Genomic DNA, 229,043 nt, shown 5'->3' with positions numbered 1-229,043 from the left:
CTGGCGATAAGCGAACAGGCTGAACGGCGAAAAAGAGAAGAAGGCGTCAGGCAGCAGATCGGGCGACGGCGCGCAGCCGAACAGCGCGCTGGCCTGCGGGAAACAGCGCTGCCTCACCTCCTCGGGCGCGGTCTCTATGCTGGCGCTGCCGACCACGCTCTCGCTGGCGCGGCTGTACCAGAGCCACTGCGCGTCGTAACCGATCAGCAGCGCGGCGGCGTCGTCCAGCCCTGCGGCGCGCGCCGTGAGCGCCAGCGCATGGGTCGTGAGCTCAAAAACCGCCGGCCGCAGCGCGCTCTGCCGCAGCGGCGTCAGCCACTGGGCGATGACCTCTTGCCGGGCGGCGGTAACGTAAAGCTGGCGGCCCGCTTCGCTGGCGCGATAGTCCAGCGTCAGCGCTTCCGGCTCGACCGGAAAGAGCCGCTGCGCCGCCGCCGTCACGTAACGTCCCAGCGCAGGCTCCTGCAGACGCTGGCTCGGCAGCGCCAGCGGACGCTGCAGCACCAGCTGCGCAGGGAGTCCGACGCGCAGGGAATAGCGCTGCGGCAGCTGCTGTCGCAGCATGCGCAGCGCCGCCTGCAATTCAGGCGAAGATTGCAGCACGCCGTTTCTTAACGTATCTTGCGGCAGCCCTTGCTGCCACCAGCGGCACAGCTGCCAGCCGCCGCGCCGGCGCTGTATAGCGAGAGCGCAGAGCTGCGTATTCTGAATATCCAGTCCGACTTGCCATGTCTGAAAAGCCATGCGCGCGATCTCCTTATCTACAGGGGTAAAAGGACATATCAAAGCGTCTGGCTTGCCTTTATACTACCGCGCGGTTGTTTATAAACTGCTCAAACGACAACAGATGGGAAACTCCAGGTGAAGTTCGTAAAGTATTTATTAATCCTTGCAGTGTGTTGCATCTTGCTGGGAGCTGGCTCGATTTATGGTTTGTACAAATATATAGAGCCGCAGCTGCCCGACGTTAACACGCTGAAAGATGTGCGCCTGCAGACGCCCATGCAGGTGTACAGCGCGGATGGCGAACTGATCGCCCAGTACGGCGAGAAGCGCCGTATTCCGCTGACGCTGCAGCAGATGCCGCCAGAGCTGATCAAAGCTTTTATCGCCACGGAAGACAGCCGTTTCTACGAGCATCACGGCGTCGATCCGGTGGGCATTTTCCGCGCCGCCAGCATCGCGCTGATGTCCGGCCATGCTTCGCAGGGCGCGAGCACCATCACGCAGCAGCTGGCGCGTAACTTCTTCCTGAGCCCTGAGCGCACGCTGATGCGCAAAATCAAGGAGGCGTTCCTCGCCATTCGCATTGAGCAGCTGCTGAATAAAGATGAGATCCTTGAGCTCTATCTGAACAAGATCTATCTCGGCTATCGCGCCTACGGCGTCGGCGCCGCCGCGCAGGTTTACTTCGGCAAGCCGGTAGACCAGCTTTCGCTGAGCGAAATGGCGATGATCGCCGGTCTGCCCAAAGCGCCCTCTACCTTTAACCCGCTCTACTCCCACAGCCGCGCGCTGGCGCGTCGCAATGTGGTGCTGTCGCGCATGCTGGATCAGGGCTACATCACCCAGCAGCAGTACGATGAAGCGCGCAGCGCGCCGCTGGAAGCGAGCTACCACGGCCCGGAAATCGCCTTCTCGTCGCCCTATCTGAGCGAAATGGCGCGTCAGGAGATGGTGAAGCGCTACGGCGACGGCGCCTATAACGACGGCTACAAGGTCTATACCACCGTGACGCGTCGTCTCCAGCAGGCGGCGCAGGAGGCGGTGCGCAATAACGTGCTGGCCTACGACATGCGTCACGGCTACCGCGGACCGACCAGCGTGCTGTGGAAAGTGGGCGAGCCCGCCTGGAGCCAGGAGCAGATCCTGAAAGCGCTGAAGCCGCTGCCGGTTTACGGACCCCTGTTGCCTGCCGTTGTAACCCTGGCCAGCAGCGACGAGGCGACCGCGATGCTGAAAGATGGCACCAGCGTCTCTCTGGGCCTCGCCGGCGTACGCTGGGCGCGCGCGTTCAAGTCGGATACCGTGCAGGGACCCACGCCGAGAAGCGTGACGCAGGTAGTGCAGACGGGCCAGCAGATTTGGGTGCGTAAGGTCGATAACAGCTGGTGGCTGGCGCAGGTGCCGGACGTCAACTCCGCGCTGGTGTCGCTCGATCCGCAAACCGGCGCGGTGCGCGCGCTGGTCGGCGGCTTCGACTTTAATCAGAGCATGTTCAACCGCGCCACCCAGGCGCTGCGTCAGGTCGGCTCCAACATTAAGCCGTTCCTCTATACCGCGGCGATGGATCGCGGCCTGACGCTCGCCTCGATTCTTAACGACGTGCCGATTTCGCGCTGGGATGCGGGCGCGGGCGCCGACTGGCGGCCGAAAAACTCGCCGCCTACCTATGACGGTCCGATTCGTCTGCGTCAGGGATTAGGTCAGTCGAAAAACGTGGTGATGGTGCGCGCCATGCGTGCCATGGGCGTCGATTACGCGGCGGAATATCTGCAGCGCTTCGGCTTCCCGGCGCAGAATATCGTGCATACCGAATCGCTGGCGCTCGGCGCAGCGTCGTTTACGCCGATGCAGGTAGCGCGCGGCTACTCGGTGATGGCGAACGGCGGCTTCCTGGTCGACCCGTACTTCATCAGCAAGATCGAGAACGAGCAAGGCGGCGTTATTTTCGAAGCGAAACCGCGCATCGCCTGCCCGCAGTGCAATCTGCCGGTGATCTATGGCGAAACCCGCAAGGCGCTGGCGCTGAACGAGGAGAGCGTAGAAAACGTCGCGACCTCCGATCAGAACCAGAACCAGCCGGCGCCGCAGCCGGCGCTGGAGCAGGTTCCCGCTCAGCCGCAGCCGGATGGTCAGCAGTATGCGCCGCATGTGATCAACACGCCGCTGTCGTTCCTGATCAAAAGCGCGCTCAACTCCAATATCTTTGGCGAACCGGGCTGGATGGGCACCGGCTGGCGCGCATCACGCGATCTGAAGCGCAACGATATCGGCGGTAAAACCGGCACCACCAACAGTTCGAAGGACGCCTGGTTCTCCGGTTACGGTCCTGGCGTAGTGACCTCGGTGTGGATCGGCTTTGACGACGCGCGCCGCGCGTTAGGCCGCAGCACGCTGTCGGGCGCGATTCCAGACCAGATTTCCGGTTATGAAGGCGGCGCGAAAAGCGCGCAGCCGGCGTGGGATGACTATATGAAGAGCGCGCTGGACGGCGTGCCGGAGCAGCCGCTGACGCCGCCGGACGGCATCGTCACGGTGACTATCGACCGCAGCACCGGCAAGCTGGCCAACGGCGGCGGCAATACGCGCCAGGAGTACTTCATCAACGGCACGCAGCCGACGGAATACTCGGTGCACGACGTTGGCACCACCATTATGGATAATGGCGAGAGCCACGAGCTGTTTTAAGCCCTGCCGTAAGTAGCAAAAAAGGCCGACATCGCTGTCGGCCTTTTTATTTTGGAAAGTGCTAACGCGGGTGAGATGGCCCGATCGCAAAGACGCAAGAAGCGGCATCCCTGCCAGCTCGTCCCGTGCATATACGCCCCTCATCCCTGAGGGGCGCCCTTAAACGGGCCAACGCGTTGCGTTGTTCAAAAACGCTCCCGGCGTTTTTGTCCCTGTCGCGGGACGCTTTGCTCTTCGGTCTATCTCACCCGCTTGCGAGCTTTAGAGCTGTCTGTAAAAGTCAAAGCCCTGCCAGTTTCAGGCAATGTCGTACCCGTTAGTAACTCAGTCGCCCCTGCTGCACCAGCCACTCGCGAACCAGAAAGAGCGCGCTGACGTTGCGCGCCTCGCGGAAATCGGGCTCCTGCAGCAGCGCCAGCAGATCCTCCAGCGGCCAGCGATGCTCGATGAGCGGCTCAGGCTCGTCGCCCTCCAGCCGTTCAGGATAAAGCCCTTCCGCCACCACGATATTCATCTTGCTGGAGAAGTAGGAAGGCGCCATAGTCAGCTTGCTGAGAAACTCCAGCTTCTCTGCGCCGAAGCCGACCTCTTCTTTCAGTTCGCGGTTCGCCGCCTCGAAGACGGTCTCGCCGGGATCGATCAATCCCTTCGGGAAGCCCAGCTCATAGCTCTCCAGCCCAACCGCGTACTCCTGAATCAGCACGACCTGATTGTCGATAATCGGGACAATCATCACCGCTTCGCGCTCAGAAGGCTTCATACGCTCGTAAACGCGGCACGCGCCGTTGCTAAAAGCGAGATCGACTGATTCAACGGTGAACAGCCGCGAGCGCGCCACGGTTTCCACTTTGAGGATGTCAGGTTTCTTTAATGGGTTCTTCATATCAGCCTCAGACGTTCAACGCCGCGCGGCGCGGTAAAAAAATTAGCTTACCTGACCACAGGCGTTTGTGCGACAGCGAGTTTAGCGTCGGCTCCAGACGCCGCGCCCGGTCAGGCGTTCCCGGATGCGGCCGCGTTAGTTAACGCTTTTGCAATAAGTCAACGTCGCGCGGTAAAATTCAGAAAAGACCGATGTTTAATTCAGATTCTGCCGGTTAACATTCGGACAAGGCATGCTGCATTAACTTCTAATTTAATGATTTTGCGCGTTATTTCATCTGGCATTTAGCTTGTCAGGGTCGTTTATTCCCGCCAAAATTGTCTTAAATAACAGTTCTATCTGGGAGCATTGGTCCAAAGTGAAGGCAGGATTTTGGCTGCAGTGAACAACGCATGAGCACAATCCTTATTGTATTGGTCATAGTGCTGGTCTGCTCAGGTCTGGCAGGTATCGGCTTTTGGTACGCTATGCGGCATCGTCCGCCATTGGCGAAACCGCTGCCCTTTATCAGCCCGCCCTGTCGCAAACTCACCGACGACGAACGTCGCGCGGTGGAAAAATACGTCGCCTCGCTTGCGAAGCAGTCGCGTCCCGCCGTACCCGGTGAAAAACATCCTGTTTTCGATAATCTGACGCTCACCGCGCAGAGTAACAACGTCTACCCCGTCACGCGCGCCATTACCCGCTATGGCCTGTCGACCGACGATGCCCACAAGTGGCGCTACTACCTTGACGAAGTGGAAGTGCATCTGCCGCCGCACTGGGAACAGTATATAACCGATGAAAACTACGTTGAGCTGATCCGCACCCAGACGATTCCGCTGGTGATCTCGCTTAACGGCCACTCGCTGGTCAACTACGGCACCGATCAGCCATCGCTGCCGGCGCTGGTGCGTCCCGGCTCGACCAACGCCTCGATACGCAAAGAAGAGAGCGAAAACGTCGAGCTGCTGCAGGTGCGCAAAGAGACGCTGGAAGAGTATCAGCTGACGCGGCCGGACGGCACGCGCGAGGCGGTGACCATCACCTTCGCCTTTCTGCTCTTTTTTATCAGCCTGCTGGTGCCCGCCGCGCTGATGGGCTGGCTGGCGCTGCTGGGCTGCGCCATGATCGGCGCCAGCGTCTGGTCGCTGTTTCACATTCCCGCGCAGAAGCGCATGCGCGACATACACTGCCTGCGCGGCGCGCCCAAGCGCTGGGGCCTGTTCGGCGAGTCGAATCAGGAGCAGAGCAATATTACGCTGGGCATTATCGATCTCGCCTACCCGCCGCACTGGCTGCCCTATGTGGCGCACGATCTCGGCCAAACCACCGATATCGAGATCTACCTGAACCGTCAGGTGGTGCGTCAGGGCCGCTTTTTATCGCTGCAGGACGAAGTGCGCAACTTTCCTATCCAGCGCTGGCGCAAAAACGTCGTCCTGGCCTGCGGCTCGCTGCTGGTGACGGCGCTGCTGATTAGCTGGATCCCGCTCAGTATGCCGATCAAGCTCAGCCTGGCCTGGATCAAGGGCACCGAGAGCCTTGAAGTGAACGAGGTAGACAAGCTGTCGGCGCAGTCGCTGCACGTCGGCGACATTTTAAAAGTTAACGGCACCGGCATGTGCTCCGTTCCCGATAACTATCAGAGCAACCGCAGCTACGCCTATATGCCGTTCGACTGTTCGGCCGTCTACTGGAACAACGCCTCGCCGCTGCCCCAGCCGCAGTCCGATATCATCGATAAAGCCTCGGCGCTGTTGGAGGCGACCACGCGCCAGCTGCATCCGGAAACCAACACCGATCCCAAACTCAACCCGCAGCTCGCCTCGGCGATTCAGAAATCGGGCATGATCCTGCTGGACGATTTCGCCGACCTGGTGCTGAAAACGCAGGATCTCTGTAGCCAGCAGCAGGACTGCGTGCGGCTGAAGAACGCGCTGGTGAATCTCGGCAACGCCAAAGACTGGGATACGCTGGTGCGCCGCGCCGACTCCGGGCAGCTGAACGGTATGAACGTGCTGCTGCGGCCGGTAAGCGCCGAAGCGCTGGAAAACCTGGTCAATACCGCCACCTCCAGCTTCTTCTTCCGCGAGACGCGCCGCGCCGCCGAAAACCTTAACAGCCCGCCGCCGGGCGGATTCCTTATCGTCAGCGACGAAGGCCGCCAGCTGGTGAATCAGCCGCAGCCGACGGTCTCGCTGTTCGATCTCGATGCGCCGTCGCAGTGGCGCGAGCTGCAACGCCTCTCCGGCATGCTGCTGCATACGCCGTTCAGCGCCAGCGGCATTATCACCAGCCTGTCGGTAGACGCCAACGGCACGCGCCATATCGCGCTGCACAACGAGCCGGACGCGATGGCAATGTGGCGCTACCTCGGCACCACGCTGCTGCTGGCGGTTTTGCTGGCCTGCGCGCTGGTTAACGCCCTGCTGGCGCTGCGCCGTATCCATCGCAACCGTCAGCGCATGGCGAATATCCAGCAGTACTACGACAAGTGCTTCAACCATAATCTCAGCACCATGCAGAGCGTGCGCTCGATGTTCTGACGCCGCGGCGCCGCCTGGCCAGTGCCGCCGGCGCCCTGCCCTCTCCCGCCTCTTTCTGTGCTACCCTGTCGCCCGCTTTTTATCGGAGAACCTGCCTGATGACGCTGAACTGGGCGCAAATCGATACCGTGCTGCTCGATATGGACGGCACGCTGCTGGACCTGGCGTTCGACCGCCATTTTTGGCTGGAGCATGTGCAGCTAACGCTGAGCGAAACGCGCGGCATTACACTGGCGGAAGCCGAGGCGCTGATCGCCGGAAAGTACCAGGCAGTGGCGCATACGCTAAACTGGTATTGTCTGGACTACTGGGCGGCGGAGCTGGCGCTGGATATTCGCGCCATGACCTATGCGAAGCGTAGCCTGGCAGCGATGCGCGAAGATACGGTGCCCTTTTTGCAGGCGCTGCGTCGGGCGGGAAAACGCACCATTCTGCTGACCAACGCCCATCCTTATAACCTGGATATCAAACTGGCGCAGACCGGCCTTGCGCCGCACCTTGATTTATTACTTTCCACCCATACCTTTGGGTATCCGAAAGAGGACCCGCGCTTGTGGCAGGCGGTGGAGCAGCATACCGGATTTGATCGTCCGAGAACGCTGTTTATTGATGACAACGAGACCATTCTCGACGCGGCGAAAAGCTGGGGCATCGGCTGGTGTTTAGGCGTCAGCAACCCCGACTCCGGGCGTCCCGATCAGGTCTTCCAGCGTCACGCGGCGGCCCGCGACTATCGCACCCTGTGCAGCGCGCTGGCGTAAACGGGAGCAGCAATGAAAGAGAAAAGCAGCGAAGGCGTGCGCCTCGACAAATGGCTCTGGGCGGCACGCTTCTACAAAACGCGCTCGCTGGCGCGCGACATGATCGAAGGCGGCAAAGTGCACTACAACGGCCAGCGCAGCAAGCCGAGCAAGCTGGTCGAGCTGGAGGCGGAGCTGACGCTGCGCCAGGGCAACGACGAGCGTACCGTGATCGTCACCGCGCTGAGCGACAAGCGCGGTCCGGCCGAGGTGGCGCAGCAGCTCTACAGCGAAACCACCGCCAGTATTGAAAAACGGGAAAAGGTGGCGCTGGCGCGTAAAATGAATGCGCTCACCATGCCGCATCCCGATCGCCGCCCCGATAAAAAAGAGCGCCGCGATTTGATGAAATTTAAATTAACGGGCGACGACCAGGCCTAGCCCCAACGAGAGAAAATTTATGTCTGTACAAGATCAACTGCATCGTTACCTGTTTGAGAATGTGGCCGTGCGCGGCGAGCTGGTGAATGTCAGCCACACCTGGCAGGAAATCATCAAAAACCATGACTATCCGGCCCCGGTGCAGACGCTGCTCGGCGAGCTGCTGGTCGCGACCAGCCTGCTGACCGCCACGCTGAAATTCGATGGCGACATCACGGTGCAGCTGCAGGGCGACGGCCCGCTCTCGCTGGCGGTCATCAACGGCAATAACCGCCAGGAGCTGCGCGGCGTAGCGCGCGTGAAGGGCGAGATCCCGGCAGACGCCACCCTGAAAAGCATGGTCGGCACCGGCTATCTGGCGATCACCATTTCACCGGAGAAAGGCGAGCGCTATCAGGGCGTGGTAGGCCTGGAAGGCGAGACGCTGGCCGCCTGCCTGGAAGACTATTTTATGCGCTCCGAGCAGCTGCCGACCCGCCTGTTTATTCGCACCAATGAAAAAGGCGCCGCAGGCATTCTGCTGCAGGTGCTGCCGGCGCAGGATACCCAGACCGAGGACTTCAACCACCTGGCGACGCTGACGGAAACCGTGAAGAGCGAAGAGCTGATCGATCTGCCGGCGACCGACGTCCTGTGGCGCCTCTATCATCAGGAAGAGGCGACGGTATTCGATCCGCAGCCGGTGAGCTTTAAGTGCACCTGCTCGCGCGAACGCTGCGGCGAAGTGCTGAAAACGCTGCCTCAGCACGAGGTCGACGAGATTATCGAAGAGGATGGCCAGGTCGATATGCACTGCGACTACTGCGGCACGCACTACGTCTACGACGCGGTCGACATTGCGGCGATCCGCAAAGGCGGCGCGGAAGGCGAAAACAGCGACAGCATCCACTGATTTATCCCCGGGCGGCCTCGCCGCCCTTTTCCCTCGCCGCGATATCCCCTTAATTTACAAAGTAAAATAACCCGATCTCGCTAACTTTAGTTTCAAAAGCGGCTCTTTTTGCTGCTTAACGCGCCCTGGTTCGCATTTCTGACGGACAACGCTTTTCCCACAGGCTCAGAAGAGTACACTGCGCGCGATCGTGCATCCGCCCAGCAGCACGCGGACGGCTTGCGCGGCACCTATAACTATTCGCCTGTGCAGTACCAAAACGATTTAAGGAGCAGTCACATGCGCGTTACCGGCCTGACCTCGCAAGATCTTGCCGCTTTGGGCATCGAGGGCACCACCGAAGTGGTCCACAACCCCGATTTCGATACGCTGTTTACCGAAGAACTCCGTCCCGAGCTGGAAGGTTATGCGCGCGGCACCCTGACGCAAAGCGGCGCAGTGGCGGTCGATACCGGCATTTTTACCGGTCGCTCGCCGAAGGATAAATATATCGTCCGCGACGACACCACCCGCGACACGCTGTGGTGGAACGATCAAGGAACAGGCAAAAACGACAACCAGCCGCTGTCGCAGGAGACCTGGCAGCAGCTGAAAGCCTGCGTGACCGAGCAGCTTTCCGGCAAGCGTCTGTTTGTGGTCGACGCGTTCTGCGGCGCCAATGCCGATTCGCGCCTTAGCGTGCGCTTCGTCACCGAAGTGGCCTGGCAGGCGCATTTCGTCAAAAACATGTTTATTCAGCCGAGCGAAAGCGAGCTGGCCGCCTTTAAACCTGACTTTGTGGTGCTGAACGGGGCGAAATGCACCAACCCCAACTGGCAGGCGCAGGGGCTGCACTCGGAAAACTTCGTGGCGTTCAACCTGACCGAAGGGATGCAGCTGATCGGCGGCACCTGGTACGGCGGCGAAATGAAGAAAGGGCTGTTCGCGGTGATGAACTACCTGCTGCCGCTGCGCGGCATCGCCTCGATGCACTGCTCGGCCAACGTCGGCAAAGCGGGCGACGTCGCGGTTTTCTTCGGTCTGTCCGGCACCGGCAAAACCACCCTCTCCACCGATCCGGAACGCCAGCTGATTGGCGACGACGAGCACGGCTGGGACGACGACGGCGTCTTCAACTTCGAAGGCGGCTGCTACGCCAAGACCATCAAGCTCTCTGAGCAGGCCGAGCCAGAAATCTATCGCGCTATCCGCCGCAACGCGCTGCTGGAAAACGTCGTGGTGCGCGAAGACGGCAGCGTCGATTATGACGACGACAGCAAGACCGAGAACACCCGCGTCTCCTACCCGATCGATCATATCGACAATATCGTGCGTCCGGTATCGAAAGCGGGCCACGCGAAGAAAGTGATTTTCCTCACCGCCGACGCCTTCGGCGTGCTGCCGCCGGTGTCGCGCCTGACGCCTGAGCAGACGCAGTATCACTTCCTTTCCGGCTTTACCGCCAAGCTGGCGGGCACCGAGCGCGGCGTGACCGCGCCGACGCCCACCTTCTCCGCCTGTTTCGGCGCCGCGTTCCTGACGCTGCACCCGACGCAGTACGCCGAGGTGCTGGTGAAGCGCATGCAGGCCGCGGGCGCGCAGGCGTACCTGGTTAATACCGGCTGGAACGGCAGCGGCAAACGCATTTCGCTGAAGGATACGCGCGCCATTATCAACGCGATTCTGGCTGGCGAACTGGACGACGCCGAAACCGAGACGCTGCCGGTGTTCAACCTGCAGGTGCCGAAAGCGCTGGGCCAGCTCGACGCCGCCACGCTCGATCCGCGCAGCAGCTGGGAAAGCGAGGAGAAGTGGCTGGAAGCGGCGCGCGATCTGGCGCAGCGCTTTATCACCAACTTTGAGAAGTATACCGACAACGCGGCGGGCGCCGCGCTGGTTAAAGCAGGTCCGGTACTGTAAGCCTTCGGGCGCGGCGATCGCCGCGCCCGCTTGCTACTCAGCTCTGCGCCGCGCCGTTGCTGCTCGGCGCACTCTGTTCCGTTAGCGGCAGCCAGGCGCGAATGCGCAACCCGCCGCGCTCGCTCTCGCCAATCTCCAGCGATCCCTGATGCGCATCGATAATGCGCTGCACAATCGCCAGCCCAAGGCCGGTGCCGCTGGTGCTGCGCGCGCTGTCACCGCGTACAAAGGGCTGTAGCAGGTGCGTCAGCTGTTCCGGCTTGATGCCAGGGCCGTCATCCTCGACCTGAAACCAGGCGCGATGCAGTTCGCGACCGCTGCTCACCTTGATCCAGCCGTTGCCGTAGCGTGCTGCGTTCACCACCAGGTTCGCCACCGCGCGCTTGATCGACAGCGGGTTGATATCCAGCATCAGCTCTTCCGGCATCACGGCGTTTTCAATCTCGCGCTCGTAGCCGCTTTCCGCCGCCACCACTTCGCCCAGCACGCTGTTGAGATCGGCGCGCTCGGTCTGAATCTCCTGGCCGGTGCGCAGATAGTCGATGAACTGCTCGATAATGGCGTTGCACTCTTCGATATCTTTATTGATCGACTCGGCGAGATAGCCATCTTCCTCGCCCATCATCTCGGTAGCGAGGCGAATGCGCGTCAGCGGCGTGCGCAGATCGTGGCTAACGCCCGCCATCAGCAGCGTGCGGTCGTCCGCCAGCTGCTTAACGCCGGAGGCCATCTGGTTAAAGGCGCGCGTCACCGAACGCACCTCCGAGGCGCCGTACTCGCGCAGCGGCGGCGGAATAATGCCCTTGCCGACCTGCAGCGCCGCGTGCTCCAGATCCACTAGCGGCCGGTTCTGAATGCGGATAAACAGCCAGGCGCCGCCAATCGCCAGCAGCATGATCGCCAGCGTGTAGCGGAACAGCGGCGAGAAGTCGCCCTGATGAATTTCGGTCAGCGGCACGCGCACCCAGATGTCAGGCGACAGCCAGGTTTTCAGCCACACCACCGGCGAGTTTTTATTGACCTCGACACGCACGTCGGTCGGCCCGCCAAGCTGCTGGCCCATCTGTTCGCTCAGGAATTCATAGTGCTGCGCCCAGCGCAACCCGCTCTCTTCGGCTGCCGCGTTGGTATACAGCGAAATCCCCAGCTCGCGGTAGATCTCGCGGCGAAACGCGGGCGGCACTTCCAGCTGCGTGCCGTCTTCCAGCTGCAGCCGGTCGGTCATCAACATGCGCACTTCATACGCCAGCACCTTGTTGAACTGCTGCAGGCTGGGAAGAATGGCGAAGTTGAGCACCACCAGATAGGTCGTCACCAGGCTGACGAACAGCAGGGTCACGATCAACAGCAGGGTGCGGGCAAACGAGCTGCGAGGCGAGAAGCGCAGTCGCCTCATGCTTTAGAACCGTCCGGCACGAATACGTAGCCCAGGCCCCAGACCGTCTGGATATAGCGCGGATGCGCCGGATCTTCTTCCACCATGCGGCGCAGGCGCGAGATCTGCACGTCGATGGAGCGCTCCATCGCGCTGTATTCGCGTCCGCGCGCCAGGTTCATCAGCTTGTCGCGCGACAGCGGTTCACGCGGATGGCTGACCAGCGCCTTCAGCACCGCGAACTCGCCGCTGGTGAGCGGCATCGGCTCATCTTCGCGGAACATTTCGCGCGTGCCGAGGTTCAGCTTGAACTTGCCGAACGCGATCACCGCCTCTTCCTGCGAAGGGGCGCCCGGCAGCTCGTTGGCCTGACGACGCAGCACGGCGCGAATGCGCGCCAGCAGCTCGCGCGGGTTGAACGGCTTAGGAATATAGTCATCGGCGCCGATCTCCAGCCCAACGATACGATCGACCTCTTCGCCTTTCGCCGTCACCATAATGATCGGCATCGGATTGCTCTGGCTGCGCAGACGACGGCAAATCGACAGGCCGTCTTCGCCCGGCAGCATCAGATCCAGCACCATCAGGTGAAAGGATTCACGGGTCAGCAGACGATCCATCTGCTCGGCGTTGGCGACGCTGCGCACCTGAAAGCCCTGCTCGGTGAGATAGCGTTCCAGCAGCGCACGCAAACGCATATCGTCATCAACGACCAGAATTTTGTAGTTCTCTTGCATTTTCTACTCCCAAAGGCGCCATTGCCTGAGCCGATATTGTTAAAAAAAGTTGTCTGTCTGTGACAGTCATTAATGGTTTATATTCTAGCCGAAATTGTTACAAAGCATATTAAACAGGAGCTTATCTTTAATTTTATCGCTCTCTTCAGGGCAAAATCACATTCTTAAGCGGCGTTTGTCACCATTACGGCAAATCTGAAAGTCGGGCGTTTTTTCTCGCCATCGGCGGCCGCAAAATCGCGCCCTGGATTAATCAAACTTGCAGATCAACCAGTTAACGCGCAATTTGACTTTAGCGCCATTCGTCGCCTGACCTAGCGGTCGCGATTTCAGCCAACTCAGCTGGCCGGCAGCATAAAATATCAGCCTTTACGCGCCGCGCCGCAGGCTTCTCTCGGATTTGCGCCATTTTTGCCGCGATTCAGACCATTCAAAAATAAAGCCCGCTAAATCAATCAGTAAAGCTATCTTTCCGCCTTATGTGAATTGCACCACACTGCTTCCACTCGCTTCACTACAGGGAAAGCAATAATGAAAAAAACGTTGTTAGTGCTGGGTGCGCTGGCCACCCTCGTTCTGAATCCGGCTTTAGCGGCGACCGCAACCGGCGAGGCCGCCGGCGCGCAGGCTTCGACCACCGCGCAGGGCAATTCTAACGCTATCGGCGTCGGCGCCGTAGCTGCGCTGCTCGGCGTGGCGCTGGCGACCGCTGGCGGCGGCGACAAAGGCACCTCATCTTCAACCACCACCTCAACCGTGGCGGGAAAATAACGATTTAAGCCGTTTTCTCTTTTTGTACCTGCCCCTTTCGCCACCGGGGAACGACACAAAGGGTTTTCACCGTTGAAAACCTGTTCCCCGACTCTTTTTTGCCGCGCCTGCTTTGCTTTACACTGCCTGCTTTTCCGCTTCCGAGTCGCTACGCATGAAAACCCGACTGATCACCCGTGAAGGCTTTGACAAGCTGAAGGCCGAGCTCGACTATCTCTGGCGCGAAGAGCGTCCCGAAGTGACGAAGAAAGTGACCTGGGCCGCCAGCCTCGGCGATCGCAGCGAAAACGCCGACTACCAGTACAACAAAAAACGCCTGCGCGAAATCGATCGTCGCGTACGTTATCTGACAAAAAGCCTCGAGTCGCTGCGCATCGTCGACTATTCGCCGCAGCAGGACGGCAAAGTCTTCTTCGGCGCCTGGGTAGAGGTTGAGAATGACGAGGGCGAGGTCAAACGCTTTCGCATCGTCGGCTACGACGAGATTTTCGGCCGCAAAGACTACATCTCCATCGACTCGCCGATGGCGCGCGCGCTGCTGAAAAAAGAGCCGGGCGACGCCGTGACGGTAGAGACGCCGCTGGGTCCCGCGCTCTGGTACGTCAACGCCATTTCCTATCCGGACGCCTGATTCAGAATATCGCTGAAAGCCGGCCCCATCGCTGGCAATTTCACTTTTCAGTCCGTATAACTGTCCCCTGTTTTTTAACCCTGTAAGCAAGACAGAATCGATGATGAAAGATCTCAGCCACATTATTGCCAGTGAGCTGCAGGCGCGTGCGGAGCAAGTTGAAGCCGCCGTGCGTCTGCTGGACGAAGGGAACACCGTGCCGTTTATCGCACGCTATCGTAAAGAGGTGACCGGCGGTCTGGACGACACCCAACTGCGCCAGCTGGAGACGCGTCTCGGCTACCTGCGCGAACTGGAAGATCGCCGCCAGTCGATTCTGAAGTCCATTAACGATCAGGGCAAACTCACCGACGAACTCGCCAGCGCCATTAACGCCACGCTGAATAAAACCGAACTCGAAGACCTCTACCTGCCCTATAAAGTCAAGCGCCGCACCCGCGGCCAGATCGCCATTGAAGCCGGTCTGGAGCCGCTGGCCGAGAGCCTGTGGCAGGACGCCTCGCAGGATCCCGAACAGCTGGCCGCGCAGTATGTCGATGCCGATAAAGGCGTCGCCGACGTGCGCGCCGCGCTGGACGGCGCGCGCTATATCCTGATGGAGCGCTTCGCCGAAGACGCCGCGCTGCTGGCGAAAGTGCGCGACTACCTGTGGAAAAACGCGCATCTGGTGTCGCGCGTGGTGGAAGGCAAAGAGCAGGAAGGGGCTAAATTCCGCGACTACTTCGATCATCACGAAGCGCTGCACAGCGTGCCGTCGCACCGCGCGCTGGCGATGCTGCGCGGCCGTAACGAAGGCGTGCTGCAGCTCTCCCTGAACGCCGATCCGCAGTTCGACGAGCCGCCGCGCGAAAGCTACGGCGAAACGCTGATCGCCGAGCATCTTAACCTGCGCCTCAACGGCGCGCCCGCTGACGCCTGGCGCAAGGCGGTAGTGAGCTGGACCTGGCGCATCAAGGTGATGCTGCATCTGGAGACGGAACTGATGGGCACGGTGCGCGAGCGCGCCGAAGACGAAGCGATCAACGTGTTCGCCCGCAACCTGCACGATCTGCTGATGGCGGCGCCGGCGGGCATGCGCGCCACGATGGGCCTCGATCCCGGCCTGCGCACCGGCGTGAAGGTCGCGGTGGTGGACGCCACCGGCAAGCTGGTCGCGACCGATACCATTTATCCGCATACCGGCCAGGCGGCCAAAGCCGCTACCGTGGTCGCCGCGCTCTGCGCGAAACATCAGGTCGAGCTGGTGGCGATCGGCAACGGCACCGCCTCGCGCGAGACAGAGCGCTTCTTCCTCGACGTGCAGAAACAGTATCCGCACGTTACCGCGCAGAAAGTGATCGTCAGCGAAGCGGGTGCCTCGGTCTATTCCGCCTCGGAGCTGGCGGCGCTGGAGTTCCCGAACCTCGACGTCTCGCTGCGCGGCGCGGTCTCTATCGCGCGTCGCCTGCAGGATCCGCTGGCGGAGCTGGTGAAAATCGATCCGAAATCGATCGGCGTCGGCCAGTATCAGCATGACGTCAGTCAGAGCCAGCTGGCGAAGAAGCTGGACGCGGTGGTGGAAGACTGCGTCAACGCCGTCGGCGTCGATCTCAACACCGCCTCCGTGCCGCTGCTGACGCGCGTCGCCGGTCTGACGCGCATGATGGCGCAGAATATCGTGAGCTGGCGTGACGAAAACGGCCGCTTCCAGAATCGCCAGCAGCTGCTCAAGGTGAGCCGTCTCGGCCCCAAAGCCTTTGAACAGTGCGCGGGCTTCCTGCGCATCAACCACGGCGACAACCCGCTCGACGCCTCGACGGTGCACCCGGAAGCCTACCCGGTGGTGGAGCGCATCCTGGCGGCGACCGAGCAGGCGTTACAGGATCTGATGGGCAACCCCACCAGCCTGCGCAACGTTAAGGCGGTCGACTTTACCGACGAGCGCTTCGGTCTGCCGACCGTCACCGACATTATCAAAGAGCTGGAAAAACCGGGCCGCGACCCGCGTCCTGAGTTTAAAACCGCGCAGTTCGCCGAAGGCGTTGAAACCATTAACGATCTGCTGCCGGGCATGGTGCTGGAAGGCGCGGTGACCAACGTCACCAACTTCGGCGCCTTTGTCGATATCGGCGTGCATCAGGATGGCCTGGTGCATATCTCCTCGCTGTCGGACAAGTTTGTCGAGGATCCGCATCAGGTGGTGAAAGCGGGCGATATCGTGAAGGTGAAAGTGCTGGAGGTCGATCTGCCGCGCAAACGTATTGCGCTCACCATGCGTCTGGATGAGCAGCCAGGCGACAGCAACGCGCGCAGCAGCGCCCGCAGCGCGCCGCGCGACGGTGCGCGTCCGGCCGGCGGCGCGAAGCCGCGCGCGCGTCAGAACAGCCAGCCCGCAGGCAACAGCGCAATGGGCGATGCGCTGGCGGCGGCGTTCGGCAAAAAACGCTAAACCCTGCACGCGCCCGACTTATTCTGGGTCGGGCGCGCGTAACCTCCTCTGTAAAGTTGAAAATCCCTCTCTTAACGCTACGCTGAAAACACGCCTGCATAAAAAACAACCCGGGACGTGGCACCCAATTCGCGATGGAAACGATCACAGCGCTGCTCGATAAAATCTATGCCGATACCTTTCCTCAGACGGCGCGTGAGCGTCTACTGAGCCATATCGCCGCCGCGCGCGACGCGACTAAGCTGCCGCGCAAGGCGCACTGGGACGAACAGGACGTGGTGCTGATCACCTACGCCGATCAGTTCCGCGAAGCGGAGGTGCCGACGCTGCAAAGCTTCTCCCGCTTTTACCAGCAGCATCTGCAGTCCACCTTTCCGCTGGTGCACCTGCTGCCCTTTTTCCCCTACTCCTCTGACGACGGCTTTTCCGTCATCGATTACCATCAGGTCAACCCGCTGTGCGGCGACTGGCCGGATGTCGCCAGGCTGCATCAGGAAACGCGTCTGATGTTCGACTTCGTCTGCAACCACATGTCGGCGCACAGCGCCTGGTTTAAACACTATCTGGCGCTCGATCCCGGCTGGGACGACTTCTTTATCAGCATGCCGCCCGCCACCGATCTCAGCGGCGTGACGCGGCCGCGCACCTCGCCGCTGCTGACGCCGTTCGAGATGGCGAACGGCGAGATGCGCTTTATCTGGACCACCTTCAGCGCCGATCAGATCGATCTTAACTTCGGCAACCCCGAGGTGCTGATCCGCATGGTGGACGTGCTGCTCGACTACCTGCAAAAAGGGGCGGACTATGTGCGCCTCGACGCCGTCGGCTATATGTGGAAAACGCCCGGCACGCGCTGCATCCATCTGGAAAAAACCCATTTGCTGGTGAAGCTGTTCCGCGCCATTGCCGACCTGGTCGCGCCCGGCACGGTGATCATCACGGAAACCAACGTGCCGCATAAAGACAACGTCAGCTACTTCGGCGACGGACATGACGAAGCGCAGATGGTCTATCAGTTTTCCCTGCCGCCGCTGGTGCTGCACGCCATCCATTCTGGCTCTGGACGCGCGCTGCGCCAGTGGGCGGGCGCGCTGGAGCCCGGCAAAGGCGGCACCACCTTCTTTAACTTTCTCGCGTCGCACGACGGCATCGGGCTTAATCCGGCGCGCGGCATTCTCTCCGAGGTGGAGATTGTGGCGCTGGTGCGCGACCTGGCGCTGGAGGGCGCGCTGGTCTCCTATAAAAACAATCCCGACGGCACCACCAGCCCCTATGAGATCAACGTCACCTATCTCGACGCCCTCAATCATCAGAACGACGACGACGATACGCGCCTGCGCCGTTTCCTGCTGGCGCACGCGATTTTGCTGGCCTTCCCTGGCGTGCCCGCTATCTATATTCAGAGCATCCTCGGCTCACGCAACGACTACGAGGGGGTAAAAGCCGCAGGGCACAATCGCGCCATCAACCGCCAGAAGTTCGACCTGAAAGTGATTGAGGCAGCGCTGGCGGACGGCGACAGCCTGCGCCACGCCATCTATACCCGCCTCAGTCGGCTCATCCAGCTGCGCACGCGCCAGCCCGCTTTTCATCCCGATAACCCGATGAGACTCTACGACAGCGATAACGCGCTACTGGTGCTGAGGCGTCACGATCCGCAGCATGAGGATGGCGGCCTGCTGTGCGTGTTTAATCTGAGCGCAAAAAAGGTGGAGGCGAAGCTACCGGAGGCGCGGCTTTTTCAGGATGTGATCACAGAGAGGAAAATTGATGGCACCCAGCCGCTTACGCTGGATGCCTGGCAGTTTGTCTGGCTGCGTAGCTGATTACTTATAGACTTCCGCGGTGGCGCTGAATTTGCCGTGTTCACGGCCCGCGATCACCAGGAAGTATTTGCCTCCTTTTTCATCAGCCTGTTTAGAAAGTTCGCGTTTGGCGTCCATCGGCGAGGTGGTTTCCGCCGTGGTGTTCACCGTACCGATCTTCTCAAGATTCATTTTTTTCACTTCTTCCCTGGTTACTTCCTTGGCCGCAACCGCCGAAAACGACACTGCGCCCATCACCATTGAAGCTACAACCCATTTCATCACCTTCATTACAGTACCCCTCATTCATTTCCGTTATGTGAGATGTAAGCAGACGCCGGATGCGTCAGGCGAGATGGAACGGCATCATCCTCTCCCTGGATAATTCACATCATTAAGCGGCCATGCCTACCCGAAAAGTATTGTCGCTGATGAGAAAATTGCCAGCTTAGCGTCCGGTTTAACGGCAAAACTCCTGTCTGAAATCAAGAATATGCTGGCAGAAGGCGTCCGGGTGCGAAATAAAGGGCGCGTGCGCGGCTTTTTCCATCACGATGGAAGGCGAAGCGGGCAGCGCGGCGTCGAGCAATGAGGCGACACGACGCGGCACCAGACCGTCCAGCGCGCCATAGAGACGTAAAAACGGCATTTCAATGCGCGGCAGCCGATCGCGCAGATCGACCTCGCGCAGGATCGCCAGGCCGCCGTCCAGCACCGCCACCGGCGGCATCGGCTGCGCCAGCACCACCTCTTTTAAGCGGCGCGCGTCCTGCCGGGCGCTGTCGGTGCCCAGCGTCTGCAGCGCCAGGAAGCGCTCGACGGTGCGCTGGAAATCGCTGTTAAGCTGCGCGCGAAAGGTCGCCAGGGTCTCCGGCTTGATGCCTGGCCACTCCTCGCCAGCGGTAAAACAGGGCGAAGAGGCGACGCTGATCACTCCCGCTATCTGCTGCGGCGCGCGCAGCGCCAGTTCGGTCGCCACCAGCCCGCCCAGCGACCAGCCCAGCAGCAGCGCGCGCGGCGGTAAATGCGGCAGCAGCCGCTGCGCCATCTCCGCCAGCGAAAGCGCGCCGAACGCCTGACTGCGGCCATAGCCCGGCAGATCGACCAGGTGCAGGCGAAAATGAGGGCTGAGTCGCGGCACGATGCTTTGCCACACCTCGGCGTTCAGGCCCCATCCGTGCAGCAGCACAAGATCCACATTCCCTTCTCCGCAGGTGCGCCAGTAAAGCGAGGTCATCAGTTACTATCCCGTAAAAAGGTTAAGGAGGCCGCTATGCTACCAATGCCCGCCCTCTGTTGGCTATGCCAGCTACCGCTGCGCGTCGCGGCGCATGGATTATGCAGCGTCTGCCTGCGCGCCCTGCCGCCGCTGCCGATCCTCTGTCCACGCTGCGGCCTGCCGGCCGGATCTTCCCGCGTCGCCTGCGGCCGCTGTCTGCGCTCTCCGCCCGCCTGGCAGGCGCTGGTCTGCGTCAGCGGCTATCAGCCGCCGCTGCGCCGCTGGGTGCATCAGCTGAAGTTTTCCCGCATAACCGCACTCAGGGTGATGCTGGCGCGTCTGCTTTTGCTAAGCTGGCTAAACGCTCACCGCACGCGCGGGCTGGTGCGCCCGGATTTGCTGATGTGTGTGCCGCTGCACAGAAGCCGCGCCTGTCAACGCGGCTACAACCAGGCGGCGCTGCTGGCGCAGTCGCTGGCGCGCTGGCTGGGCTGCGAATTCCGCGACGGCGTCCGCCGCAGGCGACGCGGCGCGCTGCAGCATCGGCTGCGCGCCTCGCAGCGTCGCGGCAACGTGCGCGGCGCTTTCCGCCTTGAAATCGCCGTGCGCGGGCGCCATATCGCGCTAATAGACGATGTGGTGACAACGGGTCATACCGTGGGAGAGATCAGCCGCATTTTGCTGGCGCACGGCGCGGCCAGCGTACAAATCTGGTGCCTGTGCCGTACCTTGTAGAGCGTCGGTGATGGGCGTATTATAACCAACTAAATTAGTCAACTATTGAGCAATTGCCATGATCCGAATTACAGACTCTGCCCAGGAGCACTTCTCTAAACTGCTGTCAAAACAGGAAGATGGCACCCAGATTCGCGTATTCGTCATTAACCCGGGTACGCCAACCGCCGAGTGCGGCGTCTCTTACTGCCCGCCGGACGCGGTAGAAGCGACCGACACGGAGCTGAAGTTCGAGAAGCTTTCAGCCTACGTTGACGAACTGAGCGCGCCTTACCTCGAAGACGCCGAAATCGACTTCGTCACCGACAATCTCGGTTCGCAGCTGACGCTGAAAGCGCCGAACGCCAAAATGCGCAAAGTCTCCGACGACGCGCCGTTGGCGGAACGCGTCGAGTATCTGCTGCAGGCGCAGATCAACCCGCAGCTCGCCGGTCACGGCGGTCGCGTGTCGCTGATGGAGATTACCGACGACGGTTTCGCCATTCTGCAGTTCGGCGGCGGCTGTAACGGCTGCTCCATGATCGACGTCACCCTGAAAGACGGCATCGAGAAAGAGCTGCTGGCTGCTTTCCCCGATCTGAAAGGCGTGCGCGATCTCACCGAGCACCAGCGCGGCGAGCACTCCTACTACTAATCGCCTCCACGCGCGACAGTCAGGCGACTGTCGCGCGCCGTCCGCTACTCCCCTTTGCGCGTCTGACTCACCGCCTTCAATAGCTTCGTCACCGCTTTATCCGTAAAGATCGCCTCCAGCGGCTGCGCCAGCTTGCGTCGCCAGTTGGGATATTGATCGACGGTGCCGGGCACGTTTACCGGCGTGGTCATCCCTATCCAGTCTTCTGGCTGCAGGCCCAATAGCGCGCTGCCGGTCGCCGCGAGAAACTTATGCATCGCCAGATTAAGCGCGGGCGTCATCGCCAGCTTGTCTGCCTGACGCGCGCTGCGCGCCGGCATCGCGCCTGACTGATGCAGCGCATCCAGCAGCGCCTGTTTCTGCTTCGCTCGCTGTTCATGCAGCGACTGCAGCACCTCTTTGCCGGGATAGAGCTTGAGCTTTTCTCCCAGCGCGAAGTCGCCCGCGTTCCAGAAGCCGGTCAGCGTCGGCAGATCGTGCGTGCTGGCGCTGGCGATCGACTGACGCGGATAGTCGCCGGGCAGGCGATAGCTGCCGTCGCGCTGCTGCTCGAACCACATCACCTTCCATGAGAAAACGCCGCTGGCGCGCAGCAGGCCGACGATTTCCGGCGGCACCGTGCCGAGATCTTCGCCGATAACCATGCAGCGATGGCGCTGGCTCTCCAGCGCCAGAATGCCCAGCAGGTCATGCACCGGATAGCTGACATAGGCGCCTTTATCGGCGGTTTCTCCTTTCGGCACCCACCACAGCCGCAGCAGCGCCATCACGTGATCGATGCGCAGCGCGCCGCAGTCGCGCATATTGGCGCGCAGCATGTCGATAAAAGGCTGGTAGCCGCGCGCGCGCATCACGTGCGGATCCATCGGCGGCAGGCCCCAGTTCTGTCCCAGCGGTCCGAGGCGATCCGGCGGCGCGCCGACCGACGCCTCCAGCCGATAGAGCTCAGGATCGTGCCAGGTCTCCGCGCTGCCTTCCGCCACGCCTACCGCCAGATCGCGATAGAGCCCCACCGTCATCTTCAGCGCCTGGCTGCGCGCCCAGCACTCGGCGAACTGGTTTTGCGCCAGCCACTGCAGCCACTGCCAGAAGGCGATCTCCTCTTCGTGGCTTTCGCACCAGCGCTGCACCTCAGGCGACTGGCTGTTGCGCCAGCTTTCCGGCCAGGCTGGCCATCCCCAGGCGTCCGCATCTTCGGCGCGGCGTTCCGCCTGCAGGCCATCGTAGGCCGCCTGATAGCGCAGGCTGTCGCCGCCGTCGCGCACAAACGCGGCGAACGCCTGCCGCTGCGCGTCATCTTCCGCACGCAGGCTGAACTGCGCCCACGCGTGACGTAGCGCGGCGAGCTTCAGCGCCATTACCGATGCATAATCGACAAACTCGCTCTCACGCGCTTTCGCCAGCGCACGCTGGGTTTTCGCCGCTTTCCACCATTTCTGCGCCGCCGCGCTCTGCTGGAAATCCTCCAGCTGCGCCACGCTGATATAGATAATGTTCAGCCAGCGGCGCGACGAGGGGCTGTAAGGGCTGGCGAAATCGGGCGTCGCGGGATAGAGCGCGTGCAGCGGATTGAGCCCGACGAAGTCGCCGCCCTGCTGCGCCACCTGCTCCAGAAGCTGCTGCAGATCGCCGAAATCGCCGATGCCCCAGTTATCGGCGGAGCGCACGGTATAGAGCTGCACCAGCGCCCCCCAGCGTTTCTCGCCGTTGCGCAGCGGCGCCGGCAGCCAGCAGCGGCGCGGCGTCAGGATAATGCGCGTCTGCCACTCTTTTTTGCCCTTGCTCAGCGTCAGCTGGTGATAGCCGTGCCCGAGCGGCGACGGCAGCATAAAGGGCTGGCCTGCCTCAAGTTCGCCGCTAAACTCGCGGCCCTTTTCGCTGTGCAGCCGCCACTGATAGCGGCCGCGCCCTTCCGGGTTGAGCTGGCGCGCCGCGCCGCCGCTAAAAACCTGCACCGGCGGCAGCGGCGCGCCCTTCTCTTTTTGAGCATCGCCCATTACCGCGAGCAGCGCCGTTTTGGTTTCGTCGCCGATCGCTTCCGGTTCGCCTTTGGCGTTGGTATAGGTCAGGGATATTCCGGCGGCGACTGCCGCGCGATCCAGTGCGCTCTCTTTCATGCTCTCCCCTTAGCGTCTTGATCCAAAGCCGTTGAGTTGCGGTGTGATGAACGTCTGCGCACAGGCAAACTGAGCATTAAGTAAAGACGGCAGTGGGGAAAAAATCGACAGGAAACAAAGAAAAAGGCGGGATTTGAAATCAGCGAGCGATATAGCCCGGGTTAAGGCGATACCGCTCGCGACAGCTCAGAGACTAAAGATGCTTAATCAGCAGAGTTCGAGTTGAACCTCATGCTGCTCGATCACCTTCATAATGCTGGCGGGCGGCTGCTTGTCAGTATAAAGCTGGTCGATCAACCCCATATTGCCGAGATTCACCATCGCGTTGCGGCCGAACTTCGAATGGTCGACCACCAGCATCACGCAGCGTGAGTTTTCGATAATGGCGCGCTTGGTGCGCACCTCGTGGTAGTCGAACTCCAGCAGCGACCCGTCCATATCGATGCCGCTGATGCCGAGAATGCCGTAATCGAGGCGGAACTGGGAGATAAAGTCGAGCGTCGCTTCGCCCATAATGCCGCCGTCGCGCGTGCGCACCTCGCCGCCTGCAATAATCAGCCGGAAATCGGGCTTGCACATCAGCAGTGTCGCCACGTTGATATTGTTGGTCACCACGCGCAGATTTTTATGATTCAGCAGCGCATAGGCCACCGCTTCTGGCGTGGTGCCGATATCGATAAATAAGGTCGCGCCGTCTGGAATTTCGCTGGCGACGCGTTCGGCGATGCGCGCTTTCTCCGCCGACCACATCATCTTACGTTCCTGCCAGGCGGTATTTTCAGAGCTGGAAGGCAGCGCCGCGCCGCCGTGATGACGCTGAATTTTATTCTGATCGGCGAGGTCGTTGAGATCGCGGCGGATGGTTTGCGGGCTTACCTCAAAATGTTCTACCAGCTCTTCGGTACTGACATATCCCTGACGCCGGACCAGATCGATAATGGCGTCATGACGTTGCGTCTGCTTCACATTACTCTCCTGTTTTCTTTTCTTATCCGGCGCTAACGGCGCCGCACTGCACGGGTATCGACAAACGCCATCGCCAGCCCGACCAGTAGACCGGCGACGTGAGCGCCGTTGGCGATAGCGAGCCCGAACGCGCCATACCAGCCGATTACCAGCCACACGATAGCAAAACCAATCAGTCCGCGTTCCAGATAGACGCCGCTTTCAGGGTCGCGCTCGCCGCGCAGCCAGCAGTAGCCCATCAGCGCATAAACCACGCCCGACAAACCGCCGAACCAGATGCCGCTAAATTTCGCCTGTACGAAGCCGCTGAGCAGCGCCGAGATCAGCATAATCACAAACAGCTTGCCGCTGCCGAGCCGCTTCTCTACCGCGCCGCCGAGATACCACCACCACATCAGGTTAAACAGGATATGCAGCAGCGAAAAGTGCAGCAGCGCATGGCTGAACCAGCGCCATACCTGGAGATACTGGCCTGGGCCGTCTGGCCAGCTCAGCCACAGCAGCACCCTTTGATCGCCAAAAATCTGCATCAGGATAAACACCGCGATACAGGCAAAAAGCACGGTCATGGTGAGCGGACCGGCGCGATCGCGAATATTGCCCCACAGGTTGCTACGCTCGTAGCGCAGGCCGCTTTTGGTGCCGCCGGTATGCCAGCTGGCGGCCTGATAGCGAGGATGGTCCGGCTGGCGCACGAACTGCTGAAGTTCGTTTTCGACCATTTCAAGCCGGCTTTCGTCATCGAGCAGGATAACGTAATGGCCATCCTGTTCGATGCGCAGCGCGACGCCGCGCGTCGCCATATAGTCGACGAACGCCTGCGCCATGCGCGGGTTATTAAACTGGGTAATGCGCACCATTAATCACTCTCCTTGTTCATCGCGCGCGGCTCACTCGCCGCCGGCGACAACCTGAGTCGGAAACGCGGCGCGCCAGGCGTCGAAGCCGCCGTCGATGCTGTAGGCGGCGCTAAAGCCCTGGCTCAGCAGATATTGCGCGGCGCCTTTGCTGCTGTTGCCGTGGTAGCACATCACCAGCACCGGCAGCTCGCGGCTGGCGCTGGCCAGAAAGGCGTTAAGGTTGCCGTTGCTCAGGTGCAGGGCGTTTTCCGCATGACCAAGCGCGAAGCTCTGCGGATCGCGAATATCGACCAGCTGCGCGCCTTGCGCCAGATGCTCGCTGGCCTGCTGAACGTTAATGCATTCGAAGGTTTCCATGATTCTCTCGTTAAGACGACACAATTACCGCCTAGTGTAACCCGATAAGCAGCCCCAATAACCTGACAAAGCGTCCGGGTTTGTATTTATTTCTCAACAAGAATGTTAGCTATATCACGCAAAAATGTTTTTACCGCGTTAAACACTGGCATCAATGTTGGTTTGCGATTATGATTATGCTCGAAAACGAACATTAATGAACTATTCCGAACATCGGAGGAGATGACGTGGAAACCAAAGACCTGATCGTGATCGGCGGCGGCATCAACGGTGCCGGCATTGCAGCAGACGCTGCAGGACGCGGCCTGTCAGTGCTAATGCTGGAGGCGCGGGACCTGGCTTGCGCGACCTCTTCCGCCAGTTCAAAGCTGATTCACGGCGGCCTGCGCTACCTCGAACACTATGAATTCCGTCTGGTCAGCGAAGCGCTGGCCGAGCGCGAAGTGCTGCTGAAGATGGCGCCGCATATCGCTTTCCCGATGCGCTTCCGTCTGCCGCATCGCCCGCATCTGCGTCCGGCATGGATGATTCGCGCCGGCCTGTTTTTATACGATCACCTGGGCAAGCGCACCAGCCTGCCGGGCAGTAAAAGCCTGCGTTTTGGCGCGGATTCGGCCCTCAAGCCGGAAATCACGCGCGGATTCGAATATTCCGACTGCTGGGTGGACGACGCCCGTCTGGTGGTGCTGAACGCGCAGGAAGTGGTGAAGCGCGGCGGCGAAGTGCGCACCCGTACCCGCGTGACGCGCGCCTGGCGTGAGAACAACCTGTGGATGGTGGAAGCGGAAGATGTCGACAGCGGCAAAACCTATACCTGGCGCGCCAAAGCGCTGGTGAACGCGGCGGGCCCGTGGGTGAAACAGCTGTTTGACGACGGCTTGAAGCTGAAGTCACCGTACGGCATCCGCCTGATTAAAGGCAGCCATATCGTGGTGCCGCGCGTGCACAACGAGAAGCAGTCCTACATCCTGCAGAACGAAGACAACCGTATCGTGTTCGTTATTCCCTGGATGGATGACTTCTCGATTATCGGCACCACCGACGTCGAGTACAAAGGCGATCCGAAGAACGTCAAAATCGACGACAGCGAGATCGACTATCTGCTTAAAATTTACAACAGCCACTTTAAAAAGCAGCTGGTGCATGACGATGTAGTCTGGAGCTACTCCGGCGTGCGTCCGCTGTGCGATGACGAGTCTGATTCGCCGCAGGCGATTACCCGCGACTATACGCTGGACGTGCGCGACGACAACGGCCAGGCGCCGCTGCTGTCGGTGTTCGGCGGCAAGCTGACCACCTACCGCAAGCTGGCAGAGCATGCGCTGGAGAAGCTGGTGAAATATTTCCCCAATGCCGGACCGGCATGGACGAAAAACTGCGTGCTGCCGGGCGGCGATTTCGCCGGCACGCGTGAAGATTACGCCGCCAGCCTGCGTCGTCGTTATCCGTTTATTACCGAAGGTATGGCGCGTCACTTCGCCCGCACCTACGGCAGCAGCACCGAGACGCTGCTCGACGGCGCGAAGCGCCTTGAGGATCTGGGCGAGAACTTTGGTCACGACTTTTATGAAGCCGAGCTGCGCTATCTGGTGCAGAACGAGTGGGTGCGCGAGCTGGATGACGCTATCTGGCGCCGCACCAAGCAAGGGATGTGGCTGAACGAGGCGCAGCAGGCGCGCGTGGCGGAGTGGCTGGCGACGCACAGCCAGAAGCCCAGCCTGTCGCTGGCGAGTTAAATAAGATCAACGGGGCCTCGGCCCCATTTTTTTGCCTGCTGCGCAGACGGGCGCTGAGCGGGTTCCGCCTGCCAGCGAGTTGGCCTGCTGCGCAGGCGGGCGCTGAGCGGGTTCCGTCCGCTGGCGGGTTGGCCTGCTGCGCAGGCGGCTCTGAGCGGGTCCCCCCGCCAGGCGGCTTAAGTCTGCTACGCGAACAGGCTCTGAGCGGGTTCCGCCCGCCAGGCGGCAGGGAGTTTCAGCAGCGCCGCTGCTGGCGTGCGTGTTAAGGGGCTCGCCAGCCCCTTAACAATCCCGGCTTCCGGCAGCCTCCACGCCGCGCTCCGCGCGCTCCCTTCGTTGCTTACGTCGGCCGCACGGACCGCGCGGATTCGACATCCTGTCTCATGCCACGCTCTCGCCGACGTCCTGTCGGCTCGTCCTGGCCGCCGTGCGCGCCTCAGCGTGTCGGATGCCTCTGACACTGCCCCGCCTGTGAGTTCCCTTGTTTTTTTATTAACGACGACATCGTCTGAGCGCATGATTCATGCTTTCAGCGATGAGGCTGCGCCTTCAATAATCAGGATTTGCAGCGGGGGTTTTGGGGCCATCGCAGCCGCTGAGCGGAGGAAGGATTTCAGGATGAGGCGACAGGACGTCGCCGAAAGCGCGGGCCAGGCCAGGACGGCCTGTCCTGCGCGGTCCGTCAGAAATTCTGACGAAGCGAAGGGACCCGCGCAGCGGGCGGCTGAGCTGGCCCGAGGCGCGGGTGCAGGGCCGGCGCCCACCGGCCCTGCTCGGTCGCCCGCAGCGGGCGAAATGAAACTGCCTCGCTGTCAGGCGAACGAAACCTGCACCGCTGTCAGGCGAACAAACCTGCGCCGCTGTCAGGCGAAATGAAACTCCCTGCCGCCTGGCGGGCGGAATCCGCTCAGGCCCGCCTGCGCAGCAGGCAACCCCGCCAGCGGGCGGGAACCCGCTAAAGCCTCACTGGCTTAATATGCCAAATCTCATCCGCATACTCCTGGATGGTCCGGTCCGAAGAGAAATACCCCATATTGGCAATATTCAACGCCGCGCGGCGCTGCCACTCTTCCGGCTTGCGATAAAGCTCATCCACCTTATCCTGGGTATCCACATAGCTGCGGTAATCCGCCAGCAGCTGATAGTGGTCGCCGAAGTTCACCAGCGAATCGAACAGATTGCGGTAGCGGCCTGGCTCCTGCGGACTGAACACGCCGGAGGCGATCTGCGTCAGTACCTGATGCAGCTCGGCATCCTCTTCGTAATATTTACGCGGGTTGTAGCCGCTGCTGCGCAGGGCTTCCACCTGCGGCGTGGTGTTACCGAAAATAAAGATATTCTCCTCGCCGACGTGCTCCAGCATCTCGACGTTGGCGCCGTCCAGCGTGCCGATGGTCAGCGCGCCGTTGAGCGCGAACTTCATATTGCTGGTGCCCGATGCCTCGGTGCCCGCTGTGGAAATCTGTTCGGAAAGATCCGCCGCCGGAATAATGATCTGCGCCAGACTGACGCTGTAGTTCGGGATAAACACCACCTTCAGCTTGTTCTTCACCTGCGGATCGTTGTTGATCACGCTCGCCACGTCGTTGATCAGGTGAATAATGTGCTTGGCGGTATAGTAGGCCGAAGCCGCCTTGCCGGCGAAGATATTGACGCGCGGCACCCAGTCGGCGCCCGGATCAGCTTTGATGCGGTTATAACGGGTAATCACGTGCAGCACGTTCAGCAGCTGACGTTTATATTCATGGATACGCTTGATCTGCACGTCGAACAGGGCATTGGGATCCAGCACCACATCCATATTCTTCGCCACCCAGTCCGCCAGGCGACGCTTGTTATCGAACTTGGCGTCAGCCACCTTCTCAATAAACGCCGGATAGTCGATCTGCTGGTTAAGTTCGGCAAGCTGGCTAAGATCGGTGCGCCAGGTACGGCCAATCTCTTCATCCAGCAGCTCCGACAGCGCCGGGTTGGCCAGCGCCAGCCAGCGACGCGGCGTTACGCCGTTGGTCTTGTTGCAGAAACGGCCCGGGAAGAGACGCGCGAAATCCGCGAACAGCGACTGCACCATCAGGTTGGAGTGCAGTTCGGAGACGCCGTTGACTTTGTGGCTCACCACCACCGCCAGCCACGCCATGCGAATGCGACGGCCGTTGTTCTCATCGATAATCGAGATGCGCGACAGCAGATCCCAGTCGTCCGGGTAGTACTCCTGAATGGTCTTCAGGAAGTAGTCGTTGATTTCGAAAATAATGCCAAGATGGCGCGGCAGGATCTTGCCGATCATCTCCACCGGCCAGGTTTCCAGCGCCTCGCTCATCAGCGTATGGTTGGTGTAAGAGAAAACCTGGCAGGTCACTTCGAACGCATCGTCCCAGGTGAATTTGTGCTCGTCGATTAACAGACGCATCAGCTCCGGGATCGCCAGCACCGGATGGGTATCGTTCAGGTGGATGGCGATCTTGTCCGCGAGGTTGGACCAGGTTTTGTGCATCTGCCAGTGGCGGTTGAGGATATCCTGCACCGTAGCGGAAACCAGAAAATACTCCTGGCGCAGACGCAGCTCGCGTCCCGAATAGGTGGAATCGTCGGGATAGAGCACGCGGGAGACGTTTTCCGAGTGGTTTTTATCTTCTACCGCCGCAAAGTAATCGCCCTGGTTGAATTTGCCAAGGTTGATTTCGTTGCTCGCCTGCGCGCCCCACAGGCGCAGCGTATTGGTGGCGTCGGTGTCGAAGCCGGGGATGATTTGATCGTACGCCATTGCGACGATCTCTTCAGTTTCCAGCCAGCGCACCTTCGCCCCTTCATGCTGAATGCGGCCGCCGAAACGTATTTTGTAGCGCGTGTTGTAACGCTGGAACTCCCAGGGATTGCCGTACTCCAGCCAGTAGTCGGGCGACTCTTTCTGCTCGCCGTCGATAATATTCTGCCGAAACATGCCGTAATCGTAACGGATGCCATAGCCGCGTCCCGGCAGACCCAGCGTGGCGAGCGAATCGAGAAAACAGGCGGCCAGGCGCCCGAGGCCGCCGTTGCCGAGGCCGGGATCGTTCTCTTCTTCCATCAGATCGGCCAGGTTTAATCCCATCTCGTCCAGCGCCTGATTGAGATCGTCATAAATGCCCATCGCCATCAACGCGTTGCCTAACGTCCGGCCCAGCAGAAACTCCATCGACAGGTAGTAGACCTGACGGACATCCTGCGACAGCTGCGCGCGGCTGGAGCGCAGCCAGCGCTCCACCATGCGGTCGCGCACCGCCAGCAGCGAGGCGTTGAGCCAGTCATGCTGGTTCGCCACGGAGGGATCCTTGCCGATGGTAAACATCAGCTTATAGGCAATCGAGTGTTTCAGCGCTTCGACCGTGAGTGTCGGCGACGTATAGGTGAAAGGAGCATTCATATCAGTTATCCCAGTCTCTGATTACAGCAAACGTTGGTAAAGATCGCGGTAGGCCTGCGCGGCCACTTGCCAACTGAAATCCATCCCCATCGCCTGTCGCTGAACGTAACGCCAGAGAGAAGGCCGCGACCACAATACAAAAGCTCGTCTAATCGCCCGCAGCAGCGACCAGGCGTTGCTGTCTTCAAAGCTGAATCCGCTGGCGATGCCGTCAGCCAGGTTCTCCAGCGAGCTGTCGTTAACCGTATCGGCCAGGCCGCCCGTGCGCCGCACCAGCGGCAGCGTGCCATACTTCAGGCCGTAGAGCTGCGTCAGGCCGCAGGGTTCAAAGCGGCTCGGCACCATGATGACGTCCGCGCCGCCGACGATGCGGTGCGAGAAGGCTTCGTGATAGCCGATCTGCACGCCGACGCTGCCGGGATGCTCCGCCGCCGCCGCGAGAAAGCCCTGCTGCAGCTCCGCGTCGCCCTGTCCGAGCAGCACCAGCTGTCCGCCCTGCGCCAGCAGGCCAGGCAAGGCCTCCAGCACCAGGTCCAGCCCTTTTTGCCGCGTCAGGCGACTGATCACCGCGAACACCGGCACGCTGTCGTCGACCTTCAGGCCCATGGCGATTTGCAGCTGCCGTTTGTTCTCGGCTTTTGCCTCCAGCGTGTCGCGGTTATAGCGCGCGCTCAGCAGCAGATCGTGCGCCGGATCCCAGATGCCGGGATCGACGCCGTTAAGGATGCCGCTCAGACGCCCTTCGCGCAGCCGCTGCTCCAGCAGCGACTCCATGCCGTAGCCAAACTCCGGGCGCGTGATTTCATGCGCATAGGTCGGGCTGACGGCGGTGATGTGATCGGCGAAGAAGAGGCCCGCCTTCAGATAGGAGATCTGTCCGTAGAACTCCAGCCCGTGCATGTCGAAGAAGGATCTCGGCAGCTGGATCTCTTCCAGATGGCGCGCGTCGAACAGCCCCTGATAGGCCAGGTTGTGGACGGTAAACACCGACTTTGCCGGACGCCCGCGCGCCTCCAGATAGGCGCAGGTCAGCCCCGCATGCCAGTCGTGCGCATGAACGATATCGGGCCGCCAGTAGGTGTCCAGCCCGCTGGCGATTTCGCACCCCATCCAGCCAAGCAGCGCGAAGCGCAAATAGTTATCCACATAGGCGAACTGCGACGTATCGTGATACGGGCTGCCGGGTCGATCGTAGAGCGCCGGCACGTCGATCAGATAGATGCCGACGCCGTTGAAATGGCCAAACAGCAGCCGCGTTGGACCGGCGAAAGTCTGCAACTCGGCCACCACCTCCGTTTCGGGGATCCCTTTAAGCAGATCGGGAAAAGCGGGCAGCAGCACCCGCGTATCCGTACCATCCGCAATCTGCGCCTGCGGCAATGCCCCAACAACATCAGCCAACCCGCCGGTTTTTAGCAGCGGAAAAAGTTCTGAACAGACATGTAAAACCTGCATCCTCGGCCTCTTAATAAGTGATCGGGCGCGATCCTCGCGTCGATTATATGGTGCTTTTTATCGTTGCCGTCTACGCGCTGGCCAGCCTGGCAAGCATGGCGCGTGTGACCAGAACGATACCCTCTTCTGAACGGTAAAACCGACGACTATCCTCGTCAGGATTCTCTCCTATCACCATGCCTTCCGGCAGCACGCAGGCGCGATCGATCACGCAGCGACGCAGGCGGCAGGAGCGTCCCACCACCACGTCCGGCAGCAGTACGGCGGAATCGATATTGCAAAACGAGTTAATGCGCACGCGTGGAAACAGTACCGAGTTCACCACGACCGAGCCGGAGATGATGGTGCCGCCGGAGATCAGCGAATTCATCGTCATGCCATGGCTACCCGAGCGGTCCTGCACGAACTTGGCGGGCGGCAACGGCTCCATATGGGTTCGGATCGGCCAGGTATGGTCATACATATCCAGCTCTGGCGTCACCGACGCCAGATCGAGGTTGGCGCGCCAGTAGGCTTCCAGCGTCCCTACATCACGCCAGTAGGGCGGCGAACTTTCATCCTGCTGCACGCAGGAGAGCGTAAACGAATGGGCGTACCCTTCGCCGCTCGCTACCACTTTCGGCAGAATATCTTTGCCGAAATCGTGGTTAGAATTAGGCTCCTGTAAATCTTCCTCCAGCAGCTGATAGAGATAATCGGCGTTAAACACGTAGATCCCCATACTGGCCAGCGCCTGCGTATCGTCGCCGGGCATGGCGGGCGGCTGCGGCGGTTTCTCTACAAAGTCGATCACTTTATTATTTTCATCCACCGCCATCACGCCAAAGGCGGTCGCTTCGTGCAGCGGCACGGGCAGGCAGGCGATGGTGCACTTCGCGTTGGCGTCGACGTGGTCGAGCAGCATGCGCGAATAGTCCATTTTATAAATATGATCCCCGGCCAGAATCACGATGTACTGCGCCTGATAGCGCCGAATAATGTCGAGGTTCTGGGTCACGGCGTCTGCGGTGCCGCGATACCAGTGTTCGGTTAAGGTGCGCTGCTGCGCCGGCAGCAAATCCACAAACTCGTTCATCTCTTCGTTGAAGATAGACCAGCCACGCTGAACGTGCTGCGTTAGCGTGTGCGACTGGTACTGCGTTATCACGCCGATCCGGCGGATACCGGAGTTAATGCAGTTGGAAAGCGCAAAGTCGATGATGCGAAACTTGCCGCCGAAATGCACCGCTGGCTTGGCGCGTTTGGCGGTCAGGTCTTTCAGGCGCGTACCTCTTCCCCCGGCGAGGATCAGCGCAACCGTCTGTGTAGGGAGCTGGCGGGCCAGCATCAGGTGATCGGTTCTGTCTAACTTAACCATGTCTGACTCCTTATGATTGCTTTTGGAACACGCACACGCCGTGTGCGGGACCATGCCAGACAGTCGACAAAATGGGGTTGTCATCCCCGGCGAAAGGAGGAACGGCACGCCATTCTCCGTCTGGTAAGGCGATGTCACTCACCGAATCCGTGGCGTTTATTGTTATTAACCAGCGGCCGGAGAGCAGGATCTGCATTCTGTGCGCCTTCTGCTCCCACTCCTCTCGCTGCAGTGGTCTGCCGCTGGCATTGAACCACTGCACATTGCCGTCGCCCTCTTGCCACCAGCGATCGGCGGTTAACGCCGGGATCTGCTGACGCAAACGAATCAGGGCGGCGGTAAAATCCACCAGACTGCTCTCTTCTTCCTGCCAGTCGAGCCAGGTCAGGATATTATCCTGACAGTAGGCGTTGTTGTTGCCGTGCTGACTGTGGCCGTGCTCGTCGCCGGCGAGCAGCATCGGCGTGCCCTGCGCCAGCAGCAGCGACGTCAGCAGCGCATGCGTGCTCAGGCGACGGCGCTCGATCACGTCGAAGCTGGCGCGCAGCCCTTCTACGCCGTGGTTGTAGCTGAAATTGCCGTTGCTGCCGTCGCGGTTATCCTCGCCGTTAGCCTGGTTATGCTTATGGTTAAAGCTCACCACGTCGCGCAGCGTAAAGCCGTCGTGCGCAGTAATCAGATTAACCGCGGCGTGCGGCAGTCGGCCATCGCGCTGGAACAGATCGCTGGAGGCGGCGAAGCGGCGCGCGAACGCGCCGTTACTGACGTCGCGATGCAGCCAGAAGCGCCGCATATCGTCGCGGAAATGGTCGTTCCACTCGGCGAACAGCGGCGGAAAGTTGCCGACCTGATAGCCGCCTGGCCCGATATCCCAGGGTTCGGCGATCAGCTTGACCTGCGAGAGCAGCGGGCAGGCTTTGATCGCCTCGAACAGCGGCGCGTGCGCTGAGAAATCGGGCGTGCGCCCCAGCACCGGCGCCAGATCGAAACGAAAGCCGTCGACGTGGCAGACGCGCACCCAGTAGCGCAGCGCCTCCAGCGCCCAGTTCATCACCTCGGGATCGCTGAGATTCAGAGTATTGCCGCAGCCGGTCCAGTTTTCATATTCGCCCTGCGGGCTCAGCCAGTAGTAGCTGGCGTTATCGACGCCGCGCTGCGACAGCGTCGGGCCGATCTCCTCCAGCTCGGCGGTGTGGTTGAACACCACGTCCAGCAGCACTTCGATGCCCGCCGCGTGCAGATCCTTCACCGCCTGCTGAAACTCCTGCAGAGGCGACGCGCTCTCCTGCGAGGCGTAGCGCGGATCGACGGCCCAGAGCGCAAAAGGGTTGTAGCCCCAGTAGTTGCTTAATCCGAGGCGTTGCAGGCGCGGCTCGCTGGCGAAATGGGCCACCGGCAGCAGCTCCAGCGCGGTGACGCCGAGATGGCGCAGGTAATTCACCATAACAGGATGGCCGAGGGCGGCGTAAGTCCCGCGCAGCGATTCCGGAATTTCCGGATGTCGCTGCGTTAACCCGCGGACGTGCGCCTCATAAATAACCGTGTTGCCCCAGGGCGTGCGCGGGGCGACGTCGCCTTCCCAGTCGAAGTCCTCCGCCACCACCAGCGATTTAGGCGCCACGGCGGCGCTGTCCTGCTCGTCAGGCTGCTCAATGCCGCCGTAGAGACGCGGGTCGTCTGTGACCTCGCCCTCAACCGCGCGGGCGCAGGGATCGACCAGCAGCTTGGCGGGATTAAAGCGGTGTCCGCGTTCCGGCGCCCAGGGGCCGTGAACGCGGAAGCCGTAGCGCTGGCCCGGTTTTAGCGCGGCCGCGTAGCCGTGCCAGATATCGCCGGTACGCGCCGGAAGATCGAAGCGTCGCTCTTTGCCCTGGTCGAACAGGCAAAGCTCGACGCGCGCGGCATGCCGGGAGAAGAGCGTAAAGTTAACGCCCTTGCCGTCGTAACTGGCGCCTGGCGGCTCAGCACGTCCCGGAAGCAGCGTCATTCCGCCTCCTTCACCAGCCAGATTGTCGCCAGCGGCGGCAGCGTCAGCGACAGCGACTGCGGTCGGTTGTGGCTGGCGATCTCATCGGTATGCACCACCGGGTTACGCGTATCGCTGCCGTGATAGCTGTGCTGATCGGTGTTGATCACCTCACGCCAGTTCCCCGCCTGATTAACGCCGAAGCGGTAGTTGTGGCGCGGCACCGGCGTAAAGTTGCTGGCGACGATAATCTCGTTGCCGTCGCGGTCGCGGCGCACAAAGACGAAGACCGAGTTTTCGCGATCGTCGACCACCAGCCACTCAAAGCCGGCCGGGTCAAAATCGAGCTGATGCATCGGCGCGTAATGCTGATAGGTGTGGTTAAGGTCGCGCACCAGCCGCTGCACGCCGTGGTGCCAGTTATCGGCGCCCTCCAGCAGATGCCAGTCAAGGCTGACGTCGTGGTTCCACTCTTTGCCCTGCGCGAACTCGCCGCCCATAAACATCAGTTTTTTGCCGGGGAAGGCCCACATCCAGCCGTAATAGGCGCGCAGGTTAGCGAACTTCTGCCAGGGATCGCCCGGCATGCGGTCCAGCAGCGACTTTTTGCCGTGCACTACCTCGTCATGAGAGAGCGGCAGCACGAAGTTTTCGGTGTAGTTGTACATCATGCCGAAGCTCATCAGGTCGTGATGATGGCAGCGATAGATCGGGTCGAGCTTCATGTAGTCGAGGGTGTCGTGCATCCAGCCCAGGTTCCACTTGTACCAGAAGCCGAGGCCGCCCGATTCCGGCGGACGCGACACGCCGTCGAAGTCGGTGGACTCTTCGGCGATGGTGACGGTGCCTGGCGCGGCGCGTCCCAGCGTGCGATTGGTGTAACGCAGGAAGGCGATAGCTTCGAGATTTTCCCGACCGCCGTAGTGGTTCGGCACCCATTCGCCTTCGGCGCGGCTGTAGTCGCGATAGATCATCGAGGCCACGGCGTCGACGCGCAAACCGTCGATGCCGTAGCGTTCCAGCCAGTAGAGCGCGTTGCCCGCCAGATAGTTGCTCACTTCGCGGCGGCCAAAGTTATAAATCAGGGTGTTCCAGTCCTGATGATAGCCTTCGCGCGGGTCGCTGTGCTCGTAGAGCTCGGTGCCGTCGAACTTCGCCAGGCCGAAATCGTCGCTGGGGAAGTGGCCCGGCACCCAGTCGAGCAGCACGTTCAGGCCCGCTTCGTGCGCGGCGTTGATGAAATAGAGGAATTCGTCGCGCGTGCCGAAGCGGCGCGTCGGCGCATACATGCCGAGCGGCTGATAGCCCCAGCTGCCGTCGAAGGGATGTTCGTTGATCGGCAGCAGCTCGATATGGGTAAAGCCCATCTCTTTGACGTAGGGCACCAGCTGCTCCGCCAGCTCTTTGTAGCTGAGCCAGAAGTTATTGTCGGTGTGGCGACGCCACGAGCCGAGGTGCACCTCGTAGATAGAGATCGGCGCGTCGAACTCGTTGCGCGCTTTACGCTCTTCGGCCATCTCGACCTTCGGCGGCAGGCCGCAGATCATTGAGGCGGTTTGCGGGCGCATCTGCGCCTCGAAGGCGTAAGGGTCCGCTTTAATACGCAGCTGGCCGCTGTTATCGACGATTTCGAATTTATAGAGCTGGCCGTTGTACGCGCCGGGCACGAACAGCTCCCAGATGCCCATTTCGCGGCGGAAGCGCATCGGATGGCGGCGGCCGTCCCAGAAGTTGAAATCGCCTACCACCGAGACGCGCTGCGCGTTAGGCGCCCAGACGCTAAAGCGCGTGCCGTGCACGTCGTCAATTACCGCGCCGTGCGCGCCCAGGGTTTCGTAGGGGCGCAAATGGGTGCCTTCCGCCAGCAGCCAGGCGTCCATCTCCTGCAGCAGCGGCCCGAAGCGATAGGCGTCGTCGATCAGATTCTGCTGTCCGTGCCAGTTCACCGCCAGCTGGTAGCGAAACATGTTCTTACGGCGCGGTACCACCGCGCTGAAAAAGCCGCGCGAATCGAGACATTTCAGCTGGGCGACTTTGCGCCCGGTGTTGGTTTCTATTACCCATACTTCCGAAGCGTCGGGCAGCAGCGCCCTGACTTCCAGCCCGTTGGCTGTCTGGTGCATCCCCAGCAAGGCGAAGGGATCGGCGTAATTACCCGCAAACAGGGCATTGATCGCCAGGCGATCGGGAAGCTCTGACATGACTTTCTTCCTGTGATTATGTGGCAGGCGAAATGAGCGCGGCGTAAGCCATGCATCAGGTGCGCTGCTCTTCATTGAGCCATGCGTACAACGGCAGAGAAAGGAAACCGCTCCGTGGGAAAATAACTTTGCCGTGTACAACAACTATTCAGTGCGAAATGCAAAACAGTCAACAACCGGCACATCATTGTTAAATCATAGCTTGGGCTTGCAAGTTGCCAGGGCAGAAAACGAAAAATTATTAGCGGGGACGTAAAAAAGGGAAGCCGATCACTTACAGACGGTAAGTTGTTTGACTTATTTCAGAATAATCAGGCAAAAGGCCGGGGAATCCCGGCCTCGCTTAGTTTTTTCTGTTAGTCAACCAACAGACGCAACATGCGGCGCAGCGGCTCGGCCGCGCCCCACAACAGCTGATCGCCGACGGTAAAGGCGGAGAGATACTCCGGGCCCATATTGAGCTTGCGCAGGCGGCCGACCGGCGTGGTCAGCGTGCCGGTTACCGCCGCAGGCGTCAGCTCGCGCATGGTCAGCTCGCGGTCGTTCGGCACCACTTTCACCCACTCGTTGTGGGATGCCAGCAGCTGTTCGATTTCCGCCAGCGGCACATCTTTTTTCAGCTTCAGGGTAAACGCCTGGCTATGGCAGCGCAGCGCGCCGACGCGCACGCAGAGGCCGTCGACAGGAATGGTGTGCGTGGTGCCGAGGATCTTGTTGGTTTCCGCCTGGCCTTTCCACTCTTCGCGGCTCTGGCCGTTGTCGAGCTGCTTGTCGATCCACGGGATCAGGCTGCCGGCCAGCGGCACGCCGAAGTTATCGGTTGGCAGCGTGCCGGAGCGGGTCAGCTCGGTGACGCTGCGCTCGATGTCGAGAATGGCCGACGCCGGATCCTGCAGCGAGGTGGCGACGTGATTATGCAGCATGCCCATCTGGGTCAGCAGTTCGCGCATATGCCGCGCGCCGCCGCCGGACGCCGCCTGATAGGTGGCGACAGAGGCCCACTCCACCAGATCCTGGGCAAACAGGCCGCCCAGCGACATCAGCATCAGGCTCACGGTGCAGTTACCGCCGACGAAGGTGTTGATGCCTTTGTCGAGACCCTGACGAATCACCTGATGGTTGACCGGATCGAGAATAATGATGGCGTCGTCTTTCATGCGCAGCGTTGAGGCCGCGTCAATCCAGTAGCCCTGCCAGCCGCTGGCGCGCAGCTTCGGGTAGACTTCACTGGTATAATCGCCGCCCTGGCAGGTGATAATGATATCCAGCGCCCTGAGCGCCTCGATATCAAACGCATCCTGCAGCGCACCGGTGGACTTGCCGCCAAACGTCGGCGCCGCCTGTCCCAGTTGCGAAGTGGAGAAGAAGACCGGATTGATAACGTCAAAATCACGCTCTTCGCTCATGCGCGACATCAGCACGGAGCCGACCATACCGCGCCAACCAATAAAACCTACATTCTTCATTTTCTGTCCGTCTCAGTCAGCGATAAGGGCCGACCTGCTTACCGAAGGGAAGAACGGAATGGGTTTTCACTCCGCTCTGCGTCATAAATGGATTTACCTGTGACCAACAACTCTACAAAATGCAGCTTTTCTGGCAAGTGAATTAATTCGATTGCGCCAACTTTTTCAGCAGCGCAGCTAATAACCCCGCGTCGGGATGAAAGGAAAAACCAAAAAAATGACTGAAATGATTTCTGCGACCATCTTATTGCTGCTGATTATGGATCCGCTGGGCAACCTGCCGATTTTTATGTCGGTGCTCAAGCATCTGGAGCCGAAGCGGCGGCGCGCGGTGCTGATCCGCGAACTGCTGATTGCGCTGGTACTGATGCTGCTGTTTCTGTTCGCGGGCGAACGCATTCTGACTTTCCTTAATCTGCGCACCGAGACCGTCTCTATTTCCGGCGGCGTGATCCTGTTTCTTATCGCCATCCGCATGATTTTCCCGTCGGACGAAAGCAGCAGCAGCGGCCTGCCTGCGGGCGAAGAGCCCTTTCTGGTGCCGCTGGCGATCCCGCTGGTCGCCGGCCCGTCGCTGCTCGCCACGCTGATGCTGCTGTCGCATCAGTATCCTAACCAGATGGGGCATCTCGTCGGCGCGCTGCTGATCGCCTGGGGCGTCACGGTGACGATTCTGCTGCTGTCGGGGCTGTTTTTACGGCTGCTGGGCGACAAGGGCGTCAACGCGCTGGAGCGCCTGATGGGACTGATTTTGATTATGCTGGCGACGCAGATGTTCCTGGACGGTATTCGCGTCTACCTCAAGCTGTAGCGCCTCGCCGCAAATAGCCTTTATCTTAGTGTGGTTTTGGGTTGATTAATGTTTCGCTGCGTATTATCGCGCCGTTTAACCGTTAATTTCATACCAGGACCACACCATGAAAACCGCTCAACCCACCCAGCCTGCCCGCCGATCCATACTGAAGAAAACGCTGGCGCTCTCAGCGCTCTCCGTAACCGGCGTCGGCGCGCTGGGCCTGCCGACCCTCTCTTTCGCCGCTTCGCTGAGCAAAGAGGAGCGCGACGCCATGACGCCGGACGCAGTCATCGCCCACTTCAAGCAGGGCAACCTGCGCTTTCGCGAAAACCGTCCGGTAAAACATGATTACCTGGCGCAGAAGCGCAACAGTATTGCCGGTCAGTATCCGGCGGCGGTGATCCTGAGCTGCATCGACTCGCGCGCGCCCGCTGAGATTGTGCTGGACGCCGGTATCGGCGAAACCTTCAACGCGCGCGTCGCCGGCAATATCAGCAACCGCGATATGCTGGGCAGCATGGAGTTCGCCTGCGCCGTTGCCGGCGCGAAGGTGGTGCTGGTAATGGGACATACGCGCTGCGGCGCGGTGCGCGGCGCGATCGATAACGCGGAGCTGGGCAACCTGACCGGCCTGCTGGAGGAGATTAAGCCGGCCATCGAGAAAACCGTCTACAGCGGCGAGCGTAGCGGCAGCAACTACGATTTCGTCGACGCGGTGGCGCGGAAAAACGTCGAGCTGACCATCGAAAGCATTCGTAACAACAGCCCGGTGCTGAAGCAGCTGGAAGAGCGGAAAAAAATCAAAATCGTCGGCAGCATGTACCATCTGTCCGGCGGCAAAGTTGAGTTTTTCGAGGTTTAAGCGAGAAGCCGTCACGCAGGCGTGACGGCTTTGATTTACGACAGTAGCTGAAAGGCGATCATACCGACAATGGCGCCCACGGTGCCGAGGATGGTCTCCATCAGCGTCCAGGTCTTCAGGGTTTCTCCTTCGGTGGCGCCGGTAAAGCGGCCGAACAGCCAGAAGCCCGCATCGTTAACGTGGCTGATGATGATGGAGCCGCCGCCGATGCAGATAGAGAGCGCCGCCAGCTGCGCGCCGCTGTAGTGCAGCGGTTCAATCACCGGCATCACCAGTCCGACCGTAGTGAGGCAGGCGACCGTGGCCGACCCCTGAATCACGCGCACCGCGCCGGAAAGAATAAAGCAGGCCAGCGCGACGGGCAGCCCCGCGCCGGTCAGCGCATGGCCCAGCACCGGGCCGACGCCGGAATCGACCAGCACCTGCTTGAACACGCCGCCCGCGCCGATCACCAGCAGAATAATGCCCGCAGGCTGCAGCGCGCTGCCGCACACCTGCATCACCTTCTCTTTATCCATGCCCTGACGGTAGGCCAGCCCGTAAATCGCCACCAGGCAGGCGATGAGGATCGCCGTAAAGGGATGGCCGATAAACTCCAGCCACTCGTACAGCGAGGAGCCCTGCTCGGTAAAGCGCGCGCCGATGGTTTTCAGCCCCACCAGCATCAGCGGAAACAGGATTAGCGCCAGGCTGAAGCCGAACGACGGCAGCTTCGCCGCGTCGACGTCCGGCTGATGATCTTCCGGTGGCGCGCTAAAGGTCACGTGACGCGCAATCAGCGAACCGAACAGTGGACCGGCGATCAGCATACCGGGTATGGCGGCGCACAGGCCGAGCAGGATCATCCAGCCGAAGTCGGCATGCATCTGCGAGGCGAGCAGCATCGGCGCCGGGCCCGGCAGCAGAAAGGCCGCCGAGGCCGCCACGCCGGCGAACAGCGGGATCACCAGCTTCACCAGGTTATCGTGGGTGCGGCGCGCCACGGCGAACGCGATGCTGATCAACAGCACCACCGCCACCTCAAAAAAGAGCGGCAGCGCGCAGATCAGGCCGGCGATGCCCATAGCGTAGTGGGCGCGGCTTTCGCCGAAGGTTTTCAGCATGCGGATGGCGATCTGGTCGACCGCGCCCGTCTCATGCAGGATTTTGCCGAACATCGCGCCCAGCGCGACGACGATAGCCAGGAAGCCCAGCGTGCCGCCCATCCCTTTCTGCATGGTGTCCGCGATCTTGTCTAGCGGCATGCCAGAGCAGACACCTGCGCCAATCGAGACCAGCATCAGCGCGACAAACGCGTGCATCCGCGCTTTCATCACCAAAAAAAGCAGCAGCAGGACAGAGCCTGCTGCAGTTAACACCAGCGTTGCGGTACTCATGACTAACCCTTGTTGATGGCTTTCCCGATAGCCGCAACCGTAGCCGCAACAACTTCGTCAACTGAATGATTGATATCGACCGTCAGCACGTCCGGCTCGTCTGCGCCCGGCTCTTCCAGCGTGGCGAACTGCGTCACCAGCATCTGCGGTTTAAAGAAGTGACCTTTGCGCGCCTTCAGGCGAGATTCGATGGTATCGAAATCGCCCTTGAGGTAGATAAAGCGCAGGTTGTCGTTGCCCTGACGCAGAATATCGCGGTAACGCTTTTTCAGCGCGGAACAGACGATAATGGAGATCGCCTGGGTACGCTGCATGGCAAACGCGGCGTCGTTGAGCGCCTGTAGCCACGGCTGACGATCGTTGTCGTCCAGCGGATGGCCATCAGCCATTTTTAAAATATTGGCGCGCGGATGAAGAAAATCGCCGTCAAGAAACGCGGTATTGAGCTGGTGGGAAACCTGGTTAGCGACAACGGACTTTCCGCTGCCTGAAACGCCCATCAGAATAAAGACGTGATGCGACGAAGATTGAGTAGTCATTTTTCTGCTCCGGCAGGTAAATTCGCCAATGTTACCGATAACAATGCTGGTTGCCATTGTGTTAAGCCCACTTCAGGCTGGCAACCCTGTTTAGCCGGAAAAGCACGAAAGTGTGAACTGACTCATAAAAATGCCAGATTCAGATGCTGCCGCCTTCGCTGATGTCAAAGCCGATATCCAGCGGCGCGGAGACGCTGAAATCGCCGCTGATACGCGCCAGCAGCATGGCGGCCGCTTCGCGTCCCATGCGTTCGCGCGGCGTCAGGACGGTCGCCAGCTGCGGCGTCACAACCTGACTAATATCATGGCCGTGAAAGCCGGCGATCGCCATTTGCGACGGAACTTTTAATCCCTGGCGCTGGCATTCGAACATCGCGCCGACCGCAAGGTCGTCGTTGGTGCAGAACAGACTGTCGGTTTGCGGATAGCGACGCTGCGCCTCGCACAACAGCATGCCGCCCGCGCTGAAGGAAGAGGCCTCTTCCATCATCACGCTGCGCGGCTCCAGCCCCGCTTCGCGCATCGCTTTCTCGTAGCCCTGCTGCTTCTGCAGGGTGCGCTCATCAAGACGCGCGCCCAGATAAACCGTATGGCGATGCCCTTTGCGCAGGATAGCGTGCGTCATCTGGCGCGCCGCCTCGACGTTATCGAAGCCTACCGCCATATCGAGGCACGGCGAGACGCTGTCCATCATCTCAATCACCGGAATGCCCGCCACTTCCAGCATGCGCAGCGTGGCGGGCGTATGGGTGCGCTCGGTGAGAATGACGCCGTCGATGTTCCAGCCCAGCAGCGAACGCAGCTGCAGCTCCTCTTTTTGCGGGCTGTAGCCGAAGTGGGCGACCAGCGTCTGATAGCCCGCCTCGTCGGTTACCGCTTCGATGCCGCGCAGTACGTCGGCGAACACCTGGTTGGTCAGCGAGGGCAGCAGTACGCCGATGGCGCGGCTGGTGGCGTTGGAGAGCATATCCGGCGCGCGGTTGGGGATGTAGCCCAGCTCATCAAGCGCGACGGCAATCTTGTCGCGCAGCGACGCGGAAACCTGCTCAGGATTGCGCAGGTAGCGGCTGACGGTCATTTTCGTTACGCCGACACGATCGGCAACATCCTGTAATACCGGTCTTTTTTTCTTCATCGTATGCGCCCAAGGTCACAATTACGATGAGTCTATCACTATTCAGCGGGAGAATTGTAAACCGGGCGCGACTGTGCGCGCCCCGTCACCGCTTAAACCGGCGGCAGATCGAACAGCAGTACTTCGGCGTCGCTGCTGGCTTCCAGGGTTACGCTCGCCTCATCCCAGACGGCAAACGCGTCGCTGGTACGGGCAGTATCGCCGTTGACGCGAATCTCGCCTTTAACCACCTGCACCCAGACGCGGCGGCCGGTTTCGATAGCGACCTCATCTTTTTCACCTGCGCTGAAGACCCAGCGCGACAGCGTCATATCCTGATAGACCTTCAGCGATCCCTCACGGGCGTCCGGCGTCAGCACAAACTGACGTCCTTTTACGTCCGGGAAGCGGCGCTGGGCGTAACGCGGTTCGATGCCGGTACGCTCTGGAATAATCCAGATCTGATAAAGATGCAGCGGATCGCTGCTGCTGGCATTGTACTCAGAGTGACGCACGCCGGTGCCCGCACTCATGATCTGAAATTCGCCCGCCGGGATCTGCTCTTTATTGCCCATGCTGTCCTGATGCTCGACGGTGCCGGAGAGCACGTAGGTCAGGATCTCCATATCTTTGTGCGGGTGCGTACCGAAGCCCTGCCCGGCCGCAACGATGTCTTCGTTGATGACGCGCAGCGCTGAAAAGCCCATAAAACTGGCGTCGTGATAGCTGGCGAAAGAGAAGGTATGCCAGCTTTCCAGCCAGCCGTGATTCGCGTGGCCGCGTTCTTCTGCTTTGCGTAAGTAAATCATGTTCAGTTCTCCTCAATGTTTTAAAACAGTCTGAACCTGAGGCGAACCTATTGATAGCTGAAAAACTTCACGCCTCTGTTCAAAAAAGGTGAATAAGCGTTTTGCGGATGATGAGCTGGGTTGAATAATGCGGCTGGCAAAAAAAAAGCCAGCACCCGAGCTGGCTAAGTAATACTGGAAGCAATGTGAGCAATGTCGTGCTTTCCGGTTTGTCTGAGGACGCCCCGAGAACGCATCGCAATAATAATCATTATCATTCGCGTCTGTAAAGCCTTTTGTGATCTTTTCTGTTGATTATTAATAAGATTTCCTTGATGTTTGAAAGGGTTTTAATATTGGACAAGCAAACACTCTGAGCGGATTCCGCCCGCCAAGCGGCAGGGAGTTTCAGCCGCTCCGCTGCTGGCGTGCGTGTTAAGGGGCTCGCCAGCCCCTTAACAATCCCGGCTTCCGGCAGCCTCCACGCCGCGCTCCGCGCGGTCCCTTCGTTGCTTACGTCGGCCGCACGGACCCGTCGGGACAGGCCGTCCTGGCCTGGCCCTCCCTCTCGCCGACGTCCTGTCGGCTCGTCCTGCCCGCCGTGCGCGCCTCAGCATGTCGGATGCCTCTGACTGCCCCGCCTGTGAGTTCCCTTATTTCTTATTAACGACGACATCGTCTGAGCGCATTATTCATGCTTTCAGCGATGAGGCTACGTCTTCAAGAGACAGGACGTACAGCGGGGCTGGGGGGCCATCGCAGCCGCTGAGCGGAGGAAGGATTTCAGGACGAGCGGCAGGGATGCCGCGAAGAGGCTGGCATGAGCCAGGGATGGCGAATCCAGCCGGTCCGTCAGAAATCCTGACGAAGCGAAGGGACCCGCGCAGCGGGCGGCTGAGCTGGCCCGGGGCGCGGGTGCAGGGCCGGCGCCTACCGGCCCTGCTCGGTCGCCCGCAGCGGGCGAAATGAAACTGCTCAGTTATCGGGCGAACGAAACCTGCATCCAGTCCCGCCTGCGCAACAGGTCAACATTTTAATATCCCGCGCTCAGATCCCCTGGCGTACGCGGGTCCGATGCGCCGTAAAGCGTGCCGTCCGGCCCAATCATAATGCTCTGCGTGCTGCCCATCGCCGGCAGCACCTTCACATGCTGCCCTTTATTCTCCAGCAAACGCAGCGTGTCCGGGCTGAACCCCTTCTCGACGCGCAGCTGATCCGGTAGCCACTGATGATGGAAGCGCGGCGCATTGGTCGCCTCTGCAACGTTCATCCCGAAATCGACGCTGTTCACCACCATTTGCAGCACGGTGGTGATAATGCGGCTACCGCCCGGACTGCCGGTTACCAGCCAGGTTTTGCCCCCTTTCGCCACAATGGTCGGCGACATGGACGAGAGCGGGCGCTTGGCGGGCTGTACCGCATTCGCTTCGCCACCGACCAGACCGTAGACGTTCGGCGTGCCCGGCTTGGCGGAGAAGTCGTCCATCTCGTTGTTCAGCAGGATGCCGCTGTTGCCCGCGACGATGCCGCTACCGAAATTGGTGTTCAGGGTATAGGTTACCGCGACCGCCGTGCCCTGTTTGTCTACGACCGAAAAGTGCGTGGTCTGGTTGCTCTCATAGGGTTCCAGCTTGCCGGGCTTAATCTCGCTCGACGGACGCGCTTTCGCCACGTCAATCTGCTGCGCGATCGACTTCGCATAGGCTTTGCTGGTGAGCGCCTGCCACGGCACTTTGACAAAATCGGGATCGCCAAGATACTCCGAGCGGTCGGCATAGGCGTATTTCTCCGCTTCGGCGACCACCTGCATCGCGTCGGCGCTGCCGAAGCCCATTTTCGCCAGATCGAAGTTTTCCAGGATATTCAGGATCTGCACGATATGGATCCCGCCGGATGAGGGCGGCGGCATAGAGAAGACCTCATAGCCGCGATAGGTGCCGCTGATTGGCTTACGCTCGACGGCGCGGTAGGCCGCCAGATCCGCTTTGCCGATCAGACCGCCGTGCTGCGCCATCTCGCTGGCGATCTCATCGGCGATTTCGCCTTTATAGAAGGCGTCCGGCCCCTGCTGCGCAATCAGCTGCAGGCTGTGAGCGAGATTCTTCTGCACCAGACGATCGCCCTTCTGCCACGGCGTGCCGTCAGGCTTAAAGAAGATCGCCTTGCTGTTGGGATGCGCCAGCAGCACTTCCTTGCCGTAGGTTTTCAGATCGTCCGCCAGCGCGTCGTTGACCACGTAGCCTTCGCGCGCCAGTTTAATCGCCGGCGCCAGCAGCGTGCTGAGCGGCAGCGTGCCATATTTTTGCGCCGCCAGCGCAAAGCCCGCCACGCTGCCGGGCGTGCCCGAGGCGAGATGCGAGGTCAGCGACAGCTTGCTGTCGGCGTTGCCCTGCTTGTCGAGGAACATATCGCGCGAGGCACGGCCCGGCGCCATTTCGCGGAAGTCGATAGAGGTGGCGCGACCGGACGCGGTGCGCAGCAGCATAAAGCCGCCGCCGCCCAGGTTGCCCGCCTGCGGATGCGTCACCGCCAGCGCGAAGCCGACGGCGACGGCGGCGTCCACCGCGTTGCCGCCCTGGCGCAGAATATCCACGCCAACCTGCGTCGCCAGCGCATCGACCGAAGCGACCATGCCGTTCTGCGCCCTGACGGGATGAAAGGTGTCATCCTCAACGCCATAAGAGACGGGCGGCGCGCTGGCAGGCGCGGCGGCATCAGCGACGCTGACCACCGTTAAACTCATCATCACAGCCCAGCCAAGCTGGCGTATATTTCCTCGCATCATCATCCCTCTACCCTTTTCAGTTGTTTACATTTGTTATCACGCAGGCAAGTGTTTACAAATACAGCAAAAAAATAACATCTAAGTCAAATTCGGTGCGTTCCTGGGGGAGAAGTTTGTGAGGTTGCTAAACTTATAGCTGCGGCCACGGCGCATCACACGCCGGTGAGGCCGCGTTGACGGAGGAAGTCACATGAAAAAATGGTTAATCGTTTTTGCCGCACTGCTGCCGCTAAGCGGCATGGCTAATATGCTGAACAACACGAATCAACCTAATCAGCCGGGCTACAATCCAAGCCAGCAGCGTATGCAGACGCAGATGCAAATTCAGCAGCAGCAGCAGCAGAGCAAACTGCAGCAGGATCAGCAGCAGCAGACGCAGCAGATACAGCGCAAAATGCAGGAACAGCGCAGCAGCGCCCAGCAGCGCGTCATCAACACGCAGCCGGGACAACAGCAGAACCGTAATTAACGGAAGTCGGGGCCGATAATGTCGATGCGATCGGTGCAGATGGCGTCGACGCCCCATTTCAGCAGGGCACGCGCCCGATCCGGGTCGTTCACCGTGTAGACCAGAATATGCAGGCCGGCGGCCTTCAGCGCCGCGACGCGCCCGGCGTCGAGCAGTTTATGGTTAAGGTGAATCGAGACGCACGCCAGCGCGGCGGTTTTGCTTTGCCACGCCTCGTCCCATTCATCAAGCAGCAGGCCGCGCGGCAGATCCGGCTCCGCCTGCATCGCCGACTCCAGCGCCACATAAGAGAACGACGACAGCAGCGGCGCGGTCATGCCCTGCCACAGCATTTTCGCCGCATGGGCGATGGCCCGTCCGGTTTCCGCCTCGCTGCCGGTAGTGGGTTTGATTTCGATATTCGCCATCATGCCGTACCGGCGACAGCGCGCCGCCACGTCGGGAAGCAGCGCCAGCGGTTCGCCGTCGAACGCCTTGCCGAACCAGCCGCCCGCATCCAGCTGCGCCAGTTTATCCCACGGCAGCTCGCCCGCTACGCCCCAGCCGTTGCTGGTGCGATCCAGCGTGTCGTCGTGCAGCAGAAAAATCTGCTTATCCTGCGACAGCTTCGCGTCGAACTCGATCATGGTATGGCCCCACTCCGCGCCGACGTCGATCGCCGCCAGGGTATTTTCCGGGGCCAGTTTGCCGCCGCCGCGATGGGCGACGATATGAGGATAGGGCCAGCTGTATGTGCTCATTCCAGACGCTTTCCGGTAGTTGAATCGAAATAGTGTAACGCATCCGACGGCAGATGCAGCCACAGCGTGCTGCCCGCCTGCGGGCGTTCGCTGTGCGGCAGACGCACCACCAGCGGCGTCTCGCCGATGCGCCCATGCGCCAGGTTGTCTGCGCCGAGCAGCTCCAGCGTCTCTACGCGCAGCGGAATGCCCTCGCGATCGCGCGGGCTGATGCGCACATGTTCGGGGCGGATGCCGAGCGTCACGGCGCGATTCGCCCACTTCGCCTTGATGTCGCCGAGCGGCAGAGAGTATGAGTTGTCGATATTGAAGCGCGTGCCGTCGCTGCCGATCTGGCCGTCAATCAGGTTCATCGCCGGCGCGCCGATAAAGGAAGCGACGAACTGGCTGGCTGGACGCTCGTAAATCTCTACCGGCGTGCCGATCTGCTCGACAAAGCCCTTGTTCAATACCATCACGCGCTGCGCCAGCGTCATCGCTTCGACCTGATCGTGCGTGACGTAAAGGCTGGTGGTTTGCAGGCGACGGTGCAGCTGCTGCAGCTCCAGCCGCATCTGCACGCGCAGCCGCGCGTCCAGGTTGGAGAGCGGCTCGTCGAACAGGAATACCGAGGGCTCGCGCACGATAGCGCGGCCCATCGCCACGCGCTGGCGCTGCCCGCCGGAAAGCTCGCGCGGACGGCGGCTCAGCAGCTGATCCAGCTCCAGGCTGCGTGCCGCCTCCAGCACGCGCAGGCGGATATGTTCTTTGCTCATGCCGCGGATCTTCAGCCCGTAGGCCATATTCTCCTCGACCGTCATATGCGGGTAGAGCGCGTAGTTCTGGAACACCATAGCGATGCCGCGATCTTTCGGCTCCATCTGGGTGACGCGACGATCGTCGATATAGATGTCGCCGGAGGTGACGCGCTCCAGCCCCGCCACCATGCGCAGCAGCGTCGATTTTCCGCAGCCGGAGGGACCGACCATCACCATAAATTCGCCGTCGTTGACGGTGACGTTCAGCGGCTGAATGATTTGATTCTTGCCGTCGTAGGACTTGGTTACCGCCTGAAGGGTTACGCCTGCCATGCTTATTTCTCGCTCTCGACCAGGCCACGCACGAACGCGCGCTGCATGACCAGCACCACCACTACCGGTGGGATCAGGGTTAATAACATTGCCGCCATCACTTCGTTCCACTGCGTCGGCGATCCGCTGGTGGAGATCATGCTTTTGATCCCCGCCACTGCGGTGCTGAGCGAGGCGTCGTTGACGATCAGCAGCGGCCAGAGATACTGGTTCCAGCCGTAGATAAAGGTGATCACGAACAGCGCCGCGAGATTGGTTTTCGACAGCGGCAGCACGATGTCCCAGAAGAAGCGCAGCGCGCTGGCGCCATCGATGCGCGCCGCCTCGATCAGCTCGTCCGGCAGCGACATAAAGAACTGGCGGAAAAGAAAGGTCGCCGTGGCCGATGCCATCAGCGGCAGCGTCAGGCCGCTGTAGCTGTCGAGCATATTGAGATCGGCGATTACCTGCACGGTGGGGAAAATACGCACTTCGACCGGCAGCATCAGCGTAATGAAGATCAGCCAGAAAAAAAGCGTGCGCAGCGGAAAGCGAAACCAGACCAGCGCAAAGGCGGAGAGCATCGACACCGTGATTTTGCCGACGGTAATGCCGAACGCCATAATCAGGCTGTTCAGCAGCATCAGGCTGAACGCCGGGCCGCTGCCGTTAACCCCCTGGGTCCAGATGCGCGAAATGTTCTCCCACAGGTGGGTGCCGGGGATCAGAGTCATCGGCACCTGATAGACCGCCTCGTTATCCAGCGTGGCGGCGACGAAGGCGACATAGAGCGGAAAGAGAATAGTGAGCACGCCCAGCACCAGCAGCGTGTGGCTGAAGATATCCAGCCCGCGACGGTTTTCAATCATTGGTACTGCACCTTACGCTCAACGAAGCGGAACTGAATAACGGTCAGGCCGATCACCAGCAGCATCAGCACTACCGACTGCGCCGCCGAAGAAGAGAGATCCAGCCCGGTAAAGCCTTCGCGATAGATTTTGTAGATCAGCGTGGTGGTAGCCTGCACTGGCCCGCCGCCGGTCGCGGCGTCGATCACCGGGAAGGTGTCGAAGAAGGCGTAGATCAGGTTCACCACCAGCAGAAAGAAGCTCACCGGCGTAATCAGCGGCAGCGACAGATTGAAGAAGCGGCGCACCGGCCCGGCGCCGTCGATCGCCGCGGCTTCCACCAGCGATTTCGGGATCGACTGCAGCGCGGCGAAAAAGAAGAGAAAGTTGTAGCTCATCTGCTGCCAGATCGAGGCGACGACAATCAGGAACATCGCCTGGCCGCTGTTCTGGGCATAGTTCCAGCTATAGCCAAGCTGGTTGAGAAAGTGGCTAATCAGGCCGAGGCCGGGATTGAACAGAAACATCCACATCACCGCCGCAACCACCGGCGCCACCGCGTAGGGCAGCAGCAGCAGCGTCTGATAGAGCTTGCGTAGCCGGATAACGTAATCCACCAGCGCCGCCAGCAGCAGCGACAGCACCATGCCGCACACCGTGACCAGCGTGCTGAACACGATGGTGGTCCAGAAAGCCTCGAGATAGTAGCTGTCCTGAAACAGGCGCCTGAAATTGTCCAGGCCGACAAAGGTGCTGGAGATGCCGAACGGATCAAGGTTTTGCAGCGAATACCACAGGGCTTCGCCCGCAGGCCAGAGGAAAAAGATGGCGGTAATCAGCAGCTGCGGCAGCACCAGCAAATAGGGCAGCAGGCTGGTGCGAAACACCGGACGAGATGAAGACATAGCGTACTCTGTCTGAGAAAGAGAACAGGGCCGGCACGCGCCGACCCTTTTAACGTCACAGGTTATTTCACCTGCTGTTCAAAGCGGCGCAGCAGTTCGTTGCCGCGTTTCACCGCACTATCCAGCGCGGCCTGCGGCGACTGTTTGCCGGTCCAGACGCCTTCCAGCTCTTCGTCGACGATGGTGCGGATCTGCGGCATATTGCCCAGACGCATGCCTTTGGTGAACGGCAGCGGATCTTTATTCAGCATCTGACGCGTCGCGATATCCGCGCCGGGGTTCTTGTCGTAGAAGCCCTGCTTTTTGGTCAGCTCGTAGGCAGCGGTGGTGATCGGCAGGTAGCCGGTTTTCTGATGCCACTCGGCGGCGATTTCCGGCTGCGCCAGGAACTGCATAAACTCCGCGGCGCCCTTGTAGGTGTTGGCGTCTTTGCCTTTCATCACCCACAGGCTGGCGCCGCCGATAATGGCGTTCTGCGGCGCGTTCGGCACGGTCTCGTCATACGGCATCATGCCGACGCCGAAGTTGAATTTGGCGTAGTGTTTGATGTCGGCCAGCGAGCCCGAAGAGGCAGTGGTGATGCCGCAGTCGCCGTTATAGAACTTGGCGGTGGATTCGTCTTTACGGCCGAAGTAGGTGAAGTCGCCTTTCTTGTTCATCTCCTCCAGCATCTGGATATGGCGCACCTGCACCGGCTGGTTGAACTCCAGCACCGCGTCGGTACCGTCGAAGCCGTTGTTTTTGGTAGCGACCGGCAAGGCGTGCCAGGCGCTGAAGTTTTCGATCTGGATCCAGCCCTGCCAGCCGCTGGCGTAGCCGCAGCTCAGGCCCGCTTTACGCAGCGCGTCGGCGTCTTTCGCCAGCTCCTGCCAGGTTTTCGGCGGCTGATCGGGGTTCAGGCCCGCTTTTTTAAAGGCGTCTTTGTTGTAGTAAAGCACCGGCGTGGAGCTGTTGAACGGCTGAGAAATCAGATGGCCGCTGGCGTCGCTGTAGTAGCCCGCCACGGTCGGCACGAACTGTTTTTCATCGAAGGGAATGCCTGCGTCCTGGAAGACCTGATGCACCGGCACGATCGCCTTCGAAGCCATCATGGTGGCAGTGCCGACTTCATACACCTGCAAAATGGCCGGCGCTTTGCCGGTGCGCACCGCTGCGATGCCTGCCGCGAGGCTCTGTTCGTAGTTACCTTTGTAGGTCGGCACGATTTTATAGTCGGGATGCGCCTGGTTGAAACGTTGCGCCAGAGAGTCGACCTCTTTGCCTAACTCGCCCTCCATTGAGTGCCAGAAAGGAATTTCAGTGGCGGCCAGCGCGTTGCCGCTGATGGCCAGGCCCAGAACCACACTCATCAGTCTACTTTGTGTCTTCAACACGGACATAGAATTTTCCTGTGCAGGTAGGTACGCGCGATATCACGCATTTTTTGTTCGCGAAGTAACATGACACGGGAAAATGACGGATTAATAACAGCGAGATGACAGCCGCATGACGGCCAGATGAAGGGCAACCTAAAATATTTTATCGCACAACAGCCAGGGGCCGTCGGTGTCATAGCCAGACATTATCCAATGCCAAAGGCCGTCGGCGGCGCAGCCAGTTCGGCAACGGCCAGCGCGCAGCATCCGGAGCGTACTAAAGTACGTGAGGAATGCGAGCACTGCCCGCTGCCGAAATGGCAAGTAAGCCAGGCCTAGGCGCCTAAGTAAGCGCTGCGGACGGCTTCGTTGGAGAGTAAAGCTTCGCCTGTATCTTCCAGCACCACGTGCCCGTTCTCCAGCACATAGCCGCGATCCGCCAGCTTCAGCGCCTGGTTGGCGTTCTGCTCCACCAGGAAGATGGTCATTCCCTCTTTACGCAGCTGCTCGATGGTGTCGAAGATCTGCTGGATAATGATCGGCGCCAGTCCCAGGGAGGGTTCGTCCAGCAGCAGCAGACGCGGCTGGCTCATCAGCGCGCGGCCGATCGCCAGCATCTGCTGCTCGCCGCCGGACATGGTGCCCGCGCGCTGGATTTTACGCTCCGCCAGACGCGGAAAGAGCTCATAGACGCGCGCGATGCGCGTCTGATACTCCTGACGGCTGGCGAAAAAGCCGCCCATCGCCAGGTTCTCCTCTACCGTCATGCGCGAAAATACCCGGCGCCCTTCCGGCACGATAGCGATCGCCTCGCGCATGATACGCGCGGTTTGCCAGTCGGTAATGGTTTTGCCATCGAAGGTAATGCTGCCCTGGGTGGCGCGCGGCTCGCCGCACAGCGTGCCGAGCAGCGTGGTTTTCCCCGCGCCGTTGGCGCCGATCAGCGTGACGATTTCGCCCTGACTGATATGCAGGCTGACGTTGTGCAGCGCCTGGATCTTGCCGTAGTGCGCGCTGACGTTGTTAACGGATAACATCGGGTTTGCCATGTTACGCCTCTCCTAAATAGGCTCGGATCACATCCGGATTATTACGCACCTCTTCCGGCGTGCCGTTGGCCAGCGGCGTACCCTGGTTCACCACATAGATACGGTCGGAAATGCCCATCACCAGCTTCATATCGTGTTCAATCAGCAGCACGGAGACCTTGTGCTCACCGCGCAGTTCGGCGATAAGCTCATCCAGCTCGTGCGTCTCTTTCGGGTTGAGTCCGGCCGCCGGTTCGTCCAGCATCAGGATCTCCGGCCGCGTCACCATGCAACGCGCGATCTCCAGACGGCGCTGCTGGCCATAGGCCAGATTGCCCGCCTGGCGGTTGGCGAGATCGAGCAGCCCGATGCGCTCCAGCCAGGTGGCGGCGCGATCCAGCGCCTCGCTCTCGCCGCGACGAAAGGCGGGCGTTTTGAACAGGCCCGAAAAGAGGCCGCTTTTCAGATGCTGATGCTGCGCCACCAGCAAGTTCTCGATTACCGTCATCTCACGGAACAGGCGCACGTGCTGAAAGGTGCGCACCACGCCCATGCGGGCGATCTGCTGGCCGGGCAGCCCTTCCAGATGTTGCTCGCGCAGCTTAATGGTGCCGCCGGTCGGCTTGTAGAAGCCGGTCAGGCAGTTAAATACGGTGGTCTTTCCCGCGCCGTTGGGACCGATCAGCGAGACGATCTCCTGCGCGCGCAGCTCCAGCGCCACGTTATTGACCGCCAGCAGGCCGCCGAAGCGCATCATCAGGCCTTCAACGGCTAATAAAGGCTGACTCATGCCTGCTCTCCTTGTTTCTGCTTCAGTTTCAGGTGCGGACGCTTCATCGGCAGCAGCCCCTGCGGACGCCAGATCATCATCAGCACCATCAGGCCGCCCAGCACCAGCATGCTGTATTCGTTCAGGTCACGCATCAGCTCGCGCGACACCACCAGCAGGATAGCGGCGAGAATTACGGCGAACTGCGAGCCCATGCCGCCCAGTACCACGATCGCCAGCACGAAAGCGGATTCGACGAAGGTAAAGGACTCTGGGCTGACGAAGCCCTGGCGCGCGGCGAACAGCGTGCCGGCGAAGCCGGCGAAAGCGGCGCTGATGGTAAAGGCGGTCAGCTTGATGCGCGTCGGGCTGAGGCCGAGCGAGCGACAGGCGATCTCATCTTCGCGCAGCGCTTCCCACGCGCGGCCCAGCGGCATACGCAGCAGGCGGTTAATCACGAACAGCGTCAGCGCCACCAGCAGCAGCGCCACCAGATAGAGGAAAATCACGCGGTCGCTGGGGTCATATTTCAGGCCGAAGAACTCGTGGAAGGTGCTCCAGCCGCCTTCAGAGACTTTGCGGCCGAACTCCAGGCCGAACAGCGACGGCTTAGGGATCTGCGCGATGCCGTTGGGACCGCCGGTCAGCGCGGTGTTATTCAGCAGCAGAATGCGCACGATCTCGCCGAAGCCGAGCGTGACGATCGCCAGATAGTCGCCGCGCAGACGCAGCACCGGAAAGCCGAGCAGCAGCCCGAAGAGCGCCGAGACGATGCCCGCCAGCGGCAGACACTCCCAGAAGCCGAGGCCGAAGTAGTGATTCAGCAGCGCGAAGGTGTAGGCGCCGATAGCGTAGAAGCCGCCGTAGCCGAGCACCAGCAGACCCGAGAGGCCGACCACCACGTTGAGTCCGAGACCGAGCATCACGTAGATCAGCGTCAGCGTCGCGATATCCACCGCGCCGCGCGAGACGAAAAAGGGCCAGGCCACCGCCACGACGATCAGCGCCAGCATAAACAGCTTCTGCTTAGGCGTAGAGCCGTCGATGCCGGGCAGCACCAGCGCCGGACCAGAAATCTTTTTCAGGCCGCGCTGCCAGAACGGACGCAACAGCTGAAAGAGAAAGACCACGCCGCAGCCGACGAAAATCCAGTTCCAGCGCACCTCGCCGGCGCTCTGCACCACCAGACGGGTGCCGTCAAGGCCGAGGCGCATGCCCATAAAGAAGCTGGCCAGCACCAGCAGCATTACAGAGGAGAGCAGCGCATTGATAAAGGAGGATTTCATACTTTCTCGACCTCCGGACGGCCCAGGATGCCAGTCGGCATCACCAGCAGCACCACGATCAGCAGCGCAAAAGAGACCACGTCTTTATATTCGGTGCTGAGATAGGCCGAGGTCAGCGCTTCGGCGATGCCGAGCACCAGGCCGCCAATCATCGCGCCCGGAATGCTGCCGATGCCGCCCAGTACCGCGGCGGTAAAGGCCTTCATGCCGGCCATAAAGCCGATAAAGGGGTTAATCGAGCCGTAGAACTGGCCGAGCAGCACGCCCGCCACCGCCGCCATCGCCGCGCCGATCACGAAGGTCAGCGAAATGACGCGGTCGGTATTGATGCCGAGCAGGCTCGCCATTTTCAGGTCTTCGGCGCAGGCGCGGCAGGCGCGGCCCATGCGCGAATAGCGGATAAACAGCGTCAGCGCCAGCATCGCCAGGAAGGTCACCAGCCAGATCACGATCTGCATGGTAGAGACGGTGGCGGCGAAGCCGTTGCTCTGGCCCAGCGTCCACTGGCCGGTAATCAGGCTCGGCAGCGCGAGGTCGCGCGAGCCCTGCGTCAGGCTAACGTAGTTTTGCAGGAAGATCGACATGCCGATGGCGGAGATCAGCGCGATCAGGCGCTTCGACGATCGCACCGGCTTATAGGCGACGCGCTCGATGCTCCAGCCGTAGGCGCTGGAGATCAGGATCGCCATCACGAAGCCGGCGGCGATCATCAGCCAGCCGGTGTCGATGCCCATCATCATCAGGGCGGCGATCACAATAAAGGAGACATAGCTGCCGATCATATAGACCTCGCCGTGGGCGAAGTTGATCATGCCGATGATGCCGTAAACCATGGTGTAACCGATGGCGATCAGCGCGTAGGTGCTGCCGAGGGTGACCCCGTTAAGCATCTGCTGTGTGAAATAAAGAAACTGCTCGGACATAGTGAAGACCTGCATGAGAACGGGAAAATCCCCTGCCGACGCGGCAAGGGATTGGTCTGCCGATGGAACCATTACTTAACTGCGGTTGAAGAACCGTCTTTGTGCCATTTAAATACGCCGAACTCGAAGCCTTTCAGATCGCCTTTCTGATCCCAGCTCAGGTTGCCCATCACTGTCGGAACCGGCTCGCCGCCCTTCAGGTTTTTCGCAATCTCTTCCGGCTCGTCGCTCTTGCTGCGCTCGATGCCGGCCGCCAGCGACTGGATCGCCGCATAGGTGGTCCAGACGAACGGACCGGTCGGATCTTTGCGGTTCTGCGCGCTGTTGGTCTTGATGGCGTCGACGATCGCCTTGTTCTCCGGCAGCTGGTCGTAGCGCTTCGGCAGCGTCACATAGATGCCTTCCGAGGCGTCGCCCGCGATATTGGAGAGCGAGGCGTTGCCCACCCCTTCCGGCCCCATAAAGCCGGCGTTCAGGCCAGCCGCTTTCGCCTGGCGCAGGATCTGACCCATTTCCGGGTAGTAGCCGCCGTAGTAAACGAAGTCGACGTTCTCTTTCTTCAGGCGCGCAATCAGCGTAGAGAAATCTTTATCGCCTGCGGTGATGCCTTCAAACAGCACCACGTTGCCGCCTTTGGCCTTCAGGGTTTTCTGCACCGACTCCGCCAGGCCCTGGCCGTACTGCTGCTTGTCATGCACCACGGCGATACGTTTAGGCTTGATCTGATCGAGGATATAGCTTGCGGCGGTCGGGCCTTGGTCGGAGTCCAGGCCGGTGGTGCGCATAATGGTTTCGTAACCGCGTGCGGTCAGCTCCGGCGCGGTGGCCGCCGGGGTAATCATCAGCACGCCTTCGTCGTTATAGATGTCGGACGCAGGCTGAGTAGAAGAGGAGCAAAGATGGCCGATAACGTACTTGATGCCGTCGTTGACGACCTTGTTCGCCACCGCCACGGCCTGTTTCGGGTCGCAGGCGTCGTCATACTCTACGCCCACCAGCTTGTTGCCGTTTACGCCGCCTTTGGCGTTGATATCCTTAATCGCCTGCGCGGCGCCGGTGAACTGCATATCGCCATACTGCGCGACCGGGCCGGTTACGGCGCCGACGATGGCGATTTTGATGTCGGCAGCCAGGGCGGCGTGGCTCATCGCCAGCGCAACGCAACCCGCCAGTAATGCGCGGCCTTTACTCATTTTCATGCGGACTTCCCCATCTTGTTGTGTCTGTGATTTGTGGTTTGCTGTTGCTACCGGATAAAGCCGAAAAATGATGTTTATGAACGATTTAGCGTGCTTTTCCGATATTTTTTGGTAATAAGGCTTTATTTTTCAGGTTATTAAACAGGAAGTTTCTTCTGTAAATCAACTGACACATTGGGAAATAGCCGGCTGAAACAGCATAATCATCTGGTTGTTATGCAGGCTTTTACGCCATTTCTCTAGCGCGTTATGCTGGCTTTTACGCCGCTTATTGTTCTTTATCTCCTCTATCCTGGCATCCAGACCATCTTTTGACCTGTTTTCAACTTAAAAAAGTGACGGCGCTCTGACTGTCTAAATTCGCTACACTATGCCCTTTCGACTAGTACAGGTGTTTGTTATGAAACTCACTATTCTGCGCCTGACCACGCTGAGTGCGCAGGACCGCATTGACCTTGCGAAAATCTGGCCGGATGAGGATATCGCTGCGCTGGAAGCCAGCCTGAACGAAAACGTCCGCCTTTACGCCGCGCGTTTCAATGCGCGGCTGCTGGGAGCGTTAAAGCTGACGATTGCGGGGACGCAGGGAGACATTTCGCAGCTGGAAGTGCGCGAGGTGACGCGACGTCGCGGCGTAGGGCGTTATCTGGTGGAAGAGACCATCGCGCAGAACGGTTCGGTCTCAAGCTGGTGGGTGGCGGACGACGGCAGCGCGAATCAGGGCGAGCGCGCGGCGTTTATGCAGGCGTGCGGTTTTCGCGCGCAGGCGGATGGCTGGGTTAAATAGCGGGCAAAAAAAAGGGCGACTCGCGTCGCCCGTTTTTGCGGTTCCGTTATGCTTCGATCGCCATGCGAAGTTTTTTCATGGCGTTCTTTTCCAGCTGCCGCACGCGTTCGGCCGACACGCCGTAGCGATCCGCCAGTTCCTGCAGCGTGGTTTTATTATCTTCGTCCAGCCAGCGGGCGCGGATAATGTGCTGGCTGCGCTCGTCGAGGCCCTGCATCGCATCGCTCAGCTTGTCCGCCGCGTGCGATTCCCAGTTATCCTCTTCGATGCCGTCGGCGAAGTCTGAGGTTTTATCCTGCAGATAGAGCACCGGCGCCATCGCTTTGCCTTCGCCGCTCTCGTCGTCGGCGGACATATCGAAGGTCATATCCTGCGCAGCCATACGCGATTCCATTTCACGCACGTCTTTGCTGCTTACGCCCAGTTCACGCGCCACCATCTCGACTTCGTCCTGATTGAACCAGCCCAGACGCTGCTTGGTTTTACGCAGGTTAAAGAACAGCTTGCGCTGCGCTTTCGTGGTAGCGACCTTCACGATACGCCAGTTGCGCAGCACGTATTCGTGAATCTCGGCTTTAATCCAGTGCACGGCGAAAGAGACCAGACGCACGCCTACTTCAGGATTAAAGCGACGCACCGCCTTCATCAGGCCGATGTTCCCTTCCTGAATCAGGTCCGCCTGAGGCAGGCCGTAACCGGAGTAATTACGAGCGATATGAACTACAAAGCGCAGGTGAGACAGGATCAGCGTCTTAGCCGCATCCAGATCGCCCTGGTAATGCAGCCGTTCAGCCAGCGCTTTTTCCTCTTCTGCCGACAGCATCGGCCAGACGTTGGCGGCCCGAACGTAAGATTCCAGGTTGCCAAGAGGAGCAATAGCTAAAGTTTGCATTTCTTTGGTCATTCAAACCCTCACAATGGTTATTAAGTTGCTGCGTCTTCCCTTTGAGCAGACGTTACATTAAGTCAACGCCGGGGAAAATCCGAAAGCAATCTGTGCTACTTAGAGTAGCCAAGTTATCCACAAGTTCAATTATAGCAGTGAATATTTTACACACAGATGACGAGGCGGGAAGAGAGGGAGGTTCCTCTGCGCCCGGATCGTCGGCAGCAGAGGAACATTATACCAAAAAAACGTTGCAGGCGGTTACTGGGGCGTAAAACGACGTAAATGTTGCACCGTCGCCAGCCAGGCGGCGATCCAGCCGATGATCGCGGCGATCAGCAGCAGCAGCAGTCCTTCATCCCACGAGAAACCTTCCAGCGAAAAAGTGGTGCCGAAGACCTGCGCCACCTGCGCCACGACCGACTGCAGACGCAGCACCAGCACCTCGGAAAGGATCAGCGACAGCACCGCGCCGCTTAAGCCGAGCAGCGCCCCGCCGTAGAGGAACGGGCGCAGAATAAAGCCGTCGGTTGCGCCGATCAGCTTCTGCACGTTAATGGTGTCGCGCCGCGCGAAGATGCTGAGCCGCACGCTGTTGCCGATCACCAGGAACACCGCGACAATCATCAGAATACCGATCATCGACGCGACCTGGCCCACCAGTCCGGTCAGCGCCGCCAGACGGGCGAACCAGCTGTCATCCATGCGCACCTCGTCAACGCCCTGCACTTTCGCGACGCTGTCGCGCAGGTTCTGCATGGTGTCGGAATTCTGGAAGTTAAGCTTCGGCGTAATAATCGCCACCGCCGGCAGCGGGTTCTGCTCCAGCATGTCCATCGCGCCGCCAAAGCCCGACCAGTTGCGGAACTCGTTCAGCGCCTCTTCTCGCGTCAGGTAGTTGACGTTATCCACGCCGTCGACCTGCTTGAGCTGCGCCACCACATTTTCCGCGGCGGTATCGTCCAGCGTTTTCGACAGATAAACCGTCAGCTGCGGCGCGGGATACCACTGCGTCGCGGCCTGGCTGACGTTTTTCCACACCATGTAGCAGACGCTGGGCAGCGTCAGCGAAATGGCGATCACCATCACCGTCAGCAGCGTCGCCAGCGGCTGGCGATACATATCCGACAGGGTGCCGCGCCACGCGTAGCGCCACTGTTCCTGCCAGCCGCCCTTCAGCGCTTTGCTTTTAGAGGGCGCTTTCGCTTTTGGCGCAGCGGGGCGCTTGTTGCGTTTATTGACCATCGTGGCCTCCATGCAGGCGTCCCTGATTGAGCGTCATGACGCGATAGCGTCGCCGCGCGATCAGCCCGCTGTCGTGCGTCGCCATCAGTACGGTGACGCCCACGCGGTTGAACTCTTCGAACAGACGCAGGATATCTTCCGACAGCGCGTCGTCCAGGTTGCCGGTCGGTTCGTCCGCCAGCAGCACGGCGGGCTTGTTCACCACGGCGCGCGCAATGCCAACGCGCTGCTGTTCGCCGCCGGAGAGCTGAATCGGAAAGCTTTTCGCTTTATCGAGCAGACCGACTTTATCCAGCGCCGCCGACACGCGGCGACGAATATCTTCGCCGCTGGCGCCGGAGATGATCAGGGGGATCGCCACGTTGTCGTAGACCGAACGATCCATCAGCAGGTGGTGATCCTGAAAGATCATGCCGATCTGGCGACGCAGGAACGGCACCTCGCTGTGGCGCAGTCGTGAAATATCGTGACCGCTGAACCAGATATGGCCCGCGCTCGGCCGCTCAATGCCACAAATCAGCTTCAGCAGGGTACTCTTACCGGCGCCGGAATGGCCGGTCAGGAACGCCATTTCGCCCGGCCGCAGATGAAAATCTACGCCCTGCAGCGCCTGACGCCCGCCGAGATATGCCTTACTGACCTCTTCAAAGCGAATCATCCCAATTAGTCCTCTCGGGCAAACAGTGCCTCAATAAAATCCTCGGCCTTGAAGGGCCGTAAATCTTCTATGCCTTCCCCGACGCCGATATAGCGAATCGGGATGCCGAACTGATCGGCCACCGAGAAGATCACGCCGCCTTTCGCCGTACCGTCCAGCTTGGTCAGGGTAATGCCGGTCAGGCCGACCGCTTCATGGAAAAGCTTCGCCTGGCTGATGGCGTTCTGGCCGGTGCTGGCGTCGAGGGTAAGCATCACTTCGTGCGGCGCCTCTTCGTCCAGTTTTTTCATCACGCGGGTGATTTTCTTCAGCTCTTCCATCAGGTGCGATTTGTTCTGCAGACGTCCAGCCGTATCGGCGATCAGCACGTCGACGCCGCGCGCTTTCGCCGCCTGAATGGCGTCGAAAATCACCGAGGCGGAATCCGCGCCGGTATGTTGCGCCACCACCGGGATATTGTTGCGTTCGCCCCACACCTGCAGCTGCTCCACGGCTGCCGCACGGAAGGTATCGCCCGCCGCCAGCATCACCGATTTGCCCTGCGCCTGATACTGGCGCGCCAGCTTGCCGATGGTGGTGGTTTTGCCGACGCCGTTGACGCCGACCATAAGGATCACGAACGGCCCTTTGCCGCTGACGTCGAGCGGCGCGTCTACTTTCGCCAGAATGCCCGACATCTCCGCTTTCAGCAGACCGTAGAGCGCTTCCGCGTCGCGCAGCTGTTTGCGGTTCGCCTGCTGCGTCAGGTTAGTAATAATGCGGCGCGTGGTCTCAACGCCGACATCGGCGATCAGCAGCTGCTCTTCCAGCTCTTCGAACAGATCGTCGTCGATTTTTTTGCCGCGGAACAGGCTGATAAAGCCGGAGCCGAGGTTCTGGCGCGTTTTGACCAGGCTGCGCTTCAGGCGTGCGAAGAATCCCTCTTTGGTGGGACGTTCCTGCTCCTGGGAGATAATTGGCGCGGCGGCGAGCGGCAGATCGCTGACCGTATCCTGCGCGTCGCTCTCAACAGCGATCGCTTCCGCTTCCGCGGCGATCTCTTCCGCCGCCTCGTCCTGCGGCGCTTCCGCCAGCGCCAGCGCGGCCAGCTCTTCGTCATCCAGCGGCTGCTCTTCTTCCGGCAGCGTTTCCGGCAATATCTCGTCTGCGACAGGCGTCGGCGCCAGCTCCGGCTCTTCTTCCGGAACGATCTCCTCCAGCGGCGCGATAATTTCCGCGTCCTGCGCTTTCTGGACGATCGCTTCCGGCTCTGCTGCGACCTGTTCTTCCGCAACCACATGCTCTTCCGCGGCCTGCGCAGACGCTTCGCGCTGCGCCTCGGCGACCTGCTCGGTCAGCTCGACGGTATGCGCCGCTTCGGTTTCCGCCTGCGCTAGCGCAGCCTCATCTGGCTGCTGTTCAGGCGTTTCAGCAGGCTGTTGTGTCTCTTCTTCTTTGCCAAATCCCAGCCAGGAAAAAAAGCCACGTTTTTTCTCTTTTGCCATTGTGTGACGACACTCCTCGATGGCTTAATCCCGGTCGCTCGCTGTTCCCAGGGGATAAAAATTAGCTCTGGTTTTTACCGCCGAAAGGGCGAAAAACGGCAGAATTATGTATGACTTCAGCAACTCACTAGTCTAACACTTTCCAGCCAGCGCACCACAGCACCCTTTTTTACCGTTTCTTCTCACTCGTTCGCCCGTTAAACTACGCAACAAATTATGACGAGTTGTGAGCAAGATGAGTAAAACCCCTCGTGGCACAGGCGGTGCCGGACAAATCCGCATCATCGGCGGTCAGTGGCGCGGACGCAAACTGCCGGTGCCCGACAGCGCCGGACTGCGCCCCACTACCGATCGCGTTCGTGAAACCCTGTTTAACTGGCTGGCGCCGGTTCTGCAGCAGGCGCGCTGCCTGGACTGTTTCGCCGGCAGCGGCGCGCTCGGCCTGGAGGCGCTGTCGCGCTTCGCCGGTTCGGTGACGCTGCTGGAGCTGGAACGTGCAGTGGCGCAGCAGCTGGAAAAGAATTTACACACCCTGCGCGCCAGCGATGCGCAGGTGATCAACACTAATACCCTTAACTGGCTGGCCGGCTCCGGCAAGCCATACGATGTGGTGTTCGTCGACCCGCCGTTTCGCAAAGGACTGCTGGAGCAGACGCTGCAGCTGCTGGAGCAGAATGGCTGGCTGGCGGACGAGGCGATGATTTATGTAGAGAGCGAAGTCGAGCACGGCGCGCCGCCCGTGCCCGCTAGCTGGGCGCTGCATCGCGAGAAGATCGCCGGACAAGTGGCGTATCGTTTATATCACCGACAACAAGAGACATCCGATGTTGCTTAATTTAGGCCGCCTGTTAATGCTGTGCGTCTGGGCTTTTTTACTTTTTAACCTGGTCGATCCCTACCCTAAACCGCTGCGCTATTTTATCCACGTCGCGCTGTTCTTTATGATCCTGATGCACGGACTGCAGCTGACGCTGCTGCGCGCTACCCAGCCGAAAGACGCGCCGCCGATCGATCGCTGGACGCAGACCAAAATCTTTCTGTTCGGTGTATTTGAACTGCTGGCCTGGCAGAAGGCTAATTTTCCGAAGAAGAAGTAAAACAGCGGGCTGAACAGCTTACAACGTCTGCAAGCGGGTAAGACGAACCGAAGAGCAAAGCGTCCCGCGACAGGGACAAAAGCGCCGGGAGCGCTTTTGAACAACGTGTAACGTTGGCCCGGTGACGGGCGCGCCTCAGAGATGAGGTGCGTACTCGCGCGGGCCGAGCTGGCAAGGATGCCGCTTTTGCGTCTTTGCGATCGATTCGTCTTACCCGCGCTGGGCACTTTATCAAAATCCGCAGTTTTACTGCGCCGGCGTAAAGCTGACGAAACGCGATCCCTGCATCTTCAGCTCGCCCTTCGCGCCGGTATCCATCTGGTTGTAGTCACGCTCGCCCACAATCGCTTTGATATCGCTGGCGCCGTTCAGAGGATGGAACCAGGCTTCGTAGCGCATCTCTTCCCCCGCGATGACTTCGCGCTGGCGCGAACGCCGGTTGGGCGACGGATACTCCCGCTTGGTCTTGACCTTCACCATCAGCGTGCGCACCGGCGAGGCGTCGTTCACCGCCGTCTCGCGCCGCTGCTTGATAAACTGACGGGTCGCCAGCACGGCGATAACGGCCAGCACGATAAAAAAGAGTAGCGGTGGTTTGCTCATGGTTTTTTCTCGTCTCGTTAAGCTCTGGAAAGCAATGCGGGTGAAGCATACAACCAGAGTTGCCTGATTGTCACATTGCGAGGCCGTAACCTAAACTGAGATCGACTTATTGGGAATTTTCACCATCTGATGGACAGGTTGTCCTTAAGGGAGCAGCAATGCTTTGGTCATTTCTTGCCGTACTTTTCTCCGGTTGGCTCTATGTTGACGCATCCTATCGCGGCCCGCAGTGGCAGCGCTGGCTCTTTAAACCCGTCACGCTGTTGCTGATGGTGGGCTGGGCCTGGCAGGCGCCGGTGCTGAAACCGACCGATTACCTGATTATCGCCGGACTGATCGCGACGCTGGTCGGCGACGCGCTGCTGCTGCTGCCGCGCCAGCAGATGCTCTACGCGCTGGGCGCCTTCTTCCTCTCTCACCTGCTGTACACCATCTGCTTCGCCGCCAGTATGACGATGACCTTTTACTGGCCGATTCCGCTGACGCTGCTGATTATCGGCGCCATCACCATTGCGACCATCTGGAACCGCCTGGAGACGCTGCGCTGGCCGATTTGCACGCTGATCGGCATGACGCTGGTGATGACCTGGCTGGCCGCCGAGCAGTATCTCTTCCGTCCCACCGACGACAGCTTCACGCTGGTGGTGGGCGCGAGTCTGCTGCTGCTGGCGAATATCGTCTGGTTCGTCAGCCACTATCGCCGCCGCTTTCGTGCCGACAGCGCCATCGTCGCCGCCTGCTACTTTGCCGGACACTTTATGATTGTCCGCTCGCTGTGGCTCTTCTGATGTAAAACCAGCCTTGACTCTGGAGTCGACTCCAGAGTGTAGGATGCAGTAGCGGGCGGGATCGCCCGTCCGTTACTGGAGGTTTTATGCAGCAACATCATCACGAACACGCCTGCGGCTGCGGCCGCTCTCGTCATACCCATTCTGCCGCGAAACCGCTGTGCACCCTGCCTGGCGCCGCGCCCGCACGGCTGAACATCAGTGCCGCCTCGCCCGTTCAGCCAGCCTGCGGCGGCGGTTGCTGCGAGGCCGACGACAGCCCAGGCGGCGAAGTGCATTCCGGCGGCAACGACGAAGAGAGCGACAGGCAAGGCGGCTGGCGCTTTAGCTGGCGCGTCAGCGGCATGGACTGTCCGAGCTGCGCCCGCACCGTCGAAACCGCCGTCAGCCAGCTGCCCGAGGTGTTACGCACCCGCGTCGTCTTCGCCAGCGAAAAGCTGCTGGTCGAGGCCAGCGCCGATGTCGCCGCCGCTGTTGAACAGGCGGTCGCGCGCGCCGGCTTCTCGCTGGTCGGCGACAATCCGACGATCCGCCCTGTTTCCCGCTGGCGCGAAAACCGCGCCCTGCTGCTGCTTGCCGCTTTGCTGCTCGCTAGCGTGATGCTGAGCCAGTTTATGCCGCGCTGGGGCGACGGGCTGTTTATCCTTACGACGCTGATCGGCCTGTGGCCGGTGGCGCGCGGCGCATGGCAACGCGCGCGCAGCGGCTCGCCCTTTACTATCGAAACGCTGATGAGCGTCGCCGCCGCCGGCGCGCTGCTGATCGGCGCCTACGCCGAAGCGGCGATGGTGCTGCTGCTGTTTTTGCTGGGCGAACGGCTGGAAGCTTTTGCTGCAGCCCGCGCGCGCAGCGGCGTGACGCAGCTGATGGCGCTGCGCCCGGAAAACGCCACGCGGCTTAATGGCGACAGGCGGGAGACCGTGGCGCTGGCGGCGCTGCGCCCCGGCGACGTTATCGAAGTGGCAGCGGGCGGACGCCTGCCGGTAGACGGCCGCCTGCTGAGCAATGAGGCGAGCCTGGACGAAAGCGCGCTGACCGGCGAATCGCTGCCGGTCACGCGTGAAAAAGGGGATGCGCTGCTGGCGGGCGCCACCAGCGTCGATCGGCTGATTCAGCTTGAAGTGACCTCTGAACCCGGCGCCAGCGCCATCGACCGTATTCTCACCCTGATTGAAGAGGCCGAAAGCCACCGCGCGCCGGTCGAGCGCTTTATCGATCGCTTCAGCCGTCTCTATACGCCGCTGATTATGCTGCTGGCCGCGCTGGTGATGGTGGCGCCGCCGCTGCTTGGCTTCGGCGGTTGGCTGCCGTGGATCTATAAAGGGCTAACGCTGCTGCTGATCGGCTGCCCCTGCGCGCTGGTGATCGCGACGCCCGCCGCCATAACCTCCGGCCTCGCCGCCGCTGCGCGCCAGGGCGCGCTGATTAAAGGCGGCGCGGCGCTGGAGCGTCTCAGCCAGATACGCGCCGTCGCCTTCGACAAAACCGGCACCCTGACGCAGGGCAAACCGCAGGTTACCGCCGTGCTCTGCTTCGCCACAGCGTCGCAGGATGAGCTGCTGGCTCTGGCGGCGGCGGTGGAACAGGGATCGACCCATCCGCTGGCCGCCGCGATCGTCGCGGCTGCCAGCGAGCGGCAGTTGATTCTGCCCTCCGCCAGCCAGCAGATGACGCTGGCGGGCAGCGGCATCGCCGCGCAGGTCGAGGGCGCACAGGTCGAGCTGCTGTCGCCCGGCCGCGTCGACGCGTTGAGCGCCGAGCAGCGCGCGCAGATCCTGCAGCAGGAAGAACAGGGACAAACGCTGGTGGCGATCCTGCGCGACGGCGAACCGCTGGGCGCGCTGGCGCTGCGCGACAACCTGCGCGCCGACGCGCGCGACGCCCTGGCGGAGCTGAAGAGAATGGGCATTGAGAGCCTGATGCTCACCGGCGATAACCCGCGTGCGGCGGCGGCGATCGCCGGCGAACTCGGCATCGACTTTCGCGCCGGCCTGCTGCCTGGTGACAAGGTCGACGCCATTCGCGCGCTGGGCCAGCAGCGCCCGCTGGCGATGGTCGGCGACGGCATCAACGACGCGCCCGCGATGAAAGCGGCCACTATCGGCATCGCCATGGGAAGCGGCAGCGATATCGCGCTAGAGACCGCCGACGCCGCGCTGACGCGCGATGCGTTGCCGCTGCTGCCGTCGCTGGTGGCGCTGGCGCGACGCACGCGCGCCACGCTGCGGCAAAATATCGCCATTGCGCTGGGGCTGAAGGCGCTGTTTCTGGTCACCACGCTGCTGGGCCTGACCGGCCTGTGGCTGGCGGTGGTCGCCGACTCCGGCGCGACGGCGCTGGTGACCGCTAACGCGCTGCGGCTGCTGCGCGCGCGTCGCAGGTAGCAGGCGCGACGATCAGGCGCCGAGGCCCTTCTGGATCAGGTAGTGATAAGGCAGGGTGTCGGTCTGCTGCGCCAGCAGGCGATGTTCCATAAAGCGGCAGAAGCCGGGAATATCGCGCGTGGTGGCCGGATCGTCGGCGATAATCAGCAGCGTTTCCCCATCCTGCATGGTGCGGACCGTTTTACGCACCATCATTACTGGCTCCGGGCAGCGCAGGCCCAGGGCATCCAGCTGATGGTCGGCATGGGAGAAGTTGTCGCTCATAAATCACTCGGTTCTAAACAGGGGGCGCTCATTTTAACGCGGCGCCCCGCAGACGCAAGACGAGAACGATTGCGTTAAAATTAACCATTGCGTAAATAGCACAACGCGGTAAGATGCCGCGGTTTTTAACATCGACACCGTCGCGCTGGCTCAGCTTTGCGCGGCAATGGGTTCCCTCACCCCAATATAAAAAAGGTCCACTATGATCGCATTTTCTCTGCGTCAGCGTCAGCATGCGCTGATCTGGCTTTCTCTGTTTCATCTGCTGGTGATTATCTCCAGTAACTATCTGGTGCAGCTGCCGGTCTCTATTTTCGGCTTCCATACCACCTGGGGCGCATTCAGCTTTCCGTTTATTTTTCTGGCGACCGACCTGACCGTGCGCATTTTCGGCGCGCCGCTGGCACGCCGCATTATCCTCGCGGTGATGATCCCGGCGCTGTTTGTCTCCTATCTGGTCTCCAGTCTGTTTTATCAGGGCCAGTGGCAGGGCCTGGCGGCGCTGCAAAACGTTAACCTGTTCGTCGCACGCATCGCCTGCGCCAGCTTTATGGCCTACGCGCTGGGGCAGATTCTCGACGTTCACGTCTTTAACCGCCTGCGCCAGCTGCCGCAGTGGTGGATCGCGCCGGGCTGCGCAATGTTCCTCGGCAATATCAGCGATACGCTCGCCTTCTTCTTTATCGCCTTCTATAAGAGCACGGACCCCTTTATGGCCGCGCACTGGGTCGAGATCGCGCTGGTGGACTACAGCTTTAAAGTCCTGATCTGCCTGGTCTTCTTCCTGCCCGCCTATGGCGTGCTGCTCAATGCGATGCTGAAGCGTCTGGCGGAGCGCTCGCAGCGCCCGCAGGTAAATTTCGGCTAACCGGCGATAGAGCCTTTCGCCATGACCCGCTAAGATCTTCTGACAATCGGGCGGTTGCTTTTGCCGCCTGATTCGAGTTGTATGAACGCCTTACTGGAATCAAATAAAGGGATTCAGATGCGAAACTTAGTGAAATATGCGGGTATTGGCTTACTGGTGCTGGGCCTGGCGGCCTGCGATCAGAAGAAAGATGACGCGACCGGCAGCAACGGCACCAGCGCCAGCCAGTCGGCGCAGAACGTAACGCTGATGGACGGCAAGCTGAGCTTCTCGCTGCCGGCAGGCATGTCGGACAAGAGCGGCAAGCTGGGCAACCAGACGACCAATATGCACGTTTACGCCGATGAAACCGGCGCGCGCGCCGTAATCGTTATCGCTGGCGAGGCCACTAACGAAGGGCTGGATGTGCTGGCGCAGCGTCTGGAACAGCAGCAGCGCAACCGCGACCCGCAGCTGCAGGTGGTGTCCGACAAAGCGATTACCCTGAAAGATCAGCCTGCGCAGCGTCTCGACAGCGTGGTCTCCGCCAATAACCAGACCTCATGGTCCTCGGTGATTCTGGCGAAGGTCGACAGCAAACTGCTGACGCTGCAGATTACGCTGCCGGGCGACAACCAGCAGCAGGCGCAGAGCGATGCGGACAGCATCGTTCAGAGCATCACGCTGAAATAAGCTATTGAAATGAAAACGACGGGATTGTTCCCGTCGTTGAGATGGCTGTGTTGTACAGACAGCTCAAAAGCTTAAAAAGCGGGAGGCATAAACCGAAGAGCAAAGCGTCCCGCGCCAGGGAAGGCGCGGGCCGAGCGAGCATGGATGCATAAGCGACTTTGCGATCGGTTTATGCCTCACGCGTCAGCACAACTAGCCCGCGACTAACCGCGCGCAGCGCGCCAGTAGCCGATCAGCCGCAGATAGTTGCCCTTCACCTTCTCCACCAGCGCCGTATCATCCAGCTCGCCCTGCAGCCACTGGCGCGACGGCTGGCCGAAAATAGTGCGTCCGACTGCAAAACCTTTCACCCAGGGCGCCTGCGCCGCCGCGGCGAAACCCGCCTTCAGCTTCTCTTCCGGCGCGTCGAGCCCCAGCAGCAAAATGCCGCGACAGTGGGGATCCTGCTGTTCGATCAGGCCGCCGATCGCCTGCCAGCTCTCCGCCGACAGCGGCGGCAGCTTCCACCAGTCAGGCTGAATGCCCAGCTGATAAAAGTGGCTGAGAATGGTGAGATAGTGGGCCTCATCACGATCGTGATTGCTCTCTGGCAGAATCACCTCAAGCAGCAGCTCATGACCGCTCTTGTTGCAGCCTTTCCAGACGTCGAGCACCAGCTCGTCCTGCTCTTTGCGCATCTCGGCGCTGTCATGCGGATGATAGAACACCAGACATTTCACCACGTGCTCGGCGGGCCAGTCGATCAGCTGCGAACCGATATTGCCGTGCTCCAGCCGCAGCGGTCGCGAGCCGGGCAGCTCGATGGGACGGCCAATCCACCAGCCCTTGCCGGTAATGGCGTTCAGCGCCTTCTGGCCATAAGTGGTATCGGCCAGAATGCCGCTCTTGGTCTCCAGGCCCGCCTCGCGCGCCGCCTCTTCAGCGGCCTTCAGCAACAGCACCTTCAGCGCCGGAATTTTGCTCTCGTCGACGCCCGCTTCGCGCGCCATATCGGCCAGCTGTTTGCGATGGTCGAAGGCGAAGACGTTCAGCTCCGGCCAGCGCTGTTTGCGCGTGGTGACGCGATGCAGATGATTAAGACGCGCGTCGAGATCGGGGCGTTTCACCTCGCGGTCGCGGCTGAGGAAATCATCCAGCTCCGCTTTGGTCGGCATCGCTGGCGCGCAGCCGTGACGCGATACCACCAGCGCGCCGCAGGCATTGGCGTAACGGCACGCCTGCTCCCAGCCCTCGTCGTTGAGCCAGCCGCGCAGCAGGCCGGACATAAAAGCGTCGCCCGCGCCCAGCACGTTGAGGACCTCAACCCGCACGCCGCTGTGCAGGCGCGTCTGCTCCCAGCTGTCGGGGATTTCGCCCTCGAACACCACGCAGCCCAGCGGACCGCGCTTGCACACCAGCGTCGCCTGCGTTGCCTGGCGCACGCTTTTTAGCGCCGCCAGCGTATCGGTGCTGCCGCCCGCGATATGGAACTCCTCTTCCGTGCCAACAATCAGGTCGAAATAGTGCAGCACTTCCTGCAGCTGGCGCGTCACCTGCTGCGACTCGATAAAACGCGTTTCGCCGTCGCCGAGCGACGTCAGCCCCCACAATACCGGGCGGTAATCAATATCGAGCGCGGTGCGCAGGCCGTTGCGCTTCGCGATATCGAGCGCTTTCAGCACCGCGGCGCGCGTCTGCGGATGCGACAGATGGGTGCCGGTCACCGCCACCGCGCGTGACGCATTGATAAAGTCTTCGTCGATATCTTCCGGCACCAGCCCCATATCGGCGCAGTTATCGCGGTAGAAAATCAGCGGAAAACTCTCTTCATCTTTGATGCCGAGGATCACCAGCCCGGTCAGACGCTGCTTATCGGTAATCAGTCCGTCGGTATTACACCCCACGCGATTCAGCTCTTCGCGCAGAAAGCGGCCGTTGTGCTCATCGCCCACGCGAGCCAGCATAGCCGACTTCAGCCCCTGAATCGCGGTGCCGTAGGCAACGTTGCCGGAGGAGCCGCCGAGATATTTGGCAAAGGTGCTCATATCCTCCAGCCGCGCGCCAATTTGCTGTCCGTAAAGGTCGACGGCGATGCGTCCAATACAAATCACATCAAGCCGCTTCTGTTGTGTACTCATACCTGTGTTTTCCTTCTGTGATAAGCAGACACGCGGGCCAGAAAGCCGACATCCCGGCGTGCGTCTGGTTTTTGCCCTTGCCAGACTGACGATAAGGCGAGTATGAGGAATAAAAATTCCAAACACAATATGAAATGAAACATCCATCGCGATTTTGTGAACCAGGTAAAACTCTGCCTCGCTCGCGCATTATGTGCGCCATGTTTACGCTGTTTCGCCGCGTTTCAGGACTACGTGGCCTTTAGCGCCAGATACCCCGACCTGCATGGAACCAGCTGAAATAGAATGAAATTATCCATATCCCCCGCTTTTATCGCTTCTTGTTTCACCTGGCCTGCTCCAGCATGCCCTGAATAACGCGTTTCGCGGTTAAATTTGATCTCAATCGCAAAATGAAATGTTTCTTCTGTAATCGTATTTTATGAAAAATATATTTGTTTATAATCGCTTCACGTTTCAGTTACCTGCGGTCGCTTTTGCGATACGCCACGTCGCTGACCTGCTACCAGGTTGCAGCATGTAAAGGAAAAGTATATGGCCACGATCAGAATGACTACCGCTCAGGCGCTGGTTAAGTTTCTTGATAATCAATACATTAATGTCGACGGCGTGGAAACGAAGTTCGTAAAAGGCCTCTTCGCCATCTTCGGTCACGGCAACGTGCTGGGGCTGGGGCAGGCGCTGGAGCAGGATAGCGGCGATCTGATCGTTTATCAGGGCCGCAATGAACAGGGCATGGCGCACGCCGCGATGGGCTTCGCTAAACAGTCTCTGCGCCGTCAGATCATCGCCTGCAGTTCGTCGGTCGGGCCAGGCGCCGCTAATATGATCACTGCAGCGGCCACCGCCACCGCCAACCGCATTCCTTTACTGCTGCTGCCGGGCGACGTCTTCGCGACGCGTCAGCCCGATCCGGTGCTGCAGCAGATTGAGCAGAGCCACGATCTTAGCATCAGCACCAACGACGCCTTCCGCGCCGTCAGCAAATACTGGGATCGCATCAGCCGTCCTGAACAGCTGATGACTGCCTGCATCAACGCGCTGCGCGTGCTGACCGATCCCGCCGAAACCGGCGCGGTGACCCTCGCGCTGCCGCAGGACGTGCAGAGCGAAGCCTGGGATTTCCCGGACTACTTCTTTCAGAAACGCGTACACCGCCTCGATCGTCGCCTGCCGACCGCCGCGCAGCTTAACGACGCGCTGGCGCTGATCGGCCGCAAGCGCAAGCCGATGATCGTGCTGGGCGGCGGCGTGAAATATTCCGAAGCGGGCGAGGCGCTGCGCCAGTTCGCCGAACGCTATCAGATCCCCTTCGCCGAAACCCAGGCGGGCAAAGGCACTATCGTCTCCGATCATCCGCTCAACGTCGGCGGCGTGGGCGAAACCGGCTGCCTGGCCGCCAACCTGCTGGCAAAAGAGGCGGACCTGGTGATTGGCGTCGGCACGCGCTACACCGACTTCACCACCGCATCGAAATGGATCTTCCAGCATCCTGAGGTCAGTTTCCTGAACGTCAACGTCAGCAACTTCGACAGCTACAAGCTCGACGGCGTGCAGTTGCTGGCGGACGCGCGCGAGGCGCTTGTCGCGCTAGAGGCGGGCTGGCGGATAAAAACTACCGCAACGACTGGGGCGATCAGATCGCCCAGGCGCAGAGCAAACTGCTGAAAGAGACGCAGCGCGTCTATCAGGTGGAATACAGCGGCGATGGCTTTATCCCGGAAATTGCCGACCATCTCGATCGCGACGCGGTGTTCGCCGAATTCAATCGCCTGACCCAGTCGGTGCTCACCCAGAGCCGCGTGCTCGGCACGCTAAACGAGCAGCTCCCAAAGGATGCAGTGATTGTCGCGGCAGCGGGCAGTTTGCCGGGCGATCTGCAGCGCGTCTGGCGCACCCGCGACTACAACTCGTACCACGTTGAGTACGGCTATTCCTGCATGGGGTATGAGGTCAACGCCGCGCTGGGCGCGAAGCTGGCGCAGCCGCATCGCGAGGTCTACGCGCTGCTGGGCGACGGCTCTTTTATGATGCTGCACTCCGAACTGGTCACCTCGATTCAGGAGCGCGCCAAGATCAACGTGGTGCTGTTCGACAATATGACCAACGGCTGCATCAACAACCTGCAGATGGAGCACGGCATGGACAGCTTCAGCACCGAGTTCCGCTTCCGCAACCCGGAAGGCGGCAAGCTGGACGGCGGCTTCGTGCCGGTGGACTTCGCCGCCATCGCGGCGGGCTACGGCTGCAAAACTTATCGCGTGACGACGCTGGAGCAGCTTGCTGAGGCGCTGGAAGATGCGCAGAAGCAGAGCGTTTCCACGCTTATCGACATCAAGGTGCTGCCGAAAACCATGGTGCACAAATATTTCAGCTGGTGGCACGTCGGCGTGGCGCAGGCTTCCACCTCCGAACGCACGCAGGCGGTGGCGGAGAAGCTTAATGCCCACCTCGACCAGGCGCGCAAATACTAATATTCCGGCCGGAACATCCGGCCCTTTATTCCTCGCTATGAACCCTACAGGTGTAATTATGACTTTGAAACTTGGCGTTATCGGTGCCGGCGCAATCGGCCAGGAACATATTCGTCGCTGCAATAATGTCCTGCAGGGGGCAAAAGTGGTGGCGGTATCGGATATCAACGTCGACGGCGCGCGCGCCGCGCTGCAGCGCCTGAATATCGAGGCGGAGGTCTACGCCGACGGCCATCAGGTCATCAAATCGCCGGAAGTCGACGCGATTCTGGTGACCTCCTGGGATCCGACCCATGAAGAATTTACGCTGGCAGCCATCGCCGCCGGTAAACCGGTGTTCTGCGAAAAGCCGCTGGCGCTGAGCGCGGAAGGCTGCCGTCGCGTAGTGGACGCAGAGATCCAGCACGGCAAGCGTCTGGTGCAGGTCGGCTTTATGCGTCCGTATGACGCAGGCTATCGCGCGCTGAAAAAAGTCATCGCCGACGGCGGCATCGGCGAGCCGCTGATGCTGCACTGCGCGCACCGCAACCCGTCGGTGCCGGAGAGCTATACCACCGATATGGCGATCACCAATACGCTGATCCACGAGCTGGACGTGCTGCGCTGGCTGACCAACGACGACTATAAAAGCGTGCAGGTGGTCTTCCCGCGCGTGACGTCGAAATCGCATGCGCGCCTGAAGGATCCGCAAATCGTGCTGTTCGAAACGCAAAAAGGGGTGCGCATCGACGTGGAGATCTTCGTTAACTGCGCCTACGGCTACGACATCCAGTGCGAAGTCATCGGCGAAACCGGCATCGCGAAGCTGCCGGAGCCTGCCTCGGTGCAGCTGCGCAGCGAAGCCAAACTCTCCACCACCATCCTGACCGACTGGAAAGATCGTTTTATCGAGGCGTACGACGTTGAACTGCAGGCCTTTATCAACGACGTGAAGGCGGGCGAACTGACCGGCCCGTCCGCCTGGGACGGCTTCGCCGCCTCGGTGGCCGCCGACGCCTGCCTGAAAGCGCAGCAGAGCGGCGCCATCGAGCCGGTGGAAATGCCGCCGCGCCCCGCCTTCTACGATAAGAAATAAACGTTTCCCTTTCCTTGCGGGCGGCTGCGGCCGCCCTGACCCGTCAGGACTAAACAGATGAACAAAGAGAATGTAAAACTGGCCATCGCGCCGATTGGCTGGACCAACGACGATATGCCGGAGCTGGGCAAAGAGAACACTTTTCAGCAGACGGTGAGCGAGATGGCGCTGGCGGGCTTTACCGGCAGCGAGGTCGGCAGCAAATATCCGCGCGATCCGGCGGTTTTAAAGCCGATGCTCGACATTCGCGGCATCGAAATTTGCAACGCCTGGTTCAGCACCTTTTTCGCCAACGGCGAGAAAGCGAAAACCATCGACGAATTCGTTAACCACATGAATTTTTTGTACGCCATGGGTGCGCGCGTTATCGGCTGTTCCGAGCAGAGCAAAAGCATCCAGGGCACTACGCTGCCGGTGCTGGAGCAAAAGCCGATCTTCACTGACGAAGAGTGGCGCCTGACGGCCGAAGGCTATAACGAACTGGCGGAGATCGCCGCGGCGAAAGGGATGCGCGTGACGCTGCACCATCATATGGGCACCGGCATTCAGACCGTGGAAGAGATCGACCGCTTTATGGCGCTGACCAATGATAATGTCGGGCTGCTCTACGATACCGGGCATATCTACTATTCCGAAGGCTCGCAGCAGGCGATGCTCGACGTGCTGCAGAAATATCTGCCGCGTATTTTTCACGTTCATCTGAAAGATGTCCGCGACGAGATTGTCGCCGAAGTACGCGACAACCATCTCTGCTTCCTCGACGGCGTGAAGAAAGGCACCTTCACCGTGCCGGGCGACGGCGTTATCGACTTTAAGCCGGTGTTTAAGATGCTGGATGATTACGGCTATAAGGGCTGGATGGTGGTGGAAGCCGAGCAGGATCCGGCACTGGCCAATCCGTTTGAATATGCGGTGAAAGCGCGCAAATATATTCGCGAGCACGCCGGGCTGTAACGCCGTTCATCGGACCGCCCTGCGCGCTTCGGTGCCGCGCAGAGTGGTCCGTTCCGCTTTTTCGTCTGCTTTTCACCGCTATTCCCACCACATTCCCTGCATTATGTGAGGTAATTCATAAACCGATGAAATAAACCCCGCTGTGGGCGCAAACAAATGAAATTTTCCATCCATCTGGTACTATAGCGCTCATTATCCAGCCATATTTCTTTTTTTGACGGGCCGAAGTAATGACCAATAACCCTACTCAACTCTCCCTGTTACAGGATGATATTCGTCGCCGCTACGAAACGCTGAGCAAGCGCCTGAAGCAGGTGGCTCGTTATATTCTCGATAACAGCAACAGTATCGCTTTCGATACGGTGGCCTCTATCGCCGCGCAGGCTGACGTGCCGCCGTCGACGCTGATTCGCTTCGCCAACGCGTTCGGCTTTAGCGGCTTCAACGAAATGAAACAGGTTTTTCGTCAGCACCTGATGGAAGAGACGGTCAACTATACCGAGCGCGCGCGCCTGTTCCGCCAGACCGCCACCGACGACGCCGCCACCTCGCCAGAAAGCCCGGCGGAGATCCTGAATGTCTTCACTATGGTCAACAGCCAGGCGTTGCAGCAGCTGGCGATGCAGGTCAATCCTGACCAGCTTAACAAAGCGGTGCAGCTGCTGAACGAAGCGGAGAATATCTATGTCATCGGCCTGCGCCGCTCGTTTAGCGTCGCCTCCTATCTGGTCTATGCGCTGCGCCATCTTGAACGTCGCGCTTTCCTGATCGACGGTCTGGGCGGCATGTTCACCGAGCAGCTCAGCCTGGTAAACCCAAAAGATGTGGTTATCGCCATCAGCTACTCTCCGTACGCGCGCGAAGCGGTAGAGCTGGTGGAGATGGGCGCGAAGCGCGGCGCGCATCAAATCGCCATTACCGACAGCCAGGTCAGCCCGCTGGCGGCCTTCAGCGACGTCTGCTTTGTAGTGCGCGAAGCGCAGGTGGACGGGTTCCGTTCGCAGGTCGCCTCGCTCTGCCTGGCGCAGACGCTGGCGGTGTCGCTGGCGTTGAATAACGCCAGCGCGTAAATCCAGTTTGTAGCATTAAAAAGGGCAACTCCAGAGTTGCCCTTTTTTATTTCTGAATGCAGCCGCTGCTAGCCGCGCGGATAGCTATCGCTGTTTACCCAGGCGTGATCTTTCTCCCAGGTGAATTTCCACAGCCGCACCGGGCCGGCCATCACGTTCAGATAGTAGTTGTTGTAGCCGGCAATGGTCGCCACCGGATGGTAGCCGCGCGGCACGGTCACCACGTCGCGGTTATAGGGCGCCATACACTCATCGAGCGAGCGATCGTCGGTGTAGACGCGCTGCATGGCGAAACCCTGCTCGGGCTCGAAACGGTGATAGTAGGTCTCTTCCAGATAGGTTTCGTTTTCGCTGTTTTCTTCGTCGTGCTTATGGCTCGGATAAGAGCTGGTATCGCCTTCGTTGGTATAGACCTCCACCACCAGCAGGCTATCGGCCGGTTTGTCGTCCGGCAGAATATTGTGCACCAGACGCTGATTGCGTCCCTTGCCGCGCTGCTCGACGCCGACATCCGCTGGCGCAATCAGGCGCGCCGGCAAGTTGCCCCGGCCAGGGGCGTTGCAGACCGCCAGCTCCAGATCGCTGTCGGCGACGATTTCCACCTCGTCGTCGTGCGGCACATACACCGAATAAGGCGGCACGCGCTCGAAGGGCGACATGCGCTTGCCAATGCCGGGAAATTCAGCATGGCGCGTTTTCACCGAGGCAAGCCCCGCTACCAGCACTAGGCAAAGCTCTTTATCGCCGCTGCTTAACCGCAGCGTGTCGCCTTTTTTCAACAGATAGGCGTCAAAACCGACATAGCGCCATCCCGCGCTTTCCGGGGTGACGTGCTGGATGCGGCCGCTGGCGTCCGGCTGCTGCGCTTTTGCAAGAAAAGACATCCCACTCTCCTTTTTCAATCTGCAAACAAGCCGCTACAGGCGCGTCGCCGCAGGCCTGTAGCGGTAATAATGCCGTTATGGGTTTAGCTCAGGGTCGGCATGCTGAATTCCGAGACCGTCTGCTGGCCGCTCGGCCAGCGCGCCGTGGCGGTTTTCATGCGGGTATAGAAGCGCACGCCGTCCGGCCCGTGCACGTTGAGCGCGCCGAACACTGAACGCTTCCAGCCGCCGAAGCTATGGAACGCCATCGGCACCGGCACCGGTACGTTGACGCCGACCATGCCCGCTTCCACATCCTGCACGAACTCGCGCGCGGTATTGCCGTTGCTGGTGAAAATGGCGCTGCCGTTGCCGAACTCATGGCTGTTGACCAACTGCAGCGCGCTGGCGTAGTCCGGCGCGCGCATAATGCTCAGCACCGGCCCGAAAATCTCTTCGCGCCAGATCGTCATCTCCGGCGTCACGTTGTCGAACAGCGTGCCGCCGACGTAATAACCTTCCGCATGGCCCGGCACCTGGAAGTTGCGGCCGTCGACCACCAGCTTCGCGCCCTCTTGCTCGCCCTTATCGATATAGCCCAGCACCTTTTTCTGATGCGCAGCGGAGACGACCGGCCCCATCTCATTCTCTTCCGCGCCCTGCTTGATGCCAGGCCCGACGCGCAGCGCGTTGATCAGCGGCGTCAGGCGCGCAATCAGTTTGTCGGCGGTGTCGTCGCCGACCGCGACCACGACCGGCAGCGCCATGCAGCGTTCGCCGGCCGAGCCGAACGCGCCGCCCATAATGGCGTTTACCGTCGCATCAAGATCGGCGTCCGGCATGACGATAGCGTGGTTTTTCGCCGCGCCGAACGCCTGCACGCGTTTACCATGGGCGCTCGCGGTTTTGTAGATATGCTCGGCGACGCCGGACGAGCCGACGAAGCTTACCGCCGCGATGCGCGGATCTTTATAAAGCTGCTCAGCGTCTTCGTTAGAGGAGTGCACCACGTTGAACACGCCGTCCGGCAGACCCGCCTCTTTCAGCAGTTCGGCCATACGCACCGCCGCCGAAGGATCGAGCGCGGGTGGCTTAAGCACGAAAGTGTTGCCGCAGGCCAGCGCGATGGGGAACATCCACAGCGGCACCATCGCCGGGAAGTTAAACGGCGTAATGCCCGCCACCACGCCGACCGGCTGCATCAGCGAGTAGCTGTCGACGCCGGTGCCGACGTTGGCGGAATATTCGCCTTTGATCAGATGAGGAATGCCGCAGGCGAACTCCACCACTTCCAGCCCGCGCGTTAGCTCGCCCTGCGCGTCCGACCACACCTTGCCGTGTTCGGACACAATCAGTTCGGCCAGTTCGTCGCGATGCTGCTCCATCAGCGCCTTGAAGTTAAACAGGACGCGGGCGCGGCGCAGCGGCGAGGTTTTCGACCAGGCGGGAAAGGCCTCATGCGCGACTTTAATCGCCTCGGCGACTTCCGCGCCGGTGCTCTGGGTAAGCTCGCGCGCTACTTTTCCGGTCGCCGGGTCATAGACAGGGATGGTTTCGTTGCTGGCGCTGTAGGTAATCTGACCGCCAATGAAGTTTCCTGTAATGTTCATTTCATAGCCTCTTAAGATGTGTGAGTTCCCTGCAGAGCCTTAGCGTGACGCCACGCTGTCTGACCAGGCAAAACCGAAAGCATGCTATGAAGCTATTACAGTGAAATAAATTTTTCAAATAAAAGTTTTTGAAAAATTCCCTTTTAGCGGCGTGGATCGCATTTTTCCCGCTGGCGTTAAAAACCGCGCGCTGTAAGGGCGCAGAGTGCATGTTGCTATGCCGATCAAGCGCGATTTACCGTTAATCCCCAGGGACGAAAGCGGCACGGCAGAGACGGAAAATGAAATTAATGCGAGGCAGATCTCAACCTTTAAATTTCATAATTCACTATTTATGAAATAAATGTTCTCTTTGCCCTCAGCTTATTCCCTTATCTCTTGCATCGCTACAGGAGCCGCAGCATGGCCATCGATCCGACCCGTTTCTGTATTAACCGTAAAATTGCGCCCAACCTCTCATTAGAAGCCTTTTTCCAGCTGGTTCAGCGCCTGGGCCTGAACAAGGTGGAGCTGCGTAACGACATGCCGAGCGGAAAGGTGTGCGACGACCTGAGCGCGGAGCAGACGCGCGAGCTGATAGCGAAATACAATATCGACGTAGTGACTATTAACGCGCTCTATCCCTTTAACCGCATCGATGAGACGCTGCTGGCCAAAGCCGACGCGCTGCTGCGCGACGCGCAGGCGATCGGCGCCAGAGCGCTGGTGATGTGCCCGCTGAACGAAGGCGTCGAAATTACGCCAGAGGAGACGCTGGCAGCGCTGCGCACGCTGGCGCCGCGCTTTGCGCAGCATGGCGTACAGGGGCTGGTCGAGCCGCTGGGCTTTCCGGTCAGCTCGCTGCGCTCGGCAGTGCAGGCACAGCAGCTGATCCGCGACGCGCAGGCACCGTTTAAACTGGTGATAGACACTTTCCACCACCATCTGTATGAGCATGCCGAGCAGGAGTTTCCGGCGGAAATCGACGTCGAGATGATTGGCCTGGTGCACCTTTCAGGCGTGGAAGACAGGCGCGCCACGGCCGAACTCACCGATGAAGAGCGCATTATGCTGAGCGACCGCGACGTGCTGAACAGCGTGGCGCAGGTGAAGCGGCTGGAGATGCTCGGCTATAAAGGCGTTTACGCCTTCGAGCCCTTCTCGTCCGAGCTTAACGGCTGGACCCCAACTGAGATTGAGCGCCAGATCCGTCACAGCATCGCGCTGCTGCAGGCCTGACTCTCGCGCGGCGGGCTCCTCGTTCGCTGCGTCGCCCTACCCTTATCTGTGTCTTGCGACACTTTTTTGGCCTCGGTCGGAGGCCGCTTTTTTACCCTTCCTTCGCCTCTTCCGCCGCCATTGGCAGCCGACGCGCCAGCCGCAGCGTGCAGAACAGCCCCAGACAGACCAGCAGCGCCGTCAGCAGATAGACCAGCGGCACGCCTGCAAAGCTCATGATAAAGCCCGCGATCGGACCGGTGATCCCCAGCGCTAAATCCATAAAGGCGGTGTAGGTCGCCAGCGCGCTGCCCTGATTCGCCTGCGGCACCGCTTTCACCGCCACCACGCCAAGCGCCGGAAAGACCAGCGAAAAGCCGGCGCCGGTCAGCAGCGCGCCGGTTTTCGCCATCCAGGGCTCGAACGCGCCCGCCACCAGAAACAAACCGACCGCCTCTACCGCCAGGCAGGCAGCCGCGACGCGCAGCCCGCCGAAGCGGTTAATCGCGTTGGGAAAAAGCAGCCGCGCGCCGACAAAGGCGGCGCTAAACAGCGTCAGCGCGAAGGCTGCGCCGTCCCAGCCTTTCGCCTGATAGAAGAGCGTAATAAAGGTGGCGATGACGCCGAACCCCGCCGATCCCATCGCCAGAATCAGACCGAAGCCGTAAATCTTGCCGAGCACGTCGCGAAACGGCAGCGGCCGCGCGCGGCTGCCCTTTACCGCCGGACGCGGCAGCGCCAGCGCTATCGCCAGCGCGCAGATGGCGATAATCACCACAGAGAGCAGCAGCAGCCCGCCCTGCCGATAGATAATGACGCCAAGCGGCGCGCCCAGCGCCATCGCGCCATAGGTGCAGATGCCGTTCCACGAGATGACGCGGCCGATATGCAGCGAGCCGACCCGCGCCACGCCCCATAGCGAGGTGCCGGTACCGGTAAAACTCTGACCGATCCCGAGAATTACGCGTCCTGTGCAGAGCAGCGCCAGGCTGGCGACAGGCGAAGCGGCAAGCCAGGTCGCCAGCAGATAGCAGAGGCCGCTGAGCAGCACGCCCGCCAGCCCCAGCACCACGATGCGCTTCGGTCCCCAGATATCGGCGTAGCGCCCGGCATGCGGACGGCTCAGCAGCGTCGCCACATATTGCAGGCTGATCACGACGCCCGCCCAGAAGGCGCTGTAGCCGAGCTGGTCATGCACCAGACCCGGCAGCACCGCCAGCTGCAGGCCGATGGTGAGGTAACTGGCGAAGTTGTAGATCACGATAGAGATAATCAGCAGGGTTAAGCCGATACCCTTATGAGCCGGTTCCGCTGCAGGTTGATCAGGCATGAAAAAGTGCGCTCGTGGTTGACTGAATTTACTCTACAGCTTGCCACCATAAGCGGAATATTTCGAGCCGCCGCCGCATGCGGGAGGCAGTTTTAGTCATCGGCTGTCATTGACGCTCCTGAGTTTTCAGCTGCGCGTCACCGCTCTTACGCGGAGATCATCAACATCGGCGGGCTTGCCGCCGTCAGAGAAGCGATCGGCAACGACATCCTGACCACGGTGAAAAAGTCTGATTATCGCTGCGCTTTCATAGAAGAATCAGGCGTTTAATTACCGTTCAGCTACACTACTCTCTGCGGTCTGGCTTTTCAGGAGAGGGAATGAGCGAACTACAGCAGGAAAAAATTGGGCAAAATATTCTGACTAAGCTGGCGATGCTGGTGATTATTCTCGCCGGGATCCGCGCCGCCTCGGATATTATGGTGCCCTTCTTACTGGCCGCCTTTTTCGCCATCGTGCTCAATCCTATCGTCACCTTCCTGATGCGGCGCGGCTGGCGGCGCGGGCTGGCGATCACGGTGGTGATTACGGTGATATTTATCGTGATTTTGCTGCTGGTGGCGGTGCTGGCCAGTTCGGTGAGCGAATTCTCTGATATCTACCCGCAGCTGCGCGCCACTCTGGAACAGAAGATGAGCGTAGTGCAGCACCTGGCGTCAGGTATCGGCATTCACGTTTCCACTAATACGCTGGTGCAGCGCTTCGATCCCAATATGCTGATGTCGTTCGCCACCGTCGCGCTGACGCAGTTCTCCGGCATGATGAGCAATTTCGTGCTGCTGATCCTGACCGTGGTCTTTATGCTGTTCGAAGTGCATCACCTGCCCTACAAGATGCGTAACGCCCTGACCAATCCGCAGATCCGTATTGCCGGGCTGCACCGGGCGCTGAAAGGCGTGACGCACTATCTGGCGCTGAAGACGCTGATCAGCCTGATTACCGGCGTGTCGGTATGGGGCTGCCTGTTTCTGCTCGATATCAAATTCGCGCTGCTGTGGGGCGTGGTGGCGTTTATTCTTAACTACATTCCCAATATCGGCCCGATTATCGCCGGCGTGCCGCCGGTGCTGCAGGCGCTGCTGCTCAACAGCCCCTACGACGCGATGCTGGTGGCGGCGCTGTTTACCGCGATTCATATGGTGTTCGGCAATATGCTGGAGCCGCGCGTGATGGGGCGCGGCCTGGGGCTCTCAACGCTGGTGGTGTTTCTGTCGCTGATTTTCTGGGGCTGGCTGCTCGGCCCGGTCGGTATGCTGCTCTCGGTGCCGCTGACCAGCATTACTAAAATCCTGATGGAGACCACGCCTGGCGGCAGCCGACTGGCGATTATGCTCGGCGCCGGCCGCCCTAAACGGCATAAAATCTAGCCCAGCAGCCGCCGCTTCACCTGCGCCAGATGGCTCTCCATCGCGGCGCGCGCGGCAGCGGCGTCGCCTGCGTAGATAGCCGCGGCGATCTGCTGATGGTCGCGGTTCATCTCATCGGTAAAGGCGTTGTCGGCAAAATGACGCTCCAGCCGCCGGAAGCGCGCGCTGTCGCGCTTGTTCCAGAGAAATTCCATCATCTCGCGCAGCACCTCGTTACCGCTCATTTCGCCAATCAGCAGATGAAAGCCTTTGTCCTGCTCGAGAAATTCCGCGTCGTTGGCGCGGTAGCGCAGCAGCGTATCGGCCAGCGCGCGCAGCTGTTCGCGCTGCGTCGGGCTGCCGTGGCGCGCCGCCATCTCCGCCAGCATGCCCTCGAAAGCGAGACGCGCCTGTAACAGATCTTCCAGGCTGTAATCCGCCTCCGTCGCAGGCGTGCTGGCCGACGGCAGCGGCTGCATCACGAAGACGCCGTTGCCGGTGCGAATATCCACCCAGCCGGTCATCTCCAGCGCAATCAGCGCCTCACGCACCGAGGAGCGGCTGACCCCCAGCTGCTTCGCCAGCTCGCGTTCCGGCGGCAGCGCCGCGCCTGGGGCAAACTCGCCGCGTTGAATGCTTTCCACGATCGCGTTGGCGATCTGACGATAAAGACGTTCCGTTTTTAGCACTGGCAGCGCCATATTTTTTCTCCTGTCAGCAGCGGTGCAGCGTAGCACAGGCCGCGCCCCCTTTCCGACAGACGCAATTTACTGCGCTGCGATCGCGATCACGGCCTTTCCCGTCAGGCTAGCATACTCTTGGCCCAGCGGCCTGACCACTGGGCCAAATTTGCGGCTAAGGAGTAAAAATGGAACATACATGGCGCTGGTATGGCCCCAACGATCCGGTTTCGTTAGACGATGCGCGCCAGGCGGGCGCGACCGGCATTGTGACCGCGTTGCACCATATCCCCAACGGCGATGTCTGGCCGGTGGAGGAGATTAAAGCGCGTCAGGCGCTGCTGGCGGAAAAAAATCTGGTCTGGTCGGTGGTAGAAAGCATTCCGGTGCACGAGGCGATCAAAACGCAGCGCGGAGACTATCAGCGCTATATCGCCAACTATCAGCAGTCGATACGCAATCTGGCGGCCTGCGGCGTCGAAACGGTGTGCTACAACTTTATGCCGGTGCTCGACTGGACACGCACCGATCTCGCCTGGACGCTGCCGGACGGCGCTAAAGCGCTGCGCTTCGACGCTGACGCCTTCGCCGCCTTCGAGCTGCATATCTTGCAGCGCCCCGGCGCGCAGCAGGATTATTCAGCGGCAGAGCAAGAGACGGCCGCGCGCTGCTTCGCCGCCATGAGCGACGAGGATAAGGCGCTGTTGACGCGCAATATTATCGCCGGCCTGCCGGGCGCGGAAGAGGGTTATACGCTGGATCAGTTCCGCGCGCAGCTGGCGCAGTACGACGGCATCGACAAAGCGACGCTGCGCGAGCATATGGCGGTCTTTCTGCGCGCCATCGTGCCGGTCGCCGAAGAGGTCGGCATCAAGCTGGCGGTGCATCCGGACGATCCGCCGCGCCCGATCCTCGGCCTGCCGCGCATTATCTCCACGGAAGAGGATATGCAGTGGCTGAAGGAGACGGTAGACAGCCTGCACAACGGCTTCTGCTTCTGCACCGGCTCTTACGGCGTGCGCGCCGACAATAACCTGACGCAGATGGCGGCGCGGTTCGCGGATCGCATCAACTTTATCCACCTGCGCGCCACGCAGCGCGAAGCCAACCCCAACAGCTTTCACGAAGCCGCGCATCTGGCAGGCGATGTCGATATGGTGGGCGTGATCAGGGTCATTCTGGCGGAAGAGCAGCGCCGTCGGCGCGCGGGCGAGAAGCATGCGATCCCGATGCGTCCCGATCACGGTCATCAGATGCTCGACGACCTGCACAAGCGCACCAATCCGGGCTATTCGGCGATAGGTCGCCTGAAAGGACTGGCGGAGCTGCGCGGCGTCGAGCTGGCGCTGCGCCAGACGCTGTTTAACGATTAATACAGGGCAAAACAGGGCATGGGCGACATAGCGCAGCCTTTTGCCCTGTTACTGCGGAAACAGGCTCCGATCGGTGATCGCCGCCACATCCACCTTATTCGGCAGAATGTTCAGCTCGCTGAAGAGATCCGACACCTTCTGCACCTTTTCAATATCTTCAGGCGTGACGGCGCGAATTCCGTGAGAGATGCGTGCGGTGATCTTCTCCGCGTCGGCGGGCGGCAGGCGCGTCAGCTGCGCATATACCTGGTTGTACTCCTCTTTATGGGCCAGCGCCCAGGCGCGCGCTTTCGCCAGCCGCTGGGCGAAATCGGCGATAGCCGCGCGCTTGCCGGGATCGTCCAGCGACTGCTGGGTGGCGGTCACGAACGACAGCGCGGTGGTCAGCCCTTTGCCGTCGCGCAGCAGCCGCGCGCCGTGCTGCTCGGCGATGCCGAGATAGGGATCGAAGGTCGCCCAGGCACCAATCTGGCCGGAATTAAAGGCGGCGCTGGCGTCGGTCGGCAGCACAAAGCGCACCGGCACGCTGTCGCGCGGCACCTGTGCTTCGCCCAGCGCCTCATAGAGCAGATGCTGCGAGATGCTGCCGCGCGCCGAGGAGACCACGACCTCCTTGCCAGCCAGATCCTTTACGCTGCGCACCGGCGAATCAGCGGGCACGATCAGTCCGTTCGACCCGGCGTCGCCGACGTTGGTGGCGATGATTTTCAGCGGCACGCCGCCGGACGCCGCCATCAGCACCGGCAGATCGCCCGCGTAAGAGGTATCGACCGCGCCGGCGCGCTGCGCTTCGAACAACGGCGCCGCGCCCTGAAAGTTAGCCCAGCGATAGCGCCAGGGCGCATCCTTTAGCACGCCGGAGGCCTCCACCAGCGAACGCAGATTGCGCGCCTGGTCGCCCAGCACCAGCGTGACCGCGCTGAGATCGGGCGCCGCCTGCGCCATGGCGCTGGCGCTCAGCAGCAGCGCCGCCGCAAATGCTTTAAGTCTGTTCATGGCGGCTCCTTACAGGGCGTTGCGGTTGAGCTGGCGAATATAGGCATCCCAGTGCAGCTGATACTTTTTGTTGCGGATGCTGTTATCAAACGCCTGCGCCGCCTTTTCCGACACCGCGTCCGGCAGAATAATCAGCTCCGCGCCGCCCGACTGCGCGGCCAGCTGCGCCTGGCAGGCGCGTTCGAGATAATAGAGGTTATAAAAGGCCTCTTCGATGCTGCCGCCAGCGGTCAGCAGACCGTGATTGCGCAGGATCAGTGCGTTCAGGCTGCCGAGATCCTCGACGATGCGCTGCTGCTCGTCGAGATCCAGCGCGATCCCTTCGTAGTCGTGGTAGGCGACGCGATGGTGAAAACGCGTGCTGTGCTGCGAAATCATTAGCAGCCCGCCCTTTTGCGCCGACACGCCGATGCCCGCCGCCGTGTGGGTATGCAGCACCGCATGCGCATCCGGCCGGGCGCGATGAATGGCGCTGTGGATCACGAAGCCGGCCGGGTTGATCCCGAGCCCGGTAGGATCGTCGATGATATTGCCGTCGATATCGATCTTCACCAGGGTTTCCGGCTGGATTTCGTCAAACGTCTGGCCGTATGCGTTAATCAGGAAGTGCGGCCGATCGCCCGGCACGCGCAGCGAGAAATGGGTGTAGATATGGTCGGTCCAGCGCAGCTTCGCCGCCAGATGATAGGCCTGCGCCAGTCTGACGCGCGCCTGCCATTCCGCGTCGGAAATACGCTGTTGAAGAGAAGAAGATGCCAGGGTTGCCGTACTCATAGACGCCTCTTGTTATGCTGTTCAGTGTGGCGTCACTGTTACACAGCGTTTTCGCCGCAGGGAAATGCCAAAAGCGGCAAAACAATGTCAATAAATGCAAAGTGCGGTCGATACTTGATCTGTATCACCTGCCAGCCTGCGCAAAACGCTACCCTGCACGGCCTGAGGGCGTGCTATGCTGCGCTGATTAAATTCGCACCTCCTCACAGACGCTTTAACATTCAGAGGAATTAGCGGTGCCGCCGTTAAAACGAAAACGCGACTACGCAAGAATAATTATTATTTTGTCCGGGGTGCTTCCCTTGCTGCTTGGCATCCTGTTCACAGCTATCGACGCGCGGCACACCGTCCAGCAGCAGCAGATCAACGCTGCCAACACTCTGCTCTCGCAGGCGGAAAAAATGAGCGACAGCGCCTGGGATATGATCACCTGGCTACGTCGTTTTCACTACCAGCCCTGCAGCAAATTCGAAGACGAACTGCAGCGCGCCGGCAACCTCAACGCCTATTTCCGTGCTATCGGCAAGCTGGAAGGCGTGAAAATCACCTGCTCTTCGGCCTACGGCATGAACCCCGGATCGTTAAGCGACATGATGCTGCGTGCGCCGCCGGTGACCGGCAAGGCCTGGTGGAGCCTCTCTCTTGCCGGCACGGCTGGCGTCCCGCAGCGTCCGGCGGTAATTTTCGTGCGGCAGCTGGCGGATGATGAGGGCTTTTGGGCAATTATCGACGGCCAGTATCTGATGGACTTTATGAGCGCTATCGGCGAAACGCGCGGCTATCGGTTCAGCATGCGCTTTAACGACGGCGCGCCGATTTCCATCGGCAAGTCGACGCCGCCCCACGCCAGCCTGTTTAGCGCCCAGATTTATCAGGCGCAATCGCGCCGCTATCCCATCAGCGTAACCATTGAGACGCCCGGCGCGGAGATCATGCACGCCTGGCGCCAGGTGACCTTTATTTTCCTGCCGATGACGGCCATCCTCTCTATTCTGCTGATGGTGCTGACCGCCAACTGGCTGCAGCGTCGTATCTCCTGGCGCGATGAGATCCGCCGCGCCATTAATGCGCGTCGCTTTTCGGTCTGCTACCAGCCGGTTTATAACAATCACACGCAGACTTGTTCCGGTGCCGAAGCCTTGCTGCGCTGGACGCTGCCGAACGGCGACGCGGTTCGGCCCGATATCTTTATCACCGCCGCTGAAGCGGAGGGCATGATTGTGCCGCTGACGCGTCATCTGCTCGATTTGATCGCCGAAGATGTTCAGCAGTGGCAGGTCGAGCCAGGCTTTCATATTGGTATCAACGTCGCCGCAGATCATCTGCAACATCCGGACTTTGTGAAAGATATGCTTAACTTCGCCGATAAAATTAAGCGGACGTCGCTGCAAATTACCCTGGAACTGACCGAACGCAGCCTGATTAAAGACGGCGAAGATGTGGCGAGAAAACTCGATCGTCTGCGCGCCGACGGGATGAAGGTGGCGATCGATGATTTCGGCACCGGGCACTGCTCGCTCAGCTATCTGCAAACCTTCTCGCTGGACTACCTGAAAATCGATCGCGGCTTTATCAACGCCATCGAATCGCTGTCGGGCGAAACGCCGGTGCTGGATGCGATTATCGCCCTCAGCCATAAGCTGAAGTTGGAGGTGCTGGGCGAAGGCGTGGAGACCGAAATGCAGTATCTCTACCTGCGCCAGCGCGGCGTGACCTTTATTCAGGGCTACTATTATGCTTTGCCCCTAAATAACCGCGCGTTCATCGCCTGGCTCGCAGAGCATGCGCATCAGCCGATGCACACAGAGGACGCTGACGATGCTCAACTGCACCCTTCTTGACGACTACCAGAACGTCGCCCTGTCGCTGGCCGACTGGGCGTCGCTGCAGCCCGCTGTGCAAACCCGATCGCTCCATCAGCCTGTCGCCGACGACGACGCGCTGATCGCCGCGCTGGCCGACAGCGATATTATCGTGGCGATGCGCGAGCGTACTCCGCTCACCGCCGCCCGTCTGGCGCGCCTGCCGCGGCTGAAGCTTATTGTGACCTCGGGCATGCGCAATGCCGCCATCGATCTGGACGCCTGCCGCGCGCGCGGTATCGCGGTATGCGGCACCGAGAGCAGCAGCGCGCCGCCGCTGGAGTTGACCTGGGGTTTGCTGCTGGCGCTGGCGCGTCATATCGTGCCGGAGAATCAGGCGCTGCGCAGCGGCGGCCCCTGGCAGCAGCATCTCGGCATCGCACTGGAAGGCAAGACCCTGGGGCTGATCGGCCTGGGCAAAATCGGTGGCGGTATGGCGAAAGTGGCGCAGGCGTTCGGCATGCGGGTTTGTGCCTGGAGTCAGAACCTTACCGGCGAGCGCGCGGCAGCGTGCGGCGCGACGCTGATGCCGTCGCTTCCGGCGCTGCTGGCGGCGAGCGACATCGTGTCGCTTCATCTGGTGTTAAGCGCGCGCACGCGTCATCTGCTGGACGCCGCCGCGCTGGCGCAGATGAAGCCAGGCGCGCTGCTGGTTAACACCGCGCGCGGGGCTGGTGGATCAGCAGGCGATGATCGCCGCGCTGCGCACTGGCCAGCTGGCGGGCGCCGCGCTGGACGTGTTCGACGTCGAACCGCTGCCTGCCGATCATCCGCTGCGGCAGTTGCCGAACGTACTGGCGACGCCCCATCTCGGCTATGTCGCCGACAGCAACTACCGGCGCTATTTCACCCAGGCGGTCGAGGATATCGCCGCCTGGCTGCAGCACCAGCCGCTGCGATCGCTGCTTTAGCCCTGCCTTCTGACGAAACACAGGCGCATTAACCGAAGCGCGGCCGCGACCTTTTCTTTTCTTTGCGCTAAGCGCCGCAAAATTTTGTAAAAATCAGCGGCGTTAAGCCGCTTTTTAACGCCTTTTCAGGCGGCATTTCAATCTGCTATCGTCGGCAAAAAAGGCCGCTATCAGACCAAACATGACAAATATCAATGAAAAACGGTATACTCTGCCACTTGTCGCAATAATTTCAACACTAATTATTGCGCTTCGTAGCCAGTGGAAAATTCTGCCGAACGGCTATGCTTAAATTTTCTCAATGCCGCGGACTGCATCGTTCAACCGGTTCGCGACCTTGAGGACTTTCATGTGCTATTACAGGGTAAATCTATGAAATTACGTAGGAAGCGTGTCAAACCTATTGGGCTGGATGACGTCACGATTATCGATGACGCCCGCTTACGCAAAGCTATTACGGCCGCGTCGCTGGGCAACGCGATGGAGTGGTTTGATTTCGGCGTGTACGGCTTTGTCGCCTATGCGCTGGGTAAAGTCTTTTTCCCCGACGCGTCGCCAGGCGTGCAGATGATCGCCGCGCTCGGTACCTTCTCAGTTCCTTTCCTTATTCGCCCGCTGGGCGGTCTCTTCTTCGGTATGCTGGGCGATAAGTACGGCCGCCAGAAGATTCTCTCTATCACCATTGTGATTATGTCGATCAGTACCTTCTGTATCGGCCTGATCCCTTCCTACGCCTCGATTGGCATCTGGGCGCCGATTCTGCTGCTGCTCGCCAAGATGGCGCAGGGCTTCTCGGTGGGTGGCGAGTATACCGGCGCCTCGATCTTCGTCGCCGAATATTCGCCCGACCGCAAGCGCGGCTTTATGGGCAGCTGGCTCGACTTCGGCTCTATCGCCGGCTTCGTGCTCGGCGCGGGCATCGTGGTGCTGATCTCGGCGATTATCGGCGAAGCGAAATTTATGGAATGGGGCTGGCGCCTGCCGTTCTTCCTCGCGCTGCCGCTCGGCATTATCGGTCTCTACCTGCGCCACGCGCTGGAAGAGACGCCGGCCTTCCAGCAGCACGTTGAGAAGCTGGAGCAAGGCGACCGCGAAGGTCTGCGCGACGGCCCGAAAGTGTCGTTTAAAGAGATCGCCACTAAGCACTGGAAAAGCCTGCTTGCCTGTATCGGTCTGGTGATCGCCACTAACGTCACCTACTACATGCTGCTGACCTATATGCCGAGCTATCTGTCGCATAACCTGCACTACTCGGAAGATCACGGCGTACTGATCATCATCGCCATTATGCTCGGCATGCTGTTTGTACAGCCGGTAATGGGGATGCTCAGCGACCGCTTCGGCCGTCGTCCGTTCGTTATCATTGGCAGTATTGCCCTGCTGATCTTCGCCATTCCGGCCTTTATGCTGATCAACAGCGGCGTGCTGGGGCTGATTTTCGCCGGCTTGCTGCTGATGGCGGTGATCCTCAACGCCTTTACCGGCGTAATGGCGTCGTCGCTGCCGGCGATGTTCCCGACGCATATCCGCTACAGCGCGCTGGCGAGCGCCTTTAACATTTCGGTGCTGATTGCCGGTCTGACCCCAACCCTCGCCGCCTGGCTGGTGGAAACCACCAATAACCTTTATATGCCAGCCTACTACCTGATGGTGGTGGCGGTGATCGGTTTGATTACCGGCATCTATATGAAAGAGACGGCGAACAAACCGCTGCGCGGCGCGACGCCGGCCGCATCCGATCTCGACGAGGCGCGTGAAATCCTGCAGGAGCATCACGACAACATCGAGCAGAAGATCGAAGATATCGACGAGGAGATCGCTCGTCTTGAGGCGAAGCGTAAGAATCTGGTGCAGCAGCATCCCGACATCAACGAGTAATCCGTTTAAAGCCCGCCGCTCGGCGGGCTTTTTTTTACGCCGCACACAATCTTCATACTCGCGCGTTAAAAGGAGTAGACTAACGCTACTTTTTTCACCTGCGTAAGAATGAATATGTCTGACTTTTCTCTGATCCAGCGTCCAAGAAGGCTGCGTTCCAGCCCGGCGATGCGTGAACTCTTCCAGGAAACTTCCCTCAGCCTGAACGATCTGGCGCTGCCGATTTTCGTTGAGGAAGGCGTTGATGACTATAAAGCGATTGAAGCGATGCCGGGCGTGATGCGCATTCCGGAAAAGCGTCTCGCCTATGAAATCGAGCGCATCGCCAAAGCGGGCATCCGCTCGGTGATGACCTTCGGCATCTCGCACCATACCGACGCCACCGGCAGCGATGCCTGGAATGAAAATGGCCTTGTGGCGCGCATGTCGCGCATCTGCAAAGAGACGGTGCCGGAAATGATTGTCATGTCCGATACCTGCTTCTGCGAATACACCAGCCACGGCCACTGCGGCGTGCTGTGCGATCACGGCGTCGACAACGATGCGACCCTGATCAATCTCGGCAAACAGGCGGTAGTGGCGGCAGCAGCGGGCGCGGACTTTATCGCGCCGTCGGCGGCGATGGATGGCCAGGTCAAGGCGATCCGCCAGGCGCTGGACGCGGCGGGCTTTACCCAGACCGCCATTATGTCCTACTCCACCAAGTTCGCCTCGTCCTTCTACGGCCCGTTCCGTGAAGCAGCCGGCACCGCCCTGAAAGGCGATCGCAAAACCTATCAAATGAATCCGATGAACCGCCGCGAAGCGATTCGCGAGTCGCTGATCGACGCGGCCGAAGGCGCGGATTCGCTGATGGTGAAACCGGCCGGCGCCTACCTCGACGTGCTGCGCGAAATCCGCGATCGCACCGAGCTGCCGCTGGCGGCGTACCAGGTCAGCGGCGAGTACGCGATGATCAAATTCGCCGCTCAGGCAGGCGCGATCGACGAGCGTAACGTCGTGCTGGAAAGCCTGGGTGCGATTAAACGCGCTGGCGCCGATCTGATTTTCAGCTACTTCGCCCTCGATCTGGCAGAACAGAAAATCCTCTGATCGCCCAACATCCTGCCGCCGCAACGACGGCAGGATAGCTTTTCGCCTTTGCGCCGTTAGCGCTGCGCTAACGCCTCGATCAGCCTCTGATTGAATTTGGCCGGCGACTCCATCTGCGGCGCGTGACCCATGCCTGGGAACTCAATCAGGCGCGCGCCGGGAATGCGCTTCGCCGCTTCTTTGCCCAGCACCTCATAGTGACCCAGCTTCGCTTTCACCTCCGGCGAGGCGATATCGCTGCCGATCGCGGTAGTATCGGCGGTGCCGATCATCAGCGTGGTCGGCACCTTCAGATCGCCGAACTCGTAAAACACCGGCTGGGTAAAAATCATGTCGTAGATCAGCGCCGAGTTCCACGCCACCTTCTTATGTCCGGGACCGGCGTTCAGGCCCGCCAGCATATCGACCCATTTGTCATACTCCGGCTTCCACTGGCCGCTGTAGTAGGTGTGCTGCTCATACTTTTTGATGCCTGCCGCGTCGAGCTTCAGCTCGCGCTGATACCACTGGTCCACGCTGCGCCAGGGCGCGCCTTTGGCTTTCCAGTCCTCCAGTCCGATCGGGTTCACCAGCACCAGCTGCTGCGTCTCGGCGGGATACATCAGCGCATAGCGCGTGGCGAGCATGCCGCCGGTAGAGTGGCCGACAATCACCGCTTTCTTTATACCGAGATGCGCCAGCAGCTGATGCGTGTTGTCCGCCAGCTGCTGGAAGCTGTACTGATAATTATCAGGTTTACTGGCGCTGCAAAAGCCGATCTGATCCGGCGCGACGACGCGATAGCCCGCCTGGCTCAGGGCGCGTATGCTCTCTTCCCAAGTCGCGCCGCAGAAATTCTTGCCGTGCAGCAGCACCACGGTCTGACCATTGGCGTTGTTTGTCGGTTTTACGTCCATATAGCCCATGCTGAGCGGCTGCTGCTGAGAGGAAAAGTCAAAGCGCTGAAGCGGGAAAGGATAGTGAAAGCCTTCCAGCTGCTCACCATAAGTGGTAGCGGCTAAAGCGGGCGCAGCGCTAAACAGGGTTATCGAGGCGAATAAGGCAAGGAGCGGTTTTTTCAGGCCAGAGGTCGGACGCATGCGGTGATCTCCATATAAGCAAAAGAGCGGCAGTGTGACACGCGCGCAGGAGGCTCGTATTGTTGCGCTGTGTCATGTAAATGATTTTTGTAAAAGAAGCGTAGCGGGCTCTGTATCATTTTGCCTGCCGACCAGCAGCGCAACAGACGCCTGCGCCGATCAATTCCCGCGATAAATATTGCAAAAACTCTAAATATTCCCGGCACGGCCAGGGAAACAAGTTACGTTTATTTATTGCTTTTATTTATTTTTTACAACTAAAAATCAACACCCAGCTCTTTTTGATAAATATTCCATATTTCGCTCCTCTTGCAAAAAAATAAACATGCATTTTCTGATACTTCTTTACCCAAGCCGGGCATAGCGAAAGATTAAAATCCCTACACTATGCGCAACTGTTTGATGAGGTGGATTATGCGTGAGAAAAAATATAATGAAGAAGTGATTGATAGCGTTACCGAGTGGATTAACAACCATCTCGATCAACGGCTCAGCATTGATGATATTGCAGAGAAATCAGGCTATTCCAAATGGTATCTGCAGAAATTATTCGCCCGCTGCCGCAACGAGACGCTGGCGCGCTATATCCGCAAGCGAAAGCTGGCGGCCTGCGTGCATCCCCTGAAAAGTAGCAATACGCCGATTATTACGCTGGCGATGAAATACCATTTTGAAAGCCAGCAGTCGTTTACGCGCTCTTTTAAACAGGTGATGGGCTGTACGCCTTACGTCTGTCGTAAACGTCAGTTAGATCCAGAAACCCAGGCGCTGCTGGAAGGCAATATTAATCCCTGCGAGCTTTGCCGACAGGCGCAGCCCGCCGTCAATAACCACAACCGTTTTACGTCTGCGCGTCTGGATATTCGCAATATCGACACCGCCGAGGCCTGTAATGGCCTGCGCTAAACTCTGCCGTTACCGCAGGAAATAAAGGGCGACTGCCGCGCCCTTTATTTCTCTACTCTTCGTCCGGCGTATAATATTGCACGCCGATCTTAATGCGTTCACGCCCGCTGGCCACGCGATGACGATTGCTGTCGCGCAGCGAATAGATACAGCCGCAATACTCCTGCTGATAAAAACGCTCGCGCTTGCTGATTTCGATCATGCGCGCCGATCCGCCGCCTTTACGCCAGTTAAAATCCCAGTAGATCATATCGGGATAGCGATTTGCGGCGCGCGCGCCGCAGTCGTTGATCTGCTGCATATTCTTCCAGCGCGAGATGCCCAGCGAACTGGTGATCACCGGAAAGCCATGTTCATGGGCATAGAGCGCGGTGCGCTCGAAGCGCATGTCGAAACACATGGTGCAGCGCTCGCCGCGCTCCGGCTCCCACTCCATGCCTTTTGCGCGCTCGAACCAGTTATCGCGATCGTAGTCCGCGTCGACGAAAGGCACGCCGAACTGCTCAGCGAAGCGGATATTCTCCTCTTTGCGCAGCTCGTACTCTTTCAGCGGATGGATATTGGGGTTGTAGAAGAAAATGGTGTAATCGATGCCGGATGCAAGCATCGCCTCCATGACCTCGCCCGAACAGGGCGCGCAGCAGGAGTGCAACAGGACTTTATTGTGGCCGCCAGGCAGCGGCAGCGGCTTACGCTGAAGGGACTGAGACATACTAACTCCTTGTCAGACTATGCCGCGAGTGTAGTGTTTCGCCGATGCAGATGCAAAAAAGGCGCTGGCGCGCCCTGTTTTTACCACTGCAAAAGCTGCCCGGCATAGTCCACGTAGTGATGTCCGCCGCGTCCGCGATAAGCCTCCAGCTGCTGCACCAGTCCTTCGCCGCTCTGCTCGACCGTGACCGGCGCCGAGTCGCCGCCCATATCGGTTTTCACCCAGCCCGGATGCAGCGACAGCAGCGTCGCGTTATGCCGGTTAATCTGCGGCAGCAGCGCGCGGCTCAGCATATTCAGCGCCGACTTGCTGGCGGAGTAGATCGGCATCGCCGCCGTATCGTTCTCGTTCAGACTGCCGAGAATCGAAGTGGTGAAGCCGATGACGCCGTTCTGCTTCGCCAGCAGCGGCAGCAAGGCCTCCGCGCTGCGCACCGGCGCGATGGCGTTGGTCAAAAACAGCTGCGCCAGCTCTTCGTCGCTGCTCTGCAGCAGGTTCTGATGCGACGGGCCGGAAATGCCGGCGTTGATCAGGATCGCATCGAAGGTTTCGTCTTTAAGCCGCTCCGCCAGCTGACGCACCTCGTCCTGATGAGTCATATCCAGCGCGTGCCACTGCGCATCCGCCTCCGGCGCGCTGCTGCGGTAGGTCGCGGTGACCTGCCAGCCTTTTGCCGCCAGCGCCCTGACCACCGCCAGACCGATGCCGCGCGAGGCGCCGATAACTAATGCTTTGCCTGTCATATCCGTTCCTCTCTGATGAAGTGACTTAAACAGTTTATAACCTGACGAGCGGATCAGAAGGCGAGAGAAGAAATTAACCACAGTGAGAGCACGGGGCGTAAAAAAGGCGGCCTGCGCCGCCTTATCTGTTTAGTGCGCCGCCATCTGCTCAGGCAGCTTCAGCAGCTTGCGCTTGCCTGCGACCTCGTCGGCTTTCACCGGCGTCGCGGCGTTGCCCCAGCTGTTGCGGATATAGGTCGATACCGCCGCAACCTGCTCGTCAGAAAGCTTCCAGGCGAAACTCGGCATCGCGCCGCTGGTCGGATTACCCTGCGTGACCGCGCCGCGGCCGCCCTGCAGTACCGTGGTGATGATGGAAGAGGCGTCGTCAGCCAGCAGCCCCGGGTTGTTCGCCAGGCTGGCGGCCAGGTTCGGGATCCCTTTGCCGTCGCTGTTGTGGCAGGCGCTGCAGTTGGCGCTATAGACATTCTCGCCCGTTTTCATCTGCGCGCTGTCGCGGGCCTGCGGCGAAGGCAGCTGCGTCGCAGAGGCGGGCTGCGCTTTCAAATAGGTCGCGATGGCGCGCAGATCGGCGTCGCTCAGATGCTGCGTCGAGTTAGTGACCGCTTCCGCCATCGGGCCGGACGCCACCGCGACGTGATTGCTGCCCAGCTTCAGGTAGTCCACAATCTGCTCTTTGCTCCAGCTGCCGATGCCGACATCGCTGTTCGATGTCAGGTCCGGCGCGTGCCACTCGCTGAGGTTGCTGCCCTGCAAATAGTCGCCGGTGTCGCCGCCGAGCAGATTTTTCGGCGTATGGCAGGCGCCGCAGTGCTCCAGCCCTTCGACCAGATAGGCGCCGCGATTGAACTCGGCGGACTTGCCCGGATCGCTCTCAAAGCCGCTGTTGCGGAAGAAAAGCAGGTTCCAGCCCATCATCGCCAGACGAATATTATACGGGAACCCCAGATTGGTCTCCGGCACCCTGTAGCGCACCGGTTTTACCGAACGCATGTACATCCACAGGTCGTGCATATCCTGGTCGCTGACTTTCACGTAGGCGTTGTACGGCATTGCCGGATAAAGATGTTCGCCCTCTTTGCCTTTGCCGTGCCGCACCGCGCGGTAGAAGTCGCGTTCGGTCCAGCTGCCGATGCCGGTCTCTTTATCCGGCGTAATGTTGCTGGCGAAAATGCCGCCGAACGGCGTACTAATGGAGTAGCCGCCCGCGAAGGCCTCTTTGCTGCCCGGCGCGGTATGGCACGCCACGCAGTCGCCCGCTATTGCTATGTATCTGCCGCGCGCCACCGCCGCGGCATCCGCCGCCGCTGGCGGCTGGCTGGTCAGCGTCTGGTTATCCGCCACGTCATCGGCAGAGGTATCGCCGTTTTGCCACAGCAAACCTGCGGCGATAATGCCTGCGATCACCGCCGCGCCGCCTGCAAGGGTTGTTTTTTTCATATCACACCTTTACCAGTGGGCCGGGATTTTTCAGGTAGCGATCGATAATCGCCTTCGCCGTCCAGAGGCTGAGCGCGCCAATGGTGCCGGTTGGGTTGTAGCCTGCATTGTTGGGAAAAGAGGAGGCGCCAAGCACAAACAGGTTGTGCATATCCCAGCTCTGCTGATAGCGGTTAAGCACGCTGGTTTTCGGATCGACGCCCATTACCGCGCCGCCGATGGTGTGGTCGCTGGCGAAGTTGTAGGGCGAATATTTGCCCGCCGCCGAGTTGGTGCCGATAACGGTTTTCGCCCCCATCGCCTTACCGATCTCGACGCTCTTCTCTTCAATAAACTTCGCCGAACGGCGTTCGTTTTCGTTGTAGTCGAAAGTGACGCGCAGCAGCGGATTGCCGTTGTCGTCTTTGTATTCCGGGTCGAGATCGAGGTAGTAATCTTCGTGCGAGAAGCTGGTGCCCTGGCCGAAAATAAAGGTGGCGTTCTGGAAAGCGTGGGTATACGCCTTTTTCCACGCTTTACCCCAGCGCGGCGTGCCCGGCGGCAGCGCATCGGCGTTGCCGATAGGACGCGCGCCGCGCGCCACCACCAGAATCCCGGCGCCGCCGATAAAATCTTTGTCGCTATGGTCGAAGTTATCGCCGTTCCAGTCATCTACCTGCTGGGAAAGCGCGCCAGCGCCGATGAACTGGTTGAGATATTCATCTTCGAAAAAGAGGCTGGCGCCGGAGACGGTCTGGAAGCTATAAGCGCGCCCTACCGTGCCGGTTTTGCTTTCCGGATCGTAAGGCTGACCGATTTTCGACAGCAGCAGCAGGCGCACGTTCTGCATCTGAAATGCCGACAGAATCACGATATCGGCAGGCTGTACCCACTCTTTCTTGTTCTTGTCGATATAGGTGACGCCAGTGGCGGTTTTGCCGTCTTCCGCCTTATTTACGCGCACCACGGCGGAATCGGTCAGCACGGTAAAGTTCTCACGCTGCATCAATGCCGGGATCACGCAGGCGTTCGGGCTGGATTTGGAGAAGTTGCCGCAGCCGTAATAGAGACAGTAGCCGCAATAGGTGCAAGGCCCCATGCGCACGCCGAGCGGGTTCACGTAGGCGCGCGAAGTTTGCCCGGCGGGCACCATAAAAGGATGCTGGCCAAGAGATTTCGCCGCGTCGCGAAACAGGTCGGTCAGCCGCGTGCTCTCCAGGGGCGGCAGCGGATAGTCGCTGCTGCGGTTGCCTTCGAAGGGGTTGCCGTCAGGCACGATTTCGCCGTTGAGTCTGCCCGCCTTGCCGGAGACGCCGGCGATCTTCTCGAAGCGATCGTAAAACGGCTCCAGCTCATCGTAGGTCACGCCCCAGTCCTGCAGGATCACGCCCTTAGCGATCTTCTCTTTGCCGTAGCGCGCGATCGTCTGGGTGTAAGGCTGAAAATCCCACGGCGTAAAGCGCCAGGCCATACCGGCCCAGTGCGTACCGGAGCCGCCGACGTTATAGCCCAGCTCGTTCAGGTTCCATTCACGCGTCGGCAGCGCGGTTTCTGAGCGATGGTTACGGAAGGTGGTGGTCTCCACCGCTGGCGGCAGAAGCATGCTGCGGCGGGTATCCCAGCGCAGCTCGTCGGTGTCGATAGAGGGCGGAAAATCGGTGGCGGTTTCAAACCACGGGCCGCGTTCAATGGCGACCACATTCAGGCCGGCGCGCGTCAGCTCTTCGGCAATTAACGAGCCGCACCAACCCAGGCCGACGATTACGGCGTCAGCTTTTGGACGAATATTTTGCATGTGTTAACTCACTGCTCAGTCAGACTGAAGAGTCAAAGGGTGTTGTCGATCAGGCTGGTCGGGATGATGTTGAGCTTCTTCCCTTTTTTACCAATCAGGTCGCGGAAGTCGTAGCGCGCGCCGGGAAAACCGATCATTTTCCAGCTCGCCATCTCTTTGTTACCACCGTAGAGGGGATCGGACAAAAAGCCCTCGCGCACGTTTTGCAGCAGCAGTTCGAAGAAGACTTTGGTTTCGACGTCCGGTCCCAGATCGAGCTGGTTCGCCTCCATCTGGCGCAGCAGTTCATCCTGCTGGTCGCCGTTCAGCGCGACAAAGGGCTGCTGGAAGGTTTTTTGCGTGTAGACGTCGAGCGCGGCAAGCCCCTGACGATAGCGCTGCGCGGGGGTCAGCGGCGATTGGGGTCCCTGCTCCGGCGTGCCTTTGACGAAGCGCCCCAGCCGATAGATCGCCGCCGCGCTGCCGTAGTCGCCCGCCAGCTGGCGATCGATAAAAATAGCGCAGCCCGCCTCTTTGCCGCTGATGCTCAGTGCGTCAGCGGGAATAAAGCGTTCGGCGATAGCGCCGACGGTGTCAAACTCGTGCTGCGTCAGGTATTGCAGGCCGCCTTTGCGCGGCGCCGGCGGCGTATTGATTTTTCCGGGTTCCCAGGGTTGACCGCCCTGAACGGTTTCAGCTTTTGCGATGGGCAGCGACGACGCCACGCCCAGGGCAGCCACGGAGGTGAGAAACTCTCTGCGTTTCATATTTTCCCTGCCAACAAATTGATCACATTAACTGCATTCATTATTTAACGGAGAGAAAGCCATGCCAGATAGACTATTTCGGGCATAGTTATCTCCTGCGCGCCTTTTATCTGGCGACAGCGTTATTTTTTTATTATGAGTCCTGCTCAGCGGCGGAAAGCTCTGTTCCGCTCAGAGGTTGATTGTTAATAAGAAAAAGCGCTATCCATTAATTAACAACAAAATAATCATAAATTTTTAACCTACTTTCGGAAAGCGCAGCGTTGATGGAAAGCCATCATAAATGCCCCTAAAAACCTATTTTTCATTAGGTTAAAACCGATATTGCCAGCAACCTTATAAACAAGCATGGTGAATAGCTGCTGAAATAACGTTCGCGACGCGGGTCTTCACGCTTTATTCGCTGCATTTTTCGCCAGAAATAACGCACGTTTTACTGCGACATAAAATTTCATTAAATCAGGCTAGCGCAACGCCTGGCGCACTTATTAAAATGGCGGCCATATTTATCAGACGCCTGCCGGTAAAACGGTGCCCGTTTAAAGCACGCAGCGGTAACGGCATGACGAATAACGTTATGCCTGGAGCAATAATGAAAAAACTCACCCTTGAGATGGTGGCAAAAATAGCGGGCGTCGGCATCGCAACCGTCGATCGGGTATTAAACGAACGCGGCGGCGTATCTCCGGAGACGACGCGCAAGGTATTAAAAGCCGCGCGCGACCTCGGACTCAAGCGGCTGCTGCCGGAGGAGTATCGTCATCCATGGCAAATAGAGGTGTTTCTCAGCAATAACGGCTCGTCGTTTTTCCAGCAGCTGGTGCGCTACTTCAGCGAGGCGGCGGGCGAACTGGGTTATCGGCGTATTACGCTGCACAAAACGCTGGTCGCGGAGTCGCAGCCGGACAAGCTGGCGCAAAGCATTATCGCGCGCAGCAGCACGCGCGACGGCATCATCGTTTTCGGCCATGATTACCCGCCCATCTATCGTGCGCTGGCCCTGTGCCGCAGCCGCGGCGTGCCGGTTATCACTATTGTCACCGACCTGCCCGACGCGGATCGCCTCTGCCATGTCGGTATCGATCAGTATCAGGCGGGCCGCACCGCTGGCTTGCTGATGAGCAAGGTGGTGCATCAACCAGGCGATATTGTGATGGTGAGCGGCCGCTTCGATTACTGGGCACATCGTCAGCGTATCGCAGGATTTCGCGAAGTAATGATGCAGCGCGCGCCGCAGCGTCATCTACGCGAGGTGCTCTTCGGCCTCGATCAGCGCGACACCATCCGCACGCTGCTGGACCAGAGTCTGGCGCAGTCGCAGCACGTGGCGGGCCTGTATAACACTGGGATGGGCAACAGCGAAGTGAGCGAAACGCTGCGCGCCCATCAACTTCTTGGCCGGTGCGGCTATATCACTCACGAACTCTATTCGGTTACGCGTCAGCTGCTGCGTCATAATGAGCTGGACTTTGCGCTGGATCAGAACGCGCAGCAGCACGCGCGTCTGGCGATCGAACTGCTGCTGCGTCATCTGGAGAGCGGCTATCAGCCCGATATCTATCAGGATGGCAACGTCGCCCTACGGCTGTTTACGGCGGAGAATGTGGAGTAAAGGTGCCCTCTACCTCCATCGGCACGCCGTCATGGTGCGTCATCGCCAGCGAACTGGCGCTGGCCGGGTCAAATAGCGACAGGCTCTCAATCTGATCCACCATCAGCACTTTACGGAACGCCATGGCGTTTTTCGGCTCGGAAGTCAGCGTGATACCGTGCTCGGCGTACCAGCGGCTGTAGTTATGTTCAATCGACATGCTAAGCGTTTTGCTGTCGCGATAGCCGCTGAGCATAGGAATAATCACGATATTGGCGGTGTTCTCATACTCGAAAGTGGCGGCATGCACCATCCCGATATAGATACGGCGCGACTTAAGGGTAATCCACGCCAGCTCGCCCTCTTGCATGCACTGGTAAAGCAGTTGCTCAACGCCGTTGGATTTAGAGAGCTGCTGATAGAGATCCTGTCGGCCGCTGCTGTTAAGGCGCGCGCTTTCCGACCAGTTAGAGCGATACATGCAGAACAGCACCGCGAAGGCGAGCATTACCACCACCGGCGCCTGAATGCCGAGAAAGCTCCAGTTCATAAACTCCATCTGCCAGCGCAGATGCTCGCCGGGCACCATCTGTAGCGCATTAGCCGTGCTGGAAACGATCAGCAACAGCAGCCAGACGATAGCCGTCGCTAACATCCCTTGCAGCACGAAGATACAGCCGTAAAGCGCCACCAGAAAATAGACATCCCAGCCGATGCTGCGCCGGACCTTAAAACGACTGGAGAGATCGCGGCTGGTGTACCAGTAGCCGCAGACCATCAGCACCATGAATATCGCCGTACCCATCTTAAACTCCTTTTAGCGTTTCGACGTGACGGGCGAAATCCTCATGCACTTCCTCACTCAGCACGTTTACCGAAGCGTTGCCGTCTTCATCGATAATGATGCGCTCGCCATCGGCGATGGATTCATTCAGATCCTGACGTGACATGCCTCTGATAAAGCTCTCGGGGCTGGAAAACAGGGAACGCATAAAGGTGAGCATTGGGGGCTAATCTCCTCTGTGGTAAATCAGAAGTATGAAATCGGGGCGGCAAACGCGCCAGGCGGATTAGTCTAAAAGTGTTGCGAGTCAGCTAATTAGCGAAGCGGCAGAAGGAGAATAAGTCGGTAAAGCGGCGTTAATGCGGGGCAAAATCGGATTTAAAAAAGGCGTCGACCAGGCCGCGAAACAGTCTGGAATCGACGCCCGACGCGCGTTACAGCGCCTGCGCGCACGCCCAGGCTGAACTCCACGCCCACTGGAAGTTATAGCCGCCCAGCCAGCCGGTCACGTCCACCACCTCGCCGATAAAATAGAGTCCCGACACGTCGCGGGCTTCCATCGTCTTCGACGAGAGCAGCGTGGTATCGACGCCGCCCAGCGTCACCTCGGCGGTGCGATAGCCTTCCGTGCCGTTGGGCTGCACGCGCCACTGGTGCAGCGTCTGCGCCAGTTCGGCCTGCTGCTTGCCGTTAAGCTGCTTCAGCGTGACGTCCGGCACCTGCCCCAGCTCCTGCAACACCTCTACCAGCCGTTTCGGCAGCAGCTTCGCCAGGCTATTTTTCAGGCTCAGGTTCGGATGCGCCTCGCGCTGCGCGTGGATGAATTCCTCTATCGAGGTGGCGGGCGACAGGTTGACGGTAACGTGCTCGCCCGGCTGCCAGTAGCTGGAGATTTGCAGCACCGCCGGACCGGAGAGGCCGCGGTGGGTGAAGAGCATCGCCTCTTTGAATAGCGTGCCGTCCTGCGCCTCGATGGTGGTATCGATCGCGACGCCGGAGAGCGTCTGTAGCCGCTCGAGCAGCGGCTTATGCAGGGTAAAAGGCACCAGCGCAGCGCGGGTCGGATAGACCTTCAGGCCGAACTGCTCGGCAATCTTATAACCGAACGGCGTGGCGCCCAGGCCCGGCATAGAGAGTCCGCCGCTGGCGATCACCAGTTTTTCCGCCTGCACCGTCGCGCCGTTGAGCTGCAGCGTATAGCCAGACGCTTCGCGCGTCACGCTCAGCACCTCGCTGCGCAGACGTAGCGTCACCTGCCCCTTTTCGCACTCCGCTATCAGCATATCGACAATCTGCGCCGCCGAGTCGTCGCAGAAGAGCTGACCCAGCGTCTTTTCGTGGTACGCAATCTTATGGCGGTTAACCAGATCGATAAAATCCCACTGGGTGTAGCGCGCCAGCGCGGATTTGCAGAAGTGCGGATTGTGCGACAGATAGGCGGCCGGCTCGGTATACATATTGGTGAAGTTGCAGCGCCCGCCGCCCGACATCAGGATCTTGCGCCCGGGCTTTTTGCCGTTATCCAGCAACAGCACGCGTCGGCCTCGCTGCCCGGCCTGCGCCGCGCAAAACAGTCCCGCCGCGCCGGCGCCGATAATAATAACGTCAAACTTTTCCACTGCCTTCGTCCCGCCTGTTTTAAGAGGCGCTGATTGTAGAGGTCTGCTCATCATGACGCCAGCGTCAAAAATTTGTCGTAATTATGTCATAATGTAAACGGTTCATTTTAAGGCACTTTTAGGAGAAACCAGGCAACTTTAGACATTCTTAAGTCAAAACAAGGCTATATTTTGCTTTCCCATACCCTGCGTTGTCGCAGATAATGCGCCGCGCTCATGTCCTCAAAATGGCGTAATGTGTATGCTACATTTGTTCGCTGGTCTTGACCTCAGTACCGGCCTGTTATTGGTTCTTGCCCTGCTGTTTGTATTGTTTTATGAAGCAATCAACGGCTTTCACGACACGGCCAACGCAGTTGCCACGGTTATCTATACCCGCGCGATGCGCGCACAGCTTGCCGTGGTGATGGCGGGCGTATTTAACTTCCTTGGCGTCCTGCTTGGTGGCTTAAGCGTTGCTTACGCTATCGTGCATATGCTTCCTACCGATCTTTTATTGAACGTCGGCTCCGCGCACGGGCTGGCCATGGTCTTTTCCATGCTGCTGGCGGCGATTATCTGGAACCTCGGCACCTGGTATCTCGGTTTGCCGGCCTCCAGTTCGCACACGCTGATTGGCGCCATAATCGGCATCGGCCTGACCAACGCGCTGATGACCGGTACCTCGGTGATCGATGCGCTTAATATCCCTAAAGTCATCAATATCTTCCTGTCGCTGATTCTGTCGCCGATTGTCGGTCTGATCATCGCAGGCAGCCTGATTTTCCTGCTGCGTCGCTACTGGAGCAGCACCAAAAAGCGCGCGCGCATCCATATGACGCCCGCTGACCGTGAAAAAATCGACGGCAAGAAAAAGCCGCCGTTTTGGACGCGTATCGCCCTGATCGTCTCGGCAATCGGCGTCAGCTACTCGCACGGCGCCAACGACGGCCAGAAAGGCATCGGCCTGATTATGCTGGTGCTGATTGGCGTCGCGCCGGCGGGTTTCGTGGTCAATATGAACGCCAGCGGCTACGACATCACGCGCACGCGCGACGCGGTCAATCACCTCGAACAGTATTATCAGCAGCACAGCGAGGCGCTGACGCACATCATTCAGATGGCGCCGCCTGCCCTGCCGACGCCGGAAGAGACGCCGTCCGGCCCGAAAGAGTTTCACTGCGATAGCGCTCGTGCGCTGCAGGCGGTGCAGCGCGCGCAGGGCCTGCTGAACACCAATCTGCAAAGCTACGAACAGCTTAGCGTCGAGCAGCGCAGCCAGATGCGTCGTCTGCTGCTGTGCATCGCCGATACCGCCGATAAGGCGGCCAAGCTGCCGGAAACCAGCGCCGACGATAAACGTTTCCTCGGCAAGCTGAAAACCGACCTGCTGGGCACTATCGAGTATGCGCCGGTGTGGATCATCATGGCGGTCGCGCTGGCGCTCGGCATCGGCACCATGATCGGCTGGCGTCGCGTCGCAACCACCATTGGCGAGAAGATTGGTAAAAAAGGCATGACCTACGCGCAGGGCATGTCGGCGCAGGTCACCGCAGCGGTTTCCATCGGCATCGCCAGCTATACGGGCATGCCGGTTTCGACCACGCACATTCTGTCGTCGTCGGTCGCGGGCACCATGCTGGTGGACGGCGGCGGGCTGCAGAGCCGCACCATCAAGAATATCGCCATGGCGTGGGTATTTACGCTGCCGGTCTGTATTGTGCTGTCGGGCAGCCTCTACTGGCTGGCGCTGAAGCTGGTGTAAGCCACGCAAAAATAAAGGGCGACGCAGGTCGCCCTTTTTATTTCTAGTGCCAGATCGCCAGACAAATCAGGCTGAGAATCACTAACCCGCACAAGGCGCTGGTTAAGATGAACTGTCCGCGCACCCGCTCGCAGCGACGAATAAACTCCTCGTCATGATGGTCGAGATAACGTTTTGCCCAGATATAACGCACTAGCCGCACCTGCTTGCTCGGCTGACCGTGCGAGGTAAAAAAGCCTGCCCCGTCGACATACTGATAGAGTAAGGGATCGCAGCCTCGCAGCACCGCCAGCAGCGCGCGCAAAGAAGAAAAGTAGCGCGCCATATTCACAATACACACCACACAAAGAGCCCAGAAAAGCGCGATAGTGCTGATCATATTTCCCTCCCGGCTGGAGCCGCGGAGACGGGATGGAGCGCGGCTGCGCTTCATGCTCCACGGGAAAAGCCGACCACTGAATGACCTGAACAGATCTCTGTTTTTTGACAAGCTTACGCGGCCGGCACCTGAGAAGTACCACCGTTAATTTGTAGTGTAGGAGAAGTTTTTAACTCTTTTCCAGCGATGATTTTCGTTCGCCGCGAGCGAAAAAGGCGCTAAGCCTTGATCTTATTCACAACCGAAGCCTGTACAGCAGCATTTGTTAACCGTCGCCGCTATACTAAAGGCATAACAACTATCTGTCGGGAACGCCGACAGGGCAACTGGTGACAAATATCGCCCGTTCGCGTAAAGGATTGCGCAGGCAATGACGCGAGAGGAAGACAGGTCGCCATCCTGAATCTTGTGAAAGGAGTTATATCATGGCTTATAAACATATCCTGATTGCGGTAGACCTTTCTCCCGAAAGCCAGCTGCTGGTGGATAAAGCCGTCTCGCTGGCGCGCCCCTATGACGCCAAAATTTCGCTGATTCACGTCGACGTGAACTACTCCGATCTCTATACCGGCCTGATTGACGTCAATCTGGGCGATATGCAGAAGCGTATCTCGGAAGAGACGCATACCGCGCTGCGCGGGCTATCGGATGCAGCAGGCTATCCTATCAGTGAGACCCTGAGCGGCAGCGGCGATCTCGGCCAGGTGCTGGTCGATGCGATTAAAAAATATGACGTGGATTTAGTGGTGTGCGGCCACCATCAGGATTTCTGGAGCAAGCTGATGTCGTCGGCGCGCCAGCTGATTAACACCGTGCATATTGATATGCTGATCGTTCCACTGCGCGACGCAGAAGACGAATAACTGCAAAGAAAAAGCCGGCGCGAGTCGGCTTTTTTTGGCCGTTCAGGCGGCGCGCGTCATGTGTCGAATCCGCGCCCTCGGCTTTTTATTGCTTCCTGGTTAGGTAGAATAAAACTATTTTTTTTACGCGTAATTCATCCAGCACGCCTGTTTTAGCTAATTAAAAAAATCAGACAATAATAGCGCACTGTCGTACGACAGCCAGCTTGCACTATTTCTTGACAATATCTGCCAGCTCTGCACAAAGAAACTCACCTGTAATATCAGCAACGTATTAACAGTCGGCTATTTAGTTAATTATTTATGCCAAAAGCGTGATTTTAAATATTTTACTATATGCAAGATGGCTCACGCTCTTTATATTCAACCTGCTTTCGCTGCTGCATACGCGGCGGATAAAGCGCTATTTAATGGCTTAAATACCCAATAAGGATATTGATTATGAGAGAAATTAATCAGACTGAAATTGCCGTCGTTAGCGGCGCTGGCCTGAGCACCTTTATCAGCAACGTGAATGAGGCGCTGTCCCAGGTCTCTACGCTGCTCGACAGCACCGTTAAAACCCTGACCGAGACGACGGTTCTGGAAGAAGAGATCGGCCTGTCTTATAAAGCTTTTGGCCTGAGCATCGCGAAAGGTTTTCTGACCTCTTTTTCAAGCTTTCTGACTAAACTGGCTTCCTGATTTAATTTAATCTTTTCAGCACAGACGCTGAAATTAAATGAGCAGTTAAGCATGGCAGCTTTAAGCGTGCCTGACGTTACGCCAGGCACGCTTTTTATTTATTGCAGTTAGAGAATTATATTTCCCGCCCGAGCGGCGGATAAATATCAAAGCGATGGCTTTTGGTCACCACCGCCGACTGCGTCGCAACGCCCGCCAGCGGCGGCGCATAATCGGGGCGCTTCACCACGATGCGTTTTTTTGCCAGACGGCGCGCCGGCTCCAGCAGCGCATCGGCATCCTCGTCGGCACCGACCAGCGACTGAAACACCCGCATCTCTTTTTTCACCATCGCGCTCTTCTGCCGGTGGGGATACATCGGATCGAGATAGACCACGTCCGGCGCAGGCGTAATATCGCCGAGCGCCTGCGCGCTGGGCGCATGGATAAGAGTCAGTCGCTCGCGCAACCAGCCGCCGATCTCCGCATCCTGATAGCCGCGCTGCAGCCCGTCGTCCAGCAGCGCCGCCACGACCGGATGACGCTCCAGCATGCGCACGCGGCAGCCGATCGCCGCCAGTACGAAGGCGTCGCGCCCTAAACCGGCGGTCGCGTCCACCACGTCCGGCAGATAACCACTCTTTACGCCAACCGCTTTCGCCACCGCCTCGCCGCGTCCGCCGCCGAAGCGGCGACGGTGCGCCATGGCGCCGGAGACAAAGTCGACGAAAATGCCGCCCAGCTTCGGCTCGTCGCGCTTGCGCAGTTCAAGATGCGTCGGCGTCTGCACCAGCGCCAGCACGCAGTCTTCGTCATGCTCCAGCTGCCAGCGCTGCGCCAGATGCGACAAGGCGCCGTTTCCGGCGCCCGATTCATCAATCAAACAGATCTTCACTGCAGCCGTTATCCCTTGATGCCGTAATGATCCAGCATCGCGTCCAGCTGCGGCTCACGGCCGCGGAAGCGTTTGAACAGCTCCATCGGCTCTTCCGAACCGCCGCGCGTCAGGATGTTGTCGAGGAACGACTGGCCGGTCTGGCGATTAAAGATGCCCTCTTCCTCGAAGCGCGAATAGGCGTCTGCCGCCAGCACGTCCGCCCACAGATAGCTGTAGTAGCCCGCCGCATAGCCGCCGGCGAAGATATGGCTAAAGGCGTGCGGGAAACGGCCCCATTCCGGGCTCGGCACCACGGCCACCAGCTTTTTCACTTCGCGCAGGGTTTCGAGGATCTGCGCGCCTTTCGCTGGATCGAACTCGGCATGCAGGCGGAAATCGAACAGGCCGAATTCCAGCTGACGCAGGATAAACAGCGCCGCCTGGTAGTTCTTCGCCGCCAGCATCTTGTCGAGCAGCTCTTTCGGCAGCGGTTCGCCGGTCTCAAAGTGGCCGGAAATAAAGGCCAGCGCCTCCGGCTCCCAGCACCAGTTCTCCATGAACTGACTCGGCAGTTCGACCGCATCCCACGGCACGCCGCTGATGCCGGAAACCCCCGGGGTTTCGATGCGCGTCAGCATATGATGCAGGCCGTGACCGAATTCGTGGAACAGCGTGGTGACTTCGTCGTGAGTAAACAGCGCGGGCTTGCCGTTCACCGGACGGTTGAAGTTGCAGGTGAGATAAGCGACCGGCTTCTGCAGCGTGCCGTCGGCTTTGCGCATCTGGCCGACGCAGTCATCCATCCAGGCGCCGCCGCGCTTGTGCTCGCGCGCGTAGAGGTCGAGATAAAAGCTGCCGCGCAGCTCGCCGCTCTCATCGAACAGGTCGAAGAAACGCACGTCAGGATGGTAAACATCGACATCGGTGCGCTCTTTGGCGGTGATGCCGTAAATGCGTTTAACCACCTCAAACAGGCCGTTGACGGCGCGCGCTTCCGGGAAGTAAGGACGCAGCTGTTCGTCGCTGATGGTGTAGAGATGCTGCTTCTGTTTTTCGCCGTAGTAGGTGAGATCCCACGGATTCAGCTCGCTGACGCCGTACTCTTTTTCAGCGAAGGCGCGCAGCTGGGCCAGCTCTTTTTCCGCCTGCGGGCGGGCGCGCTTCGCCAGATCGTTCAGGAAGTCGAGCACCTGCGCCGGGTTCTCCGCCATTTTGGTGGCCAGCGATTTATCGGCGTAGGAGTCGAAGCCCAGCAGCTGCGCCAGCTCGTGACGCAGCGCCAGCTCTTCCGCCATGATCGGACCGTTGTCCCATTTGCCGGCGTTCGGCCCCTGATCGGAGGCGCGCGTCGAATAGGCGCGATACATCTCTTCGCGCAGCGCGGCGTTGTCGCAATAGGTCATCACCGGCAGGTAGCTCGGGATATCCAGCGTCAGCAGCCAGCCGTCCTGCTCTTTGGCTTCGGCCTGCGCTTTCGCCGCCGCCAGCGCGCTTTCCGGCATGCCGGAGAGTTCGCTTTCGTCGGTGATCAGTTTGCTCCAGCCCATGGTCGCGTCCAGCACGTTGTTGCTGTAAGCCGATCCCAGCTCGGAGAGACGCGCGGCGATCTCGCCGTAGCGCTGCTGCTTCTCTTTATCGAGGCCGATGCCCGAAAGCTCGAAATCGCGCAGCGCGTTATCGACCGCTTTCTGCTGCGCCAGGTCGAGCGCGGCGAAGCTCTCGCCCTCTTTCAGATCGCGATAGGCCTGGTAGAGCCCTTCATGCTGGCCGACCCAGGTGCTGTATTCGGACAGCAGCGGCAGCGTCTGCTCGTAGGCCTGACGCAGCTCCGGGCTGTTTTTCACCGAGTTAAGATGGCTGACCGGCGAAAAGATGCGGCCGAGACGATCGTCGACTTCAGCCAGCGGCTGCACCAGGTTGTCCCAGGTGTAGGGCGCGCCCTGCGCCACCACCTTTTCCACCGCCGCGCGACATTCGTTCAGCGCCTCGGTCACGGCAGGCACCACATGTTCAGGCTGAATGGCGGAGAAAGGCGGCAGCGTAAAAGGCTGGAGTAATGGATTGGTCATAGCGCAGTCCTTGTTCAATGTATGGGGCGCGCGAGGCGCGCAACGCAATCTTACTAACATGCGGTTAAGTGTAGCGAAAATCAATGCCAGCCAGGCTGAGCGGCGAAGAAACGCGTCGGGCGGGCGGGCGACGGAGAATCGGCCAGCATTTTTCGCCTTCAGCAGGTATAATCCCGCTAACTTGCAGTACGCCTTTTTACGCCAACCGCGGAATCCCCACTGTTATGCTGAGCTATCGCCACAGTTTTCACGCCGGCAACCATGCCGACGTGCTGAAACACACCGTACAGAGCCTGATCATCAGCGCGCTGAAAGAGAAAGAAAAGCCGTTCCTCTACCTCGACAGCCATGCCGGCGCAGGCCGTTATCTGCTGAGCGGCGAGCATGCCGAGCGGACCGGCGAATATCTGGAAGGCATCGCCCGCATCTGGCAGCAGCCGGACGCGCCGGAGCTGCTGAAGCCCTACTTCAACGCGATTCGCGACCTGAACCCCAACGGTACGCTGCGCTACTATCCCGGCTCGCCGCTGATCGCGCGCTATCTGCTGCGCGCAGAGGATAAGCTGCAGCTTACCGAGCTGCACTCCAGCGACTACCCGCTGCTGCGCGGCGAGTTTTTGAAAGACAGCCGCGCCCGCGTAGAGCGCGCCGACGGCTATCAGCAGCTGAAGGCGAAACTGCCGCCGCCGACCCGTCGCGGCCTGATCCTGATCGATCCGCCTTACGAGTTGAAAAGCGATTATCAGGCGGTAGTGAAGGCGATCCATGAGGGCCACAAGCGCTTCGCCACCGGCGTTTTCGCGCTCTGGTATCCGGTCGTGCTGCGCCAGCAGATCAAACATATGCTGCGCGATCTGGAAGCGACCGGCATCCGCAATATTCTGCAAATCGAGCTGGCGGTGCGCCCGGACAGCGATCAGCGCGGCATGACCGCTTCGGGCATGATCGTCGTCAACCCGCCGTGGAAGCTGGCACAGCAAATGAACGAGCTGCTGCCCTGGCTGCACCAGAAGCTGGTGCCTGCCGGAACCGGCCACGCCACCGTGACGCAGCTCGTCGCGGAATAAGCTACAGCGTAAACACTGCCAGATCCTGTGCCAGCTCGGTGTCGGGAAATACCGAGCGGCACTCGTCCAGCAAGCGCTGCATGTCGCGCGGCAGATAGCGCGAGCTGAAGTGCGTGGCGATCAGGCGCTTCGCCCCCGCCTCTTTCGCCACCTGCGCCGCCTGCAGCGTCGTAGAGTGGCCGCGCCCGTTGGCCTTCTCCTGCAGAGCCGCCTCCAGCGTCGCTTCATGCACCATCAGATCGACATTGGCCGCCAGCTGCAGCGCCATCGGCGTCGGCGCGGTATCGCCGAAAATCGCCAGGGTTTTGCCTCTGGTCGCCGGACCGAGATAGTCCGCGCCGTTAATCACCCGTCCATCCTCCAGCGTTACACTCTCTCCCGCTTTTAGCTGCTGATACCAAGGCCCGCGCGGCACGCCCTCTTCTTTCAGACGCGCGGCATCGAGAAAGCCCGGCTTATCGTGCTGCTCGATTCGATAGCCGAAGCAGGTTAGCGGATGCACCAGCGGCCAGGCGCTGACGCGGAACTCGCCGTCGTCGAGCACTGGCCCCGCTTCGATCTCGACGATTTCCAGCGGATAGTCGGTATAGGAGCCGCTGAGCGACAGCGCGGTTTCGACAAAGCGTCGGATGCCTTCAGGCCCGTAAATGGTCAGCGGCTCGGTAATGCCGCCCATGGAGCGACTGGTGAGCAAACCGGGCAGGCCGAAAATATGGTCGCCGTGCAAATGAGTGATAAAGATTTTGTTCATGCGTCCCGGCCTGAGCGACGAACGCATGTACTGAAGCTGCGTCCCTTCGCCGCAGTCGAAGAGCCAGGTGTCGCCGCGCGGCGAATACGTAAAAGCAATGGAGGTGACGTTGCGTTGCAGGCTGGGCGCGCCGCCGCCGGTGCCGAGAAATGTAAGCTGCATGCTATGCTTCCCTGTCAGTGAGGAGAGAATTCAACCCTATTACAATCATAGGCGCAATCTTTGCGCCGTCTCGCCTCTCAGCGTTACAATCCTGACCAAACTCTTGCAACCGGATGGACACACCATGACACGACACTATGACTATCTCGCCATTGGCGGCGGCAGCGGCGGCATCGCCTCGATTAACCGTGCCGCCATGTATGGCCAGAAATGCGCCCTGATTGAAGCCAAAGAGCTGGGCGGCACCTGCGTGAACGTGGGTTGTGTTCCGAAGAAAGTGATGTGGCACGCGGCACAAATCGCCGAGGCTATCCATCTCTACGGTCCGGATTACGGCTTCGATACCACGGTAAACCACTTCGACTGGAAGACGCTGGTGAAAAACCGCAGCGCCTACATCGATCGTATTCACACCTCGTACGATAACGTGCTGGGTAAAAACAATGTCGACGTGATTAAGGGCTTTGCCCGTTTCGTCGACGCCCATACCGTAGAAGTGAACGGCGAGCGCATTACCGCCGATCATATTCTGATCGCCACCGGCGGCCGGCCGAGCCATCCCAACGTGCCGGGCGCGGAGTACGGCATCGACTCTGACGGCTTCTTCGAACTGGAGGCGCTGCCGAAGCGTACCGCGGTCATCGGCGCCGGCTATATCGCCGTTGAGCTGGCGGGCGTGGTTAACGCGCTGGGTTCCGACACGCATCTGTTCGTACGCAAGCATGCGCCGCTGCGCAGCTTCGATCCGCTGATCACCGACACGCTGGTGGAAGTGATGAACGCCGAAGGCCCGACGCTGCACACCCACGCCGTGCCGAAAGCGGTGGTGAAGAACGCCGACGGCAGCCTGACGCTGCAGCTGGAAGACGGGCGCGAGCAGACCGTCGACTGTCTGGTATGGGCCATCGGCCGCGAACCGGCGACCGATAACCTGAACCTGGCGGTGACCGGCGTGGCGCTGAATGAAAAAGGCTATATTAACGTCGACAAGTATCAGAACACCAACGTCGACGGCATTTATGCGGTTGGCGACAACACCGGCGCGGTCGAGCTGACGCCGGTCGCGGTCGCGGCGGGTCGTCGTCTCTCAGAGCGCCTTTTCAACAACAAACCGGATGAACATCTGGATTACAGCAACGTGCCGACGGTGGTGTTCAGCCATCCGCCGATCGGCACCGTTGGCCTGACTGAACCGCAGGCGCGCGAGCAATATGGCGACGATCAGGTGAAGGTCTATAAATCTTCGTTTACCGCCATGTACACCGCCGTCACGCAGCACCGCCAGCCGTGCCGCATGAAGCTGGTCTGCGTCGGCGCGGAGGAGAAGATCGTCGGCATTCACGGTATCGGATCGGGTATGGACGAGATGCTGCAAGGCTTTGCGGTGGCGTTGAAGATGGGCGCGACGAAGAAAGATTTCGACAATACCGTGGCGATCCACCCGACGGCGGCGGAAGAGTTTGTGACGATGCGCTGATTTGACGCGGACAGAGGGGCCAGCGGATGCTGGCCCTAATGTCACAGATAATAAAGGGCGAAGGTCCGAAATCGAACCTTCGCCCTGCTGTCAGGCGCGCTCTTTAGCACGCCATGTTCAGGCCTGACGCGCCGGCGCTTTATGCACCATGGTGTAGGCGTAATCGACGCCCATGCCGTATGCGCCGCTGTGTTCGCGCACCAGATCCATCACCGCGTCATAGCTCTCTTTACGTGACCAGTCGCGCTGGTACTCAAGCAGCACCTGCTGCCAGGTCACCGGGATAGCGCCGGCCTGCACCATACGCTGCACCGAGCGCTCATGGGCGTCGACGCTGGTGCCGCCGGAGGTGTCCGTCACCACATAGACTTCGTAGCCCTCTTTCATGGCCATCAGCGCCGGGAATGTCAGACAAACTTCCGTCCAGAGCGCAGAGATAATCAGCTTCTTGCGTCCGGTTTTTTCTACCGCCTCAACGAATTTCGCATCTTCCCAGGAGTTCATCGAGGTACGTTCAATCGGCTTCGACTCCGGATGGACCGCCAGCAATTCCGGCCAGATATAGCCGCTAAAGCTTTCGGTTTCCACCGAGGTATAAATCACCGGCACGTTAAAGATTTTTCCGGCCTTGGCCAGGGCGACGGTATTATTTTTAAGCTGCTGGCGATCGATATTTGCTACGCCGAAAGACATCTGCGGCTGGTGGTCGATGAAAATCAGCGTTGAGTTTTGCGGGTCCAGCAGGTCGAATTTAGACATAATTTTGTTCCTCTCAGGGGGTTTGAATGTTGTGTTTCCGTTGAGATGAACTTTACGCAGCCTGCCTGTTAAGAGATAACGGAAAGAATTTTACAACTTATCAAAATTTATTTTAGATGATTGATATTTATAATCTTTTTAAGATTAAAGCCGGGAAAAGCACGCGAGAATTCGCATTCGCACCGCGGTCGGCGTAGGCTTTACATACAAAAATAACTTCATCACATCGCATTCACTATGATTGTTCGTCCTTACCAACACTGGTTCCGTCGGCTGCTGGGCTGGCACGGTTCGGTGCTGCCGAAAATCGGTTTCCGCCTGTCGTTAAACCTGCTGATGTCGATTATCGCCATCGTCTGCTTTCAGTGGTACGAATCGCTGGGCGTGCATCTCACCACCGCGCCCTTTAGCCTGCTCGGCGTGGCGCTGGCCATCTTCCTCGGCTTCCGCAACAACGCCAGCTATGCGCGTTTTACCGAAGCGCGCACGCTGTGGGGAAGCATGCTTATCACCCATCGTTCGCTGCTGCGTCAGATCAAGAGCGTGCCACTGGAAGCGGAAAAGGCGCATGAGTTCGCGGCGCTGCAGATGGCGTTTAGCTACAGCATGAAGCATCAGCTGCGCGGCAGCGACCCGCGCGACGATCTGACGCGCCTGCTGCCGCTACGCTGGCGCGAGGAAGTGTTGAACAGCCCGATGCCCGCCAGCCGCGCGCTGCTTTGCCTGGGCAAATGGCTGGGCGAGCAGCGCCAGCAGGGAAAAGTGTCCGATATTCTCTGGCAGAGCATGGATGAGAATCTGAACCGGCTGTCGCTGGTGCTGGGCGGCTGCGAACGCATCGCCTCAACGCCGATCCCCTTTGCTTACTCGCTGATCCTGCACCGCACCGTGTCGCTGTTTTGCACGCTGTTGCCGTTTGCGCTGGTCAGCGATCTGCACGGCATGACGCCGCTGGTGTCGATGTTTATCTCCTACACCTTTCTGGCGCTGGAATCAGTGTCGGAAGAGCTGGAGGATCCTTTCGGCGTCGAGGCTAACGACCTGCCGCTGAACGCCATTTGCGTCACTATCGAGCGCAGCCTGCGGGAGATGAACGACGATTTCCCGCTGCCGCCGTCGCTGCAGCCTGACAGCCGCCGGATACTGACCTGATCAGCTGAGGCGGTCGAGCCAGCGCGCGTAGGCCTGATCCCACAGAGCGGCAGGCGTGCCCGCTTTGCCTAGGCCGAAGCCGTGGCCGCCGCGGCTGATCTCGATCAGCTCCACCGGCACGCGGTTGCGTCGACAGGTATCGCGCATCAGTTCAGTGTTGTAAGGATTGGAGACAGGATCATCTTCCGCCTGCGCCAGAAAGGTGGGCGGATAGCTGCGCGTTACATAGTTCTGCACCGACCAGTTCGCCTCTTCTGCCGGCGTCGCGCCGTTGCCCACCAGAATGCGGTGCGTGGTGGTATGGGTATAGGGCGCTTCCAGGGTAATCACCGGATAGATCAAACCGACGCTGTCGACTTTCGGCACCACCTGATCCAGCTCGTCCTGCGGTTCATAGGAGCGAAAATCTGGACGCGCCGCCGCCATGCCGAGCAGATGCCCGCCGGCGGAGAACCCCAGCACGTGCACTTTACGCTCCAGCGAACGCACCAGGCGAATAGCGCGCTGCGCATCCTGCAGCGGCGCAAGATGACCCGCCTGCCACTTCTCTTCCGGCAGGCGATAGCTCAGCACATAGGCGGTATAGCCGTTGCTGTTGAGCCAGCGCGCCACCGGCCAGGCCTCGCGACCCATGCCGATAAACTTATAGCCGCCGCCCGCCGCGATCAGCACCGCTTCGCCGTTGGGATTTTCCGGTTTAAACCGCTGGATGGTCGGGCTGACAATATTGGACCAGGAGCCATGCTTGTTGACGCGCAGCGGCCCAGACGGTCCGCCGCCGCCCGGCGGCTCGTCAGGCCACAGCGGAATGACCTCATCGCGGGCAAAGAGTTTGCCTGCGGTCATGGAAAGAAGGAGGGCTCCGGAACCCAAAAGAAAGTGTCGACGCGTGATCATGATGCCCGTTGAGTCAATGCCAGTAGCTGATTCAGACGCGCCTGTCTGCGGCGGCGCTGTTATTATGTGACGCATATCAATCGCTGGCGATTATGTACGCAATTCGGCACAAAATGCCACAAAAAAACGCGCCCTGAGGCGCGTTTGTGCAGAGTAAATAAGCGGTTTAATCTTCCTGCTGAAACTGCGTCATCACCGTTTGCTCGCACAGCTGTTCGTCGGCGCGGAGTTTGCCGCGTTCCTCTTCGCCCAGCTGCAGCCAGGCGTTCGCCACTTCGTTAGCAATATCTTCATCAAACTCCGGCTGGTTCATCGCGCTGGAGGATTTGCTCATCGCCGTATAGCTCTTCATTTTCTGCACGTAGGAATCCGCCGTGCCGACCTGCGTCTCCCCGCTGACGATATGGCACAGCTTGCTGGCATAGACGTTCTCCTGCGGGATGTTGCTCTCATCGTCAGCGGCCAGCGCGGCAGATGAAGCCAGCATCCCCAGTAAAATCAATAACGACTTTTTCATATCCACTCCTGTTTTAACCTGATGACGGTCTACTCTTCGTTCTGCCGGGCGGAAAGGCGCGCCGAGCGCCAGTTCAGCAGCGGCGTGACCGTCACGCCATGAATGACGATGCTGCACACCACCAGTGTCAGCGCCATATCAACCATTGTTTCGGCCTGTTGTCCCGCCATGCCGTGTACCCAGGCAAAGGCGATGTAGTTAATACTGCCGATACCGCGAATCCCCAGCCAGCCGATCAGCAGACGGCGCACCGGCGGAATGCCGCAGCGCAGCGTCGTCAGCCAGACCGCCAGCGGTCGCACCACGATAAATAATGCCAGTCCCAACAGGATGCCGTCGAGGTTCCAGTGGTGGGCAAGCGTCACGCCCAGCACCACCATCATCGCCGCCGCCAGCAACCGCTCAATGGTATCACCAAACGAAAGCGCATCGCTGACCACCAGCCCGACCGATTTCACCATACCGCCGCTTTCACCCGCGTGCTCCAGACGGTTGTTGGGATTAACCAGCGCTTCGGCAGGCAGCACGCGTTCTTCTTCGCTTAATTCTTCAGGCTGATAGGCTTTAAACACGCGCAGCTCGGCGCGACGCAGCCCGACGCCAGCGGCAAAGGTCGCCAGGAAGCCAGACGCACCAATGGTTTCGGCTGCCGCATAGCTCAATGCAATCAGCGCGAGCGCGAGAAAATCATTGGGCGCCACATCGCCGTGCGCGCTGCGCAGTCGTGCCGCCAGCAAACCCACAAGGCGGCCGAAAAGAAAGCCGAGTCCCAGTCCGGCGCCGATTCCCCAGATGACTTCGACTGCCGTCCAGTGCCCAAAGCTGCTCCAGGTAAGGCTTTCGCCGTTAAACAGCAGCAGCGCCAGCACCAGCAATGGCAGCGCCGATCCGTCATTCATGCCCGCTTCGCTGGAGAGCGCCACGCGCAGCGCATCGTCGTCGCGCGCGTCGTTAACGGAAATCAGGCTCGCCAGCACCGGATCGGTCGGCGCGACGATGGCGCCGAACGCCAGCGCCAGCGGCCAGTCGAAGCCCACCAGCCAGTGCGCCAGCAGCGTCATGCCGCCGACCGTCAGCAGCATCGCCGGAAAGGCGAGCCGCATGCCGAGGCGCCAGCTGTGCGCGCGCAGCGGCAGGCGCAGCTTCAGCCCGGTGATAAACAGCGAGGCCGCCATGGTGATCTCGGTGATATGCGCGGCGGCTTCCGAATGTTTCAGAATATCGATCTGCACGACGTCGAACACCCAGGGTCCGCAGAGGATCCCGGCCAACAGGTAAAGCCCAAACGACGTCACCGGCCCGCGATGGATCCATCCCGACGCCAGCGACATTAATAACAGAAGGCAGCCGGTGGCCGCCATCCAGGCAAGAAAGTTCATAACGCTCCGTTTTCCCTAAAGATTATGTTTAATCCTGGCACAAGAGCGCGAAAGCGGGATCAGTTCTTCAGGTGCCGGCTCGCCAGGCGAAGCGCGAAACTGGCGGCGCCAGCCAGCGTGGCGAGCGTCACGACGCCGTTCCAGCCCCAGCGCGCCAGCGCCAGACTGCCCAGCGCGGCGCCGGTCGCCATGCCGATAAACACCACAGTAAACAGCAGCGCGTTAAGGCGGCTGCGCGCTTCCGGCGCCAGGCTGTAAACCAGCGTCTGATGCGCCACCAGCGTGGCCTGCACGCCTAAGTCGAAGCCGATTGTGCTGAGCACGATCAGCGCCAGCTGGGCAGAGATCGGCAGCGCAGGCAGCAGGAACATCAGCGCGAAGGAGACGGTGACCAGCCCGGCGCCGACGATGGTGACGCGCGCCGGACCGATACGGTCGGCGATGCTGCCCGCCAGCGGCGCGGCCATTGCGCCCGCCGCGCCCGCCAGGCCGAAGGCGCCTGCAACCGCGCTGTCGAGGTGGAAGCGATCGCTAAGCATCAGCGCCAGCGTCGACCAGAAGGCGCTGAAACCGACCGACAACAGGCCCTGCGCCAGCGCCGCGCGACGCAGCGTCTGATGATGCTGCCAGAGATGCGCCAGCGACAGCAGCAGCCGCGGATAGCTTACCGAGGTGCCGGGCGTAAAGCGCGGCAGCGCGCGCCACAGCGTCAGGCTGATGAAAAGCACCAGCGCCGCCGCCAGCCAGTACATGGCGCGCCAGCCGAAATACTCCGCCACGACGCCGCTCACCACCCGCGACAGCAGAATGCCCACCAGCAGGCCGGTCATCACCGTGCCGACCGTCTTGCCGCGGCTGCGCTCGGGCGCCAGTGCGGCGGAGGCTGGCACGATATCCTGCGCCACCGTCGCCGTCAGGCCGGTTGCGAAGCTGGCGATCAGCAGCGCGTTCAGGCCGCCGGAGAAGCCGCACAGCAACAGCGCCGCCACCAGCAGTAGCCCTTTAATCAGGATGATGGCGCGGCGATCGTGACGGTCGCCCAGCGGCGCCAGCAGCAGAATGCCCAGCGCATAGCCCATTTGCGTCAGCATCGGCACCATACCGACCGCGCCGACGCCGACGTTAAACTGTTTGCCGATGATATCCAGCATCGGCTGGCTGTAGTAAATCGAGGCCACGCTCAACCCTGCGCCTGCGGCAAGGGTAAAGACCAGGGGACCAGGCAATCTTTCGGCCGGGCTGGCCGTAATGCTGTTAATCGCTGACATTATCATCATCTCCACAGGGGTATGGCGCTTAGTAAAGCGGATTGCCGCCATACGCGGTAGACTGGTAAAAGGCAAAACTGTTATGCGTGGTGCGTATGAGCAACTTATCCAGTCCCGATCGTATTGAACTGATGCAGACCTTTATCCGCATCGTGGAAAGCGGCAGTCTGTCGGCCGCGGCCGCACAACTCAACACCACCCAGCCCACCATCAGCCGTCGGCTGCAGGCGCTGGAGCAGCGTCTTGGGCTGAAGCTGATCATGCGCACCACCCACGCGCTCAAGCTGACCGACGACGGCGAACGCTGCTACGCCCATGCGCGCCAGCTGCTGGCGACCTGGCACGCGCTGGAGGATGAGCTGACCCACGCCAACGACGAACCGGTCGGCACGCTGCGGGTGCGCGCGCCGCACGCCTTTGGCCAGGATCAGCTGGTCGCGCCGCTGGTGGAATACCTGATGCGCTATCCGCGTCTTAACGTGGAGTGGATGCTCAACGATCGTACGCCCGACTTTATCGCCGAGAATGTCGACTGCGCGATTCAGGTCGGCGCGCTGAGCGATCCCGCTATCGTGGCGATTTTGCTGGCGGAAGTGCCGCGCATCGTGGTGGCCTCGCCCGATCTGCTGGCGCGGCACGCGCCGGTCGACGCCGTGGAGCAGCTGGCGACGCTGCCCTGGCTGGCGCTGACCAGCTTTTACCGTAACGAGATTGCGTTACAACGGGTTGACGACGGCCAGCCGGTCAATATGGCGATTGCGCCGCGCCTGAGCAGCGACAGCCTCTACGCGGTGCGCAAAGCGGCATTAATGGGCATGGGCGCGGCGATTATGTCGTCGTGGGTGGTGCAGGAAGATTTAGCGCGCGGCGAACTGGTGCAGCTGACACCGCAGTGGCAGGCGCCGCCTCTGCCGGTCTGGCTGACCTATCCCTGGGCAAGCTACTATCCGGCGCGCCTGCAGAAGTTTTTCGAGATGGTGCGAGAGGTGATGCCGCAGCTGACCGGCACGCGGCCAGCCGGGACGTTTAAGCGCTAAGAGGCGCAATCGCCTCTTAGTCGTTACGCGGACTTCTTCTCGTTTTTCGACATATTGTCCAGCCAGCCCATCACAAAGGCGGACAGCACAAAGGTCAGATGGATGATCACGTACCACATCAGCTTGTCGTTGGGCACGTTGCGCGCTTCCATAAACACGCGCAGCAGATGAATAGAGGAGATGGCGACGATCGAGGCCGCGACCTTGTTTTTCAGCGAGCCGGAATCCATCTTGCCGAGCCAGCTCAGCTTCTCTTTATGGTCGTCGATATCGAGCTTAGAGACGAAGTTCTCATAGCCCGAGAGCATCACCATCACCAGCAGGCCGCCCACCAGCGTCATATCGACCAGCGACAGCAGCAGCAGGATCAGATCGTTTTCCGCAATGCTGAGAATATTGGGCAGCAGGTGAAAAATTTCTTCGAAAAACTTAATCGTCAGCGCCAGCAAACCCAGCGAAAGTCCAATGTAAACCGGAGCCAGCAACCAGCGCGACGCATACATCAGGTTTTCGGTAAAACGTTCCATAATTTCCCACAGGTAATCAGACAGGTGAGGCAGTATAACCCATCCTCTGTGAAGTTATTTCAGCGCCTCTTCAGAAATTTCAGGCGCGGGCGGCAGCGGCAAAGAGAGACGGAATGCGACGCCGCCCTCGCTGCGGTTCTCCGCCCAGATGCGCCCGCCGTGGCTCTCCACGATGGTTTTGCAGATCGCCAGCCCCAGTCCGACGCCCGGCACCGACGACTCTTTATCGCCGCGCGCGAACTTATCGAAGATACGCGTCAGGTCTTTGTCGGCGATGCCCGGCCCGTTGTCCCATACCGCTATTTCCAGCCGATCGCCGTCGCGCCAGGCGCGAATGCCGCGCTGCGCGCTGTTGCCCGCATATTTCAGGCTGTTCTCGATCAGGTTGGTCAGCACGCGCTCCAGCAGCGCGCTGTCGCCTTTGATCAGCACCAGCTCCGACGGCAGGTCGAGCGTAACGCCGTGCCCTTTCAGCGACGGTGCCATGCTGCTTAGCGCGCCGCCGATCACCTCATCGAGCGCCAGCCACTCTTCGCGCAGGTTCAGACCGCCCGACTGAATGCGCGCCATATCGAGCATATTGCTGACCAGCCGGATAGTGCTTAGCGTCTGCTCGCGGATCTGGTTCGCCTGCGTTACATACTTCGACTCTTCGCTCGCCAGGTCCAGCATCAACATCTCCGCCTGGCCGAACAGCACGGTGAGCGGCGTGCGCAGATCGTGCGACAGCGCGGAGAGCAGCGCGTTGCGCAGCTGTTCGCGCTCCGCCGCCAGCCGCGACGCCGCCTCGCTCTGCGACAGCGCCATCCGCTCCAGCGCGTTGGCGATCAGCACGGTAAAGGTCTCCACCAGCCGCTGCTGCTCCGGGATCATCAGCTGGCGCAGGTTCTGCGGCTCTACTACCAGCAGCCCGCGGCAGTGCGCGCCGCTCTTTAGCGGCAGGATCTGGTAGGGCACGGCGGGTAGCGTATCGGTGCCCGCGCCTGCGGGCTGGCCCTTACTGTAGCTCCACCTGGCGATGGCGCGATCCGGCTCGCTGCCTGGCGTCGCCGCGCCCGTCGCCACCAGCTCGCCCTGTTCGTTCGGCAGCAGCAGCAGACTGCGCGCCTGCAGCGTGACGTCGATAACGCGCTGAGTAGTGGCGGCGATATCTTCAGGCGTCAGCGCGCTGCCCAGCGACTTCGCCATCTCGTAGAGGTGACGTGCGCGCTGCTCGCGGTAGCGCGCCACGCGCGCCTGATAGCGCACGCCGGCGGTCAGGTTGCCGACAATCACGCCGACGGCCAGCATCACCGCGAAGGTCACCAGATACTGCAGGTCGGAGACCGCCACCGTGCCGGTCGGCGCGACGAAAAATAGGTCGAAGGCGAGAATATTCATTACCGTGGCGATCACCGACGGCCAGCGCCCGTAGCGCAGCGCGATAATCACCACCGCCAGCAGGTAGATCATCACGCCGTTGGCGGTATCGAAGCCGTCCAGCAGCCAGCGCCCGGCGGCGGTGACCACAATGCAGAGCAGCAGCGCCATCAGCACGCCGCGCAGCGGCAGGCGCCAGCGGTCACCGCCGACGCGCGCGTCCGCTAACGTCGAGGCCTCGGCGACAGGCTCGTCAAGCGCCACCACCAGCAGATCGAGATCTGGCCCCAGCTTGCCGAGGCGCGTGGCGAAACTGTCGCGATGCCAGCGTCGCAGCGGGCGACGGCCGGTAACGATCTTGCCAAGGTTATGTTCGCGGGCGTAGCGCAGCACCGCCTGCGCCTCGTCGGGATCGGAGAGCGTGGCGGTCTCTGCGCCCAGCTCCTGCGCCAGCTGCAGGGTTTTCAGAACGGCGCGCCGCCGCGCTTCCGGCAGTCGGTTAAGGCGCGGCGTCTCCACATAGACCGCGTGCCACTCGCTGCCGAGCCGCGCCGCCAGCCGTGCGGCGGTGCGCACCAGCTTTTCGCTGCCGGAGTCGTCGCCGATGCAGAGCAGAATGGCGTCGCGCGTGTGCCAGACGCGGTCGCGCCCCTGCTGGTCGCGCCAGGCGCGCATCTGATCGTCCACGCGGTCGGCGGTGCGCCGCAGCGCCAGTTCGCGCAGGGCGAACAGATTGCCCTTGCGAAAGAAGTTTTCAATAGCGCGCTCTGCGCGATCGCCGACGTAGACCTTGCCCTCTTTCAGGCGCTGGCGCAGATCGTCCGGCGGCAGATCCACCAGCACCACTTCATCGGCGCTGTCGAAAAAGGGGTCGGGAACGGTTTCGCGTACGCGAATGCCGGTGACGCCGCCCACCACGTCGTTGAGGCTTTCCAGGTGCTGCACGTTGACGGTGGTGATCACGTCGATGCCCGCATCCAGCAGCTCGTCGATATCCTGCCAGCGCTTGGGATGGCGCGATCCCTGCACGTTGGTGTGCGCCAGCTCGTCCATCAGGATCACCGCCGGGTGGCGCGCCAGCGCCGCGTCAAGGTCGAACTCGGCATGACGCGAGCGGCCGGTGGCGCGCCGCGGCAGCACCGCGAGCCCATCCAGCAGACTAGCGGTCTCTTCCCGCCCGTGCGTCTCTACCACGCCGATCAGCACGTCGAGCCCCTGCGCGCGCAGCCGCTGCGCCTCCTGCAGCATGGCGTAGGTTTTGCCTACGCCCGCGCAGGCGCCGAAGTAGATTTTCAGCTTGCCGCGATGGCTGTCGGCCTGCTGCAACAGCAGCGCGTCGGGATCGGGGCGTTCGCGTTCGTCGTTCATTGCGTCCTTCAGGGTTGAGTCAGCGCGTCCAGCGCCAGATTAAGCCGCAGCACGTTGACGGTGGGATCGCCGCTAAAGGCGAGCAGCGGCCGCTCCGTATTGGCGTCGATTAAATCCTCTACCGTTTTCAGCGGCAGCTGACGCGCGGTGGCGACGCGCGGCGCCTGCCAGTGCGCGGCGGCGGGCGAAATCGCCGGATCCAGGCCGCTGGCCGAGGCGGTCACCAAATCCACCGGCACCGCCTGCGGCGAGAGCGGATTGGCGGCGCGCAGCGCGGCGACGCGTTCCGCCACCGCCTTGTCCAGCGCCGGATTGCTTGCCGCCAGATTGCTGCCGCTCGACGCCAGCGGATTATAGGGCGCGTCGCCGGTTGCCGACGGCCGCCCCCAGAAATAGCCGGGTCGGGTAAAATTCTGGCCAATCAGCGCCGAACCGCGTTCTTCGATCAGCGAGCCGTTGGCCTGCGCCGGAAACAGCCACTGGGCCAGGCCGGTGGTGAGTAAAGGATACCCCACGCCGGTGATCAGGGTGAGCAGCAGTAAAACTAACATTGCCGGACGTAACTGACTCATTTTTTTCTCCTTATACCAGACCCAGCAGCACCAGCAGCAGGTCGATGGCTTTAATGCCGATAAAGGGCACCAGCAGGCCGCCCAGGCCGTAGATCAGCAGGTTGCGGCGCAGCAGCGCCGCGGCGCTCAGCGGCCGGTAGCTCACGCCCTTCAGCGCCAGCGGGATCAGGAAGACGATCACCAGCGCGTTAAAAATCACCGCCGAAAGAATCGCCGACGACGGCGAATGCAGATGCATGACGTTCAGCAGGTTGAGCTGCGGATAGGTCGCCGCGAAGGCCGCCGGGATAATGGCGAAATATTTAGCGACGTCGTTGGCGATGCTGAAGGTAGTGAGCGAGCCGCGCGTCATCAGCATCTGCTTGCCGATATGCACCACCTCCAGCAGCTTGGTGGGGTTGGAGTCGAGATCCACCATGTTGCCCGCCTCTTTCGCCGCCTGGGTGCCGGAGTTCATCGCCACCGCCACGTCAGCCTGCGCCAGCGCCGGGGCGTCGTTGGTGCCGTCGCCGGTCATCGCCACCAGCCGGCCTTCCGCCTGATACTGGCGGATCAGCGCCAGCTTGGCTTCCGGCGTCGCTTCCGACAGGAAGTCGTCGACGCCCGCCTCCGCCGCGATCGCCGCCGCGGTCAGCGGGTTGTCGCCGGTGATCATTACGGTTTTGATGCCCATCTTGCGCAGCTCGGCGAAACGCTCTTTGATGCCGCCTTTCACGATATCTTTTAGCGCCACCACGCCCAGCACCTTCGCCCCTTCCGACACCACCAGCGGCGTGCCGCCGGCGCGCGCCACCTCTTCCACCAGCGCGTTGACCTCCGCCGGGAAGCGGCCGCTGTTGGCTTCGATATGGCGTTTCACCGCGTCCACCGCGCCTTTGCGGATCAGCCGGTCCTGCACGTTGACGCCGCTCATGCGCGTCTGCGCCGAGAAGGGAATAAAGCTCGCGCCCAGACTGTTAAGGTCGCGCTCGCGCAGGTTGAAGCGCTGTTTCGCCAGCACCACGATGCTGCGTCCCTCGGGCGTCTCATCCGCCAGCGAGGCGAGCTGCGCCGCGTCGGCCAGCTGCTCTTCGCTGACGCCCGGCGCGGGCAGAAACTGCGTCGCCTGGCGGTTGCCGAGCGTAATAGTGCCGGTCTTGTCCAGCATCAGCACGTCGACGTCGCCCGCCGCCTCGACCGCGCGACCGCTGGTGGCGATCACGTTGGCGCCCAGCATGCGGCTCATGCCCGCCACGCCGATGGCGGAGAGCAGGCCGCCGATGGTGGTCGGAATCAAACAGACCAGCAGCGCCGCCAGCACCGTGACGCTGACCGGCGCGCCGCCCCACGCCGAGAAAGGCCACAGGGTGGCGGTCGCCAGCAGAAACACGATGGTCAGCGACACCAGCAGAATCGTCAGCGCAATCTCGTTGGGCGTTTTCCGCCGCTTCGCCCCTTCCACCATGGCGATCATGCGATCGAGAAAGGTCTCGCCCGGATTGACGCTGCACTGGATCACCAGCCAGTCGGAAAGAATGCGCGTGCCGCCGGTTACCGAGGCGAAGTCGCCGCCTGATTCGCGGATCACCGGCGCGGATTCGCCGGTGATGGCGCTCTCGTCCACCGAGGCGCCGCCCTCCAGCACTTCGCCGTCGCAGGGAATAATATCGCCCGCCTCCGCCAGCACGATATCCCCTTTGCGCAGGCTGTCGGCAGAGACCTGCTGCCACTGGCCGCCATGGCGCGGCTCAGTCAGTTTTTTCGCAAAGCTGGTTTTCTTGACCCCTTTCAGGCTGCTCGCCTGCGCCTTGCTGCGCCCTTCCGCCAGCGCTTCGGCGAAGTTGGCGAACAGCACGGTGAACCAGAGCCAGAGGGCGATGGCGCCGGTAAAGCTGGCGCGGCCGTCGAGCCAGCCGCCCGCCATGCCCAGCGCCAGCAGCGTAGTGAGCAGGCTGCCGAGCCAGACCACGAACATCACCGGATTGCGGAACTGCACGCGCGGATCCAGCTTTTTCAGCGCGTCGACCAGCGCGACGCGCATCAGTGCGCCGTTCAGCGCCTGTTGTTGACGACTCATGAGTGCGTACCCTGAAGAAGTTGCAGATGCTCGGCGACTGGACCCAGCGCCAGAGCGGGAATAAAGGTCAGCGCGCCCACCAGCAGCACCGCGCCGATCAGCAGCGCGATAAACAGCGGACCGTGCGTCGGCAGCGTGCCGTTGCCCACCGGCTGCGCCTTTTTCACCGCCATGCTGCCCGCCAGCGCCATCACCGGAATGATGATGCCGAAGCGGCCGACCAGCATGCAGAACGCCAGCAGCAGGTTCCAGAACGGCGTGTTGGCGCTCAGCCCCGCGAAGGCGCTGCCGTTGTTATTGGCGGCGGAGGAGACGGCGTAGAGCACTTCGCTGAAGCCGTGAATGCCGGGATTCGCCATGCCAGCGCGGCCCGCGTCGGTCATCATCGCCAGCGCGGTGCCGAGCAGCACCAGCGTCGGCGTCACCAGAATCGCCAGCGCGGTCATCTTCATTTCGCGCACGTCGACCTTTTTGCCCAGATACTCCGGCGTGCGACCAATCATCAGGCCCGCGATAAACACCGCCAGCACCACGAAGAGCAGCATGCCGTACAGGCCCGCGCCGACGCCGCCGAACACCACCTCGCCCAGCTGCATTAGCCACATCGGCACCATGCCGCCCAGCGCGGTGAAGGAGTCGTGCATCGCATTCACCGCGCCGCACGACGCAGCGGTGGTGATCACCGCGAACAGGCTGGAGTTAAGAATGCCGAAGCGCGTCTCTTTGCCTTCCATGTTGAGAGCGCTGTCGGCGCCGAGCGCCAGCAGGTGCGGGTTGCCGCGCGTTTCCGCCCACATCACCGCGACTACCGCTACGACGAACATCAGCGACATCGCCCAGAGCAGCATATGGCCCTGGCGACGGTCGCGCACCGCATAGCCGAAAGCGAAGCAGAGCGCCGCCGGGATGAGAAATATCGCCAGCATCTGCACAAAGTTGGTCAGCGCATTGGGGTTCTCGAACGGATGCGCCGAGTTGACGTTAAAGAAGCCGCCGCCGTTGGTGCCCAGCATCTTGATCGCTTCCTGCGACGCCACCGGCCCCATCGCCAGCGTCTGCTGCGCCCCTTCCAGCGTGGTGACGGCGTGGTACGGCAGGAAGTTCTGAATGCTGCCCTGGCTGACGAACAGCAGCGCCATCAGCAGGCTGATCGGCAGCAGTACGTAGAGCGTGATGCGCGTCAGATCGCGCCACGCGTTGCCGAGCGTATCGGTGGCGCGGCTGGCGAAACCGCGGATGAGCGCGAACGCCACCGCGATGCCGGTCGCTGCCGACACGAAGTTCTGCACCGTCAGGCCGACCATCTGGCTGAAGTAGCTCAGGGTGCTCTCCCCGCCGTAGGACTGCCAGTTGGTATTGGTAACGAAGCTGACCGCGGTATTGAGCGCCAGATGCCAGCTCAGCGCGGGCAGCTGCTGCGGATTGAGCGGCAGCCGATCCTGCAGCAGCAGTATCGCCGTCAGCAGCAGCAGGCCGAGCAGGTTAAACAGCAGGATCGCCAGCAGGTAGTGCGGCCAGCGCATGGTCGGCGCCTCCGCGCCGAGCAGACGCCAGAGCGGGCGCTCGACGCCCGGCAGCACCGGCTTATCGGCGATCAGCACGGCCAGCCCGCGCCCCAGCGGCTGCGCCAGCGCCATTAACGCCGCGAGAAAAACGGCAATCAGTAAAAACGCATTGGCGGCCATCAAAACGCCTCCGCATTCAGCAGGGCATAAATCAGGTAGCCCAGTAACAAAAACACCAGCACGATGCCGGTTATTACGCCCACGCTCACAGCGACCTCCAGAGGGATCAGGGTTTCGCGTTAGCCTGCGCGCATCGGTATAAAGAAGCGGTTAAATTGCAGAGGGCGGGCGTAAAAAAGTTATAAAAATGGCTGAAAAACAGGCAGATGACGGCGCGCTGCCGCCTTTTTTTAGTTATAAAACCCAGCGGCGCAATGCAACGGCCCCGACGCCATTGTGAAGACGATTGATATTCATTATCATTTCGATTTCCTTGCGAAATAATTGTGATGCGTTTTCTTTTTTCTCTGATGCTGCTGCTATGCAGCGCCGGCGCCGTCGCCAAATCGATCGTCGACATCACCGGCCAGCGCGTGACCCTGCCCGATCGTCCCCAGCGCATCATTCTGGGCGAAAGCCGCATGCTTTATACCCTGGCGCTGATCGTGCCCGGCAATCCGGCGGCGCGTATCGCAGGCTGGCCGGCGGATATGGCGAAGTACGATCCGCAAAGCTGGCGCCAGTTCACCACCGCGTTCCCGGCGATCGAGGCAGTGCCGCAGCTCGGCACTGGCGCGCTGCGCGACCTTAACCCTGAACAGGTGATCAGGCTGAAACCCGATCTGATTATCCTGCCGCGCCTGGCGAAAAGCGGCGCGGAAGAGGCGCATTTCCGCCAGCTGATGCAGCAGGTCAATATTCCGGTGATTTATGTCGACCTGCGCGTTGATCTGCTCAACAACACGGTGCCGAGCCTGAAAATTCTGGGCGAGGTGTTCGACCAGCCGCAGCGCGCGCAGGCGTTTATCGATTTCTATCAGCAGCACATGGATAAGGTGCGCGCCCGGCTGGCGAGCTATCAGGGCGCGAAAACCCGCGTGATGCTGCATCTGCATCTGGGCCGCCGCGACACCTGCTGCACCACGGCGGTCAACGGCAATCTCGGCCAGCTGCTCGCCTTTGCCGGCGGCGACAATATCGCCGCCGGCGCGGTAAAAGGGGTGTTCGGCGAGATCAATCCCGAACAGGCGCTGGCGCAGCCGCCGCAGGTCTATATCGCGACCGGCATGGCGGACGCGGACAACGACAACACGCTGCAGCTCGGCCCGGAAATCGACGCCGATCGGGCGACCGCCAGCCTGCAAAGGCTGCTCGCCGCGCAGCCGGTTCTCAGCCAGCTTGAAGCGGTGAAAAACCACCGCGCGTACGGCCTGTGGCACAACTTTTATCTCAGCCCGTGGCACGTGGTGGCGGTAGAGCTCTTCGCAAAAGCGCTCTATCCGCAGCTGTTTGCCGACCTCGATCCGCACCGCACGCTTGAACAACTTTATCAGCGCTTTCTGCCGCTGAATTTATCAGGAACCTTCTGGAGCCAGTTACCGCAATGAAACCCCTCTCTTCTCTCCTGCTGGGCGGCGCGCTGCTCTCTGGCAGCCTGCACGCGCAGGAAACCACGCTGCTGGTCACGCAGGACGCAGCGTCGCAGGAAGATGGCTACCAGCCGCACAGCAGCGTGACCGCCACGCGCGCGCCGGCAAAGATTATCGACACGCCGCAGAACGTCACCGTGGTGCAGCAGCAGGTGCTGCAGGACAGCGCCGCGCAGGATCTCGACAACGCGGTAAAATTCGTCAGCGGCATTACCCAGGCCAATACGCTGGGCGGCACGCAGGATGCGCTGATCAAGCGCGGCTTCGGCGATAACCGCGACGGCTCTATTCTGCGCGACGGCGTGCGCTCGATTCAGGCGCGCAACTTTACCCCCACCAGCGAACGCGTCGAGGTGCTGAAAGGCCCCTCTTCCATGCTCTACGGCATGAACGAGCCGGGCGGCCTGGTCAATATCATCAGCAAGAAGCCGCTGCTGACGCCGCAGACGCATCTGGAGGGCCGCTACAGCAGCTTCGGCGGCGGCGGCGGGCAGCTCGACGTCACCGGCCCGCTCGGCACCAGCGGCTTTGCCGGACGGCTAATCGTCGATCACGATGAGACCGATTACTGGCGTAATTTCGGCCGCACGCGCCAGACGGTGGTTGCGCCGTCGCTGATGTGGTTTGGCGAGAGCACCACCCTGCGCGTCGCCTGGGAACATATGGAGTACCTGGTGCCGTTCGATCGCGGCACGGTAATCAATCCCAAAACCGGCAAGCCGGTGAACACGCCGCGCGAAGAGCGCTTCGACGAGCGTTTCAACGCCACGCGCGGCGATCAGGATACCCTGACGCTGGCTGCCGATCGCATCCTCAACGACAGCTGGACGGCGCATCTCAACTACAGCTTTACGCGCAATACCTACAGCGACCATCAGGCGCGCGCCACCGCGTTCAACGCCGATACCGGCGTGCTGACGCGTCAGGCCGACGCCACCGGCGACGCGCAGAGCCGCTCGCAGATGGTGCAGCTGACGCTCAACGGCGACGTCGACTGGGGCCGCGTCAATCATCAGCTGCTGGCGGGATTCGATTACGAAGCTGACCGCACCTTCCGCGGCGATATGCTGCGCGGCAAGAAAAATAGCCGCTTCAATATCTGGCATCCGGTGTATGACGAGATGTCGTCCAGCTCGACGGTGAGCGCCGCCGATAGCGATCAGCGCGAGAATATCGACAGCCGCGGCCTCTTTTTGCAGGATGCCATCCGCCTGACGCCGAACTGGCTGCTGCTGGGCGGCCTGCGCTACGATAGCTTCGACGTCATGGCGGGCAAAGGCCGTCCGTTCATCGCCCGCACCCGCAGTTCTGACAGCCGGCTGGTGCCGCGCGCCGGCGTGGTTTACAGCCTCAACAGCTGGTCGAGCCTCTACGCGAGCTATACCGAATCTTTTAAGCCTAACTCCTCTATCGCCACCGAGATCGGCGCGCTGCCGCCGGAGCTGGGCAAAGCCTGGGAAGTCGGCGGCAAGATCGATCTGCCCAACGGGGTGACCGGCACGCTGGCGCTGTTTGATATTCAGAAGCGTAACGTGATGGTGGATGAGCTGGTGGATGGCGAGAGCGTAACGCGCACCGCCGGGAAGGTGCGTTCGCAGGGGGTCGAGCTGGATCTGGCGGGCAAGCTGACCGACTCGCTCAGCCTGGTGGGCAGCTACGCCTGGACCGATGCGCGCGTCACCGCCGATCCGGCGAATAACGGCAACGCCATGAGCAATACCGCGCGCCATACCGCCGCGCTGTTCCTGACCAACGACTTCGGCGCCACCGGCCTGCTGGCGGCAGACGATTTGCGCGCCGGCGTCGGCGCGCGCTACGTCGGTCGCCGTCCCGGCGATGCGGCCAACAGCTTTTATCTGGATGATTACACGGTGGCGGACGCTTTTGTCGCCTGGCAAACGCCGCTTAACGGCTACCGCGTGAAGTGGCAGGTCAACGTCAACAACCTGTTCGACAAAACCTATTACCCGTCCAGCGGCAACAATCTGCGCGTCGCGGTGGGCGAGCCGCGCGAGATCGCGCTGCGCGCCAGCGTCGATTTTTAACTCGCCAGCGCCCAGACGCGATTGAGATCGGCATCTTTCCATAGCGGGCTCTCTTCTGCGCCGATAATGCTGTCGGTGCAGAAGCTGTCGCCGAGATCGACGCGTTCGGGCCTGACTTCGCGCTGCGCATGCAGCGACCAGAAGGCGTGCACCACCGGTTTCAGCAGCGATTGCTCGCCCGCCTTTACCACCAGCGCGACGCGTCCCGATGCCAGCCGTACCAGCGACCCCACCGGGTAGATGCCGATGGCGCGCACGAAGAGGTGCAGGAGCTGCTGGTCGAAGTGGCCGCGCCAGTTCAGCATATTGTGCATCGCTTCGGCGGGCGTCCAGCCCTTGCGGTAGACGCGCGTCGACGTGAGCGCGTCATAAACGTCGCACACCGCCGCCATGCGCGAGTAGAGCGAAATCTCGTCACCTTTCAGCCGGTGCGGATAGCCGCTGCCGTCAACCTTTTCATGATGATGCAGGGCGATATCCAGCAGATCGGCGTCAGCGTCCGCCTCCATCAGCATCTGCGCGCCCACCACCGGATGCTGGCGCATCACCTCGAACTCTTCGTCGCTGAGCTTGCCAGGCTTGTTGAGGATCTCCAGCGGCACCGCCGCCTTGCCGACGTCATGCAGCAGCCCGCCCATGCCGACGCGCCGCACCTGTTTGTCATCCAGCCCGAGCTGCTGCGCCAGCGTAATCATCAGCCCGCAAACCGCCATAGAGTGCAGCCAGGTGTAATCGTCATGGTTTTTGAGGCGCGCCACGCTCAGCAGCGCGGTCGGTTCGCGCCGGATAGAGCCGGCGATCTCGTCCACCAGATCCAGCATGCCCGCCAGGTTCAGACGATGGCCGAGGCGCGCCTCATTGAACATCGCCATTACCTGCGTTTTGCCCTGCTGGAAAATCTGCTGCGCCTGGTCCAGCTCCTGAAAAAAGGGCGTGCGTTCGACAGGTTTTTTATCCGCCGACGGCGCGGCAGGCGCCTGCACCGATCGATTCAGATCGATCCAGAGCCGCTGGATCCCTTCGTTGCGCAGCATCGCGATCTGCCGCGGATCGGTTACCAGCATCTGATTGCGAATGCGTTTATCTTTAATCCACCAGACCTCGAGCTTATGGATAAACATCCCTGGCCGCAGCTCGTCGACGGTGATTTGTTTAATCACGATATCTCTCCTAAGGATCGCTCCTGGTAGAGAGGTATCGGCAAGTGAGCAAATTTTCTTCAGTGAGAATGAAGTGGTCGGTGGTCGGCGCAGCGCGCCGACCTGGCGGAAACCTTATATCGCCTTGATGCCGTGCGCCGCTTTTTGCGCCTCGCGCGCCGCTTCCGGCGTCTGCGTTTCGCCGACGCGCACGATCGGTCCCATCACGAACAGGAACAGCAGCGCGGCGACCACGCAGTGCGCGCCGACAAATCCCAGCCCGATGCTGTAGCTGCCGGTCAGCCCGACAATCACGCCGAACAGCAGCGGCGTGACGAAGCCGGCGATATTGCTGACGCCGTTGAAGATGCCGCCTGCAAGGCCGACCGCCTCTTTCGGCGCGGTGTCGCTAATGACCGTCCAGGTTCCTGCGCCCGCTGCTACGCCCTTGCCGAAGAAGGCGAAAGACATAATGGCGATAATGCCGAGGTTGCTCGGGATCACCGCCGCCATTACCAGCGACGCCGCCATCAGCATGCCGATGATAAACGGCGTTTTGCGCGCCCAGGAGAGGCTCCAGCCGCGTTTAATCAGCATGTCGGAGATATAGCCGCCGCTGATGCCGCCGAGAAAGCCGAACAGCGCGGGCGCGATAGTGGCGAAACCGGCGTCCATAATATTCATGCCGCGCGCCTGCACCAGATAGATAGGAAACCAGGTAATGAAAAAGTAGCTGAGCGCGATGGTGCAGTACTGACCGAGATAGGCGCACCAGAGCATGCGGCTGGAGAGCAGGGTTTTGAACATCTTCTTGTTCAGCGCAGGCCGCGCCTTCAGGGTATGGGGCGCATCGATATCCACTAGCGCCCCGCCCTCGACGATATAGTTCAGTTCGCTTTCGGAGACGCCGGGATGCTTGCGCGGCTCGCGCATATAGGCCGCCCAGACAAATACCGCCAGCACGCCGATACCGCCCAGCACGAAGAAGGGCCACTCCCAGCCGAAGCGCGACACCAGCCAGCCGGAAAGCGGCGAGAAAATAGCCACGGCGAAGTACTGCGCCGTGCTAAACAGCGCGGAGGCGCGGCCGCGTTCTGCGCCGGGAAACCACATAATCACCACGCGCGCGTTCGCCGGGAAGGCGGGCGCTTCTATCAGCCCCAGCGCAAAACGCAGCGTAAACATCAGCGCCAGCGCGGCGGTCATACCGCCCGCCATCTCGCCAACGAAGCCCATCGCAATAGTGGAAAGCGACCAGAGCGCCAGCGTGATGCCGTAAACTTTTTTCGCCCCGAAGCGGTCAAGCAGCAGGCCGCCGGGGATCTGGCCGATCACATAGGCCCAGCTAAATGCGGAGAGGATCAGGCCGAGCTGGATCGCCGACAGTCCAAACTCATCTTTTATCGCCGATCCGGAGATCGACAGGATCGAGCGATCGGCGTAGGCCACCACCGAAAGAAACAGGATCAGGCAGAGGATCCAGATACGCACGCGGGTGGGCCGCGCGGCAGAGTGCGCTGTTGTCATCAGGTGAATTCCTTAAAAAGGAGGCGTACCGCCCCGGAAAAAAATGATCAGGAATACCGCGTTGAACGCCCTGTGGAGGAAATATAGGTAGCAGGCGAAGGGTTGGTCATTGGGCGAGTGGTGAAATCATGCGCGCTATCTGGCACTGATTTTGGCAGCCTTCACAACGCAGCTTGCGGCGCCGCACATAAGCGGCAAAAACGTCGGCTGGCGCATGGGGAATGTGCGCCAGCTCCAGGAAATCATGGCGCGCTGCGCTATGAAACGCAGCGGCCTGCATTATTATTGCCCGCCTGGCCGTCGATCAACGCATCGCTGGAAAAGGATTTGGCACCCAGCTGGTGCTGGATGCGCTACGCGTTGCTTACTCTGCGGCGGATGCCGTCGGCATTTACGCCGTTATGGTAGAAGCCAAAGATGATCAGGCCGCCGGTTTTTATCGGGAGGCGATGCGCTTCATTCCGCTCAAAACAGAGGACGGGAAACTGAAATTCTTCTTCCCCGTCGCCAGCATCGCGCCGCTACTGTGAATAACTTTCGCGCAGCATCGCCATCAAAATAATGTCGTGATAGTCGCCGTCGCGCAGGCAGGCCTTGCGGCGCACGCCCTCCTGCTCGAAGCCGAGACGCTCATAGAGTCGCCGCGCGCGCGCGTTGTCGTGAAAAACTTCCAGCTCTACGCGCGTCGCGCCCAGCCAGTTAAAGGCGTAATCCAGGCCAGTGCGAATTAAACGTTCGCCGATGCCGCGTCCGCTGAAAGCGGGATCGACGCCGATGCCGAAGCTCAGACCATGTCGGGTGCGCGGCCGGTTTTCAATGAACAGCGTCAGTTCGCCGACCATCTGTCCGTCCAGCTCCGCGACAAAACCGATGTAGCCTTCACTATCCATTCGTTCGAATTTTTTCTGCCATGTCGCCACGCTGGGAAACGGCAGCTGCGTGGTCCAGCGATAGACCGCAGGCTGGCTGTAAAGACGCTGAAACCCAGCGGCATCGCTGGGTTCACGACCGCGAATGGCTAATTCCATATCGGTAATCCCTTTTAAGTTGCACTAAGCTGTTTACTCTCCCCAGACGTAAAGAGAGACGTTATGTTGTATCGCCGTTTCGAACGTTTTATCAATATTTTCCAGGATGCTCCATCCGATTCGCCGCCAGGCCGCATCGGCGCCTTCTATTTTTACTACCTGCGTCAGGTATGGCCAAGCTTCGCGGCGCTGCTGGTGGTGGGTCTGGGATCGGCGCTGATCGAGGTGGCGCTGTTCAGCTACCTCAGCCGTATTATCGACTTGGTCAACGGCGCGACGCCCGCCACGCTGTTCGCCGAGCACTGGCCTGTTCTGCTGTGGATGGCGTTTGTCGCGCTGATCCTGCGCCCGGTCTTTATCGCGCTACACGACATGCTGGTGCACCAGAGCATTAATCCCGGCATGACCAGCATGATCCAGTGGCAGCAGCATAACTATGTGCTGCGCCAGAGCCTGAACTTCTTTCACAGCGACTTCGCCGGACGCATCGCCCAGCGCATCACCCAGACCGGCAACGCGCTGCGCGACTCCGCGGTGCAGCTGGTCGACGCCATCTGGCACGTGCTGATCTACGCGATCACGTCGCTGGTGCTGTTTGCGGAAGCTGACTGGCGGCTGATGATCCCGCTGGTGATCTGGATCGTCGCCTATATCGCCTCGCTGCGCTTCTTCGTGCCGCGCGTCAAGGCGCGCTCCGTGGTGGCGTCGCAGGCGCGATCGAAGCTGATGGGCACCATCGTCGACGGTTACACCAATATCTCGACGATCAAGCTGTTTGCGCATCACGATCTGGAAAAGCGCTACGCGCGCGAAGCGCTGCAGGAGCAGACCGAAAAGAACCAGCGGTTGAGCCGCATGGTCACCAGCATGGACGTGACGCTCTCCTCGCTTAACGGCCTGCTGATCGTCTCGACCTCTGGCCTGGCGCTCTGGCTGTGGAGCCAGTCGCTGATCAGCGTCGGCGCCATCGCGCTGGCGACCGGTCTGGTGGTGCGCCTGGTCAATATGTCCGGCTGGATCATGTGGGTGGTGAACGGCATTTTCGAGAATATCGGTACCGTGCAGGACGGCATCAACACCATCGCTCAGCCGCTCAGCGTGCAGGATGCGCCGCAGGCGAAAGCGCTGAAGGTGACGCGCGGTCAGATCCGCTATGAGGATATCCGCTTTGACTATGGCGGCGGTCATCAGGTGATTAACCGTCTTAACCTCAATATCAAACCCGGTGAGAAAATCGCCCTGATCGGCCCTTCCGGCGCGGGTAAGTCGACGCTGGTGAATCTGCTGCTGCGTCTCTATGACCTGAACGGCGGCCGCATCACCATTGACGATCAAAATATCGCCGAGGTGACGCAGGCGAGCCTGCGTGGCCAGATCGGCATGATTACGCAGGATACCTCGCTGCTGCACCGCTCAATTCGCGAGAACCTGCTCTACGGTCGTCCCGACGCCACCGAAGAGGAGCTGCAGGCGGCGATTCATCGCGCGCGCGCCGACGAGTTTATTCCGCGCCTTTCCGACGCCGAAGGGCGGACCGGACTGGACGCCCACGTCGGCGAACGCGGCGTGAAGCTCTCCGGCGGTCAGCGCCAGCGCATCGCCATCGCCCGCGTGCTGCTGAAGGATGCGCCGATTCTTATCATGGATGAGGCGACCTCGGCGCTCGACTCCGAGGTGGAAGCGGCGATTCAGGAGAGCCTGGGCACGCTGATGGAGGGCAAAACGGTTATCGCCATTGCGCACCGTTTGTCGACCATCGCCAAAATGGATCGCCTGATCGTGCTGGATAAGGGACATATCGTCGAGATGGGCAACCACAGCGAGCTGCTGGCGCACAACGGCCTCTATGCCCGACTGTGGCGCCATCAGACCAGCGGATTCGTCGGCGACCACTAATCGCCGCGTCGATACGGCAAGGCGTCGCGCGCCTCATCAGCCCAGGCGCGCACGCCTTCTCGCTCTTCCTGCAGAAAATCCGCCACCGCATCGCGCAGGCCGGGATGCGTCAGATAGTGCCAGGAGGTGGTGAGCTGCGGCTCAAAGCCGCGCACCAGCTTGTGTTCGCCCTGCGCGCCGGCGTCGAAACGCTTGAGACCCGTGGCGATGGCGTAGTCCATGCCCTGATAGAAGCAGGTTTCGAAATGCAGGCGATCGAACTCCGCCAGGCAGCCCCAGTAACGCCCGTATAGCGTCTCGCCATCCACCAGGCAGAACGCCATCGCCGCCGGCTGCTGCTGCAGATGCGCGATCGCCACGCGAATGCTGTGCGGCATGCGCGCCGCCAGCAGGCTGAAAAAGTCGCGCGTCAGGTAAGGCCGCTGGCCGCGCACCGCATAGGTGTTGGCGTAGCAGGTATAGACGAAATCCCACTGATCCTGGCGCAGCTCGTCGCCGCGATACCAGTTAAATTCAAAACCGCTCTGCGCCACCAGCTCGCGCTCTTTGCGCAGCTGTTTGCGCTTGCGCGACATCAGCGTGTCGAGAAAGTCCTGAAAATCGCGGTAGCCGCGATTATGCCAGTGATACTGGCAGCCGAGCCGCATCAGCCACTCCGGCTGCTGACGCAGCAGCGCGTCGCCGGGCGCGTCGGTAAAGTTGATATGGGCGCTGCTCAGCCCCTGTTGATGCAGCGTCTCCGGCAGCGCGGCGAGCAGCTGCGCGGCAGCCTGTGCGTCCCCCAGCAGGCGCGCGCCGGTCACCGGGCTAAAGGGGATGGCGCCCAGCCATTTTGGATAGTAGCGAATGCCCGCGCGCTGGCAGGCGTCCGCCCAGGCGTGATCGAAGACATATTCGCCCCATGAGTTGCGCTTGCGGTAGCCGGGCAGCGCCGCGCGCAGCGCGCCCGCTTCCCGCCACAGCAGATGATCCGGCTGCCAGCCGCTTTCGGCGCGTACGCTGCCGCTCTCTTCCAGTGCCAGCAGAAAGGCGTGGCGTAAAAAAGGCTGATCGTCGGGCAGCAGCGCGTCCCATTCAGCGGCGTCAACATCCGCCAGCGAAGCAAGGTGAAGCAGAGACATGCAGAACTCCAGACCAAAACGGGCGAAAAGCTAGTCAAGCAGGTTTTGCCGCACAGCGAAAGGGCGACGGCACCTAATGTGAAGCGACGAAGAGCGCGTTCGGCTGGGCGGGCGGCAGCGCGAAGCCATCACGCAGCCGCCTGGCCTCTTCGCCCGGCGACAGGCCGAACAGCCGGCGGAATTCGCGGCTGAACTGCGAAGGACTTTCATACCCCACCGCCAGGCTGGCCGCGGCGGCGGTCATCTGCTGGCGCACCATCAGCAGCCGCGCCTGATGCAGGCGGATCGACTTCACATACTGCATCGGCGACGTCTGGGTGACGGCGCGAAAGTGGGCGTGAAAGGTCGCATGGCTCATGCCGGCGCGGCGGGCGAGCTGGGCGATATCCAGCGTCTGAGCATAGTGCTGATGAATATGGCGCAGCGCATGGGCGATTTTGCCGAAGGCGCCCTGCTGCGTCAGCGCGGCGCGCAGTTCGCCGCCCTGCTCGCCGTTCAGCACGTGGAAGTAAATTTCCCGTACCAGCGCCGGGCCAAGCAGCGCGGCCTGCAGCGGATCGCTCAGCGCATACAGCAGCCGCGTCACCGAACGCTGCATCGCCTCGTCGAGCGGCGTAGAAACCATCCCGGCCGGCTGATGCGTGACCGTCGCGCCCGCCTGCTCCATCTGCAGCAGCAGCTCCGCCGCTACCGGCAGATCGAGATGCATATAGACCGCCAGCAGCGGCGCCTCGGCGCTGGCGTCGGTCTCCATGATAAAAGGCACCGGCACCGAGACCGCCAGATAGTGCTGCGCGTCGTAGCAATAGACGCGATCGCCGAAATAGCCGCGCTTGCGGCCCTGCAGCACGATCACGATGCCGGGATCGTAGAGCACCGGCGTGCGGCTCAGCGGACGGTTGGATCGCAGCAGCCGCACGTCGGGCAGCGGCATCAGGTTGTAGCCTTCCTGCGGCGCAAGCGCGGCGATCAGGCGGAGGGAGTCGGCGTTCATAAGAGGATTATGCACGCTACGGCGCGGTTTGGCCGCTGTTGAGAATGAAAATCAGCGTTTCAGGCAAGGATGGCAGAGGAACGGGCATCCTCTTTTGCGGGCGACGGGCGCAGGCTTAAGCCTCACCCACAGAGAGGAAAGCAGATGAAACAGATCATGATCACCGGCGTCAGCAGCGGCTTCGGTCAGGCGCTGGCGCAGGCGGCGCTGGCAGCGGGCCACCGCGTTTTCGGCACCGTGCGCAGCCAGCAGGCGCTGGACGCCTTTACGGCGCTGGAGCCGACGCGCGCCCACGGCGCGATACTCGATCTCACCGACGTAGAGCGCATCGCCCCGCTGGTGGCGGCGTTTGAAGAGGCGCACGGCCCGCTCGACGCGCTCATCAACAATGCGGGCTACGGCCATGAGGGTATTTTCGAAGAGGCGACGCTGGCGGAGATGCGGCACCAGTTTGACGTCAACGTCTGGGGAGCGGTCGCGATGATGAAGGCGCTGGTGCCGCGTTTCCGCGCGCGGCGACGCGGGCAGATTATCACTATCACCTCGATGGGAGGCCTGATTACGCTGCCCGGCATCAGCGACTATTGCGCCAGCAAATTCGCGCTGGAAGCCTTTTCGGAAACCCTGAGTCAGGAGCTGGCCGCTTTTAATATCGCCGTGACCGCCGTCGCGCCGGGCTCGTTTCGCACCGACTGGGCAGGCCGCTCCATGGTGCGCAGCCCGCGCGCCATCAGTGATTATGACGCGATCTTCGATCCGGTGCGTGAAGCGCGCCTCGCCAAAAGCGGCCGACAGAACGGCGATCCCCATAAAGCGGCGCAGGCGATCCTCGGGCTGCTGGACCATCCCGCGCCGCCGGCGCATCTGCTGCTGGGCAGCGACGCGCTGCAGCTGGTGCGCGATAAGCTGCGCCGCCTTGAGAGCAGCTTTGCCGAATGGGAGAGCGTCACGCGTTCAACCGACGGCTAAAAGCCTGTACATTGGCGTTTTAATCTGCAGGAACGCCCTATGGATCGGCTTGATTGCGACCGAATGTTCGTCGCCGTACTGGAGCTGGGCAGCTTTGCCGCCGCGGCGGCGCGGCTCGGCGTCAGCAGCGGTCAGGCGTCAAAACTGGTATCGAAGCTGGAGCGGCAGCTCGGCGTGCAGCTGGTTAAGCGCAGCACGCGCGCGCTGTCGCCCACCGACGTCGGCCGCACTTACTACGAACAGGTTAAAACGCTGCTGGACGCCTTTGACGCGCTCGACGTCAGCGTACGCGAAAGCGCCGGCACCCCGAGCGGCCGGCTGAATATCAGCGCGCCCGTGACCTTCGGCAGCGCGGTGCTCTCCCGCGTGCTGGCCGCCTTCGCCAGACGCTATCCGCTGATCGAACTGGACGTCAGCTTTTCCGATCGCCCAGTCAGTATCGTGGACGAAGGCTTCGATATCGCCGTACGCATCGGCAACCTGAGCGACAGCAGCCTGATTGCGCGCCGTCTGGGGGGAATAGCGGTGCGGCTCGCCGCTTCGCCGCGCTATCTGCAGCAGTACGGCACGCCGCAGCACTGGCGCGCCATCAGCGATCATCAGTGCATTACCGACACCAACTTCCGCGATCCCTGGAACTGGCCGTTCGTCAGCGAGACAGGCGAGACGGTGACCGTACCGGTGCGTGGCCGTCTGCGCCTGGCCAATACCGAAGCCTGCCTGCAGGCGGCGCTCGCCGGGCTGGGTATCGCCCGGCTGCCGGACTTTATCGCCGCGCCCGCGCTGCAGCGCGGCGATATCGTGCCAGTGCTGGCGCGCTACGACGTGCCGCCGCTCGGCCTGTTCGCGCTCTATCCCGCCGCGCGCCATCTGCCGCAGCGCACGCGGCTGCTGGTCGATTTTCTGGCGGATCACTTCGATCGTTTTCCGCCCGGCCGATCCCTTCCACAATGGAAAGAATGATTGTCGTTTTGACGTGATTATCAGCCGTCAGGAAGCGTAATAAGCTGCTGCTTATATCAGCATGAGGAGCAGCGCAATGTTAGTCAGAGGTAAATGGAGTGCGGAGTGGCATCCGGTTCAGGCCACGGATAAACAGGGCGGATTTGTTCGCCAGACGTCGAGTTTTCGCCACTGGATCAGCAGCGACGGCAGCACCCCCTTTGCCGCCGAGCCGGATCGCTATCACCTCTATGTGGCGCTGATCTGCCCCTGGGCTTCGCGCGCGCTGATCGCCCGCAAGCTAAAAGGGCTGGAATCGGTTATCAGCGTGTCGGTGGTTGAGCCGCAGCTTGGCGAGCAAGGCTGGCGCTTCGGCGACTTTCCCGGCGCGGATCGCGATACCCTCAACGGCGCGCGCTTCCTGCACGAACTCTATACCCGCGCCGATGCCGACTTTACCGGACGCGCCACCGTGCCGGTGCTGTGGGACAAAAAGACGCAAACCATTGTCAACAACGAGTCGGCGGATATTGTGCGCATGCTTAACAGCGGTTTCGGCGACCTCGCCGATAACCGTATCGATCTCTTTCCCGACGCGCTGCGTGATGAAATCGAAACGCTGAACGCGGCGATCTACCCGCGCCTGAACAACGGCGTCTACCGCGCCGGTTTTGCCACCACCCAGCTCAGCTATCAGCACGCCTACAGCGACGTTTTCGAGCAGTTGAACGAGCTGGAAACGCGGCTGGCCGACGGCCGCACCTTTCTGTTCGGCGAGCGCGTTACTGAAACGGATATTCGCCTTTTCGTGACGCTTATCCGCTTCGACGTCGCCTATTACGGCCTCTTCAAGTGCAATCAGCGTCGGGTGCGCGACTATCCGTTGCTCAACCGCTATCTGAAGAGCATGCTGTGGATTTCCGGCGTGCGCGAGACGGTAAATATCGAGCACATCAAACAGGGCTACTATTCCATTAAGGCGCTCAATCCCAACGGGATCGTGCCGGCAGGCCCGGATATGAGCGAGTATGGTTTTTAAGGAGAAGCGGATGGCGAAAGCATTAGTGATTTTTCTGCATGGCGTCGGCAGCAACGGCGAGGATTTAGCGGCGCTGGGCCGCCACTGGGCGCCGCTGTTGGCGGACGTCATCTTCGCCGCGCCCGATGCGCCCTTCTCTTTTCCCCATGGCGCAGGCTTTGAGTGGTTTAGCCTCGACGGCGTGACGCCGGAGAACCGTCCGGCGCGGGTGCGTGCCGCGCGCGAAACCTTCGACGCCACGCTGGAGCCGATTCTCGCGCGCCACGGGCTGCGCGACCAGTGGGACAAGGTGGTGCTGGTCGGCTTTTCGCAGGGATCGATCATGGCGCTCGACGCGCTGGCGTCAGGACGCTTTCCGCTGGCGGGCGTGGTGGCCTTCTCCGGCCGGCTGGCGTTTGACGAGCCGCTGTCGCCTGCGGTTCAGACCCCCGCGCTGCTGATCCACGGCCACGCCGACGCGGTGATCCCGTGGCGCGAGAGCGAGTCGGCCGCGCAGCGCCTGAAAGCCGCCGGCGTGCCCCTTGAGCTTCAGCTTGAACCCAGGACAGAGCACACCATTTCCGCGCAGGGCGCGATGCGCGCCGCCGCGTTTATCGCGCAGTGCCTGCAGGACTAAGGCCAGAAGCGCCGTAGCGCGGCATACGCCTGCCGCGCCGCCTCATGCGGCGGCAGGCGTTTCAGGTCGTCATTAAACACCTCAATGCCTATCGGTCCCTGATAGTTCGCGCTTTTCAGCTTATCGATAAAGCTGTCGATATCGATCATGCCCGCGCCGGGCAGCTGGCGCCGATGTTTCGCCAGCGCCATGATCGCCTCTTTATCCTGCGGCGAAGGCTGAACCACCATATCGCACAGCTGCACTTCATAAATCCGCTCGGCGGGGATCCCGTCGAGATGCGAGGCGTCGCCGCCCAGCGCGCAGATATGAAACAGATCGACCACCAGACCGATATTGGGCTGATCGAGACGCTGCAGCCGCTCCCAGGCTTTCGGCAGCGTATTATCGACGCTGCACCATGCCATCGGCTCATACATGATGCGCATGTCGAAGCGCGCGGCCTCGGAAGCCAGCCAGCGCAGATCTTCGTCGATTTGCCCGGCAATGCAATCTTCGCGCGTGGTGGCGGGCGCCTGAAGGGTGTCGCAGCCCAACGCCTGCGCCATCTCGATAAACTGGCGCAGCTCGTCCCGCTTTTGCCGACGCAGCTCGCCGGGCGCGCCGGTAAAATCGCGCAGCACCTGCAGGTTGGTGAAGCCGAGCCCCTGCTGCGCCAGATGCGCCGCGCCCTGTTGGGAGGCGTCGACATCTTCACGCCAGATTTCGACCTGATCGAAGCCGGCGTCGCGCGCCGCCTGAAGTTTCTCTTCGGTGTTACCGCTTAACAGCACCAGGTTAAGGAATGCAGGCTGAGTCATGAACGTCCTCCTTAATCGTCCGGAATAATCGGTTGCCGCAGAGGCGAAATGTTTCTGCGGCCGGTATTTGCCCTTAGCCGAGGAAATTCACCAGCGCGAAGCCGGCAAAAGTCATCAGCAGCGATCCGGCAACGTGCGTCAGCACGCTCGTCATCGCCCACAAATACTTACCTGATTGTAGCAACATGAGGATTTCTGCCGAGAAAGTAGAGAAAGTCGTCAGACCGCCGCATAAGCCGGTGACGATCAGCAGCTTCCAGGCTGGGTCGAGCTGGGGATTTTTGACAAACCAGGCCAGCGCGGCGCCGATAATAAAGCCGCCAGCCAGGTTCACCAGCAGCGTGCCGGGCGGCAGGCTGGGAAAAAGCGCGTTAAAGCGCAGCGAGATAAGCCAGCGCAGCGTACAGCCTGCAGCGCCGCCCAGCATCACGGCGAACAGCGACTTCAACATGATTAACTCCTGTAGTCAGCGATCGCGCAGGGAGGTGGCGGAGAGAGCACGAGCCTGACACACCAGCAACGCCTGCGAGAGGATTTGGGTTGATGTCAGGCGTCATCAGCCGCTGGGATCGCCAGCAGGCGGTTGGGGAAGGTGGAACGCCATCACCTTAAGGCGTTGATAATACGATGAGGCACAGGGAGAGACAAGCAGGTCAGACGAGCAGCAGACGGCGAAAAAGCAGATTCTGAAGGCTTTGCCGCGGCGAGTTTGTTAATAAAAAAGATTCTCTTTTCAGCAGCATTTGATAATTTTTATATAGTCTGAGCAGTACTGAATAATCTTTTCATCATTGGTTATTAAGGCTAGTTTTTCTTCTCGAGCCTGAGCGACCAGCAAACGGTCAAAAGGATCTTTATGCATCTTTTCCGGTAAGTTGCGAATGGAGCAGGCATGGCGCGAAGTAATGGGGAGTTCAATATAGCCCGCCTCTTTTAATCCTTCAGTAAGGCTAGCTGGATCAAAGCCAAAATCGGGTTTGCCTAAATCGGCCTTGATAGCGATTTCCTGAATTGAGGCGGGCGAATAATAAAGCCGATTATTGTGGTCGGCGAGAATAGCAATGGTCTCTTTAGCGAGTTTTTCTGGCTGCCAGCCTATCCAGATAAGTGCATGAGTATCAATTAAATATCCGCCTGCTGACAGAACAGGCGCTTTATTCTTCCCTGGCGCCATACTCGCTATTCCCATAAAACAGTTCTTCGATTTTGTCGGCGTGCAGTTCATTGAAGTTGTCTGGCACGCTGGTTTCGCCCTTTTCTTTCATAAATCCGATGCGCGGCGTTTTCTCAGCTGGCGTCAAAGGAACGAGTTTCGCCATAGGCTGACCGTTACGGGCGATAATATATTCCTCACCTGTCGCCGCTACATTCGCTATGAGTTTAGAAAAATTCGTTTTCGCATTGTAAAGGTTCAACTTGTGCATAAAACCTCTGTTAGTTGGTCAAGTTTCTGGCTAATTGGCGTGCTTTGTTAGTCTAAAGGCATCATGTTTCCTGGTCAATTTTTATTCAGAGTGCCCAGAGAATACTGATGTAATCATTCGTAGAGTCCTGATTTAGGGAGAAGTGATGCGCACTTTGATTTTCGATACCGATATCGGCGTAGACGACGCCTTTGCGCTGGCTTATGCGGCGCGCACGCAGCGGCTGCTGGGCATCACCACGGTGTTCGGCAACGTGGCGGTAGGACAGGCGGTAAAGAACGCTCGCCTGTTTTGCGATAAGATGCAGATCGACGCGCCGGTCTACCGCGGCTGTTCGCGCCCGCTGGCGCTGGCGCCCAGCGAGCCGGCGACGCTGCATGGCGCCGACGGCTTAGGCGACGCATTTGACAATACTTACAGCGACGCGGCGCCGGGCGCGGTGCAGTTTATTATCGACAGCGTGCGCGCCCGGCCGCATGAAATTACGCTGGTGGCGATTGGCCCGCTGACCAACATCGCCAGCGCCATCAATCAGGCGCCGGACATTATTCCGCTGGTTAAAGAGCTGGCGATCATGGGCGGCGCATTCGGCACCGACGGCCACAGCGGCAACGTGACGCCTTTCGCCGAGTTCAATATCTGGAAAGATCCGCACGCCGCCGATCAGGTGCTCAGCTCGGCGCTTAACATCGTGGTGCTGCCGCTCGACGTGACGCACAAGGTGTTGATCAGCGGCCAGGAAGTCGAGCAGCTTAACCAGCCGGTGCTGAGCGCCATCGTGCGGCCCTATCTTGCCTATAGTCTGCAAAAAGAGGGGTTCGACGGCATGGCGCTGCACGACACGCTGGCGATCGCCTGGCTCTGCCAGCCCGAGGCGTTTCAGCTAAGCGAAGGTCCGCTGCGCGTGATCACCGAGGGCATCGCGCGCGGGCAAACGGTGCGTAAGCTGAGCGCGCTGGCGTCGCGGGGGGATCCGTTTCGCCACCTGCCTGCCCAGCGCGTGGCGCTGAGCGTGGACGCCGCGCGGGTGCGCGACCACTTCTTCCGCACGCTTAGCGATCGAAGTGAATAACGCCCTTTATCAGCTCGCGGTTGTTGATCACCTGCGGCTCGAAGCTTTCCGCCAGCGTCGAGAAAGCGAAGTGCGCGTTAAGCATCATCGCGGCGCGCAGCTGGCCGCTCGCCATCAAATCGCGCACGCGATCGAAGTCTTCGCGCGTCGCGTTGCGGCTGCCCATGAGCGTGGTCTCTTTCTTGTGGAACTCGCTGTCCGGGATCACCAGATCGCCCTTATGCAGGCCGACATAGACCACGGTGCCGCCGTGCCGCATCAGGTTGACGGCGTTGTTCATCGCCGCCGGGCTGCCGGTGGCGTCGAGCACTTTTAGCGCCAGCCTACCGTTGAACTGCGCGCGCAGCGCGTCGTAAAAATCGTCGCGCGCCGGATCGATTGCCGCCAGACCCAGCTCTTTCGCGACGTGCGCGCGGCGAAACTCGCTGGTGTCCGCCACCACGACGTTAGCGCCCGCTGCCGCAGCGATCGCCGCCACGCCCAGGCCGATCGGCCCTGCGCCCACCACCAGCACATCCTCGTCCGCGCCGACGCTTGCCCGGCGCACCGCATGCGCGCTGATGGCGAACGGCTCAATCAGCGCGGCGGCCTCCGGCGCCACCTCTTCTACCTGCAGCAGATTGCCGGCCGGCACGGCGAGGTATTCGCAAAAGCCGCCATCCTGATGCACGCCGATCACGGAAATCTGTTCGCAGCAATTGGTTTTGCCGCTCTGGCAGGCATCGCAGCGCAGACAGGAGATATAGGGGATCAGCGCCACGCGCTGGCCCGGCTCAACGCCCGTTGCGCCTTCGCCCAGCGCGACCACTTCGCCGCACAGCTCATGTCCCAGCACGCGCGGATAGCTGAAGAACGGCTGATTGCCCGCCCAGGCGTGGATATCGGTGCCGCAGATGCCGGCGGCGATGATTTTAATCAGCGCCTCGCCCGCCGCAGGCACAGGCCGCTCGCGCGTGGCCCAGATCATTTTCTTTGGTTCAGCGATGACCAGGCTTTTCATTGTCGTCATGGGAATTCTCCTGTTGTCCTGCCGCAGTTATGACGAATTGATCACCCACCGGCTGTTTTGCCCGCGCGATCTGTGAGGCACGGCGTTTTTTTTGGGATTTGAATGGGTTTTAATAAATAAAAAACCGGAGAGTCCCCGTGAGCCGCAACCTGAATCTGCGCCAGAACGTCATCAACCAGATGCTGGAAGGGATCGCCCAGCGCCATATTCGTTCGCCGCTGCCTGCCCAGGCCGCGCTGGCGGAGATGTTCAATATCAGCCGCACCACGGTGCGCCATACGCTGCACTATCTGGCGCAGCGCGGCGTGCTGGAAAAAGTGGCCGGAACTTACGTGATCGTGCGGCAGCCGCAGGAAGAGGATGGTTTCAGCGAGCTGACCTCACCGATTGAGCAGCAGGCGAGCCAGTTCGAACAGGCCTTTTTCGAGATGATCAATCAGCGCCAGCTTTCGCCCGGCGACGCCTTTAGCGAGCTACAGCTGGCGCAGCGGGTGAAGGTCAGTCCGGTGGTGGTGCGCGAGTTTCTGCTGCGCTTTATGCGTTACGATCTGCTGGAGCCGGTCAAGCGCGGCCGCTGGCGCATGAAGAAGTTCACCCTGGACTATGCCGACAAGCTGTTCGAGCTGCGCGAGATGCTGGAAACGCACGCGCTGACGCGCTTTCTTAACCTGCCGCCGCAGGATGAGCGCTGGATTCAGGCGCGTGACCTGCTGGATCGCCACCGCGCCCTGCGCGACACCATCGCCAGCGACTACCGCCAGTTCGCCGCGCTGGATAAAGAGCTGCATTCGCTGATCCTCTCCGCCGCCAACAATCCCTTTTTCAACCACTCGCTGGAGATTATTTCCGTTATTTTTCATTCGCACTACCAGTGGGACGAGCGCGATCTCAAGCAGCGCAACATCGTGGCGCTGGAGGAGCATATGGCGCTGCTCTCCGCGCTTATTGGCCGTCAGGACGTCGATGCGCTGCTGGCGCTGCATAACCATCTGGCCACCTCCCGCTCATCGATGGCGCGCTCGATCCGTCAGTACAATTAAAAACCGATTAAAAACCGCAAAGCATTAGCTCCCGCACGAATCAGAAACATCTTCGCAACATCCTGGCTGCATTGCTTCTAGTCTCGACTGCAACTCATGGCGGCCGCCTGGCCGCTATGTCCTTAGCTGTCTGATAACGATAACGACCCCGCTACGGGAGAATGCCATGGAAAATACCTCAACCCGCGACGCTAAAAATCCGGCCGCCGGAACGCCGCCAGAGCAGGAATATGTGCCGGCGCGCAGCGATATCGTGCGCTCGCCGCGCATTCGCAAGATTCAGATCACCGCTATGCTGCTGCTGCTGTTCGCAGCCATCATTAACTATCTCGACCGCAGCTCGCTCTCGGTCGCCAACATGACCATTCGCGAGGAGCTGGGGCTGAACGCCACCGAGATCGGCATGCTGCTCTCCGCCTTTTCGCTGGCGTATGGGCTGGCGCAGCTGCCCTGCGGCGCGCTGCTGGACCGTAAAGGGCCGCGCATTATGCTCGGCCTCGGCATGTTCATCTGGTCGCTGTTTCAGGCGGCGGCCGGGCTGGTGCATAACTTCACCCAGTTTATTCTGGTGCGCATCGGCCTCGGCATCGGCGAAGCGCCGATGAACCCGTGCGGCGTAAAGGTGATCAACGACTGGTTCAACATTAAAGATCGCGGCATGCCGATGGGCTTCTTCAACGCCGCCTCGATGATCGGCCTGTCGGTGGCGCCGCCGGTGCTGGCCGCGATGATGCTGGCGTTCGGCTGGCGCGGCATGTTCATTATCATCGGCGTGCTCGGCATGTTTCTGGCGATTGGCTGGTACCTGATTTATCGCGATCGCGACAACAATAAGCTCAGCGCGGAAGAGATCCACTATTTGCAGGCGGGCAGCGTGGCGTCGCGTAAAGAGCCGCTGAGCTTCGCCGAATGGCGCGGCCTGTTTAAGCAGCGCACCATGTGGGGCATGATGATCGGCTTTAGCGGCATCAACTATACCGCCTGGCTCTATATCGCCTGGCTGCCGGGCTATCTGCAGTCGACCTACCATCTGGATCTGAAGAGTACCGGCCTGCTGGCGGCGATTCCGTTCCTGTTCGGCGCGGCGGGCATGCTGCTGAACGGCTACGCGGTGGATGCGCTGGTGCGCCGCGGCTTCGACGCGGTGAAGACCCGCAAGGTGTGCATTATCTCCGGCATGCTGCTATCGGCGGCCTTTACCGCCTTCGTGACGCGCGCCACCGATACCACCAGCGCCGTCACGCTGATCGGGATGGCGCTGTTCTGCATCCACTTCGCGGGCACCTCCTGCTGGGGCCTGATCCACGCTAACGTGACGGCGCGCATGACCGCGTCGGTCGGCAGCATCCAAAACTTCGCCAGCTTTGTCTTTGCCTCCTTCGCACCGGTCATCACCGGCTGGGTGCTGGATACCACGAAGTCGTTCAGCCTCGCGCTGATGATTTGCGCCGGTATCGCCGTGGTGGGCGCCCTCGCCTATCTGGTGCTGGTGCGTAAGCCGATCACCGACGGCGTATAGCAATAAAGCAGCCGGGCGCTCGCCCGGCTAGCTCAGTTTATGCAGCGTCACGCCGTGGCGCGCGCCGTAGCGCTCGATGCCGGAAATAACTTTTTCCACGCTCAGCGGCGGCGGCGGCGCGAAGAGCGGCGCCCGCGCCCGCAGCGCGGCGTCGAAGTGCGCGAAAGCGGCCAAATCATGCGGATAGCGCTCGGTATCGACCCCGACGAACGCTCCCTCGTTCATCGCGCGGTCGAGCAATCCCTGCCAGCGCTCGAGCGGCGCCAGCCCGATGCTCTCCGTTCCGGTTGAATAGAGCAGCATATCGATATCGCGATAGCGCGGCTGCCGGTCGAGGAAGCGCGTCAGCGAGGCGGCGGAAGGCTCGGCGCCCGACATCAGCCAGAACGGAATGGCGTGCTGACGCATGGCGCACCAGGGATCCATCAGCAGATAGCTGCCCACCGTCAGGCGCGTCGCGTGGATGCCCGCCGCCAGATACCAGTCGCGGTAGATCTCCGCCACCACGAAGCTCAGCGCCTCGGGATCCTGATAGCGTATCTCCATCAGCTGCCAGCCCTGATCCGCCGCCAGCTTTTTCAGCGGCGATTTCAGGTATTCGTCCAGTCCCCACTCCGCTTCCGGCACCCGATCGGTAGGCACGGGCGCCTGCCACTGCTCGCGCTCGCTGCCGTAACGCGCCAGCAGTTCCGCTACGCGTCCGCCGCCCTGCAGGTATTCGTTCTCCGTTGCGCCGCCCAGCGCGCCGAACTGGAAGAAAGAGCGATCGCTTGTGCGCGTCACCGGCCACTGCTGCGTGCAGTGGCTGATGAACAGCGTGCTTTTGCCCGGCAGGCTGCGCATCAGGAACTCATTAAAGGCGAGCGGCAGCGCGCGCAGCTTCAGATGGAAGTAGCGCAGTTTGTCGAGCATCAGCCGGTCCTGATTGGGATCCTGGATTTGATGCACCGCCAGACGCGGCCACGCGGCCAGCAGCGCCGCCGCCACCGCTTTGCCCTGCTCAAAGCTCGCCTGAGCGTCGTCGGGATCGCTGTGCGGCGAACGTACCGGACAGAGAAAGGTTTGCGGCAGCCAGGGCGCGCCCGCCGCTGCCGCCAGATGGGTCAGCGCACCGTTCGATGAGCCGATAAAGGCGGCGGGATAGTCGCGTTCCGGATATTCGCTCACCATCCATTCGGCGATGCCTTCGATATCGAGATCGCCCGCCTGCGATTCGGTGATGCCTTCCGCCATGCCGCCGACGGCATAGCCCCACTCTCTCAGCCGGGTCGGCAGGCGGTCGAGCGACGGCAGCAGGCGATCGCGCATCGGCGACGCGTCGGCGTCGTCGACCGGCTTATCATGCAGCGTGTGGGCCAGCGCCATCAGCATGGCGGTGGCAGAGTCGAAGCGTGCGATGCCTTTGGGCAGTTTACTCATCCTGATTCTCCTGCTGAATGCGCGTCAGAAAGGGACGGATGGCGTGGCGGAAGCTCCACGGATAGACGTAGTGCAGCGTATGGGTGCCGCCGCGCAGCGTCAGCACCTCGCCGCGCGGCATCAGCGCGCCCAGCTCGTCGACCCAGCGCGCGGGCGACACGCTATCGCGCGAGCCGCGCAGCAGCAGCGTCGGCGCGTTGATATAGGGCAGACGATGTTCAATACGGTCCTGCAGTAGCAGACGATGGGTTTTCAGCGCGCGCCACAGGCCAGCTTTGGCGAGGTCGACGTGCATCAGCGACGTGGAGGAGCGATGGCGTTCGAGACGGCTGTTTCGCCAGCCGCGCCACGCCTGACGCAGCAGGCTGCGCGCGTGGCGATCCACCGTCGGGCCCTGGAAAACCAGCGCGGCCACCGCGTCGGGATGCCTGACGGCCAGCGCGGCGAGCACCTGACAGCCGGAGGCGCTGCCGATCCAGATAGCGCGCGTCAGTTGGTTATGCTGCAGCCATTGCCACAGCGCGTCGGCCTGCTCTTCGACCGACAGCACAGGCGCCGATGCCGGCAAGACGCTGGCGCCGAAACCGGGCAGATCGGGCACCAGCACGCGATAGTTATTGCTCAGCGCCAGCGCCAGCTCCTCCATCGAGCGTCCCGACATCACCAGCTCATGTACCAGCACCAGCGGGAGGCCGGGCGCGTCGTGGGGCGTGACGCGCGTAAACATGCGCCACTCGCCAACCTGTTGAAAATAACCGGCCAGTCCGGCGTGATGGCTGCGCGGCGAAACAGGCGGCGTCTGTTTTAACCGCCGCCACTGCTGAACGCCCCACCAGGTTGCCGCTGCGCCCAGCCCCAGACCGGCCAGCAGCGCGCCGCTTTTCCAACGCGTCGGTTGTTCCTTACGCCTCATTACCCGCTCCTGAATATGGTTGTGTCACTTCAGTGTAGGCGGCGAAATCGTGACCAGCAGGCGAGGCGGGAGAAAGTTATTGTCAGGGACGCGCCAGCCGCGCCTCGCACTGCTGCGCGATCTCCCACAGGCGATGGCGGATAACCTGCTTCAGGTGCAGCGTGGACTGCGACTGCGGTCGATCGCGACGGCTGATAAGCATCACCTCAAACGGCAGCGGCTGCGCGACCGGCAGCAACGTCAGCTGATCGGCGTAGCGACAGGCGGTAAAAAGGTCGACCACGCCGACGCCGCCGCCCGCCAGCACCATATCGGCGATAACAGAGTAGGTTTTAATCGAGAGCGAAACGGCCGGATAGAGCCGCTTATCGTAAAGCGCGCGGTGCAGCACGCGGCCAAGCGGATCCTGCGCCTGCATCAGCAGCAGATTATTGGCGCACAACCACTCCAGCGACACCGGCTCTTCGCGGCTGAGATGAGGAGGCAACAGCGCCACCATTGAGGAGTGGAAAAGTGGCTCCGCCAGCAGGTCCGCATCGACCTGCTGACCAAACACCAGCGCAAAATCGAGCTGGTCGTCAAGAATGTTGCGGCACAGCGTGGAAAAATGCTCGGTTACAAGCTCGACGTTGACCGCCGCCGCCTGATGCCGATAGCGCACCAGCGCGGGCGCCATCACCATCTGACCAAAAGCGTGCGCCGCGCCGACGCGCACCGTCTGCCCTTCGCCGCGCCGCAGCTGATCTGCCAGCTGGTTAATCGCCTGAAGGCGATGGTAAAGCGCGTCGATTTCAGGCAGCAGTCGCCGTCCCTCAGCGGTGATCACCAGCCCTTGCGCGCGCCGTTCGAACAGCGCAAAACCCAGCTGCTGCTCGGCATGATTGAGCACGCGGCTGACGTTAGGCTGCGACACGTTTAGCAGCCGCGCCGCGCCGCTGATGCTACCCGCCTGAACGATCGCCTGAAAAACTTCAATATGACGCAGACGCATGGTTATTCGCCCCAGGTCGCTTCCAGCACGCGCAGCCAGTTGCCATAACAGATTTTATGCAGCAGCTCAGCGCTATAGCCGCGCGCCGCCAGCGCGGCGACCAGCCGAGGGAAGCCAGCGACGTCGCGAAAATCGTCCGGCATGGTGGCGCCGTCGAGATCGGAGCCGAAACCCACGCCATCTTCGCCGACCTTGTCGAGAAGATACTCAACGTGGCGAACAATTTCCTCCAGGCTGGTCGGCGCGTCGCGCCTGCCGTCTTCGCGCAAAAAAGGCACGGCGAAATTCACCCCGACAAAGCCGCGCGTCTCGGCGATCGCCGCCAGCTGGCGATCGGTAAGGTTACGCGACTGGGCGCTGAGCGCGTGTGCGTTCGAGTGGCTTGCCACCAGCGGCGCGTCGCTGATGGCGGCAGTGTGCCAGAAGCCTTTTTCATCCATATGGGAGAGATCGACCAGAATGCGGCGCCGGTTACAGTCGCGCACCAGCTGTTTACCCGCGTCGGTCAGCCCGTAGCCGATATCGGGCGACGATGGAAAGCGAAAGGGTACGCCTTCGCCGAACTGGTTAGGGCGGCTCCACAACGGCCCCAGACTGCGCAGGCCGCTGGCGTACAGGATATCGAGCAGTTCCCCATCGACGTCCAGCGCCTCCGCGCCCTCAATATGCATCACCACCGCCAGCCTGCCGCGGGCCATAGCGTCGCGAATATCACGCACGCTGCGGCAGATTTTGATCTGCGCCGGCGCGGCCTGTTCGATGCGCAACAGCAGCGCCAGCATGGCGAAGGTGGCATCGCGCGCGGTGGCGTTCACCTCCTGAGAGAGAGAAACAGGAAGTGGCGCGCTTCTTGCAGCGCTCCCATCGTCCGCGGCGGCGAGCGAGGCCTGCCCTGGCGCCCAGGCGGCGAAAAGGCCGCCCGCCATATTGCCCTGACGCAGGCGCGGAAAATCGAGCTGGCCTGACGCGGTACCCTGCAAAAAGGCGTTAACCGCGTCAGGGCGATGGTGCTGCCACAGCCGACAGAGCACGTCGTTGTGACCGTCGAATACGGGAACGTCCGGCCACGCCTGATGATGATTTTCCGACATTTTTTAGATTCCGTTGGCAAAGGGTATTGCACAAAAGCGGCATGCAGGCGGCGCGGACGCACCAAAACAGAGCAGGCGTTTTATGCGGCGTAAAGAGCAATCATTAATCTCCCGCAGCCGGACACATGTCAAGATAAATAACAGACGAATTTTGTTTTTTACTTTTAATAATCAATAACCTGGAGTGGAAATGGTCACCAGAAGACGCTTTATCGCAGGCTGCGCTGCCGCGCCGGTTTTATCCTCGCTAAGCTTCAACCCCGCCTTCGCCGCCGCGCCAGCCGGCATGCTGGTCATGGCGATGCAGCTCGACAATATGACCAGTCTCGACCCGCATGAAAGCTTTGAAGCGACCGGCGGTCAGATCTGCGGCAATCTTTACCAGAAGCTGGTGCAGCCCGATCCGCAGCAGGCGGATAAGATTGTCGGCATGCTGGCGCAAAGCTGGGAGGCGAACGGCGACAACACGCTATTTACTTTCCGCCTCGATCCGGCGGCCAAATTCGCCGACGGCACGCCGGTGACCGCCGAGGATGCGGCCTTTTCCATCGAGCGCATCGTCAAGCTGGATAAGAGCCCGGCCTTTATCATTAACCAGTTCGGCTTTACCAAAGAAAATGTCGCCAGCAAGGTGACGGCGAAAGACGCCCATACCCTGGAGATGGCGCTGGGCGCGCCCGCCTCAGAATCCTTCCTGCTCTACTGCCTCTCCGCCACGGTCGGCAGCATCGTGTCGAAAAAAGCCTGTCTCGCCAACCAGCAAAACGGCGACCTCGGCAACGCCTGGCTGAAGCAGCACAGCGCCGGCTCCGGCGCCTTCACGCTGCGCAGCTGGAAAGCGAGCGAAACGGTGATTCTGGAGCTGAGCCCGCAGTACGCTGGCCAGAGCGCGATCAAGCGCGTCATCCTCAAGCATATCGCCGACCCCGCCGCGCAGTCGCTGATGCTGCAAAAAGGCGACGTGGACGTCGCCTACGATCTCACCACCGAGCAGTTAAAACCGCTGCAGTCCAGCAGCGAGGTGACGCTGGTGAAGCAGCCGCTTTCCGCCATCATGCTGATGTCATGCAATACCACCCATCCGCTGCTGCAGAAGCCGCAGGTGTGGCAGGCGCTTAAGTGGGCGATCGACTACGACAGCATCCAGAAAAATATTCTGTCGCTGACCTACAACGTTCATCAGAGCTTTTTACCTTCCGGCTTTCCGGCAGCGCTCGACGACACCCCTTTTCATCGCGATGTCGATAAAGCGAAAGCGCTGCTGGCGGAAGCGGGTTACCCGGAGGGTTTCGAGATCACCCTTGACCACTATTCGATGCAGCCCTATCCCGATATCGCCCAGGCGATTCAGACCCAGCTCGGCGCCATTGGCATCAAGGTGTCGCTGATCGCCTCGGAGAACCGTCAGGTGCTGACAAAGATGCGCGCGCGTCAGCATCAGCTGGCGATCACCTCGTGGGGCGCGGACTACTTCGATCCGAACTCCAATACGGAAGCGTTCTGCGTCAATACCGATAACAGCACCAACGCGCGCAACCGCACCCTGGCATGGCGCTGCGGCTGGTCAGACGACGAATTTAACCAGCTCACCACGCAGGCGCTGCACGAAAGCGACCCGGCGCAGCGTCTCGCGCTGTATGAAAAAATTCAGCAGCTGCATCGGGAAAAGAGCCCGTTCATTTTTATGATGCAGCAGATTCAGACCACCGCCTGCGCGAAGAGTCTCTCTGACGTGCATATGACCGTGCTGGAACAATGGCCTTATCAGCAGGTGAAAAAAGCGTGACGGGCGCGGCAAAACGCGGCGCCAGCGCGCTGGGCAGCCTGCTGCTAACGCTGTTCGGCCTGACGGTGCTGACCTTTTTTATTGGTCGGGTAATGCCGACCGATCCGGTGCTGGCGGCGGTTGGCGACAACGCGCCGCAGTCGGTGGTGGAACGCGCGCGCGCGGAGATGGGGCTGGATCAGCCGCTCTACGTGCAGTTCGGCCACTATCTCAACCAGCTGCTGCATGGCGACCTGGGCCGTTCCGTACTGACGTCGAACAGCGTGACCAGCGATATCGCCCGCTTTTTCCCGGCCACCATGGAGCTGGCGACGGCGGCGATCGTCATTGCCGCGCTGATCGGCATTCCCCTCGGCGTCTGGGCGGCGGTGCGCCAGGGCACCTGGATCGATCAGACCATCCGCGTCATCTGCCTGGCGGGCCATTCGCTGCCGGTATTCGTGCTGGCGCTGCTCAGCCTGCTGCTATTCTACGCCGTGCTCGGGATTGCGCCGGGGCCGGGGCGGCAGGACATCATCTGGCAGGATATGATCCCGCAGGTTACCGGATTTCTCACCATCGATTCGCTGCTGGCGGGCGAATATGACGCCTTCCGCGACGCGCTGGCGCATATGGCGCAGCCGGTCTGCATCCTCGCCTACTTCAGCATGGCCTACATCACGCGTATGACCCGCACCTTTATGCTCAACGCGCTCAGCGGCGAGTTTGTGATTACCGCGCGCGCCAAGGGGCTGTCGTCGCGCCGCGTCATCTGGCGTCACGCGTTCCCAACGGTCGCGGTTCAGCTGATTACGGTGCTGGCGCTGACCTATGCCGGGCTGCTGGAGGGCGCGGTGGTGACGGAAAATGTCTTCGCCTGGCCAGGCCTCGGGCAGTATCTCACCACCTCGTTAATGAACGCCGACATGAATCCGGTGGTGGGCGCCACGCTGCTGGTCGGCACGGTTTACGTGCTGCTCAACCAGCTCGCCGACCTTCTCTATCGACTCTGCGATCCACGGATAAAATAATGTTTATTTCACGTAACTGGCTGCTGGCCGATTCGCCGACCAACCGCCGCCAGGCGGTTTGGGGCCGACGCTATCGCCTGTGGCTCAACCTGCGCGGCAATCCGCTGGCGACAGGCGGTATGGCCGTTATTCTGCTGATGCTGCTGCTGGCCATCGCCGCGCCGCTGCTGACGCCTTACGATGCCGGCGCGCAGCATCTGGAAAACCGTCTGGCGGCGCCGTCCGCCGCGCACTGGCTCGGCACGGACGAGCTTGGACGCGATCTCTGGACGCGCATTATTTACGGCGGCCGCACCACGCTCGGCATGGTTATCGCCGTCGTGGCGCTGACCGCCCCGCTCGGCCTGCTGATTGGCTGTATCGCCGGCTATCTCGGCGGCATCGTCGATAAGGCGCTGATGCGCGTCACCGATATTTTTCTCGCCTTCCCGCGCCTGATCCTGGCGCTGGCCTTCGTTGCCGCGCTCAAGCCGGGCGTCGAGAGCGCGGTACTGGCGATCGCCCTTACCGCCTGGCCGCCTTATGCCCGGCTGGCGCGCGCGGAAACGCTGCAGTTTCGCCACAGCGACTTTATCGCCGCCAGCCGCCTGACCGGCGCGTCGCCGCTGCGCATTATTCTGCGCCACATTATGCCGCTCTGCGTGCCGAGCCTGATCGTGCGCGTCACGCTCGATATGAGTTCTATTATCATCACCGCCGCCAGCCTCGGTTTCCTCGGCATGGGCGCGCAGCCGCCGTCGCCGGAATGGGGAACCATGATCGCGACCGCGCGCCGCTTCCTCTTCAGCGAATGGTGGGTGCCGCTGATGCCGTGCATCGCGATTTTTGTCACCTCGCTGGCCTTTAACTTTCTCGGCGACGGCCTGCGCGACGTCCTCGATCCCAGGGAGCGCTAAATGCTGGTGGAAATAGAGAATCTACGCATCGCCTTTCGCAGCCGCGCGGAAAGGTTCGAGGCGGTGCGCGGCGTCAGTTTTAGAGTCGGCAAAGAGAAATTCGCCATCGTCGGCGAGAGCGGCTCCGGCAAATCGCTCACCGCGCGCAGCCTGATGCAGCTGCTGCCGGGCAACGCCGAAGTCAGCGCCGACACGCTACGTTTTGACGGCATCGACCTGCGCGGCGCCAGCGAAAAAACGCTGCGGCAGATCCGCGGCAGACGCGTCGGCTTTATTCTGCAGGATCCGAAATATTCGCTTAACCCGGTCATGACTATCGGCCAGCAGATCGCCGAGGCCTGGCGCGAACACAAAGGCGGCAGCAGAAAAGCGGCGATGCAGGCGGCGATCGGCCTGCTGGAGCAGGTGAAAATTCGCGACGCCGCCGCCGTAGCGCTACGCTATCCGCATGAGGTTTCCGGCGGCATGGGGCAGCGGGTGATGATCGCCATGATGCTGGCGCCCGATCCCGAACTGCTGATCGCCGACGAGCCTACCAGCGCGCTCGACGCGACGGTGCAGGCGGAGATTCTGCGCCTGATCGACGATCTGGTTTCAGCGCGCGGTATGGGACTCATCCTTATCAGTCACGACCTGCCGCTGGTGTCGCACTTCTGCGATCGCGTGGCGGTGATGTACGCCGGACGTATCGTCGAGCAGCTTGACGCCCGGCAGCTGCACCAGGCGCAGCATCCCTACACGCAGGGGCTACTGGCCTGCCTGCCGTCGCTGCGTCACCCGCGCGCGCGCCTGCCGACGCTGCAGCGCGACGACGCATGGCGCGATTAGGAGCAAGCTATGTTTGAAATCAACAATCTGGACGTCAGTTTCGGCGCGCACCGCGCCGTCAAAGCGGTCACTTTCCAGGTAGGCAGCGGCGAGAGTTTCGGCATGGTGGGCGAAAGCGGCTCCGGCAAATCAACGGTGTTGCGCGCGCTGGCGGGACTGAACAACGACTGGCGCGGTGAAATCCGCTTCGGCGGCATGACGCTAAGCGCCCGACGCGGCCGCCCTTTTTTCCGTCAGGTGCAGATGGTATTTCAGGATCCCTACGGTTCGCTGCATCCGCGCCAGACAATCGACCGTATTTTGCATGAGCCGCTGCTGGTGCATCGCCTCGATCGCGCCGAACAGCGCATCAACCAGGCGCTGAGCGATGTCGGCCTGCCCGCCGCCGCGCGCTTCCGCTATCCGCATCAGCTTTCCGGCGGTCAGCGCCAGCGCGTGGCGATCGCTCGCGCGCTGATCGCCGAGCCGGAGGCGCTGCTGCTGGATGAGCCGACCTCCGCGCTGGACGTTTCCGTTCAGGCGGAAATCCTCAATTTGCTTAGCGATCTGCGCAGCGCGCGCAATCTTACCTATATTCTGGTGACGCATAATCTGGCGGTCGTCGCCCATCTTTGCCAGCGTATCGGCGTGATGCAGCATGGCGAAATGGTAGAGCAGTTGAGCGCGGACGACCTGCGCGCGCGGCGAATTCATCATCCGCATACCGCACAGCTGTTCGATTTGAGCATTGGACTGGAGGAGCCGGCATGACGCTGGAGTGGCAACGGGCGGCAGCGGTCGCCGATGAGCTTGTCCAGGGCTGGCGGCAGCCCGGCGCGCCGGGCGGCGCGATAGTGCTGTTTGACGCGCGTCAGGTGCATTCGGCGCACTGCGCCGGAGTGGCCGATTTAGCGCAGCAGACGCCGTTTACCCTCGACAGCGTGGTGCGCTTCGCCTCCATCACCAAACATCTTTTCGCTGCGCTGGCGACCGGGCCGGGACGCCGCTATCTGTCGTCTGACGACAAACTGGCGGATCACCTGCCGCAGCTGCGCGGCGCCAACGGTCAGGTTACCGTGGGACAGGCGCTGGATATGTCGAGCGGGCTGCCGGATCTGCGCGAAACGCTGTCGCTGATCGGGCTGTCGCTCTACAACGCCACCACCGACGCCGACCTGCTGGCGTTTCTCGCCGCGGAGAGCGAGCTGAACTACCCGCCCGGCAGCGAAATTTCTTACACCAATACCGGCTATCGGCTGGTGGAGGAGGCGCTAAAAGCGAAAGGGGTGCGTTTCGACGCCCTGCTGCAGCAGTATATCTGTCAGCCGCTGGATATCAGCCTGACCGCGCCGGAAACCTGGTTCGACGTGGTGCCCGGTCTGGCGCCGGGTTACTGGTTCGACGGCAGCCGCTGGCAGCTCGCCAGCGCCGGCCTTCATCTCTCCGCCTCCGGCAGCGTCGCCGGCAGCCTGCGCCATCTGACGCGCTGGTTGCAGGCGCTGTTGAGCGACAGCGGCCCCGGCGCGGGCGTGCTGCGGCGCCTCAGCGCGCCGCGCCTGCTGGCGGATGGACGCGTCAGCGGCTACGGACTGGGTCTGGCCAGCACGCAGATCGGCACCCAGACGCTGTTTGGCCACGGCGGCTCGCACGCGGGCTATAAAAGTTATTTCCTGCTGCATCCTGAACGCCAGGCGGGCGTGGCGCTGGTGGCGAATCGCGAAGATGTCGCCACCTCTGAAGGCGCGCTGCGCGTGATGGCGGCGCTGCTTAACCGCACGCTGCCGGAGAAAGGGCACGATCTCACGCCCGGCCTCTATGTCGGGGAACAAGAGGCGGAGTGGCTGGAGATCGCTGGCGACGCAGCGACCTGGCTCGGCGCAAGCGAAACGCTGTGGCGCGTTGGCGCCCAGGGCGAGGCGCGTTCGCTCTCCAGCAGTTTTCCGCTGCGGCTGCGCCAGCAAGGCGACGCCATCGTCGGCGAGATCGGCTATGCGCCGCGCCGCTTTGTGCCGGCGCAGCCCGACGGCGCCAGCTTACAGACGATGCAGGGACGCTGGTTCCTGCCGCAGTGGCGCAGCGAACTGGTGATTGAGGGCGAGCGGCTAACGATGGGCATCGGCCCGGCGGCGATTGTCGCCAGCCTGAGATCGCTGAGCGGCGACCGCGTGCTGGCGACCGCGCAGGACGGTCCCTGGCAAAAGCGCTTTATGCTGAAGCGCGATGGCAGCCGGCTGCGTCTGCTGCTTAACCGCAGCCGGGTGGTGCAGTTTACGCGATAACGTTACGCAGCCTGCCGATCTTCTCAATCTCGACTTCCACTACGTCGCCGCTGAACATAAACAGCGGCGGCGTGCGCTTCTTACCGACGCCGCCCGGCGAACCGGTGAAAATGACGTCGCCCGGCGAAAGCGGACTGAACGCGGAGATGTACTCGATAATATTCGCGACGCTGTGCACCATGCTGCCGGTGGTATCATTCTGCACTTCGCGCCCGTTTAGGAAGGTTTTGATCCCCAGCGTCTGCGGGTCGCCAATCGCCTCGGCCGTCGTCATCCAGGGGCCAAAGCCGCCAGTCTGCGGCCAGTTCTTCCCGGCGGTAAACCAGGTAAACTGCATGTCGCGCACTGTCGCATCCATAAAACAGCTGTAGCCTGCCACGTAGCTCAGCGCCTCGTCGGCTTTCACCTTATGCGCCGGTTTGCCGATGATCACCGCCAGTTCGCCTTCGTAGTCGAATTCGCTGGTGGAGGCGGGCTTCATCAGCGGCTGCTCATGGCCGGTCAGGGAGTCCGCGAAGCGGATAAACAGCGTCGGCGCGTTCTGGGTTTCTGAGAACTCTTTCCGCTTATCGGCGTAGTTCATGCCGACGCAAAAAACCTTGCCGGGATTGTCAATCACCGGCAGAAAACGCAGCGCGTCGAAGGCATAGTCGGCAGGTCGATCGCCAAACGCCGCGAGATCCGCCAGCGAGGAGCGCTGCAGGAAGGTTTTCAGATCCGGGCACTGCGCGCCCATGCGCGTGCCGACATCCACCACCCCGTTTTCCTTTACGATGCCGAAACTTTTAATGCCCTGGTCTGGAAGATAAAAACTGCAAAGCTGCATTACTGCCTCGTTGTTATAGATAAATTCGCGCGCAGGTTAGCAAAAGATGAGATGAAAATCGTACAAACTTCCGCTCATCCGATGACATAGCGTTTAATTTTGTGTCGATGCCAGATAAGAGAAGGCGCTGAGCAGGCTGACCAGCGTCGCTATGCGTTCCGCCTGGTAACCGACCGTGACGGCGTCGAGGCGCGCAACGCCGGGTATCAGGCAGAAAAGATCCGCCAACACCGGCCTGCTCGCCTGCAGCGTCAGTCGATAGGGCGCGTTCAGAGAGCCGTCGCATGGGCCAGAGGCGCGCGAAACCGCGCGCGCTGACGCTTCGCGAATGCGCTCCCGCGCCGCCTGCGGGCTGAGCGATTCGGCGCAGGTGTGGGAAATCGCGCGCTTTACGCAGACATATTCCGTCTCGGGGTGGCGTTCGGCGATCCACTGCTGCAGGCAGTCGTCACCGCTTACCAGCCACAGCGGCGTGCCCTGTTCCGCCGCCGCCGCCGCGTAAATATCGCTTTCACCCACCACGCGATCGTTGATCAACATGCGCCAGAAGGCGCGGCCATTGATGGTGTGCGCCAGTACGCCAGGCTCTCCTGCCGCGCTGTGATAGCCGATCAGCATCAGGCCATCGAAGCGCTGCTGTTCCAGCCCTTCCACCATCGAGAGCGCGCGCGGTTTGCCCTGCACCAGGCGTGCGCGCGCATCCATGTTTGCGGCGCGCAGGTTGGTCATTTGCGCATGGCTGTCGGCGACGACGACTTCGGTCGCGCCTGCTGCGAAGGCGCCGTCGATCGCGGCGTTAACCTCCTGCTCCATTAACTCGCGCGCCAGCTGCCATTCGGCGTGGCCGGGCGCGCACTGTTCAGGACGCATTACCCCCGCGACGCCTTCGATATCGGCCGAGATAAAAATTTTCACGGTGTGACTCCTGCAAGGCGGTCCAGCACATCGCTGAGCGCCGGACGATGGTGGCCGCGAAAGCCGGTAACGGGCTGCGCGCTGAGCAGCGCGTCCAGCACCGCATGTTCGGTGGCGTCGGCCGCGGCCGACAGCATCGGCTCTAGCGCGGCGTCCGGTGGCGGTTGCGGCACGGGCCGGGTGGAGAAAGCCACGGCGATGTCGCCGGAGCCGTGCCCCCAGTAGCTGCCAAGCCGTCCCAGACCGGCGCCGGCGCGCTTCGCTATACGCGTCAGCTGGCGCGCGTCGAGCGGCGCGTCGGTCGCCATGACGATAATAATGGAGCCGGCGTCGCGCTGCGGCGTCAGCGATGGCAGCAGCGGCGCGATCTGTTCGCCAAGGCGCACGCCATCCAGCGTCAGCGCCTCCAGCGCGCCGAAGTTCGCCAGCACCAGCATGCCCAGCGTGGCGTTAAGGCCGTCAATGCGGCGCGAGGCGCTGCCGATGCCGCCTTTCAGGCTGAAGCAGCTCATGCCGCGTCCTGCGCCGACGCTGCCGCGCGTGAAGTCGGCGTCGGCGTCGTCGAGAGCGGCCTGCGCCATCGCTTCGGTCACCGCCATCGCCTGAATATCGTTGAGCCAGCCGTCATTGCACTCCAGCGCCAGCGGGTTGACCGTGGGCAGCGCGCGTCCCAGCTCCGGGTTGACGCGGATCGCCGCGCGCGCCAGAGTGGTGAATAGCGTGCCGACCGCCAGCGTATTGCTGAGCAGAATCGGCGTCTGCAGCACGCCCAGCTCGGTGACCTGCACCAGCCCGACCGGCTTCGCAAAACCGTTAAAGACCGCCGCGCCGCACGGCAGCGGCTGGGCGAAAAGGTTCTCTCCCGGCGGCACCACCGCCGTCACGCCGGTTTGCCGCTCGTCGCAGTCCAGCGTGTAGTGCCCGACGCGCACGCCGGGCACGTCGCTGATGCGATTAGTCGGACCACAGACGCCGCGCGGCTGCCCAAGGCGGCGCGTGGCGCGCCAGCGCTGCAGCAACAGCGCACATTGTTGTTGGTTAAAGTCCATCTTTAGCTCTTGAGTTTAGGGTCCAGCGTGTCGCGTAGCGCATCGCCTAACAGGTTGAACGCCAGCACCGTCATAAAAATCGCCAGGCCGGGAAAAACGCTGACGTGCCACAGCCCCGCCATCATCATGCTGCGGCTCATGGCGAGGATATTGCCCCATTCCGGCACGTCGGGCTCCGGGCCGAGGCCGATGAAGCTCAGGCCGGCGGCGGTGAGGATGCTGGTGCCGATGCGCATGGTGAAGTAGACGATCACGTTCGGCAGCGTGCCGGGAAGAATGTGCCGTAGCAGGATCACCCGGTCCGGCGCGCCGACGCAGCGCACCGCTTCGACATAAGCGGCCTGTTTTAACGACAGCGTCGAGGCGCGTACGATGCGCGCGAAAACCGGCACGCTGAACACCGCCACCGCGATGATCACGTTGTTGAGACCGGGACCCAGTATCGCCACCACCGCAATCGCCAGCAGCATGCCGGGAAAGGCGAAGAGCACGTCGGAGCCGCGCATAATCAGCATATCGACCCAGCGCCCATAGTAGCCCGCCAGCAGACCAAGCACGATGCCCGCCAGCATGCCGAGCGTTACCGACACAATACCGACGTAGAGCGAAATACGCGCGCCGTAGATAATCCGGCTCAGCACGTCGCGCCCGAGCTCGTCCGTGCCCATCCAGTGCGCGCCTGACGGCGGCATAGAGAGCGCCGTCCAGTCCGGCTCCATAGGGTTCCAGGGCGCCAGCCAGGGCGCGAAGAGCGCGATCAGCACCAGCAACAGCACGAAACCGCCCGACGCCAGCGCCAGCGGATTGCGCGCAAAAGCGTGCAGGAAGTCGCGCCACGGCGAACGGATCGCTTCGCTGTCGACGGTGGTTAGCGTCTGCTGGCTCATTTGCCCCCCTGACTGAGACGAATTGCCGGATTGACCACTGCATAGAGCAGGTCCACCAGCAGGTTGATTACGATAAATTCAAATACGAACAGCATCACCAGCGCCTGAATCACCGGCTGGTCCTGCGCCTTGATCGATTCAATCAGCAGCCAGCCCAGTCCCGGCCAGTTGAAGACGCTTTCCACCACGATTGAGCCGCCAAGCAGAAACCCGAACTGCAGGCCCAGCATGGTGATCACCGGAATCAGCGCGTTGCGCATCACATGTTTCCAGGTGACGCGCGCAGCCCGCAGCCCTTTGGCGCGCGCGGTGCGCACATAATCTTCCTGCGCCACCTCAAGAAATGCCGAGCGGGTAAAGCGCGCCATTACCGCCGCGACCGACGAACCAAGCGTAATGGCGGGCAGGATGATATCGGCAGGCTGGTTAAAGCCGCTGACCGAGAAGAGGCCGAACGGCATGGCGACGAACTGGATCAACAGCAGCCCAAGCCAGAATGCCGGCATCGAAATGCCGCCGACCGCGGCGCTCATCAGCGTCCAGTCCAGCCAGCCGCCGCGCCGTAGCGCCGCCGTGACGCCCAGCGCCAGTCCCAGCGCCACGGACCAGACGAATCCCGCCAGCGCCAGCCACAGCGTCGGCATAAAGCCTTTGCGAATCACCTCCAGCACCGGCTGCTGGGTGCGGTAGGTGACGCCTAAATCGCCGCGCAGGATACCGCCCAGCCAGTTTACGTACTGCTGCGGCAGCGGATCGTTCAGGCCGAGATGCTGACGCGCCGCCTCAACCGCCTCTATTGGCGCGTCAGGTCCGGCGTAGATACGCGCCGGATCGCCGGGCAGCAGCTTGATAAAGCCGAAGACCAGCAGCGAAACCACCAGCAATACCGGAACCATCTCCAGCAGCCGACGCAGGATGTATGCGAACATAACCTTCCTTTTTTGCAGTGCCGTTCGGCGTTATTTAAAAGCGGCCTGATTAAAGAGCAGATTGCCGTCCGGCAGCATCGACACGCCGCTCAGTTTCGCCGTTTTGCCGACCAGATTGTCCGGCGTGCCGAGATAAGCGACAGGCGCCTCTTTCCACAGCAGCGTCTGCGCGTCGGCGTAGGCGGCCGCGCGTTTCGCCGGTTCGGCGGTCGCCAGACCGCCGGCGATCGCCTTATCCACCGCCGGATTGCTGTAGTAGGAGACGTTGTATGAGGTCGGCACCCAGGATTCGCTGGCGAACAGCGGACGCAGCGCCCAGTCGGCATCGCCGGTCGAGGTAGACCAGCCGCCGTAGTAGAGATCGTACTCGGCCTGTTTCGGATCCTTTACGCCCCACAGCCTGGCGTTGCGCGTGCCGGAATCCATCGGCGTCACGGTGACGCGAATGCCGACGGTCGCCAGCTGCGCCTTAAGGAACTGCGCGGCGCGGACGCTGGCGGTGGCATTGGTGCACCAGAGCTTGAGATCGAGGCCGTTCGGGTAGCCCGCCGCCGCGAGCAGGGCTTTCGCCTCCTCCGGCGCGTAGCGATAGTTCGGCGCGCTCTGTTTTTGATAGAACTGCACCCCGACAGGGATCGCCGAGGTGGCGGGCGTACCCATCCCGGCAAACCCGACTTTCAGCCACAGCTCGCGGTTGATGGCGTAGTTGATCGCCTGACGTACGCGCGTATCCGCTAGCGGCTTGTGCTGAGTGTTGATCGCCATGTAGTAGAGATAGATGCTGGGATCGCGCTGGATCGCCAGTTTGCTGTCGCTCTGTACCGCGCCGATAAGATCGGACGGCAGCGGATAGATCGCGTCCACCTGGCCCGCCTTCAGCGCCGCAACCCGCGTGGCGTCTTCCGGGCTTGGCGAGAAGATCACGCGATCCACCTTCGGCCAGCCCTTGTTCCAGTAGCCGTTGAATTTCGTCAGCGTCACCGCCTTGCCAGGCTGCCACTCCACAAAGGTAAACGGCCCGGTGCCGACCGGATGCAGACGCAGCTGCGCCTCGTCGGGAAAGGCTTTCAGCACCGTCGGGCTCCACATCACCGCCGACGGGTGCGCCAGGGTGTTGATAAAGGCGCCGAAGGATTCGCTGAGGTCGATTTGCACTTTATTGGGCGCCAGCACGGTGACGCTTTTGATCATGCGGTAAAGGCTATTGCGCTTCAGGCCTTTTTTCTGGTCGGCGAGTCGATCGAGGTTAGCCTTCACCGCGTCGGCGTCAAAGGGCGTACCGTCCTGAAAGGTCACGCCGTCGCGCAGGGTCAGCGTGAACTGGGTGGCGTCGTCGTTGCTGGTATAGCCCGTCGCCAGCCAGGGCGTCAGGGTCATTTTGGCGTCGAACTGAAACAGGCGCTCAAAGATCCCGCTCTGCACCGAATAGCTGATGTTATCGGAGGTATCATGCGGGTCGAGTCCGGTGATATCGGCGTACATTGAAATACGCAGATCCTGCGCCTGCGCGACGCTGGCCAGACACGCTGTTAAACCGAGGGCGAGAGAAGTGCGGCGGAAAAATGGCTTCATAAAGGCTCCTGGTAGAAATGACTAGACGCAATTAATGCTCTTCGGCTACCCAGTGATCGGGCGCGACCTGGCGATAACGGTGTTTGCTCACCCTCTCTTTTACGCTGCGCACAGGCGACGGGATCTCCCCGTCGTCGAAACGACGCGCTGGACGATGACGCGGATCGACTACTGGCACCGAGGCCAGCAGGCGCTGCGTGTAGGGATGCTGCGGTTGATTAAACAGCGACTGCCGCGGGCCGATTTCGACAATCTGGCCGAGGTACATCACCGCCACGCGGTTGGCGACGCGCTCTACTACCGCCATGTCATGGGAGATAAAAATCCAGGCGACGCCAATCTGCCGCTGCAAATCCATCATCAGGTTGATGACCTGCGCCTGAACCGACACGTCGAGCGCGGAGACCGCTTCATCGGCAATAATAATTTTGGGTTTGAGCGCCATGGCGCGGGCGATGGCGATACGCTGCCGCTGGCCGCCGGAGAACTCATGAGGATAGCGGCGCGCGTGTTCCGGCAGCAGGCCGACGCTCTTTAATAATGCTTCAACCTGCGGCGTCGCTTCGTCGAGCGAGCGCACCAGGCCGTGCAGCAGCAGCGGCTCCGCAATGGTGAAGCCCACGGTCAGGCGAGGGTTGAGCGACGCGTAGGGATCCTGAAACACCATCTGGATTTCACGCCGCAGCGGCTGAAACTGTGCTTCTTTCAGGCTGGCGATTTCGCGGCCGGCAAACAGAATGCTGTCGGCGTCGCCGTCGACCAGTCGCATCAGGGCGCGGCCGGTGGTCGATTTGCCGCAGCCGCTTTCGCCGACGATCGCCAGGGTTTCTCCCGGCCAGAGGGCGAAGTCGATCTGCTCGACCGCATGCACGCGATGCGTCAGCGCGGAGAAAATGCCGCTGCGCACGGGAAAGCGCACGGTCAGCCCGCGCACGTCGAGCAGCGGTTTCTCTTCGTAACGCGCGGTGATGTGCGCCTCCTCGGCTGGCGCGTCGCCGTGCAGCAGCGGAAAACGCTGCGGCCAGCGCTGGTCGCGCATCTCCCCGGGTTTCGGCACCGCCGCCAGCAGCGCGCGGGTATAGTCATGCTGCGGCGCGGCGAAGATTGCCTCTACCGGTCCCTGCTCGACGACGTTGCCGCGATACATCACCACCACCCGATCCGCCACTTCGGCGACGACGCCCATGTCATGCGTGATGAACAGCACCGCCATTCCTTTTTCTCGCTGCAGCTCGCGCAAAATATGCAGAATGCGCGCCTGTACCGTGACGTCGAGCGCGGTGGTCGGTTCGTCTGCAATCAGCAATTGCGGGTCGCACGCCAGCGCCTGCGCAATCATTACGCGCTGGCGCATGCCGCCGGAGAGCGAGTGCGGAAAGCTTCTCATCACCCGATCGACGTCGGCGATGCGCACCTGACGTAGCAGCGACCGCGCGCGGGCCTGCGCGTCGGCGCCGGAGCAGAGCTGATGGTCGCGCAGCGCTTCGGTGAGCTGATCGCCCACGCGCAGCACCGGGTTGAGCGAAGTCATCGGCTCCTGAAAAATCATCGCCATCTCGCGTCCGCGCAGCCTGCGCCGCTGCTCCGCGCTAAGCCGGCTGAGATCGCGCGTTTCGCCCGTGCGGTCGCGAAAGCGGATCGCGCCGCCGTCAATGCGCGCCGAGGCGGACAGCAGCCCCATAACCGCCAGCGAGGTCACCGATTTTCCCGACCCGCTCTCGCCGACCACCGCGACGATTTCGCCCGGCTGGATGGCGAAAGAGACGTCGTGCAGCGCCTGATGCGCGCCGCTGCGTCCGCGAAAGCTGACGCTGAGATGCTCTATCGCCAGCACCGGCGCGCCGTCCGACCCGGCAACGCTGGCGGCGTCAGTCAGGCGAGAAGTATCCGTCATCGTTGCTCCATATGCGTTTACAGCCAGATGCGGCCTTGTGAATAGGAAAGGAAAGGCGAACTGTCCGCCGCCAGCCAGATGGGGCCATCCAGATCGACATGCTCTGCCTGCGGCGTGACCAGCAGCGCCGCTTCCATCGCCAGCGAAGAACCGAGCATGCAGCCCACCATCAGCCGCATGCCCTGCTTTTTCGCCTCGTCGACCATCGCCAGCGCCTCCGTCAGGCCGCCGCATTTATCGAGCTTGATGTTGATCATCTCGTAGCGATCGCGCAGCGCGGCGATATCGCTGCGCGTGTGGCAGCTTTCGTCAGCGCAAAGCGGAATGGGATGGGCGATATGCTGCAAGACGGCATCTGCGCCCGCCGGCAACGGTTGTTCGATCATTGCGATGCGATAAGGCAGCAGCGCGGCAAACAGCGGCGGCAGATCCAGCCCGCTCCAGGCTTCGTTGGCGTCGACGATCAAAGTAGCGTCAGGCGCGACGGCGCGGATAGCCGCGACTTTTTCCACAATCGCTTCGCGGTCAAGCTTGATCTTGAGGAGCAGCGCGCCGCGTGACACCGCGTCCTGCGCCGCATCAGCCATCTTCTCTACGCTTTCGAGACTGAGGGTTTCAGCGGTGACGACTGACGGCGGCGCGCTCAGCGCGGCCTGCTGCCATAACGTCTTTTTCGCCCGCGCGGCGTCCAGCCGCCACAGGGCGCAATCGAGCGCGTTACGCGCCGCCCCTGCGTTGAGTTCCGTTTGCAGCGCCTGGCGGCTGAGACCCGCTTCGATCGCCTCTTTCATCGCGTTAAGCTGGGCGTGGACGCTCTCGACGGACTCGTTGTAACGCGGCGTCGGCGTGCATTCGCCGTGACCGATAAAGCCGTCCTGCTCCAGAGTGACGCGGATCACCGCCACGGCGGTGCGGGTGCCGCGCGCGATGGCGAAAGGCCGGGCCAGCGGCAGCGTGAGGAGTTCAGTCAGCATGCGGCGCATCTTAGCCTCGCTCTTTTAACAGCGTAGCGATCGCATCAATGCCGAAACGCACCGGATCCGTCGCCGGCACGCCGAAGGTTTCGCTGAGCTGCGTGCAATAGTCGCGCGCTTCTTCTTCGCTGAAGTTAGAGGTATTAATAGCGAAACCGGCTAGCTGCGGGTTGTCGCTGGTAACCTGCGCCGCGCGCAGATTGGCTTCCACACAGTCCGCCAGCCCCACCATCGGCTGATGGGGCAAATGACGCATATGAGGACGCCCCATCTCATGGCACATCACCAGCCAGTGCGGCTGCGCGCCGTGGATTAACCCCATGCTGACGCCTGCATAGGAGGGATGAAACAGCGAGCCCTGTCCTTCGACGATATCCCAGTGATCGTCGTCGTTGGCTGGCGATAACGCCTCCGCGGCGCCGGCGATAAAATCGGCGATGACAGCGTCGATAGCGATACCTTCGCCAGCAACCAGGATGCCGGTCTGGCCGGTGGCGCGAAAGTCCGCCTTCATGCCCTGCGCGCGCATCGCGGCTTCCAGCGCCAGCGACGTGTACATTTTGCCGACCGAGCAGTCGGTTCCGACGGTTAACACCCGTTTTCCGCTGCGCTTTTTGCCGCTGCCGACATTAAGTTTCGGCCGCATATGACGGATATCGAACAGTTCGACGCCGTGCGTCTCCGCCAGCGCCACCAGCTCTGGCTCGTCTGCCAGACGATGATGCAGGCCGCTCGCCACGTTCATGCCTGCTTTGATGGCGGCGATAACGCTTTCCAGCCAGTGCTGAGGCAGATAGCCGCCCGCGTTAGCGGTGCCAAGCACCAGCGTTTTCGCGCCGCGCGCCCTGGCCGTAGCGATGTCCAGCTCTTCAAGGCCAAGGGAAACGGTACAGCCCGGCAAACGAATTTCGCCAACGCACTGTTCGGGCCGCCATACCTGAATGCCGCGCGCGGTTTTAGCAGCCAGCGGATCGGTGACGTCGCCGAGAAATAGCAGATAGGGTTGCGGGATAAGCATGATGCGTTCTCTTTCAGACAGGGTTGAGGGTCTGAAACGAACTATTTCACGCCAGGGAAAGCGGGACGAATGCTTGTTTAGCTGCTGGCTATAACCTGCGGCTATAGCTAAAAGCTGCGCTTATGATAGCGACTGAATTGACGCTTTATAGAGGAAAAGAGGCGTAGAGAGAGAAAGAAAAAGCTATGGCTTGAGGGCATCACGGCACGCTGGCTGCCGTGATTGCCTGAGACGGTATAAAGCGTAAATAATTAGTACATCGCGCCTGGCGGGACATATTTGAAGGTTTCGACATAAGCGCGGAAAACATATTTCACTAAGCGTTTCATAGAGTACCTGATTCAAAATTTGTTGAAGAAATGCAGCGAAAGTATAACTTCCGTGCATTTTTCAGGCAATAAATTTTGAACCAGATCACAAAAACAGCATTAATTTGCTGTTGGCGGCTTTATGAGAAGAGGTTGAGATGCTGGATGAGGATGGTGCAGCCAATCGAAATTAGCACTACGCCGCCAAGCACTTCCGCCCATTTGCCCAGCACCGGTCCGACTAAACGTCCCACCAGCACGCCGGTAGTCGCCATGATGGTGGTCGCCATGCCGATGGTCAGCGCGGTGGCGATAATATTAACCTGCAGGAAAGCCAGCCCCACCCCGACCGCCATGGCATCCAGGCTGGTCGCAACTGCCGTGGCCGCCAGCACCATAAAGCCGTGACGCTGCGGCGCTTCACACGGCTCTGCCGTCGCCGTCTGGCGAAAACCTTCCATCATCATGCGCCCGCCGAGAAACGACAGCAGGAAAAAGGCGACCCAGTGATCCCAGGCCATGACATAGCGGCTGGCGGCAAGACCGGCAGCCCAGCCGATCAGCGGCGTCAGAGCTTCAATCGCGCCAAAAATCAGGCCGGTGCGCAGCGCCTCTTTGAATCCGGGACGATGCAGCGCCGCGCCTTTGCTCAGCGCAGCGGCAAAGGCGTCCATCGACATACCGAAGGCAAGGATCAGAGTTGCGATAAAAGTCATAATGGCTAGTGTCAGGGTAAAATGCGTTCAGACGCCCGCTTTTTGCCGCAATAAAGGTTCAGTCTGGTAAAAGTGCGCGCAGTCTACCACGCATCATGCCTGATAAAAAGACAAGAAAATCATGGGTTTAAGTATAGCAAAGGCTATAACTTTTATCGTTCGCTATCTTTTGCCGCTAAGTTAATGGTACTTAAGCCTTTTCTTAAGGCTTAATGCGCCGTTCAGGCAGGCGGCCGCTGCGGGGATTGAACCCTGGCGGAGATTGCCGGAAAATGGCCGCGCTGATTAATGCGGAACCTGCTAATGAAAAACCCTTTTGAATCTCTGATTATCCCCGGCGGCATCTTGCTGCTCGGCTTTCTCTCTGCGCTGCTGCTGCCCGCGCCCAATTTTGGTCTGACGATGGCCAGAAGCCTGACTCAGCGCCTGCACCTGCAGGATATCAACCAGCTCTACACCCTGATCTTCTGCGTCTGGTTCCTGCTGTTGGGCGTAGTGGAGTTCTATGCGATCCGTTTTATCTATCGCCGCTGGTTTCGCTCATGATGCCGTGCCCGCCGCTGCGGCTATTGCCCTGGCGCGGGCAGACAGGACTCACAAAAATGTAACATTACTTTTACAGAATCGGCTGAAAAGCACTTCGTCGTGAAAAATTCTTTATCGATCTTTTTTAGAATAATCTTTTAAAATCATATCTTTATAAAATAAGGCGATTTCCGCCTCTCTCCATGCCATGCACTGCTTTCGTGCATTTACGCAACATCATGTTCGGTTAACCCGCTGAGTTTTCGGTAAAAAATCCCTTATGCCCGCCGGCCCGAGATGATTAATTCTTATGCTGAATCATTTCTGCATTTAAAAAATAAACAAATGCTTAATTCAGAGGCGAGAATGTTATATTCAATAGACAAAGCATAACGTGCAGTTAACCTGCATCCCGCTTAAACGAACCTGTGTCTTAACCTTTGAGAAATAGCGCAACGCGCTCCCCAGAAGCGCGACTATTTCGCCTGCGAACCTGTTGAGCATTAGGTCAACAGAGAGAGGAGATGTCGCCTCATGAGCAAAACAGCTGTAAACCTTACGCTCGCATCGAGCGCCGTTGGCATGGAAAAACCGCAAATGTCCGAGCGTAAAGACGTTGATGTGCTGCTGATCGGCGCAGGCGTCATGAGCGCGACGCTGGGCGCCTGGCTACAGGATCTGGAGCCGGACTGGACCATTGAAATGGTCGAGCGTCTCGAGAGCGTGGCGGAAGAGTCCTCTAACGGCTGGAATAACGCCGGGACCGGCCATGCCGCGCTGGCGGAGCTGAACTATACGCCGTTAAAGGCGGATGGCAGCATCGACATCAGCAAAGCGCTAACCATTAACGAATCCTTCCAGGTTTCCCGTCAGTTCCTGGCCTGGCAGGTTCAGAAGGGCCGCCTGCACTCGCCCGAACGCTTTATCAACAGTACGCCGCACATGAGTTTTGTCTGGGGCGAAGAGAACGTGGCTTTCCTGCGTAAGCGCTATCAGGCGCTGCAGAAAAGCACGCTGTTCCGCGGCATGGCCTACTCCGAAGATCCGCAGCAGATTGCCGAGTGGATCCCGCTGGTGATGAAAGGACGCGATCGCCGTCAGAAAGTCGCGGCGACCTGGACGGAGATGGGCACAGACGTCAATTTTGGCGAAGTAACGCGTCAGCTGATCGCCTCGCTGGAGAAGCATCATGGTTTCCGCCTGCGCCTGCGTCAGGAAGTGCGCGATCTGAAGCGCCTGAGCGACGGCCGCTGGCAGGTGACGCTGCATTCGCTGGCCACGGGCGAGAGCCGCGTGTTAACGGCGAAAAACGTCTTTATCGGCGCGGGCGGCGCGGCGCTGCCTCTGCTGCAGAAGAGCGGCATTCCGGAAGTCAGCGGCTACGCCGGTTTCCCGGTTGGCGGCTCCTTCCTGGTAACCGAGAACCCGGACGTGGTACGCCAGCATATGGCGAAAGTCTACGGCAAAGCCTCTGTCGGCGCGCCGCCGATGTCGGTGCCACACGTCGACACGCGCGTGCTGGACGGCAAAAGAGTGCTGCTGTTCGGCCCGTTCGCCACCTTCTCTACCAAGTTTCTTAAGCAGGGTTCGCTGCTCGATATGTTCGGTTCGATGAACAGCGGCAACCTGCTGCCGATGATGAATGTCGGACTGAAGAATTTCGATCTGGTGAAATATCTGGTTGATCAGGTGCTGCAGAGCGATGCCGATCGCATGGAAGCGCTGCGCACCTATGTGCCGGATGCGCATCCCGACGACTGGCGTCTGGTGACCGCCGGCCAGCGTGTGCAGATCATTAAAAAAGATGCCAAAGAAGGTGGCGTGCTGCGGCTCGGCACCGAAGTGGTCGCCTCGGAAGATGGCTCGATTTCCGCCCTGCTCGGCGCCTCGCCCGGCGCGTCGACCGCCGCGCCGATTATGCTGGAGCTGATGGCGAAAGCCTGGCCGGAGCAGATGGCGTCGACGGAATGGCAGAACCGCATTCGCGCAGTGGTGCCCACCTGGGGCCGCAAGCTTAACGGCGACGTGACGCTGACGGAGAAAGTGCTGGCGGATACCAGCCGCGTACTGAAACTCGCCTACGCGCCGCCGGTGACGCCGAACGCCGCGAACGACGAAGCACGCGAGACCGCGCACGTTGTCGGCAAGTAATACGGTTTTGCTGATAAAAGCCCCGCTTATGCGGGGCTTTTTTGTTTTTAGCCGCGATACCTGAGCGGGAAGTGTAAACCGATCGCCAGGAGGCGAATACGGCATTCCTGCCAGCCCGTCGCCTGGTCGAGTTACGCATTCTCTATTAGGGTTAATGAAACGCTTTTTTTCCGCTACCTTTCGCTAACCAGGAGAATGCCCGATGTCACAATCGACCGCTGCCAGTGAGTTACGCCTGCTGGATCGCTACTGGCGCGCCGCCAACTACCTTTCCGTCGGGCAGATTTACCTGATGGCGAACCCGCTGCTGCGCGAACCTCTTCAGCCGGAACATATCAAGCCTCGCCTGCTGGGACACTGGGGCACCACGCCCGGCCTCAACTTTATCTACGCGCATCTCAACCGCATTATCCGCCAGCGCGACCTGAATATGATCTATATCTGCGGCCCCGGCCACGGCGGGCCCGGCATGGTGGCCAATACCTGGCTGGAAGGCAGCTACAGCGAAATTTATCCGCACGTCAGTCAGGACGCCGAAGGCATGCAGCGCCTGTTCAAGCAGTTCTCGTTTCCCGGCGGCATTCCAAGCCACGCCGCGCCGGAAACGCCAGGATCGATTAACGAAGGCGGCGAACTCGGCTATTCGCTGTCGCACGCCTTTGGCGCCGCCTTCGATAATCCGGATCTCATCGTGCCCTGCGTTATTGGCGACGGCGAGGCGGAAACCGGCCCGCTGGCGTCGAGCTGGCACGGCATTAAGTTTCTCAATCCCCAGCGCGACGGCGCCGTGCTGCCAATTCTGCATCTTAACGGCTACAAGATCGCTAACCCGACTATCCTGGGGCGCGCCAGCGACGACGATCTGCAGCAGCTGTTCCGCGGTTACGGCTACGAGCCGCTGTTCGTTAGCGGACACGAGCCAGAGAAGATGCATCAGCAGATGGCGGACACGCTGGAGCACGCCTTTGATCGAATCGCCGCTTACCAGCAGGCGGCGCGCGCAGGCGGTGAGCAGGAAGGCATTCCGCGCTGGCCGATGATTATTATGCGTAGCCCTAAAGGCTGGACCGGCCCGCAGGAGGTTGACGGCAAAAAGGTAGAAGATTTCTGGCGCGCTCATCAGGTGCCGGTAGCCGCCTGTCGTGAAGATGCGGGACATCGCCAGATTCTGGAGCAGTGGCTGCGCAGCTATCAGCCGGAGGATCTGTTCGACGAACAGGGTCGGCTGAAGCCGGAGCTGCGCGCGCTGGCGCCGCAGGGCGACAAACGCATGGGCGCGTCGCCCTACGCCAATGGCGGTCTGCTGCGCCGCGAGCTGAATACCCCTGATATCCGCGAATTCGCCTTTGACGTAAAAGAACCTGGCTCGCAGCTGGCGCAGGCTACCGAACAGTTTGGCCGCTATCTGGCGGAGATTTTCGCGCGCAACCAGCATAATTTCCGCCTGTTCGGTCCTGATGAAACCGCCTCGAACCGCCTGACGCCGGTATTCGACGTCACCAGCCGCACCTGGCTGGAGCCGGTGAAGCCCTACGACGAGCAGCTGGCGCGCGACGGCCGCGTGATGGAAATCCTCAGCGAACATCAGTGCCAGGGCTGGCTTGAAGGCTATCTGCTGACCGGCCGTCACGGCCTGTTCAACTGCTACGAAGCCTTTATCCATATCGTCGACTCGATGTTCAATCAGCACGCCAAGTGGCTGAAAGTGACGCGCAAGCTCGGCTGGCGCAAGCCGGTCTCTTCGCTGAACTATCTGCTCTCTTCGCACGTCTGGCGCCAGGATCACAACGGCTACAGCCATCAGGATCCCGGCTTTATGGATCACGTCGCCAATAAAAAAGCGGATATCGTCCGCATCTATCTGCCGCCGGACGCCAATACGCTGCTGTGGGTCGGCGATCACTGCCTGCGCACCTGGGACCGCATCAACGTCATAGTGGCGGGCAAGCAGCCGTCGGCGCAGTGGCTGGATATGGAGAGCGCCATCGCGCACTGTGAGGCAGGCATGGGCGAATGGCGCTGGGCGGGCACCACGCCGCAGGGCGAAGAGCCGGATGTAGTAATGGCGTGCGCCGGCGACGTGCCGACGCTGGAGACGCTGGCGGCGGTGGATCTGCTGCGCGGCTATCTGCCCGACCTGCGGATTCGCGTGGTGAACGTGGTCGATCTGATGGCGCTGCAAACGCAGGATCAACATCCGCACGGCAAAAGCGAGGAGGAGTTCGACGCGCTGTTCACGCTCGACAAGCCGGTGATCTTCGCCTTCCACGGCTATCCGGCGCTGGTGCATCGTCTCGCCTATCAGCGCAACAACCATCGTAATTTCCACGTTCGCGGCTTTAACGAAGAGGGCACCACCACCACGCCGTTCGATATGACGGTGCTGAACGAGCTGGACCGCTATCACCTGGCGCAGGAGGCGATCCTGCGCGTGCCTGGCCTGGCGGACCGCCATCCGGAGCTGCTGGACGATTTGCAGGAGCGCATCGCCGAGCACCATCGCTACGTGCGTGAATATGGCGAGGATGTGCCGGAAGTGCGCGGCTGGAAATGGCCGTCGGAAACCGGCGCCGGCGCGCCCGATTAACGCAGGGCGTCCGCCAGCATCCATAACGTCGTGGCGACCAGCGACAGCGCCATGACGCCGTTGAAGAGACGACGCTTCCACGGCGTTTGCAGATGCAGGCCCAGCCGATCGCCCAGTGCTGCCCAGATTAAAATGCAGGGCAGGTTGACCAGCGCGAAGCCGAGCATCACTGGCAACAGCCCGCTCTGCGCGCTCCACAGCAGCGCCACGTTGGTCGCCATCAGCCAGGCTTTGGGATTGACCGCCTGAAAGCCGACGGCGCCGGCGACGGTCATCGGCTGCGCCTTTTCCCGGTGGGTCGGCGCGCCTGCCCGCCAGAGTTTCCACGACAGCCAGAGCAGATAGGCGCAGCCCGCCAGCGTCAGCGGCAGCCGGACGGCGCTCATCCAGCTCAGCAGCCACTCCAGCGCCAGCACCGCCAGCGCGTTTTGCAGCAGACAGCCCAGCAGTATGCCGGAGATCATCGGCAGCGTGCGCCGCAGGCCGAAATTGACGCCGGAGGTCGCCAGCAGCAGGTTATTGGGGCCAGGGGTGATGGACATCACGGTAACGTAGCTGAAAAAAGAGGGATCGAGCATGGCGGCGTTCTCGTTTAATAAACAGAACCCTATGCTAGGGTGCGGAAAGGATTGGTAACAGAGACACAAAATCACTATTGTCATGGTTACAGTTTGCAATTTTAACTATTGTACCCATGACTCGCGGAGGCTTTTGTGTCCCTTACTCCTTCAGCCGATCAGCCGCTCTATTACCAGCTTGCCGATAGCTTCGCCGAGGCGATCCATCAGGGCACGCTAAAGCCCGGCAAGCGCCTGCCTGCTATTCGTCGCGTGGCGCAGACCCATCAGGTCAGTATCAATACGGTGCTCAATGCCTGGCAGCTGCTGGAGGATCGCGGCCTTATCGAGGCGCGTCCGCAGTCAGGCTACTATGTGCGCAGCGTGCTGCCCGCCCTGACGCAGCCTGTTCCGCATCGCGCCCGCATCAAAGACCCGAGCAGCGAAAAGCTCGATCTCATCGATCAGGTGTTCGCGGCGCAGAACCATCCCGATTACGTCAATATTTCGCTGGCCTGCCCGCAGGACGGCGAGCTTTATCCGTCGGCGCGCCTCGCGCGCATTACCGCCTCGCTACTGCGACGCAATCCCGATTTAATCGGCCGCTATGCGCTTCCGCCTGGTAGTGAGCGCTTACGGGAGGAGATTGCGCGCCGCGCGCTGCATGCGGGCATGTCGCTGACCAGCGACGCGATCACCCTGACCCACGGCTGTATGGAGGCGCTGCAGCTGGCGCTGCGCGCGGTGACGCAGCCAGGAGACTGTGTTGGGCTGGAGTCGCCGACCTACTTTTTCCTCTTTCCGCTGCTGGCGTCGCTGGGGCTGAAGGCGCTGGAGATTCCGACCGACCCGCAGCACGGCCTCTCGCTCGACGCGCTGGAGATGCTGCTGCAGGAGAAGCGCATCCAGGCGCTGATCGCCATGCCGAGCGCGCAGAATCCGCTGGGCTGTTGCATGTCGCGCCAGAACAAGCAGCGCCTGGCAAAGTTGGTGAATACTTACAACGTTCCTCTGCTGGAAGACGGTCTCTATGACGAGCTGCAGTTCGACTGGCCGCTCTCGCCCACCGTTAAATCGTTCGATTCAGCAGGCTGGGTAATTTACTGCACCAGCTTTACCAAGACGGTGGCGCCGGACTTTCGCATCGGCTGGATCGCCGCCGGCCGCTTCCATGAGGCGATTGCGCGCCTGAAGGCGGTCTCCTCTATGGCGGAATCCCGGCTGCTGTCGGAGACGCTGGCGGAATTTCTCGCCAACGGCGGCTACGATCATCATCTGCGCACGCTGCGCCGCCGCTACGCCGCCAATATGGATGAGGCGCGCGGCCTGATCGCCCGCTATTTTCCGCAGGGGACGCGCGCCACGCTGCCGCGCGGCGGGTTTGTTTTTTGGGTCGAACTGCCGGAACAGGTGGATACGGTGGCGATGTTCCATCGGCTGCTGCAAGAGCAGATCTGCGTGACGCCGGGCGCGCTCTATTCGCTGAGCGAACGCTACAATCACGCGCTGCGTCTCTCCTGCTGCTATCCCTTTGACGAGCGCTATAGCTGGGCCCTGAAACGCACCGGCGCGATCGCCTGCGAGCTGGCGGGCCTGGCGCCCGGGCTCGATCAGGGTTTGCCGTTGCGGCCCCAGACCGTGTAGGGATGGCGCTCGGTCAGGCGTTCGTAGTAGTTACGCACCGCTGGCAGGCTGGGATGATCCAGCGGGGTTTCATACCAGCGGTTGACCGCCAGCCCGACGCCGATATCCGCCAGGGTGAAGTTACGGCCCGCCACATAGCGTCCGGTTTTCTCCAGCTGCTGGTTGAGGATGCCCATGGTGTGCGCCCAGCCTTTGCAGGCCGCCGCCAGCAGACGCGGATCCTGATGCGCCGGCGAGTTGCGCACCAGTGACATAAAAGCGTAGCGCCAGGAGGTATTGAGTTCGGTGGACTGCCAGTCCATCCACTGATCGACCGGCGCGCGGGCGCGCGGGTTTTGCGGATAGAGCCAGTCGCCTTCATAGGCGTTGGCCAGATAGCGCAGGATGGCGTTCGACTCCCACAGCACGAAGTCGTCGTCGATCAATACCGGAATCAAGGCGTTAGGATTAAGGGCGAGAAATTCCGGCTTCCGCAGCGAGTCTGGCTCGGCGCCCCACTCTTCGCGTTCGAAGTCGAGATCCAGTTCGTCGCAGAGCCAGAGCACTTTACGCACGTTGATTGACGAGTCGCGCCCAAGAATTTTCAGCATAACGGTCTCCTGCAGGAATTGTTAACATATTGATAACCCTGTCAGGCCATAAACGCAAATGTCGGGCGTGGAAATGCCCTGTTGAGAAAGGAGTAATAATGAACGTCGCGTTTAAACAAGTAGATGTCTTTACCTCGTCCGCGTTTAACGGCAATCCGCTGGCGGTGATTATGGATGCGCAGGGCCTGAGTGACGAGCAGCTCCAGACCATCGCCCGCTGGACGAATTTGTCTGAGACCACGTTCGTGCTGCCGCCGCAGCATCCCGAAGCTGACTATCGCGTGCGCATCTTTACCGTCGAAGGCGAGCTGCCGTTTGCCGGGCATCCGACGCTGGGCACGGCGCATGCGCTGCTGGAGGCGGGCTGGCCGACGAAAAATCCCGGCAGGATGGTGCAGGAGTGCGGCGTCGGCAACGTGACGGTCAGCATCGACGCCGAGGGTTCGCTGGCGTTTGCTGCGCCAGAGGCGACCATCACGCCCTTCACCGACGCGCTGATGGGCAATGCGCTTAACAGCGAAAAGTTCGACACCACGCAAACGCCCGCCGTAGTCGATATGGGTATCCGCTGGCTGCTGATCCCGATGATTAGCGCCGAAGCGGTACTGGCGATTCAGCCCGCCGTCAGCGATCTGCAGCGCCTGATCGCCCACGCGGGCGCTACCGGCGTGATGCCGTTCGGTCCGCTGCCGCACGGCGAGAGCGAGCAGTATGAAGTGCGCGGCCTGCTGGTGGAAAACGGCAGCCTGACGGAAGATCCCATTACCGGCAGCGCCAACGCCTGCCTGGCGCGCTATTTTGCCGCGCAGGGCCAGATGCGGGATTACCGCACCCGTCAGGGCACGGCGATCCAGCGCCAGGGGCGCGTATCAGTGCGCTACGACGGCGACCAGATCTGGATCGGCGGCAAGACCGTCACGGTGATTGACGGTACCATCAGGCTGTAGCCATAACGCTGCCGGGCAAGTGACATGAACCTGTCGCAACGTCCAGGGCGTCTCTGCTCGCCCGGCGCAGAGACGCATTTCATTCCTGAACGGTTTATAACGCCTGGCCGCCCGACGCCTCGATGCGCTGCGCCGTGATCCAGCCGGTTTCCTCGCTGAGGATTGCGCAGATGGCGTCGCCGATATCGTCCGGCTGTCCGACGCGCCCCAGCGCGGTAAGCGCCGCGATAGTGTCGTTAATCTCTTTGTTGTCACGCACGCGCCCGCCGCCGAAGTCGGTCTCGATGGCGCCTGGCGCCAGGATATTGACGCGAATGCGGCGTTCCCCCAGCTCTTTCGCCTGATACCGCGTCAGCACCTCCATCGCGCCTTTGACGGAGGCGTAAGTCGCCGAGCCGGGATAGGTCATGCGCGTCAGGCCGCTGGAGATATTTAAAATGCGCCCGCCGTCGTTAATCAGCGGCAGCAGTTTCTGCGTCAGGAAATAGGGGCCTTTGAAGTGAACGTTAACCAGCGCGTCGAACTCCTCCTCTGTGGTCTCGCTAAATGGCTTATAGTGACCATGTCCGGCGTTGTTGATTAAATAATCAAAGCGCTCGCGCTGCCATACTGTTTCCAGCGTCTGTTTGACCTGCGCGACAAAGCCGCTGAACTGGCTGCTGTCGCCGACATCCAGCCGCAGCGCGGCTGCGCGGCCGCCCAGCGCCTCAATGGCTTTTACCACCGCCTGCGCCTCTTCATCATGGCTGCGGTAAGTAAAAAGGATATCAACGCCCTTTGCGGCCAGTTTTAACGCCGCATTTTTGCCTAAACCGCGGTTGGCGCCCGTAATCAGTGCGATTTTATTACTCATGTTTCGATCCTGTTGCAAAATTGAACACCAAATCAGGATATTCCCCAATAATTGATCTATAAATGCCTGGGAATACGCAGCACTGTTTCGTTTACAACAACAATCGGTGAACAACATGGACAAAATTCACGCAATGCAGGTTTTTGTGCGGGTGGCGGAAATGGGCAGTTTTACCCGCGCGGCGGAGAGCCTGGGCCTGCCGAAAGGCAGCGTGTCGCGCCAGCTGCAGGCGCTGGAAAATCAGATGGGCACGCGGCTGCTGCATCGCACCACGCGCCGCGTGCAGCTTACCCAGGATGGGCTGGTCTACTACGATCGCTGTCTGGATCTGCTGTCGATGATCGACGATATGGACAGCCTGTTTCAGCACGATCCCGCCACGCTGAGCGGCAAACTGCGCGTCGATATGTCGGTAGCGATGGCGACCGGCTTTATCCTGCCGCGACTGCCGGAGTTTTTGCAGCACTACCCCGGCGTTGAAATTGAACTCAGCAGCAGCGACCGCATGGTGGACGTCATCCGCGAAGGCTTTGACTGCGTTATCCGCGTCGGCGAGCTAAAGGATTCCGGCCTGATTGCGCGAAAAATCGGCACCTATACCTTGATCAACTGCGCCAGCCCTGGCTACCTTTCCCGCTTCGGCATGCCGACGCGGCTGGAGGAGCTGTCGTCGCACGCCATGGTGCACTACACGCAGCAGCTCGGTCAGCCTTCGCCCGGCTTTGAGTATTTTGACGGCAAGCAGTGCCACTACGTGCAGACTGGCGGCGTCGTGACGGTCAACAGCACGGAAACCTATCGCGCCGCCTGCCTGGCGGGACTGGGCATTATTCAGGTGCCGGCGATGGGCATCTACCCGCTGCTGGAGTCTGGACAGCTGGTGGAAGTGCTGCACGCCTTCCCGGCGAAGCCGATGCCGATCTCTCTGCTCTACCCTCATCGGCGCAATGTGGCGCGGCGCGTGCGCGTATTTATGGAGTGGCTGAGTCAGGTGTTACAGGAGTATGTCACCTGAGCGGCTATAATTGCCTTTTCAAGTAAAGCAGGATGATAACTGTCTATGACGGACAAACAGGAAAACCCGACCAGTTCCGAGCAACCTAAGCCGCTGATCGATATTCAGACCGGCAATAAAACCGTTGATGGCTCAATTCGTCGCGTATCGCGCTTTGCCGCCTGGTTTCAGGCGATTCCGGCGGTGGCGCACTTTATTCGCGCGCTGGAGCGCTTTAACGATCGTCTGGGCAGCCAGTTCGGCGCGGCTATTACCTACTTCTCGTTTTTGTCGCTGATTCCGATCCTGATGGTCTCTTTCGCCGCCGTGGGGTTCGTGCTGGCGTCGAACCAGGATCTGCTGTCGGAGCTGATCAATAAGATCGTCAACAGCATCAGCGATCCTACGCTCGCCACCACGCTGAAAAATACGGTGAACACCGCTATCCAGCAGCGCGCCACGGTGGGCATCACCGGTTTGCTGCTGGCGCTCTACTCCGGCATTAACTGGATGGGCAATCTGCGCGAAGCGGTGCGCGCCCAGTCGCGCGACGTCTGGGAACGAAAGCCGGACGATCAGGAGAAGTTCTGGAAAAAGTATCTGCGCGATCTGATTTCGCTAATCGGCCTGATGCTGGCGCTGGTGATCACGCTTTCGCTGACCTCTATCGCCGGCGCGGCGCAGGCGGCGATCGTCAACGCGCTGGGGCTGGCGGATATCGAGTGGCTGCGCCCGGCGATGACCGCCATAGCGCTGGCGATTTCGATTATGGCCAACTATCTGCTGTTCCTGTGGATTTTCTGGATCCTGCCGCGCCACAAGCCGCGCAAGAAAGCGCTGTTTCGCGGCACGCTGCTGGCGGCTATCGGCTTTGAGATCATTAAATTCGTGATGACGCTGACGCTGCCGAAGCTCGCTTCGTCGCCTTCCGGCGCAGCCTTCGGCTCTGTGCTCGGGCTGATGGCGTTCTTCTACTTCTTCGCCCGTTTGACGCTCTTCTGCGCCGCCTGGATCGCCACCGCGAAGTATAAGGACGATCCCCAGATGCCGGATTCGCGCCGCGCCTCACGTCATCAGGTGTAAAAAAACGTTAACGGCAGCGAAAAATTTCCCCCTTCGGCTATTTTTTAATCATTCAGCAGGATGAATAGCTGAAGGGTCACTTTTATTTCCCCCTTTTATAGAGATTCCCGCTGCAAAAGGCGGGCTTCTCCCTGCCTTAATCCACGCATTCCATCGCGACACAAATTATTCACTTTTTCGCCAAAAAAGCCCGTTCTGGCGCGGTTTATCAGCGTTGAATGCGGCATGCCAGGTGCGTAATATTCCTGGTCTCTATTTACAATTAAGAAACAGTTATGCAAGCCTCCATCACAGAACCCCTGAAAAAGTCACAAGACGAAACGCCGGTGAATTCGCGCGGCAAGGTCGTGGTGGCCTCGCTGGTCGGCACCGCCATCGAATTCTTCGATTTCTATATCTACGCCACGGCGGCGGTGATTGTCTTTCCACATATTTTCTTCCCGCAGGGCGACAATACCGTGGCGACGCTGCAGTCGCTGGCGACCTTCGCTATCGCCTTCGTGGCGCGCCCGATCGGCTCCGCCCTTTTCGGCCACTTCGGCGACCGCGTGGGCCGTAAGGCGACGCTGGTGGCCTCGCTGCTGACGATGGGCGTCTCTACCGTGATTATCGGCCTGCTTCCGGGCTACCAGTCGATTGGCGTCGCGGCGCCGCTGCTGCTGGCGCTGGCGCGCTTTGGCCAGGGGCTCGGCCTTGGCGGCGAATGGGGCGGCGCGGCGCTGCTGGCGACGGAAAACGCGCCGGCGAAAAAGCGCGCGCTCTACGGCTCTTTTCCGCAGCTCGGCGCGCCGATCGGCTTCTTCTTCGCCAACGGCACCTTTCTCCTGCTCTCCTGGCTGCTGACCGACGAGCAGTTTATGCAGTGGGGCTGGCGCGTGCCCTTTATTCTCTCGGCGGTGCTGGTGATTATCGGCCTCTATGTGCGCGTGTCGCTGCACGAAAGCCCGGTGTTCGCGAAGGTGCAGAAAGAGAAGAAGCAGGTGCGGGTGCCGATCGCTGCGCTGTTGAGCAAGCATCTCACCGCGACCATTCTCGGCACCTTTATCATGCTGGCGACCTATACGCTGTTCTACATTATGACGGTCTACTCGATGAGCTACGGCACCGCGCCGGCGCCTGCGGGTCTCGGCTTCTCGCGTAACAGCTTCCTGTGGATGCTGATGATGGCGGTGATTGGCTTCGGCGTTATGGTGCCGATCGCCGGACTGCTGGCGGATCGCTTTGGTCGCCGTAAGACCATGATCGTCATTACGCTGATGATTATCGCCTTCGCCTTCCTGTTCCCGGCGATGCTGGGTTCCGGCTCGCAGGCGCTGGTGATGGCCTTCCTGCTGCTCGGCCTGAGCGTCATGGGACTGACTTTCGGTCCGATGGGCGCGCTGCTGCCGGAGCTTTTCCCGACCGAAGTGCGCTATACCGGCGCCTCTTTCTCCTACAACCTGTCGTCGATTCTCGGCGCCTCGGTTGCGCCCTATATCGCTACCTGGCTGAACGCCCACTACGGTTTGCAGGCGGTTGGCTACTATCTGGCGTCCATGGCGGCGCTGACGCTGATTGCGCTCATCGCCTGTAAAGAGACGCGTCATCAGACGTTATACGAAGCGGTATAAGCGAAATCAGGAAACCCGGCTAAGGCCGGGTTTTTTGTCATGGTATAGTTCCTGCTGTTTCGGTATGCAGGAAAAGAACCATGGCGACGGCAACGCACCTGATTAACAGTAACCTTCCCAGCGTTAAACAACTTCAGTGCTTTCTCGCCGTCGCGTACGCGCTCAATTTCCGCCAGGCCGCCGAGCGCCTCAACATGACCCAGCCTCCCCTGACGCGTCATATCCAGAGTCTGGAAGCGCTGCTCCACCAGCAGCTCTTTAGCCGCAGCACGCACGCGGTGAGCCTGACCGAGGATGGGCGCGCGCTGGTCGTCAGAGCGGAGAAAATTCTTGCCGATCTTGACGCCCTTAGCGCCGATGCTCTTTCCCGCCCACAGCGTCTGCGCATCGGGCTCACCCGCACGCTGGACTTTACGCGCATACCGCCTGTCGCCGCGCGGCTGGCGCAGCTGGATGCCGGCGACGAGATCGACTCGCCCGATCTGACCTCCGCCCGGCTGCTGCAGTGTCTGGCGCAGAACAGGCTCGATCTGGTGCTGACCGGAGAGAAAGGCGCCGGCGAGCAAGAGAACGTCCGCTATCGCTGGATCTGCCGCGAGCCGCTGCTTATCGCGCTGCCGACCACGCATCCCGCCAGCCGGCAGCAGCAGGTCTCGCTCGACGCGGTCAGCGACCTGCCGCTGTTCTGGTTCGCCAGGCGCGCCAATCCCGCCTTCTTTGATAAGTGCGAACAGGTTTTCGCAAAACTGAAGACGCCGCTGAAAAAAGTCAACGAGCCCGACGACTCGCTGACGATGCTGGCGCATATCGCCCGTGGCAAAGGATTCGCCCTGCTGCCGCAGTCAAAGTGCGCCTTTAATCAGGAAGGATTATGCTACCGGCCGCTGCGTGACGACCAGGCGCAGCGGCTGCATATCGACGTTTACGCCGCCACGCGCCGTGACGACGCGCGTCCGGCGCTCCTGCAGGCGCTGGAGAAGCTAAGCGACGGCGCGCCTTAATACCTTTTCAGCATCACAAAAACGGCAATTCCCTGCTGCCCCGCCCGGTGAAAGAATCAGACCCGGACAACAGGAGGCATGATGAAAACCCGTTACTTAGCAAAAAACTTCGAGGTCAGCGCCATCGGCTATGGCGCGATGGGCCTCAGCGAATTCTACGGCGCGGCGGATGATGCGCAGTCGCTGCGTGTTTTACACAAACTCATCGAGCTGGACCAGACCTTTATCGATACGGCGGATCAGTACGGCCGCGGTCACAATGAGACGCTTATCGGGCAGTTTCTGGCCGGGCTGGATAACGCCACGCGCGACAAAATGAAAGTCGCGACCAAATGCGGCATCGAGCGCGCGGCCGACGAAGCTTACAGCCGCACCATCAACAACCGGCCGGACTATATTACCCGCTGCTGCCACGACTCCCTTAAGCGGCTTGGCGTCGAACGCATCGACCTTTTCTACCTTCATCGCGTCAGCCAGGCGACGCCGATTGAAGAGAGCATGGCGTGCCTGAGCCGCCTGGTGAAAGAGGGAAAGATAAACCATATCGGGCTGTGCGAAGTCTCTGCCGAAACGCTGCGCCGCGCGCACGCCGTTCATCCCGTCGCCGCCCTGCAGACGGAATATTCGCTGTGGACGCGCGACGTCGAGGAGGCGATCCTGTCGACGGTTAAGGCGCTGGATATCGGGCTTGTCGCCTACTCGCCGCTGGGGCGCGGTTTTCTGACCGGCAAATATCTCCGCAACAGCGACTTCACCGAACGCGACTTCCGCAAAAACAACGGGCGCTTTCAGCAGGAGAACCTCGATCATAACGCCGCGCTGCTGAACGCGGTACAGCCGCTGGCGGAGAAGTATGGCTGCACGACAGGCCAGATAGCGCTGGCATGGCTGCTGGCGCAGTACGCTAAGCTGGTGCCGATCCCCGGCACGAAACAGATTGGCTACCTGGTGGAAAACGCGCAGGCGGCGCAGGTGGTGCTGGAGACGGGGGACGTAGCGCTGCTGAACGGCCTCCACCAGCGCGTTCAGGTGCAGGGCGCGCGCTACACGGAAGAAGGCATGAAGGGCGTAAATGCCTGACATGAAAAACCCCGGCAAGCCGGGGTTTTTTAGTGCTGAAAAAGGTGGCGCCTGGCTGAGTTAGCTGGCGACGGCGATACGCTTCATATCGGTCATATAGCCGCGCAGTTTACGGCCAACCGCTTCGATCGGATGCTGGCGAATCGCTTCGTTGACGTCGCGCAGCTGCGCGTTATCAACCTGCGTGCCTTCAATCGCTTTACCCAGGTCGCCCGGCTGCAGCGTGGTCATAAACTCTTTCAGCAGCGGCACCGCAGCGAAGGAGAAAAGATAGTTGCCGTACTCTGCGGTGTCGGAGATAACTACGTTCATTTCATACAGACGCTTACGCGCGATGGTATTGGCGATCAGCGGCAGCTCGTGCAGCGATTCATAGTAGGCGGACTCTTCGATAATACCCGCGTCAACCATGGTTTCGAACGCCAGCTCAACGCCCGCTTTCACCATCGCCACCATCAGAACGCCTTTGTCGTAGTACTCCTGCTCTTCGATTTTGCCGTCGAACTGCGGCGCGGTTTCAAACGCGGTTTTGCCGGTCTCTTCGCGCCAGGTCAGCAGGTTTTTATCGTCGTTGGCCCAGTCCGCCATCATGCCGGATGAGAATTCGCCGGAGATGATGTCGTCCATATGCTTCTGGAACAGCGGCGCCATAATCTCTTTCAGCTGCTCTGACAGCGCGTATGCGCGCAGTTTTGCCGGGTTGGAGAGGCGATCCATCATCAGGGTGATGCCGCCGAACTTCAGGGATTCGGTGATGGTTTCCCAGCCGAACTGGATCAGTTTTTCGGTGTAGGCCGCGTCATGACCTTCCGCCACCAGCTTGTCGAAGCAGAGCAGCGAACCGGCCTGCAGCATGCCGCACAGAATGGTCTGCTCGCCCATCAGATCGGACTTCACTTCCGCAACGAAAGAGGATTCCAGCACGCCTGCGCGGTCGCCGCCGGTGGCCGCGGCCCAGGCTTTGGCGATCGCCATGCCTTCGCCTTTCGGATCGTTTTCCGGATGCACCGCGATCAGCGTTGGCACGCCGAAACCGCGTTTGTACTCTTCGCGCACTTCGGTACCCGGACATTTCGGCGCCACCATCACCACGGTGATGTCTTTACGAATGGTTTCGCCCACTTCAACGATATTAAAGCCATGCGAGTAGCCCAGCGCCGCGCCGTCTTTCATCAGCGGCTGTACCGCCTGCACGACCGCAGAGTGCTGTTTGTCCGGCGTCAGGTTAACCACCAGATCGGCCTGCGGGATCAGCTCTTCATAGGTGCCCACTTTAAAACCGTTTTCGGTGGCCTTGCGCCAGGAGGCGCGCTTCTCGGCGATCGCTTCGGCGCGCAGGGCATAGGAGACGTCCAGACCGGAATCACGCATGTTCAGGCCCTGGTTAAGGCCCTGCGCGCCACAGCCCACGATGACCACTTTTTTCCCTTTCAGGAAGCTGGCGCCGTCGGCGAATTCATCGCGCGCCATAAAGCGACATTTGCCTAACTGCGCTAACTGGTTGCGCAGATTCAGTGTGTTGAAGTAGTTAGCCATGGGGCACTCCGGTCAGATGTTGTGTTTGTTTTTGTCCTGTAACGGCGTGAACAGCAGCGCCGCGAATGACCCCATCATATGACAGGAAATCCGTTGCTTAAATTGATATATTAGCAAGGTCACATTGCAATATTTGCAACACTACTTTAGAGGTTAAGGCGTATGGATTTACGAGATCTGAAGCTGTTTCTCCATCTGGCTGAAAGCTGCCACTTCGGCCGCACCGCGCGCGCCATGCACGTCAGCCCGTCAACGCTCTCGCGTCAGATCCAGCGCCTTGAAGAGGATGTGGGACACGCGCTGTTTCTGCGCGATAACCGCACCGTTGCCCTGACGGAGGCGGGCGAACGCCTGCGCCAGTTCGCGCAGCAGACGCTGCTGCAGTATCAGCAGCTGCGCCACGTGATGGATCTTAACGGTCCGTCGCTGAGCGGCGAGCTACGCCTGTTCTGCTCGGTGACCGCCGCCTATAGTCATCTGCCGCCGATTCTGGATCGCTTCCGCGCCGAGCATCCGCAGGTAGAGATCAAGCTGACCACCGGCGACGCCGCCGACGCCATTGAGATGGTGCAGTCCGGCGAGGCGGATCTGGCCATCGCCGGGCGGCCCGAGTCGCTGCCTGCCAGCATCGACTTTACGCCGCTGGGACTCATCCCGCTGGTGCTGATCGCGCCGGCGCTGCCCTGTCCGGTGCGCAGCCAGGCGACACAGCCGTCGCCCGACTGGGCGCAGATTCCGTTTATCCTGCCCGATCAGGGCCCGGCGCGGCGCGGCATCGATCTCTGGTTTCGGCGTCGTCGCATCCCGAATCCGCAGATTTACGCCACGGTTTCCGGACATGAGGCGATTGTATCGATGGTGGCGCTCGGCTGCGGCATCGCGCTGTTGCCGGACGTGGTGCTGGAGAACAGCCCCGAGCCGGTGCGCAATCGCGTGCTGACGCTGGAGAATGTGGAGTCGGTGGCGCCGCTGGAGCTGGGCGTCTGCGTACAAAAAAAGCGGCTCGGGGAGCCGCTGATTCACGCCTTCTGGCACCTGCTGTAGCTACTGTCCGGCGAGGAAGAAGCGGAACGCCGGGTTATTGGCCTCGTCGTGGCAGTCGTAGCCCAGCTCGTTGAGGTAGGTTTCAAAATGCGGTTCGTTATCGCTGATTTCAAATGCCGCCAGCACGCGGCCGTAGTCGGTGCCGTGGCTGCGGTAGTGGAATAGCGAAATATTCCAGTGCGTACCGAGCGTTTGCAGAAACTTCAGCAGCGCGCCGGGCGCCTCGGGGAATTCGAAGCTGAACAGGCGCTCGCGCAGCGGCTTCGACGGGCGTCCGCCCACCATATAGCGCACATGCAGCTTCGCCATCTCGTCGTCGGAGAGATCCACCACCTGATAGCCGCCCTGAGTGAGCTGGCTGATAATCTCGCTGCGCTCCTCCAGCCCGCGCGTCAGGCGCACGCCGACGAAAATGCAGGCGTTGTCGGCATCGGCGTAGCGATAGTTGAATTCGGTCACCGCGCGTCCGCCCAGCGTCTGGCAGAACTTCAGGAAGCTGCCCTGCTGTTCCGGAATGGTCACCGCCAGCAGCGCTTCGCGCTGCTCGCCCAGTTCGCAGCGCTCGGAGACGTAGCGCAGGCCGTGGAAGTTGACGTTGGCGCCAGAAAGAATATGCGCCAGCCGCTCGCCTTTGATGTCGTGCTGCTGGATATACTTCTTCATGCCCGCCAGCGCCAGCGCGCCTGACGGCTCCGCTATCGCGCGCACGTCTTCAAACAGATCTTTCATCGCCGCGCAGATGGCGTCGCTGTCGACGGTGATGATGTCGTCGAGATACTCCTGACACAGGCGAAAGGTTTCGCTGCCGATGCGCTTTACCGCCACGCCTTCGGCAAACAGCCCGACGCGCGGCAGATCCACCGGCTCGCCCGCATCGAGCGCCGCCTTCAGGCAGGCGGAGTCTTCCGACTCCACCGCAATCACCTTGATTTGCGGCATTAGCTGCTTGATCAGCACCGCCACACCCGCCGCCAGCCCGCCGCCGCCGACCGGCACGAAAACGCGATCGAGATGCGCGTCCTGCTGCAACAGCTCCATCGCCAGCGTGCCCTGACCGGCGATCACCGCCGGATGATCAAACGGCGGCACGAAGGTGTAGCCCTGCTGCTCCGCCAGCTCAATCGCTTTGGCTTTCGCCTCGTCGAAGTTAGCGCCGTAGAGATAAGCCTCACCGCCAAACGCGCGCACCGCATCCACCTTGATGTCCGCCGTGGTCACCGGCATCACAATCAGCGATTTGATGCCGAGCCGGCTGGCGGAGAGCGCCACGCCCTGCGCGTGGTTGCCGGCCGACGCCGTTACCACGCCGCGTGCTTTCTGCTCTTCGTCTAGTCCGGCGATCATCGCGTAGGCGCCGCGCAGCTTGAAGCTGTGCACCGGCTGCCGATCCTCGCGCTTCACCAGAATGGTGTTGCCGAGACGCGATGAAATTTTTTCCATTTTTTGCAGCGGCGTCACCTGTGCGACTTCATACACGGGCGAGCGCAGCACGGCGCGCAGATATTCTGCGCCGCAGGGCGACGCAGGTAGCGGTTGAGCCTCAGCCATCGGTTAGCCTCCCAGCTTGCTCTTGTCGCGCACCGCGCCTTTGTCGGCGCTGGTGGCGAGCGATGCGTAGGCGCGCAGCGCGAAAGAGACCTGACGCACGCGGTCGTGCGGCGTGTAGGCCGCGTCGCCGCGCGCCTCTTCTTCTTCGCGACGCGCATGCAGTTCGTTGTCGGGCACCGCCAGTTTGATGCCGCGGTTCGGGATATCGATCTCGATCATGTCGCCATCTTTAACCAGCGCGATGGTGCCGCCGCTGGCCGCTTCCGGCGAGGCGTGGCCGATCGACAGACCGGAGGTGCCGCCGGAGAAGCGGCCGTCGGTGATCAGCGCGCAGCTTTTGCCGAGGCCCATCGATTTCAGATAGGTAGTCGGATAGAGCATCTCCTGCATGCCCGGTCCGCCTTTCGGCCCTTCGTAGCGGATAACGACCACGTCGCCCGCCACCACTTTGCCGCCGAGAATCGCCTCGACTGCGTCATCCTGGCTTTCGTAGACTTTCGCCGGGCCTTTAAAGGTCAGGATCTCTTTGTCTACGCCGGCCGTTTTGACGATACAGCCATCTTCGGCGAGGTTGCCGTAGAGCACCGCCAGACCGCCATCCTGCGAATAGGCGTGCTCACGGGTGCGAATACATCCCTCGGCGCGGTCGTCGTCCAGCGTGTCCCAGCGGCAATCCTGTGAAAAAGCCTGGGTGGTGCGGATGCCTGCCGGACCGGCGCGGAACATATCCTTCACCGCCTGGTCTTTGGTCAGCATAATGTCGTACTGATCCAGCGTCTCGCGCATCGTCTGCTGCAGGATGTTGCGAGCGCTGGTATCGATCAGTCCGGCGCGGTCCAGTTCGCCGAGAATGCCGATCACGCCGCCTGCGCGATGCACGTCTTCCATATGGTATTTCGGGGTGCTCGGCGCCACTTTGCAGAGCTGAGGCACCTTGCGCGACAGGCGGTCGATGTCAGAAATATTGAAGTCGATTTCGCCCTCTTGTGCGGCGGCCAGCAGGTGCAGCACGGTGTTGGTGGAGCCGCCCATGGCGATATCGAGCGTCATGGCGTTTTCAAACGCCGCTTTGGTGGCGATGTTACGCGGCAGCATGTTCTCGTCATCCTGCTCGTAATAGCGTTTGGTCAGGCTCACGATGCGCTTGCCCGCGTTGATAAACAGCTCTTTGCGGTCGGCGTGGGTTGCCAGCAGCGAGCCGTTGCCCGGCTGCGACAGGCCCAGCGCTTCGGTCAGGCAGTTCATCGAGTTGGCGGTGAACATGCCGGAACAGGAGCCGCAGGTCGGACAGGCAGAGCGTTCGATCTGCTCGCTGTCGGCATCGCTCACGTTCGGGTTGGCGCCCTGAATCATCGCGTCGACCAGGTCAAGCTTGATGATCTTATCGGAGAGCTTGGTTTTCCCCGCTTCCATCGGACCGCCGGAAACGAAGATCACCGGAATATTGAGGCGCAGCGACGCCATCAGCATTCCCGGCGTAATTTTGTCGCAGTTGGAGATGCAGACCATGGCGTCGGCGCAGTGCGCGTTAACCATATATTCCACCGAGTCGGCGATCAGCTCGCGCGACGGCAGCGAATAGAGCATGCCGCCATGGCCCATGGCGATACCGTCATCCACCGCAATGGTGTTGAACTCTTTCGCCACGCCGCCCGCCGCTTCGATCTGCTCGGCGACCAGCTTGCCGAGATCGCGCAGGTGAACGTGGCCCGGCACGAATTGGGTGAATGAGTTGACCACGGCGATAATCGGTTTGCCGAAATCGGCGTCGGTCATTCCTGTGGCGCGCCACAGGGCACGGGCACCCGCCATGTTGCGGCCATGCGTGGTGGTGGCGGAACGGTACTTAGGCATGCTCTGTTTACTCCAGTCTGTAAATGACGCGGGCACAGCTGCGCCCGCGTGACGCTCTTGTTATGGGTTAACCTGATCCAGCCAGCCGTATTTATCTTCGGTTTCGCCAGTGAACAGACCGAAGAAGGCTTTCTGGATTTTTTCGGTTACCGGGCCGCGTTTGCCTTCACCGACCTGAATGCCGTCAACGCTGCGTACCGGCGTGATTTCTGCGGCGGTGCCGGACATGAAGATCTCATCAGCCAGGTAGAGCGATTCGCGCGACAGCACCTGCTCGCGTACTTCAATGCCCATATCCTGCGCCAGCTTGATGATGGCGTCGCGGGTAATGCCCGGCAGCGCGGAAGAGGTAAACGGCGGGGTAAAAAGAATGCCGTCTTTTACTTCGAACAGGTTTTCGCCTGCGCCTTCAGAGATATAGCCGTTGGTATCCAGCGCGATGCCTTCCTGATAGCCGTGACGACGCGCTTCGCTGCCCACCAGCAGCGAGGAGAGATAGTTGCCGCCCGCTTTCGCGGCGGTCGGCAGGGTGTTCGGTGCCACGCGGTTCCATGAGGAAACCATGGCGTTAATGCCGTTTTCCAGCGCCTCGGCGCCCAGGTACGCGCCCCACGGGAAGGCGGCGATGATGACGTCAGTGGTGTAGCCGTCCGGCGGGTTTACGCCCAGGCCGACGTCGCCAACAAAGGCCAGCGGACGGATATAGGCGCTTTTCAGGTTGTTGTCACGCAGCACTTTACGCGTCGCTTCCATCAGCTCTTCTACGCTGTATTTCAACGGGAAACGATAAATTTTCGCCGAGTCGTGCAGACGCTGCATGTGTTCACGGTGGCGGAAGACGACCGGGCCTTTGTGCGAGTCGTAGCAGCGCACGCCTTCAAACACAGAAGTACCATAGTGCAGCGCGTGAGACATGACGCTGACCTTGGCGTCTTCCCACTTAACCATCTCCCCATTGAACCAAATAAAGTCAGCTTTCTTCGTGCTCATTATTATTTCCTTTCACGACCAGGCGTGGATTTGTTGTGATGTTTGTTGCTGGATTTCGACATTAGCGACATCCATTAATTTGCTTAACTGCGAAGACAGTAAATCGACTGAACGCTGGCTGGCAACGGTCATTTCGATATTAATGTTCTCGCTGTTGGCCGCCGCGCCCATGTTCATGGCGCAGACCTGGAAACCGCGATGGCGGACGACGCGTAAAATGCGCTCCAATATTTCAGGGCGAAAGCGAGCTTCGATAGACAATTGGTGCTGGTTCATACGGTTTTCTCCATCATGTTTGCGTTGCTGGCGCCAGGCGGCACCAGTGGCCAGACGTTTTCATGCTCATCAATCGCAACATGCAGGAAGTAAGAACCTTCGCTGTTCAGCAGAGCATCAAGGGCGGCGTCGACCTCGTCTTTACGGCTAATACGCTGGCCTGGTATATCAAAAGCGCTGGCCAGCGTCAGAAAATCGGGGTTGTCGGTCAGAATAGTTTCGCTGTAGCGGCCGTCGAAAAAGAGCTGCTGCCACTGGCGAACCATGCCGAGGCGCTGGTTATCGAGCAGCAGGATTTTCACCGGCAGTTTTTTACGTTTGATGGTGCCCAGCTCCTGGATATTCATCATGATCGAGCCGTCGCCCGATACGCAAATCACGGTGTCGTCGGGACGGGCGACCTGCGCGCCGACTGCGGCGGGCAAGCCGAAGCCCATGGTGCCCAGGCCGCTGGAGGTGATGAAATTTTCCGGCGCGTTGAAGTTCATATGCTGCGCGGTCCACATCTGGTGCTGGCCTACGTCGGTGGTGACGACGGCGCTGGCGGGTTTGCGATCGGAAAGCTGTTTCAGCAGCAGCGGCGCGTAGATCGCTTCGCCGGGATGATCGTAGCGCCAGCTGAATTCCGCTTTCATCGCCTTCACCTCTTCGCGCCAGCCGGCGATCTGCATCGGCATGCTCAGCGCGGGCAGGATCTGATTCATGTCGCCCTGCAGCGAAACGTGCGCGCGGCGCAGTTTATTCAGTTCGGCAGGGTCGATATCGATGTGAATGACGCTGGCGTGCGGCGCGAAAGTGTCGAGTTTGCCGGTGACGCGATCGTCGAAGCGCGCGCCGACGGCAATCAGCAAATCGCAGGACTGCACCGCCAGGTTGGCGGCTTTGGTGCCGTGCATGCCCAGCATGCCGAGATAAACCTCGCTTTCGCTATCGGCGCTGCCGAGACCTTTCAGCGTGGCGACCATGGGAATACCGGTCTCCTGCGCCATGGCGCGCAGCGCAGGCACCGCCTGCGCCATACCGACGCCGCCGCCGATATAGAGCATCGGCTTATGCGACTGCGCCATCAGCGCGCGCGCCGCTTCGATATGCTGCGCTGAATGGGCGAACGTCTCTTCGACCGGCAGCAGATGCGGAGTCAGCTCGCCGCTGGCGATTTGAATATCTTTAGGGATATCGACCAGCACCGGTCCAGGACGGCCTGACTGGGCGATAGCGAAGGCTTCCGCCATGACGGAAGGCAGCTCATCCAGCGACTCAACCAAAAAGCTGTGTTTGGTGCAGGCCAGCGACAGGCCCAGCACGTCGATCTCCTGAAAGGCGTCGGTGCCGATAAACGCCGACGAAACCTGACCGGTAATCGCCACTACCGGCACCGAATCCATCATCGCGTCGGCCAGGCCGGTGATTAAGTTTGTCGCACCAGGGCCCGAGGTCGCAATGCAGACGCCCGTTTTTCCGGTCGCGCGGGCATAGCCGATCGCCGCGACCACTGCGCCTTGTTCATGACGACACAGTAGGTGTTCCACGCCGCCATCGTAGAGCGCATCGTACACTGGCATGATGGCGCCGCCAGGATAACCAAATACGGTGTCGACACCCTGCGCGCGTAAAGCCTGAACTACCCACTGTGCACCTGTCATGGTTATTCTCCTGTATCCTTAGGGGAACAACAGAATTTTATGCTACTGCTCATTGTTTGCTCCTCGGTAATCCGCTGATATTTGCTCTGGTCGAAAAAAAACCCCCGGACCTTTCGGTGCGGGGGTTTTTCGAATTCCAGGCTTGATTTTTAAGCCTTTCTTTCTCCAAGCGTAGCCCCGCACGGTGGGTTAATAATCACCACCACGCTAATCACGACTAGGCTAATCACTTGTAGAAGGGCTTTCATCTGTTGTCTGTTTTTTCGTTTGTTCGAAGTAATACCTACAGAGTTATCACAGTTAGCGGTGCAATGACAACTTTTTCCATCTGTTTTTTTTATGACCCTGGCGTCGATAATCAGATATCAGACTGTAAATAAACGCTTATTTCATTCGTGACAAATATTCATCACGTCCGTGACGCAATAATTAAGCCCGCACTTTGTTAAGCAGCTCCAGAAAAAATGTTTTCGGGTGAATCTCTCGCCGCTTTGCTGCGGACTCTGCCGAAAGATGGATTCCTGGCTCTCGCTGTCGCCTTTCGGCCTCGCCATAATCGCCCCGTTAAGGAGCGGTTATGACATTGTCCAGAGTTCTTACCCGAGCGGCGATAGGCGTAGAAGCACCGCTGGTCACCATAGAAGCGCATATCAGCAGTGGCCTGCCCGCCCTGACGCTGGTCGGTTTGCCTGAAACCACGGTGAAAGAGGCGCGCGAACGGGTGCGCAGCGCCATTATTAATAGCGGCTTCAGCTTTCCAGCAAAGCGCATCACCATCAATCTGGCGCCCGCCGACCTGCCTAAAGAGGGCGGACGTTACGATCTGCCGATGGCGCTCGCGATTCTCGTCGCGTCTGAACAGCTTCCTGAGGCGAAACTGGCGCAGCATGAGTTTGTGGGCGAGCTTGCGCTCAACGGCGCGCTCTGCGGCGTTCAGGGGGCGATTCCGGCCGCAATGGCGGCGATGCGGGCCGGACGGCAGCTGATCCTCTCTCAAGAGAATCAGCAGGATGTCGGCCTGATTCAGCATGGCGATACGCTGGTCGCCGCCCATCTGCTGGAAGTCTGCGCCTGGCTGCAAAATCAGGGCGAGCTGGCGCGCGCCCATTATCAGCAGGATCGGTCTGAAGAACCGACGGAAGACCTGAGCGATATCATTGGTCAGGAACAGGGACGTCGGGCGCTGGAGATTACCGCAGCGGGCGGTCATAACCTGCTGCTGATTGGCCCTCCCGGCACAGGCAAGACCATGCTGGCTACGCGACTGCCCGGCATTATGCCGCCGCTCAGCGACGCAGAAGCGCTGGAGTGCGCCGCTATCGCCAGCCTGGTAGATAAGGTCAGGCTGCAAAAGGCCTGGCGTAAGCGCCCTTTTCGCTCGCCTCATCATAGCGCGTCGCTTTATGCGCTTATCGGCGGCGGGTCGCTGCCCCGGCCTGGAGAGATTTCGCTGGCGCATAACGGCGTACTGTTTCTGGATGAGCTGCCGGAATTTGATCGGCGCGTGCTGGATGCGCTGCGGGAGCCTATCGAATCCGGGGAAATCGCCATTTCCCGCGCCCGCGCGAAAGTGACCTATCCGGCGCGCTTTCAGCTGATTGCCGCCATGAACCCAAGCCCGACCGGCCACTATCAGGGACAGCATAACCGCTGCTCGCCGCAGCAGGTGCTGCGTTATCTGAGCAAACTCTCCGGGCCTTTTCTCGATCGCTTCGACCTGTCGATTGAGGTGCCGCTGCTGCCGAGCGGGACGCTGAGCCAGCGTCCCGAGGCGGGCGAGAGTTCAGCCAGCGTGGGTGAGCGGGTGATGAAGGCGCGTGCGCTGCAAATGGCGCGTGCCGGCAAGATTAATGCGCATATGAGTAACGTCGATATCAAGATGTGGTGCGATATCGCCAGAGAGGATGCGGAATGGCTCGAAGAGGTGCTGAATCAGCTGGGATTATCCGTGCGGGCATGGCAGCGCATTTTAAAGGTAGCGCGGACGATTGCCGATCTGACGGGTGAAGAGAGGATTTTACGAAAACATCTGCAGGAGGCGGTCGCTTATCGCAGCATCGACCGGCTAATGATTCATCTTCACCGCAGCCTGGAATAAAGAAATGGGGCTGATTGCCCCATTTTGTTTAGTCATCGCTGTCGCTGTAGTCTTCAACCGTATCCATCTGCGGCTTGCCGCCTGAGAGCGTATGAAAACGTTTCGGGCGCTTAATGCGAGTGGTGTATTTAGACCATACGCGCTCAGCTTCAGTTTGCGGCTCACGCAGACCACGACATACTTCTAAGAAAAGACGCTCTTCTTCCGTAGTCGGCTCACGCTTTGCTAAATCGAGTTCATTAAAAGCGAAACCATGACGTTCCAGCAATTGGGCTTCTTTAATGGTGAAATCACCATGCCGCGAGAAACCGCGCGGATAATGTTTGTTATCAAAGAAACGATTTGTGGTTGAGAAGCTTTCCGCCATCTTACACGCTCCTGATTCTCTTATGGCCGAGCTATTAATGGCGCGGAGTATTAGATAGGCTTGACAGAGTGTAAAACAAAACATTTAAATCTATACGACAAACATTTTTTGGGAGAAAGCTGTGGATACGGAATTATTGAAAACTTTCCTGGAAGTGAGCAGAACTCGCCATTTTGGGCGGGCTGCGGAAGCACTTTACCTCACACAGTCCGCCGTCAGCTTTCGCATCCGTCAGCTGGAGAATCAGCTGGGCGTTAACCTTTTTACTCGTCATCGCAATAACATACGGCTGACGTCGGCGGGGGAGCGCCTGCTGCCCTATGCAGAAAGCCTGATGAGCACATGGATGATGGCGAAAAAAGAGGTTTCGCATACGCAACAGCACCACGAGCTGTCGATAGGGGCCAGCGCGTCGCTCTGGGAGGCCTACCTGACGCCGTGGCTGCAAACCCTGTATGAGAATCGGGAGAGCCTGCATCTTGAAGCACGCGTGGCGCAGAGGCATCTTCTGGTTAAGCAGCTTCATGAGCGCCAGCTGGATCTGCTGATCACTACCGAAGCGCCGAAAATGGATGAGCTGACCAGCCAGCAGATCGGCCATATCTCTCTGGCGCTGTTTCGGGCGCGTAAAACCGAGAAGCGAGAGAAGTACGATTATATCAAGCTGGAATGGGGTGCGGACTTTCATCAGCATGAAAGCTATTTGTCAGGCGGCGATGATGTTCCGGTGCTAACCACCACCTCGGCGCACGTGACGCGCGAGCTGCTTTATACCACGGGCGCCTGCGCCTTTTTGCCAGACTACTGGCATAGCCTGTACAGCGATCTTATGGTGATCCCCGATACGCCGGTTGCGGTACGTCCTTTATATGCTGTGTGGCTGCAGAACAGCGATCAGCAGGCGCATATTCGACAGCTGCTTAAGTTTCCGGTACTGGCGCGCTGACATAGCAGGCATAAATGACGAAGAGGCTGACGTTGTCGGCCTTTTTTTGATCTTTTTGCCGAATAAAAAGCAAAAAAAATCCTTTGCCGAAGCAAAGGATTCTTTTTTCTGGCAGGGGCGGAGGGACTCGAACCCCCAACACCCGGTTTTGGAGACCGGTGCTCTACCAATTGAACTACGCCCCTAAAGAGGGTGGCGGTGCGGACGGGACTCGAACCCGCGACCCCCGGCGTGACAGGCCGGTATTCTAACCGACTGAACTACCGCACCACCGAATACTGCTGCTACCAGCGGGGTCTCGCTGATAACCGGTGTCACCCTCGCGGGTGGATACCAATTTGGATGCCTGGCAGTTCCCTACTCTCGCATGGGGAGACCCCACACTACCATCGGCGCTACGGCGTTTCACTTCTGAGTTCGGCATGGGGTCAGGTGGGACCGCCGCGCTAAGGCCGCCAGGCAAATTCTGTCTCCGCGCCGCCCGCAGGCCGCGCAGAATTATCCGTCACAAGCTGAAAATCTCGCGTCTCACAAAACGCCTCTGGCGTTGTAAGGTTAAGCCTCACGGGTCATTAGTACCGGTTAGCTCAACGCATCGCTGCGCTTACACACCCGGCCTATCAACGTCGTCGTCTTCAACGTCCCTTCAGGAGCATCAAGTGCTCAGGGAAAACTCATCTCGGGGCAAGTTTCGTGCTTAGATGCTTTCAGCACTTATCTCTTCCGCACTTAGCTACCGGGCAGTGCCATTGGCATGACAACCCGAACACCAGCGGTGCGTTCACTCCGGTCCTCTCGTACTAGGAGCAACCCCCCTCAGTTTTCCAGCGCCCACGGCAGATAGGGACCGAACTGTCTCACGACGTTCTAAACCCAGCTCGCGTACCACTTTAAACGGCGAACAGCCGTACCCTTGGGACCTACTTCAGCCCCAGGATGTGATGAGCCGACATCGAGGTGCCAAACACCGCCGTCGATATGAACTCTTGGGCGGTATCAGCCTGTTATCCCCGGAGTACCTTTTATCCGTTGAGCGATGGCCCTTCCATTCAGAACCACCGGATCACTATGACCTGCTTTCGCACCTGCTCGAGCCGTCACTCTCGCAGTCAAGCTGGCTTATGCCATTGCACTAACCTCCTGATGTCCGACCAGGATTAGCCAACCTTCGTGCTCCTCCGTTACGCTTTGGGAGGAGACCGCCCCAGTCAAACTACCCACCAGACACTGTCCGCAGCCCGGGTAACGGGCCTACGTTAGAACACCAGCCATTAAAGGGTGGTATTTCAAGGATGGCTCCACGCAGACTGGCGTCCACGCTTCAAAGCCTCCCACCTATCCTACACATCAAGGACCAGTGTTCAGTGTCAAGCTGTAGTAAAGGTTCACGGGGTCTTTCCGTCTTGCCGCGGGTACACTGCATCTTCACAGCGATTTCAATTTCACTGAGTCTCGGGTGGAGACAGCCTGGCCATCATTACGCCATTCGTGCAGGTCGGAACTTACCCGACAAGGAATTTCGCTACCTTAGGACCGTTATAGTTACGGCCGCCGTTTACCGGGGCTTCGATCAAGAGCTTCTCCTTGCGGATAACCCCATCAATTAACCTTCCGGCACCGGGCAGGCGTCACACCGTATACGTCCACTTTCGTGTTTGCACAGTGCTGTGTTTTTAATAAACAGTTGCAGCCAGCTGGTATCTTCGACTGGCCTCGGCTCCGGGAGCAAGTCCCTTCACCTACGCGCCAGCGTGCCTTCTCCCGAAGTTACGGCACCATTTTGCCTAGTTCCTTCACCCGAGTTCTCTCAAGCGCCTTGGTATTCTCTACCTGACCACCTGTGTCGGTTTGGGGTACGATTTCGTGTTGCCTGGAGCTTAGAGGCTTTTCCTGGAAGCAGGGCATTTGTTGCTTCAGCACCGTAGTGCCTCGTCGTCACGCCTCAGTGTAAAGTGCACCGGATTTGCCTGGAGCACACACCTACACGCTTAAACCGGGACAACCGTCGCCCGGCCAACATAGCCTTCTCCGTCCCCCCTTCGCAGCAACACCAAGTACAGGAATATTAACCTGTTTCCCATCGACTACGCCTTTCGGCCTCGCCTTAGGGGTCGACTCACCCTGCCCCGATTAACGTTGGACAGGAACCCTTGGTCTTCCGGCGAGCGGGCTTTTCACCCGCTTTATCGTTACTTATGTCAGCATTCGCACTTCTGATACCTCCAGCATGCCTCACAGCACACCTTCGACGGCTTACAGAACGCTCCCCTACCCAACAACGCTTGCGCGTCGCTGCCGCAGCTTCGGTGCATGGTTTAGCCCCGTTACATCTTCCGCGCAGGCCGACTCGACCAGTGAGCTATTACGCTTTCTTTAAATGATGGCTGCTTCTAAGCCAACATCCTGGCTGTCTGGGCCTTCCCACATCGTTTCCCACTTAACCATGACTTTGGGACCTTAGCTGGCGGTCTGGGTTGTTTCCCTCTTCACGACGGACGTTAGCACCCGCCGTGTGTCTCCCGTGATAACATTCCTCGGTATTCGCAGTTTGCATCGGGTTGGTAAGCCGGGATGGCCCCCTAGCCGAAACAGTGCTCTACCCCCGAGGATGAGTTCACGAGGCGCTACCTAAATAGCTTTCGGGGAGAACCAGCTATCTCCCGGTTTGATTGGCCTTTCACCCCCAGCCACAGGTCATCCGCTAATTTTTCAACATTAGTCGGTTCGGTCCTCCAGTTAGTGTTACCCAACCTTCAACCTGCCCATGGCTAGATCACCGGGTTTCGGGTCTATACCCTGCAACTTAACGCCCAGTTAAGACTCGGTTTCCCTGCGGCTCCCCTATACGGTTAACCTTGCTACAGAATATAAGTCGCTGACCCATTATACAAAAGGTACGCAGTCACCCCATAAAGAGGCTCCCACTGCTTGTACGTACACGGTTTCAGGTTCTGTTTCACTCCCCTCGCCGGGGTTCTTTTCGCCTTTCCCTCACGGTACTGGTTCACTATCGGTCAGTCAGGAGTATTTAGCCTTGGAGGATGGTCCCCCCATATTCAGACAGGATACCACGTGTCCCGCCCTACTCATCGAGCTCACAGAATGTGTGTTTTCGTGTACGGGAGTGTCACCCTGTACCCTGCGACTTTCCAGACGCTTCCACTAACACACAAGCTGATTCAGGCTCTGGGCTGCTCCCCGTTCGCTCGCCGCTACTGGGGGAATCTCGGTTGATTTCTTTTCCTCGGGGTACTTAGATGTTTCAGTTCCCCCGGTTCGCCTCGCAACACTATGTATTCATGTTGCGATAGTGTGTCGAAACACACTGGGTTTCCCCATTCGGACATCGCCGGCTGTTGCGGTTCATATCACCTTGCCGGCGCTTTTCGCAGATTAGCACGTCCTTCATCGCCTCTGACTGCCAGGGCATCCACCGTGTACGCTTAGTCGCTTAACCTCACAACCCACAGGCGTCTTGCGACGTCGCGGATGTGATTATTGAGAGACTCGAACGCGCTGCCTTTATTCCTTATTACGGAGGAATAACGCGACGCGTCGTTTCAATTTTCAGCTTGTTCCGGATTGTTAAAGAGCATAATACTTCGCAGCCCGCCGTTGCCGGCGCGCTCTGAAGTATTTCAGAAAACAGTATGGTGGAGCTAAGCGGGATCGAACCGCTGACCTCCTGCGTGCAAGGCAGGCGCTCTCCCAGCTGAGCTATAGCCCCATACAGTTACTGCAGAGACCGTCTACTACCACTCAACCGAGTACACTTCGTGAGAAATGCAATTCGTGCTCAGGCAAGGCATGTCTTCGCGAAGCATAGTGAACTATGCGAGCCGGAGACATAACGCAGCGTGAGTGCGAATTTGGTAGGCCTGAGTGGACTTGAACCACCGACCTCACCCTTATCAGGGGTGCGCTCTAACCACCTGAGCTACAAGCCTGTAGAGGTTTTTCTGCTCGTTACTTTCTATCAGACAATCTGTGTGAGCACTTCGAAAGGCAGTATCTTCAGGTAAGGAGGTGATCCAACCGCAGGTTCCCCTACGGTTACCTTGTTACGACTTCACCCCAGTCATGAATCACAAAGTGGTAAGCGCCCTCCCGAAGGTTAAGCTACCTACTTCTTTTGCAACCCACTCCCATGGTGTGACGGGCGGTGTGTACAAGGCCCGGGAACGTATTCACCGTGGCATTCTGATCCACGATTACTAGCGATTCCGACTTCACGGAGTCGAGTTGCAGACTCCGATCCGGACTACGACGCACTTTATGAGGTCCGCTTGCTCTCGCGAGGTCGCTTCTCTTTGTATGCGCCATTGTAGCACGTGTGTAGCCCTACTCGTAAGGGCCATGATGACTTGACGTCATCCCCACCTTCCTCCGGTTTATCACCGGCAGTCTCCTTTGAGTTCCCGACCGAATCGCTGGCAACAAAGGATAAGGGTTGCGCTCGTTGCGGGACTTAACCCAACATTTCACAACACGAGCTGACGACAGCCATGCAGCACCTGTCTCAGAGTTCCCGAAGGCACCAAGGCATCTCTGCCAAGTTCTCTGGATGTCAAGAGTAGGTAAGGTTCTTCGCGTTGCATCGAATTAAACCACATGCTCCACCGCTTGTGCGGGCCCCCGTCAATTCATTTGAGTTTTAACCTTGCGGCCGTACTCCCCAGGCGGTCGACTTAACGCGTTAGCTCCGGAAGCCACTTCTCAAGGAAACAGCCTCCAAGTCGACATCGTTTACGGCGTGGACTACCAGGGTATCTAATCCTGTTTGCTCCCCACGCTTTCGCACCTGAGCGTCAGTCTTTGTCCAGGGGGCCGCCTTCGCCACCGGTATTCCTCCAGATCTCTACGCATTTCACCGCTACACCTGGAATTCTACCCCCCTCTACAAGACTCTAGCCTGCCAGTTTCGAATGCAGTTCCCAGGTTAAGCCCGGGGATTTCACATCCGACTTGACAGACCGCCTGCGTGCGCTTTACGCCCAGTAATTCCGATTAACGCTTGCACCCTCCGTATTACCGCGGCTGCTGGCACGGAGTTAGCCGGTGCTTCTTCTGCGGGTAACGTCAATCGACGCGGTTATTAACCGCATCGCCTTCCTCCCCGCTGAAAGTACTTTACAACCCGAAGGCCTTCTTCATACACGCGGCATGGCTGCATCAGGCTTGCGCCCATTGTGCAATATTCCCCACTGCTGCCTCCCGTAGGAGTCTGGACCGTGTCTCAGTTCCAGTGTGGCTGGTCATCCTCTCAGACCAGCTAGGGATCGTCGCCTAGGTGAGCCGTTACCCCACCTACTAGCTAATCCCATCTGGGCACATCCGATGGTGTGAGGCCCGAAGGTCCCCCACTTTGGTCTTGCGACGTTATGCGGTATTAGCTACCGTTTCCAGTAGTTATCCCCCTCCATCGGGCAGTTTCCCAGACATTACTCACCCGTCCGCCACTCGCCACCCAAAGAGCAAGCTCTTCTGTGCTGCCGTTCGACTTGCATGTGTTAGGCCTGCCGCCAGCGTTCAATCTGAGCCATGATCAAACTCTTCAATTTAAGTTTGATTTGCTTAAACAAGTTAAGCGGTGCTCATCTGTAAAACGTCATAATGAATGTCATTATGTGTCCACTCGTGAGGCTTGATATTTTTTAAGCCCGAAGGCTTTGATATCTGCTTCCGAGTGCCCACACAGATTGTCTGATAAATTGTTAAAGAGCATGCCGCGATTATTCAGCGGCGCGGGCTGCGTATATTACGCTTTCCGCTTTATCAGTCAAGCATTTATTTTTGCTTTCCTGACGATTCGAACCTTGTCGAATCTTACTTAACACCGCATTCCGTAAGCCGTTGTGCCGTGTCAGTGGAGGCGCATTATAGGGAGTTCTTCCGGGCTGACAAGCGCTAATTTCAAATTAATTTCCGAGTGACTATTTTTTCAGCAAAACCGCCCTAAACTGCCACTTTTTCCAGCGACGGGAAGCCATAACGCTGTAAAACCGGCGACAATTGCAGCGCTTCGCCGTTGAGCTCGGTGCAAAATGCGCAGTTCGCCTGAGAAGAGCGCGCGCCAGGCGATTCATGCTCCAGCAGCCAGGCGGTGCGACGCGCTATCGCCGCGCCCGAATCAATTAATCGCGTGCCTGCGGGCAAGACCTGCTGCAGCTCTTCGCGCAGTAAAGGAAAGTGCGTGCAGCCCAGCACCACCGTGTCCGGCGGTTCGGCCATACGTAGCCAGGGCTGGACGGTACGTCGCACATCCTCCAGCGCAATAGTCTGACCATGCAGCTTCTGTTCGGCCAGCTCCACCAGCTCCGCCGAGCCTAGCATGGCAATCCGGCATGAAGTGGCAAACTGCGCCACCAGATCGTGCGTATAAGGACGCCGCACCGTCGCGCGCGTCGCCAGCAGCCCCACCACGCCGTTGCGCGTCAGGCGCGCCGCAGGCTTAATCGCCGGCACGACGCCCACGACGGGGAAGCCGAAGCGCGCGCGCAGCGCCGGTAAGGAGACCGTACTGGCGGTATTACAGGCGATGATGCAAAGCGAAAGCGGATGTCGGCTGGCAATCGCGCCGACAATATCGACGACGCGTTCGACAATATACTCTTCGCTCTTCTCCCCATAAGGGAAACCGGCGTTGTCGAACGCATAAAGGTAGTGCAGATCCGGCAGGAGCTGCCGGACCTCATCATAGACAGAGAGCCCACCTACGCCGGAGTCAAACACCAGCACGGTGGGGCGCAGATCAGAAGCTGTAGCTGGCGCTGAGGTAATACTCCGTTCCTGGAGTTCGATAGCCATACGCTGTCTCGTAGTCTTTATCAAACAGGTTGGCAATTCTACCACGAACCGTCAGCTGAGATGTGACCGGATACGACGCTGCGAGATCCCACAAACTGACGCCGCCCAGTTTCACGCGACGGGTAGGATAGCTGTTGTAGTCGTTATCAAAGCGATCGCCGAGATAATGATACGTCACCGACCAGTCGAGGTTATAAATCGTCCAGTCGAGCTGATACTTCACCTGCTGTTTAGCGCGGCGCACCAGCTGTTGATCCGTTTCGCCGTCGCGCGCGTCGACGTAGTCATAGGAGATCTGATGACCCAGCGGGCCGGTATCAAATGAAGCGGTCGCCTCGACGCCTTTAATACGCGCCTTGCTGATGTTGTAGTAGCGATAGGTGGTCGGATCGCTGTCAATCAGGTTATCAATGTCGTTGCGATAACCGGATACCCGCCAGTTAACCGGTCCGGTCAGCCCTTCAAAGCCCCCTTCCCACTGCTTGCTCTTTTCGGGATCAAGGTCGGGATTGCCATAGGCAGGACTATAAATCTGCGACAGGTTCGGCGCCTTAAAGGCGGTGCCGTACGAAGCGAAGACGCGATAGCCTGAAATAAACTCCCAAGACGCGGCGCTTTGCCAGGTATTGTGCCAGCCGAACTGGTTATTGTCGTCGCCGCGCAGCGCCCCTTCCAGCGTCACGCTGCCGAACCGCTGCTGCCCGGTGAGATAGAGACCGGTGTTGCGCTGCTCATAACCGTCCGCCAGATAGTTGGTGCCCGGTTCGGTGGTCTCTTTCTGCCAGTCGATGCCGCCGCTAATCGCGCCCTGGCCAACCTGCACAGTGTTACCCCATTGCAGGTTGTACTGAGTGACGTCGTCAAAGGTCGATGCGGCGCCATAGCGCCCATTACGCGGATCGTAGTTGATATCTTTGGTGCGGCTGTAGCTGGCGATCAGCTGCGTCGAATAGATGTCGCGGTTGAAGCGCAGGCCGGTATCCCAGGTCTGGCTATAGAGCTGACGCGTATCCGCCAGGCCGATAACGTTAAAATCCTTGTCGTAGGTCCAGGAGCCATCATAGGCGGTGCGGTTGTCGAAACCGTAGCCGCGCACGAATCCGCTCAGCTCATCGCTGAACTGGTGCTCAAGGTTGCCATAGAGGGTCTTACTCATAAACCCGTCTCTGTCGCCCTGCGCCGGACCATAGTCGTTAGGATAGCCCGCGCCGACGTCGAAGCCGCGGGTATAGGTGTAGTTGCCGGCCAGCGTCAGCTTTGTGGCGTCGCCCAGCATCTGCTGCGTAGAACCGTCGTAAGACTGATAGCCTTTAGAGCCGACGCCTGCGGTGAGCGTGGTGCCGGGCTGCGCACGGCCGGTAATAATATTCACCACGCCGCCGATAGCGTCCGACCCATAAACCGCCGAGCGCGCGCCGCGGATATATTCGATACGCTGCACCAGCGAAAGCGGGATCTGACTGAGGTCGGACGATCCAGAGATACCCGCCTGGTTAAGGCGAATACCGTCGATCAGGATCAGCACGTGGCTGGAATTGGTGCCGCGAATAAACAGCGAACTGCTTTGCCCCAGGCCGCCGTTCTGCGCCACGTCGACGCCAGGCAGACGACGCATCACATCGGTCAGGCTCTTCGCCTGCCAGCGGTCGATCTCGGCGCGCGTCACTACCGTGGTGGGCGCCAGCACCGAGGAGGCCGGCTGGGCGAAGCGGTTGGCGGTAACAACTTGCGTATCATCATTATCCTGAGCGAAACCAGGTTGCGCCCAGAGAGCAAGCGCCGTTGCGCTAAACGCAAACAGCGAAGCGGAATGTTTTTTCATTGTTATGAGCATCCAAAAGACGAGACAGGATGCCGCAGGTATACGATCGATAGCACGCGATGACCGTACGAGTTGCGACGTCACGCCGGCAGGTCTTCGGGCTTGGAACCATAAGTGGCGAAGACTTCCCATCCAGCTGGACAGTGTCTGCAAGGCGATCGCCACGACATTCCTTACCGCTGCGCGTCAGCTCCAGATTCGCACTGGATTCCCTATTAACTCAGGCTGAGGCCGGCGCAGGCAGTCTACAGGAGTGATAATGGAAGTCCAGACTGCCATACCGCCCAGCGCGCGCAGGACTGGACAATGCCAGGTGAATGCCTACAATCGCCCGGCAAGTTTGCTATTAACCAGGATCGAACATGACACCCGAACATCTCCCGACTGAACAGTACGACGCGCAACTGGCCGAGAAAGTCAGCCGTTTACAAACGATGATGACGCCGTTCGCCGCGCCTGAAGCGGAGGTGTTTCGCTCGCCGGTCAGCCACTACCGGATGCGCGCGGAGTTTCGTCTCTGGCACGATGGCGACGATCTCTACCACATCATTTTCGATCAGGCGACGCGCGAGCGTATTCGCGTCGATCGCTTTCCCGCCGCCAGCGAACTGATCAATGCGGTAATGCCGGAAATGATCGCGGCGATCCGCGATAACCGCGTGCTGCGCCATAAGCTGTTTCAGATCGACTATCTCTCGACGATGAGCAATGAGATCGTTATCTCGCTGCTCTACCACCGCAAGCTGGAAGCGGACTGGGTGGAAGCGGCGAGCGCCCTGCGCGACGCGCTGCGCGCGAAGGGTTATAAGGCGCAGCTGATTGGCCGCGCCACAAAAACCAAGATTTGCCTCGATCGCGATTTTATCGACGAGCGCCTGCCGGTGGCGGGCCGCGAGATGATCTACCGTCAGGTAGAGAACAGCTTTACGCAGCCCAACGCGGCGATGAACATTCAGATGCTGGAATGGGCGCTGGACGTCACCAGCGGATCGCGCGGCGACTTGCTGGAGCTCTACTGCGGCAACGGCAACTTTTCGCTGGCGCTTGCGCGCAATTTCCGCCGCGTGCTGGCGACCGAAATCGCCAAGCCGTCGGTGGCGGCGGCGCAGTTCAATATCGAGGCCAACCAGATCGATAACGTGCAGATTATTCGTATGGCGGCAGAAGAGTTTACCCAGGCGATGAACGGCGTGCGCAGCTTCAATCGCTTACAGGGCATCGACCTGAAGAGCTATGAGTGCGAAACCATTTTTGTCGATCCGCCGCGCAGCGGGCTGGATGACGAGACGGTGAAGATGGTGCAGGCCTATCCGCGCATCCTTTACATCTCCTGCAACCCCGAGACGCTGTGCGACAATCTGCAAACGCTGGCGCAGACGCATAAGGTTTCCCGGCTGGCGCTGTTCGATCAGTTCCCCTATACGCACCATATGGAGTGCGGCGTGTGGCTGACGCGTAAGCAGGCCGCAGAATAACCTAAAACGCAGGTGACGTGGACGGAAGAGCAAAGCGTCCCGCGCCAGAAACAAAAACGGGAACCTGAGGTTCCCGTTTTTGTTTATCAGTCGTTGTTCTTACGACGCTTTATCTTCACGCCAATCCAGAACACCAGCGCCACCATCAAAATGGTCGGAATAAAGTTGGAGCCGATATCCGGATACTCGGCGCGCACCAGCGCGCTATACACCAGAATGCCCAGCAGAAAAAACGCCGCCGCCAGACCCGGCATGCCGTCCGGCATATTGCGGTTCAAATAGCGCTGATGCAGGCTCCAGACCGCAAGCCCCAGCGCGATAATCGGGAAGATTGAAAAAGGTACAAAGGCGCTGAACAGCACGGAAAATGAGCCGTTAATCGCTAAACCGGTAATAAAAGCCAGCAGCAGCGTGCCTCTATCGCGGGAAGTCGGTTGTGTCATGGCATTATCCTTATCGTTTACTCTTCGGGTTTTTCCAGGGTGACCGCCAGACGTTCCTGCTCGCGGCGATACCAGTAATAAGCGCCTTTAGCGATCATGCGCAGCTGCAGCACCAGCCGATCTTCAAGCTTGCGACGCTGCTCGATATCCACATCCAGCGCTTCCGCGCCTGCGCTAAAGACAATTGTCACCATCGCTTCCGCCTGCGCTTCGGTAAAGCTACGCGGCATACGGTTTTCGACTTCAAGGTAGTCCGCCAGCTCGGCGATGAAATGCTGGATTTCACGCGCCACGGCGGCGCGAAACGCGGCGGAGGTGCCGGAGCGTTCGCGCAGCAGCAGCCGAAACGCGTTGGGATTATTGCCGATGAACTCCATAAAGGTAGAGACCGACGTTTTGATGATGCTGCCGCCTTTGGCGATGCGCTGACGCGCCTGACGCATCAGCTGACGCAGCATCAGGCCGCTCTCGTCGACCATGGTCAAACCAAGCTCATCAACATCTTTAAAATGACGATAAAAAGAGGTGGGCGCGATACCGGCCTCCCTGGCGACCTCGCGCAAACTCAAACTGGCGAAGCTGCGCTCGGCGCTGAGCTGGCTAAATGCCGCCTCTATCAGCGTACGTCTTGTACGTTCTTTTTGTTGCGCTCTGACGCCCATTCTCTCTGCCTTGTGACGAGTTAAGGGGGCACTATAACAAAATTTTCAGCGTACACAGGTCAAAGTTTGTGACTGCCTGTGAACCTCACGCTTTGTCAAACCGCGGGGAATTTCACTGTTAGAATTCAGATGTGCGCGGCGAGATGTTAGAATCTCGTTGTAAAAATGTATAGAAAATAGGACGTACTGGTATGCAAAAGTCTTACGATTACGATGCCATCGTGATTGGCTCCGGTCCTGGAGGTGAAGGTGCAGCCATGGGCCTGGTGAAGCAGGGAGCGCGCATCGCAGTGATCGAACGCTACCATAACATCGGCGGCGGTTGTACCCACTGGGGCACCATTCCCTCCAAAGCGCTTCGCCATGCAGTCAGTCGCATTATTGAATTCAACCAAAACCCGCTTTACAGCGATCACACTCGCCTGCTGCGCTCCTCGTTCGCCGATATCCTGAACCACACGGAGAACGTCATCAGCCAGCAGACTGCGATGCGCCAGGGCTTTTACGAGCGCAACCGCTGCGAACTGTTTCAGGGCAACGCCCACTTTATCGATGCCAACACCATCGAAGTCGAGCATTACGACGGCACGCGCGAGCGCCTGACGGCGGAAAAATTCGTTATCGCCTGCGGTTCCCGTCCTTACCATCCGGCTGATGTCGATTTTACCCACCCGCGCATTTACGACTCCGACTCCATTCTGAACCTGCACCACGAGCCAGGCCACGTCATTATCTATGGCGCAGGCGTCATCGGCTGCGAGTATGCGTCGATTTTCCGCGGCCTGAACGTCAAGGTCGATCTGATCAACACCCGCGACCGTTTGCTGGCGTTTCTCGATCAGGAGATGTCCGATTCGCTCTCCTATCACTTCTGGAACAGCGGCGTCGTTATTCGCCATAACGAAGAGTTCGAGAAAATCGAAGGCGTTGAAGACGGCGTGATTATGCACCTGAAGTCGGGCAAAAAGGTGAAAGCCGACTGCCTGCTCTACGCCAACGGCCGAACCGGCAACACCGATTCGCTGGCGCTAGAGAACGTCGGGCTGGAGGCGGACGGACGCGGCTTGCTGAAGGTAAACAGCATGTATCAGACCGCGCAGCCGCACATCTATGCGGTGGGCGACGTCATCGGCTATCCGAGCCTGGCATCAGCCGCCTACGATCAGGGCCGCATCGCCGCGCAGGCGATTATCAAAGGCGAAGCCAGCGCGCACCTGGTGGAAGATATCCCGACCGGTATCTATACCATTCCGGAAATCAGCTCAGTGGGCAAAACCGAGCAGCAGCTGACGGCGATGAAGGTGCCTTATGAGGTGGGTCGCGCGCAGTTTAAACATCTGGCGCGCGCGCAGATTGTCGGCATGAACGTGGGCAGCCTGAAGATTCTGTTCCACCGCGAAACCAAAGAGATCCTGGGCATTCACTGCTTTGGCGAGCGCGCGGCGGAAATCATTCATATCGGCCAGGCGATTATGGAGCAGAAAAACGGCGGCAATACCATCGAGTACTTCGTGAATACCACCTTTAACTACCCCACCATGGCCGAAGCCTATCGCGTGGCCGCGCTGAACGGCTTAAACCGCCTGTTTTAACGTGGTGTTGAGATAGCCCTGCATGTGCGTGCGAATCGCTTCTGCCAGCTGCTCATAGCGGCTGCGCAGAGGCGAACCGGGACGATAGACCAGCGCAATGGTGCGCTGCGGCACAGGCTTATAGCACGGCAGATAGCAGACGCCGTCGCGCACGCGCTCCTGCGGCACCGCCAGCGCAGGCAGCAGCGTGATGCCGCTTCCGGCCGCAACCATATTACGCAGCGTCTCCAGACTGGTGGCACGGAAATGTGTATCTTCGTCAGCGCCCGCTTCAAAGCAGAAACCCATCGCCTGATCGCGCAGACAGTGGCCATCTTCCAGCATCAGCAGCTTTTCGCCCGCCAGATCGGACATCGGTACGCGATCGCGATCGCGCCACGGGTGATCCTGATAGACCGCCAGCTTCATCGGCTCGTCAAACAGCGGCACCTCAATAAAGGCTTCGCTCTCTTTCACCAGCGCCAGAATCGCACAGTCGAGTTTGCCGCTGTCGAGCTGCGCCAGCAGCTGCTGCGTCTGCGCCTCGTGCAGATACATCTCAAGCTTGGGAAAGGTGCGATGCAGCATAGGAATAATTTGCGGCAGCAGGTAGGGGCCGGTGGTGGGGATCAGCCCGATATGCAGCGGGCCGGACATCGCTTCGCCCTGCTGGCTCGCCATCTCCTTTAATACTTTAACTTCCCGCAGCACGGTGCGCGCCTGATCGACCAGCAGCATGCCCGCCTGGGTGAACAACACTTTACGGCTGGTTCGCTCCAGCAGCATCACGCCCAGCTCATCCTCTAGCTTGCGGATCTGTCCGCTAAGCGTCGGCTGGCTGACGTGGCACGCGTCCGCCGCCCGGCGGAAGTGGCGATGCTCGGCAAGCGAAACCAGGTATTCAAGATCGCGAATGTTCATTGTTATCCTCCAGACCACGATAGCCCGTGGCGATAGATAGGATAGCAATGAACGATTAGCCCTATCAAGCAATGATCAGAATAATGCACGCATCAAATTCAGGCGATCTGCTCTTACATAGAAAATAAGTTTGTAACTCAGGAAGCTAAGCCAGTTCTGAAGGAGGTATCTCATCGTCCCTGGAACGATCGCCAGGGCGCCAGTCTCGCTGTTTATAAGGCCAGGCTGTCCGTTCTGCAGTAAAGCGAAACAGATGTTGATGAGCACCTGCTGTCAGCCTAAAAGAATCACTGTGTCAGCCGGAGCGCTGGCCCTCTGATGATGTGCCTATAAAAATAGTAATTAAATTCCGAAGCTAGAGGTTAGCGGGCAATTATTGCCCGCCTTTTTTTTGCCTGGCGATCAGCCGAGACGCTTTTTCGCCTCGGCGATGGCAAACGCTACCTGCTGCGGCGCGACGCCGCCTTTGGCATTACGTTTTTCCAGGCAGGAGTGCAACGCCAGAATGGCGTAAACGTCCTCTTCAATCGCCGCGCTGAACTGCTTTAGCTGCGTCAGCGACAGCGCTTCCAGCGCCACGCCCTGCTTGATCGCTTCCACCACCGCTTCGCCGACGATGTGGTGCGCTTCACGGAACGGCAAGCCCTTCGCCACCAGATAGTCAGCCAGCTCGGTAGAGTTGGCGTAGCCCTGCTCCGCCGCTTCCTGGCAGCGCGGGCGTTTCACCTGAATGCCGTCCAGCACCAGCGCCGACATATGCAGACAGTCGAGCCAGGTATCGAGCGCGTCGAACAGCCCCTCTTTGTCTTCCTGCATATCTTTGTTGTAGGCGAGCGGCAGACCTTTCAGCGTCATCATCATGCCGGTCAGCGCGCCCTGCACGCGGCCGCATTTGCCGCGGATCAGCTCCAGCGCGTCCGGATTTTTCTTTTGCGGCATCAGCGACGAGCCGGACGTCACCTTGTCGGACAGCTCGACGAAGCCCGCTTCGCCGGTATTGAAAAAGATTAAGTCTTCGGCAAAGCGCGACAGATGCACCATGCCGATAGAGGCGTCAGCCAGCAGCTCCAGCACATGGTCGCGATCGGACACGGTGTCGAGGCTGTTGCGCGTGGCGGAGGCGAAGCCCAGCCAGCCGGCCAGCTGGTCGCGATCGATGGCGTAGGCGGTGCCCGCCAGCGCGCCGCAGCCGAGCGGGCTGACGTCGAGACGCTTCAGCGTATCCTGCAGACGGCTTTCATCGCGCGCCAGCATTTCCACATAGGCCAGACACCAGTGCGCGAAGGTCACCGGCTGCGCGCGCTGCAGATGGGTATAGCCCGGCATCACCGCATCCTGGTTCGCTTCAGCGGTCGCCGTCAGCGCCTGCTGCAGTTCGCGCGTCGCGCCCAGCAGCGCCTCGACCTGCGTTTTGCACCAGAGTTTAAGATCGGTCGCCACCTGATCGTTGCGGCTGCGGCCGGTATGCAGCTTTTTGCCCAGCGCGCCGACTTTCTCGATCAGCTGGCCTTCAACCCAGCTGTGAATATCTTCGGCGTCGCTTTGCAGAATCTGTTCCGGATCCGCCTGCACCTCGGCCAGCAGCGCATTCAGCGCCTGCTCCAGCTGCTGCTGCTCGTCGGCGCTCAGTACGTTGACCGTCACCAGCGCTTTGGACCAGGCGATGGAGCCGACAATATCCTGCTCCGCCAGACGATAGTCGAAGCGCAGCGAGTCGTTGAACTGTTTGAAACGTTGGTCTGCTGCCTGGGTGAAACGTCCGCCCCAAAGTGCCATGTGAAACTCCTTCAATCCTTAAAGCAGAGGCGGCCCGAAGCCGCCTCTGCGAAATCTGGTTGGGCGAGGCCTGCGCCTCGCCGGTTATTACTTCTTCTGCTCGTTCAGGGCGCGAATGCGCGAAGAGAGCGAGAAGAGACGGATAAAGCCGCCTGCATGACGGTGATCGTAAACCTCGTCTTCACCGAAGGTAGCGAACTCTTCCGAGTAGAGGCTGTTAGCGGAGCGTTTTTCGATTGCCGTCGCCTGACCTTTATAGAGCTGCAGCACCACTTCGCCGTTAACCTCTTCCGCCAGCGACTCGGCGGCGGCCTGGATTGACTTACGCAGCGGCGCGAACCAGCGGCCGTCGTACACCACGTAAGACATCTCGTGGCCCAGCTGCTCGCGCCATTTGAAGCTGTCGCGATCCAGCACCAGCTGTTCGACCGCGCGCAGCGCGTTCACCATAATGGTGCCGCCGGGGGTTTCGTAGCAGCCGCGTGACTTGATGCCGACCAGACGGTTTTCCACGATGTCGATACGGCCCACGCCGTGCTTCGCGCCGATGGCGTTAAGCGCTTCCAGACACTGGAACGGGCTCAGCCTTTCGCCGTTCACGGCGACCACGCGGCCTTTCTCCACGGTGACAGTGACGCTTTCCGGCTGATCCGGCGCTTCCAGCGGATCCACGGTCCATACCCAGCAATCTTTGTTCGGCGCGTTAGCCGGACTTTCCAGCACGCCGCCTTCAGTCGAGATATGCCAGGCGTTCTCGTCGCGGCTGTAGATTTTTTCCAGCGACGCGGTGGTCGGAATATTGCGCTCTTTCAGGTAGTCCAGCAGCGCTTCGCGCGAACGCAGGTTCCATTCGCGCCACGGCGCCACCACTTTCAGCTGCGGCGCCAGCGCGGTGTAGGTGGTTTCGAAACGTACCTGATCGTTGCCCTTGCCGGTCGCGCCGTGGCACAGCGCATCCGCGCCGACTTTCAGCGCCAGTTCAACCTGCGCTTTGGCGATAATCGGACGCGCCATCGAGGTGCCCAGCAGATAGGTGCCCTCATAAAGCGCGCCGGTCTGCAGCACCGGATAAACGTAGTCGCTGATAAACTCTTCACGCAAATCGACCACGTGGCACTCGGAGGCGCCGGACTGCAGCGCTTTCTTCTCCACGCCTTCCAGATCGCTACGCTCCTGGCCGATATCCGCCACGAACGCTACGACTTCGCAGCCGCCGTAGTTCTCTTTCAGCCAGGGAATAATGGCGGAGGTATCCAGGCCGCCGGAATAGGCCAGTACGATTTTTTTGATATTTTGCGTGCTCATGTCGTCATCCTAAATCTAAGTCGTTAAGCGAGGATCCGGGTGCCGATCGACACGCCGTTAAACAGGTCGGGCAGTTGCTCCGCGTGGCGCCAGCTGGCGATATCCACCGGGCGGCCCAGCGTGCGCGCCGCGTCGAGCGCCGCGTGCACTTTTACAATCATGCCATCAGTAATGATGCCTTGCGCGATCAGCTGCTCAGCTTTGGCGGCCGTCATCTCTTCGATGCGCTGGCCTTTGCCATCGAGGATGCCGCTCACGTCGGAGAGCAGCACCAGATCGGCGCCCAGCGTAGCCGCCAGCGCGGTCGCCGCCTGGTCGGCGTTGACATTCATCAGCGCGCCGCCGTCGGTGATGCCGATAGAGCTGACGATCGGCATATAGCCCGCCGCCAGCAGCGTGTTAATCAGCGCCGGATCGCCCGGCTCGGCGTGGCCGACGTGTCCCAACTCTTCATCGAACTGCGCCACCTTCACCAGATCGGCGTCGCCCAGGCTCAGCCCGACCGCCTTGATACCGTGCTTTTTCGCCCAGGCGAGCAGGGTTTTGTTGGCGGTGCCCGCCAGCGCGCCGGTAATAATGTCGATCTGATCGGCAGGCGTGACGCGCAGGCCGTTCTTCTTCTTCACCGGCAGCGACAGCTTTTTCATCAGCTCGTCAACCACACAGCCGCCGCCGTGAACGATCAGCAGCGGACGCTGATGGGCGCTGCGATAAGCCAGCAGCGCGTCGAACAGGCGCGCCAGCGCCTCTTCGCTGTCGAGCAGCACGCCGCCCAGTTTGATAATTAATGGAGTTGTCATGTGCGTCCTTGTCCGTTAAATCAGCGATTGCGTTTCAGGGAAGCCGAAGCGAATATTCATACACTGCACCGCCTGCGACGCGGCGCCTTTCAGCAGATTGTCCTCCGCCGCGACGACGATCAGATGTTCGCCCTGCACCGCGAAGCCGATGTCGCAGAACGGCTGGCCGATAACCGCCTTCAGCGCCGGCACGCCCTGCTCGTAGACGCGCACCAGCGGCTTGTCGTGGTAGGCGCTATGGAACGCCGCCGCCACGTCGTCGTGGCTGACGCCCGGCTTCAGGCGGCAGGTGATAGTCGCCAGAATGCCGCGCGGGAAGTTGCCGAGGTGCGGCGTAAAAATCACCGGCGCGCCGAGGTGCGCGACGATTTCCGGATGATGACGATGATTAAACAGGCCGTAAGGCTGCAGGCTCACTTCGCAGAAGCTGGTGGCGACGCTCGCTTTCCGTCCTGCGCCGCTCACGCCGCTGGTGGCGTTGATCACCGGCCACTGGTCGGCGTTAAGCAGATCGCCTGCGATCAGCGGCTTCAGCGCCAGCTGCGCCGCGGTGGGATAGCAACCCGGCACCGCCACCAGCTGCGCCTCTTTGACCTGCGCGTGATTCCACTCCGCCAGGCCGTAGACCGCTTTATCGAGCCAGTCGCCGTGCTGATGGGTAAAGCCGTAATAGCGCTGATAAAATTCGCCGTCGTTAACGCGGAACGCGCCGGAGAGATCGAACACCACGCAGCCGGCCTTCAGGAATTCCGGCGCCAGATCGTGACTGACTTCGTGCGCCGTCGCCAGAAACACCACGTCCACCTTATCCGCCCACTCGGCCGCGCTGCTCAGCGGCTGCAGCGGCAGATCCACCACGCCTTTCAGCTGCGGATGCAGATCCGACAGAGGCTTTCCGGCATCCGGGCTTTGCGCTGAAACCGCCAAAGCGGTTATGTTCATATGTGGATGGCGATGAATGAAGGTGGCGAGCTCTACGCCAGCGTAACCACTGGCACCAACGATCAGCGTATTCAACATCAGGCTGTAACCCTTTTTACAGTCACACGTTCCGGGTCGCGGCTTTGCCCCGTTGCCCACGATGCCGTTTGCGAAGGATTTCTGCTTCCCAGCCAAGCGGCGTTAATGTATTTTTATTCACTATTAATGCATGAATATTGATACATCCTAACTCAAGGACCGTCAACAGTGAAGACAAAATTACCGCCTTTTATCGAACTCTACCGCCAGCTGATTGCGACTCCGACCATCAGCGCGACCGATGCGGCGCTCGATCAGAGCAATGAAACTTTAATCAATTTGCTGGCAGGCTGGTTTCGCGATCTGGGCTTCAGCGTCGAAGTGCAGCCCGTGCCCGGCACGCGCCATAAATTCAATATGCTGGCGCGCACCGGCGAGGGCGCCGGCGGCCTGCTGCTGGCGGGTCACACCGACACGGTGCCGTTCGACGACGGGCGCTGGACGCGCGATCCCTTTACCCTGACGGAGCATGACAACAAGCTCTACGGCCTGGGCACCGCCGACATGAAAGGCTTCTTCGCCTTTATTCTCGACACGCTGCGCGACGTCGACGTCAGCAAACTGAGCAAGCCGCTCTACATTCTCGCCACCGCCGATGAAGAAACCACCATGGCGGGCGCTAAGTACTTCTCTGAAACAGCGAGCATTCGTCCAGACTGCGCCATTATTGGCGAGCCGACCTCGCTGAAGCCGGTGCGCGCGCACAAAGGCCATCTCTCCCATGTGATTCGCGTGCAGGGCCAGTCGGGCCACTCCAGCGATCCGGCGCGCGGCGTCAACGCCATCGAACTGATGCACGACGCGATCGGTCACCTGATGCAGCTGCGCAACACTCTGAAAGAGCGCTATCACCACGACGGCTTCGCCATTCCCTATCCGACCATGAACTTTGGCCATATTCACGGCGGCGACGCGGCGAACCGCATCTGCGCCTGCTGCGAGCTGCACATGGATATTCGCCCGCTGCCGGGCCTGACGCTGAGCGATCTGGAAGGGCTGCTGAACGAGTCGCTGGCGCCGGTCAGCGCACGCTGGCCGGGTCGTCTTACGGTCGGCGAGCTGCATCCGCCGATTCCGGGCTACGAATGTCCGGCTAACCACGAACTGGTCGCCGTGGTGGAAAAACTGCTCGGCACGCCGACCGAAGTGGTGAACTACTGCACCGAAGCGCCGTTTATTCAGGAGCTGTGCCCGACGCTGGTGTTGGGGCCAGGATCGATCAACCAGGCGCATCAGCCGGATGAATTTATCGATACCGCATTTATTAAGCCGACTCGCGCCTTGATCGCGCAGGTTGTGCAGCACTTTTGCCACTGATTCGCAATAAACAGGGCAATTCACTGTTAAGAAAGTAAATTTCCTGATCTCTGCGCGGGATTTGTTGATAAGAATAACTTATCCCGCTCCTCTCCAGTTAAAATCTTTGAATTTCCAGCAGTTAGCCGCATGTTACCGGGCGCTTATGCGCATTGACGCCGCAGGGTTTACGTGGCTAGATAAAAGACGATGTTATGCCCGGTGGGTGATTACTCATGCAGTTTCGGCTTTGCCGCGAGCTGTGGGTGTAGAAGTTTACAAAGACGATAAGGGTGTCAGGGTCACATGAACGAACAATATTCCGCAATGCGAAGTAATGTCAGTATGCTCGGCAAACTACTCGGGGATACGATCAAGGATGCACTAGGAGAGAACATCCTCGACCGGGTGGAGACCATCCGCAAACTCTCAAAGTCATCCCGCGCAGGAAATGACACTCATCGCAAGGAACTGCTCAACACGCTGCAAAATTTGTCGAACGACGAGCTGCTGCCGGTAGCGCGCGCTTTTAGCCAGTTTCTTAACCTGACCAACGTCGCCGAACAGTATCAGACCATTTCACGCAGCGGCGACGGCGCAAATCACCCCGAACTGCTGAAAACCACCTTCGATCGCCTTAAACAGCAGCCCGACGTCAGCGAAAGCGCCATTCGCGCCGCCATCGAGTCGCTGTCGCTGGAGCTGGTGCTGACGGCGCACCCGACCGAGATCACCCGCCGCACGCTGATCCACAAGCTGGTCGAGGTGAATAGCTGCCTGAAGCAGCTCGATCACAGCGATATCTCCGACTACGAGCGCAACCAGATTATGCGTCGCCTGCGTCAGCTGGTGGCGCAGGCGTGGCACACTGACGAGATCCGCAAATATCGTCCGACGCCGATCGACGAGGCAAAATGGGGCTTCGCCGTGGTGGAGAACAGCCTGTGGGAAGGCGTGCCCGCCTTTCTGCGTGAGCTGAACGAACAGGTTGAAGAGGCGTTCGGCGTGAAGCTGCCGGTCGACTTCGTGCCGGTGAAATTTACCTCCTGGATGGGCGGCGACCGCGACGGCAACCCGAACGTGACCGCCACGGTGACGCGTCACGCCATGCAGCTTAGCCGCTGGAAAGCCGCCGACCTTTTTCTGCGCGATATCGGCGTGCTGATCTCCGAGCTCTCGATGTCCGAATGCAGCGAAGAGGTGCGCGAGCTGTGCGGCGATCCTGAAGCCATTGAGCCTTATCGCGTCATCCTGAAGCGCATGCGCAGCCAGCTGCTGAATACTCAGGCTTATCTCGAGCGCCGCCTGAAGGGCGAGCGTCTGCCGCGTCCCGCCGATCTGCTGGTCTCCAACGATCAGCTCTGGACGCCGCTTTACGCTATCTATCAGTCGCTGCAGCAGTGCGATATGGGCATTATCGCCAACGGTCAGCTGCTGGATACGCTGCGCCGCGTGAAGTGCTTCGGCGTGCCGCTGGTGCGCATCGATCTGCGTCAGGAGAGCACGCGACACACCGAAGCGATCGCCGAAGTAACCCGCTATCTCGGCCTCGGCGACTATGAAAGCTGGTCAGAAGCGGATAAACAGGCCTTTCTGGTGCGCGAGCTGAACTCCAAACGTCCGCTGCTGCCGCGCCACTGGGAGCCGAGCGACGAAACGCGCGAAGTGCTGGAAACCTGCCGCGTCGCTGCCGAAGCACCGCAGGGCTCCATCGCCGCCTACGTAATCTCGATGGCCAAGACGCCGTCCGACGTGCTGGCTGTACATCTGCTGCTGAAAGAGGCGGGCATCACCTTCGCGATGCCGGTGGCGCCGCTGTTTGAAACCCTCGACGACCTCAACAACGCTAACGACGTCATGAGTCAGCTGCTGAGCATCGACTGGTATCGCGGCTTTATTCAGGGCAAGCAGATGGTGATGATCGGTTACTCCGACTCGGCGAAAGACGCCGGCGTGATGGCCGCCAGCTGGGCGCAGTATCAGGCGCAGGACGCGCTGATCAAAACCTGCGAGAAAGCCGGCATCGCTCTGACGCTGTTCCACGGACGCGGCGGCAGCATCGGTCGCGGCGGCGCGCCCGCACACGCGGCGCTGCTCTCTCAGCCGCCGGGCAGCCTGAAAGGCGGCCTGCGCGTGACTGAACAGGGCGAGATGATCCGCTTTAAATATGGCCTGCCGGAAGTCACCATCGCCAGCCTGTCGCTCTACACCGGCGCGATCCTGGAAGCGAACCTGCTGCCGCCGCCGGAACCGAAAAAAGAGTGGCACAGCATTATGGATCAGCTCTCACAGCACTCCTGCGCCATGTATCGCGGCTACGTGCGCGAAAATCCGGACTTCGTACCCTACTTCCGCTCCGCCACGCCGGAACAGGAGCTGGGCAAGCTGCCGCTCGGCTCGCGTCCGGCGAAACGTCGCCCGACCGGCGGCGTCGAGTCGCTACGCGCCATTCCCTGGATCTTCGCCTGGACGCAGAACCGTCTGATGCTGCCAGCCTGGCTCGGCGCGGGCGCGGCGCTGCAAAAGGCGATGGACGAGGGCCATCAGGATCAGCTCGAAGCGATGTGCCGCGACTGGCCGTTCTTCTCGACGCGGCTCGGCATGCTGGAGATGGTATTCGCCAAAGCCGACCTGTGGCTGGCGGAGTATTACGATCAGCGTCTGGTGGACACCGCGCTGTGGCCGCTGGGCAAACAGCTGCGCGACCAGCTTGACGCCGACATCAAAGCGGTGCTGACCATCGCCAACGACGCGCATCTGATGGCGGATCAGCCGTGGATAGCCGAATCGATCGCGCTGCGTAACGTCTACACCGATCCGCTCAACGTACTGCAGGCGGAGCTGCTGCAGCGTTCGCGCGCGCAGGAAGCGCGCGGTGAAGAGGCCGATCCGCGCGTCGAGCAGGCGCTGATGGTGACCATCGCGGGCGTCGCAGCAGGCATGCGTAATACCGGTTAATCCTTTCGACCCTTCCGGGCAGGCGACTGCCCGGATACCTCTCTGCCGCTGCGCGTTTCGCGCTTGCCGGCGTTGTGCCTGAGCGCTACTTTGCTCTATTCTTTAGGACCATTCCTCGGTTATCTACATTCTCATTTACAGGAGTTGCCCTTATGGCATCAGGAATTTCTCGCATCTGGATGCGTACCGGCATGTTGCTCGGCGCCGCGTTACTGGTGCTTAACCTCACCGCGTGCGGCGACAAAGAGGGCGATCAGCGCAAAGCCTTTATCGATTTTCTGCAAAACACCGTCATGCGCAGCGGCGAACATCTGCCGAGCCTGAGCGAAAGCCAGAAGCAGAATTTTGGTAAATATGCGGGCGACTACGCCATCCTTTACGGCTTTTCCCAGCAGGTGAATAAGGCGATCGATCAGGGCATGCGTCCGGTGGTCGATGAGCTGTCGGCGATCCGCGTGCCGCAGGACTATCTGACGCGCCGCGACGCGCTGCGCCAGGCCAACGGCGCGCTGGTGATTGTCACGCAGCAGCTGGAGAGCGCTAAAATGCAGGCGGACAGCAGCAAAGCCTCGCTTAAGCAGGAGGAGGATCTGAAAAAGGTCTACGACGCCGCTTACGACAAAGTCGTCACGCAGCCAGCCACTCAGCTGGTGCCGCTGCTGCCGAAGCTACAGGCGCTGAGCCAGGGCGCGGCGCAGGCGGGCGACTTCCTGCAGCAGCAGGGACCGCGCGTGAGCTTTAACAATAACGCCGTTCAGTTCCCGACTCCCGATCAGGTCACGCAATATAATGCGCTGATGAGCACTATCTCCGCTAACGCGCAGGCGTTAACCCAGGCGCAAACAGCCGTTCAAAACGGCTTGCAGTAATCTCTCTTCCGAGACAAGCCCCGCGCTTGTCTCGGCCTTTCTGCTGTTACTCTCTTTCAGATTATCGCCAGTCAGAGAAACGCGCCGTCGGGAGTGTGATCTGGCGCATTTTCGACCAAAAATACTTTGTGATCGTAGTCACATATATGAAACAAACAGAACAGATCTAAATGTGATATCAGTCACATTTACCCCTGTTTGGCGGCGAAAAAATAGCCTCTGTGCTTTTTTTACACCGTTATTATGTGATCTAACTCACTAAAACAGCCCCTGTCCCCACCTTAATTGAGTGATCTGGATCACACTTAAACCGCCCGCTACGCAGCGTCATATTGGCGTGCTAGAGTCCGCCTGCATACAGTAATAGCGACGGTTCGACGCCGTGCTGGCTTAACAAAAACAAACGCGCTCTCTTATTGCAGCGCGTCTCGATAAGGGGTGGCTTTATGTCCTCATCAGTCAAGGTCAAGGTTCAAAGCTTTGGTCGCTTTCTGAGTAATATGGTGATGCCTAACATCGGTGCGTTTATCGCCTGGGGTATCATCACCGCGCTGTTCATCCCGACCGGATGGATTCCTAACGAGACGCTGGCGAAACTGGTCGGCCCGATGATCACCTACCTGCTGCCGCTGCTGATCGGTTTCACCGGCGGACGTCTGGTTGGCGGCGATCGCGGCGGCGTGGTCGGCGCGATCACCACCATGGGCGTCATTGTCGGCGCCGATATGCCGATGTTCCTTGGCTCGATGATTGCCGGTCCGCTGGGCGGCTGGGCGATCAAATCTTTCGACCGCGCCGTTGACGGTAAAATCAAAAGCGGCTTCGAAATGCTGGTCAACAACTTCTCCGCCGGTATTATCGGCATGTTGCTGGCGCTACTGGCGTTTCTGGCTATCGGTCCGCTGGTGGAAGGTCTGTCGCATATTCTCGCCGCAGGCGTCAACCTGATGGTGCAGAACAACCTGCTGCCGCTGACCTCGATTTTCGTTGAGCCAGCGAAAATCCTGTTCCTTAATAACGCTATTAACCATGGCATCTTCTCGCCGCTGGGCATCCAGCAGGCAAGCGAAGCGGGCAAGTCGATCTTCTTCCTGATCGAAGCGAACCCGGGTCCGGGCATGGGCGTGCTGGTGGCCTATATGATGTTCGGCCGCGGCAGCGCTAAGCAGTCTGCGGGCGGCGCAGCGATCATCCACTTCCTCGGCGGCATTCACGAAATCTACTTCCCGTATGTGCTGATGGCGCCGCGTCTGCTGCTGGCGGTGATTCTGGGCGGCATGACCGGCGTCTTCACCCTGACGCTGCTCAATGGCGGTCTGGTCTCTCCGGCCTCTCCAGGCTCTATCCTGGCGGTGCTGGCGATGACGCCGAAAGGCGCCTACTTTGCCAATATCGCGGCGATTATCGCAGCCTTTGCGGTCTCCTTTGTGGTCTCCTCTATCCTGCTGAAAACCAGCAAAGTCAAAGAAGAAGACGATATCGAAGCGGCGACCAAACGCATGCATGACATGAAAGCCCAGTCAAAAGGCCAGGCCGTAGCGGGCGCGCCGGTCGTCGCCGACGCCAGCAGCGTTGACGTTAGCCACGTGCGTAAAATCATCGTCGCCTGTGACGCCGGCATGGGTTCCAGCGCGATGGGCGCAGGCGTGCTGCGTAAGAAATTGCAGGATGCGGGACTCACGAACGTGTCCGTTACTAACAGCGCGATTAACTCGCTGCCGGGCGACGTCGATCTGGTGATTACCCACCGCGACCTCACCGAGCGCGCGATGCGTCAGGCGCCGCAGGCGCAGCATATCTCGCTGAACAACTTCCTCGACAGCGCGCTCTACAGCAATCTGACCGATCGCCTGGTGGCGGCAAACCGCAGCGAAGCGCACCGCGAAGTGGTACAGACCGCGCTGGCGGACAGCTACGACACCAGCAATCCGCATCTGTTTAAGCTGGGCGCGGACAACGTCTTCCTCGGCCTGAGCGCCAGCAACAAAGAGCAGGCGATCCGCTTCGCCGGCGAGCAGCTGGTGAAAGGCGGCTACGTTCAGCCGGAATATGTTGAAGCGATGCTGGCGCGAGAAAAACTCACCCCGACCTATCTCGGCGAGTCGATTGCCGTGCCGCACGGCACGGTGGAAGCGAAAGATCGCGTATTGAAAACCGGCGTGGTGTTCTGTCAGTATCCGCAGGGCGTGCTGTTCGGCGACGATGCGGATGACGTGGCCCGCCTGGTTATCGGCATCGCGGCGCGCAATAACGAGCACATCCAGGTGATCACCAGCCTGACCAATGCGCTGGACGACGAAAGCGTGATTGAGAAGCTGGCGCACACCACCAGCGTGCAGGAAGTGCTGGATCTGCTGTCGGGCAGCCCGGCGACCGCCTAAACGTCCTGCGTGAATTTCCCTGGGGCGGGTAAGCCCGTCCCGATTTCCGGGGCGGGCGTGCCCGCCCCATCGTCATTTGATATGGGTCAATATTATGAAAGCGTTACATTTTGGAGCAGGTAATATCGGTCGCGGCTTTATTGGCAAGCTGCTGGCGGATGCAGGCATTGAACTGGTGTTCGCCGATGTTAACCAGGTGGTGCTGGATGCACTGAACGCGCGTCATGAATATCCAGTACATGTGGTTGGCGAGCAGGCGAAAGTGGAAATCGTGAAGGGCGTCAGCGCCGTCAACAGCACCAGCGACGACATTATCGCGCTGGTTGCGGAGGTCGATCTGGTGACCACCGCCGTCGGCCCGCAAATTCTGGAGCGCATCGCGGGCAGCGTGGCGAAGGGCCTGGCGCAACGCCATGACCAGGGCAACGATCGTCCGCTGAATATTATCGCCTGCGAAAACATGGTGCGCGGCACCAGCCAGCTGAAACAGCACGTGCTGAAAGCGCTGCCGGAGCAGCATCACGCCTGGGTTGAGCAGCACGTCGGCTTCGTCGACTCCGCCGTAGACCGCATCGTGCCGCCGTCCGAAGCGGGCAGCAACGACCCGCTGGAGGTCACCGTGGAAACCTTTAGCGAGTGGATTGTCGATAAAACCCAGTTCAAAGGCGAGCTGCCCACCATTGCGGGCATGGAGCTTACCGACAATCTGATGGCGTTCGTCGAGCGCAAACTGTTTACCCTTAACACCGGCCACGCCATCACCGCCTATCTCGGCCAGCTCGCCGGGCATCAGACCATACGCGATGCCATCCTGGATGAGAAAATCCGAGCGGTGGTCAAAGGGGCGATGGAAGAGAGCGGCGCAGTATTGATCAAGCGCTACGGTTTCGACGCCCACAAGCACGCCGCCTATATCGAAAAAATCCTCGGCCGCTTCGAGAATCCCTACCTGAAAGATGATGTAGAGCGCGTAGGCCGTCAGCCGCTGCGTAAGCTGAGCGCAGGCGATCGCCTGATCAAACCGACGCTGGGCACGCTGGAGTATCAGCTGCCGAACGTGCATCTGGTGCAGGGTATCGCGGCCGCGATGCACTATCGCAGCGCGCAGGATCCGCAGGCGCAGGAGCTGGAAGCGCTGATTAACGAGAAAGGTCCGCAGGCGACGCTGGCGCAGGTATCCGGTCTGGATGCCGACAGCGAAGTGGTGGCGGCGGCGGTCAGCGCGTACAACGCGATGGTCTGACAGGCGCGTGTCAGTCACGCACAAGCGGTACGGGCGCGGCGACGCGGCGCCCGTTGACGGTATCAGAATTCTGCAGGCGACAATGGAAGAGAAGCAAGCTTTTGAAAACCGGGTGCTTGAGCGCCTGAACGCCGGACGCTCGGTGAGAAGCTTCCTGATCGCCGCCGTCGAGCTGTTGGCCGAAGCGGTCAATTTGCTGGTGCTGCAGGTGTTTCGCAAGGATGACTACGCGGTGAAGTATGCGGTCGAGCCGCTGCTGCTGGGCGACGGCCCGCTCGGCGAGCTGCCGGTGCGCCTTAAGCTGATCTACGGTCTGGGGGTCATCAGCCGCCATGAGTATGAAGATTGCGAGCTGCTGCTGGCGCTGCGCGAAGAGCTGAACCACGATCGAAACGATTACCGTTTTACCGACGATGAGATCCTCGGCCCGTTCGGCGAGCTGCACTGCGTGGCCGCCTGGCCGCCGAAACCGGACTTTCATCCCGACGACGCCGAGCTGCGCGCCATGCAGCAACAGCGCTATCTGCAAATGGTGCGCTCGACCATGGTGCTCTCTCTGACCGAACTGATCTCGCGTATCAGCCTGAAACAGGCGTTCAAACGTCCCGGCGCCTGAGATTCAGGCGCCCTGGTCTCT

At 60.3% G+C, this 229,043-nt stretch carries 193 protein-coding genes, 4 tRNA genes, 3 rRNA genes, 2 pseudogenes and 2 riboswitches (1 of these 204 cut by a window edge); of the genes and pseudogenes, 82 read left to right on the top strand and 120 right to left on the bottom strand.

Annotated features, from left to right (window positions below):
* Window positions 1–744: the 5' portion of a pilus assembly protein PilM gene (pilM, locus tag PVE98_RS01270; RefSeq protein ID WP_096072170.1), read on the bottom strand. Its footprint begins 72 nt before the window's first position; 744 of the gene's 816 nt are visible here — the first part of the coding sequence; the start codon lies at window positions 742–744; its stop codon lies off the left edge, out of view.
* Window positions 745–861: 117 nt separating this feature from the next.
* Here pilM and mrcA point away from each other — a divergent pair, with 117 nt between their 5' ends.
* Window positions 862–3,411 carry a peptidoglycan glycosyltransferase/peptidoglycan DD-transpeptidase MrcA gene (gene mrcA, locus PVE98_RS01265; RefSeq protein ID WP_096072171.1) on the top strand — a complete coding sequence of 850 codons (2,550 nt, stop codon included), beginning with the start codon at window positions 862–864 and terminating at the stop codon, window positions 3,409–3,411.
* A 316-nt stretch (window positions 3,412–3,727) separates the two neighbouring features.
* Here the strand turns inward: mrcA and nudE are convergent, their stop codons facing one another.
* Window positions 3,728–4,294, bottom strand: a complete 567-nt coding sequence (nudE, locus tag PVE98_RS01260) for an ADP compounds hydrolase NudE (protein WP_096072172.1) — start codon at window positions 4,292–4,294, stop codon at window positions 3,728–3,730.
* Between the two features lie 392 nt (window positions 4,295–4,686).
* Here nudE and PVE98_RS01255 point away from each other — a divergent pair, with 392 nt between their 5' ends.
* The 5 genes from PVE98_RS01255 to pckA all read left to right on the top strand — a co-directional run bounded on the left by PVE98_RS01255 (window position 4,687) and on the right by pckA (window position 10,794).
* Window positions 4,687–6,822, top strand: coding sequence for an intracellular growth attenuator family protein (locus tag PVE98_RS01255; protein WP_033753105.1), 2,136 nt, complete (start codon window positions 4,687–4,689; stop codon window positions 6,820–6,822).
* Window positions 6,823–6,920: 98 nt separating this feature from the next.
* Window positions 6,921–7,583: a GMP/IMP nucleotidase gene (gene yrfG, locus PVE98_RS01250; RefSeq protein ID WP_333620706.1), complete on the top strand. Its 663-nt coding sequence runs from the start codon at window positions 6,921–6,923 to the stop codon at window positions 7,581–7,583.
* A 12-nt stretch (window positions 7,584–7,595) separates the two neighbouring features.
* Window positions 7,596–8,003: a ribosome-associated heat shock protein Hsp15 gene (hslR, locus tag PVE98_RS01245; protein ID WP_333620705.1), complete on the top strand. Its 408-nt coding sequence runs from the start codon at window positions 7,596–7,598 to the stop codon at window positions 8,001–8,003.
* Window positions 8,004–8,022: 19 nt separating this feature from the next.
* Entirely contained in the window at window positions 8,023–8,895 is an 873-nt protein-coding gene (gene hslO / locus PVE98_RS01240; protein WP_033753113.1) for an Hsp33 family molecular chaperone HslO, read from the top strand.
* A gap of 279 nt (window positions 8,896–9,174) precedes the next feature.
* Window positions 9,175–10,794 (top strand): phosphoenolpyruvate carboxykinase (ATP), encoded by a 1,620-nt coding sequence (gene pckA, locus PVE98_RS01235; protein ID WP_033753526.1) that lies wholly within the window; start codon window positions 9,175–9,177, stop codon window positions 10,792–10,794.
* 37 nt (window positions 10,795–10,831) lie between these two features.
* On the opposite strand, the gene envZ is transcribed toward pckA, so the two are convergent.
* Together envZ and ompR are read right to left on the bottom strand one after the other, a co-directional pair.
* Window positions 10,832–12,190 carry a two-component system sensor histidine kinase EnvZ gene (gene envZ / locus PVE98_RS01230; protein ID WP_033753116.1) on the bottom strand — a complete coding sequence of 453 codons (1,359 nt, stop codon included), beginning with the start codon at window positions 12,188–12,190 and terminating at the stop codon, window positions 10,832–10,834.
* Entirely contained in the window at window positions 12,187–12,906 is a 720-nt protein-coding gene (gene ompR, locus PVE98_RS01225) for a two-component system response regulator OmpR (protein ID WP_001157751.1), read from the bottom strand. Before ompR ends, envZ begins: the two co-directional genes overlap by 4 nt.
* Window positions 12,907–13,437: 531 nt before the next feature.
* Between ompR and yjbE the strand changes: the two genes are divergently transcribed.
* The 4 genes from yjbE to PVE98_RS01205 all read left to right on the top strand — a co-directional run bounded on the left by yjbE (window position 13,438) and on the right by PVE98_RS01205 (window position 18,562).
* A complete protein-coding gene (yjbE, locus tag PVE98_RS01220) occupies window positions 13,438–13,677 on the top strand; it encodes an exopolysaccharide production protein YjbE (RefSeq protein WP_033753126.1) in 240 nt (79 codons plus the stop codon).
* A 154-nt stretch (window positions 13,678–13,831) separates the two neighbouring features.
* A complete protein-coding gene (gene greB / locus PVE98_RS01215; protein WP_033753129.1) occupies window positions 13,832–14,308 on the top strand; it encodes a transcription elongation factor GreB in 477 nt (158 codons plus the stop codon).
* A 100-nt stretch (window positions 14,309–14,408) separates the two neighbouring features.
* The gene (locus PVE98_RS01210; RefSeq protein ID WP_096072175.1) at window positions 14,409–16,736 is read left to right on the top strand and encodes a Tex family protein; all 2,328 of its coding nucleotides are present in this window, start codon (window positions 14,409–14,411) and stop codon (window positions 16,734–16,736) included.
* Window positions 16,737–16,870: 134 nt separating this feature from the next.
* Entirely contained in the window at window positions 16,871–18,562 is a 1,692-nt protein-coding gene (locus PVE98_RS01205) for an alpha-amylase family glycosyl hydrolase (RefSeq protein WP_096072176.1), read from the top strand.
* Here PVE98_RS01205 and PVE98_RS01200 read toward each other — a convergent pair whose 3' ends face one another.
* Together PVE98_RS01200 and bioH are read right to left on the bottom strand one after the other, a co-directional pair.
* Window positions 18,563–18,832: a YdgH/BhsA/McbA-like domain containing protein gene (locus PVE98_RS01200; RefSeq protein ID WP_096072177.1), complete on the bottom strand. Its 270-nt coding sequence runs from the start codon at window positions 18,830–18,832 to the stop codon at window positions 18,563–18,565. It abuts the gene before it with no gap.
* 169 nt (window positions 18,833–19,001) lie between these two features.
* On the bottom strand, window positions 19,002–19,778 hold the full coding sequence (gene bioH / locus PVE98_RS01195; RefSeq protein WP_096072178.1) for a pimeloyl-ACP methyl ester esterase BioH: 777 nt from the start codon (window positions 19,776–19,778) through the stop codon (window positions 19,002–19,004).
* 36 nt (window positions 19,779–19,814) lie between these two features.
* On the opposite strand from bioH, the gene gntX reads away from it, so the two are divergent.
* Complete coding sequence (gene gntX, locus PVE98_RS01190) at window positions 19,815–20,495, top strand: DNA utilization protein GntX (protein WP_096072179.1); 681 nt, start codon at window positions 19,815–19,817, stop codon at window positions 20,493–20,495.
* Between the two features lie 58 nt (window positions 20,496–20,553).
* On the top strand, window positions 20,554–21,129 hold the full coding sequence (nfuA, locus tag PVE98_RS01185) for a Fe-S biogenesis protein NfuA (protein ID WP_033753146.1): 576 nt from the start codon (window positions 20,554–20,556) through the stop codon (window positions 21,127–21,129).
* A 44-nt stretch (window positions 21,130–21,173) separates the two neighbouring features.
* Here nfuA and malQ read toward each other — a convergent pair whose 3' ends face one another.
* The 4 genes from malQ to glpE form a co-directional block, all read right to left on the bottom strand.
* The gene (gene malQ, locus PVE98_RS01180; RefSeq protein WP_096072180.1) at window positions 21,174–23,246 is read right to left on the bottom strand and encodes a 4-alpha-glucanotransferase; all 2,073 of its coding nucleotides are present in this window, start codon (window positions 23,244–23,246) and stop codon (window positions 21,174–21,176) included.
* A gap of 207 nt (window positions 23,247–23,453) precedes the next feature.
* Complete coding sequence (locus PVE98_RS01175; protein WP_033753150.1) at window positions 23,454–24,212, bottom strand: DeoR/GlpR family transcriptional regulator; 759 nt, start codon at window positions 24,210–24,212, stop codon at window positions 23,454–23,456.
* A 32-nt stretch (window positions 24,213–24,244) separates the two neighbouring features.
* Window positions 24,245–25,069 carry a rhomboid family intramembrane serine protease GlpG gene (gene glpG / locus PVE98_RS01170; RefSeq protein ID WP_033753530.1) on the bottom strand — a complete coding sequence of 275 codons (825 nt, stop codon included), beginning with the start codon at window positions 25,067–25,069 and terminating at the stop codon, window positions 24,245–24,247.
* A 33-nt stretch (window positions 25,070–25,102) separates the two neighbouring features.
* On the bottom strand, window positions 25,103–25,429 hold the full coding sequence (gene glpE, locus PVE98_RS01165) for a thiosulfate sulfurtransferase GlpE (RefSeq protein WP_033753152.1): 327 nt from the start codon (window positions 25,427–25,429) through the stop codon (window positions 25,103–25,105).
* 227 nt (window positions 25,430–25,656) lie between these two features.
* Here glpE and glpD point away from each other — a divergent pair, with 227 nt between their 5' ends.
* Window positions 25,657–27,165, top strand: a complete 1,509-nt coding sequence (gene glpD / locus PVE98_RS01160) for a glycerol-3-phosphate dehydrogenase (RefSeq protein ID WP_096072181.1) — start codon at window positions 25,657–25,659, stop codon at window positions 27,163–27,165.
* A gap of 955 nt (window positions 27,166–28,120) precedes the next feature.
* Here the strand turns inward: glpD and glgP are convergent.
* The 6 genes from glgP to asd form a co-directional block, all read right to left on the bottom strand.
* Window positions 28,121–30,568 (bottom strand): glycogen phosphorylase, encoded by a 2,448-nt coding sequence (glgP, locus tag PVE98_RS01155; protein ID WP_096072182.1) that lies wholly within the window; start codon window positions 30,566–30,568, stop codon window positions 28,121–28,123.
* A gap of 21 nt (window positions 30,569–30,589) precedes the next feature.
* Complete coding sequence (gene glgA, locus PVE98_RS01150) at window positions 30,590–32,023, bottom strand: glycogen synthase GlgA (RefSeq protein ID WP_033753158.1); 1,434 nt, start codon at window positions 32,021–32,023, stop codon at window positions 30,590–30,592.
* Window positions 32,024–32,093: 70 nt separating this feature from the next.
* Window positions 32,094–33,380: a glucose-1-phosphate adenylyltransferase gene (gene glgC / locus PVE98_RS01145; protein ID WP_096072183.1), complete on the bottom strand. Its 1,287-nt coding sequence runs from the start codon at window positions 33,378–33,380 to the stop codon at window positions 32,094–32,096.
* Between the two features lie 10 nt (window positions 33,381–33,390).
* Window positions 33,391–35,367, bottom strand: a complete 1,977-nt coding sequence (glgX, locus tag PVE98_RS01140; RefSeq protein ID WP_096072184.1) for a glycogen debranching protein GlgX — start codon at window positions 35,365–35,367, stop codon at window positions 33,391–33,393.
* Window positions 35,364–37,547 (bottom strand): 1,4-alpha-glucan branching enzyme, encoded by a 2,184-nt coding sequence (gene glgB, locus PVE98_RS01135; protein WP_096072185.1) that lies wholly within the window; start codon window positions 37,545–37,547, stop codon window positions 35,364–35,366. Before glgB ends, glgX begins: the two co-directional genes overlap by 4 nt.
* Window positions 37,548–37,903: 356 nt before the next feature.
* Window positions 37,904–39,013 (bottom strand): aspartate-semialdehyde dehydrogenase, encoded by a 1,110-nt coding sequence (gene asd / locus PVE98_RS01130; protein WP_096072186.1) that lies wholly within the window; start codon window positions 39,011–39,013, stop codon window positions 37,904–37,906.
* Between the two features lie 217 nt (window positions 39,014–39,230).
* On the opposite strand from asd, the gene PVE98_RS01125 reads away from it, so the two are divergent.
* Window positions 39,231–39,824: a YhgN family NAAT transporter gene (locus tag PVE98_RS01125; RefSeq protein WP_033753533.1), complete on the top strand. Its 594-nt coding sequence runs from the start codon at window positions 39,231–39,233 to the stop codon at window positions 39,822–39,824.
* A gap of 106 nt (window positions 39,825–39,930) precedes the next feature.
* Window positions 39,931–40,671 (top strand): carbonic anhydrase, encoded by a 741-nt coding sequence (locus PVE98_RS01120; protein ID WP_096072187.1) that lies wholly within the window; start codon window positions 39,931–39,933, stop codon window positions 40,669–40,671.
* A 35-nt stretch (window positions 40,672–40,706) separates the two neighbouring features.
* On the opposite strand, the gene gntU is transcribed toward PVE98_RS01120, so the two are convergent.
* The 5 genes from gntU to ggt form a co-directional block, all read right to left on the bottom strand.
* Window positions 40,707–42,047: a gluconate transporter gene (gene gntU / locus PVE98_RS01115; protein ID WP_033753173.1), complete on the bottom strand. Its 1,341-nt coding sequence runs from the start codon at window positions 42,045–42,047 to the stop codon at window positions 40,707–40,709.
* A gap of 2 nt (window positions 42,048–42,049) precedes the next feature.
* The gene (gene gntK, locus PVE98_RS01110) at window positions 42,050–42,586 is read right to left on the bottom strand and encodes a gluconokinase (protein ID WP_033753176.1); all 537 of its coding nucleotides are present in this window, start codon (window positions 42,584–42,586) and stop codon (window positions 42,050–42,052) included.
* Window positions 42,587–42,725: 139 nt separating this feature from the next.
* The gene (gene gntR, locus PVE98_RS01105; RefSeq protein ID WP_096072188.1) at window positions 42,726–43,721 is read right to left on the bottom strand and encodes a gluconate operon transcriptional repressor GntR; all 996 of its coding nucleotides are present in this window, start codon (window positions 43,719–43,721) and stop codon (window positions 42,726–42,728) included.
* A 92-nt stretch (window positions 43,722–43,813) separates the two neighbouring features.
* Window positions 43,814–44,509, bottom strand: a complete 696-nt coding sequence (locus PVE98_RS01100; protein ID WP_096072189.1) for a pirin family protein — start codon at window positions 44,507–44,509, stop codon at window positions 43,814–43,816.
* A gap of 1,012 nt (window positions 44,510–45,521) precedes the next feature.
* A complete protein-coding gene (gene ggt / locus PVE98_RS01095) occupies window positions 45,522–47,276 on the bottom strand; it encodes a gamma-glutamyltransferase (RefSeq protein WP_033753188.1) in 1,755 nt (584 codons plus the stop codon).
* Window positions 47,277–47,463: 187 nt separating this feature from the next.
* On the opposite strand from ggt, the gene PVE98_RS01090 reads away from it, so the two are divergent.
* On the top strand, window positions 47,464–47,742 hold the full coding sequence (locus tag PVE98_RS01090; protein WP_033753191.1) for a DUF2756 domain-containing protein: 279 nt from the start codon (window positions 47,464–47,466) through the stop codon (window positions 47,740–47,742).
* Here the strand turns inward: PVE98_RS01090 and ugpQ are convergent.
* The 10 genes from ugpQ to PVE98_RS01040 all read right to left on the bottom strand — a co-directional run bounded on the left by ugpQ (window position 47,739) and on the right by PVE98_RS01040 (window position 57,844).
* Window positions 47,739–48,482, bottom strand: coding sequence for a glycerophosphodiester phosphodiesterase (gene ugpQ / locus PVE98_RS01085; RefSeq protein WP_333620666.1), 744 nt, complete (start codon window positions 48,480–48,482; stop codon window positions 47,739–47,741). The genes PVE98_RS01090 and ugpQ overlap by 4 nt on opposite strands.
* Complete coding sequence (locus PVE98_RS01080; protein ID WP_033753197.1) at window positions 48,479–49,552, bottom strand: sn-glycerol-3-phosphate import ATP-binding protein UgpC; 1,074 nt, start codon at window positions 49,550–49,552, stop codon at window positions 48,479–48,481. The genes ugpQ and PVE98_RS01080 overlap by 4 nt, the downstream gene beginning before the upstream one ends.
* A 2-nt stretch (window positions 49,553–49,554) precedes the next feature.
* Window positions 49,555–50,400 (bottom strand): sn-glycerol-3-phosphate ABC transporter permease UgpE, encoded by an 846-nt coding sequence (ugpE, locus tag PVE98_RS01075; RefSeq protein WP_033753200.1) that lies wholly within the window; start codon window positions 50,398–50,400, stop codon window positions 49,555–49,557.
* Complete coding sequence (ugpA, locus tag PVE98_RS01070) at window positions 50,397–51,284, bottom strand: sn-glycerol-3-phosphate ABC transporter permease UgpA (protein ID WP_033753203.1); 888 nt, start codon at window positions 51,282–51,284, stop codon at window positions 50,397–50,399. The genes ugpE and ugpA overlap by 4 nt, the downstream gene beginning before the upstream one ends.
* A 62-nt stretch (window positions 51,285–51,346) precedes the next feature.
* Window positions 51,347–52,663 (bottom strand): sn-glycerol-3-phosphate ABC transporter substrate-binding protein UgpB, encoded by a 1,317-nt coding sequence (gene ugpB, locus PVE98_RS01065; RefSeq protein ID WP_033753205.1) that lies wholly within the window; start codon window positions 52,661–52,663, stop codon window positions 51,347–51,349.
* A gap of 311 nt (window positions 52,664–52,974) precedes the next feature.
* A complete protein-coding gene (gene livF / locus PVE98_RS01060; protein ID WP_033753206.1) occupies window positions 52,975–53,688 on the bottom strand; it encodes a high-affinity branched-chain amino acid ABC transporter ATP-binding protein LivF in 714 nt (237 codons plus the stop codon).
* Between the two features lies 1 nt (window position 53,689).
* Complete coding sequence (livG, locus tag PVE98_RS01055; protein ID WP_033753208.1) at window positions 53,690–54,457, bottom strand: high-affinity branched-chain amino acid ABC transporter ATP-binding protein LivG; 768 nt, start codon at window positions 54,455–54,457, stop codon at window positions 53,690–53,692.
* Window positions 54,454–55,722 carry a high-affinity branched-chain amino acid ABC transporter permease LivM gene (locus tag PVE98_RS01050; protein WP_033753210.1) on the bottom strand — a complete coding sequence of 423 codons (1,269 nt, stop codon included), beginning with the start codon at window positions 55,720–55,722 and terminating at the stop codon, window positions 54,454–54,456. Before PVE98_RS01050 ends, livG begins: the two co-directional genes overlap by 4 nt.
* Window positions 55,719–56,645 (bottom strand): high-affinity branched-chain amino acid ABC transporter permease LivH, encoded by a 927-nt coding sequence (livH, locus tag PVE98_RS01045; RefSeq protein WP_033753535.1) that lies wholly within the window; start codon window positions 56,643–56,645, stop codon window positions 55,719–55,721. Before livH ends, PVE98_RS01050 begins: the two co-directional genes overlap by 4 nt.
* A gap of 71 nt (window positions 56,646–56,716) precedes the next feature.
* Window positions 56,717–57,844 (bottom strand): branched-chain amino acid ABC transporter substrate-binding protein, encoded by a 1,128-nt coding sequence (locus PVE98_RS01040; protein WP_033753212.1) that lies wholly within the window; start codon window positions 57,842–57,844, stop codon window positions 56,717–56,719.
* 400 nt (window positions 57,845–58,244) lie between these two features.
* Here PVE98_RS01040 and panM point away from each other — a divergent pair, with 400 nt between their 5' ends.
* Window positions 58,245–58,631, top strand: a complete 387-nt coding sequence (gene panM / locus PVE98_RS01035) for an aspartate 1-decarboxylase autocleavage activator PanM (RefSeq protein ID WP_033753214.1) — start codon at window positions 58,245–58,247, stop codon at window positions 58,629–58,631.
* 46 nt (window positions 58,632–58,677) lie between these two features.
* Here panM and rpoH read toward each other — a convergent pair whose 3' ends face one another.
* The 4 genes from rpoH to ftsY all read right to left on the bottom strand — a co-directional run bounded on the left by rpoH (window position 58,678) and on the right by ftsY (window position 62,904).
* Window positions 58,678–59,535 (bottom strand): RNA polymerase sigma factor RpoH, encoded by an 858-nt coding sequence (rpoH, locus tag PVE98_RS01030; RefSeq protein ID WP_033753215.1) that lies wholly within the window; start codon window positions 59,533–59,535, stop codon window positions 58,678–58,680.
* A 243-nt stretch (window positions 59,536–59,778) separates the two neighbouring features.
* Window positions 59,779–60,762, bottom strand: coding sequence for a permease-like cell division protein FtsX (gene ftsX, locus PVE98_RS01025; RefSeq protein ID WP_033753217.1), 984 nt, complete (start codon window positions 60,760–60,762; stop codon window positions 59,779–59,781).
* Window positions 60,752–61,420: a cell division ATP-binding protein FtsE gene (gene ftsE / locus PVE98_RS01020; protein WP_033753218.1), complete on the bottom strand. Its 669-nt coding sequence runs from the start codon at window positions 61,418–61,420 to the stop codon at window positions 60,752–60,754. Before ftsE ends, ftsX begins: the two co-directional genes overlap by 11 nt.
* Before the next feature lie 5 nt (window positions 61,421–61,425).
* On the bottom strand, window positions 61,426–62,904 hold the full coding sequence (gene ftsY, locus PVE98_RS01015; RefSeq protein ID WP_033753221.1) for a signal recognition particle-docking protein FtsY: 1,479 nt from the start codon (window positions 62,902–62,904) through the stop codon (window positions 61,426–61,428).
* Window positions 62,905–63,139: 235 nt separating this feature from the next.
* Here ftsY and rsmD point away from each other — a divergent pair, with 235 nt between their 5' ends.
* Window positions 63,140–63,739: a 16S rRNA (guanine(966)-N(2))-methyltransferase gene (rsmD, locus tag PVE98_RS01010; RefSeq protein WP_033753224.1), complete on the top strand. Its 600-nt coding sequence runs from the start codon at window positions 63,140–63,142 to the stop codon at window positions 63,737–63,739.
* Window positions 63,729–64,001 carry a DUF1145 family protein gene (locus PVE98_RS01005; protein WP_033753227.1) on the top strand — a complete coding sequence of 91 codons (273 nt, stop codon included), beginning with the start codon at window positions 63,729–63,731 and terminating at the stop codon, window positions 63,999–64,001. The genes rsmD and PVE98_RS01005 overlap by 11 nt, the downstream gene beginning before the upstream one ends.
* 246 nt (window positions 64,002–64,247) lie before the next feature.
* Here PVE98_RS01005 and PVE98_RS01000 read toward each other — a convergent pair whose 3' ends face one another.
* On the bottom strand, window positions 64,248–64,604 hold the full coding sequence (locus PVE98_RS01000) for a DUF2500 domain-containing protein (protein ID WP_033753230.1): 357 nt from the start codon (window positions 64,602–64,604) through the stop codon (window positions 64,248–64,250).
* Window positions 64,605–64,762: 158 nt separating this feature from the next.
* Between PVE98_RS01000 and PVE98_RS00995 the strand changes: the two genes are divergently transcribed.
* Window positions 64,763–65,392: a lysoplasmalogenase gene (locus PVE98_RS00995; RefSeq protein ID WP_033753233.1), complete on the top strand. Its 630-nt coding sequence runs from the start codon at window positions 64,763–64,765 to the stop codon at window positions 65,390–65,392.
* An 86-nt stretch (window positions 65,393–65,478) separates the two neighbouring features.
* Window positions 65,479–67,776 carry a zinc/cadmium/mercury/lead-transporting ATPase gene (locus PVE98_RS00990; protein WP_096072191.1) on the top strand — a complete coding sequence of 766 codons (2,298 nt, stop codon included), beginning with the start codon at window positions 65,479–65,481 and terminating at the stop codon, window positions 67,774–67,776.
* A gap of 12 nt (window positions 67,777–67,788) precedes the next feature.
* Here the strand turns inward: PVE98_RS00990 and tusA are convergent, their stop codons facing one another.
* Window positions 67,789–68,040, bottom strand: a complete 252-nt coding sequence (tusA, locus tag PVE98_RS00985) for a sulfurtransferase TusA (RefSeq protein ID WP_033753239.1) — start codon at window positions 68,038–68,040, stop codon at window positions 67,789–67,791.
* Between the two features lie 202 nt (window positions 68,041–68,242).
* Between tusA and PVE98_RS00980 the strand changes: the two genes are divergently transcribed.
* Entirely contained in the window at window positions 68,243–68,908 is a 666-nt protein-coding gene (locus tag PVE98_RS00980; protein WP_033753242.1) for a 7-cyano-7-deazaguanine/7-aminomethyl-7-deazaguanine transporter, read from the top strand.
* A 117-nt stretch (window positions 68,909–69,025) separates the two neighbouring features.
* Window positions 69,026–69,580 carry a DcrB family lipoprotein gene (locus PVE98_RS00975; RefSeq protein ID WP_096073850.1) on the top strand — a complete coding sequence of 185 codons (555 nt, stop codon included), beginning with the start codon at window positions 69,026–69,028 and terminating at the stop codon, window positions 69,578–69,580.
* A 203-nt stretch (window positions 69,581–69,783) separates the two neighbouring features.
* Here PVE98_RS00975 and iolC read toward each other — a convergent pair whose 3' ends face one another.
* Window positions 69,784–71,697, bottom strand: a complete 1,914-nt coding sequence (iolC, locus tag PVE98_RS00970) for a 5-dehydro-2-deoxygluconokinase (protein ID WP_096072192.1) — start codon at window positions 71,695–71,697, stop codon at window positions 69,784–69,786.
* A 534-nt stretch (window positions 71,698–72,231) separates the two neighbouring features.
* On the opposite strand from iolC, the pseudogene iolD reads away from it, so the two are divergent.
* The 4 genes and pseudogenes from iolD to PVE98_RS00950 all read left to right on the top strand — a co-directional run bounded on the left by iolD (window position 72,232) and on the right by PVE98_RS00950 (window position 77,270).
* Window positions 72,232–74,171 (top strand): annotated as a pseudogene (gene iolD, locus PVE98_RS00965) (3D-(3,5/4)-trihydroxycyclohexane-1,2-dione acylhydrolase (decyclizing)).
* A 58-nt stretch (window positions 74,172–74,229) separates the two neighbouring features.
* Window positions 74,230–75,246, top strand: coding sequence for a Gfo/Idh/MocA family oxidoreductase (locus PVE98_RS00960; protein WP_096072194.1), 1,017 nt, complete (start codon window positions 74,230–74,232; stop codon window positions 75,244–75,246).
* A gap of 57 nt (window positions 75,247–75,303) precedes the next feature.
* Window positions 75,304–76,200, top strand: coding sequence for a myo-inosose-2 dehydratase (gene iolE / locus PVE98_RS00955; RefSeq protein WP_096072195.1), 897 nt, complete (start codon window positions 75,304–75,306; stop codon window positions 76,198–76,200).
* A 230-nt stretch (window positions 76,201–76,430) separates the two neighbouring features.
* A complete protein-coding gene (locus PVE98_RS00950) occupies window positions 76,431–77,270 on the top strand; it encodes a MurR/RpiR family transcriptional regulator (protein ID WP_033753250.1) in 840 nt (279 codons plus the stop codon).
* Window positions 77,271–77,338: 68 nt separating this feature from the next.
* On the opposite strand, the gene iolB is transcribed toward PVE98_RS00950, so the two are convergent.
* Together iolB and PVE98_RS00940 are read right to left on the bottom strand one after the other, a co-directional pair.
* A complete protein-coding gene (gene iolB / locus PVE98_RS00945) occupies window positions 77,339–78,154 on the bottom strand; it encodes a 5-deoxy-glucuronate isomerase (RefSeq protein ID WP_033753253.1) in 816 nt (271 codons plus the stop codon).
* Between the two features lie 83 nt (window positions 78,155–78,237).
* Entirely contained in the window at window positions 78,238–79,743 is a 1,506-nt protein-coding gene (locus tag PVE98_RS00940) for a CoA-acylating methylmalonate-semialdehyde dehydrogenase (protein ID WP_033753257.1), read from the bottom strand.
* Window positions 79,744–80,145: 402 nt separating this feature from the next.
* Here PVE98_RS00940 and PVE98_RS00935 point away from each other — a divergent pair, with 402 nt between their 5' ends.
* A complete protein-coding gene (locus tag PVE98_RS00935; protein WP_096072196.1) occupies window positions 80,146–80,961 on the top strand; it encodes a TIM barrel protein in 816 nt (271 codons plus the stop codon).
* Between the two features lie 91 nt (window positions 80,962–81,052).
* Here the strand turns inward: PVE98_RS00935 and PVE98_RS00930 are convergent, their stop codons facing one another.
* The gene (locus PVE98_RS00930) at window positions 81,053–82,270 is read right to left on the bottom strand and encodes an MFS transporter (protein ID WP_033753261.1); all 1,218 of its coding nucleotides are present in this window, start codon (window positions 82,268–82,270) and stop codon (window positions 81,053–81,055) included.
* Between the two features lie 320 nt (window positions 82,271–82,590).
* On the opposite strand from PVE98_RS00930, the gene PVE98_RS00925 reads away from it, so the two are divergent.
* On the top strand, window positions 82,591–83,637 hold the full coding sequence (locus PVE98_RS00925; protein WP_033753264.1) for an AI-2E family transporter: 1,047 nt from the start codon (window positions 82,591–82,593) through the stop codon (window positions 83,635–83,637).
* On the opposite strand, the gene PVE98_RS00920 is transcribed toward PVE98_RS00925, so the two are convergent.
* Window positions 83,634–84,317 (bottom strand): FadR/GntR family transcriptional regulator, encoded by a 684-nt coding sequence (locus tag PVE98_RS00920; RefSeq protein WP_096072197.1) that lies wholly within the window; start codon window positions 84,315–84,317, stop codon window positions 83,634–83,636. The two genes, PVE98_RS00925 and PVE98_RS00920, sit on opposite strands and share 4 nt — an antisense overlap.
* Window positions 84,318–84,484: 167 nt before the next feature.
* Here PVE98_RS00920 and uxuA point away from each other — a divergent pair, with 167 nt between their 5' ends.
* Entirely contained in the window at window positions 84,485–85,669 is a 1,185-nt protein-coding gene (gene uxuA, locus PVE98_RS00915) for a mannonate dehydratase (RefSeq protein ID WP_033753270.1), read from the top strand.
* Window positions 85,670–85,717: 48 nt separating this feature from the next.
* On the opposite strand, the gene PVE98_RS00910 is transcribed toward uxuA, so the two are convergent.
* Together PVE98_RS00910 and PVE98_RS00905 are read right to left on the bottom strand one after the other, a co-directional pair.
* The gene (locus tag PVE98_RS00910; protein ID WP_096072198.1) at window positions 85,718–86,665 is read right to left on the bottom strand and encodes an ABC transporter substrate-binding protein; all 948 of its coding nucleotides are present in this window, start codon (window positions 86,663–86,665) and stop codon (window positions 85,718–85,720) included.
* Between the two features lie 9 nt (window positions 86,666–86,674).
* Window positions 86,675–87,439: a class II aldolase/adducin family protein gene (locus PVE98_RS00905; protein WP_033753275.1), complete on the bottom strand. Its 765-nt coding sequence runs from the start codon at window positions 87,437–87,439 to the stop codon at window positions 86,675–86,677.
* Window positions 87,440–87,675: 236 nt separating this feature from the next.
* On the opposite strand from PVE98_RS00905, the gene PVE98_RS00900 reads away from it, so the two are divergent.
* From PVE98_RS00900 to hemB, 4 genes and pseudogenes are all read left to right on the top strand, one after another.
* Window positions 87,676–89,280: an EAL domain-containing protein gene (locus PVE98_RS00900; RefSeq protein WP_096072199.1), complete on the top strand. Its 1,605-nt coding sequence runs from the start codon at window positions 87,676–87,678 to the stop codon at window positions 89,278–89,280.
* Window positions 89,258–90,212, top strand: a pseudogene (locus PVE98_RS00895) (D-2-hydroxyacid dehydrogenase family protein). Before PVE98_RS00900 ends, PVE98_RS00895 begins: the two are co-directional and overlap by 23 nt.
* Window positions 90,213–90,584: 372 nt before the next feature.
* Window positions 90,585–92,090, top strand: coding sequence for a glycine betaine/L-proline transporter ProP (proP, locus tag PVE98_RS00890; RefSeq protein WP_033753283.1), 1,506 nt, complete (start codon window positions 90,585–90,587; stop codon window positions 92,088–92,090).
* 114 nt (window positions 92,091–92,204) lie between these two features.
* On the top strand, window positions 92,205–93,182 hold the full coding sequence (gene hemB / locus PVE98_RS00885; RefSeq protein WP_048783308.1) for a porphobilinogen synthase: 978 nt from the start codon (window positions 92,205–92,207) through the stop codon (window positions 93,180–93,182).
* Window positions 93,183–93,238: 56 nt separating this feature from the next.
* On the opposite strand, the gene PVE98_RS00880 is transcribed toward hemB, so the two are convergent.
* A complete protein-coding gene (locus PVE98_RS00880; RefSeq protein WP_096072200.1) occupies window positions 93,239–94,261 on the bottom strand; it encodes an alpha/beta fold hydrolase in 1,023 nt (340 codons plus the stop codon).
* A gap of 414 nt (window positions 94,262–94,675) precedes the next feature.
* Between PVE98_RS00880 and PVE98_RS00875 the strand changes: the two genes are divergently transcribed.
* A complete protein-coding gene (locus tag PVE98_RS00875; RefSeq protein ID WP_096072201.1) occupies window positions 94,676–95,167 on the top strand; it encodes a helix-turn-helix domain-containing protein in 492 nt (163 codons plus the stop codon).
* Between the two features lie 52 nt (window positions 95,168–95,219).
* Here PVE98_RS00875 and PVE98_RS00870 read toward each other — a convergent pair whose 3' ends face one another.
* The 5 genes from PVE98_RS00870 to PVE98_RS00850 form a co-directional block, all read right to left on the bottom strand.
* Complete coding sequence (locus PVE98_RS00870; protein ID WP_033753289.1) at window positions 95,220–95,879, bottom strand: epoxyqueuosine reductase QueH; 660 nt, start codon at window positions 95,877–95,879, stop codon at window positions 95,220–95,222.
* Window positions 95,880–95,959: 80 nt separating this feature from the next.
* Window positions 95,960–96,622, bottom strand: a complete 663-nt coding sequence (locus PVE98_RS00865; RefSeq protein ID WP_096072203.1) for an SDR family oxidoreductase — start codon at window positions 96,620–96,622, stop codon at window positions 95,960–95,962.
* Between the two features lie 129 nt (window positions 96,623–96,751).
* On the bottom strand, window positions 96,752–98,062 hold the full coding sequence (locus tag PVE98_RS00860; RefSeq protein ID WP_096072204.1) for a c-type cytochrome: 1,311 nt from the start codon (window positions 98,060–98,062) through the stop codon (window positions 96,752–96,754).
* Window position 98,063: 1 nt separating this feature from the next.
* Complete coding sequence (locus PVE98_RS00855) at window positions 98,064–99,836, bottom strand: GMC family oxidoreductase (protein ID WP_333620581.1); 1,773 nt, start codon at window positions 99,834–99,836, stop codon at window positions 98,064–98,066.
* A gap of 32 nt (window positions 99,837–99,868) precedes the next feature.
* The gene (locus PVE98_RS00850; protein ID WP_313618923.1) at window positions 99,869–100,582 is read right to left on the bottom strand and encodes a gluconate 2-dehydrogenase subunit 3 family protein; all 714 of its coding nucleotides are present in this window, start codon (window positions 100,580–100,582) and stop codon (window positions 99,869–99,871) included.
* Between the two features lie 592 nt (window positions 100,583–101,174).
* On the opposite strand from PVE98_RS00850, the gene PVE98_RS00845 reads away from it, so the two are divergent.
* Entirely contained in the window at window positions 101,175–102,194 is a 1,020-nt protein-coding gene (locus PVE98_RS00845; protein WP_033753303.1) for a LacI family DNA-binding transcriptional regulator, read from the top strand.
* Here the strand turns inward: PVE98_RS00845 and PVE98_RS00840 are convergent.
* The 3 genes from PVE98_RS00840 to PVE98_RS00830 form a co-directional block, all read right to left on the bottom strand.
* The gene (locus PVE98_RS00840; protein WP_033753305.1) at window positions 102,172–102,978 is read right to left on the bottom strand and encodes a hypothetical protein; all 807 of its coding nucleotides are present in this window, start codon (window positions 102,976–102,978) and stop codon (window positions 102,172–102,174) included. The two genes, PVE98_RS00845 and PVE98_RS00840, sit on opposite strands and share 23 nt — an antisense overlap.
* A 1-nt stretch (window position 102,979) precedes the next feature.
* A complete protein-coding gene (locus tag PVE98_RS00835; RefSeq protein ID WP_033753308.1) occupies window positions 102,980–103,177 on the bottom strand; it encodes a hypothetical protein in 198 nt (65 codons plus the stop codon).
* A 214-nt stretch (window positions 103,178–103,391) separates the two neighbouring features.
* Window positions 103,392–104,576, bottom strand: a complete 1,185-nt coding sequence (locus PVE98_RS00830) for an NAD(P)/FAD-dependent oxidoreductase (protein ID WP_187143611.1) — start codon at window positions 104,574–104,576, stop codon at window positions 103,392–103,394.
* A gap of 241 nt (window positions 104,577–104,817) precedes the next feature.
* On the opposite strand from PVE98_RS00830, the gene pitA reads away from it, so the two are divergent.
* A complete protein-coding gene (gene pitA / locus PVE98_RS00825) occupies window positions 104,818–106,320 on the top strand; it encodes an inorganic phosphate transporter PitA (protein ID WP_033792688.1) in 1,503 nt (500 codons plus the stop codon).
* Between the two features lie 43 nt (window positions 106,321–106,363).
* Here pitA and uspB read toward each other — a convergent pair whose 3' ends face one another.
* Entirely contained in the window at window positions 106,364–106,699 is a 336-nt protein-coding gene (gene uspB, locus PVE98_RS00820) for a universal stress protein UspB (protein WP_033753315.1), read from the bottom strand.
* A 425-nt stretch (window positions 106,700–107,124) separates the two neighbouring features.
* Between uspB and uspA the strand changes: the two genes are divergently transcribed.
* Together uspA and PVE98_RS00810 are read left to right on the top strand one after the other, a co-directional pair.
* Entirely contained in the window at window positions 107,125–107,562 is a 438-nt protein-coding gene (gene uspA / locus PVE98_RS00815; protein WP_033753318.1) for a universal stress protein UspA, read from the top strand.
* Window positions 107,563–108,003: 441 nt separating this feature from the next.
* Entirely contained in the window at window positions 108,004–108,246 is a 243-nt protein-coding gene (locus PVE98_RS00810; protein WP_096072208.1) for a hypothetical protein, read from the top strand.
* Window positions 108,247–108,361: 115 nt separating this feature from the next.
* On the opposite strand, the gene rsmJ is transcribed toward PVE98_RS00810, so the two are convergent.
* Window positions 108,362–109,120 carry a 16S rRNA (guanine(1516)-N(2))-methyltransferase RsmJ gene (gene rsmJ, locus PVE98_RS00805; protein ID WP_033753323.1) on the bottom strand — a complete coding sequence of 253 codons (759 nt, stop codon included), beginning with the start codon at window positions 109,118–109,120 and terminating at the stop codon, window positions 108,362–108,364.
* 8 nt (window positions 109,121–109,128) lie between these two features.
* Complete coding sequence (gene prlC / locus PVE98_RS00800; RefSeq protein WP_096072209.1) at window positions 109,129–111,171, bottom strand: oligopeptidase A; 2,043 nt, start codon at window positions 111,169–111,171, stop codon at window positions 109,129–109,131.
* Window positions 111,172–111,395: 224 nt separating this feature from the next.
* Between prlC and PVE98_RS00795 the strand changes: the two genes are divergently transcribed.
* Window positions 111,396–112,238 (top strand): 23S rRNA (adenine(2030)-N(6))-methyltransferase RlmJ, encoded by an 843-nt coding sequence (locus PVE98_RS00795; protein ID WP_033753328.1) that lies wholly within the window; start codon window positions 111,396–111,398, stop codon window positions 112,236–112,238.
* A gap of 1 nt (window position 112,239) precedes the next feature.
* Here the strand turns inward: PVE98_RS00795 and rnz are convergent, their stop codons facing one another.
* Complete coding sequence (gene rnz / locus PVE98_RS00790) at window positions 112,240–113,151, bottom strand: ribonuclease Z (RefSeq protein WP_033753329.1); 912 nt, start codon at window positions 113,149–113,151, stop codon at window positions 112,240–112,242.
* A 124-nt stretch (window positions 113,152–113,275) separates the two neighbouring features.
* On the opposite strand from rnz, the gene gorA reads away from it, so the two are divergent.
* Entirely contained in the window at window positions 113,276–114,628 is a 1,353-nt protein-coding gene (gene gorA / locus PVE98_RS00785) for a glutathione-disulfide reductase (RefSeq protein ID WP_096072210.1), read from the top strand.
* Window positions 114,629–114,745: 117 nt separating this feature from the next.
* Here the strand turns inward: gorA and PVE98_RS00780 are convergent, their stop codons facing one another.
* Complete coding sequence (locus PVE98_RS00780; RefSeq protein ID WP_096072211.1) at window positions 114,746–115,387, bottom strand: hydrolase; 642 nt, start codon at window positions 115,385–115,387, stop codon at window positions 114,746–114,748.
* A gap of 237 nt (window positions 115,388–115,624) precedes the next feature.
* On the opposite strand from PVE98_RS00780, the gene PVE98_RS00775 reads away from it, so the two are divergent.
* A complete protein-coding gene (locus PVE98_RS00775) occupies window positions 115,625–116,539 on the top strand; it encodes a bestrophin family protein (RefSeq protein WP_096072212.1) in 915 nt (304 codons plus the stop codon).
* Here the strand turns inward: PVE98_RS00775 and PVE98_RS00770 are convergent, their stop codons facing one another.
* The 4 genes from PVE98_RS00770 to PVE98_RS00755 form a co-directional block, all read right to left on the bottom strand.
* Window positions 116,540–117,436: an alpha/beta hydrolase gene (locus PVE98_RS00770; RefSeq protein ID WP_033753342.1), complete on the bottom strand. Its 897-nt coding sequence runs from the start codon at window positions 117,434–117,436 to the stop codon at window positions 116,540–116,542.
* Between the two features lie 166 nt (window positions 117,437–117,602).
* On the bottom strand, window positions 117,603–117,953 hold the full coding sequence (locus tag PVE98_RS00765) for a hypothetical protein (protein ID WP_033753345.1): 351 nt from the start codon (window positions 117,951–117,953) through the stop codon (window positions 117,603–117,605).
* A 29-nt stretch (window positions 117,954–117,982) separates the two neighbouring features.
* Complete coding sequence (locus tag PVE98_RS00760; protein ID WP_033753348.1) at window positions 117,983–119,332, bottom strand: sodium:proton antiporter; 1,350 nt, start codon at window positions 119,330–119,332, stop codon at window positions 117,983–117,985.
* Window positions 119,333–119,391: 59 nt separating this feature from the next.
* Complete coding sequence (locus PVE98_RS00755; protein WP_033753351.1) at window positions 119,392–120,600, bottom strand: MFS transporter; 1,209 nt, start codon at window positions 120,598–120,600, stop codon at window positions 119,392–119,394.
* 95 nt (window positions 120,601–120,695) lie between these two features.
* Here PVE98_RS00755 and PVE98_RS00750 point away from each other — a divergent pair, with 95 nt between their 5' ends.
* The gene (locus PVE98_RS00750; protein WP_096072213.1) at window positions 120,696–121,637 is read left to right on the top strand and encodes a LysR family transcriptional regulator; all 942 of its coding nucleotides are present in this window, start codon (window positions 120,696–120,698) and stop codon (window positions 121,635–121,637) included.
* A gap of 23 nt (window positions 121,638–121,660) precedes the next feature.
* Here PVE98_RS00750 and PVE98_RS00745 read toward each other — a convergent pair whose 3' ends face one another.
* Genes PVE98_RS00745 through kdpF form a run of 6 tightly spaced genes read right to left on the bottom strand, consistent with a single transcriptional unit; the run spans window position 121,661 to window position 129,293 of the window.
* Window positions 121,661–122,164: a TIGR00645 family protein gene (locus PVE98_RS00745; RefSeq protein ID WP_033753356.1), complete on the bottom strand. Its 504-nt coding sequence runs from the start codon at window positions 122,162–122,164 to the stop codon at window positions 121,661–121,663.
* 54 nt (window positions 122,165–122,218) lie between these two features.
* Window positions 122,219–124,891 (bottom strand): two-component system sensor histidine kinase KdpD, encoded by a 2,673-nt coding sequence (gene kdpD / locus PVE98_RS00740; RefSeq protein WP_096072214.1) that lies wholly within the window; start codon window positions 124,889–124,891, stop codon window positions 122,219–122,221.
* Between the two features lie 8 nt (window positions 124,892–124,899).
* On the bottom strand, window positions 124,900–125,463 hold the full coding sequence (kdpC, locus tag PVE98_RS00735) for a potassium-transporting ATPase subunit KdpC (protein WP_096072215.1): 564 nt from the start codon (window positions 125,461–125,463) through the stop codon (window positions 124,900–124,902).
* Window positions 125,464–125,473: 10 nt separating this feature from the next.
* On the bottom strand, window positions 125,474–127,519 hold the full coding sequence (gene kdpB, locus PVE98_RS00730; protein WP_096072216.1) for a potassium-transporting ATPase subunit KdpB: 2,046 nt from the start codon (window positions 127,517–127,519) through the stop codon (window positions 125,474–125,476).
* Window positions 127,516–129,204, bottom strand: a complete 1,689-nt coding sequence (kdpA, locus tag PVE98_RS00725; RefSeq protein WP_033792714.1) for a potassium-transporting ATPase subunit KdpA — start codon at window positions 129,202–129,204, stop codon at window positions 127,516–127,518. The genes kdpB and kdpA overlap by 4 nt, the downstream gene beginning before the upstream one ends.
* Window positions 129,204–129,293 (bottom strand): K(+)-transporting ATPase subunit F, encoded by a 90-nt coding sequence (gene kdpF, locus PVE98_RS00720; protein ID WP_033753373.1) that lies wholly within the window; start codon window positions 129,291–129,293, stop codon window positions 129,204–129,206. Before kdpF ends, kdpA begins: the two co-directional genes overlap by 1 nt.
* Window positions 129,294–129,533: 240 nt before the next feature.
* On the opposite strand from kdpF, the gene PVE98_RS00715 reads away from it, so the two are divergent.
* Both PVE98_RS00715 and PVE98_RS00710 read left to right on the top strand, forming a co-directional pair.
* Complete coding sequence (locus PVE98_RS00715) at window positions 129,534–130,631, top strand: ABC transporter substrate-binding protein (protein ID WP_096072217.1); 1,098 nt, start codon at window positions 129,534–129,536, stop codon at window positions 130,629–130,631.
* Entirely contained in the window at window positions 130,628–132,718 is a 2,091-nt protein-coding gene (locus tag PVE98_RS00710; protein ID WP_096072218.1) for a TonB-dependent siderophore receptor, read from the top strand. Before PVE98_RS00715 ends, PVE98_RS00710 begins: the two co-directional genes overlap by 4 nt.
* On the opposite strand, the gene PVE98_RS00705 is transcribed toward PVE98_RS00710, so the two are convergent.
* Together PVE98_RS00705 and PVE98_RS00700 are read right to left on the bottom strand one after the other, a co-directional pair.
* Window positions 132,715–133,878: an HD-GYP domain-containing protein gene (locus tag PVE98_RS00705; protein WP_033753378.1), complete on the bottom strand. Its 1,164-nt coding sequence runs from the start codon at window positions 133,876–133,878 to the stop codon at window positions 132,715–132,717. The genes PVE98_RS00710 and PVE98_RS00705 overlap by 4 nt on opposite strands.
* Window positions 133,879–133,992: 114 nt before the next feature.
* Window positions 133,993–135,384: an MFS transporter gene (locus tag PVE98_RS00700; protein WP_096072219.1), complete on the bottom strand. Its 1,392-nt coding sequence runs from the start codon at window positions 135,382–135,384 to the stop codon at window positions 133,993–133,995.
* Between the two features lie 278 nt (window positions 135,385–135,662).
* Between PVE98_RS00700 and PVE98_RS00695 the strand changes: the two genes are divergently transcribed.
* Entirely contained in the window at window positions 135,663–135,914 is a 252-nt protein-coding gene (locus tag PVE98_RS00695) for a GNAT family N-acetyltransferase (protein ID WP_127908359.1), read from the top strand.
* Here PVE98_RS00695 and PVE98_RS00690 read toward each other — a convergent pair.
* A complete protein-coding gene (locus tag PVE98_RS00690) occupies window positions 135,906–136,412 on the bottom strand; it encodes a GNAT family N-acetyltransferase (RefSeq protein ID WP_033753384.1) in 507 nt (168 codons plus the stop codon). The genes PVE98_RS00695 and PVE98_RS00690 overlap by 9 nt on opposite strands.
* A gap of 63 nt (window positions 136,413–136,475) precedes the next feature.
* On the opposite strand from PVE98_RS00690, the gene PVE98_RS00685 reads away from it, so the two are divergent.
* Complete coding sequence (locus tag PVE98_RS00685) at window positions 136,476–138,308, top strand: ABC transporter ATP-binding protein (RefSeq protein ID WP_096072220.1); 1,833 nt, start codon at window positions 136,476–136,478, stop codon at window positions 138,306–138,308.
* Here the strand turns inward: PVE98_RS00685 and PVE98_RS00680 are convergent.
* Complete coding sequence (locus PVE98_RS00680; RefSeq protein ID WP_096072221.1) at window positions 138,305–139,429, bottom strand: GNAT family N-acetyltransferase; 1,125 nt, start codon at window positions 139,427–139,429, stop codon at window positions 138,305–138,307. The two genes, PVE98_RS00685 and PVE98_RS00680, sit on opposite strands and share 4 nt — an antisense overlap.
* 73 nt (window positions 139,430–139,502) lie before the next feature.
* The gene (locus PVE98_RS00675; RefSeq protein WP_096072222.1) at window positions 139,503–140,423 is read right to left on the bottom strand and encodes an AraC family transcriptional regulator; all 921 of its coding nucleotides are present in this window, start codon (window positions 140,421–140,423) and stop codon (window positions 139,503–139,505) included.
* 144 nt (window positions 140,424–140,567) lie between these two features.
* Between PVE98_RS00675 and PVE98_RS00670 the strand changes: the two genes are divergently transcribed.
* From PVE98_RS00670 to PVE98_RS00655, 4 genes are all read left to right on the top strand, one after another.
* The gene (locus PVE98_RS00670) at window positions 140,568–141,392 is read left to right on the top strand and encodes an oxidoreductase (RefSeq protein ID WP_096072223.1); all 825 of its coding nucleotides are present in this window, start codon (window positions 140,568–140,570) and stop codon (window positions 141,390–141,392) included.
* 39 nt (window positions 141,393–141,431) lie between these two features.
* Window positions 141,432–142,355 (top strand): LysR family transcriptional regulator, encoded by a 924-nt coding sequence (locus tag PVE98_RS00665; protein ID WP_096072224.1) that lies wholly within the window; start codon window positions 141,432–141,434, stop codon window positions 142,353–142,355.
* A gap of 76 nt (window positions 142,356–142,431) precedes the next feature.
* A complete protein-coding gene (locus tag PVE98_RS00660) occupies window positions 142,432–143,373 on the top strand; it encodes a glutathione S-transferase family protein (protein ID WP_096072225.1) in 942 nt (313 codons plus the stop codon).
* A gap of 10 nt (window positions 143,374–143,383) precedes the next feature.
* Window positions 143,384–143,989, top strand: a complete 606-nt coding sequence (locus tag PVE98_RS00655; RefSeq protein ID WP_333620658.1) for an alpha/beta fold hydrolase — start codon at window positions 143,384–143,386, stop codon at window positions 143,987–143,989.
* Here the strand turns inward: PVE98_RS00655 and PVE98_RS00650 are convergent.
* The 4 genes from PVE98_RS00650 to PVE98_RS00635 all read right to left on the bottom strand — a co-directional run bounded on the left by PVE98_RS00650 (window position 143,986) and on the right by PVE98_RS00635 (window position 146,213).
* Window positions 143,986–144,789: a sugar phosphate isomerase/epimerase gene (locus tag PVE98_RS00650; protein WP_033753405.1), complete on the bottom strand. Its 804-nt coding sequence runs from the start codon at window positions 144,787–144,789 to the stop codon at window positions 143,986–143,988. The two genes, PVE98_RS00655 and PVE98_RS00650, sit on opposite strands and share 4 nt — an antisense overlap.
* Window positions 144,790–144,862: 73 nt before the next feature.
* Window positions 144,863–145,240, bottom strand: a complete 378-nt coding sequence (gene crcB / locus PVE98_RS00645; protein ID WP_033753408.1) for a fluoride efflux transporter CrcB — start codon at window positions 145,238–145,240, stop codon at window positions 144,863–144,865.
* 89 nt (window positions 145,241–145,329) lie between these two features.
* A riboswitch (Fluoride riboswitch) is annotated at window positions 145,330–145,406 on the bottom strand.
* Between the two features lie 116 nt (window positions 145,407–145,522).
* On the bottom strand, window positions 145,523–145,963 hold the full coding sequence (locus PVE98_RS00640) for a type II toxin-antitoxin system VapC family toxin (RefSeq protein WP_096072226.1): 441 nt from the start codon (window positions 145,961–145,963) through the stop codon (window positions 145,523–145,525).
* Window positions 145,944–146,213, bottom strand: coding sequence for a type II toxin-antitoxin system Phd/YefM family antitoxin (locus tag PVE98_RS00635; protein ID WP_096072227.1), 270 nt, complete (start codon window positions 146,211–146,213; stop codon window positions 145,944–145,946). The genes PVE98_RS00640 and PVE98_RS00635 overlap by 20 nt, the downstream gene beginning before the upstream one ends.
* A gap of 145 nt (window positions 146,214–146,358) precedes the next feature.
* On the opposite strand from PVE98_RS00635, the gene PVE98_RS00630 reads away from it, so the two are divergent.
* On the top strand, window positions 146,359–147,285 hold the full coding sequence (locus tag PVE98_RS00630) for a nucleoside hydrolase (RefSeq protein ID WP_096072228.1): 927 nt from the start codon (window positions 146,359–146,361) through the stop codon (window positions 147,283–147,285).
* Here PVE98_RS00630 and PVE98_RS00625 read toward each other — a convergent pair.
* Window positions 147,266–148,294, bottom strand: coding sequence for a zinc-binding alcohol dehydrogenase family protein (locus PVE98_RS00625; protein WP_096072229.1), 1,029 nt, complete (start codon window positions 148,292–148,294; stop codon window positions 147,266–147,268). The genes PVE98_RS00630 and PVE98_RS00625 overlap by 20 nt on opposite strands.
* 137 nt (window positions 148,295–148,431) lie before the next feature.
* Here PVE98_RS00625 and PVE98_RS00620 point away from each other — a divergent pair, with 137 nt between their 5' ends.
* Both PVE98_RS00620 and PVE98_RS00615 read left to right on the top strand, forming a co-directional pair.
* Entirely contained in the window at window positions 148,432–149,334 is a 903-nt protein-coding gene (locus PVE98_RS00620; protein ID WP_033792735.1) for a GntR family transcriptional regulator, read from the top strand.
* 166 nt (window positions 149,335–149,500) lie between these two features.
* Window positions 149,501–150,853 (top strand): MFS transporter, encoded by a 1,353-nt coding sequence (locus PVE98_RS00615; protein ID WP_033753418.1) that lies wholly within the window; start codon window positions 149,501–149,503, stop codon window positions 150,851–150,853.
* Window positions 150,854–150,880: 27 nt separating this feature from the next.
* Here the strand turns inward: PVE98_RS00615 and PVE98_RS00610 are convergent, their stop codons facing one another.
* The 4 genes from PVE98_RS00610 to PVE98_RS00595 form a co-directional block, all read right to left on the bottom strand.
* On the bottom strand, window positions 150,881–152,272 hold the full coding sequence (locus PVE98_RS00610; protein ID WP_096072230.1) for a hypothetical protein: 1,392 nt from the start codon (window positions 152,270–152,272) through the stop codon (window positions 150,881–150,883).
* Window positions 152,265–153,185: an alpha/beta fold hydrolase gene (locus PVE98_RS00605; RefSeq protein WP_033753422.1), complete on the bottom strand. Its 921-nt coding sequence runs from the start codon at window positions 153,183–153,185 to the stop codon at window positions 152,265–152,267. Before PVE98_RS00605 ends, PVE98_RS00610 begins: the two co-directional genes overlap by 8 nt.
* 82 nt (window positions 153,186–153,267) lie before the next feature.
* Entirely contained in the window at window positions 153,268–154,176 is a 909-nt protein-coding gene (locus tag PVE98_RS00600) for a LysR family transcriptional regulator (RefSeq protein WP_033753424.1), read from the bottom strand.
* Window positions 154,177–154,178: 2 nt separating this feature from the next.
* Window positions 154,179–155,267, bottom strand: coding sequence for a dipeptidase (locus PVE98_RS00595; RefSeq protein WP_096072231.1), 1,089 nt, complete (start codon window positions 155,265–155,267; stop codon window positions 154,179–154,181).
* 190 nt (window positions 155,268–155,457) lie between these two features.
* Between PVE98_RS00595 and PVE98_RS00590 the strand changes: the two genes are divergently transcribed.
* The 6 genes from PVE98_RS00590 to PVE98_RS00565 are packed head-to-tail and all read left to right on the top strand — an operon-like array spanning window position 155,458 to window position 162,045.
* Window positions 155,458–157,053 carry an ABC transporter substrate-binding protein gene (locus tag PVE98_RS00590; protein WP_033753429.1) on the top strand — a complete coding sequence of 532 codons (1,596 nt, stop codon included), beginning with the start codon at window positions 155,458–155,460 and terminating at the stop codon, window positions 157,051–157,053.
* Window positions 157,023–158,063: an ABC transporter permease gene (locus PVE98_RS00585; protein WP_187143612.1), complete on the top strand. Its 1,041-nt coding sequence runs from the start codon at window positions 157,023–157,025 to the stop codon at window positions 158,061–158,063. Before PVE98_RS00590 ends, PVE98_RS00585 begins: the two co-directional genes overlap by 31 nt.
* Window positions 158,063–158,959, top strand: coding sequence for an ABC transporter permease (locus tag PVE98_RS00580; RefSeq protein ID WP_048783263.1), 897 nt, complete (start codon window positions 158,063–158,065; stop codon window positions 158,957–158,959). Before PVE98_RS00585 ends, PVE98_RS00580 begins: the two co-directional genes overlap by 1 nt.
* On the top strand, window positions 158,960–159,787 hold the full coding sequence (locus tag PVE98_RS00575; protein WP_096072232.1) for an ABC transporter ATP-binding protein: 828 nt from the start codon (window positions 158,960–158,962) through the stop codon (window positions 159,785–159,787).
* A 9-nt stretch (window positions 159,788–159,796) separates the two neighbouring features.
* A complete protein-coding gene (locus PVE98_RS00570) occupies window positions 159,797–160,537 on the top strand; it encodes an ABC transporter ATP-binding protein (protein ID WP_033753439.1) in 741 nt (246 codons plus the stop codon).
* Window positions 160,534–162,045, top strand: a complete 1,512-nt coding sequence (locus PVE98_RS00565) for a serine hydrolase (protein ID WP_096072233.1) — start codon at window positions 160,534–160,536, stop codon at window positions 162,043–162,045. The genes PVE98_RS00570 and PVE98_RS00565 overlap by 4 nt, the downstream gene beginning before the upstream one ends.
* On the opposite strand, the gene PVE98_RS00560 is transcribed toward PVE98_RS00565, so the two are convergent.
* The 11 genes from PVE98_RS00560 to mntP all read right to left on the bottom strand — a co-directional run bounded on the left by PVE98_RS00560 (window position 162,035) and on the right by mntP (window position 173,133).
* Window positions 162,035–162,871: a fumarylacetoacetate hydrolase family protein gene (locus PVE98_RS00560; protein ID WP_033753445.1), complete on the bottom strand. Its 837-nt coding sequence runs from the start codon at window positions 162,869–162,871 to the stop codon at window positions 162,035–162,037. The two genes, PVE98_RS00565 and PVE98_RS00560, sit on opposite strands and share 11 nt — an antisense overlap.
* A gap of 93 nt (window positions 162,872–162,964) precedes the next feature.
* Window positions 162,965–163,786, bottom strand: coding sequence for a M55 family metallopeptidase (locus tag PVE98_RS00555; RefSeq protein WP_096072234.1), 822 nt, complete (start codon window positions 163,784–163,786; stop codon window positions 162,965–162,967).
* Window positions 163,783–164,835 carry a P1 family peptidase gene (locus PVE98_RS00550; protein WP_096072235.1) on the bottom strand — a complete coding sequence of 351 codons (1,053 nt, stop codon included), beginning with the start codon at window positions 164,833–164,835 and terminating at the stop codon, window positions 163,783–163,785. Before PVE98_RS00550 ends, PVE98_RS00555 begins: the two co-directional genes overlap by 4 nt.
* Before the next feature lie 2 nt (window positions 164,836–164,837).
* On the bottom strand, window positions 164,838–165,722 hold the full coding sequence (locus tag PVE98_RS00545) for an ABC transporter permease subunit (RefSeq protein WP_096072236.1): 885 nt from the start codon (window positions 165,720–165,722) through the stop codon (window positions 164,838–164,840).
* Entirely contained in the window at window positions 165,719–166,651 is a 933-nt protein-coding gene (locus tag PVE98_RS00540) for an ABC transporter permease (RefSeq protein WP_033753456.1), read from the bottom strand. Before PVE98_RS00540 ends, PVE98_RS00545 begins: the two co-directional genes overlap by 4 nt.
* A 30-nt stretch (window positions 166,652–166,681) precedes the next feature.
* A complete protein-coding gene (locus PVE98_RS00535; protein WP_096072237.1) occupies window positions 166,682–168,223 on the bottom strand; it encodes a glutathione ABC transporter substrate-binding protein in 1,542 nt (513 codons plus the stop codon).
* A gap of 31 nt (window positions 168,224–168,254) precedes the next feature.
* Window positions 168,255–170,117, bottom strand: a complete 1,863-nt coding sequence (locus PVE98_RS00530) for an ABC transporter ATP-binding protein (protein ID WP_096072238.1) — start codon at window positions 170,115–170,117, stop codon at window positions 168,255–168,257.
* A 17-nt stretch (window positions 170,118–170,134) separates the two neighbouring features.
* Window positions 170,135–171,100 carry an N-acetyl-D-Glu racemase DgcA gene (gene dgcA, locus PVE98_RS00525; protein ID WP_407568539.1) on the bottom strand — a complete coding sequence of 322 codons (966 nt, stop codon included), beginning with the start codon at window positions 171,098–171,100 and terminating at the stop codon, window positions 170,135–170,137.
* A 1-nt stretch (window position 171,101) separates the two neighbouring features.
* Window positions 171,102–172,109, bottom strand: coding sequence for an N-acetyltransferase DgcN (dgcN, locus tag PVE98_RS00520; protein ID WP_033753466.1), 1,008 nt, complete (start codon window positions 172,107–172,109; stop codon window positions 171,102–171,104).
* A 251-nt stretch (window positions 172,110–172,360) separates the two neighbouring features.
* On the bottom strand, window positions 172,361–172,438 hold the full coding sequence (gene azuC / locus PVE98_RS00515; RefSeq protein ID WP_120457375.1) for a stress response protein AzuC: 78 nt from the start codon (window positions 172,436–172,438) through the stop codon (window positions 172,361–172,363).
* Between the two features lie 119 nt (window positions 172,439–172,557).
* Window positions 172,558–173,133: a manganese efflux pump MntP gene (gene mntP, locus PVE98_RS00510; protein ID WP_033792759.1), complete on the bottom strand. Its 576-nt coding sequence runs from the start codon at window positions 173,131–173,133 to the stop codon at window positions 172,558–172,560.
* Window positions 173,134–173,436: 303 nt separating this feature from the next.
* Between mntP and PVE98_RS00505 the strand changes: the two genes are divergently transcribed.
* From PVE98_RS00505 to PVE98_RS00495, 3 genes are all read left to right on the top strand, one after another.
* The gene (locus tag PVE98_RS00505; protein WP_033753469.1) at window positions 173,437–173,679 is read left to right on the top strand and encodes a DUF1158 domain-containing protein; all 243 of its coding nucleotides are present in this window, start codon (window positions 173,437–173,439) and stop codon (window positions 173,677–173,679) included.
* A 513-nt stretch (window positions 173,680–174,192) separates the two neighbouring features.
* Window positions 174,193–175,809, top strand: a complete 1,617-nt coding sequence (gene mqo / locus PVE98_RS00500; protein WP_033753470.1) for a malate dehydrogenase (quinone) — start codon at window positions 174,193–174,195, stop codon at window positions 175,807–175,809.
* 202 nt (window positions 175,810–176,011) lie between these two features.
* Window positions 176,012–178,396, top strand: coding sequence for a phosphoketolase (locus PVE98_RS00495; RefSeq protein WP_033753471.1), 2,385 nt, complete (start codon window positions 176,012–176,014; stop codon window positions 178,394–178,396).
* Here the strand turns inward: PVE98_RS00495 and PVE98_RS00490 are convergent.
* Window positions 178,393–178,974 (bottom strand): LysE family translocator, encoded by a 582-nt coding sequence (locus PVE98_RS00490; RefSeq protein WP_033753472.1) that lies wholly within the window; start codon window positions 178,972–178,974, stop codon window positions 178,393–178,395. The genes PVE98_RS00495 and PVE98_RS00490 overlap by 4 nt on opposite strands.
* 135 nt (window positions 178,975–179,109) lie before the next feature.
* On the opposite strand from PVE98_RS00490, the gene PVE98_RS00485 reads away from it, so the two are divergent.
* A complete protein-coding gene (locus PVE98_RS00485) occupies window positions 179,110–180,597 on the top strand; it encodes a PLP-dependent aminotransferase family protein (RefSeq protein ID WP_033753473.1) in 1,488 nt (495 codons plus the stop codon).
* Here the strand turns inward: PVE98_RS00485 and PVE98_RS00480 are convergent.
* The gene (locus tag PVE98_RS00480) at window positions 180,564–181,187 is read right to left on the bottom strand and encodes a glutathione S-transferase family protein (RefSeq protein ID WP_033753474.1); all 624 of its coding nucleotides are present in this window, start codon (window positions 181,185–181,187) and stop codon (window positions 180,564–180,566) included. The two genes, PVE98_RS00485 and PVE98_RS00480, sit on opposite strands and share 34 nt — an antisense overlap.
* 98 nt (window positions 181,188–181,285) lie before the next feature.
* Here PVE98_RS00480 and PVE98_RS00475 point away from each other — a divergent pair, with 98 nt between their 5' ends.
* Window positions 181,286–182,134: a PhzF family phenazine biosynthesis protein gene (locus PVE98_RS00475; RefSeq protein WP_096072240.1), complete on the top strand. Its 849-nt coding sequence runs from the start codon at window positions 181,286–181,288 to the stop codon at window positions 182,132–182,134.
* Between the two features lie 94 nt (window positions 182,135–182,228).
* On the opposite strand, the gene PVE98_RS00470 is transcribed toward PVE98_RS00475, so the two are convergent.
* The gene (locus PVE98_RS00470) at window positions 182,229–182,987 is read right to left on the bottom strand and encodes an SDR family NAD(P)-dependent oxidoreductase (protein WP_096072241.1); all 759 of its coding nucleotides are present in this window, start codon (window positions 182,985–182,987) and stop codon (window positions 182,229–182,231) included.
* A 115-nt stretch (window positions 182,988–183,102) separates the two neighbouring features.
* Here PVE98_RS00470 and PVE98_RS00465 point away from each other — a divergent pair, with 115 nt between their 5' ends.
* The 5 genes from PVE98_RS00465 to PVE98_RS00445 all read left to right on the top strand — a co-directional run bounded on the left by PVE98_RS00465 (window position 183,103) and on the right by PVE98_RS00445 (window position 188,755).
* The gene (locus tag PVE98_RS00465; protein WP_033753486.1) at window positions 183,103–184,002 is read left to right on the top strand and encodes a LysR family transcriptional regulator; all 900 of its coding nucleotides are present in this window, start codon (window positions 183,103–183,105) and stop codon (window positions 184,000–184,002) included.
* A 45-nt stretch (window positions 184,003–184,047) separates the two neighbouring features.
* Window positions 184,048–185,064, top strand: a complete 1,017-nt coding sequence (gene yhjD / locus PVE98_RS00460; protein ID WP_033753488.1) for an inner membrane protein YhjD — start codon at window positions 184,048–184,050, stop codon at window positions 185,062–185,064.
* 275 nt (window positions 185,065–185,339) lie between these two features.
* Window positions 185,340–186,674 (top strand): MFS transporter, encoded by a 1,335-nt coding sequence (locus tag PVE98_RS00455; RefSeq protein WP_033753491.1) that lies wholly within the window; start codon window positions 185,340–185,342, stop codon window positions 186,672–186,674.
* A gap of 80 nt (window positions 186,675–186,754) precedes the next feature.
* Window positions 186,755–187,675, top strand: coding sequence for a LysR family transcriptional regulator (locus PVE98_RS00450; protein WP_096072242.1), 921 nt, complete (start codon window positions 186,755–186,757; stop codon window positions 187,673–187,675).
* An 81-nt stretch (window positions 187,676–187,756) separates the two neighbouring features.
* The gene (locus PVE98_RS00445) at window positions 187,757–188,755 is read left to right on the top strand and encodes an aldo/keto reductase (protein ID WP_096072243.1); all 999 of its coding nucleotides are present in this window, start codon (window positions 187,757–187,759) and stop codon (window positions 188,753–188,755) included.
* Window positions 188,756–188,815: 60 nt separating this feature from the next.
* Here PVE98_RS00445 and ilvC read toward each other — a convergent pair whose 3' ends face one another.
* Complete coding sequence (gene ilvC / locus PVE98_RS00440; protein ID WP_096072244.1) at window positions 188,816–190,291, bottom strand: ketol-acid reductoisomerase; 1,476 nt, start codon at window positions 190,289–190,291, stop codon at window positions 188,816–188,818.
* 162 nt (window positions 190,292–190,453) lie between these two features.
* Between ilvC and ilvY the strand changes: the two genes are divergently transcribed.
* Window positions 190,454–191,335, top strand: a complete 882-nt coding sequence (gene ilvY, locus PVE98_RS00435; protein ID WP_033753498.1) for an HTH-type transcriptional activator IlvY — start codon at window positions 190,454–190,456, stop codon at window positions 191,333–191,335.
* Here ilvY and ilvA read toward each other — a convergent pair whose 3' ends face one another.
* From ilvA to ilvL, 6 genes are all read right to left on the bottom strand, one after another.
* The gene (gene ilvA, locus PVE98_RS00430; RefSeq protein WP_096072245.1) at window positions 191,336–192,883 is read right to left on the bottom strand and encodes a threonine ammonia-lyase, biosynthetic; all 1,548 of its coding nucleotides are present in this window, start codon (window positions 192,881–192,883) and stop codon (window positions 191,336–191,338) included.
* A gap of 3 nt (window positions 192,884–192,886) precedes the next feature.
* Window positions 192,887–194,737, bottom strand: a complete 1,851-nt coding sequence (ilvD, locus tag PVE98_RS00425; protein WP_033753502.1) for a dihydroxy-acid dehydratase — start codon at window positions 194,735–194,737, stop codon at window positions 192,887–192,889.
* A 60-nt stretch (window positions 194,738–194,797) separates the two neighbouring features.
* Complete coding sequence (locus PVE98_RS00420) at window positions 194,798–195,727, bottom strand: branched-chain amino acid transaminase (RefSeq protein ID WP_033753504.1); 930 nt, start codon at window positions 195,725–195,727, stop codon at window positions 194,798–194,800.
* A gap of 12 nt (window positions 195,728–195,739) precedes the next feature.
* Complete coding sequence (gene ilvM, locus PVE98_RS00415) at window positions 195,740–196,003, bottom strand: acetolactate synthase 2 small subunit (RefSeq protein ID WP_033753506.1); 264 nt, start codon at window positions 196,001–196,003, stop codon at window positions 195,740–195,742.
* On the bottom strand, window positions 196,000–197,646 hold the full coding sequence (gene ilvG, locus PVE98_RS00410) for an acetolactate synthase 2 catalytic subunit (RefSeq protein WP_033753508.1): 1,647 nt from the start codon (window positions 197,644–197,646) through the stop codon (window positions 196,000–196,002). The genes ilvM and ilvG overlap by 4 nt, the downstream gene beginning before the upstream one ends.
* Before the next feature lie 149 nt (window positions 197,647–197,795).
* Window positions 197,796–197,894: an ilv operon leader peptide gene (gene ilvL, locus PVE98_RS00405; RefSeq protein WP_071813600.1), complete on the bottom strand. Its 99-nt coding sequence runs from the start codon at window positions 197,892–197,894 to the stop codon at window positions 197,796–197,798.
* Window positions 197,895–198,223: 329 nt separating this feature from the next.
* Between ilvL and PVE98_RS00400 the strand changes: the two genes are divergently transcribed.
* Complete coding sequence (locus PVE98_RS00400) at window positions 198,224–199,744, top strand: YifB family Mg chelatase-like AAA ATPase (protein ID WP_096072246.1); 1,521 nt, start codon at window positions 198,224–198,226, stop codon at window positions 199,742–199,744.
* Window positions 199,745–199,772: 28 nt separating this feature from the next.
* On the opposite strand, the gene PVE98_RS00395 is transcribed toward PVE98_RS00400, so the two are convergent.
* Window positions 199,773–200,111 carry a DUF413 domain-containing protein gene (locus tag PVE98_RS00395; protein ID WP_033753510.1) on the bottom strand — a complete coding sequence of 113 codons (339 nt, stop codon included), beginning with the start codon at window positions 200,109–200,111 and terminating at the stop codon, window positions 199,773–199,775.
* Window positions 200,112–200,232: 121 nt separating this feature from the next.
* On the opposite strand from PVE98_RS00395, the gene hdfR reads away from it, so the two are divergent.
* Window positions 200,233–201,057 (top strand): HTH-type transcriptional regulator HdfR, encoded by an 825-nt coding sequence (gene hdfR, locus PVE98_RS00390; RefSeq protein ID WP_033753511.1) that lies wholly within the window; start codon window positions 200,233–200,235, stop codon window positions 201,055–201,057.
* A gap of 109 nt (window positions 201,058–201,166) precedes the next feature.
* On the opposite strand, the gene PVE98_RS00385 is transcribed toward hdfR, so the two are convergent.
* The 9 genes from PVE98_RS00385 to btuB all read right to left on the bottom strand — a co-directional run bounded on the left by PVE98_RS00385 (window position 201,167) and on the right by btuB (window position 209,686).
* Window positions 201,167–201,242, bottom strand: a tRNA-Trp gene (locus PVE98_RS00385).
* Window positions 201,243–201,250: 8 nt separating this feature from the next.
* A tRNA-Asp gene (locus tag PVE98_RS00380) sits at window positions 201,251–201,327 on the bottom strand.
* A gap of 74 nt (window positions 201,328–201,401) precedes the next feature.
* A 5S ribosomal RNA gene (gene rrf / locus PVE98_RS00375) occupies window positions 201,402–201,517 on the bottom strand.
* 91 nt (window positions 201,518–201,608) lie between these two features.
* Window positions 201,609–204,514: ribosomal RNA gene (locus PVE98_RS00370) — 23S ribosomal RNA — on the bottom strand.
* Window positions 204,515–204,708: 194 nt separating this feature from the next.
* Window positions 204,709–204,784 (bottom strand) — tRNA-Ala (locus tag PVE98_RS00365).
* A 143-nt stretch (window positions 204,785–204,927) separates the two neighbouring features.
* Window positions 204,928–205,004: transfer RNA gene (locus PVE98_RS00360), tRNA-Ile, on the bottom strand.
* A gap of 72 nt (window positions 205,005–205,076) precedes the next feature.
* A 16S ribosomal RNA gene (locus tag PVE98_RS00355) occupies window positions 205,077–206,618 on the bottom strand.
* Together the 16S, 23S and 5S rRNA genes with 4 tRNA genes alongside form the textbook arrangement of a ribosomal RNA operon.
* Window positions 206,619–207,012: 394 nt before the next feature.
* Entirely contained in the window at window positions 207,013–207,864 is an 852-nt protein-coding gene (murI, locus tag PVE98_RS00350; RefSeq protein WP_096072247.1) for a glutamate racemase, read from the bottom strand.
* On the bottom strand, window positions 207,809–209,686 hold the full coding sequence (gene btuB, locus PVE98_RS00345; protein ID WP_096072248.1) for a TonB-dependent vitamin B12 receptor BtuB: 1,878 nt from the start codon (window positions 209,684–209,686) through the stop codon (window positions 207,809–207,811). Before btuB ends, murI begins: the two co-directional genes overlap by 56 nt.
* A gap of 69 nt (window positions 209,687–209,755) precedes the next feature.
* Window positions 209,756–209,937, bottom strand: a riboswitch (cobalamin riboswitch).
* A gap of 111 nt (window positions 209,938–210,048) precedes the next feature.
* Between btuB and trmA the strand changes: the two genes are divergently transcribed.
* Window positions 210,049–211,161 (top strand): tRNA (uridine(54)-C5)-methyltransferase TrmA, encoded by a 1,113-nt coding sequence (gene trmA, locus PVE98_RS00340; protein ID WP_096072249.1) that lies wholly within the window; start codon window positions 210,049–210,051, stop codon window positions 211,159–211,161.
* Window positions 211,162–211,247: 86 nt separating this feature from the next.
* On the opposite strand, the gene PVE98_RS00335 is transcribed toward trmA, so the two are convergent.
* Window positions 211,248–211,604, bottom strand: a complete 357-nt coding sequence (locus PVE98_RS00335) for a YijD family membrane protein (RefSeq protein WP_033755577.1) — start codon at window positions 211,602–211,604, stop codon at window positions 211,248–211,250.
* A gap of 17 nt (window positions 211,605–211,621) precedes the next feature.
* A complete protein-coding gene (fabR, locus tag PVE98_RS00330) occupies window positions 211,622–212,266 on the bottom strand; it encodes an HTH-type transcriptional repressor FabR (RefSeq protein ID WP_033755575.1) in 645 nt (214 codons plus the stop codon).
* A gap of 191 nt (window positions 212,267–212,457) precedes the next feature.
* On the opposite strand from fabR, the gene sthA reads away from it, so the two are divergent.
* The gene (gene sthA / locus PVE98_RS00325) at window positions 212,458–213,858 is read left to right on the top strand and encodes a Si-specific NAD(P)(+) transhydrogenase (protein ID WP_033755573.1); all 1,401 of its coding nucleotides are present in this window, start codon (window positions 212,458–212,460) and stop codon (window positions 213,856–213,858) included.
* Here sthA and oxyR read toward each other — a convergent pair.
* Window positions 213,841–214,758 (bottom strand): DNA-binding transcriptional regulator OxyR, encoded by a 918-nt coding sequence (oxyR, locus tag PVE98_RS00320; RefSeq protein ID WP_033755571.1) that lies wholly within the window; start codon window positions 214,756–214,758, stop codon window positions 213,841–213,843. The two genes, sthA and oxyR, sit on opposite strands and share 18 nt — an antisense overlap.
* A gap of 172 nt (window positions 214,759–214,930) precedes the next feature.
* On the opposite strand from oxyR, the gene PVE98_RS00315 reads away from it, so the two are divergent.
* Window positions 214,931–215,077, top strand: coding sequence for a glutaredoxin domain-containing protein (locus PVE98_RS00315; RefSeq protein ID WP_127908398.1), 147 nt, complete (start codon window positions 214,931–214,933; stop codon window positions 215,075–215,077).
* An 83-nt stretch (window positions 215,078–215,160) separates the two neighbouring features.
* On the opposite strand, the gene argH is transcribed toward PVE98_RS00315, so the two are convergent.
* The 4 genes from argH to argC form a co-directional block, all read right to left on the bottom strand.
* Complete coding sequence (gene argH, locus PVE98_RS00310) at window positions 215,161–216,534, bottom strand: argininosuccinate lyase (RefSeq protein ID WP_096072251.1); 1,374 nt, start codon at window positions 216,532–216,534, stop codon at window positions 215,161–215,163.
* A gap of 87 nt (window positions 216,535–216,621) precedes the next feature.
* A complete protein-coding gene (locus tag PVE98_RS00305; RefSeq protein WP_096072252.1) occupies window positions 216,622–217,839 on the bottom strand; it encodes an argininosuccinate synthase in 1,218 nt (405 codons plus the stop codon).
* Between the two features lie 23 nt (window positions 217,840–217,862).
* Window positions 217,863–218,639, bottom strand: a complete 777-nt coding sequence (gene argB, locus PVE98_RS00300; RefSeq protein ID WP_033755565.1) for an acetylglutamate kinase — start codon at window positions 218,637–218,639, stop codon at window positions 217,863–217,865.
* 15 nt (window positions 218,640–218,654) lie between these two features.
* Entirely contained in the window at window positions 218,655–219,659 is a 1,005-nt protein-coding gene (gene argC, locus PVE98_RS00295) for an N-acetyl-gamma-glutamyl-phosphate reductase (RefSeq protein WP_033755563.1), read from the bottom strand.
* Window positions 219,660–219,827: 168 nt separating this feature from the next.
* Between argC and argE the strand changes: the two genes are divergently transcribed.
* The 6 genes from argE to PVE98_RS00265 all read left to right on the top strand — a co-directional run bounded on the left by argE (window position 219,828) and on the right by PVE98_RS00265 (window position 229,022).
* A complete protein-coding gene (gene argE / locus PVE98_RS00290; protein WP_033755562.1) occupies window positions 219,828–220,976 on the top strand; it encodes an acetylornithine deacetylase in 1,149 nt (382 codons plus the stop codon).
* 285 nt (window positions 220,977–221,261) lie between these two features.
* Complete coding sequence (gene ppc / locus PVE98_RS00285) at window positions 221,262–223,913, top strand: phosphoenolpyruvate carboxylase (protein WP_096072253.1); 2,652 nt, start codon at window positions 221,262–221,264, stop codon at window positions 223,911–223,913.
* Window positions 223,914–224,065: 152 nt separating this feature from the next.
* Window positions 224,066–224,782, top strand: a complete 717-nt coding sequence (locus PVE98_RS00280) for a DUF3053 domain-containing protein (RefSeq protein ID WP_033755558.1) — start codon at window positions 224,066–224,068, stop codon at window positions 224,780–224,782.
* Between the two features lie 446 nt (window positions 224,783–225,228).
* On the top strand, window positions 225,229–227,163 hold the full coding sequence (locus tag PVE98_RS00275; RefSeq protein WP_096072254.1) for a PTS mannitol transporter subunit IICBA: 1,935 nt from the start codon (window positions 225,229–225,231) through the stop codon (window positions 227,161–227,163).
* Between the two features lie 94 nt (window positions 227,164–227,257).
* Window positions 227,258–228,406, top strand: coding sequence for a mannitol-1-phosphate 5-dehydrogenase (gene mtlD / locus PVE98_RS00270; protein ID WP_033755554.1), 1,149 nt, complete (start codon window positions 227,258–227,260; stop codon window positions 228,404–228,406).
* A gap of 82 nt (window positions 228,407–228,488) precedes the next feature.
* Complete coding sequence (locus tag PVE98_RS00265) at window positions 228,489–229,022, top strand: MltR family transcriptional regulator (protein ID WP_033755552.1); 534 nt, start codon at window positions 228,489–228,491, stop codon at window positions 229,020–229,022.
* The last annotated feature ends 21 nt before the right edge of the window (window positions 229,023–229,043 follow it).

This window comes from Pantoea sp. GABEPS69 (genome assembly GCF_045780835.1).
Taxonomy (GTDB): Bacteria; Pseudomonadota; Gammaproteobacteria; order Enterobacterales; family Enterobacteriaceae; genus Pantoea; species Pantoea septica.
The sequence above is the reverse complement of the archived record's forward strand: the minus strand, read 5'-3'. Positions and strand labels throughout refer to the sequence as shown.

What these genes read in the sequence shown, in the direction of transcription:
- nudE (WP_096072172.1), bottom strand. Translation starts at nt 4,294, where the DNA reads ATGAAGAACCCATTAAAGAAACCTGACATCCTCAAAGTGGAAACCGTG.
- PVE98_RS01255 (WP_033753105.1), top strand. Translation starts at nt 4,687, where the DNA reads ATGAGCACAATCCTTATTGTATTGGTCATAGTGCTGGTCTGCTCAGGT.
- yrfG (WP_333620706.1), top strand. Translation starts at nt 6,921, where the DNA reads ATGACGCTGAACTGGGCGCAAATCGATACCGTGCTGCTCGATATGGAC.
- hslR (WP_333620705.1), top strand. Translation starts at nt 7,596, where the DNA reads ATGAAAGAGAAAAGCAGCGAAGGCGTGCGCCTCGACAAATGGCTCTGG.
- hslO (WP_033753113.1), top strand. Translation starts at nt 8,023, where the DNA reads ATGTCTGTACAAGATCAACTGCATCGTTACCTGTTTGAGAATGTGGCC.
- pckA (WP_033753526.1), top strand. Translation starts at nt 9,175, where the DNA reads ATGCGCGTTACCGGCCTGACCTCGCAAGATCTTGCCGCTTTGGGCATC.
- envZ (WP_033753116.1), bottom strand. Translation starts at nt 12,190, where the DNA reads ATGAGGCGACTGCGCTTCTCGCCTCGCAGCTCGTTTGCCCGCACCCTG.
- ompR (WP_001157751.1), bottom strand. Translation starts at nt 12,906, where the DNA reads ATGCAAGAGAACTACAAAATTCTGGTCGTTGATGACGATATGCGTTTG.
- yjbE (WP_033753126.1), top strand. Translation starts at nt 13,438, where the DNA reads ATGAAAAAAACGTTGTTAGTGCTGGGTGCGCTGGCCACCCTCGTTCTG.
- greB (WP_033753129.1), top strand. Translation starts at nt 13,832, where the DNA reads ATGAAAACCCGACTGATCACCCGTGAAGGCTTTGACAAGCTGAAGGCC.
- PVE98_RS01210 (WP_096072175.1), top strand. Translation starts at nt 14,409, where the DNA reads ATGATGAAAGATCTCAGCCACATTATTGCCAGTGAGCTGCAGGCGCGT.
- PVE98_RS01205 (WP_096072176.1), top strand. Translation starts at nt 16,871, where the DNA reads ATGGAAACGATCACAGCGCTGCTCGATAAAATCTATGCCGATACCTTT.
- PVE98_RS01200 (WP_096072177.1), bottom strand. Translation starts at nt 18,832, where the DNA reads ATGAAGGTGATGAAATGGGTTGTAGCTTCAATGGTGATGGGCGCAGTG.
- bioH (WP_096072178.1), bottom strand. Translation starts at nt 19,778, where the DNA reads ATGACCTCGCTTTACTGGCGCACCTGCGGAGAAGGGAATGTGGATCTT.
- gntX (WP_096072179.1), top strand. Translation starts at nt 19,815, where the DNA reads ATGCTACCAATGCCCGCCCTCTGTTGGCTATGCCAGCTACCGCTGCGC.
- nfuA (WP_033753146.1), top strand. Translation starts at nt 20,554, where the DNA reads ATGATCCGAATTACAGACTCTGCCCAGGAGCACTTCTCTAAACTGCTG.
- malQ (WP_096072180.1), bottom strand. Translation starts at nt 23,246, where the DNA reads ATGAAAGAGAGCGCACTGGATCGCGCGGCAGTCGCCGCCGGAATATCC.
- glpE (WP_033753152.1), bottom strand. Translation starts at nt 25,429, where the DNA reads ATGGAAACCTTCGAATGCATTAACGTTCAGCAGGCCAGCGAGCATCTG.
- glgP (WP_096072182.1), bottom strand. Translation starts at nt 30,568, where the DNA reads ATGAATGCTCCTTTCACCTATACGTCGCCGACACTCACGGTCGAAGCG.
- glgA (WP_033753158.1), bottom strand. Translation starts at nt 32,023, where the DNA reads ATGCAGGTTTTACATGTCTGTTCAGAACTTTTTCCGCTGCTAAAAACC.
- glgC (WP_096072183.1), bottom strand. Translation starts at nt 33,380, where the DNA reads ATGGTTAAGTTAGACAGAACCGATCACCTGATGCTGGCCCGCCAGCTC.
- glgX (WP_096072184.1), bottom strand. Translation starts at nt 35,367, where the DNA reads ATGACGCTGCTTCCGGGACGTGCTGAGCCGCCAGGCGCCAGTTACGAC.
- glgB (WP_096072185.1), bottom strand. Translation starts at nt 37,547, where the DNA reads ATGTCAGAGCTTCCCGATCGCCTGGCGATCAATGCCCTGTTTGCGGGT.
- asd (WP_096072186.1), bottom strand. Translation starts at nt 39,013, where the DNA reads ATGAAGAATGTAGGTTTTATTGGTTGGCGCGGTATGGTCGGCTCCGTG.
- PVE98_RS01125 (WP_033753533.1), top strand. Translation starts at nt 39,231, where the DNA reads ATGACTGAAATGATTTCTGCGACCATCTTATTGCTGCTGATTATGGAT.
- PVE98_RS01120 (WP_096072187.1), top strand. Translation starts at nt 39,931, where the DNA reads ATGAAAACCGCTCAACCCACCCAGCCTGCCCGCCGATCCATACTGAAG.
- gntU (WP_033753173.1), bottom strand. Translation starts at nt 42,047, where the DNA reads ATGAGTACCGCAACGCTGGTGTTAACTGCAGCAGGCTCTGTCCTGCTG.
- gntK (WP_033753176.1), bottom strand. Translation starts at nt 42,586, where the DNA reads ATGACTACTCAATCTTCGTCGCATCACGTCTTTATTCTGATGGGCGTT.
- gntR (WP_096072188.1), bottom strand. Translation starts at nt 43,721, where the DNA reads ATGAAGAAAAAAAGACCGGTATTACAGGATGTTGCCGATCGTGTCGGC.
- PVE98_RS01100 (WP_096072189.1), bottom strand. Translation starts at nt 44,509, where the DNA reads ATGATTTACTTACGCAAAGCAGAAGAACGCGGCCACGCGAATCACGGC.
- ggt (WP_033753188.1), bottom strand. Translation starts at nt 47,276, where the DNA reads ATGATGATGCGAGGAAATATACGCCAGCTTGGCTGGGCTGTGATGATG.
- PVE98_RS01090 (WP_033753191.1), top strand. Translation starts at nt 47,464, where the DNA reads ATGAAAAAATGGTTAATCGTTTTTGCCGCACTGCTGCCGCTAAGCGGC.
- ugpQ (WP_333620666.1), bottom strand. Translation starts at nt 48,482, where the DNA reads ATGAGCACATACAGCTGGCCCTATCCTCATATCGTCGCCCATCGCGGC.
- PVE98_RS01080 (WP_033753197.1), bottom strand. Translation starts at nt 49,552, where the DNA reads ATGGCAGGCGTAACCCTTCAGGCGGTAACCAAGTCCTACGACGGCAAG.
- ugpE (WP_033753200.1), bottom strand. Translation starts at nt 50,400, where the DNA reads ATGATTGAAAACCGTCGCGGGCTGGATATCTTCAGCCACACGCTGCTG.
- ugpA (WP_033753203.1), bottom strand. Translation starts at nt 51,284, where the DNA reads ATGTCTTCATCTCGTCCGGTGTTTCGCACCAGCCTGCTGCCCTATTTG.
- ugpB (WP_033753205.1), bottom strand. Translation starts at nt 52,663, where the DNA reads ATGTCCGTGTTGAAGACACAAAGTAGACTGATGAGTGTGGTTCTGGGC.
- livF (WP_033753206.1), bottom strand. Translation starts at nt 53,688, where the DNA reads ATGGCAAACCCGATGTTATCCGTTAACAACGTCAGCGCGCACTACGGC.
- livG (WP_033753208.1), bottom strand. Translation starts at nt 54,457, where the DNA reads ATGAGTCAGCCTTTATTAGCCGTTGAAGGCCTGATGATGCGCTTCGGC.
- PVE98_RS01050 (WP_033753210.1), bottom strand. Translation starts at nt 55,722, where the DNA reads ATGAAATCCTCCTTTATCAATGCGCTGCTCTCCTCTGTAATGCTGCTG.
- livH (WP_033753535.1), bottom strand. Translation starts at nt 56,645, where the DNA reads ATGTCCGAGCAGTTTCTTTATTTCACACAGCAGATGCTTAACGGGGTC.
- PVE98_RS01040 (WP_033753212.1), bottom strand. Translation starts at nt 57,844, where the DNA reads ATGAAAATGAGTAAAGGCCGCGCATTACTGGCGGGTTGCGTTGCGCTG.
- panM (WP_033753214.1), top strand. Translation starts at nt 58,245, where the DNA reads ATGAAACTCACTATTCTGCGCCTGACCACGCTGAGTGCGCAGGACCGC.
- rpoH (WP_033753215.1), bottom strand. Translation starts at nt 59,535, where the DNA reads ATGACCAAAGAAATGCAAACTTTAGCTATTGCTCCTCTTGGCAACCTG.
- ftsX (WP_033753217.1), bottom strand. Translation starts at nt 60,762, where the DNA reads ATGGTCAATAAACGCAACAAGCGCCCCGCTGCGCCAAAAGCGAAAGCG.
- ftsE (WP_033753218.1), bottom strand. Translation starts at nt 61,420, where the DNA reads ATGATTCGCTTTGAAGAGGTCAGTAAGGCATATCTCGGCGGGCGTCAG.
- ftsY (WP_033753221.1), bottom strand. Translation starts at nt 62,904, where the DNA reads ATGGCAAAAGAGAAAAAACGTGGCTTTTTTTCCTGGCTGGGATTTGGC.
- rsmD (WP_033753224.1), top strand. Translation starts at nt 63,140, where the DNA reads ATGAGTAAAACCCCTCGTGGCACAGGCGGTGCCGGACAAATCCGCATC.
- PVE98_RS01005 (WP_033753227.1), top strand. Translation starts at nt 63,729, where the DNA reads ATGTTGCTTAATTTAGGCCGCCTGTTAATGCTGTGCGTCTGGGCTTTT.
- PVE98_RS01000 (WP_033753230.1), bottom strand. Translation starts at nt 64,604, where the DNA reads ATGAGCAAACCACCGCTACTCTTTTTTATCGTGCTGGCCGTTATCGCC.
- PVE98_RS00995 (WP_033753233.1), top strand. Translation starts at nt 64,763, where the DNA reads ATGCTTTGGTCATTTCTTGCCGTACTTTTCTCCGGTTGGCTCTATGTT.
- PVE98_RS00990 (WP_096072191.1), top strand. Translation starts at nt 65,479, where the DNA reads ATGCAGCAACATCATCACGAACACGCCTGCGGCTGCGGCCGCTCTCGT.
- tusA (WP_033753239.1), bottom strand. Translation starts at nt 68,040, where the DNA reads ATGAGCGACAACTTCTCCCATGCCGACCATCAGCTGGATGCCCTGGGC.
- PVE98_RS00980 (WP_033753242.1), top strand. Translation starts at nt 68,243, where the DNA reads ATGATCGCATTTTCTCTGCGTCAGCGTCAGCATGCGCTGATCTGGCTT.
- PVE98_RS00975 (WP_096073850.1), top strand. Translation starts at nt 69,026, where the DNA reads ATGCGAAACTTAGTGAAATATGCGGGTATTGGCTTACTGGTGCTGGGC.
- iolC (WP_096072192.1), bottom strand. Translation starts at nt 71,697, where the DNA reads ATGAGTACACAACAGAAGCGGCTTGATGTGATTTGTATTGGACGCATC.
- PVE98_RS00960 (WP_096072194.1), top strand. Translation starts at nt 74,230, where the DNA reads ATGACTTTGAAACTTGGCGTTATCGGTGCCGGCGCAATCGGCCAGGAA.
- iolE (WP_096072195.1), top strand. Translation starts at nt 75,304, where the DNA reads ATGAACAAAGAGAATGTAAAACTGGCCATCGCGCCGATTGGCTGGACC.
- PVE98_RS00950 (WP_033753250.1), top strand. Translation starts at nt 76,431, where the DNA reads ATGACCAATAACCCTACTCAACTCTCCCTGTTACAGGATGATATTCGT.
- iolB (WP_033753253.1), bottom strand. Translation starts at nt 78,154, where the DNA reads ATGTCTTTTCTTGCAAAAGCGCAGCAGCCGGACGCCAGCGGCCGCATC.
- PVE98_RS00940 (WP_033753257.1), bottom strand. Translation starts at nt 79,743, where the DNA reads ATGAACATTACAGGAAACTTCATTGGCGGTCAGATTACCTACAGCGCC.
- PVE98_RS00935 (WP_096072196.1), top strand. Translation starts at nt 80,146, where the DNA reads ATGGCCATCGATCCGACCCGTTTCTGTATTAACCGTAAAATTGCGCCC.
- PVE98_RS00930 (WP_033753261.1), bottom strand. Translation starts at nt 82,270, where the DNA reads ATGCCTGATCAACCTGCAGCGGAACCGGCTCATAAGGGTATCGGCTTA.
- PVE98_RS00925 (WP_033753264.1), top strand. Translation starts at nt 82,591, where the DNA reads ATGAGCGAACTACAGCAGGAAAAAATTGGGCAAAATATTCTGACTAAG.
- PVE98_RS00920 (WP_096072197.1), bottom strand. Translation starts at nt 84,317, where the DNA reads ATGGCGCTGCCAGTGCTAAAAACGGAACGTCTTTATCGTCAGATCGCC.
- uxuA (WP_033753270.1), top strand. Translation starts at nt 84,485, where the DNA reads ATGGAACATACATGGCGCTGGTATGGCCCCAACGATCCGGTTTCGTTA.
- PVE98_RS00910 (WP_096072198.1), bottom strand. Translation starts at nt 86,665, where the DNA reads ATGAACAGACTTAAAGCATTTGCGGCGGCGCTGCTGCTGAGCGCCAGC.
- PVE98_RS00905 (WP_033753275.1), bottom strand. Translation starts at nt 87,439, where the DNA reads ATGAGTACGGCAACCCTGGCATCTTCTTCTCTTCAACAGCGTATTTCC.
- proP (WP_033753283.1), top strand. Translation starts at nt 90,585, where the DNA reads ATGAAATTACGTAGGAAGCGTGTCAAACCTATTGGGCTGGATGACGTC.
- hemB (WP_048783308.1), top strand. Translation starts at nt 92,205, where the DNA reads ATGTCTGACTTTTCTCTGATCCAGCGTCCAAGAAGGCTGCGTTCCAGC.
- PVE98_RS00880 (WP_096072200.1), bottom strand. Translation starts at nt 94,261, where the DNA reads ATGCGTCCGACCTCTGGCCTGAAAAAACCGCTCCTTGCCTTATTCGCC.
- PVE98_RS00875 (WP_096072201.1), top strand. Translation starts at nt 94,676, where the DNA reads ATGCGTGAGAAAAAATATAATGAAGAAGTGATTGATAGCGTTACCGAG.
- PVE98_RS00870 (WP_033753289.1), bottom strand. Translation starts at nt 95,879, where the DNA reads ATGTCTCAGTCCCTTCAGCGTAAGCCGCTGCCGCTGCCTGGCGGCCAC.
- PVE98_RS00865 (WP_096072203.1), bottom strand. Translation starts at nt 96,622, where the DNA reads ATGACAGGCAAAGCATTAGTTATCGGCGCCTCGCGCGGCATCGGTCTG.
- PVE98_RS00860 (WP_096072204.1), bottom strand. Translation starts at nt 98,062, where the DNA reads ATGAAAAAAACAACCCTTGCAGGCGGCGCGGCGGTGATCGCAGGCATT.
- PVE98_RS00855 (WP_333620581.1), bottom strand. Translation starts at nt 99,836, where the DNA reads ATGCAAAATATTCGTCCAAAAGCTGACGCCGTAATCGTCGGCCTGGGT.
- PVE98_RS00850 (WP_313618923.1), bottom strand. Translation starts at nt 100,582, where the DNA reads ATGAAACGCAGAGAGTTTCTCACCTCCGTGGCTGCCCTGGGCGTGGCG.
- PVE98_RS00845 (WP_033753303.1), top strand. Translation starts at nt 101,175, where the DNA reads ATGAAAAAACTCACCCTTGAGATGGTGGCAAAAATAGCGGGCGTCGGC.
- PVE98_RS00840 (WP_033753305.1), bottom strand. Translation starts at nt 102,978, where the DNA reads ATGGGTACGGCGATATTCATGGTGCTGATGGTCTGCGGCTACTGGTAC.
- PVE98_RS00835 (WP_033753308.1), bottom strand. Translation starts at nt 103,177, where the DNA reads ATGCTCACCTTTATGCGTTCCCTGTTTTCCAGCCCCGAGAGCTTTATC.
- pitA (WP_033792688.1), top strand. Translation starts at nt 104,818, where the DNA reads ATGCTACATTTGTTCGCTGGTCTTGACCTCAGTACCGGCCTGTTATTG.
- uspB (WP_033753315.1), bottom strand. Translation starts at nt 106,699, where the DNA reads ATGATCAGCACTATCGCGCTTTTCTGGGCTCTTTGTGTGGTGTGTATT.
- uspA (WP_033753318.1), top strand. Translation starts at nt 107,125, where the DNA reads ATGGCTTATAAACATATCCTGATTGCGGTAGACCTTTCTCCCGAAAGC.
- PVE98_RS00810 (WP_096072208.1), top strand. Translation starts at nt 108,004, where the DNA reads ATGAGAGAAATTAATCAGACTGAAATTGCCGTCGTTAGCGGCGCTGGC.
- prlC (WP_096072209.1), bottom strand. Translation starts at nt 111,171, where the DNA reads ATGACCAATCCATTACTCCAGCCTTTTACGCTGCCGCCTTTCTCCGCC.
- PVE98_RS00795 (WP_033753328.1), top strand. Translation starts at nt 111,396, where the DNA reads ATGCTGAGCTATCGCCACAGTTTTCACGCCGGCAACCATGCCGACGTG.
- rnz (WP_033753329.1), bottom strand. Translation starts at nt 113,151, where the DNA reads ATGCAGCTTACATTTCTCGGCACCGGCGGCGGCGCGCCCAGCCTGCAA.
- gorA (WP_096072210.1), top strand. Translation starts at nt 113,276, where the DNA reads ATGACACGACACTATGACTATCTCGCCATTGGCGGCGGCAGCGGCGGC.
- PVE98_RS00780 (WP_096072211.1), bottom strand. Translation starts at nt 115,387, where the DNA reads ATGTCTAAATTCGACCTGCTGGACCCGCAAAACTCAACGCTGATTTTC.
- PVE98_RS00775 (WP_096072212.1), top strand. Translation starts at nt 115,625, where the DNA reads ATGATTGTTCGTCCTTACCAACACTGGTTCCGTCGGCTGCTGGGCTGG.
- PVE98_RS00770 (WP_033753342.1), bottom strand. Translation starts at nt 117,436, where the DNA reads ATGATCACGCGTCGACACTTTCTTTTGGGTTCCGGAGCCCTCCTTCTT.
- PVE98_RS00765 (WP_033753345.1), bottom strand. Translation starts at nt 117,953, where the DNA reads ATGAAAAAGTCGTTATTGATTTTACTGGGGATGCTGGCTTCATCTGCC.
- PVE98_RS00760 (WP_033753348.1), bottom strand. Translation starts at nt 119,332, where the DNA reads ATGAACTTTCTTGCCTGGATGGCGGCCACCGGCTGCCTTCTGTTATTA.
- PVE98_RS00755 (WP_033753351.1), bottom strand. Translation starts at nt 120,600, where the DNA reads ATGTCAGCGATTAACAGCATTACGGCCAGCCCGGCCGAAAGATTGCCT.
- PVE98_RS00750 (WP_096072213.1), top strand. Translation starts at nt 120,696, where the DNA reads ATGAGCAACTTATCCAGTCCCGATCGTATTGAACTGATGCAGACCTTT.
- PVE98_RS00745 (WP_033753356.1), bottom strand. Translation starts at nt 122,164, where the DNA reads ATGGAACGTTTTACCGAAAACCTGATGTATGCGTCGCGCTGGTTGCTG.
- kdpD (WP_096072214.1), bottom strand. Translation starts at nt 124,891, where the DNA reads ATGAACGACGAACGCGAACGCCCCGATCCCGACGCGCTGCTGTTGCAG.
- kdpC (WP_096072215.1), bottom strand. Translation starts at nt 125,463, where the DNA reads ATGAGTCAGTTACGTCCGGCAATGTTAGTTTTACTGCTGCTCACCCTG.
- kdpB (WP_096072216.1), bottom strand. Translation starts at nt 127,519, where the DNA reads ATGAGTCGTCAACAACAGGCGCTGAACGGCGCACTGATGCGCGTCGCG.
- kdpA (WP_033792714.1), bottom strand. Translation starts at nt 129,204, where the DNA reads ATGGCCGCCAATGCGTTTTTACTGATTGCCGTTTTTCTCGCGGCGTTA.
- PVE98_RS00715 (WP_096072217.1), top strand. Translation starts at nt 129,534, where the DNA reads ATGCGTTTTCTTTTTTCTCTGATGCTGCTGCTATGCAGCGCCGGCGCC.
- PVE98_RS00710 (WP_096072218.1), top strand. Translation starts at nt 130,628, where the DNA reads ATGAAACCCCTCTCTTCTCTCCTGCTGGGCGGCGCGCTGCTCTCTGGC.
- PVE98_RS00700 (WP_096072219.1), bottom strand. Translation starts at nt 135,384, where the DNA reads ATGACAACAGCGCACTCTGCCGCGCGGCCCACCCGCGTGCGTATCTGG.
- PVE98_RS00690 (WP_033753384.1), bottom strand. Translation starts at nt 136,412, where the DNA reads ATGGAATTAGCCATTCGCGGTCGTGAACCCAGCGATGCCGCTGGGTTT.
- PVE98_RS00685 (WP_096072220.1), top strand. Translation starts at nt 136,476, where the DNA reads ATGTTGTATCGCCGTTTCGAACGTTTTATCAATATTTTCCAGGATGCT.
- PVE98_RS00680 (WP_096072221.1), bottom strand. Translation starts at nt 139,429, where the DNA reads ATGTCTCTGCTTCACCTTGCTTCGCTGGCGGATGTTGACGCCGCTGAA.
- PVE98_RS00675 (WP_096072222.1), bottom strand. Translation starts at nt 140,423, where the DNA reads ATGAACGCCGACTCCCTCCGCCTGATCGCCGCGCTTGCGCCGCAGGAA.
- PVE98_RS00670 (WP_096072223.1), top strand. Translation starts at nt 140,568, where the DNA reads ATGAAACAGATCATGATCACCGGCGTCAGCAGCGGCTTCGGTCAGGCG.
- PVE98_RS00665 (WP_096072224.1), top strand. Translation starts at nt 141,432, where the DNA reads ATGGATCGGCTTGATTGCGACCGAATGTTCGTCGCCGTACTGGAGCTG.
- PVE98_RS00660 (WP_096072225.1), top strand. Translation starts at nt 142,432, where the DNA reads ATGTTAGTCAGAGGTAAATGGAGTGCGGAGTGGCATCCGGTTCAGGCC.
- PVE98_RS00655 (WP_333620658.1), top strand. Translation starts at nt 143,384, where the DNA reads ATGGCGAAAGCATTAGTGATTTTTCTGCATGGCGTCGGCAGCAACGGC.
- PVE98_RS00650 (WP_033753405.1), bottom strand. Translation starts at nt 144,789, where the DNA reads ATGACTCAGCCTGCATTCCTTAACCTGGTGCTGTTAAGCGGTAACACC.
- crcB (WP_033753408.1), bottom strand. Translation starts at nt 145,240, where the DNA reads ATGTTGAAGTCGCTGTTCGCCGTGATGCTGGGCGGCGCTGCAGGCTGT.
- PVE98_RS00640 (WP_096072226.1), bottom strand. Translation starts at nt 145,963, where the DNA reads ATGGCGCCAGGGAAGAATAAAGCGCCTGTTCTGTCAGCAGGCGGATAT.
- PVE98_RS00635 (WP_096072227.1), bottom strand. Translation starts at nt 146,213, where the DNA reads ATGCACAAGTTGAACCTTTACAATGCGAAAACGAATTTTTCTAAACTC.
- PVE98_RS00630 (WP_096072228.1), top strand. Translation starts at nt 146,359, where the DNA reads ATGCGCACTTTGATTTTCGATACCGATATCGGCGTAGACGACGCCTTT.
- PVE98_RS00625 (WP_096072229.1), bottom strand. Translation starts at nt 148,294, where the DNA reads ATGACGACAATGAAAAGCCTGGTCATCGCTGAACCAAAGAAAATGATC.
- PVE98_RS00615 (WP_033753418.1), top strand. Translation starts at nt 149,501, where the DNA reads ATGGAAAATACCTCAACCCGCGACGCTAAAAATCCGGCCGCCGGAACG.
- PVE98_RS00610 (WP_096072230.1), bottom strand. Translation starts at nt 152,272, where the DNA reads ATGAGTAAACTGCCCAAAGGCATCGCACGCTTCGACTCTGCCACCGCC.
- PVE98_RS00605 (WP_033753422.1), bottom strand. Translation starts at nt 153,185, where the DNA reads ATGAGGCGTAAGGAACAACCGACGCGTTGGAAAAGCGGCGCGCTGCTG.
- PVE98_RS00600 (WP_033753424.1), bottom strand. Translation starts at nt 154,176, where the DNA reads ATGCGTCTGCGTCATATTGAAGTTTTTCAGGCGATCGTTCAGGCGGGT.
- PVE98_RS00595 (WP_096072231.1), bottom strand. Translation starts at nt 155,267, where the DNA reads ATGTCGGAAAATCATCATCAGGCGTGGCCGGACGTTCCCGTATTCGAC.
- PVE98_RS00590 (WP_033753429.1), top strand. Translation starts at nt 155,458, where the DNA reads ATGGTCACCAGAAGACGCTTTATCGCAGGCTGCGCTGCCGCGCCGGTT.
- PVE98_RS00585 (WP_187143612.1), top strand. Translation starts at nt 157,023, where the DNA reads ATGGCCTTATCAGCAGGTGAAAAAAGCGTGACGGGCGCGGCAAAACGC.
- PVE98_RS00580 (WP_048783263.1), top strand. Translation starts at nt 158,063, where the DNA reads ATGTTTATTTCACGTAACTGGCTGCTGGCCGATTCGCCGACCAACCGC.
- PVE98_RS00575 (WP_096072232.1), top strand. Translation starts at nt 158,960, where the DNA reads ATGCTGGTGGAAATAGAGAATCTACGCATCGCCTTTCGCAGCCGCGCG.
- PVE98_RS00570 (WP_033753439.1), top strand. Translation starts at nt 159,797, where the DNA reads ATGTTTGAAATCAACAATCTGGACGTCAGTTTCGGCGCGCACCGCGCC.
- PVE98_RS00565 (WP_096072233.1), top strand. Translation starts at nt 160,534, where the DNA reads ATGACGCTGGAGTGGCAACGGGCGGCAGCGGTCGCCGATGAGCTTGTC.
- PVE98_RS00560 (WP_033753445.1), bottom strand. Translation starts at nt 162,871, where the DNA reads ATGCAGCTTTGCAGTTTTTATCTTCCAGACCAGGGCATTAAAAGTTTC.
- PVE98_RS00550 (WP_096072235.1), bottom strand. Translation starts at nt 164,835, where the DNA reads ATGGACTTTAACCAACAACAATGTGCGCTGTTGCTGCAGCGCTGGCGC.
- PVE98_RS00545 (WP_096072236.1), bottom strand. Translation starts at nt 165,722, where the DNA reads ATGAGCCAGCAGACGCTAACCACCGTCGACAGCGAAGCGATCCGTTCG.
- PVE98_RS00540 (WP_033753456.1), bottom strand. Translation starts at nt 166,651, where the DNA reads ATGTTCGCATACATCCTGCGTCGGCTGCTGGAGATGGTTCCGGTATTG.
- PVE98_RS00535 (WP_096072237.1), bottom strand. Translation starts at nt 168,223, where the DNA reads ATGAAGCCATTTTTCCGCCGCACTTCTCTCGCCCTCGGTTTAACAGCG.
- PVE98_RS00530 (WP_096072238.1), bottom strand. Translation starts at nt 170,117, where the DNA reads ATGACGGATACTTCTCGCCTGACTGACGCCGCCAGCGTTGCCGGGTCG.
- dgcA (WP_407568539.1), bottom strand. Translation starts at nt 171,100, where the DNA reads ATGCGCCGCATGCTGACTGAACTCCTCACGCTGCCGCTGGCCCGGCCT.
- dgcN (WP_033753466.1), bottom strand. Translation starts at nt 172,109, where the DNA reads ATGCTTATCCCGCAACCCTATCTGCTATTTCTCGGCGACGTCACCGAT.
- azuC (WP_120457375.1), bottom strand. Translation starts at nt 172,438, where the DNA reads ATGAAACGCTTAGTGAAATATGTTTTCCGCGCTTATGTCGAAACCTTC.
- mntP (WP_033792759.1), bottom strand. Translation starts at nt 173,133, where the DNA reads ATGACTTTTATCGCAACTCTGATCCTTGCCTTCGGTATGTCGATGGAC.
- PVE98_RS00505 (WP_033753469.1), top strand. Translation starts at nt 173,437, where the DNA reads ATGAAAAACCCTTTTGAATCTCTGATTATCCCCGGCGGCATCTTGCTG.
- mqo (WP_033753470.1), top strand. Translation starts at nt 174,193, where the DNA reads ATGAGCAAAACAGCTGTAAACCTTACGCTCGCATCGAGCGCCGTTGGC.
- PVE98_RS00495 (WP_033753471.1), top strand. Translation starts at nt 176,012, where the DNA reads ATGTCACAATCGACCGCTGCCAGTGAGTTACGCCTGCTGGATCGCTAC.
- PVE98_RS00490 (WP_033753472.1), bottom strand. Translation starts at nt 178,974, where the DNA reads ATGCTCGATCCCTCTTTTTTCAGCTACGTTACCGTGATGTCCATCACC.
- PVE98_RS00480 (WP_033753474.1), bottom strand. Translation starts at nt 181,187, where the DNA reads ATGCTGAAAATTCTTGGGCGCGACTCGTCAATCAACGTGCGTAAAGTG.
- PVE98_RS00475 (WP_096072240.1), top strand. Translation starts at nt 181,286, where the DNA reads ATGAACGTCGCGTTTAAACAAGTAGATGTCTTTACCTCGTCCGCGTTT.
- PVE98_RS00470 (WP_096072241.1), bottom strand. Translation starts at nt 182,987, where the DNA reads ATGAGTAATAAAATCGCACTGATTACGGGCGCCAACCGCGGTTTAGGC.
- PVE98_RS00465 (WP_033753486.1), top strand. Translation starts at nt 183,103, where the DNA reads ATGGACAAAATTCACGCAATGCAGGTTTTTGTGCGGGTGGCGGAAATG.
- yhjD (WP_033753488.1), top strand. Translation starts at nt 184,048, where the DNA reads ATGACGGACAAACAGGAAAACCCGACCAGTTCCGAGCAACCTAAGCCG.
- PVE98_RS00455 (WP_033753491.1), top strand. Translation starts at nt 185,340, where the DNA reads ATGCAAGCCTCCATCACAGAACCCCTGAAAAAGTCACAAGACGAAACG.
- PVE98_RS00450 (WP_096072242.1), top strand. Translation starts at nt 186,755, where the DNA reads ATGGCGACGGCAACGCACCTGATTAACAGTAACCTTCCCAGCGTTAAA.
- PVE98_RS00445 (WP_096072243.1), top strand. Translation starts at nt 187,757, where the DNA reads ATGAAAACCCGTTACTTAGCAAAAAACTTCGAGGTCAGCGCCATCGGC.
- ilvC (WP_096072244.1), bottom strand. Translation starts at nt 190,291, where the DNA reads ATGGCTAACTACTTCAACACACTGAATCTGCGCAACCAGTTAGCGCAG.
- ilvY (WP_033753498.1), top strand. Translation starts at nt 190,454, where the DNA reads ATGGATTTACGAGATCTGAAGCTGTTTCTCCATCTGGCTGAAAGCTGC.
- ilvA (WP_096072245.1), bottom strand. Translation starts at nt 192,883, where the DNA reads ATGGCTGAGGCTCAACCGCTACCTGCGTCGCCCTGCGGCGCAGAATAT.
- ilvD (WP_033753502.1), bottom strand. Translation starts at nt 194,737, where the DNA reads ATGCCTAAGTACCGTTCCGCCACCACCACGCATGGCCGCAACATGGCG.
- PVE98_RS00420 (WP_033753504.1), bottom strand. Translation starts at nt 195,727, where the DNA reads ATGAGCACGAAGAAAGCTGACTTTATTTGGTTCAATGGGGAGATGGTT.
- ilvM (WP_033753506.1), bottom strand. Translation starts at nt 196,003, where the DNA reads ATGAACCAGCACCAATTGTCTATCGAAGCTCGCTTTCGCCCTGAAATA.
- ilvG (WP_033753508.1), bottom strand. Translation starts at nt 197,646, where the DNA reads ATGACAGGTGCACAGTGGGTAGTTCAGGCTTTACGCGCGCAGGGTGTC.
- ilvL (WP_071813600.1), bottom strand. Translation starts at nt 197,894, where the DNA reads ATGAAAGCCCTTCTACAAGTGATTAGCCTAGTCGTGATTAGCGTGGTG.
- PVE98_RS00400 (WP_096072246.1), top strand. Translation starts at nt 198,224, where the DNA reads ATGACATTGTCCAGAGTTCTTACCCGAGCGGCGATAGGCGTAGAAGCA.
- PVE98_RS00395 (WP_033753510.1), bottom strand. Translation starts at nt 200,111, where the DNA reads ATGGCGGAAAGCTTCTCAACCACAAATCGTTTCTTTGATAACAAACAT.
- murI (WP_096072247.1), bottom strand. Translation starts at nt 207,864, where the DNA reads ATGGCTATCGAACTCCAGGAACGGAGTATTACCTCAGCGCCAGCTACA.
- btuB (WP_096072248.1), bottom strand. Translation starts at nt 209,686, where the DNA reads ATGAAAAAACATTCCGCTTCGCTGTTTGCGTTTAGCGCAACGGCGCTT.
- trmA (WP_096072249.1), top strand. Translation starts at nt 210,049, where the DNA reads ATGACACCCGAACATCTCCCGACTGAACAGTACGACGCGCAACTGGCC.
- PVE98_RS00335 (WP_033755577.1), bottom strand. Translation starts at nt 211,604, where the DNA reads ATGACACAACCGACTTCCCGCGATAGAGGCACGCTGCTGCTGGCTTTT.
- fabR (WP_033755575.1), bottom strand. Translation starts at nt 212,266, where the DNA reads ATGGGCGTCAGAGCGCAACAAAAAGAACGTACAAGACGTACGCTGATA.
- sthA (WP_033755573.1), top strand. Translation starts at nt 212,458, where the DNA reads ATGCAAAAGTCTTACGATTACGATGCCATCGTGATTGGCTCCGGTCCT.
- oxyR (WP_033755571.1), bottom strand. Translation starts at nt 214,758, where the DNA reads ATGAACATTCGCGATCTTGAATACCTGGTTTCGCTTGCCGAGCATCGC.
- argH (WP_096072251.1), bottom strand. Translation starts at nt 216,534, where the DNA reads ATGGCACTTTGGGGCGGACGTTTCACCCAGGCAGCAGACCAACGTTTC.
- PVE98_RS00305 (WP_096072252.1), bottom strand. Translation starts at nt 217,839, where the DNA reads ATGAGCACGCAAAATATCAAAAAAATCGTACTGGCCTATTCCGGCGGC.
- argB (WP_033755565.1), bottom strand. Translation starts at nt 218,639, where the DNA reads ATGACAACTCCATTAATTATCAAACTGGGCGGCGTGCTGCTCGACAGC.
- argC (WP_033755563.1), bottom strand. Translation starts at nt 219,659, where the DNA reads ATGTTGAATACGCTGATCGTTGGTGCCAGTGGTTACGCTGGCGTAGAG.
- ppc (WP_096072253.1), top strand. Translation starts at nt 221,262, where the DNA reads ATGAACGAACAATATTCCGCAATGCGAAGTAATGTCAGTATGCTCGGC.
- PVE98_RS00280 (WP_033755558.1), top strand. Translation starts at nt 224,066, where the DNA reads ATGGCATCAGGAATTTCTCGCATCTGGATGCGTACCGGCATGTTGCTC.
- PVE98_RS00275 (WP_096072254.1), top strand. Translation starts at nt 225,229, where the DNA reads ATGTCCTCATCAGTCAAGGTCAAGGTTCAAAGCTTTGGTCGCTTTCTG.
- mtlD (WP_033755554.1), top strand. Translation starts at nt 227,258, where the DNA reads ATGAAAGCGTTACATTTTGGAGCAGGTAATATCGGTCGCGGCTTTATT.
- PVE98_RS00265 (WP_033755552.1), top strand. Translation starts at nt 228,489, where the DNA reads ATGGAAGAGAAGCAAGCTTTTGAAAACCGGGTGCTTGAGCGCCTGAAC.